Raw genomic sequence first — 230,686 nt, 5'->3', positions numbered from 1 at the left:
CAAAAGATTATACCAAATTACAACCTTGTGATATCGAGTTTGGTTTGCCACAACCTAATTATACCATAAATACTCTGGTACATCTTGAGGAAAAATATCCTGAGCATGAATTTGCATTGATCATGGGACAGGATAATTTGAAGAGCTTTCACAAGTGGAAAAACCACGACGTTATTTTAGAAAATTATCATTTATATGTTTATCCTCGCAGGCAAACCAAAGCAGATAAAACCCAGTTCGACGATCATGAACACATCCATTTGATCCCTGCTCCGATCATGGAACTCTCTTCAACCTTCATCCGCAAAGCCATTAAAGAGGGGAAGAACGTCAGGCCCATGTTACCTGAGCAAGCCTGGATTTATTTAGATGAAATGAATTTTTATAAATAAGCTTAAAAGCTTATTTTATATAAAAGCGTGATATATTCTATAGCCGCTTAAAATCTCAAATATTAATACTTAAAAAAACAATTGTTTATGAAAATTGCATTCATAGGATTAGGCATTATGGGACGCGAAATGGCTCTCCATCTCGCAAAACACGATGTCGATTTAACCGTTTATAACAGAACTCAAAAAGATTTTTCAGAATTAAAGAAGGAAGGCGTTATCCTCGCGAAATCAGTTCAGGATGCTGTGAAGGATGCCGATATTGTTTTCAGTATGCTTTCAACTCCCGAAGCAGTCTCTGAGGTATTTATGAAAGAAGATGGCGCATTAACCTTTATGAAAAGCAACGCCATTTGGGCCGATTGTTCCACAGTGAATCCTTCTTTCAGCAAAGAAGCCTTTAAAAAGGCCAAAGCGCATGGCATCCGATTTTTGGATAGCCCAGTTTCGGGTTCAAAACCACAGGCCAGAAATGCCGAACTTATTTTCTTTGTTGGCGGCGATAAAGCGGTGCTTGATGATGTAGAACCTTATATAAACATGATGAGTAAAAAATTGATTCATGTTGGCGACACAGGCAAAGGAACCTCTCTTAAAATGTTAGTGAATGTGATGCTAGCCCAGTCCATGTTGATATTTTCTGAAGCCGTTCTCTTTGGTGAAAAAATGGGCATTGATAAAGACTTTCTTTTAGACCTTCTTCCCGGTTTGGTGGTATCCGCACCATTTACCAAATTTAAAGCTGAGGGCATTAAAAAAGATCAATACGACGTACAATTCCCTTTAGAATGGATGCACAAAGATCTACATCTGGCGGCCCTAACTGCCTACGAGGTTAATCAACCAATGTACATTGCCAATGTTGCGAAAGAGGTATATGCTTCCGCGAAAAAGCAAGATATGGCGCGACTGGATTTTTCGGCCATTTATCGTTATCTGGAGCAATCAAAATAAAGGCTTTTAAAATACTATAAAAAACAGAAACCGCCCAGAGCTAGCACTCTGCGGCGGTTTCTAAACTAAATAACCAACCAAAAATTATTATGTTCTTGTATTCTCTCTAGGATTATCAACGCGCTCACCTTTAAATTTACGTAGCTTTCCACTATCGGTGGTAGTTGATTCTCCTTTAACGGTTCCTGTTTTTAGATATTGAATGTAGCCACGCCCTACAAAATCATAAACCGTTCCGGAATCCGGGTGGTACAATTCAATTTCACTATCATTAATAACGGTCAACTCGAAGTATTCATTGTTGAAAAAATCATAATCTAATGTTAAAGTTTTTAAGTAAAAATTATTAGTAACATCACCTACACCGTACACTCCTGTATAATCCCAAAATAGATTTTCAACTGCTGTATTTGGAGCATCCTGAGAACTTTGGAATGTAGCGTCGTTTCCTCCTGCTAAAAACTGTAAGTAGTTCTCATTATCAAATTCATTTAAGGCGCCATAATTACTGGTGTATACTTTCTCCCAGGCTTCGTATTCCTGTAAGAAATAATGAATATTATCATAGAATACGAAATCATAATCAAAATTACTGCGTTGATAACCTTTCAAAAAGTATGACGTATCATTATTCGGATTATACAATTCGATCGTATTATTATTTATTTGATACACATCAAAAGTGCTAAATCCGTCGATATCGTGGTTCACATCTAAAATCATATCATAAGCATCATACGTCGCTACATCTATTCCAAAACCATTACCGGTATCGCCAAGACCCACAATATTATTATTAGCATACACTACACCGTTTATAAAAGAAATAGTAAATGCTTTTTGTAAGAACGGGGTTTCTCCGTAACCTTTGGTAGCGTTTATATCTACGTACCACAATTCATAAGAGGTCAATAATTGATTCACACTTATGCCCGGTACCGGTGCAGGATTGTAGTCATCTACCACAACCTCTGTATAACACGAGGTCATGAGTGTTGCTAACAATGTAAAGCTTAAAAGTAGTTTTATAGTTTTCATACGCTTATGTTTTATCTTAAAACCGGATAACCTGATTTTAGGTTGCTAATTTTAAGTGGTTCTGCCTAAACAATTCCAAAAGGCGTGCCAAAAATCAAATTGATAAAATTCCAAAGCGGTTTTTAAGAGTAAATTTTTACGTATTTTTGAAATGAAATAAGACTGGATTTTTATGGATAAACCTTTAAAATACGCGGTTTTTGGCGCAGGAAGCTGGGCAACGGCTATTGTTAAAATGCTGAGTGAGAATTTGGATGAAATTGGTTGGTATATGCGAAGCATTTACACCAAAGAACATCTCCTTCGCGAACAACATAACCCGAATTATTTGAGTTCGGTGGAATTTAATTTAGACCAGCTGAAACTGAGTAACGATATCAACGAAACGGCTGCAAATGCCGATGTTTTGTTTTTTGTGATCCCCTCAGCATTTATTCATGGGGAATTGGAAAAACTCACGGTAGATATTTCAGATAAAATTATTGTTTCGGCTGTAAAAGGAATCATGCCTGAAACCGGCCTTTTGGTTGGCGAACATTTTCATGAATTTTACAATGTTCCCTACGAAAATATAGCGGTTATTGCCGGGCCTTGCCACGCTGAGGAAGTAGCTTTAGAACGATTGTCCTATTTAACTATTTCCTGCTCTGATGAAGATAAAGCCAAAACTATTGCGAAAACGTTATCCAGCGAATATATAAATACGAAAACCACGGATGATGTGATTGGCGTGGAATACGCCGTAATGTTGAAAAATATTTATGCCATTGCCGCAGGAATAGCGCATGGTTTAGGGTACGGTGATAATTTTCAAAGTGTATTGATGAGTAATTCTATCCGGGAAATGAAGCGCTTCATTAAAAAAGTGCACAAAATGAAACGCAACATCAATAATTCCGCATATTTAGGAGATCTTTTGGTAACGGGCTACTCTGTGTTTTCCAGAAACCGGATGTTCGGCAATATGATTGGGAAAGGCTACACCGTGAAATCTGCTCAAATGGAAATGAGTATGGTTGCTGAAGGTTATTATGCTACAAAAAGTGCTTATGACCTCAATAAGAAAAACAATAAAAAAACACGAATGCCTATAATTAATGCGGTTTATGAAATTCTTTACGAAAACAAGAATCCTAAAAAAGTATTTAAAAAGCTCACTGAAAAGTTAGATTAGATCTGACTCGCTAATTTTTTAAATGGTACTTTTTTATTTCGCAGATTTAATTACATTTGCATTGCTATAAAAATAGCCTGTACGGGGATGTAGCTCAGTTGGCTAGAGCGCTTGACTGGCAGTCAAGAGGTCGGCGGTTCGAGTCCGCTCTTCTCCACAAAATAAAAAGCTTCCAAAATTTTGGAGGCTTTTTATGTTTTAAAAAGGGAAAAATTAAAGCCTTTAGTCTCCAGCTTTTTATATTTTGAATAATTGAATTTATAAAGGTAAGCACCTTTTTTAGACCCGGACATATCCTTTTCGTCCAGTGGGATCAGGAGGTTTAAAGACAGTAATTTTTTTCTAAAATTGCGGGTATCTATGTCTCTTTGGTAAATGGCTTCGTAGAGTTTTTGAAGTTGGGGAATGGTGAATTTTTTTGGCAGTAGTTCCACACCAATCGGATAGAATTGGGCTTTCTCCCGCAAACGACCAAGAGCGTCCGTTACCATTTGACCATGATCTAGTACAAGGTCTGGAAGCGAATTTACTTCATGCCAAATGGCACCATGCTTTTCCACCAAAGCTTTATTCGATTCTTCAATACGGATTAAGGCATAGAAAGCAATAGAAATACACCGCGCACCGGGATCACGTTCAACAGCCGAGTAACTTTTAAGTTCCTCCATAAAAATATCATCCAGACCTGTAATTTCTCTCAGAACACGTTTGGCAGCATTCGGTGCACTTTCATCAGGATGCACAAAACTTCCTATTAACGACATGGTTCCCTTAAATGGTTCAACACGTCGTTTAAACAATAACAGTTTTAAAACGCCTTCGTCGAAACCGAAGATTATATTGTCTGTGGCAACATATAATTTTTCTTCGGGAGCGTAGTAATCTTTGTGGTGGTGGGTTGGTTTGGTCATTTAGAATCCGTAAACTTATTTATCAAATGTAAAAAATACATTTAATTTTATCTAATTTTTACTTCAATATGTAAAAATCCCTGATTAACGAGGATTTATGTGTTTTTATTAATAAAATTCGTGATTGTAACTACCACCTCAGCCAGTTCATTTGAAAGGCTGTTTTTATCCCAGGGATGCTTTGTGTTGAACACATGATCTGCACCCTTAACGACCATGAAAGTACTATCTGGATTCCATTGATGCAGCTTTTCAGATTCCTCAATGGAAACACTTGGGTCCGCATCGCCGTGAATAATCAGATGAGGGATTTTTAAATATGCTACAGCTCGTTCAATGGTGAAACGCTCTTCATTTGCTTTAAAATCTTCATAAAACTGATAATGATGTGGCATCTGTTGTTTGGTTCGGCCATTCAAAACATATTTCACTCCGGATTTTTTCCACTGCTCCAGATCTCCTGAAGCTGTCATACGTTTTCCGAAGTCAGAAACACTGGCTAAACTGATCACTTGTTTAATACGCCTGTCTTCTTCAGCCTTAATCACTACAATGCCACCACCTCTACTATGACCAATCAAGCTCAGGTTTTCAAGATTGACCTTTGATTGCAAATTTTTATTCTCAAATAACCAATCTATAACCGTTTCCAAATCGTCCAATTCCTTAGTGTAATTATTTTCCGCAAAAGCTTCCAGATCCGGGAAATCGATGGGCTGGCGCACGGTACCACCATTATGTGAAAAATTGAATTTCAGAAAAAAGAATCCGGCCTTGGCAAATGCCTCTCCCATAAGATTCCAGGCGCCCCAATCCTTAAATCCTTTATAACCATGACAAAAAATAACAACCGGCAAATTCGATTTATTACCTGAAGCCAAAGTGTCTATAAGAATGGGCTTTTGATGCCGTCCGTTAATTACATAATTATCCTTTAAAATCATTTATACCTCTTTTTCGGTGAATGGAATATCCGGGTTATATATCTCTAAAATAAGTTGTTTTAGAACCTCTGCAAAATCAGAAAGTGTTTCCGCAGTTATCAAATGATCTTTTTTCCGACCGTATTGACTTTCCTTTTTACCGAATTTCAGAAAACCTGAACTTAGATTTTTAAACGATATAATCCCCGCTTCAACGGGCAGATTTATTCGGTTACTTTCAGCTAACATATAAGCATAACTAAGAACTTGAAAACTTTTGCTGTATTTCTTGTAATCTGTTGGCATATCCTCCCAGTTTACCACATCCACCTCATTTTGGTTCACCGCGCCCGTTTTATAATCAATAATTCGTGTGAGCCCATTGCATTCATCAATACGGTCCACTTTTCCTTTCATCGTAACTTCAAAAGGAAGATCAAGGTTTTTAAGGATGGTGGAAGCATCAGCTTCAACATCGATAATCTTAATGGTATTCCCGGCTTTTATTTCTTTTAATTCTGCATTTAAAAAATTCGAAACATAACGTTTGGCGATTTCAAAAATAATCAGATTTTTTCCGCGTGATAAATCACCCTCCTTGTAGATTTCATTGAAATGAAAAACAACCTGCGTCTCTATTTTGGATTTTAAATTTTTCAGAAGGTCTTCAGTTAAAAACGATCCTTTAAGAGGCCTGTAAAAATCTTCCAGAGTGTTGTGTACCACCGTACCTAAGGTATTTGCCGCAATATGTTCTTCAACCATATCAAACTCATTAACATGAAGTACTTTTTGATAATAAAAATCGATCGGATTTCTGATGTAATTCGTTAAGGATGACGGAGAAAAGCCTTTTTGCCCCACACGCTTTAACTCTTCAAGAACTCCCGGTGTTTTTACAATTTCATTTAATTTTCGTTTGGTTACCGGTACGGGCGGCATAACAAGATGTTCCTTTATTTGATGCGTTTCATCAAATTCCAATTGGGTAATAAACCTACTTTTCTCGCCTCCTGTAAGGACATCAGCTTCGGTATTATATAAAATATGAATGTGTCTGGCTCGTTGTAGTAAATGATAGAAATGATAGGTATAAACAGCGTCCTTTTCTTTGTAGGTTGGTAATTTATTCTCCAATTTAACATCGAATGGAATAAATGAATTATTACTTTTCCCTGCAGGCAAAATGCCCTCGTTAACAGAAGCTATTATTACGGTATCAAAATCCAGAACCCGCGATTCCAACATTCCCATAATTTGCAAGCCTTCAAGAGGCTCTCCTTGAAAATCCAGAGTTTCTGTGCTCAGTAATTCCTTGAAAACACTATGTAGTGTTTTGATATCCTTAATATGATTAAAGCTTTTATTCAGATGGGCTAATTCGTTAAAGAGGGTATTAAAACGATATAAATACTCCAGCGATAAAAGGGCTTTTTCTTTTGAAGTATCAAAATGATGTTTGATTAACTGAATAAGTTCAAAACATCGATCTAAAGCATTTTTAACAGCGTTTTGCCAACCGGATAACAAAACAGAAATAATTTCTGAAGCCTCAGGGGCGATACTTTTTAAACGCTTTGCAGAAAGATAGGTTATATTATTCCCGTGAATGGCTTCAATAATGAGGCTTGCATAATCAGTTTCATCAATATAAAATAAAGGACGAACGAATTGATGTGTCAGGAGGGCATGAATATCCTGATAGTAAAAACGTTCCGAATTCTGTTTGTGAATTTTAAACAGGAGTTCAAATAAATGAGCCAGTGGAATGGAACTCAAAGGGAACCCCATAGTAATATTTAAAGCCGTCAGGTTTTTAGGAAGTGAGTTTAAAACGGGAATCAACAGATTTTCATCGCCCAGAACTACAGCAGTTTTCTCGAGTTTAGGATTAGTTTTTTGCAGTTCTTGTAACAGAGCCCCTATATGTTTGGCCTGCCCAATATTTTTTGGAATTCCATAAATCTGAATATCTTTTTGATTTGAATAATGATTATGACTCCATTGAAAAGGATGTTTTTTAAAATAGGACCAATTAGATTGATACCCTTTAATGAACAAAGCAGCATCGTGATTGGGATGTTCCAGAAAAGCCGTATCAATATCCCAATAAATTCTAGCCATGTTCTGTGCTAATAAAACTTGAATAATGTCTTGTTCTGCAGTATTTAATGCATTAAATCCCAAAAACACATGCTGCTTACCGGAATTTTGATCCATATATTTTTTCAGGTGCTTCAAAGCCTCACGGTACAATAAACCCTGATAGCCTATATTTTTTCCTTTAAGGGCTTTTACAAAAGCTTCATAATACTTGTGGAGCTTGTTCCAAAAGGCTAAATAATTTTTAACAAAATCGGTTTTATTGGGGTCAAGCGACCAGTGTTTTAAATCTTGAATAGCACTTAAATAGTCGAAGATCTGTTCCTGCGGAATAACATAACGATCAATTTCATTAAAGTCTTGTAATAAGATTTGGGCCCATTTGGAAAAGGCCTCAAAACTATCCAGATGCTTCTTATCTGTAAGTGATTCATAAACCGAATAAAACTCAAAAAGTAATGTGGTATTAGACTTGGAATGTAGTCCGGAAAGTTGCTCTACAAACTCTTCGATACTTAAAATTTCAGGAGAAAAGAGGGTTTTGGTGGTCGAGGCGGCAATTTCGTGCTTCAGAAATAATCCCGCGCGTTTACTGGGTAAAATAAAGGTGATTTCCGAAAGGTTTACATCTTGATCCTGTAAGTCCTTTAAAACATCAAAAAGAAAGGTATTTGTACCCATGAAGCAGTTAGACGAAATTTAAATTAGAATTAATCTAAAACTATTTTGTGACAGTAGTTTATAAAAATAAAAAACGCTTCGGAAAACCGAAGCGTTTTTTTAAAACTTATTATTTAATGTGGTGAACTAATTACTTCACTAAGTTGATTTCAACTCGTCTGTTGTTAGCTCTACCAGCTCTAGTACTATTGGTGTCAATTGGTTTAGACTCACCATAACCAAGAGCAGATAATCTGAATGCATCTACACCGTGCTCAATTAAATACTCTTTTACAGCATTTGCACGAGAATCAGATAATCTTTGATTCAATTCAGCGCTACCTACACTATCAGTATGACCTTCAACTGTAAATTTAGCAGTTGGGTATTCGTTAAGGATCTTAACGATATCATCTAATACTTGAGCAGACTGAGCTTTGATTGAAGATTTACCAGAATCAAAGTTTATAGTTTTAGCGTATTCGTTAAGCGTTTTTTGAACTTCAGCAGTAACCTCTGGACAACCAGCGTTAGCTACAGTACCCTTAACATCTGGACACTTATCGTCTTTATCTAATACACCGTCACCATCAGTATCTGGCCATGGGCATCCTTTGTTTGCAGCAGGACCAGCAGTGTTAGGACAATCGTCATCACCATCAGCAACTCCGTCACCGTCAGCATCTGGACAACCACCTAAAGATTTTAAACCGGCAACTGTTGGGCAGCTATCATCTTTATCAGCAACACCGTCACCGTCAGAATCAGGACATCCGTTTAATTCAGCTAAACCAGCTTCGTTTGGACAATCGTCTTCGCTGTCTTGGATACCATCACCGTCAGTATCAGGACATCCGTTGAAAGCAGCTAAACCAGCAACATCCGGACAAGCGTCATCTTTATCGTAAATACCATCTCCATCTGAATCAGTTCCACCAAATTTGATAGAAAGACCAGCAGTGTGTTGGAAATGTGTTGTTAAATAATCTTCGAAAGAGTGCTTGTATGATGATTGCAATGTTAAACCAATATTATCAGAGAACCAGAAATTAAGACCTAAAGTTCCATCTAAAGTACCCGCTCCAATTTCATCAATCCAAGTGTAACCTCCACCGATACCTAAATAAGGCTCAATGAAATTTGAATTAAATAAGCTGTTAAGGCTATACTTGATGGTACCATCTACACCGTAGTAAGATAAATCATCTACAGTAGAATCTCCCCATTTATCAATTTTATTAATAGTTCCGGCTACTCCGAAAGAGAATCCTTCACCTAAATATTTCGATACCGAAATACTTGAAATTGATGGTAAGATATTCCAGTGATCATCTAGGTTGAAATACTCATCAAAGATGGTCTCACTAAAAGGAGCACCATCGGCATTAGGATAAGCGTCAACAGCGTTTACACCGACAGTAATTTGCCACGGGTTGTTTTCGTCTTGCGCGTTTGCGTTGCTGTAAACGAATACTAGCAACATTGCGAACAGTAATCTGCTAAGATTTTTCATATTCAAAAGTTTAATTTTTAAGTGTTAATCGTAAACAAAAGTAAGTTGTTAAATTATATTAACAAAGACAAATATATAAAAATATTGTGGATTCCGTTGATATATCGACATTTCGGCGGTTTTTTAAATAACTTTTAGTGTCTTACCAACCTTTGTAAATGCTTGAATAGCTTTATCTAAATGCGCTTTTGTATGTGCAGCTGATAATTGTACGCGAATTCTTGCTTTTTCTCGAGGAACTACAGGAAAAAAGAATCCGATAACATAAATTCCTTCATCTAAGAGTTTATTTGCCATGTCCTGAGACAGTTTCGCGTCATATAACATCACCGGAACAATGGCTGAATCACCATCTATAATATCAAAACCGGCTTCTTTCATGCCTTTTTTAAAATATTTGGTATTCCATTCCAATTTATCCCGCAATTCTGTATCATTGGCAAGCATATCAAAAACTTTTATTGAAGCTCCAACAATAGCCGGCGCCAAAGAATTGGAAAATAAATACGGTCTTGAACGTTGACGCAACATATCAATAATCTCTTTTTTACCGGTAGTATAACCTCCCATAGCACCACCCAGAGCTTTACCTAAAGTTCCTGTAATAATATCGATACGCCCCATAACCCCTTTTTCTTCAAGGGTTCCACGACCTGTTTCGCCTATAAATCCGGCGGCATGACATTCATCAATCATCACCAGAGCATTGTATTTTTCAGCCAGATCGCAAATCTTGTCCAACGGCGCTACCAGTCCATCCATAGAAAAAACGCCATCGGTTACAATTATTTTGAATCGCGCCCCGTCTGCATTGGCTGCAATGAGTTGCTTTTCTAAATCCTCCATATTGCTATTCTCATAGCGGTATCTGGCTGCTTTGCACAACCTTACACCATCAATAATTGAGGCATGATTCAAACTATCTGAAATAATCGCATCTTCTTTGCCCAATAAAGGTTCAAAAACCCCACCATTGGCATCAAATGCTGCAGCATATAATATGGTGTCTTCCGTTTGATAAAAATCGGCTATTTTTTGTTCCAGAGTTTTGTGAATATCCTGAGTACCGCAAATGAAACGTACCGAACTCATTCCAAAACCGTGAGAATCCAAGGTGTCTTTTGCCGCCTGGATCACATCCGGATGCGACGATAATCCCAAATAATTATTGGCGCAAAAATTCAATACCGTTTTACCGCTATCTAGTGTAATTTCAGCACCTTGAGGAGAGGTAATAATGCGCTCCTCTTTGTATAGCCCATTGTCTTTTATATCCTGAAGTTCTTCTTGTAAATGTTGTTTTAAATTTCCGTACATCGTTTTGTTTTTTTACAAAGTTATACTTCTTTTACCATAATCCCATCATCGGTATACACCAGAATTTTTTTTGTAACCATAAATCCCATGGCTTCCAAAACATCTTGATACAACTGTAATTGTTGGGCGTGTTCCGGTTTTACCATTCCCGTTTTATAATCGATAATAACAGCCTGATTTTGAGAATTCACAACCACCCTGTCCGGACGGTAAATAAGGCCTTCCTTTGTGATAATATCGCGCTCATTATATATTTTTAAATCTTCGTTGAAATAACCCGCTAGTTTTGGATGAACAATAATTTGATTTATTTGTTCTTCAATTAAAGATACTTGTTCTTCAGTAAGCAAACCACTATCAAAAAAATCCTGTAACACCGCAGCAACATCTAATGGGGTTTCAATATGTGCCATGATCTCATGAATTAAATTCCCGCGTTCCATGGCTTGTTCTTGTTTGGTATCCCATAAATATCCCGATTTGGTTACTACACGAATATTATGATCTTCTTTCGGTGAGGATAAAAACTGATCGGTCACATAGGTTGAGAATTCCATGTCTTTCTGGTGATGCTCAGGTGCTTGAATATTACCAAATGTATATTCAGTTTTGGAGTCGTTCCATAACCCAAGATGTTCTAGATAATTAATAAGTAATCCTGAATATTTATTTAGCGGTGCTTCGCCCCTGGCATTTATCTCTTTTTTTGAAATGATGTAAAGTTGGTCTTCCGGGCGCGTTAGAGCCACGTAGAGCAAATTTATATTATCGAGTTCCTGTTCCCCCCGATGAGCCAAAAGCAACTGTTCTCCCTGAGTGCCAAAATATTCAAAATCCTTATTGAAATTTAATAGTGTTTCCGTAAATCCGTGATAGATTTCGGGATCGATTTGAAACCAAAGTTTCGGTTCCGGCTCCCTGTAAATATCCAAATCGGCAAAAGGGAAAATAACCACCGGAAACTCCAAACCTTTTGCTTTGTGGATCGTCATGATCTGAACGGCATTTTGCCCTACGGGCGAAACAATACTGAGCTTATCTTTCTGGCTTTCAAAATAACTTAAAAACGCCGCGAGATCCGAACCTTTCTTTTGTGTAAATTCTAAAACCACATCCAGAAAGAACTGAAGATAGGCATTTGGTTTTTTTGTTAAGCCAAAACCTCGCATCAAGGTTTCAACCAGATCAAATAATGGTAATTGTACCAAAATTTCAGCATTCAGAAATACCTTATAATCTTCAAAGGATTTAAACAAATCGGGTAACGATAACCCTAAATGAGAAGCAAAGAAGGTATGCTTGTCTTCAATTGAAAACAAATCTGCAAAAGCATTTAAAACTTCAATTTTAACCTCCTGATTTTTGGGCTCTAACAGTATCTGGAGTAGCTTTATAATGAATTTAACCTCCGGTGCATTGTTTATAAGTAAGGTTTCCGAAGACATCACAGGAATGTTATTCTCACTCAAAAATTCTGCTATGGCAACACCTTCTTTTTTCTTTCGAACCAAAACACATATAGCACCTAATGAGAAGCCCTGATCCAAACAGTTTTGTATGGTTTCCAGAGTTTTCGAAGCATATGCAAGATCTATATCATCATCTTTATCGATGTCCAAAAAACGTAGTGATACAAACCCTTGATGGTCTTTTTCATCATCCTGTTTTGACTTTTGATAAAGTTCTTGATATTCTGCATTTTGAAATATGGTTTGAGCCACAAATTTAAACAGCCCGTTATTGAATTTTACGATCTCCCGGGCACTGCGAAAATTACTCGGTAAATGTTCTTTTTGGGGTGTAACAACAAAGGGGTTTTCTTGGCTGTTCAAGCCAATAAATTGTTCAGCTTTTCCACCACGCCAACGGTAAATCGCCTGCTTGGCATCACCTACAAGAACAGCACTCCCTTTTTCTGTTGCCAAAGCGTTATCCAACAACGGAATTAAATTTTGCCATTGTTTTACTGAGGTGTCCTGAAACTCATCAATAAAATAATGTTTGAACTTTTCCCCTAAACGCTCATAAATAAAAGGGGTTGGTTGATCCTTGATTTCTTCAGAAATGATGCCATTAAATTCTGAAATCAACATTTTATTTTGTTCGGTTTTTAAGGATTCCAATTCTTTATTTATGGCATTTAAAACAGAAAGCGGCGTGATATTTTTATAAAAATTGTTTAAAAATTTAAGATGAAATATCGCCTTTTTGGTTTCATTGAAGGCAGCTGCTAATTCGGGCTGAATCGTATCGATGGTTTCTGCTATATGATCTGAAACACTTTTTGGATACATGGGTTGATTTTCAATATCCTCCTGCCATTGTGAATCAAAACCGGGTGTATAAAAATCGCCCGAAGCCAGTTTTTCAAAATGTTTAGGCAAAGAACTTCTTTTGAAATCTGTAGGGCCCAATCCGGCTTCCTGAATCAAGGTCATAACACTTCTAGAAGTTTCAACAATGCGTTCTTCAAGGCTTTTTAAATCGTCGTTAATCTGTTTTTTAAGCGCCATAAAGTCGCCCATAGTTTTCGATTTTAAACGCTCCACATGTGGCAAATCATTTTCATTCACTAAAAGCTTGGCGACCTTATTAAAATCATAAGCCACATCCCAACTTTTGTCGTCATCGGCCTTTTCAATTGCAAAATCAACTAAAACCTTTGTGAGTTCTTTGTTGGTTCCGGCTTTATTTATCAAGCTGTCTACAGCTTGTTGTAGCAAACTTTCCTGATCTAGTTCTACCTCAAAATTCATAGGTAATTTAAGATCGTGAGCAAAGGTGCGGATCAATTTATGGGTAAACCCGTCAATCGTAGAAATATCAAAAGCGCCGTAATTATGAATGATGTTATTTAAAATACGTTTCGATTTTTTATGAACCTCTTCGGGCTCCATAGCCAGGTCTTCAATAATCTGGAAAAACATAGGATCTGTCGACTCTAAAATATCAGGCTCTGCAAAAGCCTTTAAATATTTTATAATGCGGGTTTTCATTTCGGCGACAGCCTTATTGGTAAAAGTAATGGCTAAAATTTGTTTGAAAAGAAAATCGCTTTTGGAGGATAGCAGAATCTTTAAATACTCTTTTACAAGCGTAAATGTTTTGCCGCTTCCGGCGGAGGCATCGAAAATGGTAAATGTTGAAAGTCTGGACATCATCGTGTAATCGTCTGCAAGATAAGAACTATCAATACATTCATAACAAGATACTATTTTTTATTGAAGTCAATTATCCGTAAATTTGAATGAATTTAAATAAATACTTAATAATAAAAACTTAAAATAATAATTATGGCTTTTGAATTACCAAAATTGGGCTATGCTTATGATGCATTAGAGCCTAATATAGATGCAAGAACAATGGAGATACACCATACAAAACACCATCAAGGATATACTACTAAATTGAATGCCGCAATTGAAGGCACGGATTTAGAGGGTAAATCTATTGAAGATATTTTAACAAACCTAGACATGAGCAACAGTGCCGTGCGAAATAATGGTGGTGGTTTTTACAACCACGCGTTATTCTGGACGGTAATGAATCCTGAAGATCGCGGATATCTTTCCGGCGAACTTAAAGATGCGATCAATGATGCTTTTGGTTCTAAAGAAGCTTTTATCGAAGCATTTAGTAATGCTGCCGCTTCGCAATTTGGTTCCGGATGGGCCTGGTTGTGCGTGCACAAAGGTGGTAAGGTAGAAGTTTGCTCAACACCAAACCAGGATAATCCATTGATGCCGGGTGTAGGTTGCCAAGGAACTCCTATTTTAGGAATTGATGTTTGGGAGCATGCTTATTACCTAAACTATCAGAACCGTCGTCCTGATTATATCAAAGCGTTCTCAGAAATTATTAACTGGAATGAAGTTGAGCGTCGTTACGCCGCTGCCAAATAATCCAGATAAGATAAAATTGAAAAAAGCAAACCAAATTGGTTTGCTTTTTTTTGCTTTAAACTGAATGTTTGTAAAATGAAAAAGGTGAACAAGATATGTTCACCTTTTTGCCCCAAATCTACCATAAACTTAACCTACTTATGTTATGGTGGCGTAAATATATATTGTTAAAAAAGACTGATAAAATATTTTCGCTGAACGGCGTATATATTAGCTTAGAAGGAACACGTCATCTAATTTTACAGATGAATGAAAAACATAAATGATATCAGCAAGCTTCACTTTTAAGCATAAAAAAAGGCGAACGAGAGTTCACCTTTTTTTGCCCCAAATCTACCATGAACTTAACCTACTTATGTTATGGTGAAACTAATGTATGCTGATTTTGTGGAATGAAATTATTTTTTAGATGAAACGCATTTTTTTTAGATAAAATGCTAATTATTCAGTTAAATAACGTTTTTTTGTTAAAACGATAATTAATAGGCACGTTCATTATTACCTTCATAAAAGTTGATAAAAGCCCTGTTAACCACACGGTTACCACCAACGGTTGGATAGTCTCCGGTGAAGTACCAGTCGCCTAAATTCTTCGGACAAGCCAGATGAAGATTTTCCACCGATTGGAAAATAATTTTTACTTCCGCATTAATAGATTCATCGCTTAATAATTCAGCCATTTTATCAGAAATCTGCTCATCAGTGAAAGAATCATAAATTTCCTTTACAAAGTTTTGTACATGCTTGTCCTCCAGATCGGTTTGCTCTTTACATTTTTTATAAACATCATCAACAATGTGATATTTATTGTTGTCTTTTAACAAGGCAAGAGCCGATTGAAATGCGATCAGGCTTTCCAAATTCGCCATATCAATACCATAACAATCAGGATAACGGATCTGTGGCGCCGAGGAAACAACCACTATTTTCTTCGGATTCAATCGATCCAGCATTTTTAAAATACTTTTCTTCAAAGTGGTTCCGCGAACGATACTATCATCAATAATCACCAGGTTATCTTCCGGTTTTATCACCCCATAGGTGATGTCATAAACGTGGGCTACAAGATCATCCCGACTGCTATCTTCGGTTATAAAGGTTCGAAGCTTCACATCTTTGTTTGCTATTTTTTCCACGCGAATACGCTCTGATAAAATCTCAGTCACTTTTTCCGCAGAAAGGCTGCGTTTTCCTTTTAAGATAATATCTGTCTTCGATTTGTTCAATTCGTTTTCAGCTGTTTCTACCATACCGTAAAACGAGGTTTCAGCCGTGTTGGGAATATAGGAGAATACTGTATTTTTAATATCACCATCTATCGCTTTCATTACCTGAGGCATTAATAATTTCCCAAGTTTTTTGCGTTCATGATAAATTTCGGCATCACTTCCTCTGGAAAAATAAATACGCTCAAAAGAACAGGCTTTCCGTTCCAGCGGTTCCAATATTTTCTTGATACTTACCTTGCCCGATTTTTTAGTAATAATGGCATGACCGGGATCTAATTCGTGCACATCTTCAAACTTTACATTGAACGCTGTTTGGATTACAGGGCGTTCAGAGGCTACAACGACAACTTCATCATCCTTATAGTAATATGCCGGACGAATGCCCGCAGGATCACGCAACACAAAGGCATCACCGTGACCAATTAAACCGGCCATAGCATAACCACCATCCCAATTTTTCGCTGCACGTTTTAATATTTTTGAAACCTTTAAACGTTCTGCAATAAGTGGTGAGGCCTGTTGTTTGTTGTAGCCTTCTTTCTTTAAATCCTTGTAAATTTTACTCACGGCATCGTCTAAAAAATGACCGATTTTTTCCATAACAGTTATGGTATCGGTATATTCTTTTGGATGCTGCCCTAACTCGATCAGGTTGTTAAAGAGTTCTTTTACATTGGTCATGTTAAAGTTTCCGGCCATAATAAGGTTTCGGTGCATCCAGTTGTTCTGTCTTAAAAAGGGATGCACACTTTCTACGCTATTCTTGCCAAAAGTACCATAACGCACATGCCCTAATAACACCTCTCCGATATAAGGGATATTTTGCTTTTGAGCAGCAACGTCGTCAGCATATTCGGGATGTGCCTGCAACTCCGCATTGATACGCTGGTTGATCTGGGCAAAGATATCCTGAATGGGTTGCTGCGCCACAGAACGCACACGACTTATGTAGCGCTGCCCCGGTTTAGTGTTTAGTTTAATACTGGCAAAGCCGGCACCATCCTGCCCCCGGTTATGTTGCTTTTCCATCATGAGGTACATTTTATTTACCCCATAAAAAGCGGTTCCATATTTTTCTTTGTAATACTCTAGTGGTTTCAGAAGCCGTATCACAGCGATACCACATTCGTGTTTTATAGCGTCACTCATATATTAAAAGCAATTCCTTTTTTTTAAATCCAACAGATCAAAACGATCATTTAATATTGAATTTTGTATTAGTGTCATTCTAGTGGGTTTCCTAACAAAAAACGCACTCTTTTTTTGAGCGCGTTGGTTTATGATAATTCTATTTCAAATTGCGTTAATTCTTTAAACTGCATCAAGCGTTTCTGAACCTCATCGTTCGAGAGCTTTTGCATGCGCTCTGTGCCAAACTTTTCAACACAGAATGAGGCCAGGGTTGAGCCGTAAATTACAGCATTCTTCATGTTTTCAAAGGAGATATCTCCCGTTTTTGCCAGATAACCGGTAAAGCCTCCAGCAAAGGTATCACCCGCGCCGGTAGGATCAAAAACCTCTTCCAGTGGCAAGGCAGGTGCAAAGAACACATCATCTTTATGAAACAACAAGGCGCCGTGCTCTCCTTTTTTGATTACTACATATTTAGGACCCATGTCGTGAATTTTACGAGCTGCAACTACTAAAGAATATTCTCCCGTAAGTTGGCGAGCTTCTTCATCATTAATGGTGATAACATCCACGCGCTTAATTACATTCATCAGATCGTCCCAGGCACAATCCATCCAGAAATTCATGGTATCCAAAACCACTAATTTAGGTTTTTGAGTCATTTGATCCAACACACTAGCTTGCACTAACGGATGAAGATTACCAAGCATCACCACATCGGCGTCCTGATAATTTTTAGGAACTTTCGGATTGAAGTCTGCCAGAGTATTAAGCTCTGTTACCAGCGTATCTCGGGAATTCATATCATTGTGGTACCGACCGCTCCAAAAAAAGGTTTTACCTTCTTTTACAATTTCAATACCGGAAATATCTATATTTTTATTGGAAAGCATGTCCAGATAGTCTTGCGGAAAATCGCCACCAACAACAGAAACCGCTGCGGCATCAACCCCAAAATATGAGGCAGCAAGACCAATAAAAGTTGCGGCGCCACCGAGTATTTTATCGGTTTTACCAAATGGCGTTTCAATCGCGTCAAAAGCTACAGTACCTACAATTACTAATTTACCCATAAATTAGATATCCAATTAATGGGCAAATATACGTCTTTTTAAATGCTAATTAAAACTATATTTTTGAGAATTGAGATTTGGTTATTTCCGTCCAAAATCCGCAGGAATTTCACCCCAGGCCTTGGTTTCCCACTTAACAATGGTCGTGGTGTACGCATTGTTTTTCAACCAATCTACAGCACGGTCAACCAATTCGAAAAGAGCTTCATTCTTTTTAGTTCGCGCTAGTTTGGTATTGCATTTCTTTTTCTTGACCCAGCTGATAGCCGTTTTAGAATCCGTGTAAATAATCCGATTGCTTTCTTTCTTTTTTAATAAGGCCAAACCATGCACGATAGCTAAGAACTCACCAATGTTGTTAGTGCCTTCTTCAAACGGTCCTTGAATAAAAAGTTGTTTTCTAGTTTTGGTATCTACACCACGGTATTCCATTTTCCCGGGATTTCCGCTAGAGGCAGCATCCACACAAATAGAATTTAAATTAGGCATACCAATTTTCTTTAATTGTGCTTCAGAAAGTTCGCTGGTAAAGGTTTTATCCTTTCCCACATAATCTCTGTAATTACCTTTCAAAGCTTTTTTAGCCGCTTCAAAAGTAGGAAAGGCTTTGTATTGCGCCCCTTGAAAATTTTTGATCTGCGCTTTGCAATCGTCCCAACTTTCAAAAACACCGGTATGATGGCCTTTCCAAACGGTATAATATTTTTTCTTTTTTGTACTCATAATGTTTCGTCATTGCGAACAAGGTGAAGCAATCTTTCTAATTATAACGCCTATCATGAGATTACCACGTCACAAGTTCCTCGTAATGACAACTTGTTTTTGATTCATAACACCAGCGAAGAATCTCATTTATTATATTGATAGAATCTTCAGTCACGGCGTTCCTTCTGAATGACATCAATTCTATTTTGCTTGATGTTTTGGGCGTTCCCAAGCTAAAAGCTCGGTCGGGCTATCCGCTGCAAGTCCGCGCTCGTGCCTCGCTGTGGGCTTTCCGCTACTATCCCTGCCTGCCCGGCAGGCAGGCCTAACGCGGGCTTCTTTGCCAGGTTTCGTCATTACGAACAACATGAAGCAATCTTTTTAATTATAACTCCCATCATGAGATTACCACGTCGCAAGCTCCTCGTAATGACAATTTGTTTTTGATTCAGAGCGCCAGCGAAAAAACCTCATCAAAATTAATCCTGTAACAACCCTTCCACCACTTTCGGAAAATGTTCCATCTCCAGTTCATGAATCTTAGCCGCCACATCCTCCGCCGTATCTGTTGGTAACACGGCGCATTTAGCCTGAAAAATAATGGCACCCTCATCATAATGTTCATTTACATAATGTATGGTGATCCCTGTTTCCGTTTCTTTATTTGCAACAACGGCCTCATGAACATGCATACCATACATCCCCTTTCCTCCATGTTTTGGTAATAATGCTGGATGAATATTTACCAGTTTATCGGGAAATGCTCTAAGAATATGCTCCGGGATCTTCCAGAGAAAACCAGCCAAAACGATGAGGTCCGGCTTTGTGGCTTTCAATATATTCAGAACGTCATCTGATTTTGAAAATGCCTCGCGATTAAACGACAGGGCGCTCACTTCCAGATTTTTAGCGCGATCTAATACTTTGGCCTTTGGATTATTACTAAGCACCTGAACCACAGCAATATCAGGCTTCGTTTTAAAATAACGAATCAAATTTTCAGCGTTGGTTCCACTTCCGGAGGCAAAAACAACAATACGTTTCATTTGTAGTCTTGGTATTTTTTACTTTTTTTGCGCCGATTTTTAAAATTTAAAAAAGGCAGTCTGTAAATATTGATTTTTGAGGCTTACTTTTTCATTATAATCAAACAAAAAAAAGAATAATTATTAACAATTACAGGCAAAATTAGAAATACTTAAAAGTAATTTTAGTAAATTACAAACACATTTTTTAACTATTCCGTTGATTTAAAATAAAGTTTTTTATTTTTGCCAACTAATTAAAACCTTAAATTAAAAAGATTATGTCAGACATTGCATCAAGAGTAAAAGCGATTATCGTAGACAAACTAGGCGTTGATGAAAACGAAGTTGTTGCTGAGGCAAGCTTCACTAACGATCTGGGAGCAGACTCTTTAGACACTGTGGAATTAATAATGGAATTCGAAAAAGAATTCGATATCCAGATTCCAGACGATCAAGCTGAGAACATTGCAACAGTTGGTCAAGCTATATCTTATATAGAAGAAGCAAAATAAGAAAAGCACAAACACTTTATGGAATTAAAGCGAGTTGTAGTCACAGGATTAGGGGCTTTAACACCAATTGGCAATACCAAGGATGAGTATTGGGAAGGGCTGGTTAGTGGAAAAAGTGGTGCTGCGCCTATAACATATTTTGATACCGAAAAGTTTAAAACAAAGTTCGCTTGCGAGCTGAAAAACTTTAACGCAACTGATTTCCTTGATCGCAAGGAAGCCCGTAAAATGGATAGGTTTGCACAATATGCCATGGTCGCTTCTGATGAAGCTATTGCAGATGCCAAACTTGATCTTAACGTGGTAAACAAATTGCGTGTTGGTGTTATATGGGGTGCCGGAATCGGGGGACTTGAAACCTTCCAAGATGAAGTTTTAAACTTCGCTTCAGGTGATGGAACACCGCGATTCAACCCTTTCTTTATTCCTAAAATGATTGCTGATATTGCACCAGCAAACATTTCCATAAAACACGGTTTTATGGGACCAAATTACACAACGGTTTCTGCCTGTGCCTCCTCGGCAAACGCTATGTTCGATGCACTTAACCAAATTCGTTTGGGTCATTGCGACGTGGTTGTTACCGGAGGAAGCGAAGCTGCAGTAACCATAGCCGGTATGGGTGGTTTTAATGCCATGCACGCCCTCTCTACAAGAAACGAAAGTCCGGAAACAGCCTCTCGTCCATTTGACGCTACGCGTGATGGATTTGTTCTAGGTGAAGGAGCCGGAGCTCTTGTTCTTGAAGAGTACGAGCATGCAAAAGCCCGCGGTGCTAAAATTTATGCCGAGTTCTTAGGAGGTGGTTTATCTTCTGATGCTTATCATATGACAGCACCTCATCCGGATGGCATCGGTGTTATCGCCGTAATGAAAAATTGTTTGGAAAATGCCGGCCTTAAGCCCGAAGATGTAGACCATATTAATACACATGGTACTTCAACACCGCTTGGTGACGTGGCTGAGCTTAAAGCAATTTCAGACGTATTTGGAAGTCACGCTAAGAACATTAATATTAATTCAACAAAATCAATGACCGGTCACCTTCTTGGTGCTGCCGGAGCTATAGAAGCTATTTCTACAATAATGGCTATGGAATATGGTATGGTACCGCCAACCATTAACCACACCACTGTAGATGAGAACATTGATCCATCATTGAATTTAACGTTAAACAAAGCTCAAAAGCGCGACGTTCATGTAGCAATGAGTAATACATTTGGTTTTGGCGGTCACAATGCCTGTGTATTATTTAAAAAAGTAGATTAAATTGTAATGCAATAGGCCAAAATATTTTTTACTTTATGAAAGATACCTCTGGTTTACCTCATCTGACAATAAATTAATACATTTACTCCTCAGATGAAAAGCATTCGAAACATATTAAATTCCCGTTCCAAACGTAACGGGAATTTTTTTATGACTTTACGAAAGATCCTGGGCTTTAAACCGAGAAATATAAAGGTCTACGACAAGGCGTTTACCCACCGATCTATGAATCTTAAAGATGAAGGTGGTAACGCCATTAACTACGAGCGTTTAGAATTTTTAGGGGATGCCATGCTGAGTGCCGTAATTGCCTCGCACCTTTATTTGGAAGCTCCCGATGGCGATGAAGGTTACCTTACCAAAATGCGTTCGAAAGTTGTAAGTCGCGAACATTTGAACGAACTCGGAAAAGAGCTCAATCTCATTCAAATGGTGAAAAGTAAAATTCCTGCCGGACAATTTGGCGATAATATTCACGGCAATCTCTTCGAGGCTCTGGTTGGCGCCATATTTTTAGACCGCGGTTATAAACATTGCGAAAAATTTATTTACAAACGCGTCATTCTTCCTTATGTGGATATTGAAACCTTAGAAGGAAAAGTGATCAGTTATAAAAGTTTGCTGATTGAATGGTGCCAAAAAGAAAAGAAAACCTTCGACTACAATGTATACGAAGATACCGGAAACGATGAGGTTCGTCATTTCTCTGTGAAACTTTCCATTGATGGGAAGGTCATATCAAAAGCCCGGGCAACTTCTAAGAAAAAAGCTGAAGAAAAAGCATCTAAACGTGCCTTCTTTGCCTTTCAGAACAAAATATCTCAAATGTTATAAGCTTCTTTTTGTGGCTTTCACTACAACGTTTTAGTTGATTAAAGCTCCAAGAATACACGAAAGATATCTTAAGTAAGCTACAGAAATATTATATTTACAACGTTAAAATAAGTTATGGCAATACATAAACTTGCTTTGGATGATGTTTTGGATGAAGTGTCATACACTTTATTAGCCATCCATTGCTCTTTAGAAGATTATCGCGTTGCTTACTTGTTAAACAAAAATTTAAACATACATTTAAAACGAAAACCAACTGATATCGATTTTAATGGTCGCACTCGCTATCCGATATTTGAATGGAACGATACCAAACAACGCGTAAGCTGGAATTTGGTTTCTAATATTTGTAAGGTAGATAGCCTTCAAACAACAGTTCAAAACTCCCTGTTCAATACTCAGGATACCATAACAAAGACCGCGTTTTTATTGCCGGAATACAGGCAGGTAAATTACCTCTTAAAAATTGAGAACGAATTTAGTTTCAGCAAAGAAAAGTATATTTTGAATCAAATTTTAAGTATTCCGCAAATTGTAACGGCCTATAGCATAAACAGTAGTGCTATAAAATCGAAAGACAACTTAATATTTAACTAATGCCAAAAAGAAAAAAAACCAAAATAGTAGCCACGCTCGGACCCGCTACCAGTACTAAAGAAGTACTCAAAGGCATGCTTGAAGCCGGGGTTAATGTATTTCGAATTAATTTCTCGCACGCCGATTATAAGGATGTTTCAGCGCGCATAAAAATGATTCGCGAACTCAACGACGAATTCGGATTTACCGCAGCCATTCTTGCAGACCTTCAAGGTCCAAAACTGCGTGTTGGGGTCATGAAAGAGGAAGTGGTTGTTAATCCGGGTGATGAAATTATTTTCGCTACCGGCGAACGTTTTGAAGGCACCAAAGAACGCGTGTATATGACCTACGATCGTTTTCCTCAGGATTGTAAGCCGGGAGAACGCATTCTTCTGGACGACGGAAAACTCATTTTCGAAGTCGTTTCATCCGATAAAAAATCTGAAGTTAAAGCCAAAGTCATTCAGGGTGGCCCTTTAAAATCTAAAAAAGGCGTAAACCTGCCAAACACTAATATTTCACAACCTGCACTTACTGAAAAGGATATCGAAGATGCCGAATTTGCCATTAAGCAGGATGTGGATTGGATCGCTCTATCTTTCGTGCGTCATGCCGAAGACCTCATGCAACTGCGCGATTTGATAAACAAACACAGCGACCATAAAATCCCGATCATTGCCAAGATCGAAAAACCTGAAGGTGTAGAAAACATCGACAAGATAGTAACGCACTGCGATGGTATCATGGTAGCACGAGGTGATCTGGGAGTGGAAGTTCCGGCCGAAGAAGTACCGTTAATCCAAAAGCAATTGGTATTACGAGCTAAAAAAGCACGTATTCCGGTAATCATCGCCACACAAATGATGGAAACCATGATCTCCAGCCTTACACCAACCCGTGCTGAAGTTAACGATGTTGCGAACTCTGTAATGGACGGCGCCGATGCCGTAATGCTTTCCGGTGAAACCTCAGTAGGAAAATATCCGGTAGAAGTGATCAAACAGATGTCTGATATTTTGAAAAAAGTGGAAGACTCTGAGCTTATTAAAGTTCCGCAATTACCACCGCACATTCGAACAAATCGTTACATAACAAAATCCATTTGCTACCACGCAGCCAACATGGCCAACGAGATCGATGCACAAGCCATTTCAACACTAACAAACAGTGGGTATACAGCATTCCAAATCTCAGCCTGGCGTCCGTCGTGTCACATTCTGGTATTCACCTCAAACCGCCGCATTCTCACCCGTTTAAGTTTACTTTGGGGTGTGCGGGCGTTCTATTACGACAAGTTCGTAAGTACCGACGAAACCATTGAGGACGTAAATGCCATCGCCTGCCAACAAGGCTACCTCGAAGAAGGAGACATGGTTATCAGTCTCGCCGCCATGCCAATCCAGGAAAAAGGTATGGTAAACACCTTACGTGTTACCGAGATCACTACAGGAAAGCTCAGTTAAATAAAAATATTTTGGGCGTTACCCTTACCCCGCTATTAGGGCGGGGTAAGCGTCGCGCTTTCCGCACTACACGGTAGTTTGCTTCAATCGCTAACGCGGCTTTAGAATTCAAATTTAAGCTGAACACTTACCGTTTTGGCTTCCGGTTTTTTCTCAGTTTCCGTGTTTAAATTCGATAAGGAAATTCCCAATAAACGCACCGAATTCTGTAATTTTTCCTGATACAACAATTCCTTGGTAGTTTCAAGGATCAATGCTTTTTCACTAATAAAATAAGGTAAAGTTTTACTACGGGTCTGAAGCGTAAAATCACTGTATTTGATCTTCAAGGTCACGGTTTTTCCACTAACTTTACTTTTCGCCAAACGGCGAGCTACTTCATCAGCAATATGATCGAGTTTTTCCAACATAAACACCTCACTCGACAGATTTTCACTAAACGTACGCTCTGCCGCCAGACTTTTCCGAATCCGATTGGGTTTCACCTCACTTCGATGTATCCCACGAACAACCTCGTAATAATACGCTCCCGATTTACCAAAATGCTCCTCCAAAAATTCCAGTGATTTTTGCTTGAGATCGGCTCCGGTAAAAATACCGAGCTGATACATTTTTTCCGCAGTCACTTTACCAACGCCATAAAATTTACGAATATCGAGTTCCTCCAAAAAAGGTAAGACCTCCTCAGGATTCACCGTTTTTTGTCCGTTTGGTTTATTGTAATCGCTGGCCACTTTCGCAATAAATTTATTGATAGAAATTCCTGCAGAAGCCGTTAAACCCAACTCCGTAAAAATACGTTCCCGAATATCTTGTGCAATTAAGGAAGCACTGGGATTTCCCTTTTTATTCTCCGTAACATCCAGGTAAGCCTCATCCAGCGACAAAGGTTCCACCAGGTCTGTATACTCAAAAAATATTTTCCTGATCTTTTTAGAGATTTCTCCATAGCGTTCAAAACGAGGTTTCACAAAAATTAACTCCGGACAAAGTTTCGCAGCTAGATTTCCGGCCATGGCACTTTTCACCCCAAATTTTCGAGCTTCATAACTCGCCGCACTTACAACGCCTCGTTTTCCACCACCGCCAACAGCAATAGGTTTGCCTTTTAATTCGGGATGATCCAGTTGCTCAACAGAGGCATAAAAGGCATCCATATCCACATGAATTATTTTTCTTATTGGTAAATCGGCCGACATACTGTAAATTTAGACAATAATTGGTTCTATCGTTTAGATATCTAAACCAAAATAAGTTGAAAAATGATCGAGATTGAACGCAAATTCTTGGTGAACTCTGAAGCCTTTAAGAACGAGGCTTTTAAAAAAACCAAAATTCAGCAAGGCTATTTGAACAGTGATAAAGATCGCTCCGTACGCATACGCATTAATGAAGAAAAAGCTTTTATCACCGTTAAAGGACCAACCTATAACAAGGGGATTCAGCGTTTTGAATGGGAAAAGGAAATTCCACGAAAGGATGCTGAAGCCTTAATTTTATTATGCGAAGACACCCCGATTGAAAAAATACGGTACGAAATAAAATCAGGCAATCATATTTACGAAGTAGATGAGTTCTTTAATGCCAATGACGGTTTAATTGTAGCGGAGATAGAACTGAACGCTGTAGAGGAGAATTTTGAGAAACCCGACTGGTTGGGGAAAGAAGTTACCGGCGATCCAAAATATTATAATTCGGAATTGAGCATTCATCCATATAAAACCTGGAAATCAACAAACAAATCTTAGATCAAAACCCATGAAAAAATTAATCATCTTATGTAGTATTGTGGTCATATTCTTTTCCTGTAAGAGCGATTCCAAATCCACTGATCAGATGGAAGAGACCATGCCAACAGACTCTGATTCCACTGTCGTTGAAGTGAAAGACACCCTGCCTACCGAAGTTGAAGTTCCTGTAAAAAAAAGCAGGAAAGCCTTGAAGGCTGAACTGGAGTCTCAAGGTTACAAAACCTTCGATTACGAAGACCCCAAAACCAAAGACACCATACTCATGCAACAATATTTTATAGCCTTTTTAAAAACAGGACCAATACGCGGACAAAATGAGGAAGAAGCTGAGGATCTGCAAAACGCCCATTTGGCACACCTAAGTAAAATGTATGAACTCGGCTATGCTGATATTTCAGGACCTTTTGGAGATAATGGGAATATTCGAGGCATTACTATTTACAATGTCCCCACTCAGAAAATGGCTGATAGTTTAGCCAATGCCGACCCCATGGTTAAAGCCGGCCGATTAGAAATAGAAATTCATCCCTGGTGGGCTGCCAAAGGCTATTCGTTACGTTAAATGTTCAAGGTCCTTAAAATCACCTACCGCCTTTTTAATGTTCTGATAATCCTCACATTATTAAGCATACATTTCATTATTAAGGATCGTACATTTCATGCCTCTTTATGGTTTTACACCTTACCTCTTCCAGTTATTATTGTAATTATATTAGGGCTTTCTATTTTATTGGGTAAGTACCGCAGATACAATCTTATTCTAGCAGGTATTCTAACGCTTGTCTGGTTGGGAAAAAGTTTTAACTTAAATTTTACTGAAGTACCTAAAAATCATGTTTTGGAAGTAGTTTTCTGGAATGCATCCCGGGATAATGGTTTTGAATCGGCATTCAAACTTAATGGCGGTCTACCGGATCTCATGGTTTTAACAGAAACTTCAGGTAACAATTTTGATAGTTTACAGGCAAAATATCCTGATTACTACTTTTATAACACCGCCGGAGGTTTGGAACTGTTTTCAAAAAAACCCATCCAAATTAAAAAGGAAAACATGTCGAAATTCCATTCCGCTGTGGTGCAATTTCAAGTTGATAATATCAATTTTTACGCTGTAGATATGCAAGGAAGTACGGATGTACCACGATCCTGGGAATTCGCTTTTTTAGATAAGCAAATCAAAGAAACTCAAAACACCATGATCATTGGTGATTTTAATTTGCCTTATGAATCCATTCTTTTCAAATACATAAAATCGCATTTTTATGATGCCCTGACCAAAAAAGGAAACGGCTTCCGAGAAACCTGGTTTTGGAACCTGCCTTTATTATCTCTGGATCATATCTGGGCGTCAAACGATATGACCATGTATAAAGCTGAAAAAACCAATACGGATAAGAGTGATCACACCATGATAAAAGCCTATATTAAAACCAATTAACTTTCAATTTACGCACTTCAACCCGTTTTTTGTGAAGTTTGTGTGTAGTTCAAAAACTTTTCATTAATATCGCTAAGAATTAGATTCATTTTGGAGATCCTTAAAATCCGAAATACCATAAAAACGCTAGCCCAAAATCTTCTGTTATTTCTGTGCTTTTTAACCGCATTTTCGGTTCGGGCGCAATTAGGTTTTTGTACCGGAAATTCGGGAGACCCTATTTTTATTGAAGATTTTGGAGTAGGAACTTCACCTAATGCTTTACCGGCAGGAACCACTAGTTATATCTACACTACAGGAGAACCAAACGATGGTTATTACACTGTTTCCAGTAGAACCAATTACTTTGATTGGTTTAATATACAAGATCATACGCCTGGTGATACCAATGGAAAATGTTTGATTATCAATGCCGATTTCACGGCTGGCGAATTCTACAGAACAACCATAAGTGGGTTATGTGAAAATACAAGCTATGAGTTTTCATCCTGGATGATCAATCTGTTACCTGCAAGCGGCTGTGGTGGACAGGGCATCCCGATAAACGTACAATTTGAGATCTGGGATAAAACCGATGCAACGCTTTTAGCTTCCGGAAACACAGGTAATATTCAAGGGACCAACTCCCCTAACTGGCAACAATATGCATTAGTTTTTCAAACGCTCCCGGGACAAAGCGAAGTTATTTTAAAAATGCGAAATAACGGCCCCGGAGGTTGTGGTAATGATCTGGCTTTGGATGATATTGTTTTTAAATCCTGTGGAGATCGTACCGTAGTTGAAGACGAGCAAACAGCCACTGAGATTTCCATTTGCGAAGATGAAGTACCATATTCTAAACAATTGACGGCTATTCCCGATAATAGTGTTTTTTCAACGCATTATTATCAATGGCAACAAAGTAATGATGGTTCTAACTGGACCGATATTCCCGGTGAGACAAGCGATACTTACGATGCATCTCTTATAAACACGACAACATATTTTAGGGTAAAAGTTGCCGAAGATGCTGTAAACCTCAACAACGGTTTGTGTAATTCCTTTTCTGATGTTTATGAATTTCGTGTTGTTAACTTTCCTAGTCCACCCGCAAGTAATGGCGATTTGAACATTTGTGAAAATGATCCTACCCCGCTATCTGTAACCGTCCCAAACGGTGTTCTTGTGAATTGGTATGATCAAGCCAGCGGTGGTAATTTACTTCAAGCGGATAGTAATACCTACAAACCATCACAGAGCGGCACCTATTATGCAGAAGCGCAAACGATAAATGCCGGTTGCTTGTCTCAGTCCAGAACTGCGGTAAAAATGACTTATGATCCCATTCCTATGATGACCGATGAACAGCTCACTTTTTGTGAGAATACCTCAGTGATGCTCGAGGCCAATGTTCAAAATGCCAGCATTGTTGATTCCTATTTATGGAGCACGGGTGAGAACACCAAGCAAATTCAGGTTTTTACTCCTGGCGTTTACACCGTTGAAGCTTTTTCAGCCAACTGTTCCAGTGTAAAAACAATCACGGTGGAACAAATTGATAATCCAATAATCGACAGCATTTATTCCGACGGAAACGATATTGTTGTGGAAACGGCTAATTCCGGACCTTTCTTATATTCTTTGGATGGCCATATTTTTCAACAAGATAATGTTTTCAAAAATATTGATGGAGGCATGTATACCATATATGTGAAACACCGGGATTGCCAGCAATTGATCGCTAAAAACTATCTACACTTTTATATTCCTAAATATTTTACCCCGAATGGCGACGGCATTCATGATACGTTTGATTTATCAGGAATAGAATTTTACAGCTCATCGCAAGTAGCTATTTACGATCGGTACGGAAAACTCCTGAAATTTTCGAGTAATCAACCCTTCCAATGGAATGGGTTATACAAAGGAAAACGCCTACCAGCTAATGATTACTGGTACGTTATTACTATAGAAGGGCAGACCTTTAAAGGGAATTTTTCTTTAAAATATTAATAATGAATCGACATTATTTAACAACTGTAATTCTGTACGTTCCATTTTCAGTTATTATACTTTGAACTTCTCCATTGTAGGTAGCTGTATTTAAAGTATACAAGGGAATATTACAAACAGGAATATCAATACTAAGATTTAATACTAAGGTATCTGAAACAGTATCAGACAAATTCAAAATAAACGTGTTTTCTCCGGCATCACCAAAAAGGTTCATACTGATAAGATTTTCTAAACCGGGAACATCATTAAAAACCACATTTGTACTTATGTTGCCCTTATAATTTATGGTGATTTCATCAGCCGGGTAAGTATTATTCTCGATCAGATTTTCTCCCTGATCATCGACTAATTCTATTAATAAGTTACTAAAAAAAGGGTCGTAAAGCGAACAATCCACCTCCGGATCTTTAGGCTTATCACAAGAACATAAAAGTAATAAACATAGAGCAGGCAGCCAGTATTTCATAAGATTTGTTTTTATGAAGATGCCCGGATTACAAAAAGGTTGCTCAAAAAAAAGATGTCTTATTTAGTCTTTATAGAGGCCCACGTACAAATCGCCATTCGCATTCATAGTGGCGCGGTACATGCCAGGCGTATTGAATTCCATCGAAACATGACCATCATGATCCAAAGCAATAATGCCGCCATCACCACCCATTTGGGTTAGTTTATTTTGAATGACTTCATGCGTAGCTTCTTTCAAACTTAAGCCTTTATATTCCATTAATGCTGAAATATCATAGGCTACAACACCACGAATAAAATACTCACCCCAGCCCGTGCTTGAAACGCCACAGGTTTTATTGTTGGCATAAGTTCCGGCGCCGATAATAGGTGAGTCCCCGATACGCCCCCAACGCTTGTTGGTCATACCTCCCGTAGAGGTTCCGGCAGCAATGTTTCCGTTTTTATCCAGAGCAACACAACCTACAGTTCCATACTTGGAGTCTTTTATATTTTCATCATAAAAGGCAGAAACCTTATTTTTTTGGTTTTCAGACTCCATAACACGCTTTAAGGTTTCCATACGACTTTCTGTAAAAAAGTAGCTGGGATCCACAATGGTTAGACCTTCCTCTTTAGCAAATTCTTCAGCGCCTCGACCTGAGAGCATCACGTGCGGCGAGTCTTCCATCACGGCTCGAGCCAGGTTAATAGGATTCCGAACGATACGCGTTCCCGCCGAAGCTCCGGCATTCAAAGTTTTTCCATCCATAATGGAAGCATCATGCTCATTGTAACCTTCATGGGTGAATACAGCTCCTTTTCCGGAATTGAACAACGGCGAATCCTCCATCACATTTATTGTTTTTTGCACGGCGTCCAAACTGCTTCCGCCATCCTTTAGAATATTATAACCAACACGAATAGCTTCTTCTAACTTTTGACGATAAGCCGCTTCTTTCTCAGGGGTCATATTTTCTTTTAAAATTGTTCCGGCACCACCATGGATCACAATGGAAAACTGAGGTGTTTCTGATGTGCTGGCCATAGCATCATCAGCCATTTCAGTTGATATGGAATGATCTGGAGTTTTCTCAGAATCTTCTTTAAGATTATTGCAGCTAAAAATCAATAAAAATGATAGCGATAGTAGTAAGGAGTATTTCATAATTTGTAGTTGTTAGAGGGCTAAAGATAACTAATTTATCATTATCAAAAATTCACTAAAACGACTTAGAATTGGTATATTCGCAAATAAATTCTTTTTAATCAATAAATCAATAAAAAACATGCAAACTGTAGCAACAGATTTTGGTATAAATAAAGCACTCGAAACATTGGGCATAAACCCTGTGAACGACGGTACCTCAACGGGTTTGAATAGCTTTTCCAGCGGGGAACTTATTGAATGTTATTCTCCGGTAGATGGGGAGCTTATTGCCAAAATAAAAAGTACAACAAAAGCAGATTATGAAAAGGTTGTTGAAACGGCTCAGGACGCCTTTAAAACCTGGCGCACCATGCCCGCCCCACAACGTGGAGAAATTGTACGTCAGTTTAATGAAAAACTTCGTGAAAAGAAAGAAGCTTTAGGAACTTTGGTATCCTATGAAATGGGTAAAAGTTATCAGGAAGGTTTAGGCGAGGTTCAGGAAATGATTGATATCTGCGATTTTGCGGTTGGATTATCACGACAATTGCACGGTTTAACCATGCATAGTGAGCGTCCCGGACACCGTATGTACGAGCAATATCATCCTCTGGGAATCGTAGGAATTATTTCTGCCTTCAATTTCCCGGTAGCCGTATGGTCCTGGAATACAGCTCTAGCCTGGGTTTGTGGTGATGTTTGTATCTGGAAACCTAGTGAAAAAACACCATTATGTGGTATCGCTTGTCAGCATATTGCAGCAGAAGTTTTTGCGGAAAATAATTTACCCGAAGGAATTTCGTGCCTGATCAACGGCGATTATAAAGTGGGTGAACTCATGACACACGATAGCCGTGTGCCTTTAGTTTCTGCAACAGGATCTATCCGAATGGGTAAAATCGTGGCGCAAGCCGTAGCCGCAAGACTGGGTAAAAGTCTCTTGGAGCTCGGTGGAAATAATGCCATTATTGTAACTCCCGATGCCGATATAAAAATGACCGTTATCGGTGCTGTTTTTGGTGCCGTAGGAACCGCCGGGCAACGTTGTACAAGTACACGACGATTGATTATTCACGAATCGATCTATGACAAAGTAAAAGACGCCATTGTGGCTGCTTACAAGCAATTACGTATTGGAAATCCTTTAGATGAAAACAATCATGTTGGTCCGCTTATCGACAAAGATGCCGTGAAACTCTATCAGAACGCTTTGAAAAAAGTGGTTGAAGAAGGTGGTAATATTGTTGTGGAAGGTGGTGTTCTTGAAGGTGAAGGGTATGAAAGTGGTTGCTATGTAAAACCTGCCATTGCTGAAGGAGAACCGGATTTTGAGATCATTCAACATGAAACATTTGCACCGGTTTTATACCTACTAAAATATTCGGGTGATGTAGAAAATGCTATTGAAATTCAAAATGGCGTGAAGCAAGGATTGTCATCAGCCATTATGACCAACAATCTACGTGAAGCTGAGCGCTTTTTATCAGTAGCGGGATCAGATTGTGGTATTGCTAATGTAAATATTGGAACTTCCGGTGCTGAAATTGGAGGCGCTTTTGGTGGTGAAAAAGAAACCGGTGGCGGACGTGAATCAGGGTCTGATGCCTGGAAGGTTTACATGCGTCGTCAAACGAATACCATCAATTACACAACCGAATTACCTTTAGCACAAGGAATCAAATTCGATTTGTAAATCGATAAAAATAAACCGAACTTTAAAACCGTTTCTGTCTTAAGAAGCGGTTTTTTTATGCTTTAATATTAAACCTTCACTTTAAAATCCGGTCTTATGAATATCCTGTTTTGAAACTTCAGACTATGAAACCACAAGAAATCCAACATTTATACTGGCGTGCCGGCTTCGGAATTTTACCAAAACCTCTACATGATCTTCAGAAGAAATCAAAAAAGGCCGTTTTAAACGATCTCTTTTTTAAATCGAAAAATGATTCCCCTTTAAGAATTGATACCTCTGAAATTGATCATTTATTGACGAACAAAGGAAAGCTTTCAGATGATGAGAAAAAGAAAATTCAACAGTACAGTCGGAAAAAATTAATAGAACTCAATGCTGCATGGATACATCGCCTAGGTACAACTGATGCTGTTTTACGTGAAAAAATGACCCTCTTCTGGGCCAATGTTTTTGTATGCAGAGACAATAATGTTGCATACATGCAACGCTATAACAACACCTTGCGACAACATGCTTTAGGTGATTTTCGAGCTTTTGTAAATGCCATCTCAAAAGAGGCAGCGATGACCAAGTATTTAAATACCCAGCAAAACAAAAAACAAAAACCCAATGAGAATTTCGCCAGGGAACTTATGGAATTATTCACTTTAGGTGAAGGTCATTATACCGAACAAGATATCAAAGAAAGTGCCCGTGCCTTCACGGGATATAGTCATAATTTAAAGGGCGATTTTGTGCTTCGTAGATTTCAGCATGATCAGGGCGAAAAAACCTTTTTTGGAAAAACAGGAAATTTCAATGGTGAAGATATTGTCGATATCATTCTGGAACAAGAGCAATGTGCCCGGTTCATCTCGAAAAAAATATACAAATATTTTGTAAACGATAGTATTGATGAAAATCATGTTGAAGCCATGACCAGGGTATTCTACAAGGATTATAACATTGCCAATTTGATGCATTTTATTTTCAATTCGGATTGGTTTTATGATGCAAAGCATATTGGGTCTAAAATCAAGTCTCCAATAGAATTTATGGTTGGCATGAACCGTTTGGTGCCTATTCAGTTTAGTAAACCACGGCAATTGCTTTATATTCAAAAACAATTGGGACAAATATTATTAGATCCTCCTAATGTGGCCGGCTGGAAAGGCGGAAGGAACTGGATCGATAGCAATACCATTGTGCTTCGTTTGAAATTACCTTCCATGTTGCTAAACAATGCCTATATTTCGAAAGCGGAAGTTGGTGAAGAAGATACCATGATAAATGTTAAGAAAAATGTCTTTAAAAAAGGATTTGGTAAACGTATGGACATTAACTGCGATTGGGAAACTTTTACCAAAAACTTTAATAGTATATCTATCAATGAGTTACAAAATTATATTCTCGCCGGAGCTATGAATCCGGATACCAAACAGTATATCGAAGGTCTGGAAAAGGTGTCAAAAAAAGAATACAGCATTCAGCTGATGTCATTACCCGAATATCAAATGTGTTAATTATGGAACGAAGAAAATTTTTAAAACAATCGTCACTCGCAAGTAGCCTCTTTTTTGTGCCCGGTTTCATTAGAGCCTTTGAAGACGTAGTCACTAAAACCTCGAGATATAAAAGGTTGGTCATTGTACAACTTTCGGGTGGTAATGATGGACTAAATACTGTGGTCCCCTATCAAAATGACCTGTATTATAAAAATCGTCCGACACTTGGTATTCCGAAATCTCAGATATTATCTCTGAATGACGAGATTGGGTTAAACCATAATCTGGTGCCTTTAAAAAATCTTTATGATCAGGGCTACTTAACGATTATCAATAATGTAGGTTATCCAAATCCTGTGCGGTCTCATTTCAGATCGATGGATATTTGGCAAACGGCCTCAGATGCCAACAAGTATTTACAAACCGGATGGATCGGTCGTTTTTTGGATGCCTACGGAAAACATCCTTATGACGCCATTGAGATCGATGACAGTTTATCCCTTGCCATGAAGGGTGAAGGTTTAAACGGCATTGCAACTCAAAATCCTAAAAGTTTGTTTAACCTTACCCGAGATCCCTATTTTAAACATTTAAAAGCCGTACAGGAAGACGCTCATTTAAGTGAACACAATCTGGGATACCTGTACAAGACAATGATCGCGGCCCAATCTTCAGCAAAATATATTTACGAGACCAGCAATACGGTTGCTGCCAATAACGACTATCCAAACAATGCTTTTGCAAAACAATTGAGAACAACGGCGCAATTCATCAATTCTAATTTAGAAACCAGAGTATTTTATACGGCTTTAAATGGTTTTGATACCCATGCGAATCAAAAGAACAGGCAAAATCGTTTGCTTAAAACATATTCCGAGAGTGTGATGGCCTTTGTAGACGACCTTAAAATGAACGGAACATTTAAAGATACATTGATACTTACCTTTTCAGAATTCGGACGTCGTGTACAACAAAATGCAAGTACGGGTACCGATCATGGTACGGCAAATAATATTTTTATTATTGGGGAAAATCTCAAGCAACAAGGTATATTCAATGGTGCTCCCAATTTAAATGAGCTTGATGAAAATGGCGATCTTAAATTCGAAATTGATTTTAGAAATATTTACGCTACGCTATTGGATAAGTGGCTTGAGGTCGATCCTTCGAAAGTGTTGAACAACACCTTTAAACCACTAAATTTTATTTGATGAAATAAAAAGAAAAAACCCTGCCTTCACATCAATAATAACGAAAAACAAGGTTTATATCTAGAAAAGATTAATAGCAGAACAAATTTACTACTTTTTTGAATTTCAGAAAATTATTAAAGTTAATTTATGGTTAACAAATAATTATCAACTGTATTTCACTTTTCGTAGAATTCGTGCGGCTTCCTGATACAGATGATACATTTCATCACTATAATTTCTAAGGTAATATTTGGCTTCATTAAATTTATCCTTGGCCTCGTGGAATAAATTAAAATAACAGATGAGATAGGTAACCGGTAAATTTCTGAGATCTCGCTTTTCATGTTCCGTCAAAGAAAGCCCTTTTTTCAATTTAACTAAAAGCGCATTATTGGCGTTGTACACATGATGCAGCACTTTTTTGTCGTATTGCGGGGGTTCGAAAAGTAATTTCGTATCGATATGATACTGTGCGTTATCTTCAAACTTAATTAAAGTTTCCTCAAGTTTGTAATACTTATCACGGTTCTGAAATCCCAGATTCACATATTCAACAATTTTAAAACTGTCATTATCGTAGGTAATTGAAACTTCATCTAAAGAAGAAAAAAACAAACGTACCTGTTCGTTTATAAGTTCAATATCAACCCTTGAATAGAAGGTCTCATCTTTAATCTCTTTTTTCAAACCAGCCCAGCAAACCACAAAATACTCTTTAAACACCTTGTATCTGGCATTGAAATCCTGACGATTCTTCATAAAATGAAATACGCCATCCAGGGTGTGTTCAATATTGTTCTGAGCATTATTTTCTATGGCCGCAACAATACTTGAATTGATATCCTTGATTTCGATGTCGAAAATTTTAGGCATGCTCATACTACCATCTCGAAAAAACACCGAACCACCATAATACTTCCAGATATTCTTCCGCAAAGCAGTTAATTTTCCGGTAGGACGAATGGTTACCAAACCCACAACCTTAGAATCCGTTAGATGAGGAAATGGAATATTCTCATACTGCACAATGGGCGGATTGGTAAGATAGGCATTGATGAGATTTTGAATTTTACTATCATCAAAGAAATCAACACCAACAATGGTATTATCGGCATCTTCCACCCCAATAACGATATAAGAATTATTCTTGGGATTACTGTTTGAAAGCGCACAAATGTGTTTTAAAAATTTGGCTTTCCCTTCTTTATGACTGATATCGATCTTACGCTTTTTATCATAAAAACTGTTCTCATCATTGTGAGCCAATAGGTGTTTTATGAGCAAGCGTTTATTAATCATAACAGCTCTGGATTATTTTGAAGTTGTTCCTAATTCTCCTTTTTCACAATCGTACTATTTGCCTGGGCGGTACAAAACATTAAAACATCGGCAATATTAACATGGGGTGGTCGGGAAATGGCAAAATAGATCACATCGGCAACATCTTCGGCTTGTAACGCTTTAAAACCGGTATAAACCGTATCGGCAATTTTATCGCCTTTAAAACGCACTTTTGAAAATTCGGTTTCCACCAATCCCGGATTTATCGCACCAACACGAATACCGTAAGGGTTTAGATCGATACGCATGCCTTCTGTGATGGCGACTACGGCATGTTTACTGCCGCAATACACATTCCCTTTTGGATACACTTCTTTTCCTGCGGAAGAACCAATATTGATAATATGTCCCGATTTTCGCTCGGTCATTTGCGGAATTACCGCCTTACTTACATATAACAGACCTTTCACATTAATATCCATCATGGCATCCCAATCATCTATATTGCCTTCTTGTATCGGGTCCAGTCCATGCGCATTACCTGCATTGTTGATGAGAATATCTATGGTTTTAAAATCTTCAGGTAAAGTTGTAATAGCATTGAAGGTGGCTTGCCTATCGCGAACATCAAAATTTAAAATATGAACATCGGTTTGCTTCTCCAGATCATTTTTCAAAGTTTTTAAACGTTCTAAACGACGGCCGCAAATAATTAAACGAATATTATGCTTTGCAAATTCGTAAGCGGTGGCTTCACCTATACCGCTAGTAGCTCCGGTTATGAGCGCTGTTTTTGTCATTTTAATTCAATTTTTATTTAGCATTGGTTTACCAGATCTTCACACGGATAGAATCCGGGCGAAACATGGCATCACCTTGTTCAACATTAAAGGTTTTATAAAATGGTTCCAGATTACTTACCACACCGTTCACGCGAAATTTATAAGGTGAATGTACATCTGTCATGATCCTGTTGGCCAATGATGCATCACGCTGATTCATCATCCACGCAAAAGCGTAACCAAGAAAAAAGCGTTGTGATGGATTTAATCCGGCAATCATTTCATTATTTTGGTATTGTGGTGTTTTTTTGAACGCTTCATAACCCATGGTCGTACCACCCAGATCGGCTATATTCTCACCTTGAGTAGCTTCACCATTAATATGAAGACTATCCAGAACCACGTAATTATTGTATTGCTCTATTATTAATTTGGTTTTAGCCTCGAACTTTTCCCGGTCTTCTTTGGTCCACCAATTTCGTAGATTCCCATTTTCGTCATACTGACTTCCATTATCGTCGAAACCATGGGTGATTTCATGGCCAAAAGTTGAACCTCCAATAATACCATAAAGGATAGCATCATCAGGTAAACGCCCTTCATATCCAGGAACAATAATATTACAGGCGGGAACCACAATTTCATTAAAACTCGGACTGTAATAGGCATTATAGGTTTGCGGATACATATTCCATTCACTGCGGTCTACCGGTTTGCCGAATTTATTAATCATCCTGTTGAATTCCCAGGTATTCACGTTTATGATATTTTGCAGATAACTATCCTTGTTAATGGCTACACTACTCATGTCTTTCCAGGTATCAGGATAGCCAACTTTCATATAAATTTTCGATAATTTCGACAAGGCTTTCTCTTTGGTCTCAGGGCTCATCCAATCTAAAGCCTTGATGTGTTTTGCAAAAACGGTTCTAATATTTTCTCCGATCTCTTTCAACTTCGCCTTCGTGTTGGGTGGTAAATAATCTTTAACGTAGATCTGACCGATAAGCTCCCCGAGATTTCTGTTAGTTTCTCTCACCATGATCTCCCATCGCGGTTTTTGCTGCATCACACCACGTAAGGTAGTACTGTAAAAATTAAAATGTTCGTTTTCAAAATCCGGAGAAAGGTTATCTGCGAACGCGTTAATTAAATTCCATTTTAAATACAATTTCCAAGCATCAATATGGTACTTTTCAAGTATGGTTCCGAGTCCTTTATAAAATTCAGGCTGACCCACGATCACAGAATCAACTCGCTTCAAACCCCAGGTATCGAAAAGATCTTTCCAATAGATATTTTTATAATTTTCACTTAAATCTTTGAACGCTATTTTATGGTAATTCTCGTATGGATCTCTAAGATCTTCGAGTTTCTTACTAACTTCCGCAAGATCGGTTTCAATCTTAAAAACCGTTTGCGACGATGTTTGAGCCTCTAAACTATCCTGACCAAGAAGCCCGAACATACTCGTTAAATGCTGTTGGTACTTTTCACGGATATTTTTTGTTCTGGAATCCGTATTAAAATAATAGCTCCGTTGCCTTAAACCCAAACCACCTTGATAGAGGTTAATAGCATTTTGCTCACTGTTCTTGTCATCGGTACCCACATAAAAACTAAATAATGGGCGAACCCCAATTTGATTTAAATGGGCAATTTCTTCTGTAAGTTCTTTAAGATTTTTTACCCTATTTATCCTATCCAGTTCGCCTTGTATCGGTTGGTATCCTAGTTTGGCAATGGCAAGCGTATCCATTCCGCTAGCATAAAAATCACCTATTTTTTGTGAATTACTACCAGTAGGAGCATCAGCATCTGAAGCTTTGATACAAATATCCTTGATCGCAGCATTCACCGTATCCTGAATTGTAACGAAAATGCCGTTGGAACGCTCGGTTGGTTTTATTGGATGATTTTTGAGCCAGGTATTATTCGCAAACATAAAAAAATCTGTCTTCGGCGAATAGGTCGAATCGATGTGCGACGCTAATGGGTCCTCACCCATACCCGAGAGTGCATCTTTTTTTTGGTTGGATTGACATGCTATAAATAATAACAGCACCGTTGAAGTTAGGCTGTAATAAATACGTTTTTTCATAGTGGAAAAGTTAATTTTTTCAATTTTTTTTTGATTTTTTGGAAAAATTGAGTCAAATAAAAACACGTGATTTGAAGTCTAATTCGTTCAAAAACAGGTTGTAAACTTTAATAACTTCGTGTTTACAAATGACTTTTTTACCGTTCAATAAAAACCCTTTATCGATTGGGTTTGTAGTTGGTATCCTTTTTTCTGCAATTCATGTATAAAAGTACTTAAAAGCATATTAAAATTGTATTATTGTGTGTAAATTGTTTTTCAGGCCTCTTTCTAACCACGTCTGAAAAATTAAAAAATTGTATTTCTTTTCACCAAAACATCTGGAATCGGTTTTCGAACCGTATATATTAATATGTAACATTTAAAAACTACCCTTATGCGATTTTTAAAACATTTTAAAATAATTATTCCAATCTTATTTTTATCATTTCTGGTATCCTGTAACAAGGATAATTCTGCAGCTATGGCTAAAGCCGATCCAACCATCACGGTTCGTTTGGTTGATGCTCCCGGCGATTATGACGCTGTGAATATTAACATCCAGGACGTCATGATAAAAATGGATGACGACAGTGACAGTGAATCTGGATGGATGTCGTTAGACGTAAACCCTGAAACCGTGAACCTTTTAGATTTCACAGGTGGATTTAATAAAGTTTTAGTAGAACGATTTCCTATTCCTGTAGGAACCTTGAGTCAAATGCGTCTCGTTCTTGGCGATGGTAATACTATCGAAATGAGAAACGAAAACGATGAATCTATGACTTATGACCTGAAAACACCAAGCGCCCAACAATCAGGTCTTAAATTAAAGGTCGACGCTGAAATTGAACAAGGCTTTACTTATGATTTTGTGATCGATTTTAATGTTGAAAAATCAATCGTTCACGCCGGAAATTCCGGAAATATCATTCTTAAACCAGTACTCAACGTAAGTGCAGAGGCAAGTTCAGGTATTATTGAAGGAACCGTTTCTCCTGCTGATGTGCCAGCTATGGCATCCGTTTTAGTAGATGATATGGGTGATGATGATCCTTCAAATGATTTCGTGATCTCTGCCTACACTGATGAAAATGGTGCTTTTGCACTATGGGGTGTACCTGCCGGAACTTATGACGTTATGGTTACACCAACCGATGAAAACTCAGATTACAGTGGTGGAAGCGCTTCTGATGTTGTGGTTACTAATGGTGAAATTACTACGATTGCTGAACCCATCGAAATGATGCTTAAACCGGCTACCATTACCGGTACCGTTTCCGGATTAGCAGCTGGCGTAAAAGCCACGATAACGATTAACGATGCCGATAATACATCTGTTGAGACAGATGATAGCGGCGTATACGAAATTACAGATATTGCTCCCGGCGATTATACCGTAACCATAATTGCTGAAGGTTATGTATCACAAGATTTTAACGTAACTCTTGATCCGGACGAAACAGAAACGCTTGATGCGACTTTAGTTGCTCAATAATTCATAGTCAACAGTTACAAAATACTTAAGAGCAAGGCCATTATGGTCTTGCTCTTTTTTTATTAAGGTAATATTAACGCGGTAAAACGCTATATTTTAACCAATTGTTAACAGCTATTAAAGAAAAATTTTAACAATTTGCACTGCCTTTTAGAGGGCAACACCCACTGCTATTATTAAAAACAAAACAGAATGGAAGATACAAGTACAATTGATATCAAGACAATCAACGAAAAAATTGAAAAAGAAAGTGCTTTTGTTGATCTGCTGATGCTGGAGATGAATAAGGTTATTGTTGGACAAAAAGATATGATAGAGCGGCTGCTTATAGGTTTGCTCGGTCAGGGTCATATATTATTGGAAGGTGTTCCCGGATTGGCAAAAACACTGGCTATTAATACCCTCTCGAGAGCGGTACATGGTAGCTTCAGCAGGATTCAGTTTACCCCGGATCTGTTACCTGCCGATGTAACAGGAACCTTGATTTACAATATGAAGGTGAATGATTTTTCAATTAAAAAAGGACCAATCTTCGCGAACTTCGTTTTAGCTGATGAGATAAACAGAGCTCCGGCCAAAGTACAATCAGCATTGCTTGAGGCCATGCAGGAAAAACAAGTCACCATTGGTGATGACACCTTTCCTTTAGACAAACCTTTTTTAGTAATGGCAACACAAAACCCGGTAGAACAGGAAGGAACTTATCCGTTACCGGAAGCTCAGGTAGACCGTTTTATGTTGAAAACGGTTATTGATTATCCAAAGATCAACGAAGAGCAATTGATCATGCGTGCCAATATGAAAGGCGCCTGGGAAAAAGTGAATCCGGTGGTTTCTCTGGAACAGATCTTGAAAGCACAAGAAGCAGTTCGTGAAGTATACATGGATGAAAAAATTGAAAAATACATTTTGGATATCATCTTCGCGACACGCTATCCTGAAAAATATAAACTTGCCGACATTAAACCGTTAATCTCTTTCGGAGCTTCACCACGTGGTAGTATCAACTTAGCGACTGCCGCTAAATGTTACGCCTTTATTAAACGTCGTGGTTATGTGATCCCGGAAGATGTTCGCGCTGTTGTTCATGATGTTCTAAGACATAGAATAGGAATTACCTATGAGGCGGAAGCCGAAAATGTAACTTCAGTAGACCTCATCAACAAGATCGTAAACGAAATTGAAGTACCATAAAATTGTCATTCCCTCATCGGGAACCCTCATTGCATTCTGTTAATTTGAAAGAAGGCGCGTAAAGCGGTATGACAAAGGACTAAAATGGATACTAAAGAATTACTTAAGAAAGTACGTAAAATAGAGATCAAGACACGGCGATTGTCTGATCATATCTTTGGAGGTGAGTATCACTCCACCTTCAAAGGACGTGGTATGACCTTTAGTGAAGTTCGAAGTTATGTATTTGGTGATGATGTTCGGAATATCGACTGGAACGTTACCGCACGCTATAACGAGCCCTTTGTTAAAGTATTTGAAGAAGAACGCGAACTCACCATGATGCTCATGGTAGATGTTTCGGGTTCTGAACTTTTTGGTACAGAGCAACAATTTAAAAATGATGTGATTACTGAAATTGCCGCAACCCTGGCTTTTTCAGCAACACAGAACAATGATAAAATTGGTTTGATTTTATTTTCTGATAAGATCGAATTGTACATTCCGCCTAAAAAAGGGCGCTCTCACGTGCTTCGAATTATTCGTGAACTCCTGGAATTTGAACCTGAAAGCAAACAGACCGATATTGTAGAAGCTCTAAAATTCATGCAAAACGTCATGAAGAAAAAAGCGATCGTATTTATTCTTTCGGATTTCATTTCTGAAGATTATGATCATACCATGAAGATCGTGGCCAAAAAACACGACGTTACCGGAATTCGGGTATACGATAAACGTGAAGAAAGCATCCCCAACATTGGGATGGTACAAATGCAAGATGAAGAAACCGGCGAATCGCTATTGATCAATACCAGCTCTAAAAGCGTTCGTAGAAATTATGAAAAATTTTATCGGGACAAAGTGGCCTATTACAAAGAGAGTTTTGCCAAATCGGGAGCAGGAACCATAGATTGCCGTGTAGACGAAAGCTATGTAAAAAAATTATTAGGCTATTTTAAAAAACGGGCTTAAGTATATAAAAATGGAGTATTTGAAAGGATTTAATAGTAATTTGAAGCCAAGGCTTTTTGGTAAGGATTTGCCCTGGAAAATCGTGTTGTCTCTTTTAATATACTTCAGCTTTTTTGGAAAAGCTCAAGCTCAAGTAGCCGCTGCTGTAGATTCTACAACGGTAAAAATCGGTCAGCAGATCAGCTACAATATTTCGGTGAAAACCGATAGTACCAGATTGGTGGTGTTTCCGGCAGGCAAAGAATTTGCTCCGTTGGAAATGATCAATTCCTATCCGGTAGACACCTTAAAAAGTAACGACGAATACCGACTTATAAAAAAATACGGTTTAACTCAATTTGATTCCGGACATTATACCATCCCAAGACAAAAAGTGCTCATTGGGGATCAGACCTTTTACACAGATTCTCTTCAGGTCGTTGTAAATACTATCGCAGTAGACACTACCAAACAAGGTTTGTACGATATAAAACCCATTATCCAGGTGGAAAAAGCACCAAGCCAATGGTGGAAATACGCCTTGATCATTTTAGCAATTTTAGCGCTTGCTGCCTTTTTAATGTATTGGTTCATCTGGCGGAAAAAACCGCTTACAGAGGATGAAATTGCACTTTTACCTCCGTATGATCGTGCCAAATTAGCATTGAAAAAACTGGACGAAAGTCCGTATTTGGAACAGCAGAACTTGAAAGATTATTACTCCGAACTTACCTTCATTATTAGAAAATATTTAGACGAAAAAGTTTACGACCGTGCTTTGGAAAGTACTACCGGCGAACTTATAGATCGGTTGAATCTTCTCAGAGATGGCAATCAGTTTGGAATCAGTAATGAAGACATTGAAAATCTGGAAAGGATCTTACGACGCGCCGACCTTGTAAAGTTTGCAAAATCGGCTCCGGATATAGAATTGGCAAAACTGGATCGGAATACCATTGATGCAGAGATCGATCATGTTAAAGAAGCCTTACCTGAACCAACAGAAGAAGAAAAATTGTTGGATGAACAGTATCGCAAAGCATTAGAGCGTAAAAAGAGACGCAAAAAAATCATCCTTACAGTTGCTGCTACCCTGTTTGTACTTATTGCCACCTACGTAGGTTTTTCTTTAAAATACGGTTTTGTTTATGTGAAGGATACCATTATAGGTCATGAAAGCAAGGAACTTTTAGAAGAGCAATGGGTAACCAGCCAGTACGGTGCGCCACCAATTACGATCAGTACACCAAAGGTTTTGGGTCGAGAGCAAGCCCAAATACCAAAAGCCTATCAAGGCAAAATGAAGGTAAATACTTTTGGTTATGAAAATCCCGGCCGTATAAGTATCATGCTCTCAAACGCAGTGCTTACGCAGCCACAAGACAGTTTAAATCTTAATCAAGTAATAGATGGCACGCTAAAAAGCCTGGAAAGCAGAGGTGCTCAAAATATAATTACAAAAAGAGAAAAATTTGCTACGCCTAATGGTGCTGAGGGTTTAAAAACTTATGGTTCACTGGAAATTCCCATGGGTAAAAGTGATAGCCATATGGCAGGTAAATATGCCCTTCTCACCTTTACCAGCGAGAACCGGGTGATCCAACAAATTTTGATCACCTGGAAAAAAGATGATTCCTATTTGGATGAAATTGCTCAGCGCGTTATGAGCTCTGTTGAACTTGTTAAAGCAAAAGACTGATGTTTGGAAATTTAGAATTTCATAATCCCGAGTTTTTCTGGTTGCTTTTGGTCTTACCACTGGCTATGCTGTGGTACGTTTTAAAAAAGAAAAAGCAAACTGCTGAGCTTAAGGTTTCCAGTTTAAAAGGCTTTAAAGTTACCCGTTCATCATTACCAAAATTAAAGCATGGTCTGTTTATTTTAAGATTGTTAGCACTTGGATTACTTATTGTTGCTTTAACCAGACCTCAAACTGTTGATGTATCGACAAAAACCAAAACAACGCGTGGTATTGATATTGTTATGGCCATCGACGTTTCTGCCAGTATGCTGGCAAAGGATTTATTGCCAAATCGATTAGAAGCTTTGAAAAAAGTGGCGTCAGAATTCATCAAGGGGCGTCCTAATGACCGTATCGGTTTGGTGGAATACGCCGGAGAAGCTTACACCAAAACCCCAATTACCAGCGATAAGGCTATTGTGCTTCGATCCTTAGACGATATTAAATACAACACCATTATTGAAGGTGGTACCGCCATTGGTATGGGTTTAGCCACTGCTGTAAACCGATTAAAGGACAGCAAAGCTAAAAGTAAAGTAATCATTCTATTAACCGATGGCGTTAATAACTCCGGTTTTATCGATCCTAAAATTGCTAGTGAACTCGCTCAGGAATACGGTATTAAAGTTTATACGATTGGAATTGGTACCAACGGTATGGCTCTTTCGCCGGTTGCCATTGATAGCCGCACGGGACAGTTTCAATATGGCCGTGTTAAAGTTGAAATTGATGAAGCACTGCTGAAAGATATCGCCAACACAACAGGCGGACGTTATTTTAGAGCTACCAATAATCAAAAATTAGAAGAAATATATAACGAAATAAATAAGCTGGAGAAAACCAAAGTAGAAGAATTTAAATATTCAAACTACGATGAATTATTCCGACCGCTGGTTATTGTTGCCGGTTTGTTATTACTATTAGAGTTTTTATTGCGAAACACCATTTTTAGAAGTTTCGTTTAAAAAGTCAGGAAAAAGAAATTAAGTCATGCAGTTAGATGAAAAAATATGGTTTTGGACGTTAGGGATTATTCCGGTGATCCTGCTGATTTTCTTTGTGCTTCAATTGTGGAAAATAAGAGCTCAGAAAAATTTTGCGGATAAAGCCTTATTGAATCGTTTAAGCCCGAATAAATCCTTTTTTAAATCGGTTGCAAAGATCATTTTACTTTGTCTGGCCTTTGCTTGTTTGAGTATCGCTCTGGTAAATCCTAAAATAGGAACCAAACTTGAAACCGTGAAACGGGAAGGCGTGGATATTGTATTTGCTGTAGACGTTTCTAAAAGTATGCTGGCTGAAGACGTAGCTCCAAATCGTTTAGAGAAATCAAAACAATTAGTAACTCAGATCATCAACAATTTGGCAAGCGACCGCGTTGGAATTATTGCCTACGCCGGAAAAGCATTTCCTCAGTTACCGATAACCACGGATTATGCTTCGGCAAAAATGTTCCTGAACAACATGAATACTGATATGTTGTCCTCACAAGGAACGGCGATCAATGAAGCTATTAAACTGGCATCAACCTACTTTGATGATGAGAGTCAGACCAACAAGGTACTTATCATTATTTCTGATGGAGAAGATCACAGCCAGGAAGCTGTTGATATGGCAAAACAGGCACATCAGGAGGATGGTATTCGCATTTTCACCATTGGTGTGGGAACAAAAAAAGGAGGTCCGATTCCAATAAAAAGTAATGGCGTTGTTTTGAATTATAAAAAAGACAGCAACGGTGAAACAGTAATTACGCATTTAAATGAAGAAACCTTGGAAGGCATTGCGCAACAAGGACAAGGCGTTTACATCAACGGGAAAAGTACCACAAATGTGGTGGATCAAATAAAAGATGTTTTGAATAAAATGGATAAAACAGAATTTGAATCGAAGCAATTTGCCGATTTCAAAGATCAGTTCCAATGGTTTATTGGTTTTGCTATATTCTTTTTGCTGTTAGATATTTTGTTTTTAGAACGCAAAACAGCCTGGCTGAAAAAATTAAATTTGTTTAATGAGAATTAAGGAGCCTATTCGACTTAAAGCCTTGCTATTATGGGATATTTTATAAAATTTTTAACGATAATTTCATTTGATGTTTTCTATATTCGAGTAACCCGTTCCACTATGATGCGTTACAGTTTATTTTTCATATTACTAAGTTTTGGATTGCATGCCCTAGCTCAAGAGGCCCCAAAAGCAGAAGTTACCAAAGCCGACATCAAGGCTCAGAAAAAAGCCCAGCAAATGGTTTATGAAGGTAACACACTTTTGAGTAATGATAAATTCACTAAAGCTGAAATGGAATATCGTAAAGCCATTTCGGAACAATCCGATAATATAGCAGGTTTATACAATCTGGGAAATTCATATTACAAAAATGGATTATATGATGAAGCCCTGTTAAGACAACAGGAAGTCCTGAAACATGCACAAACCAAGGCGCAAAAGCATATGGCCTACCACAATATCGGGAACATTTTAATGAAAAATAAAAAATGTAAAGAAGCCGTTTCCGCTTATAAAGATGCTTTACGAAATGATCCTTCCGATGATGAAACACGTTACAATCTGGTTTTAGCTCAAGACTGTGCGAAGAAACAGGAGCAGCAAAATAAAAACGATAAGAACAAGGATAAAAAGGATCAGGACAAAGACAAAAAAGATCAAAATAAAGACAAGGACCAGCAGAATAAAAACGACCAGAACAAAGACAAGAAAGATCAAGATAAAGATCAAAAAAATAAGGATAATAAAGACCAGGGAAAAGACAAAAAGGACGATCAGGGTAAGCCTAAGGACGATAAAAAAGACCAGGGAAAAGGTGACCAACAAGATCAAAAAAATCAGCAACCTCCTAAACCCAGACAAGGTCAATTATCACCTCAGCAAATTAAGAACCTCCTGGAAGCCATGAACAATCAGGAGCAAAAAGTTCAGAAAAAAATAAATGCTGAGAAACAAAAAGGTATTAAAGTAAAAACAGATAAAGACTGGTAGAAATTTATTTTCCAGTTTTGTTTTAACCAAAGAAATGACGCAACTTAAACACATACTTATCACCCTTTTGGTGTTTACAACCGGAATCGTTTCCGGTCAGGTGGAGTTTAAAGCCAATGTGAGTAAAACAACGCTAGGTATCAACGAGCGTTTGCGCATAGAATTTGAAATGAATAAGGATGGTGACAATTTCAATCCACCCGACTTTTCAGACTTTAATGTTATTGGTCCTCAGCAATCCGTAAGTAATTCATGGATCAATGGCGTACGTACCTTTAAAAAAACCTATACTTATTTTTTAACACCAACCAAGCGTGGTACATTCACCATTGGTCAGGCCTCTATTACTATTGACGGCCAGGTGTATAAAACCATTCCTCAAAAAATTACAGTAACAGCAGCTGTTGACAAACCCTCGGATCCCAACGATCCAAATTATGTGGCTTCTGAAAATATTCATTTAGTTGCCGAGGTTTCCAAAACCAACCCTTATCTCAACGAGGCCATTACAGTAGTTTACAAATTATATGTATCCCCTCGTGTTCAGGTAGATACCTGGAACGAAAAGGATTCACCACGTTATAATGATTTTTGGAGCCAGAATATAGACACTCAAAATCAAAGAGTACAAACGGAGACCTATAATGGCGAAACCTATCGCTCATTGATCCTTCGAAAAACCGTGTTATACCCACAAAAAACAGGCAAACTGAATATTGAGCCTTTAGTTTTAGATATGGCTTTGCGAGTTCCCACCAATCGCCGGGATATTTTTGGCAATTATTTGCTCACACGGGTAAACCGAACTATTGCTGCCGGAAACAAAACTATTGATGTAAAACCATTACCAGAAAAAGGAAAACCGGCCGATTTTACAGGTGCTGTAGGGGATTACAGTTTTGATGTTAGCAGTACAAAGAACACTTTGAATGCCGGTGAATCATTGCAAATTAAAGTAGAAGTAAAAGGTAATGGAAACCTGAAGTTATTTAAATTACCAAAAGTATCATTACCAAGCTCTCTGGAGGTTTACGAACCCGAGCACAAAGAAAATATCAGCACCAATCTGGGTGGTATGAGCGGCAATGTTTCAGATACCTATACGGTAGTTCCACAGTACAAAGGCAAATATCCCATACCTAGTATTTCATTTTCATATTTTGATCTGAAATCTCAAACTTATAAAAGACTTTCTTCAGACGAAATGGTTGTTGATGTTAAAGAAGGACCGTTGAATAATGCCGATGCACAAGCCCAAAATGCTTTGAACAGTGGTGCGAAACAACCTGTAATGCTGAACAAAGATCAGTTTGCATTCATTAAGACGAAAACTAATTTTGTTAGCAACGATGCTGAACCATTTTTCAATACACGTTTGTTCTGGATCTTATTGCTTTTACCTTTTATTGCCATTCCGATCGCTATTTTAATACGTCGAAACAAAGCTATTCGTGATGCCGATGTTCGTGGTAATAAGATCAGAAAGGCCGATAAACTGGCGAAAAAATATTTGAGCGCTGCTAAAAAATCTCTGGGTAAAAAAGAAGCCTTTTACATTGCTTTGGAAAAAGCTGTACACAATTATTTAAAAGCTCGAATTCATATTGAAACCAGTGAATTAAGTAAGGATAAGATCAGTGAATTACTCCGAGAACGTCAGGTAGAACCCGATGTCATCAAAGATTTTCTGAGCATTATTGAAAGTTGTGATCTGGCACGTTATACCCCGATGACGGTTGTAACCATGCAGGAAGATTATGAGAAAGCCTCGAAAACCATTTCTTTAATCGATAAACAAGCTCGTTAGAAATGAAAAAGTTTTTATTCTACATAAGCATTTTATTTAGCGTGCACATGATGGCGCAAGATAATAATACGGCACTTTTTAACGAAGCAAACGACCTTTACAATAAAGGAAAATATGCTGAAGCTATAGATAAGTACCGCACTATTTTAGATCATAATATGCATTCCTCGGAGTTGTATTTTAACCTGGCCAATGCCAATTACAAGCTCAATAATATCGCGCCGAGTATATATTACTATGAAAAGGCCTTGCAACTCGATCCGGATGACAAAGACATAAAAAATAATTTGGCTTTCGCCCGAAATATGACCATTGATGCCATTGATAGCATTCCGGAAGTAGGATTATCTAAAGTGGTTCATAATACCACAAATCTCTATACCACTGATACGTGGGCTTACATCAGTGTGGTGGCTGTAATTTGTTTTGTGATCTTATTTTTGATTTATCACTTTTCATATGAAACGCTTAGAAAACGTACCACGTTTATATTAAGTTTGGTAGCCATAGGCGTTGCAGTGATCTCTTTATCTTCTGCCTTTTACCGCCATACACTAGAAAAAAACAATCATCCTGCGATTGTTTTTGCGAAAGAAAGTAAGGTTAAAAGTGAACCCAATGTGCGCAGTGAAGAATCTTTCCGACTTCACGAAGGCACCAAACTACAGGTAACTGATACGATTGGAAACTGGTCTGAGATCAAGTTGTCTGATGGAAAAACCGGTTGGATCTCAAATCAGGATATTAGAATGTTGAAGCGTTAAAAGACTTCTTCTTTCGATCCTTTTTTGTTCTTAATTACGAGCGTCATTTTTTTGCTGGTCAAATTCTTTCTATTTTTAAGATATTGAAATAAAAAATCAAGTGTAAAGTTTTAATATTTACTAATTTTACACCCTAATTTTATTGCCTAATATGGGAAAATACAAAATTGCTGTAGTTCAATTAAATCTGAACGACACGCCAAAAAATAACCTTGAAAAATGTACAACGTGGGTCAAAAAAGCAGCCAAAGAAGGCGCTGAAGTAATCTGCCTGCCCGAACTATATAGCAGTCATTATTTCTGCCAAAGTGAAGATGTCTCCAATTTTGAATTGGCGGAACCTTTATATAGTACCTCCTTTAAAGCCTTTAGTGCTTTAGCCAAGGCATTAGGCGTGGTTATTATTGTGCCGTTCTTTGAAAAACGCATGGCAGGTATTTACCATAACAGTGCTTACATTATAGACACTGACGGATCGGAAGCCGGATTATATCGCAAGATGCATATTCCGGATGATCCTCATTTTTATGAAAAATTCTATTTCACGCCAGGTGATCTCGGTTTCAAATCCATAAAAACCAAAAAAGGAAATATCGGCACCCTAATTTGCTGGGATCAATGGTATCCGGAAGCAGCCCGGCTTACTGCTTTAAAAGGAGCGGAAGTCCTATTCTATCCTACCGCAATAGGTTGGCATCCCGGAGAAAAAGAACAATATGGCACCAACCAATATGGCGCCTGGATGAATGTTATGAAAGGGCATGCCGTGGCCAATGGTATTTATGTAGCAGCAGCGAACCGCATTGGTTTGGAACAATATGTTCCGAATACCGACGGTATTGAATTTTGGGGTGCTTCATTTATTGTAGGCCCTCAAGGTGAAATCCTTGCTCAGGCTTCACACGATAGGGAAGAGATTTTAATGGCTGAAGTGGATCTTGACCTTCAGGAAAACGTCCGTCAGAATTGGCCATTCTTCAGAGACCGTCGTATCGATGCGTTTGGTGACCTTACAAAAAGAGCCCTGGACGAATGAGACGATTTCCGGCAGAATGGGAACCACAGCAAGGTATCCTCTTGTGTTTTCCTCACAATGGAAAAGACTGGCCTGGAAAATTTCAGGCTATACAATGGGCATTTGTAGAATTCATTAAGAAGGTTACAACTTACGAATCATTATTTTTGATTGTAGTTGACAATTCACATCAATCTAAAGTGATCAGCATGTTGGAGCGCGCCCATGTTGACCTTAAAAAAATCACTTTTATTTCACAAAAAACCAACCGCAGCTGGATGCGCGATTCGGGTCCAATTATCGTAAAGAACGGTTCAAAACGCGAAGCCTTGAATTTTAATTTTAACGGTTGGGCGAAATACAAAAACTACCGTCTAGATAAGCACGTTCCTGAAAAAGTGGCTGAAACTCTCAATGTTCCTTTAACTCAGGTAATGTATAAAGGCAAACCAGTAGTCCTAGAAGGCGGAGCTATTGATGTGAACGGAAAAGGCACCTTGTTGACCTCTGAAGAATGCTTGTTGCATCCTTCCATTCAGGTGCGTAATCCCGGATTTACTAAAGCCGATTACGAAACTATTTTCAAAGAATTTTTAGGCGTTACAAATACCATTTGGCTCGGCGATGGCATCCGTGGCGATGATACCCATGGCCACATCGATGATCTCTGTAGATTTGTGAATGAGGATACGATTGTTACGGTGGTTGAAAAGGATAAAAGTCACCCGAATTATGCTCCGCTTCAAGATAATTTAGATCGTTTGCATAATGCCTCTTTGGAAAATGGAAAAAAGCCGAATATTGTGACTTTACCAATGCCTAAGGATATCCTTTTTGAAACCATTAATTTACCCGCCAGTTACGCTAACTTTTTGATCTTGAATAATAGTGTATTGGTACCTGTTTTTAATGATCCCAACGATAGGGTCGCATTGAATATCATAGCGGAATGTTTCCCCAAACGCGAGGTGATCGGTATCAGTGCTATTGATATTATCTGGGGCTTTGGAACCTTGCATTGTTTAAGTCAGCAAATCCCTGAATAAGTTCCAAAAAGACTTAATTTTTATTTATCTCTCCTACAACCACAAGGTGTACTATTAATCAGGAGATTACATTTTATTTTACTAAAATAGCACTATATTTAGGGTATTATCATGCCTTAGGATGTACAAAAAAACACTTACGATCATATTATCTTTAACCTTTTTGGTGCTTTTGCTAACACCCACTATGACGCTGTTGTTTGATCGAAAAGTTCATGTCGTTTTAATGGATGATACCTCAGCGGAAACCGAAAACGGCCCTGAAAATATTAATGAAATCGATTTGTCGTTTCAAGATTTGTCAAACAGATCAACCGAAAATTATCATCTTGCAAAACAAAAATCATTATTCCATCTTTATACGAGTTACTCCAAACCCTATTTGAGTTTAATCTTTCCACCCCCACGCCTGAAAACCACTTAGGAGTTAAGCCTGAATATTCGGCGTTCTAAGAATTAAAAACACCCTGAATTCGCATCGTATTCATTGTTAAATAACATTTAGCAACCAAAAAATAATCAACAAACTAAAACTCAAAATGAAACACTTTTTTTCTAATCTCAAAGGTGATGCCTTTGGTGGTATTACCGCAGGTATTGTAGCTTTACCTCTGGCTCTGGCTTTTGGTGTTTCCTCGGGCCTGGGTCCAACCGCAGGGCTTTACGGTGCTATATTCATAAGTTTTTTTGCAGCACTTTTTGGAGGAACTAACACCCAGATATCAGGTCCAACCGCCCCAATGACGGCAGTTAGTATGGTTGTTATTGCAACTATAATCGCTGCCAACGACGGTGATATCGATAAGGCCTTACCTGTTATTCTTACTGTATTTTTATTGGCAGGTTTTATGCAAATCGGATTTGGTGTAATAGGCTTAGGAAAATACATTCGGTATATCCCGTATCCGGTAGTTTCAGGTTTTATGACAGCCATTGGGGTCATTATCCTGCTTACCCAAATCTCTCCATCATTGGGTTATTATCCTAAAGAAGACAAAGCCTATGTTGAAACTTTCAAACCTCAGGCTGAAGAGGTTATTCTGGAAAACATTTTAAAGGAGGAAGCCGGTGAAGGCATTTTAGTGCTAGAAAACTTTAAAGAAACTATACGGCGTGCACAACAAAGCACTGCAGCCGATATTTATAAAGAATCTCAAACGTTGGCTGGTAAAGAAGCCTCAGGTGCTTTAGGCGCTTTAAAAATCTTGCCCAAGGCACTACAAAATATTAATTGGCTAGAATTACTATTGGCTTTGGGAACTATATTTATTATTTATGGTTTTAAGCGGATCACAAAGGCTGTACCAAGCACACTTGTAGCCTTGCTAGTGATGTCTGGCATTGCTGTTGGTTTTGGTTTGAATTATCGCCCCATAGAAGCCATACCAAGTGGTTTGCCAATGCCTAATCTCGAAATTTTTAGCAGTTTTAATCTGAGTAGTATTACACCTTATATTTTCACCGCTTTAACCCTGGCGCTTTTAGGAGCAATCGATTCTCTGCTTACCAGCGTAGTAGCAGACAACATGACCAAAACCAAACACAAACCTAATAAGGAATTAGTTGGTCAGGGCATTGGTAACAGTATCGCCGCTGTATTTGGTGGCATTCCCGGGGCCGGAGCAACCATCAGAACGGTAGTGAATATTTCATCGGGCGGTAAAACCAAATTATCCGGGATGATCGCCGGAGTGATGCTATTAATTATCCTTTTAGGTCTGGGGCCAATAGCCTCCAGGATACCGGCTGCTGTATTGGCCGGAATCCTGATTACAGTTGGTATTGGCGTGATGGATTATAAAGGCTTAAAAGCCATTGGAAGTTTACCAAAAGATATTTCACTCGGACCAATAAAATTCAGTTCTGAAGTACTTATTATGCTCATTGTACTTGGTCTTTCAACATTCTGGAATCTGGTTTATGCTGTAGGTATTGGTTTGATCATTGCCTCATTGCTATTCATGAAAAAAATTGGTGATCTCACGGGTAAGCGCAGTAAAGTAAAACCTCTTAACGTTGAAAATAATTTACCAGGTGAGTTTCCTGCGAGCCTTCAGGACAAAGTATTTATAAAACATATTAAAGGCCCTTTATTTTTTGGATCAACAAGTGATTTTCAACAATTGGCAGCACAAATTCCCGAAACGGCTCTGGTGGTTATTTTCAGGCTGGGACGCATGCAATATATGGATCAGTCGGGGCTTTATGCTCTGGAAGATATGCTTCTGGAACTTAGCCATAAAAACATTCAAATACTTTTCGTAGGTTTGTTAAAGCAGCCCAGATACATGATGGAGCGTATTGATATCATTCCGGATTTAGTCCCTGTTGATCACCTTTTTAACGATCTTAACAACTGTTTGAAATGGGTAAAACAAAATGAATTAACTTCTTAAATCGCCGCTTATGACATTAGATCATGTATTTAAAAACAACGAAAAATGGATCAAGGAAAAACTCTCCTTAGACCCCGATTATTTTAAGGAATTAGGAAAAGGGCAAAGTCCGGAGTTCCTTTATATTGGTTGCAGCGATAGCCGTGTTACGGCTGAAGATCTTATGGGTTTGGGGCCCGGCGATGTTTTTGTGCATCGGAATATAGCCAACATGGTTTCGGGAATCGACCTGAATGCCATGTCGGTAGTGGAATACGCCGTAACCCATTTAAAAGTAAAACATGTGGTGGTTTGCGGCCATTATGCCTGCGGCGGTATTAAAGCGGCTATGCAATCCGCTGATCTTGGTGTTTTGAATGGTTGGTTGCGTAATATTCGGGATGTCTATCGATTACATAAAGTAGAGCTCAACGAAATAAAGGATGAGAATAAGAAATACGACCGCCTGGTTGAATTAAATGTAAAGGAACAATGTGTAAATCTTATTAAAACGGCAGCAGTACAAAAGGCTTACCGGGCACGTGGTTTACAAGTTCATGGTTGGGTTTTTGATGTGCATACCGGAAAACTTATTGATCTGAAAATAGATTTTGAGAATTATCTTAAAGACATCATGGAAATTTACCATCTGGATTAAAAAAGAAAAAAGGCTTATTGCAGGCTTTTTTTAAGGGGTGTCATTTGCTTCTTCTTTGGCCTTTTCAGTTTCCATATTTACCAATTCGCCATTAATAGTAAGAATGTTTGGTAAGATTGCAGGCACCAAACTTTTAACGGGTATGTAAAGTACGGAACCTTCGAGATCGGATTTTTCCATAAATGGTATTTCCTTGTTGAGGCGATCAAAAATCACCAGAATAATACTCAAGATCAAAGCGATCTTGAGGGCACCAAAAACGGCTCCAAAAATTTTATTGATAATCCCCAGCGCAGCAAAATCGGCCAGTTTGGTAAGTGCTTTTCCGGCCAGTGAAATGGCCGCAACAATGATAACAAAGGTAATGATGAAGGCAGCTACCTGTATGGTCTTTTCCTCCCAGCTGGTTTGTTCTTTAAGAAAATCGCCGGCATAATGACTAAAATAAATAGCCCCAAAAACACCGGCTACCAGAGCCACAATGGAGGCTATCTCTACAAATAGTCCGTTTTTAAAACCACGCCAAATTCCGAAGCCGATCAGGATCAGTAACACAATGTCGATTGCACTCATAAGCAAAGCATTTAAACAAATATAATATAATAGTCACAAGTAGGTTTATTAACTTTGCAACTTTAAAATTATTATGTCTAGAGACGAACAATTAAAGGCGCGCTGGGAGCAGGTGGTGCATAAATTATCGGAAAAATTTGCTGATGGAGATCCTTTGGATCTGGATGCTATAATTTACCTGATCGGGGTTCAGGAATTGGGTCAGTTTCACCGGAAATTTAAGAAGGATCAGAAACTTGACCTCATGCATATTGCCATTTGCAAACTTTTGATGCCGTACGGCTATTACGAACTGGATTTTGTTGATGATGAAGGATGGCCTCATTATAAGGCTTTGGAACAACTCCCGCCATTGAAGGCCGGTGAACAGAGCTTATTGATGAAAGAGGCCATAGTAAACTACTTTTTAGAAGCTGAATTTATTTCGTGAATCGGGATCGCCGATTGGAGTCGCGTTAGGCCTGCCTGCCGGCAGGCAGGGATTGAAACGGCATCCTTTTTTTTGACGTCAGGAGAAAAAAGATATAGTGGAAAGCCCGACGGTACCGCCCCGGAAGGCGGGACCGGAACGCCCAAAAACAGAAAATCAATGGATTAGATTTTGGGATAAGTTGCTGCCGAACACTTCGTTTTGCGGATAATTTGATTAAATTTGCCATCATTTTTGGAACTTATGATAGATAAGATAAAGGAACATATTGCCGAAGCGAAAGCGTTTAAAGCGCAGACCAAAGAGGAGGTTGAGGCATTCCGCATAAAATATTTAGGTAAAAAAGGCTTGCTGAACCAGTTCTTTGCCGACTTTAAAAGCGTGGCGAACGACCAGAAAAAAGAATACGGACAGGCGCTGAATACTTTGAAAAAGGCAGCGGAAGACCGCGTTAACGACCTAAAAGAGGCCTTGGATAAAAAGGAAGATACCAAAGGATATTATGGTGATCTTTCGCGTCCGGGTGCTGCTATTGAAATTGGGGCAAGACATCCGATATCGATCGTGAAAAACCAGATCATTGATATTTTTTCACGCATTGGTTTTAATGTGAGTGAAGGTCCGGAAATTGAGGATGACTGGCATAATTTTACCGCGTTGAACCTTCCGGAATATCATCCGGCGCGCGATATGCAGGATACCTTTTTTATTCAAACGAATCCGGATATTTTATTGCGTACGCATACGAGCTCTGTTCAAGTGCGTTACATGGAAAATAATAAACCTCCTATTCGCACGATCTCTCCGGGCCGCGTTTATAGAAATGAAGCGATCTCGGCGCGTTCGCACTGTTTTTTCCACCAGGTAGAAGGCTTGTATATTGATAAGGATGTGAGTTTTGCCGATCTGAAACAAACCTTACAACACTTTACCACAGAGATGTTTGGTAAGAGTAAGATCCGTTTACGTCCGTCGTACTTTCCATTTACAGAACCAAGTGCTGAAGTTGATGTTTACTGGGGATTGGAAACCGACATTGATTACCGTATTACCAAAGGTACCGGTTGGCTGGAAATAATGGGTTGTGGTATGGTTGATCCGAACGTTTTGGAGAACTGTGGCATCGACTCAAAAACCTATTCCGGTTTTGCATTTGGTATGGGCATAGACCGCATCGCGATGTTATTGCATCAAATTGGTGATATCCGCTTGTTAAGTGAGAATGACGTACGCTTTTTGGAGCAATTCAAGAGTGCGCTGTAACTAAACTATTACTTTTAAATAAATTATAACCGAAGCTAATAACTTCGGTTTTTTATTTTAACATTTTCTTAACTTCGTTTAGTTCGGTACAAAACGAACCAATATGTATCTTTGCAAACTCAAAGATGCTATGGAAAAACAAATTTGTAAACAAAAACAGAATCTGGTTGAAAAGCTCGGCGTTCTTATGGAGAACACGGAGTCCCTGGCCCCATTGGCCTCGCGGATCCTGGCGTTTATTATCCTTACAGGAAAAGCCGGGACGACCTTCGAGGATCTTGTTGAGCAATTAGCAGCAAGTAAAAGTAGTATTTCCACCCACCTGAATCACCTGCAGAACTTAGAAAAGATCACCTACTTTACAAAACCGGGCGACCGAAAGAAATATTTTATCATCAATAAGGACATGGTGATCCAGGGTATTGATAAAATGATAGCTTCCTGGTCTGACCAAAAAGCCTTACATCAAGAAATTAAGGCCTATAAAGAGCATGAAAACGAAAATATCTCAGATGAATCTATAAAATTTGATACGGATTTACACGACGATTACATCCAGTTTTTGGATGAAGCGATGGACTCTGTTTCTGAGTTGCGACATAAAATAACCCTAAGACATAAAACTAATTAACTCCCTATGAAAAAGAAGTACTTAATTCCCCTTTTGGCGGCCGGCTTAATAAGCTTGTTGTTCTTTAATTGTAAAGACAATGCCAATTCTGGTGGGCAGGCTAACCGCCCCCCGGCCTCTTTTCCGGTAGCGGTATTACAACCCAAAACGATTACAGGTTTTGAATCGTATCCTACACATATTGAAGGGATCGTGAGTAGTGCCGTTCGTGCCAAAGTTTCCGGTTATGTAAAGAACGTGCTGGTAGACGAAGGACAGCCTGTCCGCAAAGGTCAGACCCTTTTTAAATTAGAGACCCAGGCATTGAGTCAGGATGCCGACGCCGCCAAAGCACGAGTTAATGTAGCTCAGGTAGAAGTTGATAAAATAAAGCCTTTAGTAGATCAAAACATTATAAGTGCAGTACAATTGGAAACCGCTAAAGCCAATCTCGCTCAGGCGAAAGCTAATTACAACAGTATCATAGCGAATATCGATTACGCTACTGTAAAGAGTCCGGTTGATGGTTATGTGGGGACAATAAATTTTAGACAAGGCGCTTTGATCGGACCGAACGATCCCACCCCTTTAACCATGGTTAGCGATATCAGTCAGGTTTATGCTTTTTTTAGCATGAACGAGATAAGTTATCTGGACTTCTTACAGAAAACGCCCGGAAAAACCCTGGATGAAAAGATCAAGAACTTCCCGAAAGTACAATTGATCCTTGCTAATGGTGAAACCTATTCAGAGGAAGGCACTATTCAAACAGCTTCAGCACAATTGAATAATGAAACCGGAACGGTAAACTTCAGAGCTGTTTTTGACAATCCTAATCAGTTGCTTACCAACGGAAACAGTGGTACTATTAGAATTCCTACCACCTATAAAGATGCGGTGGTGATCCCACAAGCGGCAACCTTTGAAGAGCAAAACAAAATCCTGGTTTACAAATTAAAACCGGACAACACGGTTAGCGCCGCGGTAATTAAGGTGAAAGCCGACATCGACAATCTTTACGTGGTTGCATCCGGCCTTAAAAATTCGGATACCATTGTAGCCAATGGTGTTGGTAAATTACGCAGTGAAATGCCCATTACGCCTCAGCAAACGGCTTATGATAGCATCGTAAAGCCGATCAAAACCTTATTCAGAAACTAGAAACTTATATCCTATGTTAAAGAAATTTATTGAAAGACCTGTACTTTCTACAGTCATTTCCATAATTATATTGATGCTGGGGTTTATAAGTATCTCGACCCTACCCATTGAGCAATACCCTGACATTGCGCCACCAACCATTCAGGTGCGTGCCAGTTATCCGGGTGCCAATGCCGAAACTGTACTAAAAAGTGTGGTGGTTCCTATTGAAGAACAGATCAACGGGGTACAGGGCATGACCTATATTACCTCATCGGCCTCTAACGACGGGAGCGCCAATATTACCGTATATTTTGATCAGAACGTAGACCCCGATATTGCAGCTGTAAACGTTCAGAATCGTGTTGCTCGTGCTAATCCATTTTTACCTCAAGAGGTGAAACAAGGTGGGATCCTGACGCAAAAAGAGGAAACCAGTGCCTTGATGTTTTTGTCTTTATATTCAACCACGGATACTTACGACGCCACCTTTATTCAAAATTATTTGAAAATAAATGTGGTTCCTGAATTACAGCGGATCAATGGTATTGGTAATGTGGGTGTGTTCTCGCAACAGGATTACGCAATGCGTATCTGGTTAAAACCTGAAAAATTAGCAACCTATAATTTGATTCCTTCAGACGTAACAGCGGCGTTGCGCGAGCAGAACCTGGAAGCTTCTGCCGGATCATTGGGAGAAAATAATGGCGAAGCGTTTTCATATGTGATCCGTTACAAAGGTCGTTTTCAAACGGAAAAACAATATTCAGATATCATCATCAAGGCCCTTGATAACGGTCAGTTCCTGCGCTTGAATGATATTGCAGATATTGAACTAGACGCCCAATCGTATGATTCAAATGCTGTAAGTTTAGGACATCCTGCCGTATTCATGGGTATTTTTCAAACCAAAGGATCGAACGCTCAGGAGATCATAGAGAACGTTAAATCGGCTTTGTCAAGAATAGAAAAAGATCTCCCGAAAGGCCTGCATATTTTCATTCCTTATGATACCAGTTTGTTCTTATCAGCCTCTATTGAAAAAGTGGTATCTACCCTTATGGAAGCCTTCCTGCTGGTGTTCCTTGTGGTATTCATATTTCTACAGGATTTCCGATCGACCCTTATTCCGGCGATAGCCGTACCGGTCTCGATCATTGGTACTTTCTTCTTCCTGAATTTGTTTGGGTATTCCATCAACCTCTTAACCTTATTCGCATTAGTTCTGGCCATTGGTATTGTAGTGGATGATGCTATTGTAGTGGTAGAAGCTGTGCATGCAAAGATCGATCAAGGTGAGAAGGATGCAGAGAAGGCTACCATACAAGCCATGCATGAAATATCTGGAGCGATCATCTCGATAACTCTGGTGATGGCTGCGGTATTTGTTCCTGTAACCTTTATTGAAGGTCCAACCGGCGTATTCTACAACCAGTTTGGGGTAACGCTTATTATTGCGATATTAATTTCTGCGGTAAATGCCTTAACATTAAGTCCGGCGCTTTGTGCTCTGTTCTTAAAACCTCATGACGAAGATTCACTGGCCAATAAAGGCTTTTTCAAACGCTTTTCCGTGGCTTTCAACCGTGGCTTTAATGCTACGGTGAACAAATACGGACATTCCTTACAGTTCTTGAATCGCAAGAAATGGATCCCTATCGGATTTTTGATTTTGGCTTTAGTTGGGATTTTCTGGACGTCGAATTCCATTCCTAAAGGATTTGTTCCTAATGAAGATCGTGGTATCATTTTTACGAATATCGAATTACCGCCGGGAGCTTCCTTAGACCGAACCAGTGAGGTGACGCATGATCTGTATAAAAAGATCGTTCCGGTTCCGGGTGTTGAAGATATGTCGTTCATTCGCGGGCGAAGTTTAATTAGTGGTTCCGGAAGTAACTATGCTATGGGTTTTGTTAAATTAAAAGATTGGAGTGAGCGTGAAGCGGATTCTCTATCTACTGATGCCATTACAAAACGCTTATTTGGTGTAGCAGCTACCATTCCGAATGCGAATATTATTTTCTTCGCACCACCGAGTATCCGCGGTTTTGGTAACTCGGCCGGATTTGAGGTGAACTTATTGGACCGTTTCGGAGGAAGTTTCAAAGATCTTGATGCTGCCAATAAACAGTTCATTGGTGCTTTGATGAAGCATCCGGAAATACAATATGCGCAGTCTTCGTTCAACACGAACTATCCGCAATATGAAATGGAAGTCAATGTGCCCCTGGCTAAAGAGAAAGGCGTTCCTATTAATAGTATTTTTTCAACCTTGCAAGGCTATATAGGTGGCGTGTATGCTTCAGATTTTGAACGCTTCGGAAAACAATTCCGTGTATATATTCAATCGTTACCGGAAGATCGTACCGACCCGGAATCTTTGAACAGCATGTATGTGCGCACCGGATCCGGAGCCATGGCGCCCATTACGCAATTTGTGAATTTAAAACGCGTTTACGGACCGCAATCGGTAACCCGATTCAATTTATTCAATTCAACAAAAATCACCGGAGCCACTAATCCCGGCTTTAGTACCGGAGATGCTATTCGGGTGATCGATGAAGAAGCGTCCAAACTGCCAAACAACTATACCGTGGCCTATTCCGGCTTAAGCCTTGAAGAGGTTAAAGCAGGTAATCAAACAACATTTATTTTAATATTGAGTATTTTGTTTGTGTACTTCCTGCTCTGTGCGCAATATGAAAGTTATATCCTGCCATTAGCGGTGATTCTGTCATTACCCTTGGGTGTGTTTGGAGCATATTTGAGTGCGAAACTAATGGGACTAGAAAACAATATTTACTTCCAGATTGCACTGATCATGTTGATTGGATTACTTGCGAAGAATGCAATTCTGATCGTTGAAATTGCACGTCAGCGCAGAATGAAACAGCATGAAAGTATATTACAAGCCAGTATCGATGGTGCCAAAGCAAGATTACGTCCTATATTGATGACCTCCTTCGCTTTTATCATCGGATTAATGCCGTTGGTATTAGCCAAAGGTGTGGGATCATTAGGAAACCGCTCCATTGGTACAGGTGCCGTAGGTGGATTACTCGTTGGAACCTTATCAGGTATTTTCGTGATCCCGATGTTGTTCGTGGCATTCCAATGGGTACATGAAAAAGTATCAACCAAAGCCCCAATTAAAACTATTGAAGACTAAGAACCATGAGAGGTATTTCAAAATATAAAGTGATAAGCAGAATAGGTCTGATGTTGGTGTTAGCCCTAACACTACACAGTTGTTTCGTGGCAAAAAATTATGAGCGCCCGGAGTTTAATAGCACCGAAAATCTGTATCGTACGGATATGTTGCCTAATGACAGTATTTCCATGGCCAGTGTACCCTGGGAAACCTTGTTTACAGACTCATATTTAAAGCAATATATCGCCGAAGGGCTAGAAAATAATCTGGATATTCGTATCGCCATGCAGCAAATGATCGCTGCGGAGGCTTATATGAAACAAGGGAAAGCAGGTTATTTACCAAGTTTGAGTGCTAAAGCCACAATGACCCATCAGGAATTATCAAAAAACAGTCAGTTTGGTTCGTTCTTCGACGGGGCTATCGAGCAATTTGAAACTTCGGCAAACCTATCTTGGGAAGCTGATATCTGGGGAAAGATCCGCAGTAATAAACGAGCTACCGGAGCTAATTATTTAAAAACGGTAGCCGCACATCAAGCGGTAAAAACACGGTTGATCTCCACTATTGCCAGTACCTATTACCGGTTATTGGCTTTAGATGCCCAGTTAAAAGTGACCAGAACCTCGGTAAAAACCCGGGGAAATAGTGTAGAGACCATCAAAGCCTTGAAAAAAGCCGGGCAGGTGACTCAAGTAGCGGTAGATCGTAATATCGCCCAATATAATAATGCAAAGGCGTTACAGGTAGATCTGGAAACAGCCATCTTTAAGACGGAAAATGCATTGAGTATTTTATTAGGAAAACCGGCGCAAACCATAGCACGGGATTCCTTGAGCGCACAACATATCGATACCAATATTACCGCAGGTGTTCCTGCACAGTTATTGGCCAATCGCCCGGATGTTAAGGCCGCCGAGTTCAATTTGGTTCAAAACTTTGAGCTAACCAATGTAGCGCGTGCGAATTTCTATCCATCGCTTACCATTAACGCTACCGGTGGATTACAAAGTCTGGAACTGGATAAACTGTTTGATGCTAATTCACTTTTCGCCAATATTGTAGGTGGTTTAACCCAACCCATTTTTAACCAGCGTCGGGTAAAAACCCAGTATGAAGTAGCCAAAGCACAACAGGAACAAGCCTTACTAAATTTCAAAAAAACGCTTTTAACAGCGGGTAACGAGGTATCGAATGCCTTATATACCTATAAAGCTGAAACAGAAAAATACGATTACCGCAACAATGAAGTGGTTGCCTTGCGCCAGGCGGAAAAGAATTCCGAAGCCTTGCTGGAAAATGGTTTTGCCAACTATCTGGATGTATTAACGGCCAGACAAAGTGCTCTGAATGCCGAGCTTAATGTAATTGACAGCAAACTACAACAATTGTTGAGCGCCGTGACTTTATATGAAGCTTTAGGTGGTGGTGTACAATAGGTTTTTGGTTTTATAATTATGAAAAAAGACATTCATATCCCGAAAGTGGACCAGGTTTATATCGCTGTGGTGAACGAGCATAACGACGTTTACAATACTGACGATTGGAATGCTTATATCATTAACGATCGGGAGGAAGATCTGGAGCTCGTGCTTATTGTGAGCAACGGCTATTCTGAAACTAAAAAAACCGCTACCTTCCGTAAAAAACTAGATAAACTTCCTAAAAAAAGTTATGCAAAGATCGAACTGATGACCGAGGAATTGTTTGCACTTAACAACCAGTTCAAGGTCTCCTTTTTTATTGGAAATCAAATGTTCGATAAAACCTATCTATTCCGTAAGAACACTATTAATAAAAAAGCGTTACAGCCTATTCCTTTAATGGCGGTTAAGGGTGTTTTGGTGAAATAGGCTTCACATCACCCTTTTTCATTTTTATTTTTTTGTAAGATTTTTTTGAGTATATTGACCCTCAAGTTAAGATTACAACCATTAAACAATTATGAAAAGGACGAAATCCCCAGCCCTTTTAAGCCTGCTATTTTTGATAATTCTATCCTGTGGCAGTTCCAGTGAAGAACTGCCTAAAGAGCAACCCAAAATTATTACTGATGACTTTAAATTAATTGCGGTTTCTGATCGTGGTAATGTTTTCGAAATAGGCAATAATACCGGAGCTATTACTTTAACCGCCGCCATCGAAAAAGAAAGTGATGCCACCTTTTTAGGAACAAGCTCAATAACGGCTTCAGCAGATAAAATATATGCCATTGAATACATTTATAATCCTTTACCTACTAATAATCTTTTGGTATTTGATAGGCAAAATGGAACCACTCAAAAAATACCTTTAGTTCTACCTTCAACAATAAATGGAGAAGAAAGAGGAATTTTTGCTCTATCATGGGACAATAATAATCTCATTGGAATTTTATCTGAAAATGTTTTGATGAATAATTCAACAAAGCACCTTATCAGCATTAACCTTCAAGATAATTCAGTAACTGAATTAGGAATTTCTTTCAACGAGGATAAAGTTAGTTCAATGAAAAGAATTAATTCAAAATTATATATCTCGACCTGGGGAGAAGGTTTCTTAATAGTGGATCTTGACAATAAATCAGTAACCCATTTAAGTTCCATCAATGGTAGTAGATTAGCTGCTATAAACAATTCTGAATTAGCAATAATGCAACCTGTTTCGGGCTCTTTAGGTGGCGCAAAACCAGGCATAATTGATTTGAATACACAGACGGTTTCTGACACCTCAAATGGAGAAACTTTTGGACTTGTAACCGTATTTGGCAATACCATCTACAAAAATGGCATTTATCTAAATCTGGTAAGTTCGAACCGTTTGAATTTATATTTAGGCATTTTAAAGTCAACTATTTCAACGAATACAAACTCTGTTGTAGCAATAAATTCAACAAACGTTAATAGGAATTTAATAATCATAGGCACAACCAATTAATAAAATAACGGTTTGCGAACAGGTCTATAATTTATAATAGCCGGCCTTACAAAATCGTAGCCAAACCTTTGGCATCATTTTTAAAAAAAGAATGACAAAAACATTTAAAACTTTGCTTGTGATCTTAATTTCACAAATAGCATTTAGTCAAGACTATCAGAAGGAATTTCAAAACTATTTTGAGGCAAATGATACTTTAAATCAATTAAAAACCTTAAAAAAATGGGAGTCAATAAACCCAAAGGACGCCGAGCTTTTCACGAGTTACTTCAATTATCATTTCATGAAATCCCGAGTTGAAGGGATCGTATTTACCAAAGAGCAACCAAAAGGAGAAAGTATTGAAATAAAAGACAGCATCAATCAAAACGCCGGTTATTTAGAAGGTCAAATTCATTACAAGCAATCAGAATTATTGAAAGGATTGAAAAAAATCGATGAAGGCATTGCCCTTTACCCAAACCGACTCGATATGAGATTTGGTAAAATCTATGTATACGGGCAAACTATGGATTGGGAAAATTTCACCTCCGAAATTTTAAAAACAATCGATTATTCCGCAAAAAATAACAACGAATGGACCTGGACTAACAACTTAAGTTATGATGGTGGAGAGCAAGAGTTTCTTCTGGATATTCAGAACTATCAGTTGCAATTATACAATTCCGGAAATGACGAACTCCTTAAAAACATGAGGCAAATCGCCAATAAAGTTTTACAATACTATCCTGATCACATTGAGAGTTTATCTAATTTATCTATAACCTATTTACTTACAGGTGATTACGACAATGGTATAGAAGTGCTTTTACGTGCTGAAAAAATTAGCCCTCAAGATTACATCGTTCTTGGAAATATTGCCCTTGGATATAGACAAAAAGGTAACAAGGAAAAAGCCATCGCATATTATGAAAAGGTCGTTGAATTTGGCGACGAAGAAGCCAGAGAATTTGCAAAACAGCAGATAGCGGAATTAAGAAATTGAAAAGGTATTTGACATTAACCAAAATTCGAATATAAATGAAAAAACAAATCACACTACTATTTACCCTTGGCTTGCTTACTTGCAGTATGGCAATTTCTCAGGAGGTTAACTTCGAAAAATTTATTAATGAGATACAGAAGACCAACTCAGAAGCAGGTGAAATTAATTTGACCTGGTGGATTCCTAAAGAATTCTGGGAGGTTACTTTTAAGCGTGAAAAGACGATGCAGGAAGATCAAATAGAAGAACTTTTAGAAATACTGGATCCTTATGTAATTTTTGCCGTTGTTGATGGTGAAGTAGGCCCTTTTGGAGGCCTTACATATACACCTTCAGATAGTATCGCAAAAACCATTAAGATTATAGATACAGATAATGTTGTTTACAGGCCGATTGAGACCAATAATTTAAATCCGAACATTCAAAATTTATTATCTGCCTTTAAACCGATTTTAAAAAATATGATGGGGCAACTAGGGGAGAATATGAATTTTTATGTTTTTTCAGATAGAAAGGATTCAAACGAAAGGCTTGCAGATCCGCTTACCAAAGGACAGATCCAATTAGCTTATTGTAAAAAGAATTTCATTTGGAAATTTCCAATAGGATCTTTGCTACCCTTAAAAACCTGTCCGGTAGATAATGAATTGCTGAATGGCTCGTGGAATTACTGTCCGTTTCACGGTGAAGCGCTAATAACAAAGGGATAAATTCATTGCTAGGTTCTTGCCTATTGGAAAATCCTGCGGATTTTCCTAAGGTTAGTTTTTTTGCTAAATTGGTTACTTAAAATCGCAACAAATCTTACACAAAACGTTGGGTAAACATATGACCGAACAATGAAATTCATCATTTTAATCATAATATTACTTCTGACTTTTAGTTGTTCAAACGAAAAAGATATAGCAGAATTTGAAAAGATATTGGGAAAAGAAAACAGCGAAACTCTGACTTATCTCGTAAATGACTTTGAATCTGACTTCCTAAAAAGGCAATATCCAAATTTAAATACTAAAAAAGCCTATAAACAATTCTTAACAGAATTATCAAAAGAACAAACGGAATACTGGAAAAAAATATCGAAAAACACCAGAGAATATTTCGAAAAAAGCAATCTGAGATTAGAAATCTATAGCGTTCCAGATTCAATTTGGATTGAACGTAACCCAGAAAAATTGACTTTAAGCAACAGCAATGTTCCCATGTTAAAAATCAAGCAGAAATATTTAATGCCAGATGGAACTTTTGACTATAGTACTTCAGAATCATCTTTTCTAAATAAAGAACCAATAAATGAGGATTCAATAATCGAATCTCGAAAAAATTGGATTGATATAAATTATTTTGGTAGTTATTCAAGAGCATTAAATTCAATATCAAAAAAATCGGATTTTCTTGTTGACTATCTTGATATACGTGAAGCAGCTGGAACGATTGACCCAAAATTTATTGCTAAACGAATGTTAGAATCTAAAGTCGATTTAAACGACTATTTTATTAAGCGATTAATCATAACTGAAATAGTCTATTAAAATAAAATACGTTTGCCAACAACGTCTAAAATTCATTGCTTGGTTCTTGCCTCTCCGGAAAATCCTACGGATTTTCCTACGATTCGGTTTTAATTCCTTAATTTGGTCCTTAAATCCTCCTCAAACCAGATACTAATTATTGGCTCCAATGTAAAATGAAAAAAATCATATACCTCTTTACGATCTTATTCATCATTGCCTGTAAAGACAAAAACCCCGAATTAGATAAGTTAAAAACTGAAAATGACAGTTTAAAAGTTCAGATAAACGCACTTAAAAACAGACCTGATAAATCCACTTATGTTACACTCGCTAATACAGCTACAGAAGAAATAACTTCAAGTTTTAACGGGCAAACGTATCAATTAAAAATCTCATATCCTAAAGGTTATTTTAAGGAGAAGGAGCAACATTATCCTGTCTTATATGTCATTGACGCCGAAACTAATTTTGGTGGTGTGAGTTATATTGTTCAGAGGCTCATTAAGGATAAACTAATTCCTAAAATCCTGGTGGTTGGTATAGCATACAATACGGATTACGACAGCTTTTACCAACTTAGAAGCAGAGATTTAACCCCCGTCAATGATCCAGATCTAAAAATTAGTCATAATAAAACTATTGATCCTACCGGTGGTGCTCCCCTGTTCTGTAAGTTCATGGAGAATGAATTATTTCCATTTATTGAAAAAAAGTTGCGTGTAAAAGAAAACGATCGGGCAATTTACGGGCATTCTTATGGGGGACTTTTTGGCACATATGTGCTGTTAAGTAAGCCCCAATTATTTCATAGATATTTATTGTTGAGTCCTTCGCTTTGGTTCAAAGACAATATGATGATTAATCAAGTGAAAAATAAAAACTTGGAGTATACCTCAAAGAAGATATTATATATGGCTTCCGGAAAACTGGAACCCAGAATAGACGACCTTCAGATCGATTTTATCCACCTTCTAAAAAACAAAAATGTTACCAACCTGGATATAAAATCCGAAGTCAAACAAAACGAAACACATCGAACTATTTTTGGTGTTGGGTTTACCAATGGACTCCGATATATTTATCATAAATGACTTTAAATATCAAGCCGGCTACGTTATCAGATTTTGAAACTGTTTACCACTTTATTTGTGAATTGGAAGAGGTGTCTTTTGATAAAGAAAAAATGCGTGTGATCTTTGAAGAGAATCTCAAGAGCCAAAAAATTATTTACCTGATTGGGTCTTATCAAAATGAACCTGCCGCATTTTTAAGTTGTCATTTACAAAACCTCCTGCACCATAATGGTATGATTGCCGAAATTCAAGAATTATTTATTCTTAAGAAATTCAGGAGAAAAAAATTCGGAAGCATTTTGATTGACTATTTAATTGCCTTATTAAAAAAGAAAAAAGTATTCCAATTGGAAGTCACTTCAAATAAAGTAAGAACAGAAACGCTTCATTTTTATAAATCCATTGGATTTACAGACTCACACATAAAATTTGTAAAGCCTTTAATTTAAGCAAACATGAAGATACTCCCAGGTATAATTTTCGTATTAATTCTAAGTGTTTTAGGTTGCAAGGACGGAAAAAACAATTATGCTGAAAAAGAGCCACTAAGCATTAATAAATCTGAAACCGGTAAACCAACAGTAAGTTTTACTTTTGATGATGGTTCAACACAGGACATTGCAGGATTTCCATTCAAGGAGTGGAATCAAATGATCTTGACGCATCTTGAAGAAGAAGATTTAAAAGCTATATTTTTTGTTACCGGCCAAAACAAATTAGACGAAAATGGTCAATTCTTACTAGAAAGCTGGACGAAAAATGGTCATAAAATTGCAAACCACACGTTTACGCATCCCAACTTTAATGCTGAAAAGAACAATGCCAATGTTTTTGAACAAGAACTCAAAGCAACAGACACAATCATTTCAAAATTTAAAAACAGTATAAAACTATTTCGTTTTCCATATTTAAAAGAAGGCCAAAACAAAACAAAAGTTGATAGCCTTAGAAACATACTGGCCGCATATGGCTATCATAACGGATATGTAACCATCGACACCTCAGATTGGTATATAAACCAACGTTTAATAAACAAAATTCGAAAATTAGGATTTGAAAACACGGCTATTGAAAAGTTCCGGGACTTTTACTTACAGCATATTTTAGAACGTGCTAATTATTATGAAAAGCTATCTTTTGAAATCAATAAAAACCATATTCATCATGTTATTTTGTTGCACCACAACTTAACATCCGCATTATTCCTGGGCAATCTCATTGAGCGATTTAAGGAAGAAGGTTGGGATGTTACCGATGCTGATAAAGCTTATAAAGATGACATTTTTAAGGACATCCCCCGTACTGAATTTGCAGGTGAAAGTTTAATTTATTCTCTAGCCAAACAAAGTGGTAATTATAATAATTCCTTACGATATCCCGCTGAAGATAGTCGATATGAAAAAGATAAAATGGATAAGCTTGGCTTGTAGATAGATTTAAGGCTTATCTGGAAAAATTAAAACCCGGTCTAAGCACAGTTATACGTATTATGGAGATATGCTATTAGATCAAAACAAAATACCACATATCCTTTATTACTTAGTTCATTTCTGTAAGAAAAACATTCGTTTCAGGTAATATTGCTAATTAATATTCTTAATTTTGCAACAAAACAAACAATGACCAAAACGCTCAGTCTCAAGAGAAACCTGATCATTTTTGGAATTCCGTTACTCATTATCGGAATGATGATCCTCCTGGCAAAGTCATCTTTATTTTACTCTAATCCAAACCAACTTTCAATAGGAATAACGTTTGATCTGTTACTTACTGTTCCTTTCGTTTATTTCCTGTTAATTAGAAAAACAAATATTCCCAAGACCACGATTGTTCCTTTTCTGATTTTAGGCATGGTAGTTGGATCCGTGATTTTACCTAGCCAAAATCAACACTATCTTAATCTTTTTAAAACCAGGGTTTTTCCTGTTGTAGAACTTTCAATAGTATCCTTCGTGATCTATAAGGTAAGTCAGGCCATCAAGGGTTACAAGGCCAGTCAAAATCCCTCCATTGACTTCTACACCACCTTAAAAAATACCTGTTACGAAATCCTTCCGAAAGGGGCGGTTATTCCTGTGGTTACCGAAATAGCTGTTTTTTACTACGGATTTATTTATTGGAAAAAAAGACCCCTTAAGGACAATGAATACTCTTACCATAAAGAAAGCGGTACCATAGGGCTCTTAGTCGCCATTATAGGTATTGTCGCCATTGAAACTTTTGTACTTCACAAATTGCTTTTAAAATGGAGTGACATCGCCGCATGGATCTTGTCTTTTTTGAGCGTTTATTCGGGATTTCAATTATTCGGGTTTTTGAGGTCGATATACAAAAGACCTATAGCTATAGAAAATGATAAGGTGTTCCTTCGATACGGTATTATGAACGAAACAACTATTGATATAGCTCAAATTGATAGCGTAGAACTTACATCAAAGGACATAGAGTTGGATAAAAAAACGCGAAAACTATCTATTTTAGGTTCGTTGGAAAGTCATAATGTTATCATTCGCCTCAAGGAAGAAAATACCCTTACCGGGCTTTATGGAATTAAACGTAAGTATAAGAACCTGGCCTTACATATTGACAATAAAGTTGAATTTAAAGACCGAATAACTTCCTCTATTCAAAATCTAAATTAAAAAAGCCTGACGAAATGAAATTAAAACCAGCTTCTATCCTATTAATGCTCGTCTTGACACTGATAATAGGTTGTAAAAATATAAACAAAATAAACGATGAAGTATATGTTAAAAATAAAAAAACTTCCAGACCTGTAGATAACGATAGCTTGGCATTAACGTCTTTAATAAGAGCAGCATATACCTGGCATTATGAAAAACATCTAACGGAATTCCCCTATAAATTTGATAAAGAATCGGATAGTATTTTCACCGGAATAGATTGGAACAAGTATGATCAAAATATGGCCATGTTCAAAAGTTCAAAGTTCTTTACCACCGACTTTATAAAGCATCATAAATCTATTGCTTTGATCTTGGATAAATCGATAAAAAATGCTGGAATTAAATGGAGAAATATAAATGATGGTATTACGGTTTGGGATTCTGAAGCTGATGATTGGTGCAATTGCCAGGATTATCCTGATAAGTTTTGGAAAACCTTGGTAATTAACCATTTAAATATTGAAAATAACCTTGCCCATTTTAGTTTATCCATGAAGATAGGTGGAGATTACGCTCCAATGTTTTACAAAATAGCTGCTAAAAAGGAGCATAATAACTGGAAAATAGATTCTTTAGAAGGTTACAACTACTATGGAACTAGGGCAGATTACAATCGTATGATGCAAAATTGAATGTAATGCTGATTTCTTTAAGACTTCCTAGGCATTAATAAACCAAATAACCCATAATTAAACAGGTAATCATTTTCTTTAGGTTCCCTTTTATTTGCTAAATTAGCTGTTAACCTGTTACCATTTAACTTAAACTATAATGAATCGCCTTATTACAATTTTAAGCTGTTTATTACTTCTGACTTGTCAGCAATCTAAAAATGACAAGAGTAAAATAAACGCAGAAATGGTTTCTCAAGAAGCTCAAAATACAGAAATTCCAAATGTTGATAATGCGCAGGATACCTTAATAAATACGAATCACTATTTGATTATTGGAAACAAATCTGCCGAAATAAAAATTATTGATGAAAGTGAAGAAGCTACCTATCCTGACTACAATTTCCTGAACAGTTATGGTCATGATGTCATTATTGGAAAGGATACCGATCAGGTTGAAATATACAGAAAATACAGCCCACAAACCACTTTCGAGGACTTTCCTGCTGAAATATACCATGGTCCATTAGCAGATCCTGACTTTTCAACAAACCCTGAAGCAAAGCAATTTATAAGCAGAATAAAAGAAGCCTGTGCTAATGGTATAAATTTCGCAGGACATTACACGATGGTTATCTGGGGCTGCGGAACGTCGTGTCAAACCGGTGTTTTAGTCGATAGAAAAACTGGAAAAATATTCGATGGACTTATCACATCTTTAGGTTCAGAATTCAAAAAGGAAAGTAACATGATCATTAAAAATTTTGGAGCCATTGATACCTCAAAAAACCTTATCGAAGTCTGTGCCTATTGTGAGGTTACTCAAGACATTTGGACCGGATCAGGCTTTAAACCGATTGAATAAAAAGCTTGTCCAAAATTCATTTTATTAATTTCTTCTTCCGGTTTACTTTTTGAAAACAGGCATAATAGTAGAATTTTCTACTTTTTCCTATCTTAGAGTGAAATTCCGATAATTGACTCACGGCCAGCGCTAGCCTCCTAAATCAAAAATAGAAAATCATTAAACCGGGAAAGCCTTACCATTTAGAATTTAAAAATGAAAATTTAACAAGTTTGTGACATTTCTAGCATTCGATTCCAATAAAAAATCGAAACTTTTTTTGTAAGTCATTTTTTACTATTTTCGTTTTAAATAAATCATCAATATTCCACACACCCAAATTATATCATGAAATACACTCATTTCCTTTTTGTTTTTATTAGCCTATTATTACTTACGTCTTGTTCCTCTAAAAACGATATTCAGGGAGGAAATCAGCCTATTTTTAAAGCACGCCTTTTAAAACAAGTTACCAATAGTGATGGGTTTTGGCAGAAATTCTTTTACAACGACAAAAAACAAATTGAGCTTCTAACGCAAACCAGTAATCAAATCGACTTAGATTCAACGTATTTCTTTTATAACGGAGATATGCTCACAAGAACACTCCAGCGCACTTATGTTCCAAACACCGGTGTGATAAATACTGATATCAATTATGATAATTTTAGTGATACTCAGGCTACCGGCTCTTATAAGATCTATAAAGATGATGGTACCGTATTCCAAAATCAAACCTTTGAATACACGTTTTTAAATAACCTCATTAAGTCTATCATCTTTTATAATTTAGATGGTACAAAATCAAGTGAAAAAATTTACAACCACGACGTAACGGGTAACCTAACTAAATGGACTGAGATTTGGTATGGTTCTAACAACGCGATTAGCTCCTCTAGGGAACATACCTTCTCTAAATGGGATGATAGCGGACTGAAAACACAGAGTTTGTTGTACTGGAATTATCGTATTTATAATATCCCTAACATGTTCATCTCAAATAGTAACTTAATAGACCGAACAGAAAATGGGCAAACCTACAATTATACTTTTGAATATGATCCCTACGGCAATGTGATAAAATATACGTCTGTTGATGAACAGAAGTACATCACTTTAGAATATTACCAATAAGAATTAGGTTTCAGGTTTGAATTCGGGTAAACCCGGTGATTTGTTAGCAGGATGAAAATTTTATTGAATCCGATTAATTTAAAAATAAACTGTAGATTAGTATGATTCAAAACTGATCCAAATGAAATACGCTGTACTCCTTTTTATCTTTTTTATTCAACTAGGCTTTTCTCAAACACTACTGCAACCCGAACGCGTTTTTGATGGCAAAACCATGCACGACCATTGGGTGGTTGTAATTACCGGAAACAAAATTACCTATGCCGGTCCTTCATCGGGAGCTGCTAATCTAAAATTTACCAAAACCATAGATCTTGCAGGAACAACCTTAATGCCCGGTATTATTGAAGGGCATTCACATATTTTATTGCATCCTTATAATGAAACCTCATGGAACGTTCAGGTATTGAAAGAGTCGCCTGCTGAACGCGCTATCCGAGCTACGAATCATGCTAAAAAATCGTTGATGGCGGGTGTAACCACGATGCGTGATCTGGGATCGGAAGGTGCCGGTTATACGGATCTGTCTGTAAAAAAATCTATTGATGAGGGTATCATTCCAGGACCAAGATTATTAGTTGCAGGACCGGCTATTGTGGCTACAGGAGCTTATGGGCCTAAAGGATTTCATGAGGGTGTTACCGTGCCGCTTGGTGCCGAAACCGCTAGTGGCGTGCCCCAATGTATTGAAACGGTACGCCGCCAAATGGGACATGGTATTGACGAGGTTAAAGTATATGCCGATTACCGTTGGGCTTCGGGCGAACCCTCGCACGCTACCTTTTTACAGGAAGAATTAGACGCTATGGTGGCCACAGCCAAAAGTGCCGGAAAATATGTTACGGCGCACGCCGGAACTCCGGAGGGTATGTTGCGCGCCATTAATGCGGGTGTAAGAACCATTGAACATGGCGACGGTGGCACACCGGAAGTTTTTAAACTCATGAAATCTAAAGGTGTTGGCTTATGCCCTACTATTGCTGCCGGCGATGCTATTAGCAGATATTCAGGTTGGCGCAAAGATGTAGATCCTGAGCCGGAACGCATCAAGCAGAAACGCGCTTCTTTTAAAAGTGCATTGGACGCCGGTGTTAAAATTGTATTTGGTGGTGATGTTGGGGTGTTTCCACATGGTGAAAACTACCGCGAAATGGAATTGATGGTAGATTTTGGCATGAAACCTTTGGATGTTCTTGTTTCTGCCACTTCCGGGAATGCACACATGTTCGATCTGGACGATCTTGGGGTGTTAAAGACCGGATTTTTGGCCGATATTATTGCGGTTAAAGGTAACCCGTTGAAGGATATTTCAGTGATGAAAGATGTTTCCTTTGTCATGAAGGATGGGGTGATTTATAAAGATTAAATTCTATGATGTAGATTGCTTCACGCTGTTCGCAATGACGGATTGGAACGTCATTACGAGGAGGAACGACGAAGTAATCTCAACAAAGAAATTCCTAACTTCAGATTAATTCACGCTGTTGGAATTGACGAACGTAACGGCATTACGAGGAGCGTAGCGACGTGGTAATCTCATGAAACAGATTGCTTGACTTCACACACAATAACAATGAGATTCCCGCCTTCGCAGGAATGACAAGTTGGTGGCAATGACCAAATAGAAACGTCATTAGGAGGAGCGCAGCGACGTGGTAATCTCAACATCAGAACTCCTGTTCGAAAGATTACGCCGCTTGTGCTCTTAATGACGACTCCTGCGATAAAAAAAGACCCCGGCAAAGAGGCCCGCGTTAGGCCTGCCTGCCGGCAGGCAGGGATAGTAGCGAAAAGCCCACAGCGAGGAACGAGCGAGGACTTGCAGCGGATAGCCCGACCGCGACGCAGGAGTGGTAACGCCCAAGAAAATAGAATTTTTCCGACGAACGGTATAGCCCTGGTAATTTGTAGATTTAGACTAAGGAACTTTAAAAATTAATTTATTATATTGTTCTGATATAAAGTAATTTATACTTAAATAACGAACTAAAACCCCAAACTAACACAGACCAGGCAGCCCCCAAATCTGCACTTTTGGTTACCCAAAATAATAACTAACGCCATGTCTATTGCCTACAACGAATCCGATCGCGCTATTGAGATTTATGACGATCTACGAACCCAGTATCTTATTTACAAAGGTTTAATGGTTTTAACCGTTCTGAATGCCTTGATTAGAATGTATAACAGACCTGATGAGCCGGTGAGCTATTTTCAAACACTTTGGGCGAGCCTGGGAATTGTTGCTGTTTGCTGCCTTGGTTTTTTCCTGATGCGGAAATCGGCCGCGGAAAAAATTAAGCTTAAACAGATCAAAAAACTTAAAATACGCTCTTTTTTTGGTAGAAAACGCTGCGTACTGGTTTTAAAGAACGGCAAAGAACGTAAATTGAAAGCTCCGGAAAGTGAAAGCGACCTTAACCATTTGCTTCATTTGTGTGCTCGCGTAGGGATTAAATATTAATTTCATTTTTGATTATTGCACTTCATCTAATTTATTTTTTTGTAAGAATTTTTTGGTTTATATTGGAAGCATTAATTACAATATTCAATTTTTTCAATGAAACTAATAACAAACCAACAGCTCATTAGTTTACTTCCAAAGTTCCTTTTTTTTGCCCAAATTCTTGTTTTTTATTTTGTTTTCCAGGCGTGTGATACCGATCCCTGTGATGAAGGTTATACCCAGATCAGGGAAAATGGCATGTCGATTTGTGTTCCTGACTATATCATGGGGATAGAAACCTCCGGTGATTATGGTAATCGGTTTTATCATGATGCGTTGGGACTTATTGAATTTAATAATGGCATTTGGACCAACCAATATGGTGAAAATGTAAGTTCGAAATTATAAATTGGAATTTAATGTAATTCCACTGTAAAGAGTCCGTTTTTAGTTTTAAGGTTAGCTATTAATGGACTCTTGTTTTTTTATTAGTATCTTTAAGTTAAAACAATTTCAGTGGCTTCAGAGTACTTAAACAGCGCAAAAAAACAGTTTGAATACTACAAATCTGTAGGCGAAAAAACCTTTGATCAACTCGATGAGGCCGACCTTTTTTGGCAATACAATGAGGCCTCCAATTCCATTGCTGTTATTGTAAATCACCTTTGGGGAAACATGTTATCTCGTTGGACGGATTTTTTAATTTCAGACGGCGAAAAAGTTTGGCGAGAACGCGATCTGGAATTTGAAAACGTTATAAGGTCTAAAGCTGAACTTTTAGAAAAATGGAATTACGGCTGGGCTTGCCTTTTTAAGGCTCTGAACAGTATTAATGAAGATAACTTTAACACTAAAGTTTACATTAGGAATCAGGAACATACCATCACAGATGCTATAAATCGGCAACTGGCACATTATGCTTATCACATAGGGCAGATCGTTTATATTGGTCGCATGATAAAAAATGAGAATTGGCAAAGTTTGACCATTCCAAAAGGCCAATCGAAAACCTTCAATAAACAAAAATTTTCCAAAGGGAAACACGGCGGGCATTTTTCAGATGATTTGAAATAGTAATTCTTTTTCAAAAACATCCGTAATACACCCCTTATTCCCAACTATTTATTAAATTAGATACCGAAACCAACCACTAACCATTCCCAAATCCTTAGTGGCCTTAATAACGCCAACAATGGATTCTAAAAAAAATAAAACGCTCGATCGTAGAGCGTTTATGGAGTTAAGCGCCCTGGGTGCTGCCGGAATTAGCCTGGCCTCCATGCCTGTACTATCTGCCTGTTCCTCAAAGGATAATTCAAAAACTGTTTGGGGCGCTTGTTATCACGACTGTCCTGATCGGTGTAGCTGGTCTGTTACTACTGTAAATGGAAAGATCACCAATTTTCAAGCCAATAATGACGCGTTTACAGCAGGAAAATTATGTGATAAAATGGAAACCTTTCCCGAAGATGTAACCTTTCATCCGGACAGAATTCTTTATCCCTTAAAACGCAACGGACCCAAAGGCAGCGGACAATTTGAAAAAATAAGCTGGGAACAAGGTATTCGGGAAGTGGCTGAAAAACTCCATACCATTATTGCTGAAAAAGGGGGTGAAGCTGTTCTCCCGTATAGTTATGCGGGCAATATGGGTTTGGTTCAAAGCCATGCTATTTCCGGTCGCTTTTTTGCCAGAATCGGAGCGAGCCAGCGCGATGGTACCATGTGCGGCAGTATAGCAGCAACAGGCGTTTCGGCAACAAACGGACAAACTACGGGAGTTTTACCTGAAGATATTGTACACAGCCGATACATTGTCCTTTGGGGAACAAACACGAAACATTCCAATCAGCACTTGTGGCCTTTTATTGAAAAAGCGCGTAATGCAGGTGCTAAAGTCATTGTAGTTGATCCTTTTCAGTCGAAAACGGCTGAGGATGCCGATTGGCATATTCAGCCCAAGCCCGGAACTGATGTTGCTCTGGCGCTTGGCTTGATGCATGTTATTTTAAAAGAAAATCTTCAGGATCAGGATTACATAGACAACTATACTTCAGGTTTTAACGAATTAAAAGCGCATGTTGCTGATTACGACCCTAAAACCGTAGCTACCATAACCGGTTTGGAAGAGGAATCCATTATCACCTTCGCTAAAGATTACGCATTGTCTGCTCAAGCACCGTCCTTAATTCGGGTTTTGATCGGGATGGAACACCAATCTAATGGAGGAGGTGCTTTTAGATCGATTGCCATGCTGCCCTCACTTACCGGTTCCTGGCGTTATTTTGGTGGCGGCCTGATGCATATGACCTATGAGTTATTTGGTTCGGCACTCAATTGGAAAGCCGTCGATCTCCCAAAAGAATTACAGCAACAGAACACCCGGTCGATCAATATGGTTGAATTGGGTAAAGTGTTGACCGATACGGAACTCGAACCGGGTATACACGCGTTGTTCGTACACAGTTCAAACCCAATGACCACAACGATGGATCAAAACCTGATCAAAAAAGGGTTGGAGCGTGATGATCTGCTCACCGTTGTTTCCGAACATTTTTTAACGGATACGGCGCGTTATGCCGATTATGTATTTCCGGCCACAACGGTATTGGAAAACTGGGACGTTCTGGATTCCTGGGGAACTGCATATATCAATATCAACGAACCGGCTATTGCCCCGATTGGTGAAGCCAAACCTAATTCCGAATTGTATCGCTTGCTTGCCAAAGCAATGGGCTTTACAGATTCCTATTTTGATGATACTGATCTGGACATGGTGAAAAAAACCGTTACCAGCCAGCACCCATATATGGCAGGAATCACTTTTGAATCACTGCGAAAAAATGGCGGACAAAGATTAAAACTTCCTGAAAAATGGATGCCACATGCCGAGGGTAATTTTGGTACTAAAAGTGGAAAATGTCTTTTTTATGACCTGTCATTAAAACAACCATTACCTGATTACATTCCGTTGGCAATTTCGGAAGACGACCTTAAAAATTACCCTTTTAAATTATTAAGTATTAAAAAGTCAAAAAACTTCCTAAATAGCAGCCATGCCAATGTAGTACGTAATTTAAAAACGGCAGCATATCACCTTGATATACATCCTGAGGACGCCAAAACGCTTCAAATTTCAAACGGTGATCAACTCAAGGTTTTTAATCAGAAAGGACGTGTTCTTATCCCGGCACAAATAAGCAAAAAAGTAACTCCGGGCGTCGTTTGTATGCCACAGGGCTTTTGGGCCTCTTTAACTGAAGGAGGATCTTCAGCAAATGCCTTAACCAGTGCTAAACTTGCCGATATGGGTGGTGGTCCGGCTATTCAGGAAACGCGGGTAAACATTCAAAAAGTATAAAAGCCTCAAGCTAGTGCCCATGATCAAACTCTTTAACAACATTCGAAAACAACTCATAAAAGAAGGAAAAGTTTTAAATTATCTAAAATATGCCGTCGGTGAAATAGTACTGGTTGTTATTGGAATTTTAATTGCTTTAAGCATTAACAATTGGAATGAGCAAAGACATGACAGGCAATTGGAACGTCAATATCTTGAAAATTTTGCTGCCGATTTCAAACGAGATTACAATTCATTTGAATATTTTAAAAATTCTGTGCCTAAAAAAATTAAGGCACTTTTACTTGCTCGAAAGTATATTTTTGAATCTCCAGAAATAAAAGATACGCTTAAGTTTATAGACACCCTTGGCTATGGTGGTGTTGGTAGTAGAACATCATTTTTTGAAAACCAATCGACCTATAAGGATATAACCAGTACGGGTAATTTAAGACTTATTCAAAACGAAAAAATTCGGCAAGCCATACTTACCTATTATCAGTATTCAGAAAATACAGAGGTTTATTTAAATAATTTGCGCACCGATTATTCCACTTTTATGAATTCATTGTACCCCTACGATCGTAAAAAATCCTTTAAACCTTACCCTAAAGAAATTAAAAAAATTATGAGTGCTTTAAAAACAGACTCCTATTTAAAGCTAACCAACGATGAGCTGGCATTTGCCTATGCGTTAGGTGTAAGAATGAATGGTCTTACAGATTTTAATACCGGGCTTTTAAAAATGATTGAAACAGAATTGAAGTAAAAAAAATGATCAAACTCTTTCACAACATTCGAAAACAATTACTTGAGCAGGATAAAATTTCTAATTATCTAAAATACGCCATCGGGGAAATCATACTGGTTGTTTTCGGGATCTTGATCGCGCTTCAAATAAATAACTGGAATCAAAATCGTATTGAACAAGAAACGCTTTGGGGCTATTTGAACAACATTAGCATTAATATTGAAAATGATTTGAAGCAGGCTTCAGATCTAAATTTCATAAATGAACAACTAGCTAACAATACACAACATTTCTGGCGCCTTCGATCAAAGAAAGATTTCACTTTTACGGACTACAAGGCTACTGAAGATTATTTGAATATCCTGTTCAACCTGGAATCCTTCGAACCTAATACCTCGGGTTTTGAAACTTTAAAAACAACAGGATATCTGGGAAAACTTCAAGGCACAGATATAGAAACCTTACTATTAACCTATTATGAATCCGCGGCTCAAGTAAGTAAATGGGAAAATAAGGGAAGAACCTTCCTGGACAACTTGTTAATGGAAAACAACAAGACAAATTGGGGTTTCTCTTATGAAGCATTATTTAATTTGGGTAGGGATTCTACAGCTTTTACGGAGATCAAAGACAACTATCAAAAAATGCTTAATGCGCCAACTTATGATGCGGCTGTTGTTAGTCACGGTTACAATAATTTTTTACCTTCCAAATTAAAACTTCACTTTATTGGTAAAAGTATCCTGGACCTCATCAATCAACATAAATTGCAGGCTTCAGACCAGGTGATGCGCTCTGTAGCACTTTACAAAACTGATTTTTCAGATATTGGTCAGGAAGAGGTAGTTATAAATGGTATTATTCCAAAATCCGTTCATATCCTTACAGATTCTAATAAAGGTTTCGACAAATTAAAGTTTGAAGGTCATGAGAACTATCTCGAATTTCATATTAATCCAAATCTCAATTGGGCTGCGGCGATGTTTGTAGTAGATTCACTTGGATTTAATAATCGCCCCTCCAAAGATTTTACTGCTTACAAAAAAATACAGGTCGAATTGAAGGGAAAAACCGGAGGTGAAAAACTTGAATTAGCATTGAAGGACAAATACGACCCCGATGATGGTACTGAGTCCAGAGTTCCCTTAACCTTATCTAAAGACTGGCAAACCTATACATTCGATTTACAAAAAGACTTTCCGAAAGCAAACTTGAAACACTTATATCAATTGGCCGGTTTCGTGGTTCAGGATCCAAAAGGAATGACCCTAAAAATAAAGAATATTCAATTTTTAAAAGAATGATAGTGCATATAAAATACCACACCATAAAATGATTAAAATATTTAGATCAATACGTCAAAAATTACTCAGGGAAGGCAAGGTTTCAAGTTATCTGAAATACGCCATTGGTGAAATTGTGTTGGTGGTTATTGGAATTTTAATTGCACTAAGTATCAATAACTGGAATGAAAATAGAAAAGAACATAAAGTAGAGCGTAACATGCTTCTTAGTATTAAAGAAGAACTTAAATATTCATTGAATGAATTAAAAAATGATTTAGAAACTACTGAAATATGTGAACAGGCCACTAGAAATGTATACTCTTATATTCAAACTAACCCAAAGCTGGTGGATTCGATGTATGATGACTTTTACAACCTGATAGCTTTTGATTATTCTTTTCCCAAAACCTCGGCATACCAATCCTTAAAATCCGGAAATATTGAGATCATAAAATCAGACACACTAAGAGATCTGATTACTTACATCTATGAAAGTGGCTATAAACGCCTTCAATTAAAAATTGAAACCAGACGTAATGCGGCAAGACTTCTGTTTCCATACTATCAAAAACATTTCGTTTCCAAAATAATAACCGATAGTATTACTCATCGAAAAAATATTATTGGTATACCCAATAACTATGAAGATTTAATGCATGATCCTGAGTTTGAAACCTTAATTGTTGAGGCCATAAATGGTAGAGCTAATTTTAGAATTGGTTATGAGAGAACCATCGAGGTCATAGAAACTTGCATAAAGCAAATTGATACGTATTTAAAACTCTAATTTTTAATGGCATAAAAAATCATGATCAAGTTTTTTCGAAATATTCGCCAAAAGTTGTTGAAAGAAAATAAGACTACAGGCTATTTTAAATACGCCATTGGTGAAATTGTACTGGTGGTAATAGGCATTTTGATTGCGTTAAATATCAATAACTGGAATGAAAACCTAAAAGACCAAGTGAAAAAAGAGAAACTTATGAACGCGCTGGAGGTAGAATTCAGAGTTAACTTAATACAATTAGATACGGTGCTTTCATATGATAATAAAGTATTAAAAAGTACTCAGGATTTTTTAAAAATTACAGGCTCCACTGATATTGATACCTTGGCTATGCCCGGGATGTTTCAAAACCTGTCATGGAAGTGGACTTTCGATCCTTTGAACGGGGCTTTGCGATCGGGCATTTCGTCCGGAGATATTCACCTCATTAAGAACGACCTCCTGGTCAAGTTGCTTTTTGGTTGGGAAGATGTTGTATCTGACGCGCGGGAAAATGAAGACCGCTGTGTTGCCGTAGTTATTAACTCCAAACCTCTTTTAGAAAAATACATTAGAAATCTGGATTACAGGAGGGTTTGGAAATCTGAATTACCTCCAAGCCAGTTTGATTCTGATTACATCGGATTACTTAATGATCCTCTGTTTGAAGATTACCTAACGGAACGCTATATCACCATGGCTGATGCCTTGAGTGAACTAAATGTGTTGAGAGAAGCAAACAAACGAATGCTTGACATGATACGATCAGAACTTAAAACCGAAATGGATGATTAAACTCTTTAGAAATATTAGGAATAAATTGATCAAAGAGAACAAGACCGTAGCTTATTTTAAATACGCCATTGGAGAAATCGTTCTGGTGGTGATTGGAATTTTATTGGCACTGCAGATCAATACCTGGAATCAAAACCGATTAAGTCTTATTGAGGAGCAACAAATTTTAAAAAATCTAAAAGCTGATTTTGACAACAATAAAGATATATTACAGTCTACCGTAAGCGAGTCTAAGGAAAGTATTCGCTATTGTTTGGCGATGTTAAACCATACCGGATTTAAAGAAAAACCAGAAACTGCCCGAACCTTTGATAGTATTTTAAACGGAATTTTCAATGCCCCGGCCTATTCTCCCGTGAATGGTACGCTAGATGAAATTATTAACTCAGGGAAACTTAGTGTTATAATGGATGAGGACTTACGAAAAAAACTCTCCTCTTGGAAACCAATCATTGAAATCATTAAAGGGCGTTTTGACGAAACCAAATTAAATCAGAATTATTTAAATGAATATATGCTGGAACATGGTAATTGGTTAAATGCCGACCAGGTAAGCTATGAAAACCGTAGTATCACTTTTCCAACATCCGGATTTATTGTAGATAACAGAAAACTTTTGGAAGATCAAAAATTTGAAAATATGGTAGAAAATATAGCTATTGGATTAGATAATTATTTGATCCAACTGAACAGAACCGAACGTTTACTAGACGACATTTTAAAACAAATAAATACCGATATTAAAAATGATTAGATTTTCAGAAAAACCTTCTAAAAATCTGTTATTGAAAAGATAACCATAAAATATTTAGGATAATTCCTTAACTTTAGTTGCGTCTTTGAACTTCATTGTGCCAAGACCATCCAGCTATTAACCAACCACCAATATGATTTCTAAAGCAATTAAAGGTTTTAGTACACTAGAGATTGAAACCCATTTAAATGAAGCCTTAAGCGATGGATTTCAGCCTACTCTGGCATTCGCATTTATTTCCAAAAGTCAAGACCGACAAGCCATCACAGCTTTGATGGATGCCAAAAACATTACGGTTTTTGGTTGTACTACTAATGGCGAGTTTATCGATGAAACACCTCAGAAAGGCTCTGCCGCCATCCTTTTGATGGATATGAACAGGAATTATTTCCAAATTTATTTTGAACCTTTTTCCGGTAACAAGTACAAAGAGATCGCAACTCGTGTAGCTAAAAAAGCCAATGAACAATATCCCAAACCTTCTTTTTTATTGGGAATAAGCGGAGCCTCAGCAGATGGGGAAGAAGTGTTGCGAGGCATCGAGTCTGTGATTGGTCCGGGAGTAAATGTTTTTGGTGGTGCAGCCGGAGATGATTTTAATTTTTCTGAAACTTTTGTTTTTACTAATAGGAAGGACTCAGATAACGCCCTCGTTTGTGTCGCTCTGGACGAATCAAAAATTGACGTGAAGGGTATTGCTACCTGTGGCTGGAAAGCTGTAGGTACAGAAAAAATAGTGACCAAAAGTGATGGTAATCATGTATATACGGTTGATAATGTTCCTGTACTGGATATCACCGCTAAATATGGCGGTTTAGAAAATGTGACCCCTGAAAATAATAACCTTCTGGTAGAAATAGCCTCTAACTTTCCATTACAGTTGCAACGGGAAAAAGGCGATCCTATAATGCGTCCAGGGTTGGTTGTTGATTGGTCCGACCATTCATTTTATACCAGTGGCACAGTTCCGCAAGGCTCTAAAGTGCGTTTCTCATTGCCTCCTGATTTTGATGTGATCGATAAGGTGGTGGAAGGTGTAAAAAAACTTAAAGTTTCTGAAATGCCCGAAGCCGATGCTTTGATCGTGTTCTCTTGCGCAGGAAGAATTCTTTCTTTAGGTCCATTAATGACCAAAGAATTAGAGGGCGTTAAAGAGGTTTGGAATGTTCCAATGGCCGGAATGTTTAGTAATGGTGAATTGGGTAGAGCTACAGGAGGTAATTTGGAAATGCACAACCTAACCACATGTTGTGTTGCCTTAAAAGAGAAAAATTGAACGAACAATTACAAATAATTCATGACTTTATTCAGCATAACAATACCATATCTGCTGATGATAAAACACGTCTGATAGACGCGGTAAAAAAGGTGGATTCTGAGCTTAGCATTTCAGAATTTAAGTTGCAACGCACTGAAAAAGTTAAGCGCACTACAGGTATTTTACTTGAGGAAACCATCGAGGAATTGGAACAAAAGAGAAAAGCAATTGAAGCCTCGAATAATGCTTTAAAAAAATCGCTCCAGGACCTAAAAGACACTCAAAATCAACTCATCCAATCGGAGAAAATGGCATCACTTGGTGAACTCACAGCTGGAATTGCACATGAAATTAAAAACCCATTGAATTTTGTAAACAATTTTAGTGAAGTGAGTAAGGAATTATTAGAGGAAATGAAAGAGGAACTTGAGGCCGGAAACCTGGAGGATGTTAAAGACATTGCCAATGATGTTATCCAGAATCTGGAAAAAATAACACATCATGGTAAACGTGCTGATGGTATTGTAAAAGGTATGTTACAACACAGCAGAAATAATAAGGGTGAAAAAGAATTGACTGACCTAAACATATTGGTAGATGAATATGTGCGTTTGGCCTATCACGGTTTTCGGGCTAAAGACAAATCGTTCAACTCGGGTATAGAAACCTCATTTGACGCTAACTTAATACCTCTAAATATTGTACCTCAGGATATCGGTCGGGTGATTCTCAATTTGACAACTAATGCTTTTTATGCGGTTACAGAAAAGAACAAATTAAACCCGGAAAACTATAACCCTATAGTTATGGTGGAAACCAGGCAGTTTGAAAATCATATTGAAATCTCCGTTAAGGACAATGGTGTTGGCATCCCAAAAAATGTATTGAACAAGATCTTTCAACCCTTTTTCACTACAAAGCCTACGGGGCAAGGTACGGGATTGGGTCTGAGTTTAAGTTATGATATCATAAAAGTTCATGATGGTGAATTAATCGTGGAAACTGATGAAGGTGAAGGCGCCAAATTCTTGATTAAAATTCCAACAAACAAAAACTAATGCAGGGCCATAAGGATTTAATAAAACTACAAAAACTACTCGAGGAAAAAAATCGGGAACTCGAAATTGAAGCAGCATTAGAGCGTGTGCGAAGTCGTACCATGGCCATGCATCATACCTCTGAATTACAAGAGGTCATCAATACGGTGCATCAACAATTAAGAGGCTTGAATATTGCCATTACCGGAGGCGCATTTATCACCATTAATGAAGAAATTGAAGACGAGCTAAACTGTTGGGGTGCCGGCGGAACCGCAGATTACGCCGAACGGGTTCATGTGCCCTTTATTGATCGTCCTATTTATACAGAGCTCGTTAATGGTATTAAAAAAGGTTCGGGGCTTTTTACTGAAACATTTTCCAATGAGGAAAAGATTGAATTCTTCAAACACCTTTTAAAACATCCACCATACAACGAAGCTTCAGCTGATCGGAAAAAGGAACTCTTGTCTAAGGAAGGCGGTTATTGTCGTTCCTGTTTTGTTTCAAATTATACGAGCATTTTTATTATTAACCATCACGGGAAGAAATTTTCCGATATCGAAAATGATATCCTGAAGCGTTTCGGAATCGTATTCGAACAGACCTATACGCGTTTTCTCGATCTTCAAAAGGCAGAGGCTCAGGCACGAGAGGCTGAAATAGAGCTCGCATTGGAACGTGTACGAGCAAGAACTATGGCAATGCACAATAGTGATGAACTTTCAAATGTCGCTTCCTTATTGTTCGAACAAATTGGAGAATTGGGTATAAAGGTTTGGACAACGGGGTTTAATGTTTGGCTAAATAACGATAATGCTTATCAGGATTGGATAACAAGTCCCAAGGGAGGTTTTATAGAGCCTTATATAGTCGATACAACTCAATTTTCGGTATTTAAAGAAGTACGAGAAGCGAAACAAAGAGGTGACGAATTCTTCGTTCAATATGTTGGAGGAGAAACCATTAAAAACATGTATGCAGAGTTGAGCAAATTTGCGCCTAAGCAATTTGAGATTATGCTTGAAGATGGTTTTGAATTCCCGAAGCATCAATATGATCATTTTGTTTTTGGTTCTACCGTCAGCCTCATGTTTATCACGTTTGAACCTATGCCCGAAGCACACGATATTTTCAAACGTTTTGGTAAGGTCTTCCAACAAACTTACACCCGTTTTCTCGACCTTCAAAAGGCAGAAGCTCAAGCACGGAAGGCACAGATAGAGGTGTCTTTAGAACGTATACGCGCAAAAACAATGGCCATGCATAATAGCCATGATGTTGGTAATACCGTAGCAACCATGTATCAAGAACTGGTAAGCTTACAATTTGAATCTTTTAGGTTAGGTATTATCATCTTTTATGAGGACGGGCTTTCTGATTTATGGACCATAAAGGCAAAGTCCGATGGAACAATTGATTTGGTTATCGGGCAACTGGACACCCGTATTCACCCCATGCTACAAGGCATATTTAAAGCCTGGAAAAACAAGGAATCTTTTTTCAACTATGAATTGAGAGGTCAGGATCTCATAAAATATTATACAGCTATTAACAACTACCCGAACTATCCGGTTCAAATTGATATGGATAGCTTACCGGAAATTCAATTCAACAGACTTTCCTTTTTCCCGGATGGCGGATTATTTGCTTTTACTGAGAGTCCGATTTCAGAGGAAAAAACACAGATTCTGAAACGCGTTGCCGGCGTTTTTGGCCAGACCTACAGAAGATATCTGGATCTTCAAAATGCTGAAATTCAAGCGCGGAAATCTCGTATAGACCTGGCTGTAGAGCGCGTTCGTGCCAAAGCTCTGGCGATGAATAAACCTGAAGAGATAATAAATGTGGTAGGGAAGCTCAAGGATGAAATCATGGGTCTGGATATTCCTAATGTGGTGGCGGCTACAATTTTCTTAAAAGAAAAAAACGAAATGGTGCGCATGTGGGATCTTTCTACCCTTGAAAAAGATAATCAGGACTATCAAATTCCCTTCGATATTACCTTTAAACTAAAAAAAAGAGACCCAAATCTTTATGTGAAACGGGTTTGGGAAAATCCTGCTAATTACTTTGTGGAAATTCAGGAGGGAAAAGACTTTGACCGCTTAATGGAATGGCTCAGGGAAAATAATAAAAACAACGTTGCAACCGAAGTGGAGGAATACATGGAATCCATTAATCTACAGCGCCTCTACCATACCGTAAAAACTTTGCAAAGTGGGAAATTAGCTATAGATATGTTCGAGCCACCCTCTCATGAAATGGAATCCATCCTCACAAAAATGGGTGCCGCCTTCGATTTAGCCTATAAGCGTTTCAAAGATCTTGAAAAAGCAGAAACTCAGGCTAGAGAAGCCGAAATCCAGTTAGCCCTGGAGCGCGTTCGGGCCAGAACCATGGCCATGCACAAAAGTGCAGAACTATCTGAAGTGGCAGCGGTACTTTTTGAACAATTAAAAGTTCTGGGGGACCGTCCGGAAAGGATAAATATCGGTGTGGTAAAAGAAGATTCGGGTCAAATTGAGTTTTGGGCTACTGAACAAGGTGGCAACCAAATTGATCGCAGTTTTACTACATCTATCGAGCAACCTACCATTGCAAAAATATATGCCGGTTGGAAACAAAACAATAAGTCTTTGGTCGTAGATCTTCAAGGAGACGAATTAAAAACATGGATCACGTTTGTAAAAGAGGAACTTAAAATGCCATTTGATGAAAACCTCATAAAGGACCGAAGGGTTCAAACCATGGCTTATTTTTCTCAAGGCCTACTCTTGATATCCTCTCCGGAAATGATTCCTGCGAAGTCCCTCGACCTTCTGGAACGATTTGCTGCTGTTTTCAACCTCACTTACAGACGTTTTCTCGATCTTCAAAAAGCAGAAGCCCAAGCCAGAGAAGCACAGGTTGAAGCTTCTCTTGAACGCGTGAGGGCCAAAGCTATGTCTATGCATTCCAGTGAAGCTATTGGCGGTGCCATTTCTACGCTATTCCATGAATTGGAAACCCTGGGTGTTAAACCACTTCGCTGTGGCATTATTATTATTTCTGAAAATAAGACCATGAACACATGGACAACTTCAACTGAAGGTGTTGATCAGGCCGTTAATATTTCCGGAATGATCGATATGACCATCCATCCGTTTTTAGAACGCGTTTATAAAGCCTGGAAAACCGGCGAAGACCTTTTTCAATACACACTTGATGGTCAGGATGCTTTTACCTATTACAAAGCTTTATCTGAAAGTCCGGAATACGAACTACCTAAAAATGCTGTTCCTAAAGGAAGGCATTATTGCAACATATTTATGTTCAAGGAAGGCGGACTATTCTCATATACGCAGGAACCTGTTTTAGCCGAAGCTCAAAGCCTATACCTCCGATTCACCAATGTTTTCACCCTTACCTATCGCCGTTATCAGGATTTAAAAACAGCTGAACTTCGGGCCAGGGAAGCCGTTAAACAATCTTCTCTCGACAGGGTTAGAGGTGAAATTGCCAGTATGAGAACCTCTGAAGATTTAAACCGAATTACTCCGGTTATCTGGCGGGAATTACAAACCCTTGAGGTCCCTTTTTTCAGATGTGGTGTTTTTATAATTAATGAAGAAGACAACCTGCTTCAGGTTTATTTAACAACACCTCAGGGCAAAGCTCTGGGGGTTTTAAACCTTACCCTGAGTGCAAATAAAATTACTGAAAACGTAGTAAACAGTTGGAGAAATAAGCAGATATACAAAACCCACTGGAGTAAGGAAGAATTTATGAGCTGGACCCATTCGATGATGGATATGGGTCAGGTAAAAAGTGCCGAAACCTACCAGGGTGCTTCATCAGCACCAGAGTCACTCAACCTACATTTTGTGCCTTTTAAACAGGGGATGCTTTATGTTGGAGATGCCTCTCCGTTAACCAATGAAAAGCTGGAATTAGTAAAAATATTGGCTGAATCATTTTCAATTGCCTATTCACGATATGAAGATTTTAGAAACCTTGAAGCTGCAAAAAATAAAATTGAAGTTACTTTAAACGAATTAAAAGCCACACAAACACAACTTATTCAATCCGAAAAAATGGCCAGCCTGGGTGAGCTTACTGCCGGGATTGCACATGAGATCCAGAATCCACTCAATTTTGTGAATAATTTCAGTGAAGTAAGCAAAGAATTACTTGAAGAAATGAAAGAAGAACTCGAGGCCGGTAACCTGGAGGATGTTAAGGACATTGCCCTGGATGTAATTCAAAACCTTGAAAAAATAACGCATCATGGAAAACGGGCGGATGGCATCGTAAAAGGTATGTTACAGCATAGCCGCACCAGTTCAGGAGTTAAAGAACCCACTGATATTAATGTTTTGGCCGACGAATATTTAAGATTGGCATATCACGGTCTTCGAGCTAAGGACAAAACGTTCAATGCACTTATGAACACCGATTTCGATAAAAACATAGGTAATATCAATGTGATAGGTCAGGATATTGGCCGTGTGATCCTTAATCTGATCACTAACGCATTTTACGCCGTAACAGAAAAGTATAAAAAATTAAAGGAAGACGTTTCGGAAACCGAATACCAACCTTCTGTTTGGGTTAGCACAAAAAAATTAGACCAGGTTGTAGAAATACATGTTAAAGATAATGGCAGTGGTATTCCAAAAAATCTGATTGAAAAGATCTTTCAGCCATTTTTTACCACGAAACCTACTGGAAGTGGTACAGGGTTAGGCTTGAGCCTAAGCTATGACATTGTGAAAGCACACGGCGGAGATTTAAACGTTGAATCACTTGAAAATCAAGGCACTGAATTTAGAATAAGCCTACCAATAAAATAATTGAATATGTAAATCCAATAATATGAAACGGTATCTCAAAAAAATATTAAAAACCTGTATTCCATTAATATTACTCTCATCTGTTTTAATGGCACAACAGGAAATTACACCCAACTATATATCGGTTGTTGATGGCCTTTCATCACCTCAGGTAACTGTTACTTTTCAAGATAGTTATGGATTTCTGTGGATAGGAACATTTGATGGTTTACAAAAATATGACGGGTATCATTTTGAAACCTTTAAAAATGATAATGGTGATCCTTCAAGTATACAAAATAACTCTATTTGGGCTATTCTCGAGGATGCAGAGCATAATATTTGGGTAAGTACAGAAATTGGTATGTCACGCTATGATCGAAAAACCCGGAAATTTACAAATTATGATTTTGTCAAACTGTTTTCGGTAAGTAGTGATATTGCCCGTTGCTTTAATGTTTTTATAGATTCCCGAAACCAATTATGGGCTTTATCTGATTTGGGTTTGTTATCCTTCGATACAGAGAATGATACCTGGAAACTGGTAGCTTATAAACCTATTGATTCAGAAACACCAAAAGATATAGATGGCTATTTACTGGCTTTAACTGAAGACGGTAAAGGAGGTCTTTGGACCGCCTCAAGTTTAACCGGAATGCTATACAAATCTCCAAAGGATACTATTTTTAAACAAATTCCGATAAAAAACCCCCAGGGTAGCCCCTTTGATACTGCTTCCAATACGATAACTGACCTATTTGTTGATACTAATAATATTGTTTGGTTCACTTCCAGAAAGGGAATTTATAAATACAACCCAGCTACAACTGAACTTAAAACTATTGAAAGCTATGATTACGGACCGTTTGAAATCAATAACCACTGGAATAAAATTTTGTTGGATCCAAAGGGAAATGTTTGGATAGCTAATAATTTCAGAGGGTTATTGAAATTTGATGGTATTTCTGATACTTATCATGAGGTTATTATTGCCGGTGGTCAAAAAATACCTGGTGGAGGAAGAGATTTTAGTTTAACCCGGTTTACAATAGATAGAAGTGGTATTTTTTGGTTTGGAACTACGAGCAAGGGCCTTTTAAAATACGATCCATTAAAAAACCCTTTTGAATTATATGCCTTTAATGCCAATATGCCCAGCCTAAGTTCCAACGCCGTTTTTGGTCTAAAAGCTTCAAAAATTAACCCTGATATCTTATATGTTGGCTTACGCGGAAACGGTATGGATATTTTTAATGTGAAAGAAAAAACCTTTCGGCATGTTTCATTTAAAGCCGAAAATGATATGTATGGAGGATCTGTAAGAAGTATTGGTGAAAAAAATGACGGCACCTTACTGTTAGGTACCTGGGGAGACGGGCTTATTGAATTGGATAAGAACCTTAAGGAAGTTAAACGCTTTGTTTACACCCCGGGATCTGAATCAGGAATTTCTGACAACAGAGTTCGATTAATCCAAAGGGACAGTTCCGGGAATTTCTGGATAGGAACCAACAGTGGATTAAATTATTTTAATCCCAAAACGGAAGTATTTAAAAAATTTAAAAGTACGTTAACACGAACTTATGATTCGAAACTTGTTAAAAAAACGGATTCTCTGGCAATATCAGGTAATTCCATTGCAGAAATTAAAGAGGTTACCGATAATCAAAATTTATCCCAACCATTTGAAGTGCTTAAGGAAACCTTATTTCTAATTGAAAGTGTTGGAGAAGGAAACACGGGTAATGGTATGGTAGATTTTGGATGGCTGGAAAATAAAGCTCATGATACTATTTGGAATTCATTCAAGTTAGATAATTCGTATTATGCCGGTGGCGATTCCAAAAACAGGATCCTTATTAATACCATCAAATTAAAACCCGGAGAATACACCTTGCATTATAAATCTGATGACAGTCATAGTTATGGAACCTGGAATGCTGTGGAGCCTGATGTAACAAGCCTTTATGGAATTCGTGTGATAGGCATTCCCGACCAGAAATTATTGCAAATTTTCGAGCAAGATCTTCCTCGGGCGGATGAAAAAAAGTCCCTAAGCGGAAATAGTATCACAGGGCTTGTAGTTAAAGAAAACTATGTTTGGGTTGGAACATCTTCAAGTGGCTTAAATAAAATTGATCTTGAATCAAATAATGTTTCCAGTTACGTACACGATCCGGAAAATAAAAACTCATTAGGAAGTAATAATATCAGGTCTCTAATTGAAGATAAAAATGGAGTTTTATGGATCGCAACAGCTGCAGGAATAACCCGATTTGATCCCGATAAAAACCAATTCACCAGTTATTCCCAGAAGGATGGATTGCCAACCAATCTTATCGCAGACATTCTTCCTGGTGAGAATGGTGAAATGTGGATTTCTTCCGAAAGTGGGTTATCACGAATGATAATAAACGAGTCTCTGAGCAAGGTTACCTTTATTAATTATAATTCAGGAGATGGTTTAGGCGGTAATTCCTTTGTTCAAAATGTATGTGCTCGTACTCCCGACGGAAAATTTTGGTTCGGAGGGGAACATGGCCTTAATGCCGTGAATAAAATTAAAGAAAATAACACCCCACCAAATTTAGTTTTCTCAGATGTTTTAATCTCAAATAAATCCATTTATGCTCCAGATAATATTTCGCTTTTAACCACTGATCTGGAAGACCTTAAAGAGATCAACCTCAAACACAATAAAAATAATCTAAGTTTCGAGTTTGCCGCATTACATTATGCCAATCCGCAAAAAAATCAATACGCTCACAAATTAAAAGGCTATGAGGACGATTGGGTTTATGACAACCGAAACTATGCTTCCTATACCAACCTAAAACCCGGAGAATACGAGTTTATTGTTAGAGCATCTAATGCTTATGGTGTTTGGAATGAAGAAGGAAAATCGTTACGTATCATTATCTCACCTCCGTGGTGGCAAACCTGGTGGGCCTATGGAAGCTATGTTCTTCTCTTGATTTTATTGATCTATAGTTTTGATAGGATTATGCGCCGTCGGGTAATCCTCAGGGAACGCGAAAAAGCAAAGGAAAAAGAATTGGCTCAGGCTAAAGAAATTGAAAAAGCCTATCACGAGTTGAAGGCCACTCAAAAGCAATTGATCCAATCGGAAAAAATGGCGTCACTTGGAGAATTAACTGCAGGTATTGCCCATGAAATTCAAAACCCTTTAAACTTCGTTAATAATTTTTCAGAGGTAAGTAAAGAGTTACTGGATGAAATGAAGTTGGAACTGGATCAAGGAAATAATGATGAAGTAAAGGAGATCGCCGATGACCTCATACAAAACCTTGATAAAATAGCTCATCACGGGAAACGTGCTGACAGTATTGTTAAAGGTATGCTACAGCATAGCCGAAACAGTTCGGGTGAAAAAGCCCCTGTAGACATTAATCTTTTAGCCGATGAATATTTCAGGTTAGCTTATCACGGTTTGCGTGCCAAAGACAAATCATTTAATGCAACCATGACTACTGATTTTGATGAAAGTATCGGTAAAATCGAGATCGTTGGACAAGATATTGGTAGGGTCGTTCTTAATTTAATTACAAATGCCTTTTATGCCGTAAGTGAAAAGAAAAATCAATTGAAGAAAGAACAACCGGAAGTACCCTACGAACCTACCGTTGTGGTAAGTACTAAAAAAACAGAGGATTCTGTAGAGGTAACCGTTACGGACAACGGCAACGGCATTCCAAAAAACCTCGTTAATAAAATATTTCAGCCATTTTTTACAACCAAACCCACAGGTGAAGGTACCGGCTTAGGGCTTAGTCTTAGTTATGATATCATTAAGACCCACGGGGGTAATTTATCTGTTGATAGTGAAGAAGGTAAAGGCACAGTATTTACTATCGAATTACCGGTAAAAACGAAAAAGAAAAAAAATTAATTTTAAAAATATAACCACTATGAAAATATTAGTAGTAGATGATGAAAAAGACATGCAATTACTTTTTCAACAGCGCTTCAGAAAAGAAATTAAACATGATGAACTAAATTTTATGTTCGCGCTATCCGGAGAAGAAGCTTTGAATACCCTCCAAACCATGGATCAGGAAGCGGTATTGATCTTATCCGATATCAATATGCCGGGCATGAGCGGACTTGATCTTTTGGATAAAATAAAAAATGACTTTACAAATCCTCCTTTGGTGGTGATGATGATTACAGCCTACGGTGACGATGAAAATTACCAACGTGCTATCCAACTTGGTGCCGATGAGTTTCTAACGAAACCACTTGATTTTAAAGTCTTAAAAGAAAAATTAAAAACCTTAATGTGATGTCAAAAATACTCGTTGTTGACGATGAGCCGGATTTACAAACCCTCATCAAACAGAAGTTTCGAAAGGAAATCCGTAATAAAGAGTACGAATTCCATTTTGCAGAAAACGGAAAACAGGCTTTAACCAAACTTGGCGAAGTACCTGAGATTGATATTGTATTAAGCGATATCAATATGCCGGAAATGGACGGACTAACACTCCTTAGTAAATTAAGTGAACAGCAGCCGCTTATTAAATCGGTTATTGTTTCCGCCTACGGCGACATGGATAATATCCGTACTGCAATGAATCGGGGTGCTTTTGATTTTATTACGAAGCCTATCAATTTTCAGGACCTGACCCTAACTATGGAAAAAACCCTGAAGCACGCCAAGTATATCAAACAAACTATTCAGGCCATAAAAGAGAACAATATCCTTAAAATGTATGTGGATGAAAATGTTCTCAACTTTATGAATAGTAGAGAATATGAAGCTACTTTATTGGATAACGAAACTGTAGAGGGCACAGTGCTTTTTATTGATATTTGCGGTTTTACAGCCATTAGTGAAACTACCGAAGCCAATACCGTTGTGAGCTTAATAAACACCTATTTTGATGAAATGGTGAAAGAAATCATGGCCCAGGACGGTTATGTGGATAAATTTATAGGCGATGCCATCATGGCTGTTTTTACAGGTGAATATCACTTGGATCGTGCATTGGATGCTGCTTTGGCGGTACGTAACAAAATTAATAACCTGCCACAGGTAAATACAACGCTCAAGTTTCAGCCTAAAGTATCCATAGGTGTTAATAGTGGCGAAATGATTTCCGGGAACATAGGTTCGGAAAGTTTAAAGCGCCTGGATTATACTGTAATTGGCGACACCGTTAATACCGCAGCCAGATTACAGGATGCGGCAGCAGAAAACCAGATCGTAATCAGTGAGGACTGTTATCAACAAGTGAAGGAATCATTTGTTTGCGAAAAAATCGGAAGCATTACCTTAAAAAACAAAGCACAACCAATGACTATTTATCAGGTTATTGAATAAGCATTCTAAAACCCTTTTCAATGGAAAAAAAAGATAAACCAAAAAAATCCGGAAAACTGAAAGAGCACATTAAACGGTCTCCACATACCGAAGACCTGGTGGACCATTATTGGGGAAGCATCAATTATGTATCCGATCTTATAAAGTCCTCTGAACTAAAAGCCGGACTGATCCTTTCGTTTTATGGCATTCTGCTCAACTTTATATATCAGGGTGTTGAGGCCTTAACACATAAACCTTCCGGCAATACCTTAATGTATTCTTTAATAGGATTATGGGTGCTCTGTACCTGCATTTCCATTTATTATTGCGTGCGTTGTTTTATGCCGAAAATTGAAGGAAAATATACGCCAAACGTGTTTTTCTTTGGGGATGTGATTACGCGTTTTGGCGACATCAAACAATTTTCTAAAACGTTTTTCGAGATCAGCCTGGATGAATATACACTTTTTGAACAATTAGGAGAACAGATCTATATCAGTTCTAAAATAGCCGCCTGGAAATTCAAAAATGTTAAACGGGCTATTTATTTCCTGGCCATAAGTTTAGTGGTCCTATTGATTTTAGCGGCTCATTATGTTATGGTTTATTTCTTTTAATTTTTGAAAACTGTGCTCAACCTTTTTAAAAACATCCGCCACAAACTTCTTAATGAAGGTAAAACAATAAATTACCTCAAATACGCTTTTGGAGAAATCATTCTTGTAGTGATTGGTATTTTAATGGCGCTTCAAATAAATAACTGGAACGAGGATCGCCAGGCCACTATTGAAGAACACAATATTTACAGAAACCTAAATACTGAATTTAAAGTTAACAAAACATTGCTTCAATCAGACCTGCTTTTGAATGAAGGAAGCATGGCCTCGGGTAAAATCATTATGGATTTAATAGGCTCAGACGAATCGTATTTAAAAACCAAAAACATAGACAGTATTCTTTACCAGCTCTTTGAAATGGGCAGTGTTAGTTTTTCCGAAAATACCGTGTTGGAAATTATTCAATCGGGAAAAATGAAATACATAAAGAATGATACCATTAAAAATTTGATCTTTGAATGGACCCAAAATAAGGAATTTGTTGAGAGATCGTTGGAAAACCGGGAACGCGTTTCCAATTTGTTGTTGGCATATATTTACAAGACTTACCCACTAAAAAATATAGATATGTATGGCCGCTTGAAATGGCAATCGCCTTCAAAACTAAGCATTGATAAATTTGCCATTTTCAAGGCCGTTGAGTTTGAAAGTTTGATTGACGACCTGCTTTACAATTATCAGGGATTTATTGCCCGACAAAAATCGCTGGAAACTATCATCGATAGGATCATTCAGGCATCCGAACCTTATGCTCATAAAAATATGACCTCCGATGATCAAACTATTTAAAAACATCCGCCAGAAACTGCTGAAGGAAGGCAAAACAATAAGTTATCTAAAATATGCTTTGGGCGAAATAATACTTGTGGTTATAGGCATTTTGATCGCCTTGCAGGTAAACAATTGGAATGAGAACCGTAACGAAAATATACGAGCCCACAAAGTACTTCAGAATTTAAGCGACGAACTAAAGGAAGATTCTACCTACTTTGCAAATGTTTATAATTCAGAGAAAAGTATTTTTCTGGCTTCGGCAGAGCGCTTGTTCGACGAACATATTACAGAACAATTATCTAAAGATAATGATACCATTCTCGCCAGAGCATTCCGGTTCGCTTGTTTTACGCCAGCCATTAAATCTTCACGTAATGCGTATACGGAATTGATGTCCTCTGATCTCATCAATCAAATTCATTCTGAGGATCTTAGGAGGAATTTAAAACAATACTATGGTCAGATCGACTTTTTACAACAATATTCGGAACAAACCTATGCATTAAGTAATACCTTAATTGAAGCGCTTTCAAATTACTATGAGATTATTCCTCTGAATCCAAATCGGCATTCCAACCAATTTTCCAATTTCTCGGGAGCCGGAGAAGATCTGTTTACGGCCCGATATGATTTGAAAGCCTTCAGAAATGATAAAAGTTTAAACCCAAAACTATACGACATGATCGATATCCATAAAGATCGGTTGGGTGGCCTGGAAAATCTAAAAGCGCTTTCAATAAATATACAAAAAGAGATCCGAGAGGAGTTAAAACATAAATAGGTTATTAATAAATTACATGATAAAAATCTTTAAAAACTTACGACAAAAACTATTACAGGAAAACAAAACTGTTGGCTATTTAAAATACGCCATTGGCGAAATTGTTTTGGTGGTTATTGGTATTTTGATCGCGCTACAAGTGAATAATTGGAATACCGCCCGAAAGAACAACCAAAGTGAAGTTGCTTATTTAAAAAATCTAAAAAATGACCTAATCAAACAAAAACAAGATCTCAAAACGTATAAAATAATTGAAAGGCAATACTTCGCCAATGGTGAAAAAATAAAAAACCTCTATTCAGAAACACAAGGTTTTGAAAAGCTGGATAGTCTTTTTATCTGGCTTAATTCCATGATGACCCGAATCACTTTTCGGTCGTCAAACACCACCTTTACCGAATTGAGTTCCTCCGGAAATCTAAATCTCATTCACAACGATGCTCTTAAAAAAAATCTGGTTGCCTATTATCAACAGTTAGAGCGATTCACGTCGATAACGGAAAAAAACAATACGAACCTCGTAGATGGCACTTTTGATAAAAATATATTTCCCTTGACAATTTTTGGCGATCAATACTTAAGCAATTCTGTAAAATTAGTAATCAACATGGATTCCCTTTCTCAGAAAAAAATGGATTACAGCCATTTTAAGCCTTATATATCAGCCCAATTAAAATTACCTGAAAATCAATTAAAAATATTGAATATGGTAAACTTACGCATATTTATTTCCTATGCACATGTTCAGTTTTACGATCAAATCGACCGTACTACTACAGCATTGATCGACTCCATTAACGAAGAAATAAAAGCCATCTCTAACCATGATTAAAATATTTCGAAATATCCGCCAGAAACTTCTAAAGGAAAACAAAACAATAGGCTATTTAAAATATGCTATCGGAGAGATTATACTTGTGGTTATTGGTATTTTAATAGCGCTCCAAATTAATAATTGGAATGAAAAACGCAAGGATACACTTAAAGAAAAATCCGTTCTAGCCGCTATTCATGAAGAATTTTTACAAAATAGAAAACAATTAGATTCTGTTATTTCTTATCACAAAAAATCATTCCATGCCTGTGAAAAATTGATAAAGCTTTTCCCTATAGACATCGAAAAAGATAATTTAGATTCCATAAGTTCTTATTTGAACAAAGTGTTTTATACCTGGACCTTTAATCCTTCACAAGGTTCTGTTAATTCCATAATTAGTACCTCATCTTTTGATATTATCCGAAATAAAGAATTACGGGATCTCTTAATTTCCTGGCCTGATATGGTAGCCGATTTTCAAGAAAATGAAATTCAGGCACGTCAAACGATTTACAATGAATTTGATCCTTTTTTTTCAAAAAATCTTGATTACAACTTTAATTTTAAAGATAAGAGAAATCACCTTGAGGCATTATCATCGCTAGAATTTGAGTATCTTATCAGGCTTCGATATGATAATTTGAACGATGTTGTTGGAAAATCCGGTAGTTTTCCAATAGTAACTAAGAGCCTTGATGATATCATTCGGTTATCCCAAAACTTCAAAGATTTATGAAACTTTTCAGAAAACTTCGCCAAAAACTTCTAAAGGAAAACAAAACTGTTGGCTATTTAAAATATACTATGGGTGAAATAATTCTGGTGGTCATTGGGATTTTAATTGCCTTACAAGTGAATAATTGGAATGAAGAACGAAAAGAACATCACGCCATGATAGTAGCCCTAAAATCCCTTTCCGAGGATCTTCAATTAGACAGCATACAAATTAACGAAGAAATTAAAACCATTACATTAGACCTTAGTTATCTGAACAAAATCAGAAAACGCTTATCTAAACCAACCGCAACAATAGATACCTTAAAACACATAGCGCGTTACGAATTTGTGCCATTCTTTGATCCCAGTAATGAAATAAACAGAAATACGATAGTTTCCTTATTAAATACAGGCGACATCAATTACTTTGAAAACGATCTTAAGAACAGAATTCTAAAATTAAATTCACAACAACTAAAATTATTGAAGATCATGGATGAAAACGTTTCTATTTATCTCAATTCCCAATTCAACAAATATTTTCTTCTTCAAAGTGAATCAACAGATAATTTAAAATCATCCATCATTTCAGGCCCTTTACTCGAAAAATACTGGTCAAATTTAAATGAGAAAGACCTTTTAGAGGTTATGCTTTCTAAACTGACTAATAAAATCATCATGGACCAATTTTTAATCTCCACAAAAAAACAGTTGCTAGAAAATACGATCGACATGCTCGAGTACATCCATAATACAAAACTCCTGAATGATTAATAGCTATACATCAATTTCAAAAATTATAAGCTACATATGAGTGGATTCGACATCGTTATTGTAATTGCCGTTATTCTATTTGCCAGATTAGGCGTTAGGCTTGTTTCCAGGTTCATTCAAATGAAAAAAAATAAGAAGAACGACCATGATTAACTTTTTTCGAAATATCCGCCAGAAGATGCTTAAAGATGGGAAAACCATCGGTTATCTAAAATATGCCATTGGTGAAATTATATTGGTAGTCATTGGAATTTTAATGGCTCTACAAGTAAATAACTGGAATGAGCATCGCAAATTAAGACTTGAAGTAAAAGAGACTATAGGTTCTTTAAAACAAGAGTTAGAGGATAACATTGGTGAAACCAATGGTTTTGTAAATTCAGGCTATATTCTTGGAGATATTTTAAGAGCATTGAAAACCAACGGTCATTTTGAACGCCCCGACAATGAAAATTTCGGATCTTTTTATGGCGATTTTGACCTGTTTGATACGTTTGTAAGGGAATTAAATACGGAGAATTTAGATCACTGGATTTCTCTGGAAAAAGACCTGACCTCCGAAGAGAAAGACTTCCTTCCGGTGGTAAAAGAATTGAAAAAAACCATTTTGGAACGACGGGTCTGGGAATCGAAAGCAACAGACCTTAGCTTACAACGCTTTAAGGAATTTGCTGATGATTTATCCTGGTTTTATAATACAGACAGTCTTTCGAATTTGAAAAGGGAACAGTACATAAAGACAAATCCGGAATTCCGAAATAAGGCCATTCACTACCTTAATTTTCAACTCAATGAAAATGTGTATTACGGCTCCTACATTCGTAATTTATCATTGATTATGCTTTGGAAATTAAAATCACTTGAAGAAAATAAAACCAGCGCGAATATTAAAGACCTTTTAATAGCCAATCATTTAAAACCCTTCAAATCGTACCCTTGTGATACATCTTTGGTAATGCAACCTGAATCTTTAGGTTTTCGTAATTCGGTTTTGGTATTTAACGCAACGGATGAGCTCAAAACCTTTAAAAAAATTAAACAAAATGGAGCTTCCCCTCTAAATTTTACGCTCAAACCGAATACATTTTATATGCCCAGCATTAATGAAAATGAATATATTCAAGAGGGTAGCGATTGTAAAACCCGGTATGCTCCTGTAAAATATGGTTTCTTGGTTTTAGAAAACAATTAAGACCCATATAATTAAAACATTAAATCATGGAAACAAAAGAAATTATATATCTCGTTGCCTTTGCTTTAATCCTTCGCATTGTAATTCGATTGGTTATAAAGATCCGACGAGAAAAATCTGAAACTCAGGAAAACAATAATAGCGCCGAAAACTTATGATTAAATTCTTCAGAAACATCCGCCAAAAACTGCTTAGGGAAAATAAAACCATGAGCTATTTAAAATACGCCACTGGTGAAATTATCCTGGTGGTCATAGGAATTTTGATTGCCCTACAGGTGAATAACTGGAATGAACACCAAAAGGAAAAAGCAACAGAACAAAAGGTATTAAAGGCCTTACTTAAAGAATTTCAAGGCAATCAGAAAGGTCTCGATCAGGCTATCAAAACGAGTAATTCTAATTTGAAGGCAACCGTGGAAATCGGGAAATACACCGGTCCGCAACTTCCCGATTATAACGGAAAAGAACTCAACCATCTTATTGCTGATGCCTTCGCAGGCATGCCTAAGGTAACACCAAGTCTGGGCACTCTGCTTGAAGTAATAAACTCCGGAAAACTGGGCGTAATCTCAAATCGGAATCTCAGGTCAGAGCTGTCATCATTTGAGTCGGTTCTGGATAATGTGCATTCACAAGAGAACTTCGTTATTTTGCAAGGAAATAATGCTGCTCAATTTTTTTTTGAAGAAGGAAATTTTAGAAATCACCTGAATACACTAAATTTTGATTTAAGCGGCATGTCGCCCAGTAAGTTTCCACCAAACAATTTTTTATTTCTTGAAAACCCTCAATTTGAAAACTACCTCTATTTATATATGGCCACGCTAGACAATTTAGAGAAAAACAGTTATTCCCCCTTAAAAGCGAAACAGGATAAAATCATTCAATTAATAGAATCCGAAATCAAATAGATTGTTTTACCCATTTTCCCAATGATAAAAATTTTTAGAAATATACGTCGAAAGCTGCTTAAAGAAAATAAGACCATAGGTTATTTAAAATATGCCGTGGGAGAAATTTTGTTGGTCGTTATTGGAATTTTGATCGCTTTACAAGTTAATAACTGGAATGAGGAGAGGAAATTTAAACTTCAAGAAGCTTTGATACTCCGGGATATTAAATCTGATTTACAAGCCTCCATTTTAGAAGTCAATGATAACATCGCTTTTAATAGCAGAACAATTAAGAATAATTTAAAAATTATAACATACCTGGAAAAAGATTTGCCTTATGACACCTCTTTAGATACCGTTTTCGGACAAATTACCAATTGGGCGAGTCCTTATTTTTCTTATTCAGCCTACGAGTCCCTTAAAAACAAAGGTCTGGATTTAATTGAAAATGACCGTTTAAGAAAAGATATTGTACATCTGTACGATTACGAATTTGCCAACCTGATAAAAGATTACGACCATTCGGAGTGGGTCTTGGCCCAAAGTGTTCGATATCCTATTTTTAATGAGCATATTCGTGTTTCATTGGATTACGACCCGACAAAACCAACCTCAGGAAAACCTAATGATTATGAAGGATTAAAACGGAATGATGCTTTTATAAACATGCTTCATAAAATTGTGGATACGAGAAACCATGGAATTACTAAATTAAATGAGGTGAAATTTCAAATACAAAACGTAATTAAAGGAATTGATCAGGAACTCAAGAAATAAAAATAAATATGATAAAGTTATTTCGAAACATCCGCCAAAAACTGCTTAGTGAAAATAAAACCACGAGCTATTTAAAATATGCTTTAGGTGAAATTGTGCTTGTTGTCATTGGAATCTTAATAGCCTTGCAGATCAACAACTGGAACGAGGCCCAAAAGCATGCCAAGAGTCGCGTTAATTACACCAAATCCTTAATTTCCGATTTGGAAAAAGACAGTATTCAATTGATAGTCGAGAATCAAAATCTGACAGGCCGTTTAAACGCTCTGGCGAAAGTCAAAAAACGTTTATCAAGTCCATTGGCTACTTTAGACACTCTAAACCATATTATCAGGTATGAACACGATCCCTCCTTTGTGACGAATGAACCTATAAACAAGAATACTTTTGCTAGTTTAACCTCAACGGGAAATATTGAGTTTTTTGATCAGAGCCTTGCGGAGGCTATTCAAAATTATTATCAAAACGCCTCTTTTGTTGAAGGGTTTCATGAATCGCAATTAACTTTTTATAAAAATATGTTTACCCAGTACCTGGCAACTGTTCCTTTGGCCGGTACGGCTAGAGGAAGAGCTTCTAAAATAATCGTTCAGGATAAACTGGAGGACGCACTGTGGCAGGAAGCGGATCTTCCAAAAATTCATAGCATCTATAGAGGACAGTGCTCGATGCAACTCAATTTATTTGCTGCATTTAAACGTTTGAACAATAATCTAATTAAAGTAAACCATGAGCTCTCACAACAATTAAAAAACAGTTTATAATGGTCAATTTTTTCAGAAAAATGAGAAAAAATACGCTTTCAGAAAGCGGTACGGTGAAATATTTAAAATACGCCATTGGTGAAATTATTTTGGTCGTTATTGGCATTTTGATTGCTCTTCAGGTAAATAATTGGAATGAAGGACGAAAAGCACTGATCAAAAGAAACGAGTTTACCCGGTCTCTATTGCGCGAATTGAAACAAGACACTACAGATTTCAAAGCAAGACACCAGGCTATTACTGAAGATTTTGAGCAATTTGATGCTTATGAGCTCCGATTGAGTTCAAACAGCGCTACGATCGATACCATGAAGCACATCGCCAGGTTTGAGTTCAATCCGGCCATAGACGGTAAAAATATGTATAGCAATAACACCCTAAAAGCGCTTCAAGAATCCGGCGATATTCAGTTGTATCCCAGACATGTTCAGGAATTGATGCTTTCACTTTTGTCACAACAGGACTATTTTCAGGGCATCACCGTGCTTTTTCTAAAAGAATTTCAGAGTGCTTTTCAGAAAATGAACGATCTGGCCACCAGACCTGAAAAGAACAGGTATTTTTCAATTAATGAAAAATTTAAGTCGGAAACCTGGGATCATTTGAACGAGGTCGAATTTATTACAGTTTTTGATAATTTGATAAATTCAAAAATAACCTATAACAAATACCGAATTCAGTCTGACAAGTTGCTTTCTGAAAAAACAGAAGAACTCATAAAAACCTTACAAAGTTTCAATCAAAAATGATAAAACTCTTTCGAAACATCCGTCAAAAATTGCTGGCAGAAAATAAGACAACCAGCTATTTGAAATACGCCATTGGTGAAATTATTTTGGTCGTTATCGGGATTTTAATTGCTTTACAGATCAACAACTGGAATGAGAAAAAACAAAATGAAAGCAAAATAAACACCATTCTTGAAGATATTCAAAAAGATCTAACCGAGGATGTTATAAATGCCAATGAAGTTTTTGAAAGTTTTATGAGTAAAGACTCCCTGCGGAAATTGTATATGGCTGATAAATTAGATATTAACCAATATGGTTTTATCTATTATTACTCAAATTTTATTATTCATAAAAACGGCTATCTTAATTTAACACGAAACAGTAACAATATTCCCAAAAAATATGGCGAGGTATTCAAAGATTTAAATGATTTATACATAAATACCGCTCAGGATATTCCGGTTTACAATGAGCGCATCCGAAACACTGTTTATAACGCTCTGGATTATATTGCCAAAAACAAATCCTGGTTTTTAGATTGGCAGTTTGGGAAAATTACCCCGGACATCGAATCGTTCTATAAAACAGATATGAATTACAGAAATGGCGTTGGACTTTTTATGAATGATCTCAAGAATTTAACGAAAGACACCAATATATATAAAGTTAAAGCTATCGACGTATATCATGAAATAGACAGCTTGCTAGGTAAATCAAGTCCTGTTCCTGAGTTCATGACTTATCATTTAAAGGATTCGCTGTTTTTGAAAAAATTAGAGGGTACGTATACAATTCACGAGGGGCCAAAATTATTTGACTCAAATGACATTAAAATAAAAGTTGAAAACGGAAAACCTTATATCAAGTTCGTTGGTAATGAAGACTTTACCAACCTAACACTTTATTGGTACAAAGACAAAACATTTTTTTTAAATCAGCTCATTTTCAAATTTGAAACGGAAGGAAATCAAACTTTACTTAAGATAACTTCAAGAACCGGTATTACAAAATGTGTTAAGAACTAATGCCAGAAACCAAAAAAATCTTCAAATAAAAAATTTTTGAAATAGTTGTAATTTGCGAATTACCAAAACCAAAACTCATGGCGAAACGCATTCAACTCGGACTAAAACAAAACTGGAAACAATTCAGTCTATTGGTTTTGGTAAATGCCTTTGTGGGCGGTATGGTAGGTTTGGAGCGCAGTATTATTCCCCAATTTGCCGAACAGGAATTTGGTTTAGCTTCAAAGTCGGCCATTTTATCATTTATAGTGGCTTTTGGTGTCACCAAGGCCGTCGCTAATTATTATACAGGCAAGTTGGCCAATCGCTTTGGCCGAAAATCCTTACTGCTTTTTGGCTGGTGTTTAGCCATTCCTATTCCTTTTATTCTGATCTATGCACCAAGCTGGAATTGGGTTATTGCCGCCAATATGCTGCTAGGTTTAAGTCAGGGGCTTACCTGGAGTAGCACCGTAGTCATGAAAATAGACCTGGTAGGCGAAAAAGATCGTGGTTTAGCTATGGGATTAAACGAATTTTCAGGTTATCTGGCTGTTGGTATTGTGGCATTTTTAACAGGTTATGTGGCCCAGACCTATGGGGTAACACCATATCCGTTTTATGTTGGAATTTTTATTTCGGTTATGGGTTTATTGGTCACTATATTGTGGATAAAAGACACACGGCACCATGTTCATGTAGAAAGTAAAACAAATGAAACTGAAGTGTTGAGTCATGTTTTTATGGAAACCACTTTTAAGAATAAAACGCTGAGCTCGGTAACGCAGGCCGGACTTATAAATAACCTCAACGACGGCATGATCTGGGGTTTACTACCAATATTGTTGCTTACACTTCATTTTAATAACCAGAATATTGGAATTATTACGGCATTGTATCCAACGGTTTGGGGCATTGGCCAGCTTTTTACCGGAAAAATGTCCGATCATCTTTCTAAAAAGAAAATGTTGTTTTGGGGCATGTTCTTGCAAGGTATTGCCATAATTTTTATGCCATTTGCCACCAGCTATTTTTGGTTAGCAAGTATTTCAGTAGGCTTAGGGTTGGGAACCGCGCTGGTATATCCTACATTTTTAGCAACCATCGCACAAGCTACAAGTCCGAAACAACGTGCGGAAAGTATTGGTGCCTTCCGACTTTGGCGTGATCTGGGTTATGCTTTTGGAGCTATAATTTCCGGGATCACGGCTGATATTTTTGGGTTGAAATATGCCTTTCTTCTAATTGGTTTTTTAACCATTTTATCTTCTCTTATTATTAAGTTCAGGATGCCAAAAAACTTAAAATCTTAAACGTAAGCATTCTGAGCAAAAAGCAATTAAATCGCAGGTTTGCACTATTCATCTTGATACTCATGATATTATTTTTTTATCAAAGTTGTAGCTTTTCTGAAACACAAACCGGGACCATGATCTGGAGTAGTGGAAAGTTTTCAATGAATTTGATATCAAAAGGTATCGCCGTAGTCTTATTGATAAGTTTTCCGGTGTATTTTTTTCTTCGGAAGAACTATTAATAGTCCTGATAATTTAGATTAAATCCATCCGTTTAAAATTTTTAATTGCTCTTTAAGAGTATTAAATTTATTTAAAAATGGCTTGATTGAGGAAAAGGGTTAGAACACATTTCTAAAATTAAAATCTTGATATCATGATTGAGCAAATCGACACTTACGAAGGCAATATCCTCGCCGTTGAAATTATTGACGGTTTTACCGAAACCGACGAAAAAATATGTCAAAAGTTTTTTAATGAAAAGCTGGCTGAAGGCTTTGATTATGTGAATGTTCTAATTAAACTAGACGAATTAAAATTGAGTCATAGCAGTACGAAAGCCTTTATGGAAGACATTATCTGGACCTTACGCCATTATAAACAGATGGGCAATCTGGCTATTGTAGCCCACTCTAAGATTTTAAAAGCGTTAGTTCCCATTGACGGATTCTTTTTTGAACGCCTGCGAAAGGGGTTTGAAGAGCGTTATTTTGATGCTTCGCAAATGGATAAGGCTTTGGATTTTTTGAAAAAATAAACGCTGTCATTTAAATGAAAATCTCTGTCTTATTTACTTTCCATATAGGACTGCCATTTTATAAGCACATATTTAGCTTTACCATGCTCTTGTCGTTTTAAAAATCCAAATTCATAAACAAACAAGTACACATCGCCTTGGGCGTTTTTCCAATAATGGGTGAAAAAATTAGGGTCGAAACCCTCTTTAAAGATTATTTCAGATCGAATGGTAGCTTTCCCGGCTTTATTATATTGTTTTAAAATTTTACGATTAAGCTTGAGTTGGTTGTCCACTCTATTATAAAATCGAGGCTCTTCCGCTTTCGATCTTTGATAATGGTAGGAACTCTTGCAGTACTGGTCACAAAATTTCTTATCACTGCGACCTTCTAAAATTTTACCACAAGCCAGGCATGTTGCGGGTTTCAGAGATTTGGGGTTTCTCATAATCGTACAGTATACGTTTAATATGCGTGTAAGATACAATATTCAAATATTTAACAAGTAATATTGTATCGGTTAATAATTTGTTTAACTATGGTTTTAAATGTGATAAGTCCTTACCGAAATTGCTTAAAGCTAAATTATTATTTAATTAATAAGGACTACTTTCTAACCTTGAAAACTATAGTTTAAAGTTACTGCGTTTTGGTGGTTTGCAGTAACTTCTTAGGTCGACAGCGGCTTTAAATAATCATGCCCGGAGCTTTGCGTTGAGAGAGACGCAGTAGAGCCGGACTTAATCTGATAAGTTTTCCCTAAATCTATCATAACCTATTGTTTTTAGCTGCTGTGACTTAAAGTTTTTCTATTTTTTAACTGAAAACCAGGAGTTTATAAAATTTATATTGTAATATTATGAATTGGATAAAGGTAGTCCCAAAAGACTTTTATTCATAATTATGAAAAAGTAATTAACTAATCTACTTATAAATCTTTCAGTCATGGTAAATCATAATTATTCCCTCATTGCCCTAATTGTACTCGCAAGTATCAATACGCTTATTGTTTTTTGGTTTGTTTTTCAGGCTTTTAAATATTTTAAGCGTAAAAAAACGGTAATCAGGTAGCATTAGTAGAACGTTTATTTAAGCCCACTTAATACTAATACCGGGATCTTACTGGAAAATTCTTTTTTCAGGATCACATTTTTTTCCCACTGTTTAGTGAAAAAGCCTCGTTTTCTGCGAACTACGCATAAGAGGTCTGGTTTAATACTTTCCTGATGTTGTAAAACCCCTTGATATGTTGTTGGGTTCTCTGTTTTTTGTACTGTATCTGTGATGCCCTTCATTTCCTCACCCAAATTAAAGTCAGAAGGTTTATAAAAGGTCGTCTTAACCAATAGTAAATTCACTTTAGCATTAAAGGTCATCTTAATTTCTCTTAAAGGGTTTAGAGCTTCAGGCTTTCTTAATAGTGCAGATTTTACCGCGAATAAAATATTTTCAAAAGGTTTAAAAACCGTTTTTTCGGGAACAATCAACGCCGGAATTTGCGTATGCTTAATAATTTTTCCCGATGTTTTTCCCAAGAACACCTCATCCTTTACAGAGGTAGTTCGTGGCTCTACCATGAGCAGATCAATATCCGCGGCTTTGCAAGCCATTTCAAGGGTGTCGATCAAATCACCTTTCAAAACCTTAATAGTAATATCAACACCTTTAGTATTTATTCGTGCCACCAATCGCTTTAAGGTTTTCAGGCTTTCGCGCTCAATAATTTTGTCAACTTTTATCATCGTTCCGGCTCTTGTGTACACATTATAAACTTGTATCACAAAGAGTTTCGCGCCAAAAGCTTCAGCAAAATCAATAGCATATTGTAAGTGGCGAGAGGCATTTTTAGAGGTACCTATAGGAACTAAAATATTTTTCATTTTTGAAAGTATTAGAACTAAATTTACACAAAATTAGTTAAACCCAATTACACAAAGTTTAAAGTCCGTAAAGAATTCCATTCTCTTGATAGAATCCATTCAATTAAAACACATTAATAAATTGGCCATTCCGGCCCTGATTGCCGGCATTGCAGAGCCCATTCTTTCCATTACAGATACCGCTATAATAGGTAATGTTGATCTCCATCCTACCGAGTCATTAGCCGCCGTGGGTATTGTAGGAACCTTTTTATCGATGCTTATCTGGGTGTTAGGGCAAACGCGAAGTGCCATCTCCTCCATTGTTTCACAATATCTGGGAGCCAATAAAGTGCATGCTATAAAAAATCTTCCGGCGCAAGCCATATTTATTATTACCGCTATAAGTATTGTTATTATTATCTCAACATTTCCTTTTGCCCAACCCATTTTCAAACTGTACAATGCCTCTGATATTATTCTGGATTACAGTGTAGAATATTATCGTATTCGTGTCTTTGGGTTTCCTTTTACGCTTTTTAGTATTGCTGTTTTTGGAACCTTTCGTGGACTTCAAAACACCTATTACCCCATGATCATCGCAATTGTTGGGGCTGTTACCAATATTGTTCTCGACTATATTTTAGTGTACGGTGTCGAAGGTTATATTTCGCCGCTTTATATTGCCGGCGCCGCCTATGCCAGTGTTGCTGCACAAGGCCTCATGGCGCTACTATCCGGATACTATTTATTAAAAAAAACCAGCATACCGCTCATGCCAAAGTTTCCTTTTAACAAAGAGATCAAGACTTTTATTATCATGATCCTTAACTTGTTTGTGCGCACCCTGGCATTAAATGCAACCTTATATTTTGCAACACGGTTTGCAACGGCTTATGGCGCTGCTCATATTGCGGCCTATACCATTGCCATCAACCTCTGGTTTTTCTGCGCCTTTTTTATCGATGGTTATGCCAGTGCCGGCAACATCCTGTCAGGAAAATTACTGGGTGCCAAAGCCTACGATTTGCTTATAACCCTAAGTAATAAACTACTGCGGTATGGTATAATTGGTGGTGCTATACTGGGTATTGTGGGAGGTATTTTTTACCATCCAATCGGCCGACTATTTACAAACGATCCCGAGGTCCTTCAACATTTCTATCAGGTGTTTTGGGTAATCCTTCTCATGCAACCCTTATGCGCTATCGCTTTTATCTTCGACGGGATGTTTAAAGGATTAGGCCAAATGAAATTTTTACGCAACATTCTCCTTGGCGCTACCTTTTTAGTATTCATTCCATTATTATTCTGGTTAGATTCCCTGGAACTTAAACTTTACGCTATATTCATAGCCTTAACCCTATGGATTGTTGCCCGCGGCATACCACTGGTAATAAAATTTAGGTCACAATTTTTACCGCTAGCGCAAAAAATGTAATTTTGTTGTATAAATTAGCACAACCCTATGAACTTTATGTCATTTATAAGCGGTCGGGGCCTGTTTTTCCTCTTCGCGTTAATTTTGATCATCATCTATTTTTATAACCGAATGCGCCGTTACTAATGAGCAATCACATCCGAATTACCAAACAATTTTCTTTTGAAACCGGTCATGCCCTATACGGCTACGACGGTAAATGCAAAAACGTTCACGGCCATAGTTACAAGCTCGATGTAACGGTTATCGGCAAACCCATTTCCGATAGTAACCACGTAAAATACGGAATGGTTATCGATTTTGGAGACCTCAAAAAAATTGTAAAAGAAGAGATTGTAGAAGTTTTCGATCACGCTACGGTGTTCAATAAAAACACGCCGCATGTGGAGCTGGCTAAAATCCTCAAAGAGCAAGGCCATAATGTTTTGCTTGTCGATTATCAACCAACCAGCGAAATGATGGTTATCGATTTTGCTCAAAAAATTAAAAAACGCCTTCCCAAAAACATCGCCTTACACTCGCTAAAACTTCAGGAAACCGATAGTTCTTTTGCCGAGTGGTTTGCCTACGATAATAATTAGTGCGTTCCCACGCCGAGGGCGTGGTCGGGCTTTCGGCAGTCGCGCTTTGCAAGGCGCTCCAACAAAGCCTCAATCCCTACCTGCCGGCAGGCAGTTCTAACGCAAAAAATCCTAAGGAGCTCAACGGAATTATTTATATTTACAACATGCAAATTCCAAAAGGAAAAAAAATATACTTCGCATCCGATAATCATCTCGGGGCACCTAGTATCAAAGAATCACGACCACGTGAAAAAAAGTTCGTTGCCTGGCTCGATCACGTAAAAAAAGATGCAGCCGCAATTTTCCTGCTTGGCGATCTTTTCGACTTTTGGTTCGAATACAAAACCGTGATCCCTAAAGGCTTTACACGCACCCTCGGGAAACTCGCTGAAATTCGCGACTCCGGTATTCCTATCTATTTTTTTATGGGCAACCACGATCTTTGGATGAACGGTTATTTTGAAGACGAACTGGATATTCCTGTGTACCACGAACCCAAAGAATTCGAATTCAATAACAAACGCTTTTACATAGGTCACGGTGACGGTTTAGGCCCTGGCGACAAAGGCTATAAACGCATGAAGAAAGTGTTAACTAACCCTGTTTTTAAATGGTTGTTTCGTTGGATGCATCCTGATATTGGTATGCGGGTAGCACAGTATCTTTCAATAAAGAACAAACTCATTTCCGGCGAAGACGACAAAGAGTTTCTGGGAGAAGATCAAGAATGGCTGTTTCAATATTCCAAGGAACAACTCGCCAAAAAACATCGGGATTATTTTGTTTTTGGCCATCGCCATTTACCCTTAAATATGGATCTAAATGACTCGGCAAAATACATCAATCTTGGCGATTGGATCCATTACTTCACCTTCGCTGTTTTTGATGGCGAAACCTTAGAATTAAAAGAATTTAAAGAAGATGAATCCATTCCACCTCAGGAGTAAAGCATTACATTTATAGATTCCTGCCTTCGCAGGAATGACCAAGACCATAAATTTAACCTCATCATACCATGATTGTCATTCCCGCTAAAAAGGGAATCTCAACCGTTCATGGGAGCAAACCGAAGCAGTCTGTTAATAGAGACCTCCTTATCATTCAAATTAAAGCGAAGAATTTCAATCGTCATACTGAGAAAAGCATTGTTTAAATAGATTCCTGCCTTCGCAGGAATAACGAACACTATTAATTTGACACTATCCCACCATAAATGTAATTCCCACGAAGGCGGGAATCTCAACCGTTCATATTATAAGAGCGAAGCCATCTGCCCATATTAAACCGGAATGCTAAATCCTTCAAAATCAGGAATCCTCGCAATGATTTATAGGTTTCAAAAAATTACGCAAAAAAAAATTACATCGCTGTAAGAATTAATTTCAAAAAAATCCAAAATCTTCGATAAACCGCATAACTGTGGTAGTTTTATAATTGAAAATGAGGTAGTTATTTGATTAATTTTATATCATTGTACAAAAAAAGCCCTCACTATGCCCTCAATTCTACCCCTCTCAACGACCCTTGATTTTCGTAAGGCTAAACATTTATTACGACGCGCAACATGGGTTTACAACATCGATGAAATTAATGCCCTTGTGGGCAAAACAGCCTCAGAGGCTGTAGACCTATTACTATCTTACACAGACCAAACGCTTAGAGCACCTTTCAATCCAAAAGCTGGCCATAATGCAGAAGGTTATTTCCTGGATGACCCAGTTCGAACAGAAAAAGGAGACAACGACCGCGGCTACATTACAGGTTGGTGGCTGTATAATGCCACACGTTTTCCAAGCTTGAAATACAAAATGTCCTTTTTTTTACACACGAGTTTTTCAATGGAAAAAAGAGTAGGAGGAAGTCGACCGATTCGCTACTATGATCATCTAAGATTATTGGATTATTATGCTCTAGGAAATATAAAAATCTTCGCTACAAAAATGACGCTTGATCCAGCTATGTTAGACTATTTAAGTAACGACCAAAATGATGCTGGCTCACCAAACGAAAATTACGCCAGAGAATTCATGGAGTTATTTACCATTATGAAAGGTCCACAAATAGGTCCCGAAAATTATACCAACTACACCGAATCTGATGTTCAAGAAGCTGCCAGACTATTAACGGGTTATGGTATAGATGGAGGTCGAACTACTTTCGATCCCGACACAGGTATCCGATGTGGAAAGCGCCTCACTAATAAGCATGACTTCGGAAACAAAACATTTAGCGCTGCCTTCAACAATCAAACCATTTTGGGTGCCGATAGACAAGGTAAGTCCTATCAAGAGCTCGAGGCTGAAATGAAGCGAGAATTAGACGATTTTGTTGACATGATCTTTTCACAACGGGAAACTGCCCGGGCCTATGCTCGAAAACTTTACCGGTTTTTTGTAAAAAGTCATTGGAATGATGACGTGGAACGGGATATCATTGAACCCTTGGCTGACGAATTCATTGACAATGACTTTGAAGTTGTTCCTGCTCTAAAAAAACTACTCTCGAGTGCGCATTTTTATGACGCAGACAATGATGATGCCACCGACGAAATTATTGGTTGCATGATAAAAAGCCCATTGCAGTTAATATTAGAAATTATGTCCGTTTTTAAATGTGACGTACCAAATGCTGTCCCTCCAGAACCTGCAGGAGATAATTATACAGAAGAGGAATTGCAAGAATGTTTAAATTGGACTTATGGATTCGCCTTTAAATTTTTATATAGATCGGTATTCCAATCCATTGGTTTTGACTTGTTTGATCCGGATAGTGTGGCAGGTTACCCGGCCTATTATCAACAACCGGATTACGACCGACTTTGGTTTGATTCATCTACAATCATTGCACGATATAAGCTTGTTTCAGCATTTCTTACCGGTGATGATAATATTGGCGATGGGAGGTCAGCGTCCTTTATTCCTCGTTTAGATCCCGTTTCTTATGTGGAAGACAACTGTGCAAATCCATCAGATCCTAATAGTTTAATTGTGGAACTTTCTGATCTTTTATACCCGGAATCCATAGATACCGATCGCGTAAACTACTTCAAATCCTACTTAGTTGATGAAGGATTTCAAGATTACTATTGGACCAGTGCATGGACGGCCTACAAAGTAGATCCTTCTGAGGATTCTGTGGTTCGAAACCGACTAAATGCCCTTGTCACGGCCATGGTTAATGCCCCCGAATTTCAAACAATGTAAACTTAACGCCCCAAATGCTATGAAACGAAGACATTTTATAAGATTATCAGCCGCAGCATCCGCTGCTGCTCTTACCCCTTTTCAACTGCAGGCAGCCTTAGGCTCCTCATTACCATATTTAGACTGTGATCTCTCCAACCGAAAATTAGTGCTTGTTTTTTTACAAGGAGGAAACGATGGAGTAAATACCGTTATTCCCCTTGATCAATATGACACGTATAGAAACCTGAGGCCTACACTTGGAATACCTGATTCGGGAACGCACAAATATATAACCCTGGACAGCACTCTGGACGAGAACCAACAGATGGGACTTCATCCGGCACTTACATCATTTAAAACGCTTTATGATCAGGAGAAGCTTCGAATCTTTCAATCCTGCGGTTATCCCGGTGTTAATGGGAGCCATTTTCGTGGTACCGATTTGTACCTATCAGGTAACGACGGAGAGTCCAATGCGAATAACGACAGTTCAGGTTGGGTAGGTCGCTTTTTGGAAAATCAGCATCCCGATTTGTTAGAGGAATCGTATCCATTGGCTGTGGAGTTGGGTTCTAACGTAAACTCTCTGGCATTTATACCCAATTCAAATAAAGGAATCTCAATGAATATTAATAAGCAGGATTTGGAAGGATTCTATTCTGTAATCAGCGGTTTTGGAGGCGATGCACCAACCAATATACCTAACACTGATAACGGTGACCAAATACGCTATATTATTGGGGCTGATGGGTTATCTAACAAGTACGCTAAAGCCATTACGGATGCTTTTAATGCCGGACAAAACGCAACATCCAATTATCAGGATAACAGTATAGCAAATCAATTTAAAACTGTAGCACGACTTATCAGTGGCGGATTGAAATCTAAGGTGTTTATGGTTCATGCGAGAGGTTATGATACCCACCATAATCAGGCACAGGGATCAGGTGACACCACTGGAGCCCACAGCACATTGCTTACAGAACTTTCACAGGCGATAGAGACCTTCCTGAATGATCTGGAATCACAACAACTTGCGGATAATGTTGTTGGTCAGACCTTTTCTGAATTTGGTAGAAAGGCTAAAGAAAATAATAATTTAGGAACAGACCACGGTAAAGTAGGCCCGATGTTCGTTTTTGGAAAACCGCTCGCTGGAGGTGTGTCAGGAACTAATCCTGATCTTTCAGAAGCTAACAGTGAAAATAATTTTCAATTAAATACTTTTCAATTTGATTATCGTCAAATCTTTGGTACGCTTTTACAAGATTTTCTGGGTGCAAATGATACGGTTGTTGATGCCACTTTCTTTGATTATGTTAACAATGAAAGCTTTACCAATGGAAAAATAGACGGGCTGATAGAAGATGATCTAAATGCCTACTTAAATTGTTCCTCATTGAGTACCGCTGATCCGGAAGCTATTATAAAGAGATGGAAAATTTACCCTAACCCTGTGCGTTCTGGCAGTATCGTTTGGATAAATGGTATCAAAACGGCATCGTCCGTAGAAGTTAAAATTTATAATATTCAGGGCAGACTCCTTTCCAAAAGTGTTGAACCTGTAACCGACGGAAAAGCTAGTGTAAGTACCATGGCTGATAAAAGCAGCGGTCTGTATATCGTGAAAATTAATGATGGTAAAACCAAAGAATCCCACAAAATAGTAAAAATTTAGTCATTCAAATTCTCATTTTGTTCAAACACGTTTGCTGCTTCCTGTAACAAGGAAAAAGCAAGCGTGTTTTTTTAGGTTTAGATCGTTGTCCATGAAATTGTTATTATGATTAATCAATACACCATTGCGAGTATAGCGAAGCAACCTTTCAAACTGAAATTCTCTTCATGAGATTACTTCGTCGTTCCTCCTCGTAATAACGAATAAAACCGTCATTGCGAACAGCGTGAAGCAATCTTTAAATACATTTCGGGATAAGGCAATAACCAAGACCATCAATGTGGCACTATAGCTCCTTGATTGTCATTCCCGCGAAGGCGGGAATCTCAACAAACATCAGAAGCAACTTAAATTAGAATGAAAAATCTAAGGAGTCTTCCTTAAAGAATAAAGAAGTAACACAGTATCGTCATCAGGAAGTTTTGTTGTGCCTTGCGGTGTAAAGCCTAATTTTAATAACAAACCTTTAGATGCCACGTTTTCATTTACGGTAATGGCGTGAATTTCTTTAAGTTTAAAAGTCTTAAAAGCCAATTGCTTTAATTGGTTGGCTGCTTCAAAACCATAACCCTTTCCTTCATTCTGAGGCAGTAAACCGTATCCAAGATCAATACCTTCCAGGCCCTCGCGATCAAATAATCCGCAGGTTCCTAACTTATTATGATCCTCTTTTCTGATGATGGTAAAAGACCCAAAACCCAATCTGTTTTGCTGTGGTAATATGCGCTCCAGAATATAGTTTTTGGCATCCTCGAGGGTTCTAACATGCCGGTCGCCAATAAACTTTAACCATTTTGGGGTGTTTAACAGTTCCAAAATTAAAGCGGCATCTTCAACCGATGTAGGTCTTAAAATTAAGCGTTCAGTTTCAAACAGTGTTGTTATGGCGGGATCGTTCATTTTTAATCCAAAGTTTTATTTCATTTTAAGGATGACTTTGCCTTTGGCATGACCACTTTTTTGATAATGATAAGCGTCAATGGCCTCAGAAAAATCATAAATTTTATCAATAACCGGTTTAATTTTTCCTGCTTCCACCAGATCTCTCAACGCATCAAGTTGTTTACCATCGGGATGGACAAAAATAAATTTATAATGTGCCGATTTACGCTTCATGGCTATGGTTACTGGCAACCGTTTCAATGCTAAAATAAATCTAATAATCCCATTTAATCCAAAATTCTTGGCGGTGACCTTATCCAAAATACCGGCAATACTCACCACATGGCCTCCTTCTTTAATCACTTTAAAAGCGTCTTCGGTATAATGCCCACCAAGCGTATCAAAAACGAGATCAGCATCCCGAACTATCCCAAGATAATCCTGCTTTTTATAGTTTATAACTTTGTCGGCACCGAGCTCCTTTACCCAGTTTACATTTTTAGTACTAGTTGTGGTATACACAAAAGCGCCCTGACTTTTCGCATACTGAATGGCAAAAGAACCAATCCCGCCAGATCCGGCATGAATTAATACTTTATCTCCTTTTTTAAACGCTCCCGTTTCGAAAGCTTGCATGGATGTAAGACCCACCAAAGGTAATCCGGCGGCTTCTTCAAAACTGAGGTTAGCAGGTTTTATACTCACAGCATCAGCAACTACAGAAACATATTCCGCAAAGGTTCCCGGAGCATCAGTTGGTACACGAGAATATACTTTATCTCCAATATTTAATCCTGTTACGGCATCTCCGGTTTCAACAACAATTCCTGCCACATCAAAACCAGTACCTGAAGGAAATTTTAGCTTCCGAATTTGCTTTAAGGCACCTTCCACAATTTTATAATCCACGGGGTTAATCGCCGCAGCATAAACTTCAATAAGTACCTCATCGGATTTAACCTTTGGTTTTTCAATGGCATTAAACCTGAGATTTTTTTGTATGTCTCCGTAGCCGGTAATTTGAAGTGCTTTCATAAGATTCTTGCTATCGTTTTAATTCAATTTTCATCCATTTAAGGTAGCAAATAATTATTAAAAAGGCTGAAACGTATCTCAAAAACCATTTGAAAGCAGATAATCAGGATAATCAAGCTGCTATGACTTCAAAAAATCCGTAATAATTGGAAATTCTTTCTCTGGTTCTTCCACCTGCGGATTATGGCCGCTATGTTCGAACATCACAAATTTGGCCTGAGGGCAATATTCCTTGTATTTCACCATCATGCTTGGAACAGCCACGCGGTCAAAACGACCTGCCAGGATCAAAACCGGCATTTTTAAATTGATGAGCTGCTTTCTGAAATCAAAATTCCCAATATCACTGGTCACATAAAAATCGCCATCCTTCCCAACCATTTGGTAGTACAGTTTACTATTAAAACGATTCGGATAATCGGAGGAACTCCTACTCTTAAATTTTTCAGGATTGTACGCATATAAAAAGCCATAGGGTACCCGACTGTAAATACTCTGATGAATACTATCACTGCTAATACCACCCTGTTCGCGAAAAGCCATCAGGTCCTTCCAAACCTCTGGATAATTTTCCTTAATTTCATGATTAGAATTATCATCATTTTCCTGCCACATCACATAGCTATGAAACCCATTCGCAATGATAAGGTGGCTCAAATGTTCGCCATATTTCAGCGCATAACCTTGTGCCACCAAACTGCCATAGGAATGTCCTAAAACACTAATTTTATCCAAATGCATAGCCTTGCGCAAACCTTCCAAATCTTCAATATCACGATCTAAAGAATATTCCGAAACATCTTTGGCGATATCCGATTTACCGCGACCAAAACCATCATAATAGATCAATTTGATGTTTCTATTGGTACTCAAGGAGTCAAAACTACGCAACCCTACATGCGTACCTCCCGGCCCTCCGGCAATCAAAATTAAAGGGTCTCCGGTCCCTACAGTAATCGTCCATAGTTTGGCCCCGTTCACGGTATAATATTTCCCGTCAGTTAAACTATTCGGAAAATTCTGAGCTACTAAAACAGACCCAACAAAAAAGAACAGGATCAGAAAGGTATTTTTTTTCATAAATTAAATGGTTTTTAATGTCATCTTGAACAATATCCCAAGATAGAGAATTATGAAGGATTTTTAAACAAAACAATAAAATCCCTCTTGTTTACATAAATCCTTCTTTGAGCCTTTCCCTGCCAGTAGCATGCGAGACTGGGAGGTTCGGCCATCTGTTAAGGTTTCTGCGAAAGAAGTGACACAATCTGCGAAAGTTTGGTAGATCTCATTTCGGACAAAACAAAAACAGCTCAATATTTAATTCATATACTTTGAAAGACTCATTTTATTCATGTTATTTTCTTTAGAAATAATGACTCCTTCGTAAAATAAATTATCTGAAATATCGTCATCATTAATATCAAAAACAAGTTGATTTTTTTCAGGTCTAAAACGTTTAAAGTTATTGCTTTTTAAAGCCTCCTCATACCATTTTAAGTCAAATGCTTTTGCGATTTCTATCGCCTTTTTCAACCAATAATCAGTGTTATCCAAAGCGTTGTTATTATTTCCAAAAACGAATTCAACTTCAGTCCCAAAATGAACACAACCTCCTTTTGAAACCTTAATAGAATCCTCCCCTACGGTTTTTTCAGCTACTTGTTCTATCTCATTCCAAATAAAATGAGTTTGATTTAATTCCTGAAGCCATTCCATGGTTAATCCTTCAAAATCGTTGTTGAACACACAATCATTTTCAATTTGGGAATTTACTTGTAAACTCAAAAAGAGTATTGCAAAAAGGATAATTAATTTCATTTATCGCCTTTTATTATTCTATTAAAATCAATCAATTTTATTTGATCCTCATGGCAAATAGAGTGAAGCAAACTTTCAAACTGAAATTCTTGTCATGAGATTACTTCGTCGTTCCTCCTCGTAATGACGAACTTATTCCTCACCCTTTTCATGGGCTTCGAGATCTTTGGTAAGGTCAAGCCTTCTAAAGGTCGGCGATACCAATCCGGTAGTCACAACGGTGATCAAGGTCATGGTTCCACCAAATACTACCGCCGTAACCGTTCCCATAAGTTTTGCCGTTAAGCCACTTTCAAAAGCGCCTAACTCGTTAGAAGACCCGACAAACATTGAATTTACAGAAGATACCCGACCCCGCATATTGTCCGGAGTTTTGATCTGTAAGATCGTCTGCCGGATCACCATGGAAACGCCATCGGTCATGCCGCTGAAAAACAAGGCTACCAGCGATACCCAGAAAATAGAAGATAAGCCGAAAACAATGATGCACACCCCAAATCCGAACACGGCAGCCAATAATTTCATACCGGCCTTTCGGCTAATCGGGATGTATGCCGTAATAAGCATGGTAATAAATGCTCCTACGGCCGGAGCTGCCCGTAACACACCAAAGCCTTCACTACCAACTTTTAAAATATCCTGAGCAAAAATGGGTAATAAAGCAATGGCTCCTCCAAATAATACCGCAAACATATCTAAAGTAATGGCACCTAAAATAGCCTTAGTCTTGAATACAAAACGCACGCCTTCTTTTAAACTTTCCAGGACAGGCTCGCCAATTTTCGGATTTAAAATAGGTTTACGTTTAATCTGCAATAAGATCAAAAAGGATAAAAATACCATCCCGAAAACAATACAAAGCGCCCAATGCACACCCAGCCAACCAATGGCAAATCCGCCAAAAGCCGGACCTAAAACAGCCGACATCTGCCAGGTGGAACTGCTCCAGGTTGCAGCGTTGGGATAATTCTTTTTAGGTACAATGAGAGCCAATAAGGAAAATATCGTCGGGCCAAAAAACGAACGTAAAAACCCTCCGAAAAAAATGAGGGCATAAATACTATATAGAATTTGTTTAGTGCTCCAATCCCCTACCACCGGTTCCCAGGTAAGTAAAAACAATCCTAAACTTATTAAGGAAAAGAGGGCGATACAGGTGGCTAGTAAATTCCGTTTTTCTCGCTGATCTACAATATGCCCGGCAAATAAGGCCATGGAAAGCGCGGGTATAATTTCCATCAAACCAATAAACCCTAATGATAAGGGGTCTTTGGTTAAACTATATACCTCCCATTCGATCACAATAAATTGCATGGTCCAACCAAAAACCAATACAAATCTTACCAATAAAAAAATTCGGAATTCTTTAAATCTCAGGGCCGCATACGGATCTGTTTTCGCCATAATTATGCTTTTATATCTCTAATTTTAAGCTGTAAACTCGTTTGACCTTGCCAGGTGTTTTCATCTACAGTATATACCAATTTAAAAGGTTTTTTATTTGAAATAACATTTAATTTATTACCCAATCCAAATCCGATACCCACAATTTGTTTGTTGGTTCCAGACTGTGTTAAGGTAGCCCGCAAATGACTTTCATCAGAGCCGACACATTTCCCATAACCGGTATCATAAACGTTCTCAGTCATAAAAACAGGCGTCATATTAGCCGGACCGAAAGGCGCAAACTGTTTTAAAATACGATAAAATTTTGGGCTAATGTCTTGAAAGTCGATCTGGGCATCAATCTTAATTTCAGGAATTAGTAATTTTCGATCGATGGTTTTGCTCACCTCATCTTCAAAGGCCTGTTTGAAGGCTTCATAGTTATCCGGATGTAACGTGAGTCCGGCTGCATATTTATGTCCGCCGAATTGCTCAATAAAATCACTACACGCTTCCAGAGCGTTGTAAATATCAAAACCCTTCACCGAACGCGCCGAAGCAGCCAGCTTATCACCACTTTTTGTAAATACCAGTGTTGGACGGTAATAGGTTTCTGTAAGGCGAGATGCCACAATTCCAATAACACCCTTGTGCCAATCCTCCTGATACACTACTGTTGTGAGACGTTCCTGTTCGTTTAATTGTTCAATTTGAGCTAAAGCTTCCTGAGTGATTTGTTTATCGGCATCACGTCGATCCAGATTATGATTATTAATGGCTTCCGCATAGCTATTGGCTTTAGCTACATCTGTTTCGGTTAATAATTGCACCGCATCTTCACCATGTTTCATCCGGCCTGCGGCATTAATTCTGGGAGCCACAATAAAAACAACATCCGTAATGGTGAGAATTTCCTTTTCAACCTGGTTCAAAATAGCCTGAATACCCGGTCGCGGTTGAGAATTGATCACCTGCAAACCAAAATAAGCCAAGGTTCGATTCTCGCCATCAATGGGCACAATATCGGCCCCAATGGCAGTGGCTACTAAATCCAAATATGGAATAAGGTCTTCCACCCTTTCTCCTTGCCTGGTTGCCATAGCCTGAATCAATTTAAACCCAATACCGCAACCACACAATTCTTTATAAGGATACTCACAATCTGATCGTTTCGGATCCAGAACAGCCACCGCATCCGGTAAGGTTTCTCCGGGACGGTGATGATCGCAAATAATAAAATCGACACCCAAATCTTTCGCATAAGCTACTTTTTCAATGGCTTTTACACCACAATCCAAAGCTACGATTAGGGTAAAATCATTCTCCGAAGCAAAATCGATGCCTTGATAAGACACGCCATAACCTTCGGTATAACGATCCGGAATATAGGTATATACTTGAGTGGTTCGCGTTTTTAAATACTGTGACAACAAGGAAACCGCTGTGGTACCATCAACATCATAATCACCATACACCAAGATATTTTCATTTTCGGATAGCGCCTTTTCTATGCGTGTTACCGCTTTGTCCATATCGCGCATTAAAAACGGATCGTGGAGATCTTCAAGTTGTGGCCTGAAAAAACGCTTTGCTTCTTCGTAATTCGTAATGCCGCGTTGTGCCAATAGTGTGGCGAGCGTGGCATCAATATCCAACGCTTTTTGTAATTCGTTTATAAGTTCAGGATCTGGTTTAGGTTTGAGGGTCCAGCGCATAATTCTTAAACATAGATCATTTTAAAGTTTCATTATGGTGGAAGTGGGTTTCAATGGTCATCTTAGCAAAATGTCGAAACATTTCCATAACGCCGCAGTATTTTTCAACAGAAAGATCAACGGCCTTCTGTAGTTTTTTTTCATTTAACTCCCTACCATAAAAGTGAAAGCTCATGGTTACTGCATCGTAATGTTTCGGGTGTTCTTCCGTAAGGTTGGCTTCAATATCGATCTTGAAATCATCAACCAAAAGTTTCATCTTTTTCATAAGTGAAGCCACATCCAAACCGGAGCAACCTGCCAAAGCCGACAGCATTAAAGCTTTCGGGCGATAGCCTGAACTTTCTCCACCCATTTCCGGAGCGGCATCAATGATAACATTATGTCCAGATGGATTTGTACTTTCAAACTTCATGTTGCCTAACCAGGTCGTGGTGATATGATTCGTCATGATGAGTTAAATTTTTTTTTGTTTCTTGTAGTATCAAAAATACTATTTAATAAGCAATTTATGCCCTTAGTAACACCATTATCTGCGGAACACGATCCTGAAACCAAAGCACTGGCTACCTTCTTTAATGAAACTCTGGGCTTTTGCCCCAATTCGGTTTTAACCATGCAACGACGCCCGGCTATAAGTAAAGCATTTATTAATTTGAATAAAGCCGTTATGGCCAATGAAGGTCGCGTAACTTCTGCCTTAAAACGTATGATCGCCTGGGTTTCCAGCAACGCTGCTGGTTGTCGTTATTGTCAGGCGCACGCCATTCGTGCTGCGGAACGTTACGGCGCCGAACAGGAAAAACTAGATAATATCTGGGAGTATCGTACACATCCGGCATTCAGTGAAGCAGAACGTGCTGCTTTAGATTTTAGTTTAGCAGCCTCACAGGTTCCAAACGCCGTAAATGAATCCCTTAAAAATCGCCTTTATGAATTTTGGGATGAAGGTGAAATTGTAGAAATGCTTGGTGTTATTTCCCTTTTTGGTTATTTGAACCGATGGAATGATTCCATGGGAACCTCTATTGAAGAAGGCGCCGTGGAAAGTGGCGAAAAATATCTGGGGAAACACGGCTGGAATACCGGAAAACACAAATAAACTTCAAATATTATGTCAAAAAAAGTTCCAAATCTACTACTTGTACTTTTATGTACTTTAAGCCTTATCCATTGCAAAAATTCAGAGGAAACCTCAGATGAAGATTTTATGTTGATCCCCCGTGGCTCCTATTACACGGATAGCTTCAACGACATTGTAGTTTATCGTGATTCAGATTCGAATGAATTGATGGATGGCTATTATGTTGTAGGCGATAAATTCCAAAAATGGGAAGAATTCGAGGTTAAAAAAGGGATTCTGAATGGTGACTATTTAGTTTTTCATTCTAATGGTGAAATTTTTTCACATAGCATTTATAAAAATGGCCGATTACACGGAAAAAATAAAGTCTATCACCTCAACGGGGCAGTGAAAACTGAGGAATCTTATGTCAATGGAAAATTATATGGCACGACATTAACCTATGACGAAAATGGCGCTTTAAGAACGGAAGCTAAAATAAAAAATGAAAACGTTGTGGAGTCGGTAACCTATGATGCCATTGGGGAAATTCAATCACAAATGTTCATAAGAAATAGTCGCAAAATTACGCAACATGTGAGAGCAGGAAAGGTTTATATGGAATCGATTTCTTCAACTTACGATAATTTTGAAGCCATGAAATTCTACAATGAAGATGGCAGTTTAAAAGCTTTTGTGCGTATGTTAGAGGATGGTGAAGATGCTTATTTGATTGAATTGGATGAGAATGAAAATGAAATTAAGCGTATCAATTTGAAAGCCAATCCGATGGAAGCTCAAAAATTTATGCAATCTCTGCAAACTTTCGCCGGGTTGGATACACCGGAAATTTAATTTACCATAACTGATGAACGCTTTTTTTGATATACTTGTGGTAAATGGCATTGACATGCAAAACCTCTTCTGCTGATAATGGTTTTGCTTCCAGGGTTTTTAAATTCGAAATAACTTGTTCCGTGCTTGAGGCTCCGGGAATCACACAGCTTACTTCTTTAAAGGTTAAAATCCATTGAAGCGCCTTATGAACTAAATTCTTATTCGGGCCAAACAAATCTTTTAAAGCGTCTACAGCCTCCAGACCCAGGTTGTAATCAATTCCTGAGAAGGTTTCACCTTTATCAAAGGCCGCCCCGTCGCGATTAAAATTTCGATGATCGTCCTTGTCGAACGTTGTAGATTTTGTGAATTTCCCTGTGAGCAAACCACTCGCCAAAGGTACACGAGCAATAATCCCCACATGTTTCTTTTGAGCTTCCTTAAAGAACAATTCCGCAGGGCGCTGACGAAACATATTGAAAATGATTTGTACCGTACTTACCCCCGGATATTCTATGGCTTTTAAGGCTTCTTCAACCAACTCTACACTCACACCATAATTTCTGATCTTTCCTTCTTTAGTCAGGGTATCGAAAAGTTCAAAAATTTCCGGCCGATAGTAAACTTCTGTTGGCGGACAATGTAATTGGATCAGGTCGATACGCTCCACGCCCAGATTAGATAAACTGTCTTCAACAAATTTTCGAAGTGCTTTCGTAGTATAAGCTTCATTGGTATGCGGATTTAACTGACGCCCGCATTTTGTAGCAATATAAACCTCTTCAGAGCGTGAACGCACCACTTTCCCGACAGTTTTTTCACTTAATCCGTCGCTGTACACATCAGCCGTGTCAATAAAATTAACGCCATTGTCTATTGCAGTATTGATGATATTTTCGGCCTTCTTTTCGTCAAACGGACTTCCCCATGTCCCACCTACCTGCCAGGTGCCTAAGCTAATTTCTGATACGTTTAATCCCGTCTTTCCTAAAGTTCTGTAATTCATCGTAATATGTAATGTGTGTTTTTTATTTCTTACCGCCTACTACAATAACAATTTCGCCTTTGGGTGGCGTTTTGGTATAGTGTTCTAAAACGGATTTCGCCGTACCGCGAACCGTTTCTTCGAAAAGTTTGGTTAACTCGCGCGACACCGAAACCAGTCGATCGTCTCCAAAATATTCACAAAAATGTCCTAAGGTTTTTAGGAGTTTATGCGGACTTTCGTAAAAGATCATGGTGCGGGTTTCTTCGGCCAAAAAAGTAAGTCGGGTTTGTCTGCCCTTTTTCACCGGTAAAAAGCCTTCAAATACAAATTTATCGTTTGGTAAACCGGAATTTACTAAAGCCGGTACAAAAGCGGTAGCTCCCGGTAAACATTCAATTTCTATATCATTTTCAATGCAAGCTCTGGAAAGTAAAAATCCGGGGTCGGAAATAGCCGGTGTTCCCGCATCGCTGATCAAAGCGATAGTTGTTCCGCTTTTTAATTTTTGAATAATACCTTCAACCGTTTTATGCTCGTTATGCATATGATGCGATTGCATCGGGGTACCGATCTCGAAGTGTTTCAACAACTTCCCTGAAGTTCTGGTATCCTCAGCCAGAATCAGATCGACATCGTTTAAAACCTCGATCGCTCTTAAAGTGATATCTTTTAAATTTCCAATGGGTGTGGGAACCAGGTAAAGTTTGCTCATTTATTCAAACTTACTTTCTATAATTTCTTTAAAACGGGTTTCCAGTTCTTCCTGACCGTACCAATTATTGTAGTCAGGTTTTACCATATCTTCAATAAATGTCATGGCTTCATCCCAATTCGCCGAAGTATTCAATTGAGAGATCACGCGATCGTAATCGGCCTGGTTGCCTCCAAACAAATGTTTTGTGAACGCAATTTTATCATTAAGTCCAATATTAAAACGCCCCTTGTTTACCCTGTCGTTCAGGGACTTTTTTTCATTTTCTCTAGACTTCTTCATATCTGCAGGTTCAAATTCCGGCATTTTTTCAAAACCGGATGTAAGATCGTCCAGATGATGCACTTTCTTTTCTTTTCCTTTTATAGGTTCTTGAAATACAGGGCTGCGACCTTCATCGTCGTCATTCGGCATATGCTTCAGCATATTCTTGATTTTTACCATATTGGATTCCGTAAGATCATCTTCAGTAACTTCATCCAGATTGACATAGATTCGATCTTCAACTTCAATATTATCACTTACTTTATTGTTGAAAGCTGTTCCTAACATGGAGAAAAACGAAGATTCTCCTCCAATTTTTTCCAGATCACCTTCAAAATTTTCATGTCCAAATTTCAGCACCGAAAGAATTTCATAAAGCGCCTGAACCTCAGCATGCATTTTTATAACATCCTCTTTTCCCTCTAGTTTCAAAATTCTATGAGCTATATTGATTAAATCCGATTCGAGCTTCTTCTTCATGATATTTTATTTTGAAATTAATGCGATAAAGGCTTTTGTTTTTTATTAAATTTACGCTTCCTTTATACAAACGATTAATTGCTACAACTTAGTGTTAAAATTACAAAATGTTTCTCGAAAATACCGTAAATCATAAAGAACAATTTGGATGGATCGAGGTTATTTGCGGCTCTATGTTTTCCGGTAAGACCGAAGAATTGATCCGGCGTTTGAAGCGTGCCCAGTTTGCCAGACAAAAAGTGGAGATCTTCAAACCTACTTTGGATGTGCGATATGATGAGGAAATGGTCGTGTCTCATGATGCCAACGAAATTCGTTCTACACCTGTTCCCGCTGCGGCAAACATTCCGATTTTAGCTGATGGTTGTGATGTTGTGGGTATTGATGAAGCCCAGTTCTTCGACGACGAAATTGTTCGTGTTTGTAATGATTTGGCCAATAAGGGCGTTCGGGTTATCGTTGCCGGACTCGATATGGACTTTAAAGGAAATCCTTTCGGGCCCATGCCTAACCTTATGGCTACAGCGGAGTACGTAACTAAAGTACATGCCGTTTGTACCCGAACCGGAAACTTAGCACAATATTCTTATCGCAAAGCGAAAAGTGACAATTTGGTCTTACTTGGCGAAGTTGATGAATACGAACCTTTAAGCAGGGCAGCTTTCTTCAAAGCCATGTTGCGCGATAAAGTGCGTCAGATCAAGGTGAACGACGCTGAAGAAATTAGTTCAAAAAAGGAAGCAACCCCTAATACCAAAGATTCCAATGCCTAAAGCGCAAGAAACAGTGCTAGAAATAGATTTGAAGGCGCTTCGGGAAAACTACCAATACTTAAGATCGCAATTAGAGAACGGTGTAAAATTTTTAGCCGTTGTAAAGGCCTTTGCATATGGCAGTGATTCTACTGAAATTGCACTGGAATTACAAAAAGCCGGTGTTGACTATTTTGCGGTGGCATATACCAGTGAAGGTGTTTTGCTTCGTGATGCCGGCATAAGTAAACCTATTTTAGTGCTTCATCCACAAGCCATAAATCTGAAAACTATTATTGATCGTTGTTTAGAACCTAATCTTTATAACAATAAAATACTGGATGCATTCTTAGCAGCGGCTGCCGACGAAAATCAAACGCATTATCCCGTTCACATTAAGTTCAATACCGGCCTCAATCGTTTAGGTTTTATAGAAACAGATATTCCAACGATTGCTTCAAAAATCAATAAATCTAGAAGCATTAAAGTAAAGTCGATCTTTTCACATTTGGCTGCCAGTGAAGATCTGAAAGAGCGCGAATTCACTTTAAATCAAATAAAATCTTTTAAAGCGCTTGCAAAAAAATTGAGTGATGCGCTGGGGTATCAGCCCATGCTTCATATGAGCAACACCTCCGGGGTTTTAAACTATCCTGAAGCCCATTTTGATATGGTACGCAGTGGCATTGGATTGTATGGCTTTGGAAATTCAGTTAAGGAAAATCAGCATTTTAAACCTATTGCTACCTTAAAAACCATTATTTCACAAATTCACACCATAAAAAAGGGTGATTCTGTTGGGTATAACCGTGCTTTTGTAAGCGACTCTGAACAGCGTACAGCTACATTACCCATTGGGCATGCCGATGGTATTGGGCGCCAATATGGCAAAGGCAAAGGTTATGTTATGATTCATGGCAAGCGCGCTCCAATTGTAGGTAATGTTTGTATGGATATGATCATGGTGAATGTTACAGATATCGACTGTAAAGAAGGTGATGAAGTTATTGTATTTGATGCCACAAACACCGCTGAAGACCTGGCGAAAACCGCTCAAACGATTTCCTATGAAATTCTTACCGCTATTTCACAACGTGTCAAACGCGTTTTTATTCGGTAAGGTAAAACTTATAAACTTTTTTACTATTTTAGAACCTCACTAACTATTAATCCAAAATTATGCTTAAAGAATTTAAAGAATTTGCAATGAAGGGCAACCTTGTCGACATTGCTGTTGGTTTCGTTATGGGTGCTGCTTTCAAACAAGTGGTAACCTCATTTACAGGTGGAATTGTTTCGCCACTTATCGGTTTGATATTTAAAGCCGATTTCAAAGACATCAAATGGGTCATTAAAGAGGGAGTTGCCAATGCCGAAGGTGTAATGGAAGGTCAGGTAGCCATTCTTATCGGTGAGTTTTTAACTTATGTGATCGATTTTGTTATCGTGGCTTTCGTAATGTTCATGGTGGTAAAAGGTGTGAACAAATTGAAAAAGAAAGAAGAGCCTGCTCCTGCACCTCCTGCCGGTCCAACACAAGAAGAATTGTTGGCTGAAATTAGAGACTTGCTTAAAAAATAACTTACTGTTAAATAAATAACATTGTGTTATTTGTTGTTAAAAAGACCTCATTCTCAGGAATTGGGGTCTTTTTTTTAAGATTAAAATAGAATTAATACCTAGTTTTGCGGCAAGAAACCGAATTAAGAAAACACTAAAAATTTACATATGAAAGTAGCTGTTGTTGGCGCCACAGGTATGGTTGGCGAAGTGATGCTAAAAGTATTAGAAGAGCGCAATTTTCCCGTAACAGAATTGTTGGTCGTTGCCTCAGAACGCTCTGTAGGGAAAACGCTGAATTATAAAAATAAGTCATATACCGTGATTAGTCTGGCCGAAGCTGTTGCCGCAAACCCGGATATCGCTATTTTTTCTGCCGGAGGTGGAACCTCTTTAGAATGGGCGCCTAAATTTGCGGAAGTTGGCACTACCGTAATCGACAATTCTTCAGCCTGGCGTATGGATCCCACCAAAAAATTAGTGGTTCCTGAAATTAATGCCAATGAACTTACAAAAGACGATAAGATCATTGCTAACCCAAACTGCTCAACCATTCAAATGGTGATGGCCTTAGCACCTTTGCACAAAGCGTATAAAATGAAACGCGTTGTGGTATCAACCTATCAATCCGTTTCCGGAACCGGAGTAAAGGCCGTTCAGCAACTTGAAAATGAAATTGCCGGGGTTGAAGGTGAAATGGCCTACCCGTATCCTATCGGAAGAAATGCTTTGCCGCATTGCGATGTTTTTGAAGAAAACGGTTATACAAAAGAAGAAATGAAACTGGCTCGAGAGCCTCAAAAAATATTTAACGACAAATCCTTTTCTGTTACTGCTACAGCGGTTCGCATTCCAACAGCCGGCGGACATTCAGAATCGGTAAATGTAGAATTTGAACAGGATTTCGATCTCGGTGCTGTTCGAAAAATGTTACATGAAACACCGGGCGTCGTGGTTCAGGATAATCCGGATACAAATACCTATCCGATGCCAATTTATGCTCATGATAAAGACGAGGTTTTTGTTGGACGTATTCGCCGGGATGAAACACAACCCAATACATTGAACATGTGGATCGTTGCAGATAATTTACGCAAAGGTGCCGCAACCAATGCTATTCAAATTGCTGAATATTTAATTGAAAACAATCTGGTATAGTCCTTTTTTAAAAATATCGCATTCAAAAGGCTCTTGTATTAAAAATAAGGGCTTTTTTGTTTATTTTTACAAAAAAGACTACTAGCTATGAAAAATCTAATGATGCTGCTCGCGGTAGCAGTTATTTCTTCATGTAATTCAAACCCTTCAAAAAACAAAACTAATACATTGAACTACCCGGAAACGAAGACTGTTGATACCGTAGATACCTATTTTGGCGAACAAGTAAAAGACCCGTACCGATGGCTGGAAGACGATCGTAGTCCTGAGACCGAAGCCTGGGTTAAAGAAGAGAATAAAGTAACTTTTGGATATCTGAATCAAATTCCTTTTAGAGGCGAACTTGAAAAACGCTTATCAGAGATCTGGAATTATGAAAAATTAGGCGCGCCATTTAATGAAGGTGATTACACCTATTTTTATAAAAATTCTGGCTTGCAAAATCAGAGTGTTTTATACAGAAAAAAAGGTGACAGCGAGCCTGAAGTATTCTTAGATCCTAATACATTTTCTGAAGACGGAACAGTTTCCTTAGGGAATTTGAGTTTTTCGAAAAATGGTAAAATATTAGCCTATTCAATTTCTGAAGGCGGTAGCGATTGGCGTAAAGTCCTGGTTATGGATGTTGAAACTAGAAATATCGTGGAAGACACCTTAAACGATATCAAGTTCAGTGGGATATCCTGGTATAAGAACGAAGGCTTTTATTATTCCAGTTACGATAAGCCTGAAGGCAGTGAGCTTTCCGCTAAAACTGATCAGCATAAAGTATATTATCACAAACTAGGAACATCACAAAATGAAGATCAACTCATTTATGGTGGTACTCCGGAACAAAAACACCGTTATATTAACGGTATTGTAACTGAGGACGATCATTATTTAATCCTTACACCTCGAAATTCCACCACAGGAAACGAACTTTATGTGAAAGATCTAACGGTTCCCGATAGTAAATTTGTAACGATTCTTGATAACACAAATAGTAACACGACTGTTCTTGATAATGTTGGCAGTAAATTATATCTGGTAACCAATTTAGATGCGCCAAACAAACGTGTTGTAACCGTTGACGTAGCCAACCCGACACCAGAAAATTGGGTAGATCTTATTCCGGAAACCGAAAATGTGTTGACACCGCGCACCAGTGGCGGCTTTATCATGGCTAGTTATATGATTGACGCTATCTCCAAGGTAAAACAATACGATTACGATGGAAATTTTATTCGCGATGTAGAACTACCCGGTATAGGAACTGCAGGAGGATTTGGTGGTAAAAAGGAAGAGAAAATTGATTATTTCACGTTTACCAATTATTACACACCCGGTAGTATTTATAGTTTCGATGTAGAAACGGGAGAAACTAAACTTTACAACAAACCAAATATCGATTTTGATTCAAGTCAATATGAAAGTAAGCAGGTGTTTTATACTTCTAAAGATGGCACCAAGATCCCTATGATCATTACTTACAAAAAAGGACTTGAACTTAATGGAAAGAACCCAACAATCCTTTATGGTTATGGTGGATTTAATATCAGTTTAACGCCATCATTTAGTACGGCTAATGCCATTTGGATGGAAATGGGCGGGGTTTATGCCGTTCCAAATCTTAGAGGTGGTGGAGAGTACGGCAGTGCCTGGCACGATGCCGGAACCAAAATGAAAAAGCAAAATGTATTTGACGATTTTATTGCCGCAGGTGAATATTTAAAAACCAATAAATATACCGATACCCAACATTTGGCTATTCGCGGTGGTTCTAATGGTGGTTTGCTGGTGGGTGCTGTAATGACGCAACGTCCGGATCTGGCACATGTAGCTTTACCGGCTGTTGGTGTTATGGACATGTTGCGCTATAACAAATTTACTGCAGGTGCGGGTTGGGCTTATGATTATGGTACAGCAGAAGATAGCAAAGCTATGTTCGAGTATTTAAAAGGCTATTCGCCGGTTCACAATGTTAAAGCTGCTGAATCATATCCGGCAACACTTGTAACTACCGGAGACCACGACGATCGTGTAGTGCCGGCACACAGTTTTAAATTTGCTGCTGAATTACAAAGTAAACAAGCCGGAGACAACCCGGTATTGATTCGAATAGAAACCGATGCGGGTCACGGAGCCGGAACACCGGTAAGCAAAATTATAGCGTTATATGCAGACGTTTTTAGTTTCACGCTATATAACATGGGTTACAGTACCCTTCCTGGTGATACCGAAGCATAATAAGGTGTTATCAATTCGAACACTAAAATCTGCTCAAGTTATTGGGCAGATTTTTTTTATATTCCCCATGATTAAATGATAATATGCTACAGGTAAAAAATTTGACATTCTCTTATGATAAATCACCGGTGCTTCAAAACTTAAGTTTTGAGGTGGCTCAGGGCGATCATTTTGCGATCATTGGTGAGAGTGGTTCCGGTAAAAGTACCTTATTAAAACTCCTCTATGGAACCTATGATCTGGACGAAGGCCAGCTATTCTGGAAGGATCAGGAAATCCTGGGACCTAAGCACAATTTGATTATTGGACCCGAATATATGAAATATGTGGCTCAGGAATTCGACCTGATGCCGTTTACCACTGCGGCTGAAAATGTTGGAGAATTCCTGTCGAACTTTTACCCTGAGAAAAAAAAGGAACGTACACAGGAATTATTGAAAGTTGTTGAATTGGAAGAAGTCGCCAACACCAAAGTGAAACTACTAAGCGGCGGACAAAAACAGCGCGTAGCCATAGCCCGTGCCATTGCAAAAAAGCCGGAGATCTTACTGCTTGATGAGCCTTTTAGCCATATTGATAATTTTAAAAAGCAGAGTCTCCGCAGAAGTTTGTTTGCCTATTTAAAAGAAAAGAACATTACCTGTATTGTTGCCACCCATGATAAAGAGGATGTGATCTCATTTTCCGATGATATGATCGTGATTCATGACGCACAGATCATGGCGCAGGGTAGTCCGGAAGCCTTATATAAAGACCCAAAGAACAAACTTGTCGCTTCATTTTTTAATGAATTTAATATGATTGATGGCGAACTGGTCTATGCACATCAATTGAAGGTGGTTCCGAAATCCAAATTGAAAGTCATCGTTCAAAAAAGTTATTATAAGGGATCGTATTATTTAATTGAAGGCCTACTTAACGATTCAAAAGTATTTTTTGAACACAAGTCGGCTTTTGAAAAAGGTACTGCGATTTATATTGAAAAGGAGTAGATAGCACTCGACGGAGTCGAGCGCAAACCGGAGTCGAGCGCAAACCGGAGTCGAGCGCAAACCGGAGTCGAGCGCTGACCTTCAAGTTTATATTGATATGAAAGTTCAAAGTCGCTGACCAAAATTTCTAAAATATGTCAGCGCTCGACTCCGTCGAGTGCTTTCAAAAAACGCGTCGATTGCTATGAAAAAAACCCTATATCATCAATTTCTAAAACAGTTTTATTGCCTTGAAAATTTTTAGCGCTGGAATACTTCCAATCTGTAGGATCAATAACAAATCCGGAAACTACAGGGTTTTTATGGATATAATTTATTTTTTGACGCATGATTTTTTCACTCCAAAGTTCTAAAGGATGGTTATGATGTTGCCAAAACTGATACCTGTTTCCATTGGTTTTTTCTTTTCCAGCCCGCTCAAACATCCATAACAACCATTCCCTCCTACTTTCTTTAGGATTCTCAGCAATGGTTTGAATCATTTTCTTAGTTGTAAATTTTTTAAAATCTCTTAGTAATTCCATAGGTTGATTGCTTTTTGATCTAAAAATAAAATGAACGTGACTGGGCATAAAACAATAACAAAACAACTCCATATTTTTATTGGTTCTACAATAGTTTACACTTTCTACTAAAACATCAAAGTAAATTTGTCTTATAAAAACATCCAGCCAATATACCGTTGCGAAGCTCACAAAATAAATACCGGATTTATTATGAAATTTGTACTTTCTGCTCATAATTACTAAGACCTGGTATTCGCTTATTACCGGTGTTCATGAAATGTAAATATTAATTGCAATACACTAAGAACAAAGTATTGAAAAACCACGCCTTAAGTATTTGACTGACAGTAAAATATTCGATGAAATGTAAAATGTGGTACACTCGACAGAGTCGAGCGCAAACCGGAGGCGAGCGCTAACCGGAGTCGAGCGCTATATTCCTTTATAAAATATTGGTGATTACAAAAACTTGATCTCTAAATTGAACCTCGTCATTTACTTCTTTTGAAAGCAGCGCCTGAGCAATTGGCGATTCCGGTGATACGGCATAAAAAGTCTCCTCGTTAATTGTAATAGCACCAGCGCTGATCGCGATAAAATAATTCACTTTTGAGGTGTAAACCACCGATCCCAAACCCACTTTATTTGAAACTTTATTTGACTTAAGCTTTGATAATCTATCGCGCTTGAGTTCGACTTCAGCCAACTGTTGACCGGCACTTTCGCGTTCCAATTGGAGCATGGCGCGTCCGGTTTCGTGTTTGTCGCCTGACGTATTTTTAGTTTCGGAGGATAGCGCATCATGAATGTCGTTTATATGATTTTGAATGGTTTGTAACCGCTCAAGAATATAGGCGTCACATTGTTGAAATAAGGCTTCGCGGATCGTCATCTTAAAGTTTTTAAAGTGTTGCTAAATCTGCAAGTTCCTTTCCAACCAAACTACCAATAGCTACGCCCATACCGCCTAAACGCACACCACAGAATACATGATCTGATAGTGGTTTTACTATGGCTTCTTTTTTTGAACCCACACCCATTATGCCGCTCCAGCGATGATCGATCTCAAAATCAGTATGTGGTAAAATAGTTGTTTTTAAAAGGCGCTCGAGTTCATTTTGAATAAGCTCGGTTTGTTCCATTCTTGTGGTTTCTTCACCCTTAAAATCGAGGTTTCGGCCGCCACCAAAAAGTATACGGTCATTAATATTTCGGAAATAGTAAAAGCCTTTGTCCAGATGAAATGTTCCTTTGATATGAAGCTTTTTTATAGGTTTAGTAATAAGCACCTGAGCACGAGCCGGCTTCACCTCTTCCTTTATAAATTGAGATGCAAAACCATTAGTAGCTATACAGAGTTTTCCTGTTCTAAATTGAAATTGATCGGTTTTGATATGAACTCCAGAGCCGTCTTCAGAGAAATTCTCAACCACACAATTGTTCAAGATTTTGATGCCGGCACTTTGCGCTTTGTGCAATAAGGCTTCCATCATATTACCCGTATGAATTTGTCCTTCAAACGGATTATAGATCAGGTTTTCCTGAATGTTTTGAAAATTAAAATTATTCGGCTTTACTTGAAATACGGTGTCCTTTAAAATCGGTTCTAAAAGGCGGTTAATTGTATCTCGCTGATCCAAACAAATCTCGTAAAGTTCAGCATCTGCTTTGGTGAATAATTCGTAGCCGCCGTGTTGTTTATAGCCGATGGTATCATCGCCAAGATTTTGCCTTAGAATATGTAATCCATCCAAACGCTTTTGAATGAGTTTCAGGACTTCTTCCTCGGAATGCGACTTGAGATCTTCAATGATCTCACTTAAACTACCAAAACAGGCAAAGCCTGCATTTTTTGTGCTGGCACCCTGAGGTAACATGCCTTTTTCTAAAACCAAAACCCGGGATTTTGGGTGTTTTTGTTTGAGTTGTAAGGCACAATTTAAGCCAACGATACCGCTACCGATCACGGTAAAATCGATGTTTTTAAGCCAGGTTTGTATTTCCCAATAGGATAAATTCATGTTACTAAAATACTGTTTTCTTTTGATTGTTGAAGGGCAAATTATCGCAGTTAAGTCATTCCTGAAAAAGCAGGTATCCATTAAGGATTTAGGAAAGAATAGTGAGATTCTTGCCTACGCAGGAATGACAGATCGAAACGTCAATACGAGGAGCGCAGTGACGTGGTAATCTCTTGAGGAGGACTCCAAATTGAAAGATTGCTTCGCTTTGCTCGCCATGACGGAATCAGATAATATAGAGGGTGGATTCCTGCCTTCGCAGGAATGACAATCACTACCTTAATACGACACTGTATTTAGCAAAGAAGCCCGCGTTAGGGATAGTAGTGGAAAGCCCGCAGCGCCATGCGCGAGGACTTGCAACGGATAGCCCGACCCCGACGCAGGAGGGGTAACGCCCAAAAAAAACTCCGAAATAATTTCCGGAGTTTGTTTATTTATTCGTCGTCTTCGACTACTTCTTTTTTCATCTTGAAGTCTTCCATGAACTTCGTTGTGTAGTTCCCGGCAAGATAGTCGGGATTGTCCATGAGCTGACGGTGGAACGGGATCGTGGTTTTGATACCTTCGATAACGAACTCGTCGAGCGCGCGTTTCATTTTATTTATGGCTTCCTCACGGGTTTGTGCCGTGGTGATGAGCTTCGCGATCATGGAATCGTAGTTTGGCGGGATGATATACCCGGCGTAAACATGTGTATCCAAACGTACCCCATGACCACCCGGCGCATGGAGCGTGGTGATTCTACCCGGTGACGGTCTGAAATCGTTATATGGATCTTCCGCGTTGATACGGCATTCGATGGAGTGTAATTTCGGGATGTAATTCTTACCTGAAATTGGCACACCGGCTGCTACCAGAATCTGTTCGCGGATCAGATCAAAATCGATAACCTGCTCGGTGATCGGGTGTTCTACCTGGATCCGGGTATTCATTTCCATGAAGTAGAAATTGCGGTGTTTATCTACGAGGAATTCTATCGTTCCGGCGCCTTCATATTTAATGTATTCAGCGGCTTTAACAGCGGCTTCACCCATTTTTTTACGCAATTTATCCGTCATGAATGGCGACGGTGTTTCTTCGGTTAGCTTTTGATGACGACGTTGGATGGAGCAGTCACGCTCAGACAAATGACAGGCTTTTCCACGGGAGTCGCCTACAATTTGAATTTCAATATGGCGTGGCTCTTCGATGAGCTTTTCCATATACATGTCGTCGTTACCGAAGGCCGCTTTACTTTCTTGACGTGCCGATTCCCAGGCCGCTTTTAGGTTTTCTTCCTTCCAAACCGCACGCATTCCTTTTCCTCCACCACCGGCAGAAGCTTTAAGCATAACCGGATATCCGGTTTCTTTAGCGATCTTTTTACATTGTTCGAAGGTCTCGATAACGCCATCACTTCCTGGCACGCAGGGTACGCCTGCGGCTTTCATAGTGGCTTTCGCATTGGCCTTATCACCCATGCGCTCGATCATTTCCGGAGAAGCCCCGATAAATTTTATTCCGTGTTCACCACAGATCTTTGAGAACTTAGCGTTTTCTGATAAAAATCCGTAACCGGGATGAATGGCATCGGCATTAGTGATCTCGGCGGCCGCGATGAGGTGTGACATTTTTAAATAGGACTCACTACTCGGTCCGGGGCCGATACAAACTGCTTCATCTGCAAATTTAACGTGCAAACTTTCAGCATCTACAGTAGAATAAACCGCCACCGTTTTAATGCCCATTTCTTTACAGGTTCTGATCACACGTAGTGCGATCTCACCTCTATTGGCTATTAATATTTTTTTAAACATAACTGGTGTTTTAAAAATTCAAATTCCAAGCTCCAAATTCCATATTAGGATTCTGAGATTTGTGTTTTGGAATTTTTAAATGTTATGACGGGTCGATTAAAAATAACGGTTGATCAAATTCTACCGGAGAAGAATCTTCAACAAGGACTTTAACAACCTTACCTGATACCTCAGATTCGATTTCGTTAAATAATTTCATGGCTTCGATAATACAAAGCACATCACCTTCAGCAACAGTTTGGCCTACCTCAACAAACAACGGTTTGTCCGGTGACGGTTTTCTGTAGAAGGTTCCGATGATCGGTGATTTTATGGTGATGTATTTAGAATCTTCTTTTTCTGCTTTAGGTGCTTCCTGAGCCGGAGCAGCCTGTTCTTGAGCTGGAGCGGCTTGTGGCGCTGCCATTTGTGGCATTTGCGGTACCTGAGCGGCACTCGGCATTTGATGCACAATGGTTGTTTCTGAATCTGAGCCGGTTTTTATGGTGATCTTAATATCATCCATCTCCAATTTAACCTCACTTGCGCCCGATTTGGCTACAAATTTTATTAAATTTTGAATTTCCTTTATATCCATAATAATTCGCGTTAGTTTTTCTTGGTTAGTTATTAGAATTATAAGCCCATTTTAAATAAATGGCTCCCCAGTTGAATCCGCCACCAAAAGCGGCAAAGATTAAATTGTCTCCTTTTTTTATCTGCGATTCGTAATCGTTTAATAATAACGGTAAAGTTGCTGAAGTCGTATTTCCATACTTGTGAATATTCATCATTACTTTTTCCTCTTCCAGATCAATGCGTTGTGCGGTGGCATCAATGATGCGTTTATTGGCTTGATGCGCCACCAACCAATCGATGGAATCTTTAGTTAAATGATTACGCTCTAAAACTTTTACGGTGGCATCGGCCATATTGAAAACCGCATTTTTAAATACGGTACGCCCTTCCTGAAATGCAAATTGCTTTCCGGCTTCCATGGCTTCAGCCGTAATGGGATGAGACGAACCACCGTAAGTAGCTTGCAGGAACTCGCGTCCTGAACCGTCACTTCTTAAATATTCATCCTGTAAGCCCAATCCTTCTTCATTCGGTTCAAAAAACACAGCTCCGGCACCATCTCCAAAAATGATACAGGTTGCGCGATCTTTATAATTGATCATGGACGACATTTTATCCGCACCAATAAGCAATACATTCCTGTAACGCCCTGATTCAATATATTTCGCAGCGACTGACATTCCGAATAAAAAACTGGAGCAGGCCGCGTCCAAATCAAATGAAAATGCATTGGTTGCTCCAATATGGTATGCTGTATAGGCTGCCGTTGAAGCAGCTTTCATATCCGGCGTAGCCGTGGCCACAATAACCAATTCAATGGTTTTTGGGTCGATACCTTTTTTATCAATAAGATCCTGGGCTGCTTTTATGGCAAGGAAAGAACTTCCTTTACCTTCTTCTTTGAGTATCCGGCGTTCTTTGATGCCGGTTCGGGTGGTTATCCATTCATCATTCGTTTCAACCATCGTCTCAAGGATCTGATTGGTCAATACGTATTCCGGTACATAGGCACCTACAGCTGTAATGGCTGCTGAGATTTTACTCATAATTTATAGTTAAATAGACTAAAAATCATTAAAATTTGAACAGTTTTGCTCAAATTTTGGTGAAAACTACTAATTTTTCGCCTAAAATTATACAAATTTAGTGTTTTTGTAGCGATTAAAAATTAGTTCATAAAAAAACGCCCAACTAAAGTGAGCGCTTTATTTTATGTTCGTAGCGTTTAGGCTACGTTTTCAATCTCTTCAGAGTTGTCGATCAAAACCTGACCTCTGTAGTATAATTTTCCTTCGTGCCAGTGCGCTCTGTGGTACAAATGTGCTTCTCCCGTAGTAGGACATGTTGCAATCTGTGGCGCAGTTGCTTTATAATGTGTTCTTCTTTTATCTCTTCTGGTTTTAGAAGTTTTTCTTTTAGGATGTGCCATGTTCTATTATTATTTATCCGTTAATAAGTTCTTTAATTTATTCCATCGGGGATCAATATCCTCCGAATCCTTATTTTTATCGTCCTCTTCTTTTGGACTTAATTCTTCAAGTTTTTTTAATATTTCAGAATCTAATGTGCCGTCTTCAACTCCGGGATGTATGCGTTTTACAGGAACCCCTAAAACAGCGGTCTCATAGATGTATTGCTGTACGTTCACTTCAAAAGTACCGTGTGGTACCATCAAAATATCAATATAATCATCATTATAATCATCACCAAACTTCACTACCAGATCAAACGTATTTGAAATGGGTTGCTCGTAGGGCTCGTTCGTGATATCGCAATTCACATTTACAGTACCCGAAACGTCAAAGTGAAACTCTAAATGAGCACTTTTTTTATCAAGCGTTACGTCCGCTTTTAGTTGGGCTGCATTAAAATCATCAAATTCAAAATACTCAAAGAACGTGTTGTCTATCTCATATTCAAAGTGATGCTTCCCTTGTTTTAATCCCACAAACGGAATGGTGTACATTTTCAGTGGCTTCATTCTCGCATCTATTTTGAGCCTGCAAATATATAAATTTTTATTTACGCTACCTTAGGATTAAACAATTTTTTGTTTATCCCTTTTTACTCCGTTTTTTCAGCGGATTTGCTGTGAGTTCTTCATACTCTTTTCGCTGTTTAAAAATATGAATACCAGCAAATAAGGCCTCTTTGAAGGAGTTATTATCGGCTTCGCCTTTACCGGCTATTTCAAAGGCTGTTCCATGATCGGGCGATGTTCTCACGCGCGTTAGCCCTGCTGTGTAGTTTACACCGCGTCCAAACGAGAGGGTTTTAAAGGGAATTAAGCCCTGGTCGTGATATGAGGCGATAATGGCATCAAAGTTTTTGTAATTGTTCGATCCGAAAAAACTATCTGCTGCATACGGCCCAAAAACCAGTTTTCCGGATTCTTTTATTTTTTGAAGCGTTGGTCTCAAAGTATCGTCATCTTCCGTGCCAATAACCCCACTATCACCTGTATGTGGATTGATCCCCAAAACTGCAATTTTCGGTCTTTCAATTCCAAAATCCCGTTTAAGGGATTCATAAACGGTATCGATCTTATCTTGTATAAGCTTTGGGGTTATCGCTTTTGAAACATCTTTAACAGCCACATGATCGGTTAATAAACCAACCCGCAAGGTATCAGTGATCATGAACATCAAACTATTGCCGCCTAGTTGCTGGGCTAAATAATCGGTATGTCCGGGAAATTTAAAGGTGTCGGATTGAATCGTTTTTTTACTGATGGGCGCAGTTAGCAACACATCAATACCTTCATTTTTCAAAGCTGCTGTTGCGGCTTCCAAAGATTTTATGGCATATTCCCCGCTTTTCAGATCTTCTTTACCAAAATTAATCTCAAAGGGTTCCTTCCAAACATTGTAAACATTAAGTTGCCCTTCTTTAATTTGGTTGAGGTGATTGCAACTATTGAGGGTTATTTCCGAATTGAAATGGGATGTTAAAAAGTTCATCACCTTAATAGAGGCGAAAACCACCGGAGTGCAAAAATCGAAAACCCGTTCATCTTCAAAGGTATTTAAAATAATCTCACCACCAATGCCATTCAAGTCTCCAATGGAGATCCCAACGATTATATTTTCAGCTTTACTCATTAAAATGACAACTTTTGTTTGTAATTTTGATGTGCAAATTTAACCAAATAAACAGAGAAAATTATGTTTACAGGAATTATTGAAGATTTGGGCGAGGTTACTAATTTAAAAACCGAGCAGGACAATCTTCATATCACCATAAAAAGTGCGATAACGCCCGAGTTAAAAATCGATCAGAGTGTCGCGCACAATGGTGTTTGCCTTACCGTTGTAAGCATAAATAATCAAGAATATACGGTTACCGCCATTAAAGAAACCTTGAACAAAACAAATCTTAACAGTTTGAAGATTGGTGATGTGGTTAATTTAGAACGCGCCATGAAACTGGGCGATCGTTTGGACGGGCATATCGTGCAAGGTCATGTAGATCAAACGGCCGTTTGTGAATCGGTTGAAGAAACTGATGGCAGCTGGTTGTTTACTTTTAGCTATGATAGCAGTTTAAATAATGTTACTATCGAAAAAGGTTCTATAACTGTTAATGGTACGAGTCTAACGGTAGTGAATTCTAAAAAAGACCGCTTTAGTGTGGCTATTATTCCTTATACCTACGAGCATACCAACTTCAATACCTTTAAAAAAGGGACTACAGTGAATCTGGAGTTTGATGTATTGGGGAAATATGTGAGTCGTTTGCTGGAACTTAGAGGCTAACAATTAATCGCCATCACCCCAAATTTTCATTAAAGATTCTGCGCCATTCTTGATCCCATCATAAAATTTATCTTTTTTGAATTGAGGAAAGATCACCTGCTCCATAGTTTGTAAGCTCATACTATCAGTTATTACTTTTCGCGTTCCATCTCCGGTTGCTATGCCAAAACTTTTACATGGTTTACAAAGCAGCATCACAAGTCCGTTGTTTTTGCCTTGATGACCAACACCCCAATAACTCCCCAATGCTGTTGCCATTTGTTGTGCATCTCCAAACGGTGCAATACTCCCCACAGTAACCACAACGAACACATTGGTTGATTTTTTATGATATTTTAGAAACATTTTTGAAAGATTTTGGCGCTCCTTTGGAGTAAATACACTATCAAAATCTTGTACAGGAAGGGCTTTCTCTTTAGCTTCCCTGTAACGATCGATCTTTGATAAATCGAAATCGGTTTCCTGGGCAACGCTTTTAAAAGAAAAAAGACTCAGACCCAATCCAAAAATAACAAGCAGTATTTTGTTTTTCATGTTTTTGGTTTTTGATGGTTAATGCTTTAGGGTAGGTTAATACGAGTCTTTTCAAAAAGAAAAAACCTTTTAATTATTAGCATACGGCATTCCGTAACGGATCAAAACGGTATTTACTTTTCCATTTGGCATTTTAGTAACTATGTATAAGCGGTCGTATTCACTCGCCTCATTAATAGGCGTCCCGGGATCGCCCCCTAATAACTCCACCAGGGCAGGTGTTGAATTGCTATGACCAACAACCAAACTGCGCCCACCCTCTGCCATTAATTTATCTTTGAAACTTTGCAGTTCGCGCGGGTTGTATAATTGGGTTTTTAAGTCGAACAACTTTGCTGTAGGTGCCGCTGTTTCACGCGTTCGGATAAAATCGGAGCTGTAAACATGATCTATTTTAGTGCTTCGCAGAACTTCAGCCAGTTTTAGAGCTCTGGTTTTACCTGCCTCTGAAAGTTCCGGATCTTTTGAGCTGTCGACTTTCTCGCCATGGCGTACCAGAAAAACTGTAAGTGTGTTTCCCTCCGGTTCACTATTGGAAATTTTAGATTCGCAATTAAGTAGGGTTAAAGTGAAAAATAAAAAAAGAAGGGCTTTATTCAGCGTTTTAATTTTGGTTGATGTCATCGGCATTAATTGATGTTAATTTACAGATATAAATACCTCAAAAAGAAGTCTATATCCGTTTCTCAATATAATCAAAAATCCCGAAGTTTTATTGCAAAATTATTCTACCAAAAGCCTTTTATACTTAGGATATTTTACCGCATATTTCAGGTCGAGTTCTTTTGTATCGGCCGGTTTTAATTCCAGATTCCAAATAACCTCACCGGTTTCTGGATTAACCACCCCGCGTGATTTATCTACGACTTCCACAGTAATCTCATCGCGTGTAGACACCGGAATTTGATCGTGAATTTCAATTGGAATAGTTTGTTGTTTATTATTTTTTACCGTGATCTGCCAAGCCCTGATCTCTTCTTTTTTAGTGCCTATAAATTTTTTAGAACTGAAATTAGTTTGTTGCTCACGCTTGATGCTGATATTTTTATCTCGCCCTAACGAAAGTTGCAAAGTATCCGTAGCATAGCGCACATCCAAAACACTTTTCCCTACAAAGGTGTTTTCAAAAAAGAGGTTGGCCTCGCCCTCCAGTAAATTATATTTTTCCCAATCGTTAATACTTGCTGTAAGAAAGGCTGATGCCTCAACTTTTGGCACGCTTACATATTTATAATCTGCGGGCACTTCATATTGAGCAACATCAACGGCATAAGTTTTATTATCTGAAGGTACTGTAAACGGACGGTCAATTTCAAATTCTACCGTTGTTTGTCTTGCTACTTGTTCTACCGGAAGGGAAATATTTTCAGGTTCTTGAGGTGAACTACCCTGTCCGCGAATGGCAACGCCGCTCACTTTTCCTCTTAGAGCTCTATCAATTTTATTACTGCTGTTTGTTGATCCATATCCCACAACAACCACTTCATCTAAGGCTTCTGAGCTTTCTTTCATTCTAACATTTATAATCGGTGCTGCGATAGTTTTTTCAACGGTATTAAACCCAACATAACTAAATACCAAAACACCCTGACCATTTGGCACGGTTAAATTGTATTTACCATCAAAATCAGTACTAGTTCCTATAGTCGTTCCTTTAACGAGAATTGTGGCTCCCGGCAGTGGCTGTCCATCTTCATCCATGACTACCCCAGAAAGCTGGTTCACATTACTACCATAAGCCGGTGGAGGTGTACCATAATTCAAGTAATACGTTTTTAACTCCGGTGTTACACCCGAAATATTTGGGTTAGAGGTCGATAACCGTAATTTAACCCCTTTCCAATCTACCTTGGTATCTTGATGGATATTAGCCTTATAATTTAAGGCTATCGGACTATTAATGTCCTTAGCCTTGATGTCATAGAATGGTAACCAACCGGCATTCTTTACCACATAGCTCAAAGCCACATCTATTTTTGTAGCCATTTTGCTGTCTATTTTAATAACCACATTTCCTTTGGAGTATTCTTTAACACCTGTTTCAGCATTCATTTCATTATTTAATTCCGAAATTTTTTCACTAAGAGCCTTAAGCGTTTTGTTATTTTGAAGCAGACTTTTGTTTAAATCTAATATGCGTTTTCTATAAAAATCAGCGGCTTCTCTCAATGAAGTTACGCTCACCCCATCATTACCTCCAATTCGTTTATTAGCGTTAATAAATTCTATTTCCTGATTTATCACCTGATTTTCCATAGTGATTTCATCAATACTTCCCTGGGTATTTTCAATGGTTGCTTCGAGATCTATGATTCGTTGAGGCTTTTCGAGTTTATCTACAAAATCGGCCTTGTAATTAACCGAAAGCACCGTAATGTTTCCTTTTACCTTTGTCTGAACACTACTCGGAATAATAAAAGGAGACAGGTCCTTAAATATGACCTGAGTGACACCCGCATCTAACTGAATTTGTTTATTTCGTGTTATTTGGGCATTTTCCAAAAAAACAGTAACCTCATCAACTTTAGAAGTAACCGATAATTCTTTTGGGTTTTGTGAAAAAATTTGAACAGGTAATAATAGACTTAGGGTAAGAACCAGAATTCTCATAAGGGTAAGTTTAGTGTTTTGAAGTATCCTTCGTGTTAATTAATTATCCAATATACTAAAAAGTAACTCAGGGTTCAGGGTAAAAATGGGATGCAGTTCAACCATTTTCATCCTAAGCCTTATTTAATAATTCCAAAATATTCATTTCATCAGAGTATTTGAAAACAGCCATTACAACACCTTCTTTGTTCAGAACTACGGTGTAGGGAAAACGGTTAACATTTAATTGTCTTAAAATATTTCCCCCATTCGGAATTAATTTAAAGTTTGAATTTTCCAAATCAAACCCACGATTAATCTCATCCTTGTTGGCATTGAAAATGATTATGGCTTCAATTTCGGTATTTCTATTGGTCTCATTGATTTTTTGGTCCATTCCGGCAATTTCATGTTTTTTGAATCGAAATGAATCTGCCTCCATTTCAAACCTTAATATGACCATTTTACCTTTAAGGTCATTAAAATCCATCGTTTTACCGTCAACCGTTTTAAGGTTGTAATCAGGAAATGAAAACCCTTCAACCAATGAAGTTTTTCCTGGCTTATAAACCCGGATTTTCAAATTCTGAGGATCATAAAGATATTTTATGATTTCACCTTTTTTGTCAATTACCGGTTCTAAAATAAGTTTGGGATTTATTGCTAGAAGCTTTTGGAACATCTCAGGCGACACTTTTTCTCCTGTTATTTTATTGTATACCTTGTCAACACTAAATGAGGTATCTACACTTACTTTTGTGTGTTTAACCCCAATAGGAGTCTGTGCTCCTAATGAGATACATAATAAGAAAAATAGGCTTAGAGATACGGTTTTTTGCATAATGAGTTTTTTTAATATCGAAATATAGGTATTATAGTAGTTATTTCCTACAAAAATGCGTTTTCTTAGATAGAAAGGGCCTTTTCCCGAAAAAATTAATTTTTAAAAATCCGATAAACCGTCTTACTCCGTCTTAAAAATAAAGCCGCGATTGTGGACATTTTCAATCTTGATGGTCCAGTCCTTACTTAGGTATTTTCGCAAATGGGTAATGAACACATTTAAACTTTTCCGATTAAAATAATCGTTCTTACCCCATAAATGATTTAGGATCTCTTTATGCGTGCAAATGCGATTCTTGTTGGTAACCAAATAGTGAAGCAGTTCGCTCTCGCGCTTGGTCAAGGTGGTTACCTCATCTTTGTAATGCAATTGTTGGTTCACCACATCGAAGGTATAATTTCCTAAGGTAAAAGTATCGTCGTCATCGTTTTGTTCAACCTTACTTTTCAATCGCGATAACAGCGCTTTAATGCGTACCACAAGGACTTCTTCATCAATAGGTTTTTTTAAATAATCAACCGCACCCAGGGAGAACCCTTTTAGAATGTCGATTTTTAAAGAACGTGCCGTGAGGAACAAAAAGGGTAAATTCGGGTTTACGGCATTGATCTTTTTGGCGAAACTAAAGCCGTCAATATCCGGCAACATCACATCCAGGATTGCCAGATCGTAACTGTTCTGCTCCAGCATTTTCCAGCCCTCATCGCCGGTCTTAGCCCAATAGACTTCAAAATCGTTCATGTTGAGATATTCCTGAAGCAAATATCCCAGGGTTTCATCATCTTCAAGAAGCATTATTTTGTCTTTTTCACTAGCCATGATTTAAGGGTATAATAATGGTGATACTTGTGCCACTTCCGGGCGTGCTGTCAATTTTTATTTTGCCTTTATGTTTTTTGATGATATCCTTTACATAACTCAGTCCAAGGCCATAACCTTTTACCTTATGCAGTTCGTCGTTACCCACACGGTAATACTTTTTAAAGATAAGCGATTTTTCCTTTTTACTCATCCCAATGCCATTGTCTGAAACGGTTATCTCCAGAACTTTTGCTGTCGTTTTAGCTTTTAAAGTAATCATCGGATCATCCGAGTATTTTTGAGCATTATCCAAAATATTACTGATGGCATTTTCCAGGTGCGTTGCTTCCGCTTTTATGGGATAGGTATCGCCTTCCAAGCTATAGCTAAACTGAATATTCTGTAAACTTGATAAGGCTTCAAAATCCTCGCAAAGTTTTTTCAAATTGGGGTAAAAATCAAGCGGTTCAATTTTAAAAACCTTTTTTTGAAATTCCAGTTTCCCTAATTCCAAAACCTTATCGATATGTTTATTGAGGCGTTCGGTTTGTTGTTTTATAATATTTATGAATTGCTTTTTTGTTGAAGGTACTTCGGGCTCTAAAATTTTTGTTGCCAGACCGATTGAGAATACGGGCGTTTTCAATTCGTGGGTTAAATTATTGATAAATGCATTGGTGGTGGTAATCACTTTATGCTGCCAGTATACCGAACGTAATACCCAAACAAAGATCACGATGATTACGAGTAAACACAAAATACTCGGGATGGTCAAACCATTAAGTTGCGATAAAAAATAGCTATTAAGATCCTTAAATTGAAGTTCGAGGATCACCTGGCGGTTTACCAGCTTGGGCAAATAGCCTTGCAATTCTATAGGATACGTTTCAAGCTTGGTATCGGGTGCGAAGGTATGAGCAGATTTCAGATAAAAGGTACTGTCGCGCGTAAACAAGCGATAGGAGAAATCGGTTTTAATGCCATTAATAGACAAGCGGTATTTTAAAAAATCGTCCAGAAAGTTTTTTGAAGCTGTCTCCATACTATCCAGACTCATGTTGAAATATTTATCGTCTTTTACCAAAGCACGACCGATAAGAAAGGTAAGTTGTGTTTGAATGCCAAGTTCTTGTTTGATCTGCTGACTCGACTCCCCAATATCCCGATTGAATTTTACTTTGGCTACATTCAAGCCAATTTTTAAATACTGATACTGCACCACAAACAAGGTTATGATGCTGATTACAAAAATGGCGATATATATGGTACGCTTGCTCAAAACTGATGCTATATTACTAAAAAAAGTGTTGCTTACCTCAAATTAACTTTTTATTAATCAAATTAATCTTTTATTAATCTTTTTTACTTTTCGATAGCCAGTAGCAAAGCCTAAACCCTGTACTTTAGCAGCGTTAGAGTTAGAACTATGAGTCGCATTTTAATTAGAATTAACAAATATCGTTTGATCGCTATAAGCATCGGCATTATCTATTTGTGGTTTGGTGTGTTAAAATTTTTCCCGGAACTCAGCCCCGCTGATGCCCTGGCTAAACAAACCATACATTTTCTGACCCTTGGTTTTTTACCGGATCAGATAAGCATTTTGTTATTAGCCACCATTGAAGTTACTATTGGTGCCATGCTCGTTTTCAACATAAAAATTCGCGTTGCCATTACAGCGGCGCTATTACATTTGTTATTCACCTTTGTGCCTCTATTTTTCCCCGATGTGTCCTTTTCGGGTGGGCCTTTTGTGCTCACCCTGGTAGGGCAGTATATCTTAAAGAATATAGTAATTATAAGCGCCCTACTGTTTATTTATCCTTTGGATGAAGCCGCTTTAAGTCGCCATAATAAACGTATTAATGCGGTAAGCGAAAGTTTACCATAAAATATTGATTTAAGTTAAATGAGCCTTGAGTAAGTTCATTAAAAATTAATTTGTTTTTCATAGGAATAGCATCAAATCAACGGTTTGATGCTATTTTTTTGTATGCTTTCCCTGGTAAATTTTAATGGACTCGCGTAAGTATCGTCAAATAATTCACTAACTTTCGGACACTTAGAAAATCGGACGACCGGCATTTTTTGCCCAGATTTTATGACTTATTCAAACCAACCAAAGCATGACCAGGTTTTTTAAAAAACTCCGACAAGATCTATTCTCTAAAAACAAAACCATCAACTATTTAAAATATGCCTTAGGCGAAATTATCCTTGTGGTTATTGGGATTTTGCTCGCTGTTCAAATCAATAGCTGGCATCAGAACACCCTGCGGTTGAAACAAGAAAAAGTATTGTTGAAGCAATTAAAAAAGGAACTTTTAGATACTTATTATGATCTGTTCACAGATATTTACCTCCTGAGGATCGGAAAGACCAGTCAGGAAAAAATTTTAAACGTCATTACCCATGATAAGCCTTATGAGGATGCGCTTTGTTTTGATTTTTACTTTTTAAAATACGATGAGTACATTTATCCTAATACCGCCGTTTATGGAAAAATTAAAGAATTGGGGCTGGATATCATTCAAAATGATACCCTTCGTGAAAATATAAAAGCACTTTATGAAGACTTCTTTCCCCGAATCAGTAAAAACACGGCCTTTACCACTGATATTTCAAACTATCTGGATCCCTATTATGTAACCCACTTCACCCCGAATACAGATCTTGATCTGCACTACATTATTCCTGCAATTACCGATAGTTTAGGCGGGAGGACTTATAAACAAAATGCGCTACAATTTCCAGGTAAAAATCCCTTTATCGGTAGTTTGTTAGATAGCCTCAACCAAAGTGAAAAATCAAAAATAGTCACCTCCAGCTTTGATGACGCTAATTATACCATAGGCTTCGTGCCACTAAACTTTGAGCAGTTAAAAAAAGACCCTCAATTTTTAATGTTACTGAAAGAGGTTGAAGCCGATCGGAGTTATAAATTATCGCGATATCTCCAAACCAGATTAACCGTTAGGAAGGTCGTGAATCATATTGATAAAGTTCTCGAAGATGATTAAACTATTTCACAATATTCGAAAATCCTTTATTCAGGAAGGTAAAACCTTAAACTACCTGAAATATGCCATTGGCGAGATTGTACTGGTCGTGATCGGGATCCTGATCGCCCTTCAGGTTAATAATTGGAATGAAGATCGGAAAGGTGAAAAGTTTGAACATGAAATCCTCACACTCATTGATAAAAATCTGGAGCAGGACTCAATAGCGCTATCTAACGAACTGGCTAAGTCAGAGCTCGGCATACATTGTACCGATCGTCTTTTAGAACAAGTCGCTTTAAAAAATTACAACGACAGCCTGAGCTTTTGGATGGGAAAAATTATCACCTTTGAGCGTTTCAGATCGCAATCCAGCGCCTATGAAATGTTGAAATCCAAGGGCCTGGAAAATATTTCCGATAAAAAGCTTCAAATGGCTTTAATATCCTATTATGACCAAAGCTTATTTAACGTGTACCAAGCTTTTAATGATGTTGAACAACAATTTAATTTAGACTGGGTGCCCATAATAAAGCAGGAGTTTAAGGATTTTAAATGGACTGTTTACTGTAAACCGACAGATCCTAAAACATTCTTTGAAAAGGCATCTACAATTTCCTTCTTTAAATTGTATCGTGATAATAGAAGAGGTTCTGTTAGAAATGCCTCAAAAGCGCTTGCTAAAATTTCAGAGATCAGAACGCTGATTAAAAAAGACAACTAAAAATTTATATTTTTTGTCTCCTAATAATCAGGCTTTTAAAACATAAAAGATGTATGTTTATTACCATAGAAAAATACAAAGTCGTTTTTCTCATAATCTGAAATATTATGAAATCCAAACTATGTTTTATTTTCATATTTCTCAGTCTTCTGAGTAATGCACAAATAATATCCATAAAAGATCTTAAAAATATTCCGGGATTCTGGCAAGGTAAATTAACTTATCTCGATTACAATTCGGGGAAACCCTATTCCATGCCTGTCAATCTTGAAGTAGAACCCATCGCCGGAACAAATAATCTTCTTCTTTCGATAAGTTATCCAGACGAGCCAAATGCCAATGGGATGGATACCTTATTCATTTCCAAAAACAGAAAATTTATTAATGCTTCTGCCATTGTTCGCAGACAAGAGCTTCCAAATAAAACAGCGCTAATTGTAACCAGAAGTAAAGGGAGGGACGGCAATGATAACTCAGAGGTCCTAATTCGATATAGCTATACTATCGGGCCATCTGAATTTAAATTAAAAAAAGAAGTGCAATTATTAAATGATACCACCTGGATAAAACGTAATGAATTTATATTTTCGAGGACGTTAAAAAAGAAGCTATGAACCATCACTTTAGAAAAGCGAAACGCTCTGAAATTCCTGAGATCTGGACCATCATTCAACAAGCTATTGCCCGTCGCAAGGCCGATGGCAGCAATCAGTGGCAAGATGGTTATCCGAATCCCGAGGTTTTGAACCGCGATATCGACCGGGATGCGGGCTATGTTCTAACACACAACGATAAAATTATTGGCTATGCCGCCGTGTTAATTAACGACGAACCGGAATACGACAACCTCGAAGGACAATGGCTCTCGAATGGTGATTTTGTAGTGTTTCATCGCGTGGCCATTCACGATGACTATTTAGGACAAGGCCTTGCTAAAGCCCTGTTTCTTTACATTGAGGCTTTCGCTTTACAACACGAGATTTACAGCGTGAAAGCCGATACCAATTTTGATAACCAACCCATGCTCGCCTTGTTTGAAAAACTTGGTTATACCTACTGCGGAGAAGTGTATTTTAGAGGCAGCCCCAGAAAGGCCTATGAGAAAGTCTTAAAATAAATTTAAATATAAACGGTATGAGAATCATTTATCTAGCACTGGGATTGTTGCTGCTTTTTTCCTGCGAAAATAAGACAACATTCGATATTCAAAAGGAAACGGTTGCCATACTTAAATTACACCACGCTCAGCGCGATTCTCATTTTAATAAAGATTCCCTGGCTTTTGTGAATCAATTTTCCAAAAGCTTTATTTCCGTAAATAAAGGGGAAATAACCCAGCCCTCTAAAAAAAATATGTTGCAACGCTATCATCGTTATTTTTCTTCTGTAACTTTTGATCAATGGGATGATGTTTCTGATCCTATCATTAGGTTTTCTGAAGATGGAACGCTAGCCTATACCATCGTAGATAAATTGGTAAAGTTGCACTTCAAAAAAGAGGACGGTACCTCGACGCCTTCTGAAACACATTTCGCCTGGACCACGATTTATAAAAAACACCATGGCCGTTGGAAAATTGATTGCGTAACATCTACCGAAAGAACACCTTAAAAAAGAACGAGATTATAGCGTACATTTTCTAAGCATAAAACACGTTTCTAAAGCTAAAAAACAGGTTTGAAAGTTACATTAGTCACACAAGTTCTTCCTAAAAAGCTGTATCTTATACATTCGATTTAAAAAGATTTAAAACACAAAAATTAGAAGATTCATGAGTTATTATTTTAAAACAACATTACGCGATAAACCTTTTAATGATGCCATAGAGGAAGTGACTCAGGCTCTAAAAAAAGAAGGCTTTGGTGTGCTTACAGAAATTGATATTGCCCAGACCTTAAAGAAAAAATTGGACGTCGATTTCAAAAAATACCGCATTCTTGGTGCCTGCAATCCGCCTTATGCTTATGAGGCTTTGCAAAAAGAAGAAAAGATCGGGTTGTTCCTGCCTTGTAACGTGGTGGTTCATGAAAATGACGAAGGTCATATTGAGGTAGCAGCTGTAGATCCTGTAGCGTCTATGATCTCGGTTGAAAACGATGCCTTAGCTAATGTTGCCCACGAGATCCAGCAGAAACTTAAAAATGTGATCGATAGTTTGGCTTCATAATGTGCCTTGAAAAAAGTTTAAAAGCACTATCGCTGTTTACTGGCCGTTTCAAGCCCCTCAAAACTTGGTTATTATCATATATTAGAATTTATTACATTTGTTCTAAAGTTTTTTAATTTTAGAATTCTCCCATGAAAATCCGAGTTTTAACAACCGGCGCACTTATTTTTTCGTTTTTTCTAAGTGCACAGACACCTATTCAAAATAATTCAAAAATTGACAGTCTCATTTCAGTCTGCCTGAACAGCAGAAGGAATCCGGTTGATTTCAAGGCAAATGCCCTAAAATTACTGGAGGCTTCCAAGCTAGAAAATAATACAAAAGGGGTATTGGCTGCCAATCAATTTTTATCTAGAATTGCTTTGGGCCAGATGCAGTATCAGGACGCCTATAATTATTGTCGTGAAGCTATTAAACTTGCTAAGGACTCAAATAATGACGGCGCTTACCACGCCATAACCAATACGCTAGCTCAAGTTCATTTTCAAACTAAATATTACGACTCTGCACTTTATTATTTCCGGGGAAACTTGAGTTTTCTTAAAAATGAAGCGCGCCAAAAATTTCAATATTATCAAACCCAAAGAAATATTGGAAACATCTTTTTACGGGAAAACAAACTAGACAGTGCGCAGTATTACCTGCAAGCAGCATTGAAAGGATTTAACGCGATTAACAATAAGATGTTTTCGGCACAAACTTATAATATGCTCGCCGAGGTTGATTTGATCAAAAAAAATTATAACGCAGCACTAACTAAGGCTAGCAAAAGTTTGGAACTCACAAAAGCCATTAATTTCAGACCTAATCTGGCATCAACTTACAATTTACTAGGACGCATTTATGACGAAAAAGGCAATGAAGATCAGGCAGAGTCCTATTACAATTTAGCAGAACAGACGAAAATGCGTCCGCCTAAAGGCGCGGCTACCGATGCTTCCTGGACGACCAAAGAAAAAAGTATTGCCGAGCATAAGAACAAACGCATCAATCGTTTAACTACTGAAAAGGCTTTTTACCAATCCAATTTGTTTATGGCCATTGTTATTTTGATCGGGTTAGGAGTTATCGTTTTTTTCCTTTACAAAAAGAACAAAATCAGCAAGCATGAAGTGGCACAGCTTCAGGAGCAACTCGACGCATTTAATGTGGCCTACGAAAAACTTCAAAGGAAATCTCAGGAAAACACTCCTGAAACGCATCGTTTGGAATTACCAAGTGGGAAGCTTATCGTTTTGGAAGAGGTGGTTTACTTGAAATCGGATGCGCATTACGTTGAAATTTATTTAGAAGAGACTGAAGCACCCTTAGTGGAGCGCATTTCATTAAGTAAACTTTTAAAACTTCTACCGGAAAATGCCTTTATTCGCACCCAAAAATCTTATGCAGTAAACATTCATAAAATTAAGATCATCAACTCCACCCAACTCATGATGCAAAATGGAATTTGGGTAAAATTATCTCCCAATTATAAAGCAGCATTAAAAGAAAGATTACACGCCAATTAACACTTTTCCGCCTCATGGCCGATCAAAACACCCTGTTTCATGTCGCAATTTGGCTGTTTCATGACAAAAAATTGAATTGTGATCGATCATTCAACATATTTGTTTATTGCTACTAGCAACTCCAATTAATATTTTACAAATGAAAAAAACGAAGCTACTACTAATCAGCTTTATTATATCAACACAGGTTTTAAATGCTCAAAGTAGTAATGGCCCAACCAAAGACGAGACGATTGGCTGGATTAATAACTATGCCTCTGATTTCTTAAATAAAGGGAATCATAAAGGCGGCACGTGGGCAGATGGTAAAGAACGTCAATCTTATATCAAAGCAAACGAAAATACGGGGACACTTTTAATCAGTATGATATTTAATTATATGGAAACTTCAACTGAGATTTCTTTAGCGAATATTAGAACCATGAAAAATATCAAATCTGGAGATGTGTATTCTATTGAATTTGAAGGCAAGGGTGTTTGTAAAACTCATTCCCCAAGTGGGGAAAATTTCACTACCTAAAAGTGACACTTATGGCACGAATGGTTTTGTGCATTTAATTTTAGACACCAAAGACCATGCGGAACGTGTTTTTAAAGCCCTTAAACATTTAATACCGTTTTATAATGATAAAGAGGTAGAATATATTGATAATATTAGCCTGGAAAACAAATTTTAAACCATAAAATCTTTACTTATGAGAACTTCAAAATTCATCATTTTATTAACTATCCTTTCGATGGGGCTGCAAAGTTTTGCTCAAAATAAAGAAAAAAAATACGCCTTTGCAGTATACATATCCAATGGCACGGCAACGTCAGATTGTGTCAACATCAATCAGGCCTACGTAAGCCCGATCGTATCTTCAAATTTCGGTGACTGGCGGGATGAAGAAAACGCGATACCCGATCTGGAAATGAAATGGGCCAAAAAATGCGAGGCCAAATTCAACATCAGGGAAACCTGGTGCTTTTCGGACAATTACGGGCCGGCCGTTTGGGAGAAAAACTATGGCAAGGTTGATGAAGAACGCGATACCATGATCTCCGACTTACAAAGGCAAGGTTACACCGTAAGCGAAAGCTATATTTTTAGCTTTTATTACAATTATAATCCTAATTAATCACAAGTTTTAAAACCCATGAAAAAAACACTTTTATTATTAATTATGCCATTTGTGCTTTTAGAAAATACTCAGGCACAAAGCGATGTTCAAGGCCCAAACAAGGAAGAAACTATTTATTGGTTGAAGACCTACGCACTTCCCAAAATGCGACGTATGTCATATCAAATTTACTCGGGCACATTCTCTATTTATAATGACCGTTTTGTCTATAGACTGGTATTTCCATATAATGGAGAATTAGTATCAGAACAAGTTGTAAATTTTGAAGATCTAAAATATGTGTATACAGATAAGTGCTCTATGCTTTTTTGGGAAAGTGAAGGTGAAAGTCAAGGTGAATTTGATTACACATTCAGTAAAGCTGTTATGAAACGCAATGACGGTAAAACATTTGATGGTTCCACTTTTTATTTCAATAAAAACAATTTTAGCGAAGATGAACTACAGAGCGTAAAAAAGGCCTTTATACACCTTGCAGAACTTTACGGCGCAAAACCCGCCCCAAAAGTAAATAAAAACTCATTTTAAACAAGCTACCCCATGAAAAAAACAATGCTTTTGGTACTCATCTTTGCTGTATCAACCCAGGTTTTAAATGCTCAAAGTAATAATGGCCCCACAAAAGATGAAACCATCAGGTGGATTAATAACTATGCCTCTGATTTCTTAAATAAAGGAAATCATAAAGGGGGGAAGTGGGCAGATGGCAAGAACGCCAATTTTATATCAAAGCAAACGAAAATACGGGCACACTTTTAATCAGTATGATATTTAATTATATGGAATTTTCAACTGAGATTTCTTTAGCGAAAATTAGCACCATGAAAAATGTCAAATCTGGAGATGTGTATTCTATTGAATTTGAAGGCAAGGGTGTTTGTAAAAATCATTCCCCAAGTGGGGAAATTTTACCACCTGATAATGACACTTATGGCTTGAATAGTATTGTGCATTTAATTTTAGACACAAAAGACCACGCGGAACGCGTTTTTAAAGCCTTAAAACATTTAATACCGTTTTATAATGATAAAGAGGTAGATTATATTGACAACATTAGCCTCGAAAATAAATTTTAAATCTTTTATTGTCCAATGAAGAAAATCATAATATTGCTAATTTCGTTTTTTGTTTTTGTGCAATTTGCGCAAGGGCAAAATAGCCCGACAAAGGAAGAAACTATTGAATGGATTAACACATTCGGTAAAACCTATTTTAAGGAAGCTATAAATAAAATTCCTCAAAAAAATGGTTATTCAAAAGTTGGTGACCTAAAGGTTATGAATAATCAACCCTTGTTAAACATTACATATCACTATAATTGGCCAGATAACAATATATATAAAGTAGATGCTAATATTTATTTAGCCAATATAGAAACTACGGCCCTGGAACAAGTTTCTAATGATTATACAAATAGAAAAATTCTTTATTGCATAACGTTCAAAGGAGAGGGGGTTTTTCAGTCCGTTGGAGGAATAGCTAATCGTGATTCTGGTAAATTTATTAATGAGCCCAATGTGTCTAAAAAAAATTTTACGCCAGGATATTCAGCAATCTATTTCGATACAAAAGACCACGCGGAACGCGTTTTTAAAGCCCTGAAACATTTAATACCGTTTTATAACAATAACCACGTTGAGTATATCGACAAAAGTAACCTTGAAAACAAATTTTAAGTCAAAATTAGTATTTATAAGAGGGATCCTTTTTTTACTTGTCTTAACCTTTGGGATCTCTGTTTCATCGGCCCAAACGGTAAGCGCGCCAAAAGACTCTTTGAATAACGGAATAACCGGTTCAGAATGGCGCAGTCGTGGCCTAATTCTGGGTGGCCATGTTTTTAAATATGCTTATGGCGAATTGGGTTATTACTCGAGTGTTATTAAAAAAGATCGGGGTGTCCCTACCTTAGCTGCCTCAACGAGTTATGGCCTGGAGTTCTCTTATTTCGACAAACTTGTTGTGGCACCAAAAATACAGAAACGCTTATACACTTACTTAATGAACATGAGCCTATCGGCTTTGTGTTATACCGATGTTAACTCAGGTTATGCACTTAAAATAAGGCCGGAACTGGGGTTTGGCCTGTGGAATCTGAATATCTCTTACGGCTATAATGTCGGGGTTTTTAAAAAAGGAATTCTTCCGGTGAATACGCATGTAGTTAGTGTTCGCTACTATTTAAATTTAAATAAAAAACACCTGAGTGATTTTAGCTCGCACGGAGTTATGGATAAAAATTAAGCCTCATGGATTTTGATGAATTTAAAAAACTATACGCGCGTTTTTCCGCTCCCGACACCCTAAATTATTCCACGGGAACAGCAGATTACGAACGCTACGTGGAGGCGTTCTATGATAATAAAACTTTTTATGAATGGATGCTTCAACAGGAATTAACAAAGGCAGGTTTCAATTATTCCGAATATTGTTGCGTTACCATGGCACAGCACGTTTTTGAAGGTCTTAAAAAGGATGGCAGTATGGATCTGTACAACGCCGATGTGGTGATGCGGCGCTGGGACGACGGAACCCTTGGTATTCCTATACATGATGGTGGAAGTTCGATAATTGTAATAACATTTTGTCCTTGGTGTGGACAAGGTTTAAAACCTCCAAAATCATCACCCTAAATACTTCACTCTAAAAGTCAGAAAAAGCTTATTTATTTCGTGTTGTAATTTGGCTGTTTCATGACAAAAATTTGATTTAAACAGTATTGTATAAGATATTTGATCACGGTTTATTACCCTAACAAAAAAATCTCACTTACATGGATTTAATTTTTAGCTCCAATTTAAAGTCATTCCAAAATTTTTACTCAAGTCATAAACCATCTAAAGTAATCTCAATACTTTGTATGATTGGTTTTTTCTTTTTTAGTGAATTAAATTCCTATGGCCAACAGGCAGAAAGTCAAAAGGTTCAATTTAGTGTTAGCCAGGGAACAACAGAAGTATACGGTTCAGTAGATATTATATGGCAGTTTGTTTTTTTTGGAAACCCCTATCTTAAACTCACCTATAATAATCTGGTTGTTGAAAGCATTCGCTATAAAGGTATGTTGTATCGGGGCGATAGTAATTTTAAAAAATATATTTCATTTCCTTACACGGTTAAGGACAAAACAAACCCAATTACAATATCTGCCAACATTTTAATCCCTGAAAATTATGGATCTTTTCTTTCGGTGAACCGTCAAGCCGGAGCTAGTACAACTTATCAAGGTCCTGTGTATGGATTCTCGGATTCTTATGATATGGAAAAAGTCATTTCTAAATTAAAAATGGCAAGCTCAGATAAATTCTCGGAAAGTGACGTGTGGGAAAAGTCCGAAATAGACGGGTTTCGTATACAGGTGCTCAGTCTATCTTCAAATATTATTTATGAGATTACGAATAAGTTAGATACCGGAATTTCAGATCAGAAAAAAGCTGAAGCAGAGAAAAAGGCAAAAGAAGAAAAAGCAGCAGCAGAAAAGAAAGCACAAGAGGAAAAAGAAGCAGCAGCCAAAAAAGCAGAAGAAGCGAAAGCGGCTACCGACACAAGTGAAACAGCTTCAGGTAGTTCAGGATCTCAAAAAAGTGATGATGAGGTTTCTAATTCTAAGGAAAATGATAATCAAGACTCTGAAACTGATGAAGAAGGCGATAACGGAGATACTTATGATGACCGTGAGGAGAATACTACTTCCGAAAATTCGTCAGATACCATACACTTTAGCTATACCCGCGAGCAGCGACAAGCTTTTATGCAAAAACAACGTGAAGCCCAATTAAAAAAGTCTGTAGAAAACACCACCAATGCGGTCATTGGAGCTGCCAACAAAATAATGGCAGATAATCAGAAAAAAATGCTTGAAGAACAGACACAAAAATTACAAGCTTATCGTTCGGCCGAAAAAAACTATCATAATCGAATTGGTTATTTTGGGGAACATTGGAATACGATTTCACAAATAGCCAAGTCCGAATCATTAACCTTTAATAATGCTCTCAAATCAAGCCATGGAATATTTTACGGCTTGGTGTTGACAAAATCAGTTACCGGTCAACAAAATATGATGGCTATGCAAATGGATCAAGCGGATTACAACCAATTAAAATATCGGATATATAATTCCAGAATATTTCCTATTGACATTAGAAATTTGACCGACGTCCCGGATAATAAAAAAGAAGCGGTAGTAACCAAAGCCATAAAAGAACAACTCATTGGAGATCAGAAAAATTACATTATTGCCTTTGCCGATAACGCCGATACCTTGCAAAACTATTTAACAGAAGCGCAACAGCTAGATTCTCAGGTTCAATTTACAACTAAAGATGGTACTTTTAATAATCAGTATGATGCCGGCCAGTTTAGTTCCAGAAATCTCCTTGAGCAGAGATCCTTAACTAGCATGATTAAGGACAATTCGATTGCCTCGGGAACCAAAGTGTGCTACATGGAGAATGGAAACGTCCTCATTATAAACGGATCACGGTACATCATGTTTAGTAACCTTAATTATTTTAAGTCTTATTCTAAAACTAATGTCAATAGTCAAATAAACACGTATAATAATTGGGTGAAAGAAATGTATAAGTACTCACCGTTATTTCCGGAAGCAGTAGTTGATAACCAACTATACCTTCCCAATATGGGTTATGTTTCGGACACCCACGCCGAGCTTCTCGATGGTGAAATGGTAGATGTAAATAAATATCAATTGCCGAAGCTTTACTATCCTGCTAACGGTAATTTGGATCATATTTTGGTGCTTTCTAAACAAGGTCAAAATAGCGAGCTTCCAACTTATATCAAATACGATTTCCACTCCTTTAATCAATACACCAATTCTTCCCAAGACAAAATTTACCGGCCAATCATGATGATTGGTAAATACCTTGGCTATCAAGAAAACGCAACCGGTATACAGTCAGCGCATGGATTTTCAGATAATTTACTAACGAAAGAGAATATTGTGGAAATGTATCCGGCATTATGGTTGAAGAACATCTCAAAAACCGGAAACGAAAACGGAAGTTTAAATTTTACTTATAATAAGTTGAAAAGCTATAATTCATGGATTAGTAAATATTATGATTTTGAATGGTATTTTGGGAACAAAATAAAATATACCGATGAAAAAATAGGAGATCGGTACCTCTTTAAAACCAAAAACATCAAATTTACGCGGTATAAAATTGTAGAATCGGTGCCTGTAATTGCTGTCGAATATCGTAACTATTCTCAAAATGGAGGCAGTGCTAACGACCTGTTTAACCAATTTAATCAAAACGTAAATGACAAGGTCGACAAAAATGAAATATCCCAAAGCTATGGTGAACAGTTAAAGAACTATTATAGAATGATTTATAGCGACCATTACCATACCAAGGATTTAACAACCCGCAATTCAATAACGGCTGTTCAAGAGAAACCTTTTTACGTCATGTTCAACGGTCAGGAATTAAATCTGACAAGTCAGAATGCAAGTTTTGAAGGTGGACTTACCGCATTTGATTTTCTTTACCAGTCCATAAAGAAAGTCAAGCCCAAAGACAATATTTCGGCAACAATCACTGAAAATATGCCTGTAGAAATTTTAGATAAGAAGAATAAAAAAAGTGATCTTGTAAATCGATCTACCTTAGAATCCGGTTTTGACAAAATCAATAAATATGAAATTACAGAAGTTTATCCCAAAAGGAATCAAGATGAGGTAGCCGCTGAAAAAAAATCTGATGCTGAGGCATTTTTAAAAAATAAACCCGAACCGGAAAGTAATATGACTATGGACGAAACTATAGCTTTCCTAAAGGAGAACATACATTATTTTAACAAAAAAACAGAACCTCTAACTAAAAATAATTCCTCATTAATAGATGGACTGCATGAGGATTTTCACGACTCGTATAGCTTAGACTCTCTGGAAATTACCGGTAATAATTTAAATGCGTTTACGTATACTCACTTTATAAATGATAAAAATGAAGTAACAAAAATTTGGTATAAGACAACAATACCCCTGAATCTCATCAAAAAAATTGATCTGGAAATGTTTGGCAATAAGGTGTTTACCATTGCACCATACTATCATTGGCTTGATATTAGTATGAATGCCCCCTGGTTGCGATATTTAGAAACCAACGATGAATTTTTAAAGGAGAGCAACATTTTTTCAAATGACGACATTAACAAGGTAAAATTTGTTGAATCTCCATTAAGTGTAGATTATGATAGGTCTGATAGTAAAAGCATGGCTATAATAAAGGCTCTCAAGCATTTAGCTTCTTTAAACATTCAGAACAATGCCAAATCGCTATCTCAAAAATAAGGTTTTACTAGTCATAAATTGCTAATTATCAAAATCGGTGCTATCTGATCAATTGAGGGATTCTTTTTAAACTTCGATAAGTTTTAGTTTCGAATTAGTTCTCAGTGTAACAAGGAATTCGGTTTGCCGGATTCTTTTTTAATTTCACACGCCTTGGAGTTTTGGATTACAACATTTGTTAACCCTAATCTCAAAACAATTTATTATATTGGCTTTCAAAGTTTTATAATTCTTTCAACTAACCAACCACCCTCATGAAAGTAAAAGAACACAAAACCGAACGCCTTCATGCTTTAGATGCCTTACGTGCCATTATGATGATGCTCGGGATCGTTTTGCATGCCACCATCACCTATATTGGCGGGAAACCATCCTCCGGATGGCCACTGCGAGATCCAAGTGCAGAGAATTTGTTTTTAGACTGGTTATTATCTACCATTCATAATTTTAGAATGCCCATTTTCATGCTGATCGCAGGTTTTTTTGCAGCGCTGTTGTTCTACGATCGGTCGCCTAAAAAAATGATCATCAACCGCGCGAAGCGTATCCTTTATCCTTTTTTAGTTTTTATAGTACTGCTTTGGCCCCTGGTTACCGTGGCGTTTTCCTATTCGAATGCCGTGTTTAATTATTCGGAATCTTTTAATTCGGTTATTGGCCACATGTTCGTCAATACAATCTGGGATAGTTTTACGCAGCTTAAAAGTTTTATTCCTAAAACCACCATGCATTTGTGGTTTTTGTATTACCTGATTTTATTTTCTGCGGCATCATTTGCTTTGGGTAGCCTTTTCAAAAACCAAAAAAAGCTTACGCATAAGATAAGCACCATTTTTGATCGAATCTTATTGCATCCCATTTTGAGAGTTCTCATTTTTCCCTTATCTACCTTCGGGATTTTATTGATCATGCAATCGAGTTGGGTAAACACTTCAACCAGTTTTATCCCAGATTTCGGAACCTTCTTATTTTATTTCTCATTTTATATGATTGGTTGGGTCTTATTCCGATCAAAACACCTCTTACCGGTGTTCTTACAATACGACCGCCTTTTCCTGGCTATCGCTGGCGGACTGTTTACGGTTTATTTTTTCTATTCTGATGGCTTGTCCTGGCAGGGTATCGCCCTGTTGAAATCGCTAACCGTATGGCTCTTTATTTTTGGTTTTATGGGTGTTTTTATGCGCTATTTAGGCAAACATTCTCCGTTGATGCGCTATGTTTCCGATTCGGCGTATTGGGTGTATTTATTGCATTTACCGCTTACGGCCTTTATTCCCGGGCTTATAGGCCACTGGCCTGTGCCTAGCTTTGTAAAGTTCCTGATCGTCGTTTTCCTAACTTCTGTACTGTGTTTTGCTACCTACCATTATTTTGTGCGGACTACCTTTATCGGAAAGTTTTTGAATGGCAGAAAATATTCCAGAAAATTATCTGAAATAAAAGAAGTAATACCCGCACCTAAGGTTCAACCGGTTTTGGATAAGTAAACCTGAATTCTCAAAAACTAAAAATACTCGACAAACAACACCACAATTTCTATTTTTTAAGACCTTACTTATAAATGTAAGAAATTATTTCTTAAGTTTATTCGGGCGAATAAGTTTCGCCCATACTTCCACCAAATTTTTAAACCACCAGATTTAGATTTTTAAACAAGACGCTGCGCTTGCTTTTTAGTTGGCGTAGGCGATTAAATAGTAATTAATTCCTAATCTGAACAACATGACACGTATTATTTTAAAAAACATTATTCCTACCGTCGTCCTAGCACTGTCTTTAACGAGTTGTGGTGAGGAAATTCATAAACCAATAATGAACAAGAATAGAACAAGAACCGAAAACGAATTAATTCAGAATTGTAAAAACTGGTATGAAAACACCAAGCATGAGCTATTCATTCTACAATTTTCAGAATCTACAGAATGGGATCATGTTTTTATATCTAAAGGAGATGAAGGTGATATAGCTGAAGTGCCCTTGATTATTCCAAAAGGATTTGGTTTAAATATAGAGAACGATCCAACTATTAAATATCATTTCAGAATTTTTTTCATGCCACAACCAAAAAATCAATTTGAGGTATTTACCAGAATAATTGGTACTCGTGATACTACCTTTGTAAATAATGATTCTGATTTCAACTACTACCACATTAAACCTCATTTTAATGGTTATGAGATGATTGTTAATTCTAAGAATGAGCCACAAAAATTCAATAAATACAAGGATGGAAAGCTGGAAGAAGAAATCTCAATTTACCTTCCAAGAAATCAATAATGGTTACAGTCACACGATTACTATGTTTTTTTCTAACCTCGTCTCTTGTTTCAGGGCAAAACATATCGGGCTCTTGGAATTGGACCTACAAAGCCAAACATCAATCTACAATTACCTTAAAGGAAACGCGTCCAAACAATTACAAAGGAAATTATTGTAGTGTGTTTTTCAACGGTATGAAAATAGATTGTGGAATCGATCAGGGTTCTAACGGTATATTTTTAACAAAAACAAATGAAAATATATTTACGGGAACTTTTGAATGTAGTTTTTCAAATACCTACGGAACGCTTAAATTAGAATATCTGCCGGATTCAAAACGTATTAAAATTGAAGTTTTGAAGAAACCGAAAGGGGAATTTTATTTGCCGAGTGATGTTGTATTTAAAAAATAATTATGAAAAAAATAATTCTAACTTCTTTGATATTTTCAACGCTAATATGTGCCTGTAAAGCACAGAATTCTATTAATTCTAGCGATCTTACTGTTAATGACGTTCAGATATTATTTCAAGACGTATCCAAATTATCTTCAAATTTTGGACAACCCCAAAGAGTATTAAATGATTATTCAGAAATGGATGAAAAGAGTTCCTTAATATATGAATACTCTGGAGCAGAATTTTATGTCATGGATAATAAAATTGTTTCTTATAAACTAAATGATAAGCAGTTTTCATTTTCAAGGTTCCAAATTAAAGTTGGTGACAAGATTGACGATATTAGAAATCTTTTTCCTGACAGTTATCACAAAAAAAATGAGGGTTCGATAGTCATTCAAATTTTGAATAATGACTTGTTTTTAGGTATAGATTACCATGAAACTACTAAAAAGATTTTATCAATTGGTATTTACTCATATTAATAATGGTTAATAGTTAAATGAGAATGCCTTAATTAAGAATTTATTTTGAAAAAATTAAAAGATGAATGCTATTTGCCGAAAAACATTGTTTTTAAAAATTTAAATAAAAAACAAACGCTCATACTGGTTTTTAATTTCCTGATTGTTTTTTCCTTTTCCCAAAACAAGCCAACGTCTTATCCGAATTTTATTGGTCAAAATCTGATTTCCATTTCTGAAAATCCTGATTGGAACATTTTAGATAAGGCGGATGGCGACCTGAACAATGATGGAAAACTGGATGTAGCTTTAATTCTTGAATCAAGGGATAGCCTTTATGAAAAAAGATGCGAACCTTGTTATGTTCATAAAAATAAAGCTCGAATTATTTTAATATTACTGAATCAAAGCAATTCCCAAAAGGTCATAATTCAAAACAATCTTTTTATAGCACGCGGGGATGAGGGTGGTATGGCTCCTTATATAGAACCGGAACTATCCATCGAAAAGCACTTGTTAAATATCGACTATCAATATACCCGTTCGCATCTCTCTTATACCTTCAAGTTTAAAAATAATAGGATGATTTTGGTCAGTGCAAAAAATAGTGGAGTCACCGCAGCAACAGGTGATTTTGAGAGTAACGCATTTGATTTTATTAAAAATATTATCGTTACAGAGACTGGAAATATTTCAGAAGAAGAATCAAAAATTGATACATTAGAAATAACCGTCAAGCCAAAGATACTCTCTGAGTTTAAAAAAATGTATGACTGGCAAGTAGCCAAATTTAAATATTTGTAATACTTGATACGATCTTAAAGAAAAAGTCAAGCGTACTATTCCTCAAATTTTCCCTACCTTTAATACCATCAACAAACTTAAAACCATATATCATGCTTGGCATTTTACTTTCAAAACGCGGCAAAACCAAAACCATTTATGTCCTTCTTGTAGCTTCAATCGTTCTTATCGGTATCGGAACGGCACTACTCGTTTAAGCCTATGGCTATAAAACCTCGAAAACTTTTCAGGATCATCTGGTTTAGTCTGGTTGCCGTATTTTTTATTTGGCAATATCGCACTTATCAAGCGCGCGACTTACCTAAAAACACCTTTACTAGTAACCATAAAATTACGGTTACCGAAACGGCAGACCAGATTATTTTCAAGCCAACGACTTCAACGTTTAAAAACGAGATTATCTTTTTTCAAGGCGGACTCGTAGACCCGGAAGCCTACGCACCCCTGTGCCGTAACATCGCCAAACAAGGTTTTACCTGTCACCTCATTAAGATGAATTGGCGCATGCCGGTCTGGGATTATAACAAAATAAAAACCTTGTTCAACCTGCCGGAAGGGCATTATATTTTAGGTGGACATTCCCAGGGCGGAAAAATGGCAGCACAATTTGTTTACGAAAATCCCGGGGTTCTCAAAGGTTTATTTTTGATCGGCACCTCGCACCCCAGAGATATCGATCTTTCAAACCGTACTTTGCCTACCTTAAAACTCTATGGCGCATTAGACGGTTTAGCCAGCGTTCCGGAGGTTATAGAAAATAAAGACAAACTTCCTAAAAATACCCAACTCATCGAACTTCCAGGCGCAAATCATTCGCAGTTTGGTTATATCGGTAAATTACTAACCGATAACGACGCGGCGATCTCCCGGGGAAAACAGCAAGAGCTAACACTTAAATACCTCATCGCCTTTTTTAAAACGGTTGAAAACGGAACCTAATTTATTGTATCTTAGGCTTTTCAAAAACCTTCCCTAAGCCAAAACAACGCCGTCGTGCTGATGTTGTTGATTATATCTAATAGCGTAAAACCTCTGATATGATTAGCTTTTTCATTGCATTCTATTTACTAGCCACGCTCGGCATCGGGTTCTGGGCCTCCAAAAAAATTAAGACTTCCGACGATTTCACCCTGGCCGGAAAAAGCCTGTCCACCGCCTTTGTGGGGGTTACACTGTTTGCCACCTGGTTTGGAAGCAGCCAGATCATGGGGAATCCCGGTTTTTTTATTAAGAATGGTTTTACTTCCTACTTCACACTGGTGTTCACCAATATTATATGCTTGTTTGTTGTGGGGCAGTTCTACGCCCGAAAATTGTACCGCATGAATCTGGTAACCATCAATGATTTTTTCAGGAAGCGTTTCAGTAAAAAACTAGAACTTACCTCTTCCGTGATCATGGTATTGTCCTATCCACATTGGATTGCAGCCCAGTTTGTAGCCCTGGCCTATTTATTTCACGCGGTTATGGGGATTCCTGTAAATTATGGGATTTTACTGGGCGCTGCCATCGTGGTGTTCTATACCTATATCGGGGGGATGTGGGCCGTGGCCTATACCGATATGGTGCAGAGTATCATGATCGTGCTCGGAATGATTATTTTATTGTACGAAGTACTCCATCAAACCGGTGGCATCAGCCCGATATTTGCCGACCAACCTAAAGCATTTTTTAGGATTTTTCCAAAGGGCGGCCTGGCGGAATGGTCCGATTACCTGGCCTTGTTACTCGCTTTCACGGCTGGCACCATTCCTGTTCAGGAAATCTACCAACGGGTATTCTCAGCCAAAGATGAAAAGGCGGCGCGCTCCGGGTTATTTCTAGGTGGTCTGTTGCTCGTAATCATTCCCACGATACCCCTGATCATCGCTTTAGGTGGTGTATATGTACACCCGGAATTGCTCAACGCTCAGGATCATCAGGCCATTGTTCCTGCTTTGGTAAACATCATGACTTCCGTGCCGGTACAGATCCTGTTTTATGGCGCCATGATCTCCGCCATTTTAAGTACCTCCAGTGGTGCCATGCTGGCTCCGGCCACCGTGATTGGCGAAAACCTCATCAAACCCTATGCGCCAAAGCTCTCCGACAAACGTTTACTGTTATACACGCGCTTAAGCGTGATCCTTGTGGCTTTAGTATCCTGCTATTTTGCCTATTCTAATGCCGACATTGTACGCCTTGTAGAAGCCTCGCTCAGCCTGATTCTGGTATGCCTCTTCGCGCCCTTTACCTTCGGGCTCTTCTGGAAAAAAACATCCACAACCGGCGCCTGGGCCGGGGTGATCCTGGGTGGTGGCGTTTGGTTGTTTTGCTTTTTTTATGATACCCAAATGGCCCCCACGATTTATGGGACTGTTGTGAGTTGTTTGGGGGTGGTTTTGGGGAGTTTGGTGGGGCCTGAGAAAAGGGGTAGAGATTAATTAGGGTTCTTATTTTATTTGAATTGGATTTCCAATTTTTATTTAAATTTTGTCAGAATAATAATTCAAAATTATTAATTTTACAATAGAACCAACCACCAAATTATGAGAAACCCTAAATGGCATAGGGACGAGATTATTTTGGCTCTAGAGTTATATTTTAGAACAGAACCCGGTCAAATTCATGCCAGTAATCCTGAAATAATAGAATTATCCTATATTCTTAATAAGCTACCTATTCACAAAGAACGTCCAGACCAAGTCAAATTTAGAAATCCAAATGGAGTGGGTTTAAAATTGAGTAATTTTTTAGCAATTGATCCTAACTATAATGGAAAAGGAATGCAGTCCTTTAGCCAATTAGATGAAAAAGTTTTTAATGAATTTGTCGATAACAAGAGTGATCTCATTCGAATAGCAAATCATATTAAGGAGACATCTTCTGATAAAGACTTAAGTCTTCAATTGTATCGAATTGAAGATGAAATGGATGATGTAGAGGTTAAAGAGGGTAATGTCATTTACAAACTTCACAAACATTACGAGCGAAATTTCAAAATTAACAAAATGAAAAAGGATCTATTTTTTAAAAAATTTGGGAAGTTAACATGTGAGGTTTGTGATTTTGATTTTTATCACAAATATGGTGAGTTAGGAAAAGGTTTTATTGAATGTCATCATCGAAAACCTTTATTTGAAATTCAAAAAGAAACACAGACAAAGCTCGAGGACTTAGCCTTAGTTTGTTCCAACTGTCACAGAATGCTTCACAGAAATTTGAATGCAATGAGTATTCAAGATTTAAGAAATCTAATAACTTAATTTACCACAGTTTTAATATCTCTTGTTAAAATTCCCCCAATCCCAACCCCATTACCCATCCCAACCCAATTTTTTTGTAAATTAGAGTCTTCAATCTTTCCTTTTTAGAACTTTTCAAACCCGGTTATGGTATGTGGATCGCATAGCATACGCCTACACCTGTGTGGCTTTCCATAGTTTATAATTACAAACCAGACTAGTAATCAAAACATTATAAAAATGGAAGCAAAACAAATCGACCCATCGCATATCATGCAAGTTGGGATGGGATTCTGGGCCTCAAAAACCTTACTTACTGCCGTAAACATGGGGTTATTTACCCATTTAGCCAAGGGCGCCATGTCCGGAAAACAGATCAGGGAAAAACTCGGGCTGCATGAGCGCGGTCTTTATGATTTTCTGGATACCCTGGTAGCTTTGGGATTCCTGAAGCGCACCGGAATTAAAGCTTCGGCCATGTATTCCAATGCCGAGGATGTTGATGTATTTCTCGATAAGAACAAACCCAGCTATATGGGTGGACTTCTGGAAATGTCTAACAACCGCCTTTATCCGTTTTGGAACGATCTCGAAACCGGCCTAAAAACCGGAAAACCACAGAACGAAGCCAAGCATGGCGATAAACCGCTGTTTGAAGCCATCTATTCCAGTGAAGAACGACTCCGCGAATTTGTATCAGCCATGGGCGGTATCCAAATGGGCAACTTTATGACCTTTGCAAAGAACTTCGACTTTTCCAATTACAAAACCTTGTGTGATGTAGGTGGTGCCGGCGGCCATATGGCATGCCAGGTAGCGCTGAACAATCCGCACATGAATTGTATTTCCTTCGACTTGCCGGCTGTAAAACCTATCGCCATGGAAAACATTAAAAACATGGGGCTAAGCGACCGGGTAACTGCCGTGGCAGGTGACTTTTTTGAAGATGAACTCCCCAAGGCAGACATCATTACCATGGGGAATGTGCTGCACGACTGGGGTGTGGAAGACAAAAAAATGCTCTTAACGAAAGCGTGTAAAGCCTTGCCTAAAGGTGGTGCTTTGGTAGTGATCGAAAACATCATCGACGACGATCGCAGTAGTAATGCCTTCGGCTTGATGATGTCGCTCAATATGAATATCGAAACCGACCAAGGCTTCGACTTTTCTGCTGCCGATTTTAGCACATGGGCCAACGAATGTGGTTTTACCAAAATATCAGTCATGCCACTCACCGGACCTACAAGCGCCGTGATTGCGATCAAGTAATAATCTAAAATATTTTTCAAATTGAAAGTCCGAATCAAAACATGATTCGGGCTTATTTTATTACCAGAGCACCAAAAATTTAAAATTTTCGACAAACATTCAACAATATTAAAAACCAGGTTTTTTTGATTTGAACATTATATATTCTTATAACTATGCGTACAAAAATACTTTGTATTCTAGGTAGCCTGCTAAGCATGGTGTGCCTATCTCAGGAGAATGATAGTATCGTGTTTAAAAATGGTATTGATAACCCAAGTCTGTTAACCACCCATCATTTCGGTATTTTTAGTTCTAGAATAAATACCAACTTTAAACTTCAATCGCCCCAAAAAACAACCTTCACCTTCAATCATATTAGCGGGAATACCTTTCATCCCTATGTTGAAGCGTATTTCCCCAAAGATCCTACAGTCAGAGAGCAATTAAGTCACATCATTTGGCATGATCGCCCGTTCAATTTTATAGATCAGGAAACCACACCTGCCGATTATATGAACATTGTGGTTGATGCCGTAATTAAGGCGTTTCGGGTTGGCATAAGCATCCCCCTTTCCAAGACCCATGAGCTCGACATTCAATTAAGATCCTATGTCATAACGAAAGGAACGTATCCTTTTTCAATCTTTACCGGTGATGAAATCATTGAATTTTTTCATAGCCATATTGCGGGAGGCGAAGACCCTTATGGTAGAAAATATTACGGATTTGATCAGGTGCATTTTGAATATTTGGATCGAAATGGTAACACCCTACAACTTAACAACAATGATTTTTTTATCGGAGGTATTGAACTGAATCATTTCTATTATCCAAAGCTCAAGATGAACAAAAACGCCCATGTGTTTTTAAATTTCGGCACGCATCTGGGTTTAAATACCTCTAAATATAATACGGCTGTGGATCTCGGTGTTTCGGCAAATGCCGTTAAACAAATACCCTTAAAGAACAACTTGGAATTTAATGTGGCAGTAGGCGCAAATGTTTTGCGTAAAAATGTCATCAATTTTAAAGAGGTTATGGATCTGGGAAATAATCCATATTTAGCGACCCTGGAAGGTAATCTTGAACTTGTAAGATTTACGAAACGTAAAAACTACAATGCTTTCGGAGTTAATTATCAAATTCAATCCCGCTACAATAAAAAAGTAGAAGCCGATTATTATAAACTTTTAGGCAAGTGGCGCGAAATAAACGGCGGTTGGCAACACGGGGTAGAAACCCTTTACAAGGCGCTTTCGAACTGGTCGTTTATTTATACTTACGGTACCCCAAAACTGCAGTTATCGTTATATATTAAAGAAGATTTCGTTGTAAATAATGCGCCCGATCTTCAAACAGGTATCGGCTTAAAAGTTCCTGTTTTTAAATGAAACGAAGGCCTATCCTTAACCGGTAACCAGACACCTGATAGTCATAGCAAGCCATGAACGTTTCAGGCATCTGGATCGGTTACAATCACATGAATCACCTAATTGGTGATCAAAAATTCTTTGGATTTTGTATCAAGAATGAGGCGACTCTCATTTATAGCCTGATTACCCATCCAACCCCCAATGCGTGTAAATGGGGTTACCAAAGGTTGCAGGAAAGCATACATATCTACACATGAAACGCGCTTCATTGTTAATTTAGCTCCTCCAATACTAAGTGGATAATCACTTGATTTACTGTTAATATAGATTTTATCCTCCCAGCTTTTGGCTCCAAAACTTTCTACGGGAGTAGAGGCGTCTGAATATTTTTCAAAGCGTTGTTTGGTGGTAATTAATCCAAAGGCTGAACATCCGGAATCATACAAGAACTCATACTTCTTACCATCTACGATCGCGGGAAGCATCACACGGCGTCCCGGAAAATCAAATGCTTTGAAACCCTTGAGACCCTGCATCCACTCCGGACGTTGTTCAAAAAACTGGATGGTCTGATTCTTAAAATCAATGGAGGTGATCCGATCTACCAGGATATCACTACCAATAGCGCCAATATTAATATTGATTTTTGAGTTAAATTCAGCTGAAAACGTATTCCCATAGTTCGGATAGATCTTTACCATGGATAAGGTAACAGGTTGCCCTCCCAATTTTAATTTTAAGGATTTCACAAACCGGAACCCATCTTTTTGAACTTCCTCAATAGCATAGCCCAAATTCCGCAATGACTTAAGATCCTTTTCATAGAAGAAGGAATCAGGAGCCCCTGTATCAAATTGCATATACAGGTTGTGTTCAAGGTCTTGAATCTGGACAGGTATTAAAAGACCCGTCTGGTATTCGATGTGTCCTTCTACTTTCTGGTTGGTCCATTTAAAATGCATCGCTTGAGATCCATGAGTGAGCTCTAAATACGCCGGGCGTTCTTTAAAATACTTGTTGTTAAAATGTCTGATCCCGAAGATTCCAAGAATTAATGCAAGGCCTATGAGCCCTAATACGCTGTAACCGATAATTTTTTTCATGATAAATAAAATTTTGAATAACTAATTTCCGGAGGCAAAGAAATAAGGAATCTCAGTAATACAGCGGGTTTTCATGCCGCCATTTTTACGACAATTTCAGTTGTAGGTCTAAATAAGACGAAAAGAAACGTTTAAAAAATCAAAGTCCTGGTGTTGGATCTTTACAGCCGTACGAATGATCACAACGATATTAAAAAGATAGGCCATAAGTGCTGTAATCAATACGAGTGGGATACCGGGAAATAGTTTTGAAACGGTAAAGGGCATTAAAATGAGTAACAAGGATAAAATTAATGTGAACAAAATTTGAAAATTAACAATGCGTCGACCTACCTCATCAACGAATTGTGAATCCCGATTATTCCTCCAAATAATAATGGGCAGAATTAAATTTCCGAATGGAATACCAAGAAAGGAAAAGGCTGATAAATTGATCATCTTGATCGTTGAGATTTCAGAATCCCGAGAACGTTTTGTGTGGAGATATTGCGCCTGTAAGGCCGAAGGCTCCATATGGAACTCTTCTGCCAGAGCGTTTAAAGTATACCCTTTAGGGATTTTATTGGTGTTTTCTAAACGCTGAATTGTGCGTAAGGACAGACCTGTTTTAGTCGCTAAATCAGTCTGGGTATACCCTTCTTTTTCTCTTATGGATTTAAGAACACTCACAAAAAAGTAATGTTTGAACAAATATAATTTAGATTTTTTGAACCCGTTATGTTTTGGAAATAAAAAACCCCAAAGAAAACTATTCTTCAGGGTTTTAGGTGGTCCCACCTGGGCTCGAACCAGGGACTTTCTGATTATGAGTCAGATACTCTAACCAACTGAGTTATAGGACCGATTATATTTTTCTTTAAGCCATTGCTTCCCGTACCCTGTTTTCAGATACTTCTCACGCTTTCTGGCTTCCTGTCTCGTTTCATAAGTCTCGAACAAAAATAATTTCCAGGGACGATACCCTTTGGTGCTTTTTGTCCTTCCGGCATTATGTTCTTTTAACCTCTTTTCAACATTAGAGCTCATTCCAACATAAAACCGTCCATCTTTTTCACTTATTAGAACGTAAACAAACATGTTTCCTTGTTTAGTCAGATACTCCCTGCCTGCCTTACCGGCAGGTAGGCGGTTAACCAACTGAGTCCTGCCTGCCATGCTGCCAAGCAGGCAGGTATAGGACCCGAAATCGGACTGCAATATTACTACTATTTTTAAAATACTGCAAACCTTTTCATGCCTTATTGCGCCAAGGCTTTAGGCTGGTCGCTCCTGGCATAATTCGATCAAAACACCATTGGTGCTCTTCGGATGTAAAAAGGCTACCAGCTTATTATCGGCGCCGGGTTTGGGGGTATCGTTCAACACCACAAAACCTTCTGCTTTTAAGCGTTTTATTTCGGCTTCAATATCGTCTACATCAAAGGCAATATGATGAATGCCTTCGCCTTTCTTTGCTATAAATTTCGCAATCGGGCTGTCTGGGTTGGTGGCTTCCAACAATTCTATTTTGTTGGGTCCGCACTTAAAAAACGCGGTTTTTACACCTTCGCTTTCTACGGTTTCGGTTTTATATTCCGGGGCACCGAACAGTTTGCTAAACAAGCTGTTAGAGTCGTCCATATTTTTCACCGCGATCCCGATATGTTCTATTTTTTTCATAGGCCTCTGTTTCAAGAAAGATATAAAATTTGTAGCTCAAAACTAAGATAATCTTTAAATATCCGTACTTTTGCAGCGGTGCTTTTTTACACCTTTAAAACAATTAATACCCTTGGAAGAAAGTCAAAGACAAAAAAAAATAGCCGGTGTCCTGCAACAGGATCTCGCAGAGGTGCTTCAAAATGCCGCCACTCAGGGTGGGATGCGTGGCGTACTCATTTCGGTAACCAAAGTACATGTTACCGTTGATCTGTCTGTTGCCAAGGCCTACCTGAGCATCTTCCCAAACGATAAAGCCAAAGAGCTCATAAAAGGCATCCGTGATAACGGGTCGCAAATTCGCCACGAACTGGCACAACGCACCAAACATCAACTACGCCGTATGCCACAGCTCGAATTCTTTATAGACGACTCCCTGGAGTATATCGATCGTATCGAGCAGTCTCTGAAAGGAAAAGAGGATCCGCTTAAAGATCCCAACCTCCTCGACAAACGCAAAAAATCTTAAGTCGGTAAAATCCCATTTCCAGCCGCTTGCAATAGGCAGGCTTTTGTTATCTTTAGGCCATGAATGTATCCTATTACATCGCCAAACGTTACCTACGCTCCAAAAGTAGTAACAACGCTATTAATGTGATGACCTACATTGCCATCACGGGAATCATTCTGGGCGCCGCCTCCCTGTTTATCGTACTCTCGGGTTTCGCCGGACTTAAAGATTTTACACTGAAATTTACCAGCGTGGTCGATCCCGATCTCAAAGCAGAAACCGCTACCGGAAAATCCTTTTTTATAAGCAACGAACAACTCCAGGCGCTCGACACCCTTAAAGATGTGGCTCAATACAGTAAGATCATTGAAGAGCGCGTGGTCCTTAACTACGACAAAAAAAATTATCTCGCTAAAATAAAGGGCGTCGACGAAAATTTCTCAAATGTTGTGGCCATCGATTCGGTGATCGAATACGGCAACTGGCTCGAACCGAAAACAGACCAGATCGTGGTGGGCTGGGGTATTTCCAACAATCTATCTATGGGCGTACTCGATTATACCAAACCTGTCGATGTTTACGTACCCAAACCCGGCACCGGACAAATCACATCCACACGAAACGCCTTCAGCACGGTGCGTACGCAAAATGTAGGCATCTTTGCCATTAACGATAATTACGACGATTCTTATGTGTTTGCCTCCCTGCCACTCACGCAAAAATTACTCAATTACAAACCCAACCAGATCAGCGGTATCGAATTCCAACTCGCTTCAACAGCCGATGAAGACACCGTGAAACAACAACTTAAAACCATCCTTGGCAATCAGGTGATCATTAAAAATCGGGCGCAGCTCAATGATGCCCTTTACAAAATGCTCAACACTGAAAACCTGGTGGTATACCTCATTTTCACACTGGTATTAATCATTGCATTTTTCAATATCATCGGCTCACTCATCATGATGATGCTCGACAAAAAGAAAAGTCTCAACACCCTCTTTAATTTAGGCGCCACAGTAAAGAATATCCGGCGTATTTTCTTTTTACAAGGCAGTCTCATGAGTATTATCGGAGGGACCCTCGGGCTCCTGCTGGCGCTTATCCTTATCCTGCTGCAACAACGCTTCAGTATGGTCATGATCACACCCAGTCTGCCTTATCCGGTAAACATCAAAATCGAAAATATTTTTATCGTCTTGAGCACTATCATAGCGCTGGGCGTTATCGCTTCCAAGATCGCATCGGTACGAATTTCAAAGGCTTTAGTGGCCACAAATCAATAATTATTTGGGCAAGTGCCCGCTCGGGCGGTCACCGGGCTTTCTGCTATAGTTTTGTAAAATCATAGATTGAAATTTTACAAAAGCTGCCGCTGCAATCCCTCTTGTGGGCTGCTGTAATAAACAAGACTTTACTGTCATTCAAACGAAGCGCAGCGGAGGAAGAATCTAATCTAATAAAAGTACGGAGATGCTTCGCTTCATTGCATTTCGCTCTGAATGACACCACAACAAACGTAGTAACTCTTTCATACAGAAGGAACGAAGTGACTGATAAATCTCAAAAATCACTATCTTGGTGATAGCAATTAAATTACAATGTCGGAATCAAAAAACAATATTGACATTCGCTTTTTAGACCACGTAGCCATTCGGGTAGCAGATTTGGAAACTTCCGCAACCTGGTATGAAACTGTTCTGGGGCTAAAACGTTATCAACTTCCGGAATGGGGAGACTTTCCTGTTTTTATGCTGTCTGGAAAATCAGGGCTGGCCTTGTTCCCCGCAAATCTGAAAGACCCGGAACTCAAACCATCGTCAAAAAATATTAAAATCGATCACTTTGCTTTTAATGTGACCCAAGACAATTTTGAAAAAGCCAAAAAGCACTATCAGGAGTTGAATTTAGATTTTAGTATTCAAGATCATATTTATTTCGATTCAATATACACCAAAGATCCGGACGGTCATACGGTGGAGCTGACCACGATCAAAGTGGATGAGGATCATTTTTATAAATAACAGCCTCTTGTGCTTGGAATTTTTGATTGCTGAAATTTACGGATGAAGATGCTTCGTTTCATTTTCCATTTCACTCTGAATGACATCACAAAAAACGATGCTCTACGGTCATTCAAACGGAGCGCTACGAAGGCCTGCCGGAGGTAGAAAGAACTTTGTTTCTATTTTTATATCAACCCTTTTTCCTTCAGCGTTTTTTCTAAAGCATCATGGTTGTCCCAAAATCGCTCCTTAATCCTTTGCATTACGGCGTTATAGCCGGGATCTCCTTTTATTTTTTTCATCAAGGGATCCTTCTCCAAAAACAACAATATCCAATACTGATAATTTTGGTTATTCGAAAACGACCTCAAGGATTCCAGGGCTAACTTCGATTTATTTTCATGAAGATACCACATGGCTAAACTTGCCGGTTTATAAATAGAAATATCGTTCTTACAGTAGCTGGCATAAGCCTGATAAAAATCTTTGGCCTCCTCATGAAATCCCAAGGCGTCATAAACGATTCCGATCTTTAAATTTTCTTGCGGATAAATATTAAGGTTTTGTGCTGTTTTAACGCTTATGAATTTGTGGTAATAATAATAGGCGCTATCATAATCTTCCTGAAAATAATAGAACTTCCCGATTTCCTGCATAATATCCAATCGGGTTGTGTCCTTTTTCCATTCAGTAATTAAAGCCTTTCTGGTCTGGTCTAAATTTTGGTTTTGGGCATATTGAATAAAAACCTTTAAATAAGGGGCATAATAATTTTCAGGATTATACTCCAGAGATTTGTCAATGTATTCAGAAGCTTGAGTGGTAAATCCATTTTGTATAAAGGCATTACTTAAATGAAGATAAATGAAACTTTTTTCTACCGAATCATTAGCCTCAATATCAAGCTGCAGCCCCTTCAATGCGTATTTTAAATACTCACGAGTATCCGGAATCACCCTGGCATATAGGTCTGACAAGATCTGAATAACCGCCGACGAATTAGGGTTGTACTCTAAAGCTTTTTCTAAATGAGGAATAGCTAAACGATAATCCTGAATCTGCATATAATACAAGGCTTTTGATATGAGACTTTCTGCCGATTTAGGATCGTACAACAGGGCTTTATCTGCATAATTATTTATGATCTCGGTATAGCGCTTTTCATTTTGATAAATATCCAGAAAATAATATGCTATGGCTAATTTGGAATAGGCCAAAGCGAATTTAGGATCGTTCTCAATTGCTTTTTTAAATAATGGAATCGCCTTTTCCAAACCGGCTTTGGTTTCTTCTTGAAAAGGAATCAGGGCCTGCAAGTAAAAATCATAGGCCTTCAGGTTATCTGTTGGTTTTTTCTCGATCTGCTCCAACTCGGCAGGTGTAACTTTGGCTTCAATGGCATCGGCAATTTTTTTCGCAACAGCATTTTGTAAGGAGAAAATATCTACGATCTTATGGTTGTACTGCTCAGCCCAGATCGGTGTATCATTGGAGGCATCTATAAGCTGAATGTGTAATAGTACCTGGTTGCCATCGCGTTGTCCGCTACCTTCAACCACATAATTCACATGAAGTTCTTTAGCTATTTCTGCAATGGTCTTATTGGTGTGTCTATACTTCTCTACTGAAGTTCTGCTGATTACACGCAGATCCTTTATTTTTTGAAGATTTCCCAAGGCCGATTCCATTAAACCATTAACAAAATACAGGTTCGTGGAGTCATTACTCATATTTTTAAACGGTAAAACAGCTATCGCATTTTTGAAATCAGGTTGTGCTTGAATTGAATTCTGAGCAGGCTTTTTTAGCAACAGGATCACCGCAACAACGGCTGCAATTACCGCCATTGCAGCAAAAGGTAATTTATAACGCTTTAAAAAGTTTTTGGCCTGAATAGCGGTAATTTCCGGTGTCTCCATGATTTCCTGTTCAAGGAATTGTTTTCTTGCTTCTCCCGGAGGAAAGCCATAACGTGCTTTAAAACATTTTATAAAATAGGAGTTGTTCCCAAAGCCAACTTCATAGGATATTTCAGAAACGCCAAGTTCGGTTTCCTTTAAAAGTTCTTTAGCTTTTTCAAGGCGTAAATTTCGAATGAATTGGCTGGCGGAAACACCGGTTTCCTTTTTGATCTTCCTCAGTAAACTCGAGCGACTCATGTGCATCAGGGCGGCCAACTCAGAAACGCCGAATAGTTCATTCGACATATGCTCCGATATCAAAACCTTGGCTTCGTCTAGAAATTTTCCCGGAAATGCGCTCTGTGACATGATTTCTTTTAAGAAAACTAAAGTAGAAAATTTAATTCAAAAGAGCCTCCGTTAAACCACTGCTTTTCAGTAAAAAAATTAGCCAATTGCGTCATAAGTGATATTGCTGCGTCATAATTTTTATGTCTGATTCAAAGCTTTTACATATTGCCGCTTAACTGTTTAGTCCTGCGTCGTGGATCACCGGAACTTTGTAATACAAAATCAAAACAGTATAAATTAAATTTTTTAAATCATGAAAACGATCAACATTATCGCAATCAAATTAACCCCTATTGTAATGCTTTTAACTGTATTGCTTGTGAGTTCTTGCAGAACCTCTGAGGAAGAAAAAAACGAACCCTTCAGTAAACTGGAAAGCACCATTGAAAAACCAAATGTCGATATCCAAACTGCTGTAATCACCGGAAATATCGACGCTGTAAAACAACATATAAAAGCTGGAACAAATCTCAATGAAAAGGAACCTCTTGGAGGCTCAACACCTTTAATAAGCGCTGCCACTTTTAATAAACCCGAAATTGCAAAAGCGCTTATCGATGCTCATGCTGATTTATCGATTAAAAATAACGATGGTGCCACAGCCTTACATGTTGCCGCTTTTTTAGGCCGCATTGAAATTGTTCAGCTTTTAATTGACGCCAATGCCGATAAAGGAATTCGTAACAAATACGGCGCCACACCAAGAGAATCTATAATCATGGACTTCAACGAAGTAAAGCCTGTTTATGATATGCTAAACCAGCAATTGAGTCCGATGGGTTTTGAGTTAGACCTTGATGCTTTACAAAAAGCAAGACCAGTGATAGCCATGATGCTACAATAATTTTTAATGCGCAGCACAATGAAAACTCAAAGACGTTACGACATCGATTGGATCCGGGTTATCGCCATAGGTTTATTACTCATATACCATATCGCTATCCTATTTCAACCCTGGGCCTTGTTCATCGGATTCATAAAAAATGATGACTCTATTTCCTGGCTTTGGACGCCTATGACGATGCTCAATGTGTGGCGCATTCCTTTACTATTTTATGTATCCGGAATGGGTTTGTATTTCGCCATGAGAAAAAGAAACTGGAAGCAATTACTATTAGAACGTACCAAACGAATTTTTATACCGTTCGTGTTTGGGTTTTTAGCCATCACCCCCATTCATGTCTGGCTGTTTCAAAAGTTTTACAATTTACCTTTAACCCATTATCCGGGTAGTGCACATCTTTGGTTCTTGGGAAACATTTTTGCTTATGTCATTATCCTTTCCCCCTTATTTTTTTATTTGAAAAAGCACGAAAACGGAAGGTTCAAAAAGATCTTATCCAAATTCATGTCTTTTGCCCTGGCACCTTTAACAGTTGCGCTTTTTTATATGGCTGAATTGGTTTTGGTGAAACCTCAATTATTTGAATTATATGCACAGACATGGCATGGATTTTTTCTTGGGCTTTTAGCTTTTCTGTTCGGTTTTTTATTCGTTTACAGCGGAAGATCATTTTGGCAAACAGTTTCTAAATGGAAATGGTTATATCTCATTATAGCATCCGTATTATTCGCGCTACGATTGACAAACGGAGAAACAGATCTTATGTATTATTTAAAAGCCGTGGAGTTTAACGGATGGATTTTAGCAGTATTTGGAATCGGATTTCAATACCTCAATAAACCAAGTGCCAGATTACAGTATTTAAGTCAGGCCGCTTATCCGGTATATATCATTCATATGTTTGTGCTGTTTGGAGCGGCCGTCATTATTTTACCTTTAGCGCTTCATCCGGTATGGAAATTTATAGCTATAACTCTGATTACCTTTTCGGTTTGCATGGTCCTTTATGAATTTATAATCAGACGGATTTCATTTTTACGCCCACTTTTTGGATTGAAATGGAATTGGAAGCTTTCTAAACAAAACAAAGCGTCTAATTATACCGGAATTGCAAGGAGCACAACGGCGCAGCAACCACATGAATAGAACTCTCAATTAACAGATTACTTCGCTATGCTCGTAATGACGTTCCGTTTCGTCATTGCGAGGAGTGAGCGACGCGGCAATCTCATGAATAGAACTCCAAACAAAAAGATTACTTCGCTATGCTCGTAATGACGTACCGTTTCGTCATTACGAGAACTTATTCAGAAAACTGATAATCCCCAAACTTCTCCAATACCTCATCGAAGGCCGCAAAAACGTCTTCGGCGCGATCGCTGGTTACCATTTTGGTGCGGTATTCCTTGAAGTGCGGAATCCCTTTAAAATAATTTGTATAATGGCGGCGGGTTTCGAAAACACCCAGGGTTTCCCCTTTCCACTCAATGGCCATTTGGAGGTGGCGACGTGCAGCTTCCACACGTTCGTGCATAGGAATAGGCGCTAAATGTTCACCGGTTTCAAAATAGTGTTTCACCTGCTTGAAAAACCACGGATTCCCGATACTGGCGCGCCCGATCATGGCACCGTCAAGTCCGTAGCTATCACGCATTTCGGCAGCTTTTTCCGGACTGTCAACATCGCCGTTTCCGAATACAGGAATATGCATACGTGGGTTGTTCTTTACGGCAGCAATAGGTTTCCAGTCGGCTTCACCTTTGTACATCTGCGCTCGGGAACGCCCATGAATTGAAATAGCCTTACAGCCAACATCCTGCAAACGTTCGGCTACTTCCACGATTTTTATAGAATTATGGTCCCAGCCCAAACGTGTTTTTACGGTAATGGGCAGGTTGGTGCGCTTTACCATTTCGGAGGTGAGTTTTTCCATCAGGCAAACGTCCTTTAAAATACCGGCGCCGGCACCTTTGCTCACCACTTTTTTAACGGGACAGCCAAAATTGATATCGATAATATCCGGGTTGGATTTCTCTACGATATCTACGGTTTGCAACATACTATCAAGATTGGCTCCAAAGATTTGAATGCCCACCGGACGCTCCTTTTCATAGATATCCAACTTCATAACGCTTTTCGCAGCGTTGCGGATCAGGCCTTCACTGGATACAAACTCGGTATACACCACATCGGCGCCTTGCTCTTTACAGAGCGCGCGAAACGGCGGATCACTCACGTCTTCCATAGGTGCCAGAAGCAGCGGGAAATCAGGTAGTTCTATGTTATCAATTTTAACCAAGCGGGTGTAATTTGCCGCAAAATTAAGGTTTTTTAAATTAAAAACAGATGCTTCGTTTTCCGGCTAATATTTAATCACTTTTTTTAAGGCCACTTGATGATCGTTTAGGGTGATTTTAAAGAGGTACATCCCAGGATTGAAAGTACTCAAATCAATGTTACGGTTATTTGTATTTAAAACGCGTTGTCCCTGCAGATTAAAAACTTCGGTCTGAACCAGGTTTTGACTATTGATTTGAACGACATCAGTTGTTGGATTGGGATATAATTGGATGGTGTCAGAATTGAAATCATCTACGGATAAGGCAGTGTCTGAAGTGGTGACTTCAATCAGTTTACCTGTATCTTGAAGCGTAAAACCCATATAACTTCGATTAAAATACTCTGAAGTTACATAGTAAGTGTTAGCATCAACATAAGCAATCCCTTCCGTTTGTTCGTAACTAAAATTACCTAAGGAAGACCCTGAAATATCAAACCGTGTATTCGTTCCTGAAAAGACATCGGTACCTGTAAAACCACTACATTCATAAATAAAGGGTTGTAATACATTAAAAGTGTTGGTGTTCGAAGTATAACCAATCAAATACACCTTGTTGGTTAGCGGATTATACGTACCGCCTGTGATCAGGTCGTAATTTCCCAAAGCATCAGGTAAGGTGCTTGGTTCCGGACTTAAATGATAGGTTCCTGTTCCGGGATTTTTGGGTACCAGATAGGCTTGTGCCACGTGGGTATCCCAGTTTTTGCTGATGATAAGCAAATTGTTCGCATCCATGGAAATTAAGGTTTCCGCATCCCACTGGGTTGCTTCGGGGTTTGAGGTATAAACTGTTTGAGCCGCATAATCAAAGTTGATGGTTACAGCGGTTACGGTATCCGAAGCATCATAATCTGTTTTGCTTATTTTATAGATCTTCAAGTCGGTGCGGATGCCTTCGTTATTTCCTATGTCGCCAATGTAGATATAATTGTCGTCCTGCGTAATATCCTCCCAGTCGACATTAGTTGCATTGGAAATGATCACTCTTCTGGTTATTGTGGATGAGGAGGGGTCCATTTCATATAATTTGTTTTCGCCTCCTGAATCGTTATGGGTAATAATTTTGTTATTGTAGTAAATGACTCCTGAAGATTCAGGAACAGAATCCTGGTCGAGATCGTATAAAGTGGTGGCATCTGTTACCTGACTAAAACTACGTTGTATTCCGAACAAGACTAAAAGTGAGAGTATTAATGTTCTCATAAGGGTGGTTGATTAAAGATTAATAGCAAATTAAAAGTACTGCAATTTTAATCTCCCTTTACTTTTTTTCGTTGTAAAGCACCGAAAGTCCGTAAAATCCCAAAATAAGCTCTCCGGCCGTACCAACCGTGAATAAAGGCGACGGAAAACCATCAAGAATAAGGCTTATTAAGCGACCACTGCCCAAACCCAACATAAACACCACATTGCTCATTAAAGCCGCTTTTAAAAACCGGGGACTAAAAACACCCGACAACCATAAATATGAAAACCCCAGATAGACGCCCATTAGAGCTTTCAGGCTGTTCAGCTGGTTGATTTCCGTTACCGGAACCTGAAACAACACTTCCGGATAAAAACCATAAACAAGTGCTACGGGAATGACCACAAAAACAGAGATAAGCAGGTGAATTTTGGTGCGAATATCGTCTTTGGTTTTTAGCATGGCTATGGCTTTGGATTCTTCTTAAAAGTACTACAATTTTGACTTAGATAGGATTACAGCATTTTTATTCAAAAATATTCATGAAAGCTAAGATAAAATCTATAAATTATTCCAGATAAAAACAGCTATATTTGCAACCTAAATTGAGGCAGGTATTTCTTTATGAAGCACATTAGAAACTTTTGTATCATTGCGCATATCGACCACGGGAAAAGTACCCTGGCAGATCGCTTGTTGGATTTTACCGGTTCGGTGACCGACCGCGAGAAGCAGGATCAGCTTTTGGACAATATGGATCTGGAGCGCGAACGTGGGATCACCATTAAATCGCACGCTATCCAAATGGATTATGTTTATGAAGGTGAACACTATGTGCTTAACCTCATTGATACCCCGGGTCATGTGGATTTTTCTTATGAAGTATCCCGCTCGATTGCCGCGTGTGAAGGCGCTCTTTTGATCGTGGATGCGGCGCAAAGTATCCAGGCGCAAACCATTTCAAACCTATACCTCGCTTTAGAAAACGATCTGGAAATTATTCCTGTGTTGAATAAAGTAGATCTGCCAAGCGCGAATCCTGAAGAAGTTACTGATGATATTGTTGACCTTTTGGGTTGCGATCCTGAGGAAGTGATCCACGCTTCGGGGAAAACCGGTTTTGGCGTGGAAAATATTCTAAAAGCTATTATTGAACGTGTTCCTGCACCCAAAGGTGATCCGAATGCGCCTCTACAAGCCTTAATCTTTGATTCCGTTTATAACACGTTTCGAGGTGTTGAAACTTTTTTTAGAGTTATCAATGGTGAAATAAAAAAAGGACAGCATATTAAATTCATTGCCACAGGTAAGGATTATTACGCTGATGAGGTTGGCACTTTAAAACTGCGCCAACTTGCTAAACAATCGGTAAAAACAGGTGACGTAGGTTATTTGATCACAGGGATCAAAACGGCAAAGGAAGTAAAAGTTGGTGATACCATTACCGATTTTGAGAACCCAACAACCAATATGGTGGCCGGTTTTGAAGATGTGAAACCCATGGTATTCGCAGGAATTTATCCTGTAGACACGGAAGATTATGAAGATCTTCGGGCTTCTATGGAAAAACTACAGTTAAATGATGCCTCGCTGGTTTTTCAACCGGAAAGTTCTGCCGCTTTAGGTTTTGGTTTCCGTTGCGGATTCTTAGGGATGCTACACATGGAAATCATTCAGGAACGTTTGGAACGTGAATTCGATATGACCGTGATCACAACGGTGCCTAACGTATCATACCACGCGTATACCAATAAAACGCCGGATCAAGCTATCATCGTTAATAACCCGTCCGATCTGCCGGATCCTTCTACACTAAATCGTGTGGAGGAACCTTACATCAAGGCAACCATCATTACAAAAGCCGATTTTGTTGGTAATGTGATGTCGTTATGTATTGAAAAACGCGGCATCATTACGAACCAAACGTATCTTACAACTGAACGTGTGGAACTAACTTTTGAAATGCCTTTGGCAGAGATCGTATTCGATTTTTACGACCGCTTAAAAACCGTTTCGAAAGGTTATGCCTCTTTCGACTACCACCCCATAGGTATGAAACCATCTAAACTGGTGCGTTTGGATATTCTCTTAAATGCCCAGCCTGTGGATGCCTTGTCTGCATTAATTCACGCGGATAATGCGCAAAGTATTGGCCGTAAGATGTGTGAGAAACTGAAAGAACTCATCCCGCGTCAACAATTCGACATTCCAATTCAGGCGGCTATCGGAGCGAAAATTATTTCCAGGGAAACCGTTAAAGCACTCCGTAAGGATGTTACCGCCAAATGTTACGGTGGCGATATTTCGCGTAAGCGTAAACTGCTTGAAAAACAGAAAAAAGGTAAAAAACGCATGCGCCAGGTAGGTAATGTTGAAATACCTCAGCAAGCGTTCATGGCTGTTTTGAAGCTAAATGATTAAAAGGTTTTAAACCATATCCCTCATTTCTCAACTTTCATTAGAAAATAACAGGCTTTTGTGGCAAAACGCATCATTTTCCTGAAAAATGAACGACGCCCTTAATTGTTAATAAATATTTTGTATGTTTATGACAACGAAGTACTAAAACAATTAAAAACGCAACAAAACACTGATGAATACGCCGTTTTAAAAACATTGGTATAACGGATTCGTTTTGCTGCTCTGCCTTAGGGTTATTAACAATTTGCAGCACAAATCCGCCCGCTTTGTGTGCTACTTTTCTTTTTTGCTGCGCTTTTAATCCAATTGTTACTACTATCTTTTATATATGAAAACACTGTTTTACACAAGAGAATTTCCGCCCTATGTTTATGGAGGTGCAGGTGTTCACGTTGAGTATCTAGCCGATGAATTATCAAAATTAATGGACGTTGAAGTTCGGAGTTTTGGCGATCAGGATGTTAAACATGGCAACCTCTCCGTTAAAGGCTTTCCTTTTGACAACCCGGCTTTGAGTCATGCCGACGATAAACTCAAATCAGTGTTTCAAACCCTGAGTACTTGCATTCAAATGAATGCCGATCCGGTAGATGCCGATGTGGTGCATTGCCATACCTGGTACGCTCAATTTGCCGGCATACTAACGAAATTATGCTACGGCACACCACTGGTGATCACCACCCATTCCTTAGAACCTTTGCGCCCCTGGAAACGGGAACAATTAGGTCGCGGTTACGACGCTTCGTCATGGGTTGAAAAAACAGCGATTGAAATGGCCGACGCCGTGATTGCTGTTTCCGAAGAAACCAAAGTCGATGTCCTTAAACATTTTAATGTTGATCCCACTAAGGTCAGTGTCATTTATAACGGCATCAATCTTCAACAATATAATATCACCGATAAAACCGATACACTGGATGCTTATGGCATCGATAAGAACAAACCTTATGTATTGTTCGTGGGCCGTATCACGCGTCAAAAAGGCATCATTCACCTGGTGAATGCTATAAAATATATCGATCCCGATACTCAAATTGTTTTGTGTGCCGGTGCACCGGATACCAAGGAGATCGCTAAAGAAATGGAAGACAGCGTTAACGAAGTCAAGAAAACAAGAAATAATGTGATCTGGATCGACAAGATGCTGGAAAAAGAACAAGTGATCCAGCTATATTCTCATGCGGATGTATTTTGCTGTCCGTCTATTTATGAGCCATTCGGTATCATCAATATTGAAGCTATGGCTTGTAAAACTCCCGTGGTAGCGAGTGCCGTTGGCGGAATAAAAGAAGTGGTTGTGCCCAACGAAACCGGAATCCTGGTGCCTTTGGAACAACAAAAAGAAGCACCTTTTGAACCGGTAGATCCGGACACCTTTTCACAAGATCTGGCTGCCGGTATCAATCGCCTCATTCGTGATAAAGACCTTCGGGATACCATGGCTGAAAACAGTCGAAAGCGTGTGGAGGATTATTTTGATTGGGTAGCCATCGCAAAACAAACCGCAGATCTCTATAAATCCCTATTATAAAACAAAGTAAAATAACTAAACCTAACAAAAATGATAAATGATAACGTATTAGCCATTATTCTTGGCGGCGGACAAGGGTCCAGATTATATCCACTAACCAAAGACCGTTCAAAACCTGCCGTTCCTATTGCCGGAAAATACCGTTTGGTAGATATTCCTATTTCAAACTGCATTAATTCAGATATTAAACGGATGTATGTATTGACGCAATTCAACTCGGCTTCTTTGAACAGACACATCAAGAATACCTATCATTTTAGTTTTTTTAGTTCAGCATTTGTCGATGTATTAGCGGCAGAGCAAACACCGGAAAACAAAACCTGGTTTCAGGGAACAGCTGATGCTGTGCGCCAAAGCATGCATCATTTTTTACGTCACGATTTTAAATATGCGTTGATCCTTTCCGGTGATCAATTATATCAAATGGATTATGATGAAATGATAGCTGCTCATGAGAAGGCCGGAGCTGAAATTTCCATTGCTACCATTCCGGTGAATGCCAAGGAAGCTACGGAATTCGGTATCATGAAATCGGATGAAAACAATGTGGTAACCTCCTTTATTGAAAAACCGGATGCCAGCCTGCTTCCTGATTGGACTTCAGAAGTGAGCGACGACATGAAAAAACAGGAGCGACACTATTTAGCATCTATGGGGATCTATATCTTCAACCGCGATTTATTGATAGAGCTCATGGCAAACAAGGAAACCAACGATTTTGGCAAGGAAATTATTCCTCAAAATATTTCAAAACATAAAACCTTAAGTTACCAGTATGAAGGCTATTGGACGGATATCGGAAATATCGATTCGTTCTTTGAAGCTAACCTGGAGCTTACAGATAATATTCCTCGTTTTGACCTATATGATAAGCGTAAACGCATTTATACCAGAGCTCGTATACTGCCTACAACAAAAATTGCCGGAACCGTTTTAGACCATGCCGTGATTGCCGAAGGGTGTATCATCAGCGCAGCTAAAATCGAAAAATCGGTTATTGGTATTCGCTCAAGAATAGGCGCTGAAAGTACGGTTATTAACACCTATGTTATGGGTAGTGATTATTATGAATCTTTGGAGGAAATCAACAGTAACCATATTGATATCCTTATTGGTATCGGGGAACGTTGCTTCATTAAAAATGCTATCATTGATAAGAACGTGCGCATTGGTGATGGTGTGCGTATCAATGGAGGACCACATATTGAAAACACCGAAACAGACACCTATTTTGTGAAAGACGGCATCGTGGTCATTAAAAAAGATGCGGTCATTCCAAAAGGTTTTGTAATAGGATAAAACACTTAAAAAACACCTCAAACAAATTATCTTTTTAACCAACTAAACGAACTATGCTAAATCAAAAAAGGGTCGTTATAGACTACGTGTCGCCTAGTGTTAATAACGGTTTATTTTATATTAAACGGGTTGTTGATGAAATTGTTAACGTATGCGCTTTTATTTTAGCCGACGGTCATGATGTATTGGGCGCTTCGGTATTATATAAACACGAAAAAGAAAAAAAGTGGCGTGAAACACGAATGGCTCTTGATGTTAACGATGAATGGATAGCCTCCTTTACAGTTGAAAAACAAGGGCTTTATACATATAAAGTAGAAGGCTGGGTAGATCACGCTTTAAATTGGCAACATGGGATTGAGCGTAAGATCGAGGATGGTCAGTTCGTAAAATCGGAGTTATTGGAAGGCGTTGCCTTTCTTAAAGAAATAAAAAACCACTGTAATGAAAACGACGGTTTCTACCTCGATCATTTAATCAACATTTTTCAGGATGAACAACATTATGATGAGGCCGTGAAGGAAGCTATGAGCGACCGTTTGCATCATCTGTTTTTTGAATTCCCTGAAAAAGACCTGGTAAATACCTCAAATGATTTTCAGGTGTATGTTGATCGAAAGAAAGCCCGTTTCAGTACCTGGTATGAGTTCTTTCCGCGTTCCGCTGGAGAGCAGGAAGGTGTGCACGGCACGTTTAAAGATTGTGAACGCTTGTTGCCAAGGGTTCAAAACATGGGTTTTGACACCCTCTACTTCCCTCCCATTCATCCCATTGGCGAAGTAAATCGAAAAGGGAAAAACAACACTACCGAAGCCAAAGAAGGCGATGTAGGTTCTCCATGGGGCATTGGCTCTCAACACGGTGGCCACAAAGCCATCCATCCGCAATTGGGATCTCTTGAAGATTTTAAACAACTAATAGAAAAGGCTAAAGAACACGGTATAGAGATCGCTATGGATTATGCTTTACAAGCTGCTCCTGATCATCCCTGGGTGAAGGATCATCCGGAATGGTTCAAATGGCGCCCTGACGGAACCGTGCAATACGCAGAAAATCCGCCTAAAAAATATCAGGATATTTTACCGATTTATTGGGAGAGTACCGTTTATGAGAACTTATGGAAGGAGTGTCTGGACATTTTGATGTACTGGATCGATTGTGGTATTCGCGTGTTCCGTGTGGATAATCCGCATACGAAACCCTTCTATTTTTGGAACTGGATCATCAATCAGGTCAAGGCTAAACATCCTGATGTTATCTTTCTAGCGGAAGCCTTTACAGCGCCAAAAGTAATGCAACAGTTAGCTAAACAAGGGTATACACAATCCTATACTTATTTTACCTGGCGGAATAATAAGCACGAACTCACTGAGTATATGGAAGAATTGACCAAAACAGAGTTACGCGAATATATGCAACCTAATTTCTGGCCAAATACCCCGGATATTAATCCGTTTCATTTGCAAGGTGCTAACGAAGCTAAACATATTCAACGCTACGTTTTGGCGGCGACACTGAGTTCTTCCATTGGAATTTATGGTCCGGTTTTCGAATATATGATCTCTGAAGCCTTATTGGGCCGCGAGGAATATATGAATTCGGAGAAATTTCAATTTACACACTACGATTGGTCAAAAGAAAATAAATTAACTACCGTAATAAGCAAAGTGAATCGTATTCGAAAAGAACATGAAGCACTTCAACAAACCAATAATATCACCTTTTGTCATGTAGAGAATAATAATCTCATGGCCTATTATAAATGGAACGATGCTAAAAACGATCAACTATTAATTGTGGTGAGTTTAGACGATTACGGCATGCAGCAAGGAAGCATTAAATTGCCGCTGCATCACATGGGTATCAAACACGATCAGGCTTTCGAAGTTCATGATCTGGTAACCAACAGTCGCTACAGCTGGACCGGTGAATGGAATTTTGTAGAACTCCACCCTACGTTGCCGTTCCATATTTTCAAAATAAATAAATAAAATGAGTAAACCCGACGAGAACATATCCTTTAAAACCGACCTTCATTTTAATGATGATTGGGAAGCCTTGCTCGAAAACAAGAGCTTTGTGAAGAGTTTCCTGTCGGATGTTCTTGGTGATTATATCACCAAACAGCGCTGGTACGGTGGCAAGGCTAGTAAATTAAAGTACATCGAGCTAGCTGAGTATTTCAAAATTCAGCAAAATGGTGAAATGTATTTTGGATTGATTCTGGAAGTGAATTTTGTTGAGGCTTTTTACCAACATTATTTTTTACCCATTGCTTTTGTAACCGACGAGAATTTTGCGCAAAAAGACCGCATTTTACATCTGCGACTTAAAAAACAAGACGGTTTTATTATTGATGCTATAAACCTGGAAGCCTTCCGGCAATTGGTCTTCGAGCGTATTTTAACCGCCTTGCCAAAAGATACCACAAAGGTTCGTTATCATAAAAGCATCGCTTTAAAAGCTAAAGCATACGAGAGCTCCCGATTCATGGGGCTTGAACAAAGTAATACATCCATTATTTATAACGATAGTTACGTTTTAAAGTTTTTCAGACGCATTTTTGCCGATAAGAACCCCGATTATGAAATGAGTAGGTTCTTATCTGAGAAAAAGGAGTACAAAAATACACCGGCTTATTTAGGAAGTATCAATTTGGTAGATTCCAAACAAGTGACCATCACCATTGCTCTCATGCAGGAAATGATCCCGAATGAAGGCGATGCCTGGGATTATATGTTGAAAGAATTGCACAAGGTATTTTGTAACCTGGAATATAAGAACCTCAACATTTCCCATTTACCGCGTACCGGTTTATATCAGCAACTCAATATTTCAGACATTCCACCACAGATCATTGATTGGGCGGGATTACAGTTGTTCATGCAGGTACAAACCCTGGCCAAGCGTACTGCGGAGATGCACATCGCTCTGGGTTCGGAGTTTGAAGAAACTGCTTTCACACCCACGCATTACAACGGCGATTATACGGTTTGGTTGAAGAATAAAATGCTTTATCAATTCCAAAACCGACTCAATCTGGTTGAGAATAATTTACACAAACTGGATGGTATGGCTTTAGATCTGGCCAAGGAATTCATGAACAAAAAGAATCAGATACGGGAGCATTTTGTCGATTTCGACTGGACCAAACTAAAGGGTGAACGTATTAGGATTCACGGGGATTACCATTTAGGCCAAATTCTGGTAAAAGACCGCGACTTTTATATTTTAGATTTTGAAGGTGAACCTGAAAGTACGATCCGAGACAGGAAAGTAAAACAGCCACCATTAAAGGATGTTGCAGGCTTGTTCCGATCCTTTCATTATGCGATCTATGCTACGGTTTTCAACAATCAGGAATCTTATCCGTATCCAATAGATGAATTATTTGATGCCAGTGAAGTATTATATAGCTATATTACGGGCCTGTTCCTGGGTACTTATGTTACCGAAACACAGAATGCCAATTTGAATATTGGTTATAATCAGGAGCGTTTGTTTTTATTAAAATATTGTTTGCTTGAAAAAGCAGTTTATGAATTGGGTTACGAACTTAATTCTCGTCCAAAATGGGCTATTATTCCTTTGAAAGGGATCTCTAACATTTTAAATCATTAGTATGTCACAAGTTAAACCTCACAGTTTATTTACAGATTTCGATATCAACCTTTTCAAATCAGGAAAACATTACCGGCTTTATGAAAAATTCGGATCGCACATCACAACCGTTGATGGTGAAAAAGGGACTTATTTTGCCGTTTGGGCACCGAGTGCGAAGTCGGTTTCTGTGGTTGGCGATTTTAATTACTGGATTGAAGGCGAGCACCCGCTGATGGTGCGTTGGGATTCCAGCGGGATCTGGGAAGGTTTTATTCCGGGTGTTGGCAAAGGAAACATCTACAAATACAAAATTCAGAGTCATAATAATGATATAAAGACAGAGAAGGCCGATCCTTATGCACGGCGTTGTGAACATCCTCCAAAAACTGCCTCAATTGTTTGGGATGATACCTACAAATGGGAAGACAGTGCCTGGATGAAAAAACGTAAAAAGCACAATGCTCTGGATGCGCCTTATGCTGTTTACGAGGTTCATTTAGGATCATGGAAACGCCAGGTTGAGGAAAACCGGTTTTTATCCTATCATGAATTAGCAGATGATCTGGTGAATTACCTAAAAGAAATGAATTTCACACATGTGGAATTAATGCCGATCATGGAATTTCCATACGATCCGTCGTGGGGTTATCAAATTACAGGTTATTTCGCGCCAACATCGCGCTTTGGCTATCCTGAGGAATTCAAAGAATTGGTAGATAAACTCCATCAAAACGACATTGGTATCATTTTAGACTGGGTACCGTCTCATTTTCCCGAAGATGCTCATGGCTTAGGATTTTTCGACGGTTCGAACCTTTACGAACATCCCGATCCAAGAAAAGGCTATCACCAGGACTGGAAAAGTTTGATCTTCAATTATGGTAGAAATGAAGTGAAATCCTTTCTAATCAGTAATGCCTTGTTCTGGCTGGATCAATATCATGCCGACGGACTGCGTGTGGATGCCGTAGCCTCCATGCTTTTCCTTGATTATTCCCGCGAAGACGGACAATGGGAACCCAACCAATACGGCGGAAGAGAAAATCTTGAGGCGATTGCCTTTTTAAAAGAAATGAATGAAGCCGTTTATGGCGAATATCCTGACGTACAAACCATAGCCGAAGAATCCACGGCATTTCCGGGTGTTTCAAAACCTGTGTTTTCAGGCGGTTTGGGCTTCGGTATGAAATGGATGATGGGTTGGATGCACGATACTTTGGAATATTTCAAGAAAGATCCGGTGTATCGAAAATATCATCAAAACGATATAACCTTCAGTTTGGCCTACGCCTTTTCTGAAAACTTTATGTTACCCTTATCTCATGACGAGGTAGTTTATGGCAAAAACTCAATTATAGGCCGTATGCCCGGCGACGACTGGCAACGTTTCGCTAATGCCCGGGCATTATACGCTTACATGTTTACACATCCCGGAACAAAATTGTTGTTTATGGGAGGTGAATTCGGGCAATACAACGAATGGAACTTTCAAGGCAGTTTAGACTGGAACCTTCTGGAATATAAACCACATAAAACCCTGCAAACCTTCTTCAAAGACCTTAATAAATTCTACACCTCACATCCCGCCTTATTCGAAAAAGCCTTTACCAATGAAGGTTTTGAGTGGATCAACTTTGGTGATTCCGAAAATTCTGTGATGTCTTATATCAGAAAAGGTAAGGATCCTAAAAATGATTTGGTGGTGGTTTGTAATTTTACACCTTCCATGCACGAAAACTACAGTATCGGACTTCCGGAAGATGGAAATCTTAAAGAAATCTTCAATAGCGACCTTAAAAAGTACGGTGGTAGTGGTGTATCTAACAAAAAAATTATCCCAGCAACAGAAAAAGAGTGGAATGGAAAGCCTTTTTCAGCAGAAATTACAATTCCGCCGCTTTCGGTTACAATTTTTAAGTACAACAGATAGGCTCCTTGCAATAAATGTAATTAATACGCTAATAGTTTGGTTTTTATGTAACAAAATCGCGCTTTTTTTGTAAAATAACTACGTTTAAAATTTAATTGTTTTACTACTTTCGTAAATTATTTAATTGCTAGAAATATGATTATAAATACGGAGTTAGAATACAAGGGGAATATGTTCCCGTCTCAAATTGCATCCTACGAGAAAGATCTAGACACGCTCTCATTTACTACAGAAAACGGCGTTATTCTACATATTACCGTTGTACGCGATAGCGTGCTACGATTCAGATATACAACCACAGGCATTTTTGAAAACGATTTTTCTTATGCCATAACGAAATATGCCAGCAGAGGCTATAACCACTTAGAAGTTTCCGAAGAAGAGGATAAATACGTTATCACAACCTCAAAACTGATCTGCCATGTTTTTAAAGCAGATCTTCGCAGTGCTATTTTTGATGCAAAAGACAATTCTATTATTTGTCAGGATGAACTAGGTTTTCATTGGGAAGAAAGTTATGAGTTTGGTGGAGACATCGTAAAAATGTCTAAAAACGCTCAGGAAGGTGAAAGTTATTATGGTTTAGGCGATAAACCTGTTGATAACAACCTGAAAGGAAAACGTTTTGAGAACTGGGTAACCGATTCCTATGCCTACGGAAAAAATACTGATCCTATTTACAAGGCTATTCCGTTTTACACGGGTTTACATAACAAAAAGGCTTACGGTATTTTCTTTGATAACACCTTCAGAAGCTTTTTTGATTTCTGTCAGGAGCGAAGAAATATTACAAGTTTTTGGGCCCAAGGAGGAGAAATGAATTACTATTTCATTTACGGTCCTGAGATGTCTGAGGTGGTTGCAAATTATACCGATCTTACCGGAAAGCCACATGAGCTACCGGCTTTATGGACTTTGGGATACCATCAGTGTAAATGGAGTTATTATCCGGAATCGAAAGTAAAAGAAATCACAAAGAAATTTAGAGACCTTAAAATTCCATGCGATGCTATTTATTTAGATATCGATTATATGGATGGGTTTCGTTGCTTCACCTGGAACAAAGAATATTTCCCCGATCCGAAACGTATGGTTCAGGAATTAAAGGAAGATGGTTTTAAAACCATCGTGATCATTGATCCGGGTATAAAAATTGACCACGATTATAGCGTCTTTAAAGAAGGTTTAGAAAATGATTATTTCTGCAAACGTGCCGATGGTCCATATATGAAAGGTAAAGTATGGCCGGGTGAATGTTACTTCCCGGATTTTACCAATCCTGAAGTGCGCGATTGGTGGTCTAATCTGTTTAGAGAATTGGTAGAAGAAATTGGCGTAAAAGGCGTTTGGAATGATATGAATGAGCCTGCCGTAATGGAAGTGCCAGGCAAAACTTTCCCTTACGATGTGCGCCACGATTATGAAGGCCATCATTGCAGTCACCGTAAAGCACACAATATTTACGGCATGCAAATGGCTCGAGCTACCTATCAGGGATTAAAAAAGTTCTCGTATCCGAAACGACCTTTCGTGATTACGCGTGCGGCTTATTCCGGAACACAACGCTATACCTCCAGCTGGACGGGTGATAACGTTGCAACCTGGGAACACCTTAGTATCGCTAACCTTCAGGCACAACGTATGTGTATGTCCGGTTTCTCCTTTATCGGATCCGATATCGGTGGTTTTGCGGAACAACCAAACGGCGAATTATACGCTCGTTGGATTCAGCTAGGCGTATTTCATCCATTTTGCAGAACGCACTCCTCCGGAGACCATGGCGATCAGGAGCCCTGGGCATTTGGTGATAATATAACCGATGTAGTTCGTAAATTCATCGAATTACGCTACCAGCTTCTACCCTATTTGTATACCGCTTTTTGGCGTTATGCTGAAGAAGGTATTCCAATCTTGAAGTCGTTAGTGTTATACGACCAACACGATACCCACACACATTACAGAAATGACGAATTTATTTTTGGTGAAAAAATATTAGCTTGCCCAATAAACGAGCCAAATGCTAAAGGGCGTCGTATGTATTTCCCGAAAGGCGAATGGTATAATTTCTGGACGGATGAACTTGTAAACGGCGGTCAGGAATTATGGGTAGATGCCGATCTTGATAGCATGCCTGTTTTTATTAAAGCCGGGGCTATGATCCCAAAATATCCAATACAGCAATATGTTGGCGAGAAAGAGATCGAAGAATTAATTCTTGACGTTTATTATAAAGAAGGAAAAGAAACGTCTCAGGTTTATGAAGATGCAAATGATGGTTATGATTACATCAAAGGGCGTTATAGCTTAAGAAACTTTACCTTAACCGGAAGAGAAAACGAGCTCATTATTCAGCAACATAAATCCGGAAAATATACCACACCTTACGAAACCCTAAAACTTAGAATTCATGGTTTACCATTTAAAATCAAAACGGTAAAAATTGATAAGGTGGAATATTCTTTTAAAGATCTAAAACTTAACGGCGATAATACGCTCGAAGTTCACAAGGATTTTAATGACTTACACATCATGTAATGCACCTGAATAAGAATTAAAAAAGCCCGGATTTAAACTAATCCGGGCTTTTTTATTTTAATTTTCCTTGTCTGGTGAATTTTTTTCAACATCCAGTGGCTTTCCTAAATAAACCAACTTAAAGCCTTCGCTTATACCTTCAATAGTTTCAAAATTATGGGAGGAAATGATATGCAATTCACCATCCTTATCCTTAATGAACAAAGGAATGATATCTTTATCCTTGTTTGTGGCTTCAATAAGTTTAGTATAATGGGCTTTATCTTCCAGATCGATCTCCTGAATTGAAGGATGTTTTCTGGTTACCTCTGTTAAACTATTGAAATCATCATTTTGTGAAAACAAACCTTCTTTAGGATTATTTGAATTCTCCAACATTTCCTGTGTTGTTACCAGTCGGAAAGAGCCATTTTCTCCAAAATGTTTTCCGAATTTGTTAATGGCGTATTTATTGATATCGGTGTTTCCGGTAAGTGCCATCAAATATCCCATGTCGTTCAATTCAATATTATCCATCAAAGTGTCCGAATAAATATTGGTAGTTAAGGCTTCAAGTCCCAGATCTCGGGCCTTTTCAATGTTTTTTTCATTACTGTCAATCAGCACCACATGTCGGCCATTACTTTCTAAATAATGTCCGATAAGTCGGGAAAATTTCGGGGCACCCACAATGAGTATGCCTTCAGATTTCGTTAGAAAAACACCTACTATTTTTGCAAATAATCGCGCTGTGGTAGCATTAAGCAACACGGTTCCAAGAACGATCATAAATACTAAGGGAGTAATATACTCGGCGCCTTCAACACCCTGGCGCATTAATTTACTTCCAAAAAGTGAGGCAATACCTGCGGCAACAATTCCGCGAGGTCCTACCCAGCTTATAAAAAGTTTTTCGTTCAGTTTTAATTTAGAACCCCAGGTACTTAAAAAAACAGCCAGTGGTCTTAAAACAAATACGATACAAACAAAAAGAATTAAGGTTTTCCAGGTGTAGAGCAACATCAGGTCTTTCATGTTGATATTCGCAGCAAGTAAGATAAATAGGATCGATATGAGCAGCACACTCAGAGATTCCTTGAAGTAGAGGAGCTCTTTGATATTCTTTAATTTCCCGTTACCTAAAACCATTCCCATAACCACAACCGACAATAACCCGGATTCATGTGCAAACATTTCTGAGGCCACAAAAACCAGTAATACCACGGATAACGACACGACATTAAGCAAATAATGTGGTATAAATTTTTTGTTTATTGAAAATGCCAAGGCGTGAGCAAATGTAAATCCGAAGGTTGTCCCAAATAAAATGATCTTTCCAAACTCGATCAAGGCTGTTTTTGTAAAACCGCTATCGCCTTCAACACTTATAAATTCAAAAACCAATACGGCTACCAAAGCTCCTATTGGATCTATCAGAATACCTTCCCATTTTAAAACCGCTGAGAGGTCTTTTTTCAAAGGAATGTTTCTTAAAATTGGGGTAATTACCGTTGGGCCGGTTACAATCACTAAACCGGCAAACAGGAACGAGAGTCGCCAGTTCAACCCGAAAATAACATGAGAAATAATACCGGCGCCTATAAACGTTACGGCAGATCCTAGTGTAATTAATTTGGTAATCACTGAACCTACGTTTCTAATTTCCGAACGTTTCAGTGTTAGACCACCTTCGAAAAGAATGATACTAATAGCCAAGGATACAAAATAAAATAAGCCATCGCCGGGAAAAAGACCGTTTTTTCCGTTCCAAACGGGCTCGATCCATTTTGTTCCATCTTCAGAAATGTAAGCCGCAGATATCGGGCCTACCAATAAACCGATCAATATTAATGGTAGAATAGCGGGTATTTTAAATTTCCAGGCTACCCATTGCGCCAAAATTCCTAAAATGATAATGCCTGCTAATTCTAACATAGTGTACGATTAAAGTTACTAATTTAAATAAAACTGCCCACTTCCACGCATTTAAACCCTGCGTTTTCAAATTTTAAGAAACAGGCTTTATACAAGCTTCGATAATACGAAATCATTTCTTTTTAAAAAGTACTATCTTAACATTTTATTTTAAACCATTATGGCAGCTATTAAACCTTTTAAAAGTATAGGCATTGGCGTGGCTTTTTCACCCAATATGAAAGCCAACCTTTATGAAGCTGCACGCTTATCTCTGTTTTTTAATTCGAAATTATATTTGATCCATGTAGGTGATCATGACGAAAAAAAATTAAATGAGCTTAGGGATATTTTAAGTTTTTTCGAACCCGGCGGCATTGATTATGAAGTGGTATTTAAAGCCGGAGACCCTGTTAATGTTATTTTGAGCTCAGCAAATTCGAAAAAAATAGATCTTTTGATCTTAGGTGCTGTACAACGGGAAGGGTTTTTTAAATATTATGTGGGATCTATCGCCCGAAAAATAACGCGTCAAGCCAAATGCTCCGTGCTCCTTCTTATAAAACCATCGGTACAACGTGTGCCTAGTGAGCACATTGTGGTTAACGGTTTAAAAGACCCAAAAACCGAACAGGCCATTACAGCAGCATTCTATGTGGCTAAAAAACTTCAAGCTAACAAAATTACCATCGTGGAGGAAATTAATAAAGAGCAGGTTGGCGTTACGATTGAAGACGATAGATCGTTGAGGCGTTCAAGAATTATGAAGGAGCGTGTACGCCTGCGTGAAGATTCTCGAATAAAGGAGATTATCAGCCATATTCCATCGGAATACACTAAAGATATGAGCATAAAATTGCAACCTATTTTTGGGAAACGAGGCTACTCTATCGGGCATTATGCCCAGGTGTCCAGAGCCGACTTGCTTGTTATGAACGGCCCAACAAAAATGACTTTTTGGGATCGCCTGTTCCCTCATGATATTGAGTATATTTTAACCGAATTACCCACCGACGTTCTAATTCTGCAATGAGTCCGAGAAAAAAACAAATCAACCAGTTTTTCAGTACCCTGCCACAAAATATCTTTTCAGGATTTGTGGTAAGCCTTATTGCACTTCCCCTGGGTCTGGGCTTAGCCATGGCTAGCGAGGCCCCTCCAATTTCAGGTATTATTGCGGCCGTTATGGGTGGTCTGGTAGTTTCTATTTTGGGTGGTAGTAACGTTACTATTGTAGGCTTAGGAAATGGTTTAGTAGGTGTTTTATTGGTAGCGGTTTCAACATTAGGGCTTCATAACACCTATATAGCTGTGGTGTGTTCCGGAGTTTTAATTATGTGTTTAGGATTTCTAAGAATGGGGGCTTTATCAGATTTTTTTCCATCCTCAGCCATTCAGGGAATGTTGGCGGCCATCGGTCTTATTATCCTCGGAAAGCAGTTTCATATCATGTTCGGAAATAAAATTCAACGCGATACTGCTTTAGAGTATTTATATGCTATTCCCTCAACGATCAATAAAGCCATAAACCATGAAACAGAAGGTTTGGTTTATGCCGCTTTAGTTGGATTGATCAGCTTTGCAATCATGGTATTGTACTCCAGAATCCGCAATAAATATTTACAACTTATCCCTGCGCCTATGTGGATCGTTATGCTGTCTATTGGGTTCAGTTATTATTTTGAACTGGTACTACATGAACCTAATCCTATCGCCCCGGAGTATATGCTTACCGGTATTCCCTCCATTCACGATATAATTGAGGATATTCCCGTACCTAAATTTGATGCTCTAGGGCAATTATCTTTTTGGGGTTCTGTGCTGGCACTTACCCTTATTGCGAGTATTGAATCTTTGCTGAGCATAAAAGCGGTTGATAAATTAGATCCTGAAAAACGACGCTCTAACGTTAATAAAGACCTTAAAGCAATTGGCCTGGCCTCCATAGGAAGCGGGTTATTAGGTGGCTTAAACGTTGTAACGGTAATTGCCAGAAGCTCTGTAAATGTGAACAACGGTGCCACAAACAGGTCTTCCAATTTTTTTCATGCGGTATTTTTGGTGTTATTCATTGTGCTTTTCAGTACCCAACTTAAACATATATCGCTACCGGCTTTAATGTCTATTTTAGTTTATACAGGATATAAGTTGGCTTCTCCAAAAGTCATTAGGAACATATTTTCGATAGGAAAAGAGCAGCTCATTATCTTTTTTGTAACTCTAATAACCACCCTTCAGGTAGGTTTGATCACCGGTATTTTAGCAGGTGTCCTTACAACACTCATTATTCATTTTTTTGTGAATCGAAGTGTGGGTTTGTTTCTTAGAAATTTATTGAAACCGAACGTATTGATGTATAAAGAACCTGATAGCGACAGCAATTACTACGTAAGCATTAAGCACTTTTGCACTTTTTTAAATTATTTCCGGTTGAAAAATCAACTGGATGCTGTTCCTGAACACCAAGATGTGGTTGTTGATTTTTCGCTTTGTGAATTCGTTGATCATACCGTAATGGAAAACATGAACAATTACCAGGAATTGTTCGCAAAACGTGGCGGACATTTTGATGTGGTTGGGCTTGATTTTCACGACACCAATTCGTTTCATCCATTTGCGCTTCGGCGCCTTTTACCTGTTCCTGAAATAATGAAGAACAGCTTAACAAAACGACAAGTAAGTATTCAGGCGTATGCCAGAAAATTCAATTTAAAATATCGTGCAAAAAAGATCAAGACCTTCGAGTTTTTAATGGATTTTCAGTTTTTTCAAACCAAAGACATCAAGTACATATACAATGTGATCTCCGACGAAAATCTAGGATTAAAACTCTTCGATATTGAATTTTCCGAAGGCGAATTCATCGCTAAGGAAGTCGCGCGAATTACCATGTTGTATATTGATCTTGAACAACCCTTGCCTAAGTTCACTTTGGACAGAGAAGGGTTTTTAGAAAAAATTGCAGCTTTTTCAGGGTATCATCAAGACATAGATGTTGCTGAACATGGCGATTTTTCAGATCGCTTTCATTTATACGGAACAAACAAGGCTGAAGTAGTTGCCTTTTTCAATGATGAACTCATACATTTTTTTGAAAGCAATCCTTATTATCATGTGGAATCTAACGGGCAAGCCTTGTTGCTTTTTGGTCGGGAACGTGTAGCCGGTATGAAAGAATTGAAGACCCTACTAGATTACGGTAAGCGTTTGAGGATTGTTATTTCAAAAAAGCATGTTGCATAAAATACGCTCTAAAACAGCTTTGTAACTAAAAACACCCTGGCGTTTTTAAAATTAGCGGCTATTTTCTTAATATATTCTTAACATTTCAAACGAAGTGCTGCAGATTTCTTAGTTTTGCATCCCTATGAACCTATACCCAATACAAGCCGGAAATTTTAAGCTAGACGGTGGCGCCATGTTTGGTGTTGTACCTAAATCCTTATGGCAACGCACCAATCCTGCAGATGCCAATAATATGATCGATATAGCAGCGCGTTGTTTGTTGATTGAAGATGGCGACCGCCTCATTTTGATCGATACCGGAATGGGAAATAAACAATCTGATAAATTCTTTGGATATTATTATCCCTGGGGCGATTTCACCCTGGAATCATCTCTAAAAAAATACGGATTTCATCCTGATGATATTACCGATGTATTCCTAACACATTTGCATTTTGATCATTGCGGTGGCGCTATTCAATGGAATAAAGAAAGAACAGGATACGAACCGGTATTCAAAAACGCGCAATTTTGGAGTAACGAAGATCATTGGTTATGGGCCACACAACCAAATCGACGTGAAAAAGCATCGTTCCTTAAAGAAAATATTTTACCCATTGAAGAAAGCGGACAGTTGAAACATACCGGAATTCCTGAAGGTGTTATTTTAAAAAATTCAGCTTTAGACTTCGATATCTTCTTTGCCAACGGACATACAGATAAACAAATGATCCCATTGATCAACTATAAAGGCAAAACATTGGCGTTTATGGCAGATCTGCTACCTACCGTTGGACATTTACCATTGCCTTTTGTTATGGGTTATGACACGCGTCCTCTACTGACGCTGGATGAAAAAGAAGCCTTTCTGAATATGGCCGTAGACCAAAACTGGTATCTCTTCTTAGAACACGATGCACACAACGAAATTATTACGGTGAAGCACACCGAAAAAGGTGTGCGCCTTAACGAAACATTTAAAACAGAAGATTTTTTTAATTAAATAAAACATGAATAGAATAAAATCATTTGCCTTAATTGGGCTATTAATCACACTTATTTACAGTTGTGGTAGTACAGCGCCAATTATTTCAACCCCGATCGAACAGGTTGATAATATTCCATTAAAAGTTCAGCCGTTAACCGATGCACAGGAAAAAGTCTGGAGTCATCTTGATCTTATTCAGGACACGATTCCCGGCATGAGCGTTGAAAAAGCTTATGCCGATATCATTAAAAACAGAAAAGGCAGCGATGTTATTGTCGCTGTAGTAGATTCCGGTATCGATATCGATCACGAAGATCTTCAAGGTCATATTTGGGTGAATAAAGATGAAATTCCAAATAATGGTGTTGATGACGACAAGAACGGTTACGTAGACGATGTGAACGGTTGGAATTTCTTAGGTGATACCTATGATGAGCAATTAGAGTACGTACGCATTTTAGCTAAAGGCGATACCTCGAATCCGGATTACCAAAAAGCAGAAAAAGAATACAATGAAGAATATCAAAAATATGCCAACCTAAGATCGAATTATAATCAAATAGAGACTCAGGTAAAAAAGGCTGATGATATTATTGCCAATTATTTAGATACCAAAGAATATACTAAGGAAGCTGTAGATACTATTCAGGCTAACAATGAGGATCTTGCCAGAGCCGTGAATGTTATTAAATATGTTTACAGTTTCGATATGGATTCTCCTCAAGCTTTTTTAGATGAACTAAATAGCGAACTTGTTCAGATCAATGATCGTTTGGACTACAACCTCAACAAGGATTTTAAAGGTCGTAAAAATGGTGACGATCCCGATGATTTTTCGAAAAAATACTACGGAAATAACAATGTTCGACCAAGCGAAAAAGACGAAAAACACGGTACTCACGTAGCAGGTATTATTGCAGCTAGTCGCAACAACGGATTGGGTGTTAACGGTGTGGCTAATAACGTAAAGATCATGGCTGTTAGAACTGTTCCTAACGGTGACGAATACGATAAAGATGTGGCATTAGCGATACGATATGCCGTGGATAATGGCGCGTCTATCATTAATTCAAGCTTTGGAAAATACTATTCTCCCCATAGTGACTGGGTTCGAGATGCAATTGCATATGCCGGAAAACACGATGTGCTTATTGTAAATGCCGCAGGCAATGAGGCTGAAAATTTAGACGAGAAATCGGTTTATCCAAACGATGCCATTGGCGTTGGTCCGGAGGTTTCAAAAACCTTCTTAACTGTTGGGTCTATCGGCTCCACCTACGGATCGAAAATGGTCTCAAGTTTTTCCAACTATGGTAAAGTGAATGTTGATATCTTCGCCCCTGGCGGAAACATCTATTCTACGATTCCTTTTAGTGACTATGAGTTTTTGAGCGGTACTTCTATGGCCTCTCCTTCAACCGCAGGTGTTGCGGCTTTAATTCGGTCGTATTTCCCAAAATTAAGTGCGGCTCAAGTGAAGCAAGTTATTATGGATTCCGGCCTTCCTATAAACACAAAAGTGATCGTTGGCGGGGATACAAGCAATATTAAACCGTTTTCAGATCTTTCACGATCAGGAAAAATTGTAAATGCATATAATGCTTTAATTTTAGCTTCAAAAGTCAAATAAAAATAACGCTAAACCAGGTTTTAAATAAAAACTATGAAATATTTATTCTCCCTAATTAGTGCCGCAGCATTCCTTACGGCTTGCTCGGGTTCTAAAACTATAGCAAATACACAAAGTAAAATTAATAATCCACTGCCCGGTTATTGGCAACAACATGTTGATTACAACATGGATGTTGACATGAATGTTAACACTTATAAATATACCGGAGAGCAAACTTTGGTATATACAAACAATTCGCCGGACACCTTAACTAACGTTTACTACCATCTGTTTTTTAACGCGTTCCAGCCTGGAAGCGAAATGGATATTCATTCGCGCACTATAGCCGATCCGGATTCCCGAGTTATGGACCGTATAAGCAAATTAAAACCGGATGAGATCGGATATCTGAATGTAACCAATTTAAAGCAAGACGGTATGGCCTTGCAGTCTGAAACTGTTGGTACAATATTAGAAGTAAAACTGGCAAAACCTATTTTACCGGGCGCCAAAACAACCTTTACCTTGAATTTTGATGGTCAGGTGCCTAAGCAAATACGTCGTTCAGGGAGAAATAATAAAGAAGGTGTGGCGCTTTCCATGACCCAATGGTATCCTAAATTAGCTGAATACGATTTCGAAGGATGGCATGCCGATCCTTACATCGCCAGAGAGTTCTTTGGGGTTTGGGGCGATTTTGATGTAACACTTTCTATTGCCAAGAATTACGTTGTGGGTGGAACAGGTTATTTACAGGAGGAAAAAGAGCTTCCAAACAACAAAAAGCAATTGCACTATGTTGCACCAAGAGTTCATGATTTTACCTGGGTTGCTGATCCGGATTTTATACATGATACCTTGCAAATGCCTAACGGACCGCTTTTAAATTTTTACTACAAAAGTACCTTGCCACAGGATCGTTTGGAAAGCTGGAAGAAATTACAGCCTAAAACCGCAGAACTAATGGATTATTACAGCACCCATGTTGGAACATATCCTTACAAACAATACTCCGTAATTCAAGGTGGTGATGGCGGTATGGAATACGCTATGTGTACCCTGATCACCGGAGACCGTAGCTTTGGTAGTTTGGTGGGCGTTACGGCTCATGAGCTGGCACACACCTGGTTCCAGTTCCTATTAGCTTCCAACGAATCTACACACCCCTGGATGGATGAAGGTTTTACTAGCTATATCAGTGATTTGGCATACGACAAGGTTATGAACAAAAATGCTGATAATCCGGCGGAACCAGCGTATAATTCGTATATCAGATACGCAAAATCGGGCACCGAACAACCGCTTACAACTCATGCTGATCGTTATCTGTTTAACAATGCATACAGTAATTCAGCATACAATAAAGGCGAGGTATTCCTGGCGCAATTAGGTTATGTTATTGGTGAAGACAATTTGAAAAAAACCATTAAGCGGTATTTTGACGATTTTGCTTTTAAACACCCAAAACCACTAGATATTATTAGAACTGCGGAAAGAGTTTCCGGATTAGAATTGGATTGGTACCTTATCGATTTTGGTGAAACAACCAATACTATTGATTACGCCGTGAAATTAATAAAAGATAATACTGTTATTTTAGAGCGCAAAGGACTTATGCCGATGCCTCTGGATGTAACCGTAACTTATGATGATAATACTGTGGAACGGTTTTACATTCCTTTAGCTATGATGCGAGGAGAAAAACCAACAACAGCAACAAAGATTGCAGACTGGGCCTGGGCTTATCCTTTCTACGCATTCAAAACTAAAAAAGCGGTACGACAAGTTACTATCGACCCTGAGAGAAGAATGGCAGATATTGACAGAAACAATAACACAGGTTCTGTTACAATGCCTGATTCCGTAGCAGAATCTACGAAAGAAAACTAAGTTAGCTAAACGCAAACAACAACCGTGGTGTTGGTAACTTTTGTTACCAGTACCACTGTTCTTTTTTATACATAGCTGTCTTGGCAACGCGTTCGCGATTGTATAAGAGCAAACGCTTTCTTGTAACCTGTCGATGACGATACCCTAGCAAATGAAAAAGAGATTTTGCAAAAAATCGTGCGATTGATAAATTCACTTGAAGTACACCTTGTTTTTTGTTCGCCCAGGACACTCCTGGTAAGATCACTAATAACTGGTCTAGTTTTAAATGCCTAAACCAGCTGGACAATTTTAAAAAGATTGGCGGAATAACCCTGATAATAAAAAACCCTTCAGCTCCCTGTGTTTGATAAAGTGGCATAAAGACTCGCCCGGTATAAGGCGCTTTTATTATTTTAGAATTACTTCTGGCGAGCGGTTTTCCTCTGTGAATACTTTGAAAACTCTTGAAACCATCATCCATCTTAAAGGTTTCGCCATCATGAATGCGATATAAATAAATAATCTCAAAAATATCATTCAAATTCGCAGATTGAAATTTAAGCTCGTTAAAATAGTTGTCCATTTTAGGGCTTTGTGTGCTTAAAACCCCGGAATATTTCAAAGCTAAATTAATAAAGGCGACACTGTTGTTTATGGCGCTGATATCATCGTGTTGACCAGATTCAAAACCCAATGACACATACCCTAATTGATTGATATAACTCAATAAAGGCCCTGTTAAATATTCTTCTATACCTAAAATTATAGGAACCGGAAATTGTTTGGAAAATTTCCGGTTGATCAGGGCATCGTTAATGGTAATAAATGGCAGGGTTTTGCTTGAAGTGCTGTGCAGGTCGATAAAATAAAACGGTGGTTGATTATAGGAAATAATGAATTCAATAATATTTAAAATCTTTAGTAGTTCACTCTCTTCGCTATTTGGATTCTTTTTGGATCTTATTTTTTTGATATTTTCTAAAGTCCATAAACGGTTCAGGTCCTTTTCTATGAACCTTCGGTGTATTTCCAGTGCTTTTAAATTTCCTGATATACCATAAACCGAGCCACAAAAAGCTTCAGGTCGTAGCGTTTCAAAAAGCTTTTTCAGCGCTACAACCCCCGAGTTTTCATTACCGTGAATTCCTCCAAAGAAAATAACAGAAGGCCCTGGTCGGGTGCCGTTAACCTTTCCTATAAAGCGATTCACCTCAATTTTTTGCAATATGGCCTTGCTGAATACTTCGGTCATCTATTTCAAATCGTTTAAGGTTATAAGTCCAACCAACTTGTTCTTTTTCATTACAGGTAAACAGCCTATGCGGTGTTTTTTCATAAGTGCTTCAGCTTCTTTAATAGGAACTTGTTCCTCAGTCGTGATAAGTTTGGTTTTCATTAAATCGCCAACACTATCGTTTTGGTTGAAAGGTTGTTTTGTATAGGTTTTAATATCAGACCAGGTTAACAAACCTACCAAATTGCGGTCTTTATCTATAACAGGCATGTGGTGGATATTCTTCCAAAGCATGATATTTAAAACCAGTTTCACGCTATCTTTTTTACTCACGGAAAAAATATCATAACTCATAATATGCTTTACAACCCGGGTATCCTTAAAGGGCGATTCATCGGGATGATTTACAGCGCTCCAAACAGAAACGGGATAGCCTTTTTCCTGTTTCTCATACATTTTAGCCGTAAGAATTTGCATGGCATCGTAACGCTTATGCGATTTTAATAACCGGCGGTAATTCCGAATAAGCCATTCTGCCCCAGTGTGGTCCTCTGCGCGATGTTTAATAATATTCAGGTAGTAATCAATATCCGATACGGCAATACCTGCTTTTTTAAGGCCTTTATAAGCCATTGGTAATAATTCGTGAAGGATAAGTTGATCGCTGGGAACGTATTTTCCGTCCCAATAGAACTGGGTGGCCATGCCATAGCGTGCCGCGTTAAAAAAGTTGGTTTTAACATCTTTAAAGTCCCATTTTTCATGGATCTGTTTGTAGGTTTTCGGGCGTCCTAACATCAGGCCTACCCAGAAGGCCAAATTGGCAATTTCATCCGTTGGGGTTGGGCCTGAAGGAATATATCGATTTTCAATCCGTAGATTAGGGCGGCCATTCAAAACGCCATAGCAAACCCTATTCCAGGGATAAACCGTACTATTTTGTATGCTTAAAGCCTTTAGTTTAGGAATCTCTCCGTGGGCTAGCATTTCAGTACTGTCCGTAATAAAATTAGTGCTCAAAAAACTTCGAAACCGGGAAATGTTATCTTTAAAAATATCACTGACCGAACCTGTTTGCCAATCATTTCCAAAACTTACACGCGATTGTTTTTCATTTAATAAAAATGAATTTATTCGAGTATCTACACTTTGGGTAAAAAGTGCAATACGGGTTTCCTTCCATAATTCTTTGCCAAACAAAATAGGCGAGTTCACACAAATACTTAAGACAGGGCCGGCAATTGCTTGCGCCCAGTTGTAATCGTCTACAAAAGTTTTCGGATTCAGTTGTAAATGCATTTGAAAACTTGTGTTGCATCCTTCCAACATTACGGAATCATATTTCAGGTTTACTTCATCAACACCTTTAATGTGTACATCAAAACCCTGTGGCCTGTACTGCTTCAGAGCCTTATTCAACAAATTGTATCGGGGCGCATTGGTAAGGTTTTCAGTGGTAACCTTATCCACAGAAAGTGATGGTAAAATACCGGTTAAGACCAAATGCAGGTTTTTGGAAGCTGCAACTTTTTTAGCTTTTTCTAAAAATCTATTTAATTGATCGTGCATTTTGGAGAAACTATCTTTTTCAAGTGCTATCGGATCCAAATTTATCTCCAGGTTAAAATTTCCTATTTCAGTTGTAAAATGCGGGTCGTTTATAGCTGTTAACAAAGATTCTGAGCTGCTATCAGGCAAAAATTGTTCGTTAACAATTACAAGTTCTTGTTCGGCACCAATGCGCAAAGAGCCGGATTCTATCATATCATTTTCTATCATTTGATCTAAAGCCTTAAGATCATTTAAAAGATGATGAATATAATTAGCGCGGTCTTTTTTGGTTTTTAGTCTGGTAACTTGTGTTTGTCCCATTCCGTTAGGGTTTTACGGATTCAATATACTGTTGATCAGTGAGTATTCATATGACATTTATCATATTGCTCGGGAGCTTGCGTTAACATCGCTTCCTAATTTACTTTGGATAGTTCGGTGAGATCAAAATTCAGGGGTAACCCGCTACTTAATTTTATTACCTTTGAACTTTAATCATAACTCTTGAATTTTTACTGTGAATCCAGCTGAAAAACTTAAAGGAAAAAAACTCATTGAGCAGCTTTTTGAAGAGGGTCAATCCGTTTCTGCATTTCCTCTAAGGTTGGTTTATAAATCGTTTGAATTCAAGGATGGCGCCCAGATGAAAACCGGAGTTTCCGTGAGTAAACGCTCCTTTAAACGCGCTGTTGATCGAAACCGAATAAAGCGTTTACTACGTGAGGTTTATCGCCTTAATAAAGCCGATTATCTTAGCAACATTTCTTCGCCCCATGCGTTTATGATTTTGTATATTGGAAAAGAAATTCCAGCCTACGCGGATCTGGAAGAAAAAATGGCACAATTATTTCGAGTGTTTTCAAAAAAAATATCTAATAATTAAGACGCTATGAAAGCCTGTAACGGGCATTTAACAGAATTGGACAATACCAGTCGATATGACTAAGAAATTAATGGTCAGGGATTGGCGAAATTTTTTAAATAGATGAAGAAATTACTTTTCAAAAAGTATATTATTATACCTGCTTTAGCCGGCGTTGTATTCTTAACAACCACCGCATTTCAAAACGATTTTTTTGAGATTGCAAAGCAGCTTGAGATCTTTACTACCCTATATAAGGAGATCAACATGAATTACGTTGATGATACCAACCCGGGGGCGCTTATGGACACGGCTATTAAAAATATGCTCACCGATTTAGATCCATACACGAATTTTATGAACGAACAGGATGTAGAGGAAGCTCGTATTAACAACACAGGGGATTATACGGGTATTGGGGCAAAGGTTAAAACCATGAAAGACAAATTGCTTATCGTTGAGCCTTATCAAGGCTATCCTGCCGATCAGGCCGGGTTGAAAGCAGGTGACGAAATTATTAAAGTGGGCTCCGTTACCGTGGCCGATTATAAGGATGATGCCGGAAACCTTTTAAAAGGATCTACGGGTACCGAGGTTAATGTAACCTATATGCGCCAGGGTAAAGAACATACAGCAACAATAAAGCGGGCCGAGGTAGAAATTAACGCCGTGCCTCATTTTTCAATGATCGATTCAAAAACAGGTTATATTGTTTTAAGCCAGTTTACTGATAAGGCCTACGCACAAACTAATTATGCTTTGCGTGATCTTAAAGCCCAGGGTGCGAAACGTATTATTTTAGACTTACGGGGCAATCCTGGCGGACTACTTAATGAGGCCATCAATATCGTTAATTTGTTTGTTCCAAAAGGGACTTTAGTGGTTACCACAAAATCGAAAGTGGAAAAATATAACCGCACCTATTACACTCAAAATGAACCTATCGATACGGAAATTCCATTAGCTATTTTGATTAATGGTAATAGCGCGTCTGCCAGTGAAATTGTTTCGGGCGCCTTACAGGATCTCGATCGTGCCGTTATCGTAGGCTCCAGAAGTTTTGGTAAAGGTCTTGTGCAACGCCCAAAATTATTGCCTTACGGAACACAATTAAAAATCACCATTTCCCGCTATTACACCCCTTCAGGTCGCTGTATTCAGGCGCTTGATTATTGGCATAGAAATGAGAAAGGCGAAGCGGTTCGGGTAAAACAAGAAAACTACAATGAGTTTAAAACCAAAAATGGTCGAAAAGTATATGATGGTGGTGGTATTTTACCGGAGGTTATAACCGGACCAAACAAAAAATCACCGATAACAACGGCGCTCATTAATAATGATTTTGTATTCGATTACGCTACCAAATATTACTACAATCACAAGGTAGAGGATCTCAATAAATTTACGTTTACCGACTCCGATTTTAAAGATTTTAAAGAGTTTTTGAAGGCCTCTGATTTCTCATTTGAGACAGATACCGAAAAAGAATTAGATCAAGTCTATCAAACCGCTAAACAAGAAAATTTAGATGAATCTATTCAAAAGGATTACGACGCCTTAGTTAATAAACTTCAAGCCGTTAAAATTTCGAATATCGATGATGATAAACCCTTTTTGGTTGAGGCGCTTACCAAAGAAATAGTAAAGCGTTATGGCTATCGTAAAGGTTTATACGATTATTACAAATTACATGATCCTACTATTAAAAAAGCTACGGATATTGTTAGTGATATCTCCATTTATTATAATTACCTACGATAACAAGCTGTTGTTCATCCCCTTAAGCGGGTAATTCACCAAATATTGGACTTTAAAAAGCTATAATTCTCAAAATTTGGTATATTTATTGGCTTCCTTTTTCCCTAAATGATGAACAAACTTATAGTTTACATACTGCTTATATTTCATAGTTGCATCCTTTTTTCACAGGAAAAACTAATACATGATGTGTATTTTGAAACCGATAAATACGAGGTAGCTCCAACAGAAGAAACCCGCCTTAACGACTTCCTTGCTAATTTGAATAATTTGGATATTGCATCCATAGAGATCTATGGTTTTTGTGATGATGTTGGTGCTGCAAATTACAACATGAAATTATCGAAGGAGCGCGCAAATGCCATTAAAGCCTTTTTTGCTAATCAGGAAATTAGTGAACATTTAATATCCAACGTTGATGGCAAAGGAGAGGTGTTATTAAAGATCGTAAATGAAAAAAGTGTCGCCAAAACCAGAAGCTTAAACCGTAAGGTTGAAATTATAGTTCAAACCAAACCTCAAAAACCAATAGAAGTTGCCAAGGATACTACAGCTGTGGTAGAGAAAGAGATTCCACCTCAGGAGAAGCTGAAAGGACCCTTAAAAGCCGGCGATAAATTTGTGTTCCAGAATATTTTATTTAAAACCGGTTACAGTGAATTAATTCCGCAATCGAAACCTATTCTGGATGATATTGCAGAAACCCTTCTAAAGCGAAAAGATATTTATTTCACCATTGAAGGTCATGTTTGTTGTACCCGTTATAGTCGTGATGCTGTAGACCGAAAAACCATGTTACGCAATTTATCTGAAGCTCGGGCAAAATATGTTTATGATTACTTTGCTAAAAAAGGGATCAGTACACGACGCATGCGACATCTTGGAATGCGACGGAAATTTCCGCTAGGCGGCGATCCTAAATTCGATCGTAGGGTTGAAATTGTAATTACTTACGCTGGTAAAGAAGAAGAAAAATAGAGTTCGGTATATAACTAACCACCAATACCAAAAAAATTGCCCATAAAACTGTATCTATATCTGTTTCTGGCGGGACTAACATACCATGTTGGTTGGGCTCAAAACACGTCCATTCCCGATCCTAATTTTGAACAGGTTTTAATTGATTTGAATTATGATACCGCACCCATTGATGGTTTGGTGCCTACAGCTAATATTATCGGCATTACCGATCTGGATGTTTCAGGCAGAAATATTTCGGACCTAACCGGTATTGAAGCTTTTTCAGCGCTTACTATTCTTAATTGTTCAGATAATACTGTTTCAAATCTAAATTTGAGCAACAACACCGTACTTACGGAATTATACTGTTCTAATAACCTGCTTAACAATTTGGATGTTTCCATACTCCCGGATTTAAAAATTCTTTGGTGTAATAATAATCTTTTAAATAATCTGGATGTTACTCAAAATCCGGGTTTAATTTCCTTGATATGCAGTGATAACAACCTTTCGGATTTAAATATTGGGTCCCTTGTAAACTTAAGTGTTTTAGATTTTGGTTATAACAATATTGCAACAATAGATCTAACAACCAACATTAACCTAAGCAGGCTGGTGTGCCGGCGAAATAACCTGACGAATCTTGATGTTTCAAACGCTACTAAATTAACAACCTTGTGGTGCGACGATAATAAATTAACGGTTTTAGACACAAGTAAAAATATTAAACTCAATGATCTATCTTGTGTTTTTAATTTGATAAAAAACCTGGATCTTTCAAAAAATACGGCACTAACAAAGGTAGACTGCAGTAATAACTTGCTATGTACTTTAAATTTAAAAAACGGTAACAACACGAATATGACCGTGAATTTTGGTTTTAATGTATTCTTGGTTTGTGTTATTATTGATGATACTTTAGACCCGCATAATACATGGACACCATCCAACTACACAAGATTTGTTGTAGCTGTTGAAAGTTGCAGAAATAACATTCCTATTGACAGTTTTGGAGATGTTGTAAGTAATAAATCGTACACCTTACCAAATTTAACTAACGGAAATTATTTTACAGGACCGGGAGGATCCGGTTCACAACTTAATGGTGGTGATGTTATTACCGAATCGCAGACGCTCTATATTTATAATGAATCTGCTTGTGGTAGTAATGAATCACAGTTCAATATTTTAATTATTGATGATGAATTATACATCCCTGCTTTTTTCACCCCAAACAACGATGGAAGCCATGATCTTTGGATGATAACCGATAATGCAAATCAGGTATTTAATGTTCTAATTTATGATAGATACGGAAAACTTTTGAAGTATTTATTCCCCAATGATCAGGGTTGGAACGGTACTTATAATGGTAATATATTACCAACCAGTGATTACTGGTATGTTATTAATTTAAAATCCGGAGAAACCTTAAAAGGACATTTTACATTAAAACGTTAGAAAATTTATGCTTTGATCATGGAAACATGAGGAATACCGTCCTCCAAATAAGTATCGCCAAAAGCCTTGAACCCTAAATTGGTATAAAATTTATTGAGGTAACACTGAGCAGAGATTTTTATCGTTGTTTCATTAAATCGTTCTTTGATCGCTTCAATGGAAGCCTTCATAATTTGATTTCCGTAATCATGCCGACGTTCATTTTTAGCAACAATAACCCGGCCGATACTAGCTTGTTCAAAATAAACTCCCGGACCAAAAATTCTTGTATACGCAACGATCTTATCATTTTTAAAACCTAAAACATGTAAGGCTTTCGTGTCTTTTCCATCAAGGTCCTGATATACACAATCCTGTTCTACCACAAAAACAGCGCTTCGTAATTGCAACAGATCGTACAATTCCTGTTTCGTGAGTTCTTCAAAAGTTTTAACTACGGTTGTCATCATGGTTTAATCCTGAACGATCATATCTTTATTATCATCCTTACTGAATTCGGGCTGAATATTCACGTGATTGATATCGTACTTTTCTAACAGTAAGGCCTCTATTTCGTGAAGGACCTCATCAAATTTAGAGATCGCAATATCTTCATTAAAATCGATATGCGCTTCAAAATGAATTTCTCTTTCATTCAATTGCCAAACGTGAACGTGATGCACGTTTTGAATCGATTCAAATTGATTCACTTCCTCAACAATCTTATGAATTGGAATATTATCCGGGGTGAACAACATGAGCATTTTTGTAGAATCTTTCAAAAGGTCATAACCCATATAGATCAGGTAGAGCGCAATAACCAACGTCAACACACTATCTACCCAAAACACCTGATACAATTCCATAAAAATACCACCAATGAGTACCGCAACACTTGCCATCATATCTGTAAGCAAATGCAGATAGGCGCTTTTCATATTCAAATTAGATTTTGCGTCTTTTTTAAGTAATAAAACACTTAAACCATTCATAATAATTCCGAAAACAGACAACCATATCACTAATCCGGATTGAATGTGTTTCGGATCTGAAAAACGGTGGATCGCAGCATTAATTAATAGGATAGCGACAACGATTAAGGCTGAGGCATTTACAAAAGCTGCTAGAATTTCAGCGCGCTTGTAACCAAAAGTACGATGGATAGAAGCTTCTTTTTTAGCCAGGCGATTTGCAATATAGCTAACAACAAGCGAAATTACATCACTAAAATTATGCAGCGCATCACTTAATAAGGATAAACTTCCTGAAATGAGTCCGCCAATAACCTGTGAAACAGTAATTAAAATGTTTAGAACTATAGATATTAAAAGGTTTCTTCCTTTTAAATCAGAATGTATATGAGAATGACTATGGTCGTGAGAATGGTTGTGTCCCATTTAGCAGGATAATGGAATTTTATTGATGCGTCGTAAATGACGACCGCCTTCAAATTCGGTTTTCAAGAAAACATCTACCATTTCAACGGCTTGAATAATTGCTGTAAAACGTGCAGGAATACATAAAATATTGGCATTGTTATGACCTCGTATAAGCTCAACAATTTCTTTATTCCAGCATAAACCGGCACGAATGCCCTGGTGTTTGTTCGCTGTAATAGCAACACCGTTAGCGCTTCCACAAATCAAAATACCATAGGTTGATTTTCCGTTTTCAACATCGTCAGCAACAGGATGTACAAAATCGGCATAATCTACACTATCATGACTATCGGTACCATGATTAATTACCGTGTAACCTTGAATTTCCAGGTGTTTTACAATAGCGTTTTTGTAATCTGTTCCGGCATGATCGTTACCTATTGAGATGGTCATCATATGAATTTTTTTAAATACAAATACAAAGGTAATAATTATAAGTGATGTGAATTAATGTATTCATTACTTGTTAATAACTGGTGATTCTTTTCTGAAATAAAAATTTGGAAAATACATCAAATTTTTCCAACCAGATGTTTTTCAATATTACCAAAAAAATAACCCTTTTTTTGTAGCTAAGTTTTCAGCATTTTAAATGTAGTTATCAGACCAAAATTTTAAAAAATTTATTAATAATTAACGGTTAAATCCAGTTATAAACAACTGTTGATATAAAATATAAAACAATTCATTTTTAAGTATTTAAGGGTTATTATATATGTTAATTACTTATCAATAAATTTAAAAAAAGAAGGTTTCAAAATTTATATACAAAAAGTTATACCGCTATTAACACCCTATAATCATCATCATATTTTTTTTAAAATTTCAAAAAGAAATGATTAATATTATATATACTGTTGACAACTTAAAAAGCGTAGAAAAATATTTAATTCTGGGGAAACATGAGATTAACTTTAAAAAGCGTAGCTTTGTAAAAAAATAGCACGGTCTTCACCTTTTATAGATGCTATTAATAACACAATTTCCTGTATCTTAGGAAATTATAATGATTACAACCATTAAATGAGTAAAAAGAAAAAAAGGAAATCCGGAAAAAAAGGAATTCCAAACCTATCAAATAAAATATTAAGTATTTTAAAAAAAGAACGCAATAAAACGTTCAACTACAAACAAATAGCGGCAATGCTAGAAGTTGATGATGCTAATAGCCGAAACCAAATTATAAAACATGTAAGAGACCTTCAAGGCAAAAAAGAAATTGAAGAAGTAGATCGTGGTAAATATAAAGCCGTGGTAACTGCGGAATATTATACCGGAAGATTAGATATGGCTGCCAGAGGAAGTGGGTATGTGATCTGCGATGATTTTGACGACGATATATTTATTGCTTCAAATAATATAAATAAAGCATTACATGATGATGAGGTAGAATTCTATCTCTATAAACGGCGAAAACAAGGGAAACTTGAAGGTGAAATTACTAAGGTAATCAAACGCGCTAAAAGTGAATATGTTGGGGTTATTCAAATCCAGAAGAACAGTAATTTCGCTTTTGTAATTCCGGATAGCGGAAAAATGTACACCGATATTTTCGTGCCTATAAATAAAACGCTTAAAGCGGAAGATGGCGATAAAGTTTTAGTGCGCCTGGAAGATTGGCCGGAAAATGCGAGTTCTCCCAATGGAAAGGTGATTCAGGTTTTAGGAAAACCAGGAGAACACAATACGGAGATTCACGCTATTTTAGCGGAATATGGATTACCTTACGAATTTCCTTATGAAGTTGAAGATTATGCTAATAAATTAGATACGTCGATAACGAAAGAAGAAATAGCAAAACGTCGTGATATGCGTCAGGATCTTACGTTTACTATTGATCCTAAAGATGCAAAAGATTTTGATGATGCCTTGTCTTTTAAAGATTTAGGAAATGGTTTGTATGAAATTGGAATTCATATTGCTGATGTGTCGCATTATGTTCAGGAAGGAACTATTTTAGATGATGAAGCTTATGAGCGTGCTACCTCAGTTTATCTTGTAGATCGGGTGGTTCCGATGCTTCCGGAAGTGCTTTCAAATAATGCGTGTTCATTGCGTCCTAATGAAGAAAAATACACGTTTTCTGCTGTATTTAAAATCAATGATAAAGCTGAAGTAAAAGACCAATGGTTCGGAAGAACCGTTACTTATAGTGATGCTCGTTTTGCTTACGAAGAAGCCCAGGCTATTATTGAAAGTAAATCGAATGATATCTCTGAAGAAGTATCCCTAACCGGAAACCGATACCAAACCACACAATCTATTGCTGATGCCGTTTTAAAACTGGATGAATTAGCTAAGATCATGCGTCGAAAGCGGATGAAAGATGGTGCTATTTCATTTGATAAAGTAGAAGTAAAGTTTGAATTGGATGATGATAATAATCCGTTAGGTGTTTATTTTAAAACCAGTAAGGATGCTAATAAATTGATCGAGGAATTTATGCTTCTCGCCAATCGGAAAGTAGCAGAATTTGTTGGAAAACAAGATCAGAAAAAGACATTTATTTATCGTGTTCACGATGAACCGGATGAAAGTAAACTTGCTAATTTACAAGGTATTGTATCACGTTTTGGATATAAACTTAATTTTAAAGATCGAAAATCTACTACAAAATCATTAAACTTTTTATTGAAAGATGTGGTTGGAAAAAAAGAGCAAAACCTTGTCGATACCCTGGCTATCCGAAGTATGAGCAAGGCAGAATATACCACCCATAACATAGGTCATTATGGTTTAGCATTCGATTATTACAGTCATTTTACCTCGCCTATTCGCCGTTATCCGGATGTGATGGCACACCGTTTATTACAACGTTATTTGGACGGAGGTAAATCGGCTAGCGAAGATGCTTATGAAGAAAAATGCCAACATTCCAGTAACATGGAATATTTAGCAACAAAAGCGGAGCGTGACTCTATTAAGTATATGCAGATCAAATTCATGCAGAACCATCAAGATGAAACTTTTGTTGGTGTGATTTCCGGTGTGACCGATTGGGGAATTTATGTTGAAATTATTTCCAATAAATGTGAAGGGATGGTGAGTGTTCGTGATATGACAGATGATCATTATGCTTTCGATCAGGATCTTTTTGCAATGGTTGGCAGAAAAACTAAAAAAATATTCCAATTAGGTGATGAGGTTGTAGTGAAGGTTAAGAATACCGATCTGGTTAAAAAGCATTTGGATTTTACTTTGGAAGGTAAGCCAGAAGATCAAACAAACTAAATTTTTATCAAAGGATAGTTACAACGGAATAATTCTTGATAATTTTGTATAAATCAAAAAGCAAACCAAGTGTAACCCTTCAAAAAATTAAACAGATGAAAACTTTAGTAAAATTTATTGTGCTGCTGATCACCACATCAGTATTTGCACAAAATACCATAGAGCGCAATATTGGCGAATTTACCGAACTTAAGGTTTATGATTTAATTCATGTAGAACTTATAAAATCAGACCAGAACAAAGTCATTATTTCCGGGGATAACACAGAAGATGTTGTTCTAAAAAACACAAATGGTGTTTTAAAAATCAAAATGAATTTAGGTGAGATCTTTGATGGCGATAAAACGCACGTGAAACTATATTACACCAGTGTTGATACCATTGATGTGAATGAAGGTGCTGTTGTGAAATCCGATGATACTATAGAGCAATTTGAGATCGATCTGAAAGCCCAGGAAGGTGGTACTATTGAAGTTCCTATCCAAGTGAAATATGCGAATATTAAATCTGTTACAGGTGGTATTATCACCGCAACAGGTCAAGCTAAAAAACAAGATGTTTCTTTGTCTACAGGCGGTGTTTTTATGGGTAGTAAGGTAGATAGTGAGACTACCGAAATATCTATTAAAGCCGGTGGTGAAGGCCATGTAAGAGCTTCTAAATTATTAGATATTAATATCCGTGCCGGTGGCGATGTTTATATTTACGGACATCCTGAAACAGTTAATGAATCCAAAGCTTTAGGTGGACGAATCAAACGCGTGGATTCTTAAAATTACACTAAAAAACAACTTAGATCCCTATCAGTTTTGGTAGGGATTTTTTGTTGGTATAACTACAGTCTTAAATTTATATCTTTGCTTTTCACTAACTAATAAGATATCATGAACCGAGTACGCTATAAATTTTACACCCTTATTTTAATTAGTATGACCACATTGACTTCTTGTAAGCAAGAAACCAAATCCACAGAAGATTCTATAGACGCTAAAGTAAAGACCTTACTTTCAAAAATGACTTTAGAAGAAAAAATAGGCCAGATGAATCAGTATAATGGTTTTTGGGATGTTACCGGTCCAACACCATCTACCGGTGATGCGGCAAAAAAATATGAAGATTTACGAAAAGGTTATGTAGGTTCTATGTTAAATGTTCGGGGTGTTGAAAATGTAAGAGCGGTTCAAAAAATTGCTGTTGAAGAATCTCGTTTAGGGATCCCTTTAATTATAGGTTTTGATTTAATTCATGGTTATAAAACCTTAAGTCCGATTCCATTAGCCGAGTCGGCAAGTTGGGATTTAGACGCCATAAAACACGCTGCAGAGGTTGCTGCTTTGGAAGCCTCTGCCGCAGGAATCAACTGGACTTTTGCACCTATGGTTGATATTTCAAGAGATGCACGCTGGGGTCGCGTTATGGAAGGCGCCGGCGAAGATCCGTATTTAGGATCTTTGATAGCTCAGGCTCGTGTTCATGGTTTTCAAGGGGATGATCTTTCAAAACCCAACACTTTAGCTGCCTGTGCTAAACATTTTGCCGGTTATGGTTTTGTTGAAGGCGGTAAGGAGTATAATACCGTTGATGTAGGAACTTCTACATTGTATAACGTTGTTTTTCCACCTTTTAAAGCAGCTGTAGATGCCGATGTAAAAACATTTATGAATGCGTTTAATTTGCTTAATGGAATACCATCTACAGGAAACACGTTTTTACAGCGCAATATTTTAAAAGGAACCTGGGATTTTAAAGGCTTTGTGGTTTCTGATTGGGCCTCCATTGAAGAAATGCGTAAGCATGGCTTTGCAAAAGATATGAAACAAGCAGCAGAAATTGCTGCCAATGCCGGCTGTGATATGGATATGGAATCTGATGCTTACGTTATAGAATTAGCCGCTTTAGTAAAAGAAGGTAAAGTTTCTGAAGCTGTTATAGATGAAGCTGTTTCACGGATTTTAAAAGTAAAATATGAACTTGGTTTATTTGATGATCCTTATAAATATTGTGATGAGGAACGTGAAAAATCAGTTGTAGGAAGTCAGGATATTCAGAATGCGGTTCTGGACATGGCGAAAAAATCCATCGTGCTTCTTAAAAATGAAAATCAACTTTTACCGCTCAAAAAACAAGGCCAGAACATTGCCGTTATTGGGAAATTAGCACAAGATAAAACAAGTCCTTTAGGAAGCTGGCGTTTGGCTGCTGACAATGGTACGGCGGTGTCTTTTTTAGAAGGGATGAAAGCCTATCCGGATAACACGATCACCTTTGCTAAAGGCGCTGATGTTACAGCGGAAGAGCCTTCGTTCACGAAAGAAATTAAGATCAATACAACAGATAAAAGCGGTTTTGATGATGCTATAAAAACCGCGAAACAAGCCGACGTTGTGGTCATGGTTTTGGGCGAACATGCTTTTGAAAGCGGTGAGGCCAGAAGCCGTACCAAATTAGGATTACCAGGTGTACAACAAGAATTGTTAGAGGCTGTATTTGCTGTAAATAAAAATATGGTTCTGGTATTAAACAATGGCCGCCCTTTAACAATTCCATGGGCAGCGGAACATGTTCCGGCTATAGTGGAAGCCTGGCAACTGGGAACACAAAGCGGAAATGCCATTGCTCAAGTATTGTATGGCGATTATAATCCAAGCGGTAAATTACCGGTAACTTTTCCACGTACTGTGGGGCAGGTTCCGATGTTTTATAACCATAATCAAACAGGGCGTCCCACACCAAAAAATCCCGGTGATGTCTTTTGGTCCCATTACATCGATGTTGAAAACACACCACTTTATCCATTTGGATTTGGGTTGAGCTATACCACTTTTGAATATTCAAACCTTGAGGTCTCTAAATCAGGAGATAACAGTTTTAAAGTATCTTTTGACCTGAAGAATACCGGTGCTATTGCGGGTAAAGAAACTGCTCAGGTTTATATTCGTGATCTGGTGGCAAGTGTTGTCAGACCGGTTAAAGAACTAAAAGGTTTTAAACAGGTTACTTTAGAGCCCGGAGAAACAAAAAACATCACCATTACACTTACCGATAAGGAACTTGGTTTTTTTGATAACGATGGTAATTATTTAGTGGAACCGGGAGAATTTAAAATTTTCGTTGGCGGTAGTTCTGATACTGAACTTGAAGTGAGCATAACATTATAATCAGGTATTTACAATTGTTTTAAGATTTAGTTACTTTTGTTAAAACCCTGAACGTTTATGTTTGATGATGTTATAAAAGCTATTCCATTTGGTATAATCCTGGCCTTTACTATTGGACCGGTATTTTTTGTGCTACTGGAAACCAGTGCCACAAAAGGGTTTAAAAGCGCTTTTATTTTTGATCTAGGCGTTATTACAGCAGATTCCATTTTCATCTTCATTGCCTTTTTTAGCACCAACAAACTCCTTGATAAAATTAAAGACGATCCAAACCTGTTAATATTTGGAGGGGTTCTTTTGATCGCTTATGGCGTGATCTCTTTTCTAAAAACCTCAAAATCCTTTCGACATATTGTTAGGGAATACCACAGAGTGGAAATTAAAAAAGGTTATGGTAAACTTTTTTTAAAGGGTTTTTTATTGAATTTCATCAACATTGGCGTGCTTTTAGGCTGGGTAGCTTTTATTGTTTTAGGTAATAGTCTGGCAACCTCTCAAAATGGCGTAGTGGTGTTCTTAACCAGTATTCTTGCAACCTATCTCGTTGTTGATATCTTTAAAATTTTAATTGCGAAACAATTGAAGAACCGATTAACACCGCGACTCATATTCAAAGCTAAAAAACTGGTTGCTTTAGTAATACTTGGTTTTGGAGTATTGCTTTTTGTTCAGGGGTTCTTTCCAAAGGAGAAGAAAATCATCGAAAACAAATTAGAACAGATTAGTCCCATAAAAAAATAAAAGCTTCCGATATTTCGAAAGCTTTTTTGGAGGCGTCGAGCGGATTCGAACCGCTGTAGAAGGTTTTGCAGACCTCTGCCTAGCCACTCGGCCACGACGCCATATTGAGTGCAAAAGTAAAAAAAATTGGGACTTTTTGTTACTTTAAACGATTTTTTCGCTTATCAGTCATTTTTATCGTAACACGCGCAACATCACCACCGATTGGCGGATTTAATTTACTCACCCATACCGTCGCTTTTTCAATGCGCTCGTCTTCATTAAAAATGCGGTCTAATATACGTTTTCCTACAGTTTCTAACAAATGTGAAGGCTTTAACATTTCTTCCTTAATGATCTTATTTAGAAATACATAGTCTACAGTATCGCTCAATTTATCAGTTTCTGACGACGTTTTTAGATCGGCTTCAACCTGTAGGTCCACGCGATAATCACTACCTATTTTTTTCTCCTCTTTTAAACACCCGTGATAAGCGTAAATCCGAATGTTTTCTACTTTTATTATTCCCATAATATCATAAAACAAAAAATTGTTGAGCTTATGTAACTTATTCAGCAAAAATAACCTGAATTTACTTAATTTTGAGGCCTATTGCGATGAAATAAATTTCAAGAATGTCTGAAGAAAGAAAATCACTCAATTTTATTGAGCAAATTATAGAAGAGGATTTAGCTCATGGACTTCCTAAAGAAGATCTGCGCTTTCGTTTTCCACCGGAACCTAACGGCTATTTGCATATTGGCCACACCAAGGCTATTGGTATTAGTTTTGGCTTGGGAGAACATTATAACGCTCCGGTAAATCTTCGTTTTGATGATACGAATCCCGCCAAAGAAGAGCAGGAATATGTTGATGCGATCAAGCGTGATGTTGCCTGGTTAGGTTATAAGTGGGATCAGGTATTATTCTCTTCAGATTATTTTCAACAATTGTATGATTGGGCCATTGAGTTGATAAAACAAGGAAAAGCTTATGTGGATTCACAATCCAGTGAAGCCATGGCCGAACAAAAAGGAACCCCAACCCAGCCCGGAGTTGACGGACCGTACAGAAATCGTTCTGTAGAAGAAAATCTTGATCTGTTCACACGCATGAAAAATGGCGAATTTGCAGAAGGAGAACATATCTTACGTGCCAAGATCGATATGCAACATACCAATATGTTGATGCGTGATCCCATCATGTATCGTATCCTAAAAAAGAGCCATCATCGTACCGGAAACGATTGGTGTGTGTACCCGATGTACGACTGGACTCATGGTCAAAGCGATTACATCGAACAAGTATCGCACTCTTTATGTTCTTTGGAATTTAAACCGCATCGCGAATTATATGACTGGTTCCTGGATCAGTTAGTGGATCCTGATAAATTAAGACCAAAGCAACGCGAATTTGCCCGTTTGAACCTAAGTTACACCATTATGAGTAAGCGTAAGCTTCTTCAATTGGTTAATGATAAAATAGTAAATGGGTGGGATGATCCCAGAATGCCTACCATTTCAGGGTTGCGACGTCGTGGTTACACGCCCGCAGCGCTTCGCAAATTTGTAGAAACCGTTGGTGTAGCAAAACGCGACAATATTATTGACGTATCACTCTTGGAATTTTGTATTCGTGAAGACCTGAATAAAACAGCGCCTCGTGTGATGGCTGTTTTAGATCCTGTAAAAGTAGTTATTACCAATTATCCTGAAGACAAGATAGAGTGGTTGGATGCCGAAAATAATCAGGAAGATGAAAGTGCCGGGTATCGCAAAGTGCCTTTTTCCAGAGAGATTTATATTGAAAGAGCCGACTTCAAAGAATCGGCAGGAAAGAAATTTTTTCGCTTGACTCTTGGCGGAGAGGTTCGTTTAAAAAACGCGTATATCATAAAAGGAGAGTCTGTAGTTAAATCGGATGATGGTACCATTCAGGAAATTCATTGTACATACTCTGAAGACACTAACAAGAAGGTAAAAGGTACACTTCATTGGGTTTCTATTCAACATGCATTAACAGCTGAAGTTCGTGAATACGACCGGTTATTTATGGATGAATCACCGGATACTCATGAGGATAAAGATTTTATGGAATTCCTAAATCCGAATTCACTCAATATCATTAAAGCCTATGTGGAACCAAGCCTAAAAGAAGCTGTAGAGGGCGACCGCTACCAATTTCAACGGTTAGGCTATTTTTGCGTGGATCAGGATTCAACAGTTGATCATATTGTTTTCAACAAAACGGTTGGATTACGAGATTCCTGGGCCAAGCAGAAACCTCAAAATCAACAAGCGACCAAAAATCAAAATCAACAACAAGCTAAACGCAAAGCTATTGATGTAATCAAACAGCTTGGTAAAAAATACACGAATTATCCGGAGGTTAAACAAGCAAAGGTAAAGGCTGAAATTCAAAAGCTGGCAGAAGAGGTTAGTTACGACGAGATCGAACCCTTGTTTAACACCGCTGTAAAAAAGGTGGGTACCCGTATTGCGGTGACCTTGGTATTGGGGGTAATGATAAAAAACGGTTTAAAGAAAAATGAAGCCATCAACGACTTTATTGAAAAGGCCCTGGAGGACGAAAATACCATTTTAGTTACTGAAGCTCAGGCTGTTTAATTTTTTATTAGGGTAATTACATATTGATTTTTTGACTATCTTTCGGCGTAATCAAAATCTTACTCCCATGGAATTTATCAACCCTTTTGCCATTTTTGTGGCAGCCGTAGCATCTTTAATTGTTGGATTTATCTGGTATAACCCGAAAGTATTTGGTACGATTTGGATGCGCGAATCCGGTTTAACTGAAGAGCGTTTAAAAAATGGTAACATGGCTGTTATTTTTTTACTCGCTTTATTGTTTGCTTTTATGCTTGCTCTTGCACTTCCACTTTTAGTAGTGCACCAAACCAGTGCTATGAGTTTGGTTAATGGCGATGTCACCACTGCCATGCCATCATTTCATGCGTTCATGGATGATTATGGCGATAGTTTCAGAACGTTTAAACACGGTGCTTTACACGGCACATTATCAGGACTGTTTATAGCCACTCCCATTTTAAGTATTACAGCTCTTTTTGAGCGGAAATCTTATAAATATGTCTTAGTAAACTGCGGATATTGGATGGTTACCCTATGTATTATGGGGGCGATCATTTCCGGATGGCACTAATATTTTTTAGATTTTAAATGATTATAAAGACTGAAAATTGTAGTTTCGATCTTTTCCATTTTTAGTGATACAACACAAAATTTTTAACACAACCGAAGCCCTTCCTAAAGACTGGGATATTCTTGCAACAAACGATCTGTTTCTTGAAAAGGAATATTTAACAGCCCTCGAGGAGGCCTCTCCCAAAAATATTCATCTGTATTTTATTGCGGTGTATAATGATGATACACTTGTGGGTGTTGCAGTTGTTCAGTTGGTGAAATTATTTTTAAACGACATGTTTCGTCAACAACATCAGGGAAATTTCAAGGAATTTATCAGACGCTCCGTTGCTTCATTTATCAAAGGCTGTGTTCTGGTTGTTGGGAATATTATGCACACAGGACAACATGGAGTGTATTTTGATGAAAGACGTATAAGTTCTTCGGATTTTTTATCTGAAATAAATAAAGCTCTGATCGCACTTAAGCCTCGGGTGAGGAAGGATTACAACAGATCTGTTCAGGCGATAGTACTAAAGGATTATTTTGAAAATGATATCATTGAACAAAGCACAGCATGTATAAAAACCGAAAACTTTCATCGCTTGAAATTACAGCCCAACATGCTCTTAAACGTTTCTGATGATTGGCATAATATAGATGATTATAAAGCGGATTTAGCGAAGAAATATCGTGATAGATACAAACGCGCCAGAAAGAAAAGAGGCGCGCTTAAACCTGTTGAATTGAGCTTAGAAACTATTAAAAAGCATAGTAAGGAACTTTATCAGTTGTATCTAAATGTATCAGATAATGCGGAGTTCAATACATTTTTACTTCAGGAAAATCATTTTTATAGTTTAAAACGTCATCTAAAGGATAACTTTAAAGTATTTGGATATTACGATCAAGGGAAGCTTGTTGGTTTTTTCAGTTTACTTCTGAATCACGATAATTTAGAAACCTATTTTTTAGGTTATGATGAAATCCACCAATATCCCAATCAACTATATTTGAATATGCTGTATGACATGTTGGACTTTGGTATTCAAAATAAATTTAAAACGATCGTTTATGCGCGAACCGCTATGGCAATCAAAAGTTCGGTTGGCGCAAAAGCTGTAGATATGGTGGTTTATATGAAACACACTAATATTTTTTTGAATGATCTCTTTAAACTGATTTTTAGAATTGTAAACCCCAAACAAGATTGGGAAGAGCGGCATCCGTTTAAATAATTTAATACTTCTTTAAGAGACTTTTTGTTGATTTTTTCTTAATTTTTAGAACAAAACAAAAGTATTATGGAACAAAAAGAACTCAACATATTAAACGAAATTTCAAATTTAACCCGAACTATAGAGGAGGAGTATCCTGAACTGGAAAAATATTTAGATGAATCCAGAAGCACCTTACCTAAGGATAATGCGAACCCTAAAGTGAGCATTAAAGAACTTCAAAATTATCGTGATAGTTTACAAAACATGATTGCCAAGTATCGCGAAAAAGGATAATAATGTTACCCATTAAAAAACCCTTGAGAACTGCTCAAGGGTTTTATTTTATTAAGGTATTTATTGAAACTTATTTTTTACCAGGCTCATCTTCACGAGCTTTCTTCATAGCCTCTCCAATTTGATTACTAGCTGTAAAACTGGCGACCATATCATTCAGCATGTTGCTTCCTGCTTGTGGAGAATTTGGTAGTAATATTAAATTGCTGTTGGTTTCACTACCTATGGCTTGTAAGGTGTCATAATGTTGTGTTACTACAATTAAGGCAGAAGCTTCCTGAGAATTAATACCAACACGGTTAAGAACATCTACTGATTCTTCAAGTCCGCGAGCAATTTCACGACGTTGGTCGGCAATACCCTGACCTTGTAAACGTTTGCTTTCAGCTTCCGCTTTAGCTTTTTCAACAATTAAGATACGTGCGGCATCACCTTCGTACTGAGCTGCTGTTTTTTCTCTGTCTGCAGCGTTAATACGGTTCATGGCAGCTTTAACCTGGGCATCAGGATCGATATCCGTTACCAGAGTTTTAATGATGTCGAAACCATATTCCAGCATGGCGTCATTTAATTCGGCTTTAACCGCCAGAGCGATATCATCTTTTTTAACGAATACATCGTCCAGTTTCATTTTAGGTACTTCGGCACGCACTACGTCAAACACATAACTGGTAATTTGTTCATGCGGATAATCGAGTTTATAGAAGGCATCATATACCTTTTCACTTAAAACACGGTATTGTACAGAAACTTTTAATCGTACGAATACATCATCCAAAGTTTTGGTTTCAATGATAACATCAAGCTGTTGAATTTTTAAGCT

General features: G+C 38.1%; 212 protein-coding genes and 3 tRNA genes (2 of these 215 only partly in view). 152 read left to right on the top strand and 63 right to left on the bottom strand.

Annotated elements, in window-relative coordinates; all coding sequences use genetic code 11:
* Window positions 1–392, top strand: partial view of a nicotinate (nicotinamide) nucleotide adenylyltransferase gene (gene nadD / locus ABD682_RS04370; RefSeq protein ID WP_344739439.1) — the 3' portion only. It extends 187 nt beyond the left edge of the window; 392 of the gene's 579 nt are visible here — the last part of the coding sequence; its start codon lies off the left edge, out of view; it ends in the stop codon at window positions 390–392.
* Between the two features lie 87 nt (window positions 393–479).
* Window positions 480–1,346, top strand: coding sequence for an NAD(P)-dependent oxidoreductase (locus ABD682_RS04365; protein ID WP_344739437.1), 867 nt, complete (start codon window positions 480–482; stop codon window positions 1,344–1,346).
* An 87-nt stretch (window positions 1,347–1,433) separates the two neighbouring features.
* Here ABD682_RS04365 and ABD682_RS04360 read toward each other — a convergent pair whose 3' ends face one another.
* Window positions 1,434–2,384, bottom strand: coding sequence for a nicotinic acid mononucleotide adenyltransferase (locus tag ABD682_RS04360; RefSeq protein ID WP_344739435.1), 951 nt, complete (start codon window positions 2,382–2,384; stop codon window positions 1,434–1,436).
* A 172-nt stretch (window positions 2,385–2,556) separates the two neighbouring features.
* On the opposite strand from ABD682_RS04360, the gene ABD682_RS04355 reads away from it, so the two are divergent.
* Window positions 2,557–3,558, top strand: coding sequence for an NAD(P)H-dependent glycerol-3-phosphate dehydrogenase (locus ABD682_RS04355; RefSeq protein WP_344739433.1), 1,002 nt, complete (start codon window positions 2,557–2,559; stop codon window positions 3,556–3,558).
* Window positions 3,559–3,641: 83 nt separating this feature from the next.
* A tRNA-Ala gene (locus ABD682_RS04350) sits at window positions 3,642–3,715 on the top strand.
* A gap of 34 nt (window positions 3,716–3,749) precedes the next feature.
* Here ABD682_RS04350 and ABD682_RS04345 read toward each other — a convergent pair.
* The 6 genes from ABD682_RS04345 to ABD682_RS04320 all read right to left on the bottom strand — a co-directional run bounded on the left by ABD682_RS04345 (window position 3,750) and on the right by ABD682_RS04320 (window position 14,146).
* Window positions 3,750–4,469 carry an NUDIX hydrolase gene (locus ABD682_RS04345; RefSeq protein ID WP_344739431.1) on the bottom strand — a complete coding sequence of 240 codons (720 nt, stop codon included), beginning with the start codon at window positions 4,467–4,469 and terminating at the stop codon, window positions 3,750–3,752.
* A 95-nt stretch (window positions 4,470–4,564) separates the two neighbouring features.
* A complete protein-coding gene (locus tag ABD682_RS04340; protein WP_344739429.1) occupies window positions 4,565–5,413 on the bottom strand; it encodes an alpha/beta hydrolase family protein in 849 nt (282 codons plus the stop codon).
* Entirely contained in the window at window positions 5,414–8,176 is a 2,763-nt protein-coding gene (locus tag ABD682_RS04335; RefSeq protein ID WP_344739427.1) for a PD-(D/E)XK nuclease family protein, read from the bottom strand.
* A gap of 130 nt (window positions 8,177–8,306) precedes the next feature.
* The gene (locus tag ABD682_RS04330; RefSeq protein WP_344739425.1) at window positions 8,307–9,668 is read right to left on the bottom strand and encodes an OmpA family protein; all 1,362 of its coding nucleotides are present in this window, start codon (window positions 9,666–9,668) and stop codon (window positions 8,307–8,309) included.
* A 123-nt stretch (window positions 9,669–9,791) separates the two neighbouring features.
* The gene (gene kbl, locus ABD682_RS04325; RefSeq protein WP_344739423.1) at window positions 9,792–10,985 is read right to left on the bottom strand and encodes a glycine C-acetyltransferase; all 1,194 of its coding nucleotides are present in this window, start codon (window positions 10,983–10,985) and stop codon (window positions 9,792–9,794) included.
* A 20-nt stretch (window positions 10,986–11,005) separates the two neighbouring features.
* Window positions 11,006–14,146, bottom strand: coding sequence for a UvrD-helicase domain-containing protein (locus ABD682_RS04320; RefSeq protein WP_344739421.1), 3,141 nt, complete (start codon window positions 14,144–14,146; stop codon window positions 11,006–11,008).
* A 132-nt stretch (window positions 14,147–14,278) separates the two neighbouring features.
* On the opposite strand from ABD682_RS04320, the gene ABD682_RS04315 reads away from it, so the two are divergent.
* Window positions 14,279–14,887: a superoxide dismutase gene (locus ABD682_RS04315; protein ID WP_344739419.1), complete on the top strand. Its 609-nt coding sequence runs from the start codon at window positions 14,279–14,281 to the stop codon at window positions 14,885–14,887.
* A gap of 479 nt (window positions 14,888–15,366) precedes the next feature.
* Here ABD682_RS04315 and ABD682_RS04310 read toward each other — a convergent pair whose 3' ends face one another.
* From ABD682_RS04310 to purN, 4 genes are all read right to left on the bottom strand, one after another.
* Window positions 15,367–17,265 (bottom strand): amidophosphoribosyltransferase, encoded by a 1,899-nt coding sequence (locus ABD682_RS04310; protein WP_344739417.1) that lies wholly within the window; start codon window positions 17,263–17,265, stop codon window positions 15,367–15,369.
* 128 nt (window positions 17,266–17,393) lie between these two features.
* Window positions 17,394–18,320, bottom strand: a complete 927-nt coding sequence (locus ABD682_RS04305) for a PfkB family carbohydrate kinase (protein WP_344739414.1) — start codon at window positions 18,318–18,320, stop codon at window positions 17,394–17,396.
* Between the two features lie 81 nt (window positions 18,321–18,401).
* The gene (locus ABD682_RS04300; protein WP_344739412.1) at window positions 18,402–19,043 is read right to left on the bottom strand and encodes a ribonuclease H1 domain-containing protein; all 642 of its coding nucleotides are present in this window, start codon (window positions 19,041–19,043) and stop codon (window positions 18,402–18,404) included.
* Between the two features lie 461 nt (window positions 19,044–19,504).
* On the bottom strand, window positions 19,505–20,071 hold the full coding sequence (gene purN / locus ABD682_RS04295) for a phosphoribosylglycinamide formyltransferase (RefSeq protein ID WP_344739410.1): 567 nt from the start codon (window positions 20,069–20,071) through the stop codon (window positions 19,505–19,507).
* 260 nt (window positions 20,072–20,331) lie between these two features.
* Between purN and ABD682_RS04290 the strand changes: the two genes are divergently transcribed.
* The 5 genes from ABD682_RS04290 (at window position 20,332) to pyk (ending at window position 24,710) form a co-directional block, all read left to right on the top strand.
* Complete coding sequence (locus ABD682_RS04290) at window positions 20,332–20,565, top strand: acyl carrier protein (RefSeq protein WP_009778413.1); 234 nt, start codon at window positions 20,332–20,334, stop codon at window positions 20,563–20,565.
* Between the two features lie 18 nt (window positions 20,566–20,583).
* Window positions 20,584–21,834: a beta-ketoacyl-ACP synthase II gene (fabF, locus tag ABD682_RS04285; RefSeq protein ID WP_344739363.1), complete on the top strand. Its 1,251-nt coding sequence runs from the start codon at window positions 20,584–20,586 to the stop codon at window positions 21,832–21,834.
* 93 nt (window positions 21,835–21,927) lie between these two features.
* Window positions 21,928–22,668, top strand: coding sequence for a ribonuclease III (gene rnc / locus ABD682_RS04280; protein ID WP_344739361.1), 741 nt, complete (start codon window positions 21,928–21,930; stop codon window positions 22,666–22,668).
* Window positions 22,669–22,782: 114 nt separating this feature from the next.
* Window positions 22,783–23,265 (top strand): IPExxxVDY family protein, encoded by a 483-nt coding sequence (locus tag ABD682_RS04275; protein ID WP_344739359.1) that lies wholly within the window; start codon window positions 22,783–22,785, stop codon window positions 23,263–23,265.
* Complete coding sequence (gene pyk, locus ABD682_RS04270) at window positions 23,265–24,710, top strand: pyruvate kinase (protein WP_344739357.1); 1,446 nt, start codon at window positions 23,265–23,267, stop codon at window positions 24,708–24,710. The genes ABD682_RS04275 and pyk overlap by 1 nt, the downstream gene beginning before the upstream one ends.
* Window positions 24,711–24,811: 101 nt before the next feature.
* On the opposite strand, the gene dinB is transcribed toward pyk, so the two are convergent.
* Complete coding sequence (gene dinB / locus ABD682_RS04265; protein ID WP_344739355.1) at window positions 24,812–25,909, bottom strand: DNA polymerase IV; 1,098 nt, start codon at window positions 25,907–25,909, stop codon at window positions 24,812–24,814.
* Between the two features lie 63 nt (window positions 25,910–25,972).
* Here dinB and ABD682_RS04260 point away from each other — a divergent pair, with 63 nt between their 5' ends.
* From ABD682_RS04260 to ABD682_RS04245, 4 genes are all read left to right on the top strand, one after another.
* Window positions 25,973–26,458 (top strand): CYTH domain-containing protein, encoded by a 486-nt coding sequence (locus ABD682_RS04260; protein WP_344739353.1) that lies wholly within the window; start codon window positions 25,973–25,975, stop codon window positions 26,456–26,458.
* A gap of 10 nt (window positions 26,459–26,468) precedes the next feature.
* Window positions 26,469–27,023 carry a YciI family protein gene (locus ABD682_RS04255; protein WP_344739351.1) on the top strand — a complete coding sequence of 185 codons (555 nt, stop codon included), beginning with the start codon at window positions 26,469–26,471 and terminating at the stop codon, window positions 27,021–27,023.
* Complete coding sequence (locus tag ABD682_RS04250; RefSeq protein WP_344739349.1) at window positions 27,024–27,899, top strand: endonuclease/exonuclease/phosphatase family protein; 876 nt, start codon at window positions 27,024–27,026, stop codon at window positions 27,897–27,899.
* A gap of 90 nt (window positions 27,900–27,989) precedes the next feature.
* The gene (locus ABD682_RS04245) at window positions 27,990–29,891 is read left to right on the top strand and encodes a T9SS type B sorting domain-containing protein (protein ID WP_344739347.1); all 1,902 of its coding nucleotides are present in this window, start codon (window positions 27,990–27,992) and stop codon (window positions 29,889–29,891) included.
* A 13-nt stretch (window positions 29,892–29,904) separates the two neighbouring features.
* Here the strand turns inward: ABD682_RS04245 and ABD682_RS04240 are convergent, their stop codons facing one another.
* On the bottom strand, window positions 29,905–30,360 hold the full coding sequence (locus ABD682_RS04240) for a hypothetical protein (protein WP_344739345.1): 456 nt from the start codon (window positions 30,358–30,360) through the stop codon (window positions 29,905–29,907).
* 63 nt (window positions 30,361–30,423) lie between these two features.
* Window positions 30,424–31,509 carry an isoaspartyl peptidase/L-asparaginase family protein gene (locus ABD682_RS04235; RefSeq protein ID WP_344739343.1) on the bottom strand — a complete coding sequence of 362 codons (1,086 nt, stop codon included), beginning with the start codon at window positions 31,507–31,509 and terminating at the stop codon, window positions 30,424–30,426.
* A gap of 121 nt (window positions 31,510–31,630) precedes the next feature.
* Between ABD682_RS04235 and amaB the strand changes: the two genes are divergently transcribed.
* The 3 genes from amaB (at window position 31,631) to ABD682_RS04220 (ending at window position 35,882) form a co-directional block, all read left to right on the top strand.
* On the top strand, window positions 31,631–33,184 hold the full coding sequence (gene amaB, locus ABD682_RS04230; RefSeq protein WP_344739341.1) for an L-piperidine-6-carboxylate dehydrogenase: 1,554 nt from the start codon (window positions 31,631–31,633) through the stop codon (window positions 33,182–33,184).
* A gap of 125 nt (window positions 33,185–33,309) precedes the next feature.
* Complete coding sequence (locus tag ABD682_RS04225) at window positions 33,310–34,689, top strand: DUF1800 domain-containing protein (protein WP_344739339.1); 1,380 nt, start codon at window positions 33,310–33,312, stop codon at window positions 34,687–34,689.
* A gap of 2 nt (window positions 34,690–34,691) precedes the next feature.
* The gene (locus tag ABD682_RS04220; RefSeq protein WP_344739336.1) at window positions 34,692–35,882 is read left to right on the top strand and encodes a DUF1501 domain-containing protein; all 1,191 of its coding nucleotides are present in this window, start codon (window positions 34,692–34,694) and stop codon (window positions 35,880–35,882) included.
* Between the two features lie 147 nt (window positions 35,883–36,029).
* Here the strand turns inward: ABD682_RS04220 and ABD682_RS04215 are convergent, their stop codons facing one another.
* Genes ABD682_RS04215 through ABD682_RS04205 form a run of 3 tightly spaced genes read right to left on the bottom strand, consistent with a single transcriptional unit; the run spans window position 36,030 to window position 40,028 of the window.
* On the bottom strand, window positions 36,030–37,163 hold the full coding sequence (locus tag ABD682_RS04215; RefSeq protein ID WP_344739334.1) for an ATP-binding protein: 1,134 nt from the start codon (window positions 37,161–37,163) through the stop codon (window positions 36,030–36,032).
* Window positions 37,164–37,192: 29 nt separating this feature from the next.
* Window positions 37,193–37,945, bottom strand: coding sequence for an SDR family NAD(P)-dependent oxidoreductase (locus ABD682_RS04210; protein WP_344739332.1), 753 nt, complete (start codon window positions 37,943–37,945; stop codon window positions 37,193–37,195).
* Between the two features lie 28 nt (window positions 37,946–37,973).
* Entirely contained in the window at window positions 37,974–40,028 is a 2,055-nt protein-coding gene (locus tag ABD682_RS04205) for a M13 family metallopeptidase (RefSeq protein WP_344739330.1), read from the bottom strand.
* Window positions 40,029–40,404: 376 nt separating this feature from the next.
* On the opposite strand from ABD682_RS04205, the gene ABD682_RS04200 reads away from it, so the two are divergent.
* The 14 genes from ABD682_RS04200 to ABD682_RS04135 all read left to right on the top strand — a co-directional run bounded on the left by ABD682_RS04200 (window position 40,405) and on the right by ABD682_RS04135 (window position 56,035).
* Window positions 40,405–41,505 carry a DUF4382 domain-containing protein gene (locus ABD682_RS04200; RefSeq protein WP_344739328.1) on the top strand — a complete coding sequence of 367 codons (1,101 nt, stop codon included), beginning with the start codon at window positions 40,405–40,407 and terminating at the stop codon, window positions 41,503–41,505.
* Window positions 41,506–41,697: 192 nt separating this feature from the next.
* Window positions 41,698–42,699 (top strand): AAA family ATPase, encoded by a 1,002-nt coding sequence (locus tag ABD682_RS04195; RefSeq protein ID WP_344739326.1) that lies wholly within the window; start codon window positions 41,698–41,700, stop codon window positions 42,697–42,699.
* An 84-nt stretch (window positions 42,700–42,783) separates the two neighbouring features.
* Window positions 42,784–43,650, top strand: coding sequence for a DUF58 domain-containing protein (locus ABD682_RS04190; RefSeq protein ID WP_344739324.1), 867 nt, complete (start codon window positions 42,784–42,786; stop codon window positions 43,648–43,650).
* Between the two features lie 10 nt (window positions 43,651–43,660).
* Window positions 43,661–45,328 carry a hypothetical protein gene (locus tag ABD682_RS04185; protein WP_344739322.1) on the top strand — a complete coding sequence of 556 codons (1,668 nt, stop codon included), beginning with the start codon at window positions 43,661–43,663 and terminating at the stop codon, window positions 45,326–45,328.
* Complete coding sequence (locus ABD682_RS04180) at window positions 45,328–46,335, top strand: vWA domain-containing protein (RefSeq protein WP_344739319.1); 1,008 nt, start codon at window positions 45,328–45,330, stop codon at window positions 46,333–46,335. The genes ABD682_RS04185 and ABD682_RS04180 overlap by 1 nt, the downstream gene beginning before the upstream one ends.
* A 25-nt stretch (window positions 46,336–46,360) precedes the next feature.
* Window positions 46,361–47,395, top strand: a complete 1,035-nt coding sequence (locus ABD682_RS04175; RefSeq protein ID WP_344739317.1) for a vWA domain-containing protein — start codon at window positions 46,361–46,363, stop codon at window positions 47,393–47,395.
* A 30-nt stretch (window positions 47,396–47,425) separates the two neighbouring features.
* Window positions 47,426–48,370, top strand: a complete 945-nt coding sequence (locus ABD682_RS04170) for a tetratricopeptide repeat protein (protein WP_344739315.1) — start codon at window positions 47,426–47,428, stop codon at window positions 48,368–48,370.
* Between the two features lie 34 nt (window positions 48,371–48,404).
* Window positions 48,405–50,177 carry a BatD family protein gene (locus tag ABD682_RS04165; RefSeq protein WP_344739313.1) on the top strand — a complete coding sequence of 591 codons (1,773 nt, stop codon included), beginning with the start codon at window positions 48,405–48,407 and terminating at the stop codon, window positions 50,175–50,177.
* 2 nt (window positions 50,178–50,179) lie between these two features.
* Window positions 50,180–50,941: a tetratricopeptide repeat protein gene (locus tag ABD682_RS04160; protein ID WP_344739311.1), complete on the top strand. Its 762-nt coding sequence runs from the start codon at window positions 50,180–50,182 to the stop codon at window positions 50,939–50,941.
* Window positions 50,942–51,092: 151 nt separating this feature from the next.
* On the top strand, window positions 51,093–51,977 hold the full coding sequence (locus ABD682_RS04155) for a carbon-nitrogen hydrolase (RefSeq protein WP_344739309.1): 885 nt from the start codon (window positions 51,093–51,095) through the stop codon (window positions 51,975–51,977).
* On the top strand, window positions 51,974–53,002 hold the full coding sequence (locus ABD682_RS04150) for an agmatine deiminase family protein (RefSeq protein WP_344739307.1): 1,029 nt from the start codon (window positions 51,974–51,976) through the stop codon (window positions 53,000–53,002). Before ABD682_RS04155 ends, ABD682_RS04150 begins: the two co-directional genes overlap by 4 nt.
* A 121-nt stretch (window positions 53,003–53,123) precedes the next feature.
* Window positions 53,124–53,426: a hypothetical protein gene (locus ABD682_RS04145; RefSeq protein ID WP_344739305.1), complete on the top strand. Its 303-nt coding sequence runs from the start codon at window positions 53,124–53,126 to the stop codon at window positions 53,424–53,426.
* A 115-nt stretch (window positions 53,427–53,541) separates the two neighbouring features.
* Entirely contained in the window at window positions 53,542–55,398 is a 1,857-nt protein-coding gene (locus tag ABD682_RS04140; protein WP_344739303.1) for a SulP family inorganic anion transporter, read from the top strand.
* A 10-nt stretch (window positions 55,399–55,408) separates the two neighbouring features.
* Window positions 55,409–56,035, top strand: coding sequence for a carbonic anhydrase (locus ABD682_RS04135; RefSeq protein WP_344739301.1), 627 nt, complete (start codon window positions 55,409–55,411; stop codon window positions 56,033–56,035).
* Window positions 56,036–56,065: 30 nt separating this feature from the next.
* Here ABD682_RS04135 and ABD682_RS04130 read toward each other — a convergent pair whose 3' ends face one another.
* The gene (locus ABD682_RS04130) at window positions 56,066–56,608 is read right to left on the bottom strand and encodes a CvpA family protein (protein WP_344739299.1); all 543 of its coding nucleotides are present in this window, start codon (window positions 56,606–56,608) and stop codon (window positions 56,066–56,068) included.
* A gap of 73 nt (window positions 56,609–56,681) precedes the next feature.
* Here ABD682_RS04130 and ABD682_RS04125 point away from each other — a divergent pair, with 73 nt between their 5' ends.
* The 50 genes from ABD682_RS04125 (at window position 56,682) to ABD682_RS03880 (ending at window position 109,437) form a co-directional block, all read left to right on the top strand.
* The gene (locus tag ABD682_RS04125; protein WP_344739297.1) at window positions 56,682–57,038 is read left to right on the top strand and encodes a hypothetical protein; all 357 of its coding nucleotides are present in this window, start codon (window positions 56,682–56,684) and stop codon (window positions 57,036–57,038) included.
* Between the two features lie 243 nt (window positions 57,039–57,281).
* Entirely contained in the window at window positions 57,282–58,301 is a 1,020-nt protein-coding gene (gene pheS / locus ABD682_RS04120) for a phenylalanine--tRNA ligase subunit alpha (protein WP_344739295.1), read from the top strand.
* A 130-nt stretch (window positions 58,302–58,431) separates the two neighbouring features.
* Window positions 58,432–58,932 carry a GbsR/MarR family transcriptional regulator gene (locus ABD682_RS04115; RefSeq protein WP_344739293.1) on the top strand — a complete coding sequence of 167 codons (501 nt, stop codon included), beginning with the start codon at window positions 58,432–58,434 and terminating at the stop codon, window positions 58,930–58,932.
* 6 nt (window positions 58,933–58,938) lie between these two features.
* On the top strand, window positions 58,939–60,072 hold the full coding sequence (locus ABD682_RS04110; RefSeq protein WP_344739291.1) for an efflux RND transporter periplasmic adaptor subunit: 1,134 nt from the start codon (window positions 58,939–58,941) through the stop codon (window positions 60,070–60,072).
* Between the two features lie 13 nt (window positions 60,073–60,085).
* Entirely contained in the window at window positions 60,086–63,223 is a 3,138-nt protein-coding gene (locus ABD682_RS04105) for an efflux RND transporter permease subunit (RefSeq protein ID WP_344739289.1), read from the top strand.
* 5 nt (window positions 63,224–63,228) lie between these two features.
* Complete coding sequence (locus ABD682_RS04100) at window positions 63,229–64,644, top strand: efflux transporter outer membrane subunit (RefSeq protein WP_344739287.1); 1,416 nt, start codon at window positions 63,229–63,231, stop codon at window positions 64,642–64,644.
* Window positions 64,645–64,662: 18 nt separating this feature from the next.
* On the top strand, window positions 64,663–65,058 hold the full coding sequence (locus ABD682_RS04095; protein WP_344739285.1) for a hypothetical protein: 396 nt from the start codon (window positions 64,663–64,665) through the stop codon (window positions 65,056–65,058).
* 91 nt (window positions 65,059–65,149) lie between these two features.
* Window positions 65,150–66,121, top strand: a complete 972-nt coding sequence (locus ABD682_RS04090; protein ID WP_344739283.1) for a hypothetical protein — start codon at window positions 65,150–65,152, stop codon at window positions 66,119–66,121.
* 91 nt (window positions 66,122–66,212) lie between these two features.
* Window positions 66,213–67,106, top strand: a complete 894-nt coding sequence (locus ABD682_RS04085) for a tetratricopeptide repeat protein (protein WP_344739281.1) — start codon at window positions 66,213–66,215, stop codon at window positions 67,104–67,106.
* Between the two features lie 35 nt (window positions 67,107–67,141).
* On the top strand, window positions 67,142–67,816 hold the full coding sequence (locus tag ABD682_RS04080; RefSeq protein WP_344739279.1) for a hypothetical protein: 675 nt from the start codon (window positions 67,142–67,144) through the stop codon (window positions 67,814–67,816).
* Window positions 67,817–67,945: 129 nt separating this feature from the next.
* Window positions 67,946–68,638: a hypothetical protein gene (locus tag ABD682_RS04075; RefSeq protein ID WP_344739277.1), complete on the top strand. Its 693-nt coding sequence runs from the start codon at window positions 67,946–67,948 to the stop codon at window positions 68,636–68,638.
* 155 nt (window positions 68,639–68,793) lie between these two features.
* Window positions 68,794–69,711: an alpha/beta hydrolase gene (locus tag ABD682_RS04070; RefSeq protein ID WP_344739275.1), complete on the top strand. Its 918-nt coding sequence runs from the start codon at window positions 68,794–68,796 to the stop codon at window positions 69,709–69,711.
* Window positions 69,708–70,142: a GNAT family N-acetyltransferase gene (locus tag ABD682_RS04065; RefSeq protein ID WP_344739273.1), complete on the top strand. Its 435-nt coding sequence runs from the start codon at window positions 69,708–69,710 to the stop codon at window positions 70,140–70,142. The genes ABD682_RS04070 and ABD682_RS04065 overlap by 4 nt, the downstream gene beginning before the upstream one ends.
* Before the next feature lie 6 nt (window positions 70,143–70,148).
* Window positions 70,149–71,123 carry a polysaccharide deacetylase family protein gene (locus ABD682_RS04060; RefSeq protein ID WP_344739271.1) on the top strand — a complete coding sequence of 325 codons (975 nt, stop codon included), beginning with the start codon at window positions 70,149–70,151 and terminating at the stop codon, window positions 71,121–71,123.
* A 189-nt stretch (window positions 71,124–71,312) separates the two neighbouring features.
* Window positions 71,313–72,335, top strand: coding sequence for a hypothetical protein (locus ABD682_RS04055; protein ID WP_344739269.1), 1,023 nt, complete (start codon window positions 71,313–71,315; stop codon window positions 72,333–72,335).
* A 14-nt stretch (window positions 72,336–72,349) separates the two neighbouring features.
* Complete coding sequence (locus ABD682_RS04050; RefSeq protein WP_344739267.1) at window positions 72,350–73,012, top strand: hypothetical protein; 663 nt, start codon at window positions 72,350–72,352, stop codon at window positions 73,010–73,012.
* A 139-nt stretch (window positions 73,013–73,151) separates the two neighbouring features.
* Window positions 73,152–73,856 carry a hypothetical protein gene (locus tag ABD682_RS04045; protein WP_344739265.1) on the top strand — a complete coding sequence of 235 codons (705 nt, stop codon included), beginning with the start codon at window positions 73,152–73,154 and terminating at the stop codon, window positions 73,854–73,856.
* A 327-nt stretch (window positions 73,857–74,183) separates the two neighbouring features.
* Window positions 74,184–74,969, top strand: coding sequence for a hypothetical protein (locus tag ABD682_RS04040; RefSeq protein WP_344739263.1), 786 nt, complete (start codon window positions 74,184–74,186; stop codon window positions 74,967–74,969).
* Window positions 74,970–75,090: 121 nt separating this feature from the next.
* Window positions 75,091–76,335 (top strand): metal-dependent hydrolase family protein, encoded by a 1,245-nt coding sequence (locus ABD682_RS04035; RefSeq protein ID WP_344739261.1) that lies wholly within the window; start codon window positions 75,091–75,093, stop codon window positions 76,333–76,335.
* Between the two features lie 15 nt (window positions 76,336–76,350).
* Complete coding sequence (locus tag ABD682_RS04030) at window positions 76,351–76,503, top strand: hypothetical protein (protein ID WP_344739259.1); 153 nt, start codon at window positions 76,351–76,353, stop codon at window positions 76,501–76,503.
* 528 nt (window positions 76,504–77,031) lie between these two features.
* On the top strand, window positions 77,032–77,433 hold the full coding sequence (locus ABD682_RS04025; RefSeq protein WP_344739257.1) for a hypothetical protein: 402 nt from the start codon (window positions 77,032–77,034) through the stop codon (window positions 77,431–77,433).
* 96 nt (window positions 77,434–77,529) lie between these two features.
* Window positions 77,530–77,823 carry a hypothetical protein gene (locus tag ABD682_RS04020; RefSeq protein WP_344739255.1) on the top strand — a complete coding sequence of 98 codons (294 nt, stop codon included), beginning with the start codon at window positions 77,530–77,532 and terminating at the stop codon, window positions 77,821–77,823.
* Window positions 77,824–77,931: 108 nt separating this feature from the next.
* Window positions 77,932–78,489 carry a DUF1572 family protein gene (locus ABD682_RS04015; RefSeq protein WP_344739252.1) on the top strand — a complete coding sequence of 186 codons (558 nt, stop codon included), beginning with the start codon at window positions 77,932–77,934 and terminating at the stop codon, window positions 78,487–78,489.
* Between the two features lie 118 nt (window positions 78,490–78,607).
* Complete coding sequence (locus ABD682_RS04010) at window positions 78,608–80,776, top strand: molybdopterin-containing oxidoreductase family protein (RefSeq protein WP_344739249.1); 2,169 nt, start codon at window positions 78,608–78,610, stop codon at window positions 80,774–80,776.
* Window positions 80,777–80,795: 19 nt separating this feature from the next.
* Window positions 80,796–81,524, top strand: coding sequence for a DUF6090 family protein (locus ABD682_RS04005; RefSeq protein WP_344739247.1), 729 nt, complete (start codon window positions 80,796–80,798; stop codon window positions 81,522–81,524).
* A 5-nt stretch (window positions 81,525–81,529) separates the two neighbouring features.
* Window positions 81,530–82,810 carry a DUF6090 family protein gene (locus ABD682_RS04000; protein WP_344739245.1) on the top strand — a complete coding sequence of 427 codons (1,281 nt, stop codon included), beginning with the start codon at window positions 81,530–81,532 and terminating at the stop codon, window positions 82,808–82,810.
* 28 nt (window positions 82,811–82,838) lie between these two features.
* The gene (locus ABD682_RS03995) at window positions 82,839–83,579 is read left to right on the top strand and encodes a DUF6090 family protein (RefSeq protein ID WP_344739243.1); all 741 of its coding nucleotides are present in this window, start codon (window positions 82,839–82,841) and stop codon (window positions 83,577–83,579) included.
* A 21-nt stretch (window positions 83,580–83,600) separates the two neighbouring features.
* Window positions 83,601–84,353: a DUF6090 family protein gene (locus tag ABD682_RS03990; protein WP_344739242.1), complete on the top strand. Its 753-nt coding sequence runs from the start codon at window positions 83,601–83,603 to the stop codon at window positions 84,351–84,353.
* Window positions 84,346–85,107 carry a DUF6090 family protein gene (locus ABD682_RS03985; protein ID WP_344739240.1) on the top strand — a complete coding sequence of 254 codons (762 nt, stop codon included), beginning with the start codon at window positions 84,346–84,348 and terminating at the stop codon, window positions 85,105–85,107. Before ABD682_RS03990 ends, ABD682_RS03985 begins: the two co-directional genes overlap by 8 nt.
* Before the next feature lie 133 nt (window positions 85,108–85,240).
* Window positions 85,241–86,383 (top strand): FIST signal transduction protein, encoded by a 1,143-nt coding sequence (locus tag ABD682_RS03980; protein WP_344739238.1) that lies wholly within the window; start codon window positions 85,241–85,243, stop codon window positions 86,381–86,383.
* On the top strand, window positions 86,380–87,423 hold the full coding sequence (locus ABD682_RS03975) for a sensor histidine kinase (RefSeq protein WP_344739236.1): 1,044 nt from the start codon (window positions 86,380–86,382) through the stop codon (window positions 87,421–87,423). Before ABD682_RS03980 ends, ABD682_RS03975 begins: the two co-directional genes overlap by 4 nt.
* Complete coding sequence (locus ABD682_RS03970) at window positions 87,423–92,237, top strand: sensor histidine kinase (protein WP_344739234.1); 4,815 nt, start codon at window positions 87,423–87,425, stop codon at window positions 92,235–92,237. Before ABD682_RS03975 ends, ABD682_RS03970 begins: the two co-directional genes overlap by 1 nt.
* Window positions 92,238–92,259: 22 nt before the next feature.
* Window positions 92,260–96,126 carry a sensor histidine kinase gene (locus ABD682_RS03965; protein ID WP_344739233.1) on the top strand — a complete coding sequence of 1,289 codons (3,867 nt, stop codon included), beginning with the start codon at window positions 92,260–92,262 and terminating at the stop codon, window positions 96,124–96,126.
* 19 nt (window positions 96,127–96,145) lie between these two features.
* Entirely contained in the window at window positions 96,146–96,520 is a 375-nt protein-coding gene (locus ABD682_RS03960; protein ID WP_344739231.1) for a response regulator, read from the top strand.
* Complete coding sequence (locus ABD682_RS03955) at window positions 96,520–97,560, top strand: adenylate/guanylate cyclase domain-containing protein (RefSeq protein WP_344739229.1); 1,041 nt, start codon at window positions 96,520–96,522, stop codon at window positions 97,558–97,560. The genes ABD682_RS03960 and ABD682_RS03955 overlap by 1 nt, the downstream gene beginning before the upstream one ends.
* Before the next feature lie 20 nt (window positions 97,561–97,580).
* A complete protein-coding gene (locus ABD682_RS03950; protein WP_344739227.1) occupies window positions 97,581–98,159 on the top strand; it encodes a Pycsar system effector family protein in 579 nt (192 codons plus the stop codon).
* Window positions 98,160–98,171: 12 nt separating this feature from the next.
* Complete coding sequence (locus ABD682_RS03945; RefSeq protein WP_344739225.1) at window positions 98,172–98,948, top strand: DUF6090 family protein; 777 nt, start codon at window positions 98,172–98,174, stop codon at window positions 98,946–98,948.
* Window positions 98,932–99,714 (top strand): DUF6090 family protein, encoded by a 783-nt coding sequence (locus ABD682_RS03940; RefSeq protein WP_344739224.1) that lies wholly within the window; start codon window positions 98,932–98,934, stop codon window positions 99,712–99,714. The genes ABD682_RS03945 and ABD682_RS03940 overlap by 17 nt, the downstream gene beginning before the upstream one ends.
* Before the next feature lie 16 nt (window positions 99,715–99,730).
* A complete protein-coding gene (locus ABD682_RS03935) occupies window positions 99,731–100,546 on the top strand; it encodes a DUF6090 family protein (protein WP_344739222.1) in 816 nt (271 codons plus the stop codon).
* Window positions 100,539–101,267: a DUF6090 family protein gene (locus ABD682_RS03930; protein ID WP_344739220.1), complete on the top strand. Its 729-nt coding sequence runs from the start codon at window positions 100,539–100,541 to the stop codon at window positions 101,265–101,267. Before ABD682_RS03935 ends, ABD682_RS03930 begins: the two co-directional genes overlap by 8 nt.
* On the top strand, window positions 101,264–102,022 hold the full coding sequence (locus ABD682_RS03925; protein WP_344739218.1) for a DUF6090 family protein: 759 nt from the start codon (window positions 101,264–101,266) through the stop codon (window positions 102,020–102,022). Before ABD682_RS03930 ends, ABD682_RS03925 begins: the two co-directional genes overlap by 4 nt.
* Window positions 102,023–102,167: 145 nt before the next feature.
* Window positions 102,168–103,214 carry a DUF6090 family protein gene (locus ABD682_RS03920; protein ID WP_344739216.1) on the top strand — a complete coding sequence of 349 codons (1,047 nt, stop codon included), beginning with the start codon at window positions 102,168–102,170 and terminating at the stop codon, window positions 103,212–103,214.
* Window positions 103,215–103,240: 26 nt separating this feature from the next.
* On the top strand, window positions 103,241–103,372 hold the full coding sequence (locus ABD682_RS03915) for a hypothetical protein (protein WP_344739214.1): 132 nt from the start codon (window positions 103,241–103,243) through the stop codon (window positions 103,370–103,372).
* Window positions 103,369–104,127 carry a DUF6090 family protein gene (locus ABD682_RS03910; RefSeq protein ID WP_344739212.1) on the top strand — a complete coding sequence of 253 codons (759 nt, stop codon included), beginning with the start codon at window positions 103,369–103,371 and terminating at the stop codon, window positions 104,125–104,127. Before ABD682_RS03915 ends, ABD682_RS03910 begins: the two co-directional genes overlap by 4 nt.
* Window positions 104,128–104,148: 21 nt before the next feature.
* A complete protein-coding gene (locus ABD682_RS03905) occupies window positions 104,149–104,886 on the top strand; it encodes a DUF6090 family protein (RefSeq protein WP_344739209.1) in 738 nt (245 codons plus the stop codon).
* Window positions 104,887–104,894: 8 nt separating this feature from the next.
* Entirely contained in the window at window positions 104,895–105,650 is a 756-nt protein-coding gene (locus tag ABD682_RS03900; RefSeq protein ID WP_344739206.1) for a DUF6090 family protein, read from the top strand.
* A gap of 20 nt (window positions 105,651–105,670) precedes the next feature.
* Window positions 105,671–106,399 (top strand): DUF6090 family protein, encoded by a 729-nt coding sequence (locus tag ABD682_RS03895; RefSeq protein WP_344739204.1) that lies wholly within the window; start codon window positions 105,671–105,673, stop codon window positions 106,397–106,399.
* Window positions 106,396–107,406 carry a DUF6090 family protein gene (locus tag ABD682_RS03890; protein WP_344739202.1) on the top strand — a complete coding sequence of 337 codons (1,011 nt, stop codon included), beginning with the start codon at window positions 106,396–106,398 and terminating at the stop codon, window positions 107,404–107,406. The genes ABD682_RS03895 and ABD682_RS03890 overlap by 4 nt, the downstream gene beginning before the upstream one ends.
* 77 nt (window positions 107,407–107,483) lie before the next feature.
* Complete coding sequence (locus ABD682_RS03885) at window positions 107,484–108,698, top strand: MFS transporter (protein WP_344739200.1); 1,215 nt, start codon at window positions 107,484–107,486, stop codon at window positions 108,696–108,698.
* A 358-nt stretch (window positions 108,699–109,056) separates the two neighbouring features.
* Window positions 109,057–109,437, top strand: a complete 381-nt coding sequence (locus ABD682_RS03880) for a SpoIIAA family protein (protein WP_344739198.1) — start codon at window positions 109,057–109,059, stop codon at window positions 109,435–109,437.
* A 29-nt stretch (window positions 109,438–109,466) separates the two neighbouring features.
* On the opposite strand, the gene ABD682_RS03875 is transcribed toward ABD682_RS03880, so the two are convergent.
* Both ABD682_RS03875 and ABD682_RS03870 read right to left on the bottom strand, forming a co-directional pair.
* Window positions 109,467–109,865 carry a hypothetical protein gene (locus ABD682_RS03875; protein ID WP_344739196.1) on the bottom strand — a complete coding sequence of 133 codons (399 nt, stop codon included), beginning with the start codon at window positions 109,863–109,865 and terminating at the stop codon, window positions 109,467–109,469.
* Between the two features lie 637 nt (window positions 109,866–110,502).
* On the bottom strand, window positions 110,503–111,297 hold the full coding sequence (locus ABD682_RS03870; RefSeq protein WP_344739194.1) for a universal stress protein: 795 nt from the start codon (window positions 111,295–111,297) through the stop codon (window positions 110,503–110,505).
* Between the two features lie 85 nt (window positions 111,298–111,382).
* Between ABD682_RS03870 and ABD682_RS03865 the strand changes: the two genes are divergently transcribed.
* From ABD682_RS03865 to ABD682_RS03845, 5 genes are all read left to right on the top strand, one after another.
* Window positions 111,383–112,717 carry an MATE family efflux transporter gene (locus tag ABD682_RS03865; protein WP_344739192.1) on the top strand — a complete coding sequence of 445 codons (1,335 nt, stop codon included), beginning with the start codon at window positions 111,383–111,385 and terminating at the stop codon, window positions 112,715–112,717.
* A gap of 125 nt (window positions 112,718–112,842) precedes the next feature.
* The gene (locus ABD682_RS03860; protein WP_344739190.1) at window positions 112,843–113,298 is read left to right on the top strand and encodes a 6-pyruvoyl trahydropterin synthase family protein; all 456 of its coding nucleotides are present in this window, start codon (window positions 112,843–112,845) and stop codon (window positions 113,296–113,298) included.
* A gap of 146 nt (window positions 113,299–113,444) precedes the next feature.
* Entirely contained in the window at window positions 113,445–114,227 is a 783-nt protein-coding gene (locus tag ABD682_RS03855; protein WP_344739188.1) for a UDP-2,3-diacylglucosamine diphosphatase, read from the top strand.
* A gap of 546 nt (window positions 114,228–114,773) precedes the next feature.
* Window positions 114,774–116,483 carry a DUF1800 family protein gene (locus ABD682_RS03850; RefSeq protein ID WP_344739186.1) on the top strand — a complete coding sequence of 570 codons (1,710 nt, stop codon included), beginning with the start codon at window positions 114,774–114,776 and terminating at the stop codon, window positions 116,481–116,483.
* 19 nt (window positions 116,484–116,502) lie between these two features.
* A complete protein-coding gene (locus ABD682_RS03845) occupies window positions 116,503–118,143 on the top strand; it encodes a DUF1501 domain-containing protein (RefSeq protein ID WP_344739184.1) in 1,641 nt (546 codons plus the stop codon).
* A gap of 366 nt (window positions 118,144–118,509) precedes the next feature.
* Here ABD682_RS03845 and ABD682_RS03840 read toward each other — a convergent pair whose 3' ends face one another.
* The 7 genes from ABD682_RS03840 to ABD682_RS03810 form a co-directional block, all read right to left on the bottom strand.
* Window positions 118,510–119,043, bottom strand: a complete 534-nt coding sequence (locus ABD682_RS03840) for a GNAT family N-acetyltransferase (RefSeq protein WP_344739182.1) — start codon at window positions 119,041–119,043, stop codon at window positions 118,510–118,512.
* A gap of 15 nt (window positions 119,044–119,058) precedes the next feature.
* Window positions 119,059–120,060 carry an NADP-dependent oxidoreductase gene (locus ABD682_RS03835; protein ID WP_344739180.1) on the bottom strand — a complete coding sequence of 334 codons (1,002 nt, stop codon included), beginning with the start codon at window positions 120,058–120,060 and terminating at the stop codon, window positions 119,059–119,061.
* A 120-nt stretch (window positions 120,061–120,180) separates the two neighbouring features.
* Window positions 120,181–121,140, bottom strand: a complete 960-nt coding sequence (locus ABD682_RS03830) for an alpha/beta fold hydrolase (RefSeq protein WP_344739178.1) — start codon at window positions 121,138–121,140, stop codon at window positions 120,181–120,183.
* 240 nt (window positions 121,141–121,380) lie between these two features.
* A complete protein-coding gene (locus ABD682_RS03825; protein WP_344739176.1) occupies window positions 121,381–121,881 on the bottom strand; it encodes a hypothetical protein in 501 nt (166 codons plus the stop codon).
* Window positions 121,882–122,013: 132 nt separating this feature from the next.
* A complete protein-coding gene (locus ABD682_RS03820; protein ID WP_344739174.1) occupies window positions 122,014–123,285 on the bottom strand; it encodes an MFS transporter in 1,272 nt (423 codons plus the stop codon).
* A gap of 2 nt (window positions 123,286–123,287) precedes the next feature.
* Window positions 123,288–124,982 carry a single-stranded-DNA-specific exonuclease RecJ gene (gene recJ / locus ABD682_RS03815; protein ID WP_344739172.1) on the bottom strand — a complete coding sequence of 565 codons (1,695 nt, stop codon included), beginning with the start codon at window positions 124,980–124,982 and terminating at the stop codon, window positions 123,288–123,290.
* Window positions 124,983–124,998: 16 nt separating this feature from the next.
* Window positions 124,999–125,433 carry an OsmC family protein gene (locus ABD682_RS03810; protein WP_344739170.1) on the bottom strand — a complete coding sequence of 145 codons (435 nt, stop codon included), beginning with the start codon at window positions 125,431–125,433 and terminating at the stop codon, window positions 124,999–125,001.
* 60 nt (window positions 125,434–125,493) lie between these two features.
* Here ABD682_RS03810 and ABD682_RS03805 point away from each other — a divergent pair, with 60 nt between their 5' ends.
* Both ABD682_RS03805 and ABD682_RS03800 read left to right on the top strand, forming a co-directional pair.
* A complete protein-coding gene (locus ABD682_RS03805) occupies window positions 125,494–126,084 on the top strand; it encodes a carboxymuconolactone decarboxylase family protein (RefSeq protein WP_344739168.1) in 591 nt (196 codons plus the stop codon).
* Between the two features lie 12 nt (window positions 126,085–126,096).
* Entirely contained in the window at window positions 126,097–126,900 is an 804-nt protein-coding gene (locus tag ABD682_RS03800) for a toxin-antitoxin system YwqK family antitoxin (protein WP_344739166.1), read from the top strand.
* Between the two features lies 1 nt (window position 126,901).
* Here the strand turns inward: ABD682_RS03800 and ABD682_RS03795 are convergent, their stop codons facing one another.
* Genes ABD682_RS03795 through ABD682_RS03785 form a run of 3 tightly spaced genes read right to left on the bottom strand, consistent with a single transcriptional unit; the run spans window position 126,902 to window position 129,326 of the window.
* A complete protein-coding gene (locus ABD682_RS03795) occupies window positions 126,902–127,888 on the bottom strand; it encodes an aldo/keto reductase (RefSeq protein WP_344739163.1) in 987 nt (328 codons plus the stop codon).
* A gap of 22 nt (window positions 127,889–127,910) precedes the next feature.
* On the bottom strand, window positions 127,911–128,582 hold the full coding sequence (gene rsmI / locus ABD682_RS03790) for a 16S rRNA (cytidine(1402)-2'-O)-methyltransferase (protein WP_344739161.1): 672 nt from the start codon (window positions 128,580–128,582) through the stop codon (window positions 127,911–127,913).
* On the bottom strand, window positions 128,583–129,326 hold the full coding sequence (locus ABD682_RS03785; protein ID WP_344739159.1) for a hypothetical protein: 744 nt from the start codon (window positions 129,324–129,326) through the stop codon (window positions 128,583–128,585).
* Window positions 129,327–129,433: 107 nt separating this feature from the next.
* On the opposite strand from ABD682_RS03785, the gene ABD682_RS03780 reads away from it, so the two are divergent.
* From ABD682_RS03780 to ABD682_RS03755, 6 genes are all read left to right on the top strand, one after another.
* Window positions 129,434–130,099, top strand: a complete 666-nt coding sequence (locus ABD682_RS03780) for a thymidine kinase (protein ID WP_344739157.1) — start codon at window positions 129,434–129,436, stop codon at window positions 130,097–130,099.
* Entirely contained in the window at window positions 130,092–131,198 is a 1,107-nt protein-coding gene (gene alr / locus ABD682_RS03775; RefSeq protein ID WP_344739155.1) for an alanine racemase, read from the top strand. Before ABD682_RS03780 ends, alr begins: the two co-directional genes overlap by 8 nt.
* Window positions 131,199–131,257: 59 nt before the next feature.
* Window positions 131,258–131,659 carry a large conductance mechanosensitive channel protein MscL gene (mscL, locus tag ABD682_RS03770; protein ID WP_344739153.1) on the top strand — a complete coding sequence of 134 codons (402 nt, stop codon included), beginning with the start codon at window positions 131,258–131,260 and terminating at the stop codon, window positions 131,657–131,659.
* A 147-nt stretch (window positions 131,660–131,806) separates the two neighbouring features.
* Window positions 131,807–132,796, top strand: a complete 990-nt coding sequence (locus tag ABD682_RS03765; RefSeq protein ID WP_344739151.1) for an aspartate-semialdehyde dehydrogenase — start codon at window positions 131,807–131,809, stop codon at window positions 132,794–132,796.
* An 87-nt stretch (window positions 132,797–132,883) separates the two neighbouring features.
* Window positions 132,884–135,025, top strand: a complete 2,142-nt coding sequence (locus tag ABD682_RS03760) for a prolyl oligopeptidase family serine peptidase (protein WP_344739149.1) — start codon at window positions 132,884–132,886, stop codon at window positions 135,023–135,025.
* 83 nt (window positions 135,026–135,108) lie between these two features.
* The gene (locus ABD682_RS03755; RefSeq protein WP_344739147.1) at window positions 135,109–136,017 is read left to right on the top strand and encodes an ABC transporter ATP-binding protein; all 909 of its coding nucleotides are present in this window, start codon (window positions 135,109–135,111) and stop codon (window positions 136,015–136,017) included.
* A 182-nt stretch (window positions 136,018–136,199) separates the two neighbouring features.
* Here ABD682_RS03755 and ABD682_RS03750 read toward each other — a convergent pair whose 3' ends face one another.
* The 9 genes from ABD682_RS03750 to pdxA form a co-directional block, all read right to left on the bottom strand.
* Window positions 136,200–136,757 carry an REP-associated tyrosine transposase gene (locus tag ABD682_RS03750; protein ID WP_344739145.1) on the bottom strand — a complete coding sequence of 186 codons (558 nt, stop codon included), beginning with the start codon at window positions 136,755–136,757 and terminating at the stop codon, window positions 136,200–136,202.
* A 208-nt stretch (window positions 136,758–136,965) separates the two neighbouring features.
* Window positions 136,966–137,415 carry a 3-oxoacyl-ACP synthase gene (locus ABD682_RS03745; protein WP_344739143.1) on the bottom strand — a complete coding sequence of 150 codons (450 nt, stop codon included), beginning with the start codon at window positions 137,413–137,415 and terminating at the stop codon, window positions 136,966–136,968.
* A gap of 10 nt (window positions 137,416–137,425) precedes the next feature.
* The gene (locus ABD682_RS03740; RefSeq protein WP_344739141.1) at window positions 137,426–138,544 is read right to left on the bottom strand and encodes an NAD(P)/FAD-dependent oxidoreductase; all 1,119 of its coding nucleotides are present in this window, start codon (window positions 138,542–138,544) and stop codon (window positions 137,426–137,428) included.
* Between the two features lie 437 nt (window positions 138,545–138,981).
* Entirely contained in the window at window positions 138,982–140,343 is a 1,362-nt protein-coding gene (gene accC, locus ABD682_RS03735; RefSeq protein WP_344739139.1) for an acetyl-CoA carboxylase biotin carboxylase subunit, read from the bottom strand.
* Window positions 140,344–140,425: 82 nt separating this feature from the next.
* The gene (accB, locus tag ABD682_RS03730) at window positions 140,426–140,920 is read right to left on the bottom strand and encodes an acetyl-CoA carboxylase biotin carboxyl carrier protein (protein WP_344739137.1); all 495 of its coding nucleotides are present in this window, start codon (window positions 140,918–140,920) and stop codon (window positions 140,426–140,428) included.
* Between the two features lie 25 nt (window positions 140,921–140,945).
* On the bottom strand, window positions 140,946–141,947 hold the full coding sequence (locus ABD682_RS03725) for a beta-ketoacyl-ACP synthase III (protein WP_344739135.1): 1,002 nt from the start codon (window positions 141,945–141,947) through the stop codon (window positions 140,946–140,948).
* A 179-nt stretch (window positions 141,948–142,126) separates the two neighbouring features.
* Window positions 142,127–142,330 carry a 50S ribosomal protein L32 gene (gene rpmF / locus ABD682_RS03720; protein ID WP_344739133.1) on the bottom strand — a complete coding sequence of 68 codons (204 nt, stop codon included), beginning with the start codon at window positions 142,328–142,330 and terminating at the stop codon, window positions 142,127–142,129.
* 9 nt (window positions 142,331–142,339) lie between these two features.
* Window positions 142,340–142,882: a YceD family protein gene (locus ABD682_RS03715; RefSeq protein ID WP_344739131.1), complete on the bottom strand. Its 543-nt coding sequence runs from the start codon at window positions 142,880–142,882 to the stop codon at window positions 142,340–142,342.
* 73 nt (window positions 142,883–142,955) lie between these two features.
* Window positions 142,956–144,002, bottom strand: a complete 1,047-nt coding sequence (gene pdxA / locus ABD682_RS03710; protein ID WP_344739129.1) for a 4-hydroxythreonine-4-phosphate dehydrogenase PdxA — start codon at window positions 144,000–144,002, stop codon at window positions 142,956–142,958.
* A 63-nt stretch (window positions 144,003–144,065) separates the two neighbouring features.
* Between pdxA and ABD682_RS03705 the strand changes: the two genes are divergently transcribed.
* Window positions 144,066–144,656, top strand: a complete 591-nt coding sequence (locus ABD682_RS03705; protein ID WP_344739127.1) for a riboflavin synthase — start codon at window positions 144,066–144,068, stop codon at window positions 144,654–144,656.
* A 3-nt stretch (window positions 144,657–144,659) separates the two neighbouring features.
* Here ABD682_RS03705 and ABD682_RS03700 read toward each other — a convergent pair whose 3' ends face one another.
* From ABD682_RS03700 to ABD682_RS03675, 6 genes are all read right to left on the bottom strand, one after another.
* The gene (locus tag ABD682_RS03700; RefSeq protein WP_344739125.1) at window positions 144,660–145,190 is read right to left on the bottom strand and encodes a TPM domain-containing protein; all 531 of its coding nucleotides are present in this window, start codon (window positions 145,188–145,190) and stop codon (window positions 144,660–144,662) included.
* A gap of 69 nt (window positions 145,191–145,259) precedes the next feature.
* Window positions 145,260–145,814, bottom strand: a complete 555-nt coding sequence (locus tag ABD682_RS03695) for a phosphoglycerate mutase family protein (RefSeq protein WP_344739123.1) — start codon at window positions 145,812–145,814, stop codon at window positions 145,260–145,262.
* A gap of 99 nt (window positions 145,815–145,913) precedes the next feature.
* Window positions 145,914–147,800: a DUF4139 domain-containing protein gene (locus ABD682_RS03690; RefSeq protein WP_344739121.1), complete on the bottom strand. Its 1,887-nt coding sequence runs from the start codon at window positions 147,798–147,800 to the stop codon at window positions 145,914–145,916.
* Between the two features lie 112 nt (window positions 147,801–147,912).
* On the bottom strand, window positions 147,913–148,620 hold the full coding sequence (locus ABD682_RS03685) for a peroxiredoxin family protein (protein ID WP_344739119.1): 708 nt from the start codon (window positions 148,618–148,620) through the stop codon (window positions 147,913–147,915).
* Between the two features lie 123 nt (window positions 148,621–148,743).
* Window positions 148,744–149,442 carry a response regulator transcription factor gene (locus ABD682_RS03680; protein WP_344739117.1) on the bottom strand — a complete coding sequence of 233 codons (699 nt, stop codon included), beginning with the start codon at window positions 149,440–149,442 and terminating at the stop codon, window positions 148,744–148,746.
* Window positions 149,435–150,703 (bottom strand): sensor histidine kinase, encoded by a 1,269-nt coding sequence (locus tag ABD682_RS03675; protein WP_344739115.1) that lies wholly within the window; start codon window positions 150,701–150,703, stop codon window positions 149,435–149,437. Before ABD682_RS03675 ends, ABD682_RS03680 begins: the two co-directional genes overlap by 8 nt.
* A gap of 147 nt (window positions 150,704–150,850) precedes the next feature.
* On the opposite strand from ABD682_RS03675, the gene ABD682_RS03670 reads away from it, so the two are divergent.
* The 28 genes from ABD682_RS03670 (at window position 150,851) to ABD682_RS03535 (ending at window position 174,062) form a co-directional block, all read left to right on the top strand.
* Entirely contained in the window at window positions 150,851–151,315 is a 465-nt protein-coding gene (locus tag ABD682_RS03670; protein WP_344739112.1) for a doxx family protein, read from the top strand.
* A 235-nt stretch (window positions 151,316–151,550) separates the two neighbouring features.
* Window positions 151,551–152,444 carry a DUF6090 family protein gene (locus tag ABD682_RS03665; protein WP_344739110.1) on the top strand — a complete coding sequence of 298 codons (894 nt, stop codon included), beginning with the start codon at window positions 151,551–151,553 and terminating at the stop codon, window positions 152,442–152,444.
* Complete coding sequence (locus tag ABD682_RS03660; protein WP_344739108.1) at window positions 152,437–153,147, top strand: DUF6090 family protein; 711 nt, start codon at window positions 152,437–152,439, stop codon at window positions 153,145–153,147. Before ABD682_RS03665 ends, ABD682_RS03660 begins: the two co-directional genes overlap by 8 nt.
* 107 nt (window positions 153,148–153,254) lie before the next feature.
* Complete coding sequence (locus tag ABD682_RS03655; RefSeq protein WP_344739106.1) at window positions 153,255–153,761, top strand: hypothetical protein; 507 nt, start codon at window positions 153,255–153,257, stop codon at window positions 153,759–153,761.
* A complete protein-coding gene (locus ABD682_RS03650; RefSeq protein ID WP_344739104.1) occupies window positions 153,758–154,264 on the top strand; it encodes a GNAT family N-acetyltransferase in 507 nt (168 codons plus the stop codon). The genes ABD682_RS03655 and ABD682_RS03650 overlap by 4 nt, the downstream gene beginning before the upstream one ends.
* 17 nt (window positions 154,265–154,281) lie before the next feature.
* On the top strand, window positions 154,282–154,758 hold the full coding sequence (locus tag ABD682_RS03645; protein ID WP_344739102.1) for a nuclear transport factor 2 family protein: 477 nt from the start codon (window positions 154,282–154,284) through the stop codon (window positions 154,756–154,758).
* Between the two features lie 160 nt (window positions 154,759–154,918).
* On the top strand, window positions 154,919–155,314 hold the full coding sequence (locus ABD682_RS03640) for a DUF302 domain-containing protein (RefSeq protein WP_344739100.1): 396 nt from the start codon (window positions 154,919–154,921) through the stop codon (window positions 155,312–155,314).
* Window positions 155,315–155,445: 131 nt separating this feature from the next.
* On the top strand, window positions 155,446–156,822 hold the full coding sequence (locus ABD682_RS03635) for a tetratricopeptide repeat protein (protein WP_344739098.1): 1,377 nt from the start codon (window positions 155,446–155,448) through the stop codon (window positions 156,820–156,822).
* 139 nt (window positions 156,823–156,961) lie between these two features.
* Complete coding sequence (locus ABD682_RS03630) at window positions 156,962–157,342, top strand: hypothetical protein (RefSeq protein ID WP_344739096.1); 381 nt, start codon at window positions 156,962–156,964, stop codon at window positions 157,340–157,342.
* Entirely contained in the window at window positions 157,320–157,499 is a 180-nt protein-coding gene (locus tag ABD682_RS03625) for a hypothetical protein (protein WP_344739094.1), read from the top strand. The genes ABD682_RS03630 and ABD682_RS03625 overlap by 23 nt, the downstream gene beginning before the upstream one ends.
* A gap of 18 nt (window positions 157,500–157,517) precedes the next feature.
* Complete coding sequence (locus tag ABD682_RS03620) at window positions 157,518–157,943, top strand: hypothetical protein (RefSeq protein WP_344739092.1); 426 nt, start codon at window positions 157,518–157,520, stop codon at window positions 157,941–157,943.
* A gap of 18 nt (window positions 157,944–157,961) precedes the next feature.
* A complete protein-coding gene (locus ABD682_RS03615; RefSeq protein WP_344739090.1) occupies window positions 157,962–158,474 on the top strand; it encodes a hypothetical protein in 513 nt (170 codons plus the stop codon).
* A 12-nt stretch (window positions 158,475–158,486) separates the two neighbouring features.
* Window positions 158,487–158,705 carry a hypothetical protein gene (locus ABD682_RS03610; RefSeq protein ID WP_344739088.1) on the top strand — a complete coding sequence of 73 codons (219 nt, stop codon included), beginning with the start codon at window positions 158,487–158,489 and terminating at the stop codon, window positions 158,703–158,705.
* Window positions 158,706–158,767: 62 nt separating this feature from the next.
* Window positions 158,768–159,022 (top strand): hypothetical protein, encoded by a 255-nt coding sequence (locus ABD682_RS03605; protein ID WP_344739086.1) that lies wholly within the window; start codon window positions 158,768–158,770, stop codon window positions 159,020–159,022.
* Between the two features lie 15 nt (window positions 159,023–159,037).
* Window positions 159,038–159,622, top strand: coding sequence for a hypothetical protein (locus ABD682_RS03600; protein ID WP_344739084.1), 585 nt, complete (start codon window positions 159,038–159,040; stop codon window positions 159,620–159,622).
* Window positions 159,606–160,190, top strand: coding sequence for a hypothetical protein (locus tag ABD682_RS03595; protein WP_344739082.1), 585 nt, complete (start codon window positions 159,606–159,608; stop codon window positions 160,188–160,190). The genes ABD682_RS03600 and ABD682_RS03595 overlap by 17 nt, the downstream gene beginning before the upstream one ends.
* A gap of 5 nt (window positions 160,191–160,195) precedes the next feature.
* Window positions 160,196–160,579, top strand: coding sequence for a DUF6980 family protein (locus ABD682_RS03590; RefSeq protein ID WP_344739080.1), 384 nt, complete (start codon window positions 160,196–160,198; stop codon window positions 160,577–160,579).
* A 140-nt stretch (window positions 160,580–160,719) separates the two neighbouring features.
* A complete protein-coding gene (locus tag ABD682_RS03585) occupies window positions 160,720–164,268 on the top strand; it encodes a hypothetical protein (RefSeq protein ID WP_344739078.1) in 3,549 nt (1,182 codons plus the stop codon).
* 254 nt (window positions 164,269–164,522) lie between these two features.
* On the top strand, window positions 164,523–165,758 hold the full coding sequence (locus tag ABD682_RS03580; RefSeq protein ID WP_344739076.1) for an acyltransferase family protein: 1,236 nt from the start codon (window positions 164,523–164,525) through the stop codon (window positions 165,756–165,758).
* A gap of 235 nt (window positions 165,759–165,993) precedes the next feature.
* Window positions 165,994–166,548 (top strand): hypothetical protein, encoded by a 555-nt coding sequence (locus ABD682_RS03575; RefSeq protein WP_344739074.1) that lies wholly within the window; start codon window positions 165,994–165,996, stop codon window positions 166,546–166,548.
* Entirely contained in the window at window positions 166,548–166,943 is a 396-nt protein-coding gene (locus ABD682_RS03570) for a hypothetical protein (RefSeq protein WP_344739072.1), read from the top strand. Before ABD682_RS03575 ends, ABD682_RS03570 begins: the two co-directional genes overlap by 1 nt.
* A gap of 2 nt (window positions 166,944–166,945) precedes the next feature.
* Window positions 166,946–167,413 (top strand): hypothetical protein, encoded by a 468-nt coding sequence (locus ABD682_RS03565; RefSeq protein WP_344739070.1) that lies wholly within the window; start codon window positions 166,946–166,948, stop codon window positions 167,411–167,413.
* A gap of 45 nt (window positions 167,414–167,458) precedes the next feature.
* Window positions 167,459–168,196 (top strand): hypothetical protein, encoded by a 738-nt coding sequence (locus tag ABD682_RS03560; RefSeq protein WP_344739068.1) that lies wholly within the window; start codon window positions 167,459–167,461, stop codon window positions 168,194–168,196.
* A gap of 201 nt (window positions 168,197–168,397) precedes the next feature.
* Entirely contained in the window at window positions 168,398–169,135 is a 738-nt protein-coding gene (locus ABD682_RS03555; protein WP_344739066.1) for an alpha/beta hydrolase, read from the top strand.
* Between the two features lie 98 nt (window positions 169,136–169,233).
* Window positions 169,234–170,619, top strand: coding sequence for a high affinity choline transporter 1 (locus tag ABD682_RS03550; protein ID WP_344739064.1), 1,386 nt, complete (start codon window positions 169,234–169,236; stop codon window positions 170,617–170,619).
* 105 nt (window positions 170,620–170,724) lie between these two features.
* Window positions 170,725–171,441, top strand: a complete 717-nt coding sequence (locus tag ABD682_RS03545; protein WP_344739062.1) for an HNH endonuclease — start codon at window positions 170,725–170,727, stop codon at window positions 171,439–171,441.
* A gap of 219 nt (window positions 171,442–171,660) precedes the next feature.
* Window positions 171,661–172,689 carry a methyltransferase gene (locus tag ABD682_RS03540; protein ID WP_344739060.1) on the top strand — a complete coding sequence of 343 codons (1,029 nt, stop codon included), beginning with the start codon at window positions 171,661–171,663 and terminating at the stop codon, window positions 172,687–172,689.
* 155 nt (window positions 172,690–172,844) lie between these two features.
* Entirely contained in the window at window positions 172,845–174,062 is a 1,218-nt protein-coding gene (locus ABD682_RS03535; RefSeq protein WP_344739058.1) for a hypothetical protein, read from the top strand.
* Between the two features lie 98 nt (window positions 174,063–174,160).
* Here ABD682_RS03535 and ABD682_RS03530 read toward each other — a convergent pair whose 3' ends face one another.
* From ABD682_RS03530 to mce, 5 genes are all read right to left on the bottom strand, one after another.
* A complete protein-coding gene (locus tag ABD682_RS03530) occupies window positions 174,161–175,147 on the bottom strand; it encodes a hypothetical protein (protein WP_344739056.1) in 987 nt (328 codons plus the stop codon).
* Window positions 175,148–175,255: 108 nt separating this feature from the next.
* Window positions 175,256–175,816 (bottom strand): magnetosome magnetite crystal formation protein family, encoded by a 561-nt coding sequence (locus ABD682_RS03525; protein ID WP_344739054.1) that lies wholly within the window; start codon window positions 175,814–175,816, stop codon window positions 175,256–175,258.
* Between the two features lie 99 nt (window positions 175,817–175,915).
* Window positions 175,916–175,989 (bottom strand) — tRNA-Ile (locus ABD682_RS03520).
* Window positions 175,967–176,224 (bottom strand): GIY-YIG nuclease family protein, encoded by a 258-nt coding sequence (locus ABD682_RS03515; RefSeq protein WP_344739052.1) that lies wholly within the window; start codon window positions 176,222–176,224, stop codon window positions 175,967–175,969. The genes ABD682_RS03520 and ABD682_RS03515 overlap by 23 nt, the downstream gene beginning before the upstream one ends.
* A 177-nt stretch (window positions 176,225–176,401) precedes the next feature.
* Window positions 176,402–176,806, bottom strand: a complete 405-nt coding sequence (gene mce / locus ABD682_RS03510; protein ID WP_344739050.1) for a methylmalonyl-CoA epimerase — start codon at window positions 176,804–176,806, stop codon at window positions 176,402–176,404.
* Between the two features lie 112 nt (window positions 176,807–176,918).
* On the opposite strand from mce, the gene rbfA reads away from it, so the two are divergent.
* The 3 genes from rbfA (at window position 176,919) to ABD682_RS03495 (ending at window position 179,320) form a co-directional block, all read left to right on the top strand.
* Window positions 176,919–177,314 (top strand): 30S ribosome-binding factor RbfA, encoded by a 396-nt coding sequence (gene rbfA / locus ABD682_RS03505; RefSeq protein ID WP_344739048.1) that lies wholly within the window; start codon window positions 176,919–176,921, stop codon window positions 177,312–177,314.
* A gap of 59 nt (window positions 177,315–177,373) precedes the next feature.
* On the top strand, window positions 177,374–178,582 hold the full coding sequence (locus ABD682_RS03500; protein ID WP_344739046.1) for an FtsX-like permease family protein: 1,209 nt from the start codon (window positions 177,374–177,376) through the stop codon (window positions 178,580–178,582).
* Between the two features lie 315 nt (window positions 178,583–178,897).
* A complete protein-coding gene (locus ABD682_RS03495) occupies window positions 178,898–179,320 on the top strand; it encodes a VOC family protein (RefSeq protein ID WP_344739044.1) in 423 nt (140 codons plus the stop codon).
* Between the two features lie 167 nt (window positions 179,321–179,487).
* On the opposite strand, the gene ABD682_RS03490 is transcribed toward ABD682_RS03495, so the two are convergent.
* Window positions 179,488–181,572: a helix-turn-helix domain-containing protein gene (locus ABD682_RS03490; RefSeq protein WP_344739042.1), complete on the bottom strand. Its 2,085-nt coding sequence runs from the start codon at window positions 181,570–181,572 to the stop codon at window positions 179,488–179,490.
* A gap of 235 nt (window positions 181,573–181,807) precedes the next feature.
* Between ABD682_RS03490 and ABD682_RS03485 the strand changes: the two genes are divergently transcribed.
* Together ABD682_RS03485 and ABD682_RS03480 are read left to right on the top strand one after the other, a co-directional pair.
* Window positions 181,808–182,398: an ankyrin repeat domain-containing protein gene (locus ABD682_RS03485; protein WP_344739040.1), complete on the top strand. Its 591-nt coding sequence runs from the start codon at window positions 181,808–181,810 to the stop codon at window positions 182,396–182,398.
* Window positions 182,399–182,416: 18 nt separating this feature from the next.
* On the top strand, window positions 182,417–183,544 hold the full coding sequence (locus tag ABD682_RS03480) for an acyltransferase family protein (protein ID WP_344739038.1): 1,128 nt from the start codon (window positions 182,417–182,419) through the stop codon (window positions 183,542–183,544).
* A gap of 157 nt (window positions 183,545–183,701) precedes the next feature.
* Here ABD682_RS03480 and dusB read toward each other — a convergent pair whose 3' ends face one another.
* From dusB to ABD682_RS03465, 3 genes are all read right to left on the bottom strand, one after another.
* On the bottom strand, window positions 183,702–184,697 hold the full coding sequence (gene dusB / locus ABD682_RS03475; RefSeq protein WP_344739036.1) for a tRNA dihydrouridine synthase DusB: 996 nt from the start codon (window positions 184,695–184,697) through the stop codon (window positions 183,702–183,704).
* Window positions 184,698–184,760: 63 nt separating this feature from the next.
* Window positions 184,761–185,942 carry a T9SS type A sorting domain-containing protein gene (locus tag ABD682_RS03470; protein ID WP_344739033.1) on the bottom strand — a complete coding sequence of 394 codons (1,182 nt, stop codon included), beginning with the start codon at window positions 185,940–185,942 and terminating at the stop codon, window positions 184,761–184,763.
* A gap of 58 nt (window positions 185,943–186,000) precedes the next feature.
* Window positions 186,001–186,387 (bottom strand): DUF4345 domain-containing protein, encoded by a 387-nt coding sequence (locus ABD682_RS03465; protein WP_344739030.1) that lies wholly within the window; start codon window positions 186,385–186,387, stop codon window positions 186,001–186,003.
* Between the two features lie 162 nt (window positions 186,388–186,549).
* On the opposite strand from ABD682_RS03465, the gene lepA reads away from it, so the two are divergent.
* From lepA to ABD682_RS03430, 7 genes are all read left to right on the top strand, one after another.
* Complete coding sequence (lepA, locus tag ABD682_RS03460; protein WP_344739028.1) at window positions 186,550–188,346, top strand: translation elongation factor 4; 1,797 nt, start codon at window positions 186,550–186,552, stop codon at window positions 188,344–188,346.
* Between the two features lie 328 nt (window positions 188,347–188,674).
* Complete coding sequence (gene glgA, locus ABD682_RS03455; protein WP_344739026.1) at window positions 188,675–189,877, top strand: glycogen synthase; 1,203 nt, start codon at window positions 188,675–188,677, stop codon at window positions 189,875–189,877.
* Window positions 189,878–189,907: 30 nt separating this feature from the next.
* Complete coding sequence (locus ABD682_RS03450) at window positions 189,908–191,176, top strand: glucose-1-phosphate adenylyltransferase (RefSeq protein WP_344739024.1); 1,269 nt, start codon at window positions 189,908–189,910, stop codon at window positions 191,174–191,176.
* A gap of 53 nt (window positions 191,177–191,229) precedes the next feature.
* Window positions 191,230–193,167: an alpha-1,4-glucan--maltose-1-phosphate maltosyltransferase gene (locus ABD682_RS03445; protein ID WP_344739022.1), complete on the top strand. Its 1,938-nt coding sequence runs from the start codon at window positions 191,230–191,232 to the stop codon at window positions 193,165–193,167.
* Window position 193,168: 1 nt separating this feature from the next.
* On the top strand, window positions 193,169–194,797 hold the full coding sequence (locus ABD682_RS03440; RefSeq protein ID WP_344739020.1) for a trehalose synthase: 1,629 nt from the start codon (window positions 193,169–193,171) through the stop codon (window positions 194,795–194,797).
* A 1-nt stretch (window position 194,798) separates the two neighbouring features.
* On the top strand, window positions 194,799–196,709 hold the full coding sequence (glgB, locus tag ABD682_RS03435; protein ID WP_344739018.1) for a 1,4-alpha-glucan branching protein GlgB: 1,911 nt from the start codon (window positions 194,799–194,801) through the stop codon (window positions 196,707–196,709).
* A gap of 135 nt (window positions 196,710–196,844) precedes the next feature.
* Window positions 196,845–199,244, top strand: coding sequence for a glycoside hydrolase family 31 protein (locus tag ABD682_RS03430; protein WP_344739016.1), 2,400 nt, complete (start codon window positions 196,845–196,847; stop codon window positions 199,242–199,244).
* 57 nt (window positions 199,245–199,301) lie between these two features.
* On the opposite strand, the gene ABD682_RS03425 is transcribed toward ABD682_RS03430, so the two are convergent.
* Window positions 199,302–201,158, bottom strand: a complete 1,857-nt coding sequence (locus ABD682_RS03425; RefSeq protein WP_344739014.1) for a cation:proton antiporter — start codon at window positions 201,156–201,158, stop codon at window positions 199,302–199,304.
* A gap of 160 nt (window positions 201,159–201,318) precedes the next feature.
* Between ABD682_RS03425 and ABD682_RS03420 the strand changes: the two genes are divergently transcribed.
* From ABD682_RS03420 to ABD682_RS03400, 5 genes are all read left to right on the top strand, one after another.
* On the top strand, window positions 201,319–202,170 hold the full coding sequence (locus ABD682_RS03420) for a universal stress protein (protein ID WP_344739012.1): 852 nt from the start codon (window positions 201,319–201,321) through the stop codon (window positions 202,168–202,170).
* Window positions 202,167–204,380, top strand: coding sequence for a SulP family inorganic anion transporter (locus tag ABD682_RS03415; RefSeq protein ID WP_344739010.1), 2,214 nt, complete (start codon window positions 202,167–202,169; stop codon window positions 204,378–204,380). The genes ABD682_RS03420 and ABD682_RS03415 overlap by 4 nt, the downstream gene beginning before the upstream one ends.
* Before the next feature lie 124 nt (window positions 204,381–204,504).
* Window positions 204,505–205,365: an MBL fold metallo-hydrolase gene (locus ABD682_RS03410; RefSeq protein WP_344739008.1), complete on the top strand. Its 861-nt coding sequence runs from the start codon at window positions 204,505–204,507 to the stop codon at window positions 205,363–205,365.
* Window positions 205,366–205,372: 7 nt separating this feature from the next.
* Window positions 205,373–206,980 (top strand): S8 family peptidase, encoded by a 1,608-nt coding sequence (locus ABD682_RS03405; protein ID WP_344739006.1) that lies wholly within the window; start codon window positions 205,373–205,375, stop codon window positions 206,978–206,980.
* Between the two features lie 33 nt (window positions 206,981–207,013).
* The gene (locus tag ABD682_RS03400) at window positions 207,014–208,852 is read left to right on the top strand and encodes a M1 family metallopeptidase (protein WP_344739003.1); all 1,839 of its coding nucleotides are present in this window, start codon (window positions 207,014–207,016) and stop codon (window positions 208,850–208,852) included.
* A gap of 43 nt (window positions 208,853–208,895) precedes the next feature.
* On the opposite strand, the gene ABD682_RS03395 is transcribed toward ABD682_RS03400, so the two are convergent.
* Together ABD682_RS03395 and ABD682_RS03390 are read right to left on the bottom strand one after the other, a co-directional pair.
* Window positions 208,896–210,086 carry a succinylglutamate desuccinylase/aspartoacylase family protein gene (locus tag ABD682_RS03395; protein ID WP_344739001.1) on the bottom strand — a complete coding sequence of 397 codons (1,191 nt, stop codon included), beginning with the start codon at window positions 210,084–210,086 and terminating at the stop codon, window positions 208,896–208,898.
* Window positions 210,087–211,940 (bottom strand): glutamate-cysteine ligase family protein, encoded by a 1,854-nt coding sequence (locus tag ABD682_RS03390; protein WP_344738999.1) that lies wholly within the window; start codon window positions 211,938–211,940, stop codon window positions 210,087–210,089.
* 196 nt (window positions 211,941–212,136) lie between these two features.
* Here ABD682_RS03390 and rnpA point away from each other — a divergent pair, with 196 nt between their 5' ends.
* From rnpA to ABD682_RS03370, 4 genes are all read left to right on the top strand, one after another.
* Window positions 212,137–212,502, top strand: a complete 366-nt coding sequence (gene rnpA / locus ABD682_RS03385; protein ID WP_344738997.1) for a ribonuclease P protein component — start codon at window positions 212,137–212,139, stop codon at window positions 212,500–212,502.
* Between the two features lie 102 nt (window positions 212,503–212,604).
* Window positions 212,605–214,242 carry a S41 family peptidase gene (locus ABD682_RS03380; protein ID WP_344738995.1) on the top strand — a complete coding sequence of 546 codons (1,638 nt, stop codon included), beginning with the start codon at window positions 212,605–212,607 and terminating at the stop codon, window positions 214,240–214,242.
* Window positions 214,243–214,350: 108 nt separating this feature from the next.
* Complete coding sequence (locus ABD682_RS03375; protein WP_344738993.1) at window positions 214,351–215,217, top strand: OmpA family protein; 867 nt, start codon at window positions 214,351–214,353, stop codon at window positions 215,215–215,217.
* Window positions 215,218–215,253: 36 nt separating this feature from the next.
* Entirely contained in the window at window positions 215,254–216,660 is a 1,407-nt protein-coding gene (locus ABD682_RS03370) for a T9SS type B sorting domain-containing protein (protein ID WP_344738991.1), read from the top strand.
* A 5-nt stretch (window positions 216,661–216,665) separates the two neighbouring features.
* Here ABD682_RS03370 and ABD682_RS03365 read toward each other — a convergent pair whose 3' ends face one another.
* Genes ABD682_RS03365 through rpiB form a run of 3 tightly spaced genes read right to left on the bottom strand, consistent with a single transcriptional unit; the run spans window position 216,666 to window position 218,471 of the window.
* Window positions 216,666–217,109 (bottom strand): GNAT family N-acetyltransferase, encoded by a 444-nt coding sequence (locus tag ABD682_RS03365; RefSeq protein ID WP_344738989.1) that lies wholly within the window; start codon window positions 217,107–217,109, stop codon window positions 216,666–216,668.
* Between the two features lie 3 nt (window positions 217,110–217,112).
* Window positions 217,113–218,036 (bottom strand): cation diffusion facilitator family transporter, encoded by a 924-nt coding sequence (locus tag ABD682_RS03360; RefSeq protein WP_344738987.1) that lies wholly within the window; start codon window positions 218,034–218,036, stop codon window positions 217,113–217,115.
* Entirely contained in the window at window positions 218,037–218,471 is a 435-nt protein-coding gene (gene rpiB / locus ABD682_RS03355; RefSeq protein ID WP_344740796.1) for a ribose 5-phosphate isomerase B, read from the bottom strand. It abuts the gene before it with no gap.
* A 630-nt stretch (window positions 218,472–219,101) separates the two neighbouring features.
* Between rpiB and rnr the strand changes: the two genes are divergently transcribed.
* The 4 genes from rnr to ABD682_RS03335 all read left to right on the top strand — a co-directional run bounded on the left by rnr (window position 219,102) and on the right by ABD682_RS03335 (window position 225,208).
* Window positions 219,102–221,309, top strand: a complete 2,208-nt coding sequence (gene rnr, locus ABD682_RS03350) for a ribonuclease R (RefSeq protein ID WP_344738985.1) — start codon at window positions 219,102–219,104, stop codon at window positions 221,307–221,309.
* A gap of 95 nt (window positions 221,310–221,404) precedes the next feature.
* On the top strand, window positions 221,405–222,082 hold the full coding sequence (locus tag ABD682_RS03345; RefSeq protein ID WP_344738983.1) for a head GIN domain-containing protein: 678 nt from the start codon (window positions 221,405–221,407) through the stop codon (window positions 222,080–222,082).
* A 111-nt stretch (window positions 222,083–222,193) separates the two neighbouring features.
* On the top strand, window positions 222,194–224,467 hold the full coding sequence (bglX, locus tag ABD682_RS03340) for a beta-glucosidase BglX (RefSeq protein ID WP_395360233.1): 2,274 nt from the start codon (window positions 222,194–222,196) through the stop codon (window positions 224,465–224,467).
* A gap of 57 nt (window positions 224,468–224,524) precedes the next feature.
* Window positions 224,525–225,208: a LysE family translocator gene (locus ABD682_RS03335; protein WP_344738981.1), complete on the top strand. Its 684-nt coding sequence runs from the start codon at window positions 224,525–224,527 to the stop codon at window positions 225,206–225,208.
* 27 nt (window positions 225,209–225,235) lie between these two features.
* Here ABD682_RS03335 and ABD682_RS03330 read toward each other — a convergent pair.
* Window positions 225,236–225,309 (bottom strand) — tRNA-Cys (locus tag ABD682_RS03330).
* Window positions 225,310–225,347: 38 nt separating this feature from the next.
* The gene (gene folB, locus ABD682_RS03325) at window positions 225,348–225,719 is read right to left on the bottom strand and encodes a dihydroneopterin aldolase (protein WP_344738979.1); all 372 of its coding nucleotides are present in this window, start codon (window positions 225,717–225,719) and stop codon (window positions 225,348–225,350) included.
* 104 nt (window positions 225,720–225,823) lie between these two features.
* On the opposite strand from folB, the gene ABD682_RS03320 reads away from it, so the two are divergent.
* The 4 genes from ABD682_RS03320 to ABD682_RS03305 all read left to right on the top strand — a co-directional run bounded on the left by ABD682_RS03320 (window position 225,824) and on the right by ABD682_RS03305 (window position 229,863).
* Window positions 225,824–227,815: a glutamine--tRNA ligase/YqeY domain fusion protein gene (locus tag ABD682_RS03320; RefSeq protein WP_344738977.1), complete on the top strand. Its 1,992-nt coding sequence runs from the start codon at window positions 225,824–225,826 to the stop codon at window positions 227,813–227,815.
* 67 nt (window positions 227,816–227,882) lie between these two features.
* Complete coding sequence (locus ABD682_RS03315) at window positions 227,883–228,368, top strand: DUF1761 domain-containing protein (RefSeq protein ID WP_344738975.1); 486 nt, start codon at window positions 227,883–227,885, stop codon at window positions 228,366–228,368.
* 64 nt (window positions 228,369–228,432) lie between these two features.
* The gene (locus ABD682_RS03310) at window positions 228,433–229,587 is read left to right on the top strand and encodes a GNAT family protein (protein ID WP_344738973.1); all 1,155 of its coding nucleotides are present in this window, start codon (window positions 228,433–228,435) and stop codon (window positions 229,585–229,587) included.
* Between the two features lie 66 nt (window positions 229,588–229,653).
* Window positions 229,654–229,863, top strand: coding sequence for a hypothetical protein (locus tag ABD682_RS03305; protein WP_344738971.1), 210 nt, complete (start codon window positions 229,654–229,656; stop codon window positions 229,861–229,863).
* A gap of 70 nt (window positions 229,864–229,933) precedes the next feature.
* Here the strand turns inward: ABD682_RS03305 and ABD682_RS03300 are convergent, their stop codons facing one another.
* Window positions 229,934–230,686 carry the 3' portion of an SPFH domain-containing protein gene (locus ABD682_RS03300; RefSeq protein ID WP_344738969.1) on the bottom strand. The gene runs 177 nt beyond the window's last position, so 753 of the gene's 930 nt are visible here — the last part of the coding sequence; its start codon lies off the right edge, out of view; the stop codon is at window positions 229,934–229,936.

This window comes from Gaetbulibacter aestuarii (assembly GCF_039537665.1).
Taxonomy (GTDB): Bacteria; Bacteroidota; Bacteroidia; order Flavobacteriales; family Flavobacteriaceae; genus Gaetbulibacter_A; species Gaetbulibacter_A aestuarii.
This window is presented reverse-complemented; position numbering and strand designations above follow the sequence as displayed.

What these genes read in the sequence shown, in the direction of transcription:
- ABD682_RS04365 (WP_344739437.1), top strand. Translation starts at nt 480, where the DNA reads ATGAAAATTGCATTCATAGGATTAGGCATTATGGGACGCGAAATGGCT.
- ABD682_RS04360 (WP_344739435.1), bottom strand. Translation starts at nt 2,384, where the DNA reads ATGAAAACTATAAAACTACTTTTAAGCTTTACATTGTTAGCAACACTC.
- ABD682_RS04355 (WP_344739433.1), top strand. Translation starts at nt 2,557, where the DNA reads ATGGATAAACCTTTAAAATACGCGGTTTTTGGCGCAGGAAGCTGGGCA.
- ABD682_RS04345 (WP_344739431.1), bottom strand. Translation starts at nt 4,469, where the DNA reads ATGACCAAACCAACCCACCACCACAAAGATTACTACGCTCCCGAAGAA.
- ABD682_RS04340 (WP_344739429.1), bottom strand. Translation starts at nt 5,413, where the DNA reads ATGATTTTAAAGGATAATTATGTAATTAACGGACGGCATCAAAAGCCC.
- ABD682_RS04335 (WP_344739427.1), bottom strand. Translation starts at nt 8,176, where the DNA reads ATGGGTACAAATACCTTTCTTTTTGATGTTTTAAAGGACTTACAGGAT.
- ABD682_RS04330 (WP_344739425.1), bottom strand. Translation starts at nt 9,668, where the DNA reads ATGAAAAATCTTAGCAGATTACTGTTCGCAATGTTGCTAGTATTCGTT.
- kbl (WP_344739423.1), bottom strand. Translation starts at nt 10,985, where the DNA reads ATGTACGGAAATTTAAAACAACATTTACAAGAAGAACTTCAGGATATA.
- ABD682_RS04320 (WP_344739421.1), bottom strand. Translation starts at nt 14,146, where the DNA reads ATGATGTCCAGACTTTCAACATTTACCATTTTCGATGCCTCCGCCGGA.
- ABD682_RS04315 (WP_344739419.1), top strand. Translation starts at nt 14,279, where the DNA reads ATGGCTTTTGAATTACCAAAATTGGGCTATGCTTATGATGCATTAGAG.
- ABD682_RS04310 (WP_344739417.1), bottom strand. Translation starts at nt 17,265, where the DNA reads ATGAGTGACGCTATAAAACACGAATGTGGTATCGCTGTGATACGGCTT.
- ABD682_RS04305 (WP_344739414.1), bottom strand. Translation starts at nt 18,320, where the DNA reads ATGGGTAAATTAGTAATTGTAGGTACTGTAGCTTTTGACGCGATTGAA.
- ABD682_RS04300 (WP_344739412.1), bottom strand. Translation starts at nt 19,043, where the DNA reads ATGAGTACAAAAAAGAAAAAATATTATACCGTTTGGAAAGGCCATCAT.
- purN (WP_344739410.1), bottom strand. Translation starts at nt 20,071, where the DNA reads ATGAAACGTATTGTTGTTTTTGCCTCCGGAAGTGGAACCAACGCTGAA.
- ABD682_RS04290 (WP_009778413.1), top strand. Translation starts at nt 20,332, where the DNA reads ATGTCAGACATTGCATCAAGAGTAAAAGCGATTATCGTAGACAAACTA.
- fabF (WP_344739363.1), top strand. Translation starts at nt 20,584, where the DNA reads ATGGAATTAAAGCGAGTTGTAGTCACAGGATTAGGGGCTTTAACACCA.
- rnc (WP_344739361.1), top strand. Translation starts at nt 21,928, where the DNA reads ATGAAAAGCATTCGAAACATATTAAATTCCCGTTCCAAACGTAACGGG.
- ABD682_RS04275 (WP_344739359.1), top strand. Translation starts at nt 22,783, where the DNA reads ATGGCAATACATAAACTTGCTTTGGATGATGTTTTGGATGAAGTGTCA.
- pyk (WP_344739357.1), top strand. Translation starts at nt 23,265, where the DNA reads ATGCCAAAAAGAAAAAAAACCAAAATAGTAGCCACGCTCGGACCCGCT.
- dinB (WP_344739355.1), bottom strand. Translation starts at nt 25,909, where the DNA reads ATGTCGGCCGATTTACCAATAAGAAAAATAATTCATGTGGATATGGAT.
- ABD682_RS04260 (WP_344739353.1), top strand. Translation starts at nt 25,973, where the DNA reads ATGATCGAGATTGAACGCAAATTCTTGGTGAACTCTGAAGCCTTTAAG.
- ABD682_RS04255 (WP_344739351.1), top strand. Translation starts at nt 26,469, where the DNA reads ATGAAAAAATTAATCATCTTATGTAGTATTGTGGTCATATTCTTTTCC.
- ABD682_RS04250 (WP_344739349.1), top strand. Translation starts at nt 27,024, where the DNA reads ATGTTCAAGGTCCTTAAAATCACCTACCGCCTTTTTAATGTTCTGATA.
- ABD682_RS04240 (WP_344739345.1), bottom strand. Translation starts at nt 30,360, where the DNA reads ATGAAATACTGGCTGCCTGCTCTATGTTTATTACTTTTATGTTCTTGT.
- ABD682_RS04235 (WP_344739343.1), bottom strand. Translation starts at nt 31,509, where the DNA reads ATGAAATACTCCTTACTACTATCGCTATCATTTTTATTGATTTTTAGC.
- amaB (WP_344739341.1), top strand. Translation starts at nt 31,631, where the DNA reads ATGCAAACTGTAGCAACAGATTTTGGTATAAATAAAGCACTCGAAACA.
- ABD682_RS04225 (WP_344739339.1), top strand. Translation starts at nt 33,310, where the DNA reads ATGAAACCACAAGAAATCCAACATTTATACTGGCGTGCCGGCTTCGGA.
- ABD682_RS04220 (WP_344739336.1), top strand. Translation starts at nt 34,692, where the DNA reads ATGGAACGAAGAAAATTTTTAAAACAATCGTCACTCGCAAGTAGCCTC.
- ABD682_RS04215 (WP_344739334.1), bottom strand. Translation starts at nt 37,163, where the DNA reads ATGATTAATAAACGCTTGCTCATAAAACACCTATTGGCTCACAATGAT.
- ABD682_RS04210 (WP_344739332.1), bottom strand. Translation starts at nt 37,945, where the DNA reads ATGACAAAAACAGCGCTCATAACCGGAGCTACTAGCGGTATAGGTGAA.
- ABD682_RS04205 (WP_344739330.1), bottom strand. Translation starts at nt 40,028, where the DNA reads ATGAAAAAACGTATTTATTACAGCCTAACTTCAACGGTGCTGTTATTA.
- ABD682_RS04200 (WP_344739328.1), top strand. Translation starts at nt 40,405, where the DNA reads ATGCGATTTTTAAAACATTTTAAAATAATTATTCCAATCTTATTTTTA.
- ABD682_RS04195 (WP_344739326.1), top strand. Translation starts at nt 41,698, where the DNA reads ATGGAAGATACAAGTACAATTGATATCAAGACAATCAACGAAAAAATT.
- ABD682_RS04190 (WP_344739324.1), top strand. Translation starts at nt 42,784, where the DNA reads ATGGATACTAAAGAATTACTTAAGAAAGTACGTAAAATAGAGATCAAG.
- ABD682_RS04185 (WP_344739322.1), top strand. Translation starts at nt 43,661, where the DNA reads ATGGAGTATTTGAAAGGATTTAATAGTAATTTGAAGCCAAGGCTTTTT.
- ABD682_RS04180 (WP_344739319.1), top strand. Translation starts at nt 45,328, where the DNA reads ATGTTTGGAAATTTAGAATTTCATAATCCCGAGTTTTTCTGGTTGCTT.
- ABD682_RS04175 (WP_344739317.1), top strand. Translation starts at nt 46,361, where the DNA reads ATGCAGTTAGATGAAAAAATATGGTTTTGGACGTTAGGGATTATTCCG.
- ABD682_RS04170 (WP_344739315.1), top strand. Translation starts at nt 47,426, where the DNA reads ATGGGATATTTTATAAAATTTTTAACGATAATTTCATTTGATGTTTTC.
- ABD682_RS04165 (WP_344739313.1), top strand. Translation starts at nt 48,405, where the DNA reads ATGACGCAACTTAAACACATACTTATCACCCTTTTGGTGTTTACAACC.
- ABD682_RS04160 (WP_344739311.1), top strand. Translation starts at nt 50,180, where the DNA reads ATGAAAAAGTTTTTATTCTACATAAGCATTTTATTTAGCGTGCACATG.
- ABD682_RS04155 (WP_344739309.1), top strand. Translation starts at nt 51,093, where the DNA reads ATGGGAAAATACAAAATTGCTGTAGTTCAATTAAATCTGAACGACACG.
- ABD682_RS04150 (WP_344739307.1), top strand. Translation starts at nt 51,974, where the DNA reads ATGAGACGATTTCCGGCAGAATGGGAACCACAGCAAGGTATCCTCTTG.
- ABD682_RS04145 (WP_344739305.1), top strand. Translation starts at nt 53,124, where the DNA reads ATGTACAAAAAAACACTTACGATCATATTATCTTTAACCTTTTTGGTG.
- ABD682_RS04140 (WP_344739303.1), top strand. Translation starts at nt 53,542, where the DNA reads ATGAAACACTTTTTTTCTAATCTCAAAGGTGATGCCTTTGGTGGTATT.
- ABD682_RS04135 (WP_344739301.1), top strand. Translation starts at nt 55,409, where the DNA reads ATGACATTAGATCATGTATTTAAAAACAACGAAAAATGGATCAAGGAA.
- ABD682_RS04130 (WP_344739299.1), bottom strand. Translation starts at nt 56,608, where the DNA reads ATGAGTGCAATCGACATTGTGTTACTGATCCTGATCGGCTTCGGAATT.
- ABD682_RS04125 (WP_344739297.1), top strand. Translation starts at nt 56,682, where the DNA reads ATGTCTAGAGACGAACAATTAAAGGCGCGCTGGGAGCAGGTGGTGCAT.
- pheS (WP_344739295.1), top strand. Translation starts at nt 57,282, where the DNA reads ATGATAGATAAGATAAAGGAACATATTGCCGAAGCGAAAGCGTTTAAA.
- ABD682_RS04115 (WP_344739293.1), top strand. Translation starts at nt 58,432, where the DNA reads ATGGAAAAACAAATTTGTAAACAAAAACAGAATCTGGTTGAAAAGCTC.
- ABD682_RS04110 (WP_344739291.1), top strand. Translation starts at nt 58,939, where the DNA reads ATGAAAAAGAAGTACTTAATTCCCCTTTTGGCGGCCGGCTTAATAAGC.
- ABD682_RS04105 (WP_344739289.1), top strand. Translation starts at nt 60,086, where the DNA reads ATGTTAAAGAAATTTATTGAAAGACCTGTACTTTCTACAGTCATTTCC.
- ABD682_RS04100 (WP_344739287.1), top strand. Translation starts at nt 63,229, where the DNA reads ATGAGAGGTATTTCAAAATATAAAGTGATAAGCAGAATAGGTCTGATG.
- ABD682_RS04095 (WP_344739285.1), top strand. Translation starts at nt 64,663, where the DNA reads ATGAAAAAAGACATTCATATCCCGAAAGTGGACCAGGTTTATATCGCT.
- ABD682_RS04090 (WP_344739283.1), top strand. Translation starts at nt 65,150, where the DNA reads ATGAAAAGGACGAAATCCCCAGCCCTTTTAAGCCTGCTATTTTTGATA.
- ABD682_RS04085 (WP_344739281.1), top strand. Translation starts at nt 66,213, where the DNA reads ATGACAAAAACATTTAAAACTTTGCTTGTGATCTTAATTTCACAAATA.
- ABD682_RS04080 (WP_344739279.1), top strand. Translation starts at nt 67,142, where the DNA reads ATGAAAAAACAAATCACACTACTATTTACCCTTGGCTTGCTTACTTGC.
- ABD682_RS04075 (WP_344739277.1), top strand. Translation starts at nt 67,946, where the DNA reads ATGAAATTCATCATTTTAATCATAATATTACTTCTGACTTTTAGTTGT.
- ABD682_RS04070 (WP_344739275.1), top strand. Translation starts at nt 68,794, where the DNA reads ATGAAAAAAATCATATACCTCTTTACGATCTTATTCATCATTGCCTGT.
- ABD682_RS04065 (WP_344739273.1), top strand. Translation starts at nt 69,708, where the DNA reads ATGACTTTAAATATCAAGCCGGCTACGTTATCAGATTTTGAAACTGTT.
- ABD682_RS04060 (WP_344739271.1), top strand. Translation starts at nt 70,149, where the DNA reads ATGAAGATACTCCCAGGTATAATTTTCGTATTAATTCTAAGTGTTTTA.
- ABD682_RS04055 (WP_344739269.1), top strand. Translation starts at nt 71,313, where the DNA reads ATGACCAAAACGCTCAGTCTCAAGAGAAACCTGATCATTTTTGGAATT.
- ABD682_RS04050 (WP_344739267.1), top strand. Translation starts at nt 72,350, where the DNA reads ATGAAATTAAAACCAGCTTCTATCCTATTAATGCTCGTCTTGACACTG.
- ABD682_RS04045 (WP_344739265.1), top strand. Translation starts at nt 73,152, where the DNA reads ATGAATCGCCTTATTACAATTTTAAGCTGTTTATTACTTCTGACTTGT.
- ABD682_RS04040 (WP_344739263.1), top strand. Translation starts at nt 74,184, where the DNA reads ATGAAATACACTCATTTCCTTTTTGTTTTTATTAGCCTATTATTACTT.
- ABD682_RS04035 (WP_344739261.1), top strand. Translation starts at nt 75,091, where the DNA reads ATGAAATACGCTGTACTCCTTTTTATCTTTTTTATTCAACTAGGCTTT.
- ABD682_RS04025 (WP_344739257.1), top strand. Translation starts at nt 77,032, where the DNA reads ATGTCTATTGCCTACAACGAATCCGATCGCGCTATTGAGATTTATGAC.
- ABD682_RS04020 (WP_344739255.1), top strand. Translation starts at nt 77,530, where the DNA reads ATGAAACTAATAACAAACCAACAGCTCATTAGTTTACTTCCAAAGTTC.
- ABD682_RS04010 (WP_344739249.1), top strand. Translation starts at nt 78,608, where the DNA reads ATGGATTCTAAAAAAAATAAAACGCTCGATCGTAGAGCGTTTATGGAG.
- ABD682_RS04005 (WP_344739247.1), top strand. Translation starts at nt 80,796, where the DNA reads ATGATCAAACTCTTTAACAACATTCGAAAACAACTCATAAAAGAAGGA.
- ABD682_RS04000 (WP_344739245.1), top strand. Translation starts at nt 81,530, where the DNA reads ATGATCAAACTCTTTCACAACATTCGAAAACAATTACTTGAGCAGGAT.
- ABD682_RS03995 (WP_344739243.1), top strand. Translation starts at nt 82,839, where the DNA reads ATGATTAAAATATTTAGATCAATACGTCAAAAATTACTCAGGGAAGGC.
- ABD682_RS03990 (WP_344739242.1), top strand. Translation starts at nt 83,601, where the DNA reads ATGATCAAGTTTTTTCGAAATATTCGCCAAAAGTTGTTGAAAGAAAAT.
- ABD682_RS03985 (WP_344739240.1), top strand. Translation starts at nt 84,346, where the DNA reads ATGATTAAACTCTTTAGAAATATTAGGAATAAATTGATCAAAGAGAAC.
- ABD682_RS03980 (WP_344739238.1), top strand. Translation starts at nt 85,241, where the DNA reads ATGATTTCTAAAGCAATTAAAGGTTTTAGTACACTAGAGATTGAAACC.
- ABD682_RS03970 (WP_344739234.1), top strand. Translation starts at nt 87,423, where the DNA reads ATGCAGGGCCATAAGGATTTAATAAAACTACAAAAACTACTCGAGGAA.
- ABD682_RS03965 (WP_344739233.1), top strand. Translation starts at nt 92,260, where the DNA reads ATGAAACGGTATCTCAAAAAAATATTAAAAACCTGTATTCCATTAATA.
- ABD682_RS03960 (WP_344739231.1), top strand. Translation starts at nt 96,146, where the DNA reads ATGAAAATATTAGTAGTAGATGATGAAAAAGACATGCAATTACTTTTT.
- ABD682_RS03955 (WP_344739229.1), top strand. Translation starts at nt 96,520, where the DNA reads ATGTCAAAAATACTCGTTGTTGACGATGAGCCGGATTTACAAACCCTC.
- ABD682_RS03950 (WP_344739227.1), top strand. Translation starts at nt 97,581, where the DNA reads ATGGAAAAAAAAGATAAACCAAAAAAATCCGGAAAACTGAAAGAGCAC.
- ABD682_RS03940 (WP_344739224.1), top strand. Translation starts at nt 98,932, where the DNA reads ATGATCAAACTATTTAAAAACATCCGCCAGAAACTGCTGAAGGAAGGC.
- ABD682_RS03935 (WP_344739222.1), top strand. Translation starts at nt 99,731, where the DNA reads ATGATAAAAATCTTTAAAAACTTACGACAAAAACTATTACAGGAAAAC.
- ABD682_RS03930 (WP_344739220.1), top strand. Translation starts at nt 100,539, where the DNA reads ATGATTAAAATATTTCGAAATATCCGCCAGAAACTTCTAAAGGAAAAC.
- ABD682_RS03925 (WP_344739218.1), top strand. Translation starts at nt 101,264, where the DNA reads ATGAAACTTTTCAGAAAACTTCGCCAAAAACTTCTAAAGGAAAACAAA.
- ABD682_RS03920 (WP_344739216.1), top strand. Translation starts at nt 102,168, where the DNA reads ATGATTAACTTTTTTCGAAATATCCGCCAGAAGATGCTTAAAGATGGG.
- ABD682_RS03915 (WP_344739214.1), top strand. Translation starts at nt 103,241, where the DNA reads ATGGAAACAAAAGAAATTATATATCTCGTTGCCTTTGCTTTAATCCTT.
- ABD682_RS03910 (WP_344739212.1), top strand. Translation starts at nt 103,369, where the DNA reads ATGATTAAATTCTTCAGAAACATCCGCCAAAAACTGCTTAGGGAAAAT.
- ABD682_RS03905 (WP_344739209.1), top strand. Translation starts at nt 104,149, where the DNA reads ATGATAAAAATTTTTAGAAATATACGTCGAAAGCTGCTTAAAGAAAAT.
- ABD682_RS03900 (WP_344739206.1), top strand. Translation starts at nt 104,895, where the DNA reads ATGATAAAGTTATTTCGAAACATCCGCCAAAAACTGCTTAGTGAAAAT.
- ABD682_RS03895 (WP_344739204.1), top strand. Translation starts at nt 105,671, where the DNA reads ATGAGAAAAAATACGCTTTCAGAAAGCGGTACGGTGAAATATTTAAAA.
- ABD682_RS03890 (WP_344739202.1), top strand. Translation starts at nt 106,396, where the DNA reads ATGATAAAACTCTTTCGAAACATCCGTCAAAAATTGCTGGCAGAAAAT.
- ABD682_RS03885 (WP_344739200.1), top strand. Translation starts at nt 107,484, where the DNA reads ATGGCGAAACGCATTCAACTCGGACTAAAACAAAACTGGAAACAATTC.
- ABD682_RS03880 (WP_344739198.1), top strand. Translation starts at nt 109,057, where the DNA reads ATGATTGAGCAAATCGACACTTACGAAGGCAATATCCTCGCCGTTGAA.
- ABD682_RS03875 (WP_344739196.1), bottom strand. Translation starts at nt 109,865, where the DNA reads ATGAGAAACCCCAAATCTCTGAAACCCGCAACATGCCTGGCTTGTGGT.
- ABD682_RS03870 (WP_344739194.1), bottom strand. Translation starts at nt 111,297, where the DNA reads ATGAAAAATATTTTAGTTCCTATAGGTACCTCTAAAAATGCCTCTCGC.
- ABD682_RS03860 (WP_344739190.1), top strand. Translation starts at nt 112,843, where the DNA reads ATGAGCAATCACATCCGAATTACCAAACAATTTTCTTTTGAAACCGGT.
- ABD682_RS03855 (WP_344739188.1), top strand. Translation starts at nt 113,445, where the DNA reads ATGCAAATTCCAAAAGGAAAAAAAATATACTTCGCATCCGATAATCAT.
- ABD682_RS03850 (WP_344739186.1), top strand. Translation starts at nt 114,774, where the DNA reads ATGCCCTCAATTCTACCCCTCTCAACGACCCTTGATTTTCGTAAGGCT.
- ABD682_RS03845 (WP_344739184.1), top strand. Translation starts at nt 116,503, where the DNA reads ATGAAACGAAGACATTTTATAAGATTATCAGCCGCAGCATCCGCTGCT.
- ABD682_RS03840 (WP_344739182.1), bottom strand. Translation starts at nt 119,043, where the DNA reads ATGAACGATCCCGCCATAACAACACTGTTTGAAACTGAACGCTTAATT.
- ABD682_RS03835 (WP_344739180.1), bottom strand. Translation starts at nt 120,060, where the DNA reads ATGAAAGCACTTCAAATTACCGGCTACGGAGACATACAAAAAAATCTC.
- ABD682_RS03830 (WP_344739178.1), bottom strand. Translation starts at nt 121,140, where the DNA reads ATGAAAAAAAATACCTTTCTGATCCTGTTCTTTTTTGTTGGGTCTGTT.
- ABD682_RS03825 (WP_344739176.1), bottom strand. Translation starts at nt 121,881, where the DNA reads ATGAAATTAATTATCCTTTTTGCAATACTCTTTTTGAGTTTACAAGTA.
- ABD682_RS03820 (WP_344739174.1), bottom strand. Translation starts at nt 123,285, where the DNA reads ATGGCGAAAACAGATCCGTATGCGGCCCTGAGATTTAAAGAATTCCGA.
- recJ (WP_344739172.1), bottom strand. Translation starts at nt 124,982, where the DNA reads ATGCGCTGGACCCTCAAACCTAAACCAGATCCTGAACTTATAAACGAA.
- ABD682_RS03810 (WP_344739170.1), bottom strand. Translation starts at nt 125,433, where the DNA reads ATGACGAATCATATCACCACGACCTGGTTAGGCAACATGAAGTTTGAA.
- ABD682_RS03805 (WP_344739168.1), top strand. Translation starts at nt 125,494, where the DNA reads ATGCCCTTAGTAACACCATTATCTGCGGAACACGATCCTGAAACCAAA.
- ABD682_RS03800 (WP_344739166.1), top strand. Translation starts at nt 126,097, where the DNA reads ATGTCAAAAAAAGTTCCAAATCTACTACTTGTACTTTTATGTACTTTA.
- ABD682_RS03795 (WP_344739163.1), bottom strand. Translation starts at nt 127,888, where the DNA reads ATGAATTACAGAACTTTAGGAAAGACGGGATTAAACGTATCAGAAATT.
- rsmI (WP_344739161.1), bottom strand. Translation starts at nt 128,582, where the DNA reads ATGAGCAAACTTTACCTGGTTCCCACACCCATTGGAAATTTAAAAGAT.
- ABD682_RS03785 (WP_344739159.1), bottom strand. Translation starts at nt 129,326, where the DNA reads ATGAAGAAGAAGCTCGAATCGGATTTAATCAATATAGCTCATAGAATT.
- ABD682_RS03780 (WP_344739157.1), top strand. Translation starts at nt 129,434, where the DNA reads ATGTTTCTCGAAAATACCGTAAATCATAAAGAACAATTTGGATGGATC.
- alr (WP_344739155.1), top strand. Translation starts at nt 130,092, where the DNA reads ATGCCTAAAGCGCAAGAAACAGTGCTAGAAATAGATTTGAAGGCGCTT.
- mscL (WP_344739153.1), top strand. Translation starts at nt 131,258, where the DNA reads ATGCTTAAAGAATTTAAAGAATTTGCAATGAAGGGCAACCTTGTCGAC.
- ABD682_RS03765 (WP_344739151.1), top strand. Translation starts at nt 131,807, where the DNA reads ATGAAAGTAGCTGTTGTTGGCGCCACAGGTATGGTTGGCGAAGTGATG.
- ABD682_RS03760 (WP_344739149.1), top strand. Translation starts at nt 132,884, where the DNA reads ATGAAAAATCTAATGATGCTGCTCGCGGTAGCAGTTATTTCTTCATGT.
- ABD682_RS03755 (WP_344739147.1), top strand. Translation starts at nt 135,109, where the DNA reads ATGCTACAGGTAAAAAATTTGACATTCTCTTATGATAAATCACCGGTG.
- ABD682_RS03750 (WP_344739145.1), bottom strand. Translation starts at nt 136,757, where the DNA reads ATGAGCAGAAAGTACAAATTTCATAATAAATCCGGTATTTATTTTGTG.
- ABD682_RS03745 (WP_344739143.1), bottom strand. Translation starts at nt 137,415, where the DNA reads ATGACGATCCGCGAAGCCTTATTTCAACAATGTGACGCCTATATTCTT.
- ABD682_RS03740 (WP_344739141.1), bottom strand. Translation starts at nt 138,544, where the DNA reads ATGAATTTATCCTATTGGGAAATACAAACCTGGCTTAAAAACATCGAT.
- accC (WP_344739139.1), bottom strand. Translation starts at nt 140,343, where the DNA reads ATGTTTAAAAAAATATTAATAGCCAATAGAGGTGAGATCGCACTACGT.
- accB (WP_344739137.1), bottom strand. Translation starts at nt 140,920, where the DNA reads ATGGATATAAAGGAAATTCAAAATTTAATAAAATTTGTAGCCAAATCG.
- ABD682_RS03725 (WP_344739135.1), bottom strand. Translation starts at nt 141,947, where the DNA reads ATGAGTAAAATCTCAGCAGCCATTACAGCTGTAGGTGCCTATGTACCG.
- rpmF (WP_344739133.1), bottom strand. Translation starts at nt 142,330, where the DNA reads ATGGCACATCCTAAAAGAAAAACTTCTAAAACCAGAAGAGATAAAAGA.
- ABD682_RS03715 (WP_344739131.1), bottom strand. Translation starts at nt 142,882, where the DNA reads ATGAAGCCACTGAAAATGTACACCATTCCGTTTGTGGGATTAAAACAA.
- pdxA (WP_344739129.1), bottom strand. Translation starts at nt 144,002, where the DNA reads ATGAGTAAAGCTGAAAATATAATCGTTGGGATCTCCATTGGAGACTTG.
- ABD682_RS03705 (WP_344739127.1), top strand. Translation starts at nt 144,066, where the DNA reads ATGTTTACAGGAATTATTGAAGATTTGGGCGAGGTTACTAATTTAAAA.
- ABD682_RS03700 (WP_344739125.1), bottom strand. Translation starts at nt 145,190, where the DNA reads ATGAAAAACAAAATACTGCTTGTTATTTTTGGATTGGGTCTGAGTCTT.
- ABD682_RS03695 (WP_344739123.1), bottom strand. Translation starts at nt 145,814, where the DNA reads ATGACATCAACCAAAATTAAAACGCTGAATAAAGCCCTTCTTTTTTTA.
- ABD682_RS03690 (WP_344739121.1), bottom strand. Translation starts at nt 147,800, where the DNA reads ATGAGAATTCTGGTTCTTACCCTAAGTCTATTATTACCTGTTCAAATT.
- ABD682_RS03685 (WP_344739119.1), bottom strand. Translation starts at nt 148,620, where the DNA reads ATGCAAAAAACCGTATCTCTAAGCCTATTTTTCTTATTATGTATCTCA.
- ABD682_RS03680 (WP_344739117.1), bottom strand. Translation starts at nt 149,442, where the DNA reads ATGGCTAGTGAAAAAGACAAAATAATGCTTCTTGAAGATGATGAAACC.
- ABD682_RS03670 (WP_344739112.1), top strand. Translation starts at nt 150,851, where the DNA reads ATGAGTCGCATTTTAATTAGAATTAACAAATATCGTTTGATCGCTATA.
- ABD682_RS03665 (WP_344739110.1), top strand. Translation starts at nt 151,551, where the DNA reads ATGACCAGGTTTTTTAAAAAACTCCGACAAGATCTATTCTCTAAAAAC.
- ABD682_RS03660 (WP_344739108.1), top strand. Translation starts at nt 152,437, where the DNA reads ATGATTAAACTATTTCACAATATTCGAAAATCCTTTATTCAGGAAGGT.
- ABD682_RS03655 (WP_344739106.1), top strand. Translation starts at nt 153,255, where the DNA reads ATGAAATCCAAACTATGTTTTATTTTCATATTTCTCAGTCTTCTGAGT.
- ABD682_RS03650 (WP_344739104.1), top strand. Translation starts at nt 153,758, where the DNA reads ATGAACCATCACTTTAGAAAAGCGAAACGCTCTGAAATTCCTGAGATC.
- ABD682_RS03645 (WP_344739102.1), top strand. Translation starts at nt 154,282, where the DNA reads ATGAGAATCATTTATCTAGCACTGGGATTGTTGCTGCTTTTTTCCTGC.
- ABD682_RS03640 (WP_344739100.1), top strand. Translation starts at nt 154,919, where the DNA reads ATGAGTTATTATTTTAAAACAACATTACGCGATAAACCTTTTAATGAT.
- ABD682_RS03635 (WP_344739098.1), top strand. Translation starts at nt 155,446, where the DNA reads ATGAAAATCCGAGTTTTAACAACCGGCGCACTTATTTTTTCGTTTTTT.
- ABD682_RS03630 (WP_344739096.1), top strand. Translation starts at nt 156,962, where the DNA reads ATGAAAAAAACGAAGCTACTACTAATCAGCTTTATTATATCAACACAG.
- ABD682_RS03620 (WP_344739092.1), top strand. Translation starts at nt 157,518, where the DNA reads ATGAGAACTTCAAAATTCATCATTTTATTAACTATCCTTTCGATGGGG.
- ABD682_RS03615 (WP_344739090.1), top strand. Translation starts at nt 157,962, where the DNA reads ATGAAAAAAACACTTTTATTATTAATTATGCCATTTGTGCTTTTAGAA.
- ABD682_RS03610 (WP_344739088.1), top strand. Translation starts at nt 158,487, where the DNA reads ATGAAAAAAACAATGCTTTTGGTACTCATCTTTGCTGTATCAACCCAG.
- ABD682_RS03605 (WP_344739086.1), top strand. Translation starts at nt 158,768, where the DNA reads ATGAAAAATGTCAAATCTGGAGATGTGTATTCTATTGAATTTGAAGGC.
- ABD682_RS03600 (WP_344739084.1), top strand. Translation starts at nt 159,038, where the DNA reads ATGAAGAAAATCATAATATTGCTAATTTCGTTTTTTGTTTTTGTGCAA.
- ABD682_RS03590 (WP_344739080.1), top strand. Translation starts at nt 160,196, where the DNA reads ATGGATTTTGATGAATTTAAAAAACTATACGCGCGTTTTTCCGCTCCC.
- ABD682_RS03585 (WP_344739078.1), top strand. Translation starts at nt 160,720, where the DNA reads ATGGATTTAATTTTTAGCTCCAATTTAAAGTCATTCCAAAATTTTTAC.
- ABD682_RS03580 (WP_344739076.1), top strand. Translation starts at nt 164,523, where the DNA reads ATGAAAGTAAAAGAACACAAAACCGAACGCCTTCATGCTTTAGATGCC.
- ABD682_RS03575 (WP_344739074.1), top strand. Translation starts at nt 165,994, where the DNA reads ATGACACGTATTATTTTAAAAAACATTATTCCTACCGTCGTCCTAGCA.
- ABD682_RS03570 (WP_344739072.1), top strand. Translation starts at nt 166,548, where the DNA reads ATGGTTACAGTCACACGATTACTATGTTTTTTTCTAACCTCGTCTCTT.
- ABD682_RS03565 (WP_344739070.1), top strand. Translation starts at nt 166,946, where the DNA reads ATGAAAAAAATAATTCTAACTTCTTTGATATTTTCAACGCTAATATGT.
- ABD682_RS03555 (WP_344739066.1), top strand. Translation starts at nt 168,398, where the DNA reads ATGGCTATAAAACCTCGAAAACTTTTCAGGATCATCTGGTTTAGTCTG.
- ABD682_RS03550 (WP_344739064.1), top strand. Translation starts at nt 169,234, where the DNA reads ATGATTAGCTTTTTCATTGCATTCTATTTACTAGCCACGCTCGGCATC.
- ABD682_RS03545 (WP_344739062.1), top strand. Translation starts at nt 170,725, where the DNA reads ATGAGAAACCCTAAATGGCATAGGGACGAGATTATTTTGGCTCTAGAG.
- ABD682_RS03540 (WP_344739060.1), top strand. Translation starts at nt 171,661, where the DNA reads ATGGAAGCAAAACAAATCGACCCATCGCATATCATGCAAGTTGGGATG.
- ABD682_RS03535 (WP_344739058.1), top strand. Translation starts at nt 172,845, where the DNA reads ATGCGTACAAAAATACTTTGTATTCTAGGTAGCCTGCTAAGCATGGTG.
- ABD682_RS03530 (WP_344739056.1), bottom strand. Translation starts at nt 175,147, where the DNA reads ATGAAAAAAATTATCGGTTACAGCGTATTAGGGCTCATAGGCCTTGCA.
- ABD682_RS03515 (WP_344739052.1), bottom strand. Translation starts at nt 176,224, where the DNA reads ATGTTTGTTTACGTTCTAATAAGTGAAAAAGATGGACGGTTTTATGTT.
- mce (WP_344739050.1), bottom strand. Translation starts at nt 176,806, where the DNA reads ATGAAAAAAATAGAACATATCGGGATCGCGGTGAAAAATATGGACGAC.
- ABD682_RS03500 (WP_344739046.1), top strand. Translation starts at nt 177,374, where the DNA reads ATGAATGTATCCTATTACATCGCCAAACGTTACCTACGCTCCAAAAGT.
- ABD682_RS03495 (WP_344739044.1), top strand. Translation starts at nt 178,898, where the DNA reads ATGTCGGAATCAAAAAACAATATTGACATTCGCTTTTTAGACCACGTA.
- ABD682_RS03490 (WP_344739042.1), bottom strand. Translation starts at nt 181,572, where the DNA reads ATGTCACAGAGCGCATTTCCGGGAAAATTTCTAGACGAAGCCAAGGTT.
- ABD682_RS03485 (WP_344739040.1), top strand. Translation starts at nt 181,808, where the DNA reads ATGAAAACGATCAACATTATCGCAATCAAATTAACCCCTATTGTAATG.
- ABD682_RS03480 (WP_344739038.1), top strand. Translation starts at nt 182,417, where the DNA reads ATGAAAACTCAAAGACGTTACGACATCGATTGGATCCGGGTTATCGCC.
- ABD682_RS03470 (WP_344739033.1), bottom strand. Translation starts at nt 185,942, where the DNA reads ATGAGAACATTAATACTCTCACTTTTAGTCTTGTTCGGAATACAACGT.
- ABD682_RS03465 (WP_344739030.1), bottom strand. Translation starts at nt 186,387, where the DNA reads ATGCTAAAAACCAAAGACGATATTCGCACCAAAATTCACCTGCTTATC.
- lepA (WP_344739028.1), top strand. Translation starts at nt 186,550, where the DNA reads ATGAAGCACATTAGAAACTTTTGTATCATTGCGCATATCGACCACGGG.
- glgA (WP_344739026.1), top strand. Translation starts at nt 188,675, where the DNA reads ATGAAAACACTGTTTTACACAAGAGAATTTCCGCCCTATGTTTATGGA.
- ABD682_RS03450 (WP_344739024.1), top strand. Translation starts at nt 189,908, where the DNA reads ATGATAAATGATAACGTATTAGCCATTATTCTTGGCGGCGGACAAGGG.
- ABD682_RS03445 (WP_344739022.1), top strand. Translation starts at nt 191,230, where the DNA reads ATGCTAAATCAAAAAAGGGTCGTTATAGACTACGTGTCGCCTAGTGTT.
- ABD682_RS03440 (WP_344739020.1), top strand. Translation starts at nt 193,169, where the DNA reads ATGAGTAAACCCGACGAGAACATATCCTTTAAAACCGACCTTCATTTT.
- glgB (WP_344739018.1), top strand. Translation starts at nt 194,799, where the DNA reads ATGTCACAAGTTAAACCTCACAGTTTATTTACAGATTTCGATATCAAC.
- ABD682_RS03430 (WP_344739016.1), top strand. Translation starts at nt 196,845, where the DNA reads ATGATTATAAATACGGAGTTAGAATACAAGGGGAATATGTTCCCGTCT.
- ABD682_RS03425 (WP_344739014.1), bottom strand. Translation starts at nt 201,158, where the DNA reads ATGTTAGAATTAGCAGGCATTATCATTTTAGGAATTTTGGCGCAATGG.
- ABD682_RS03420 (WP_344739012.1), top strand. Translation starts at nt 201,319, where the DNA reads ATGGCAGCTATTAAACCTTTTAAAAGTATAGGCATTGGCGTGGCTTTT.
- ABD682_RS03415 (WP_344739010.1), top strand. Translation starts at nt 202,167, where the DNA reads ATGAGTCCGAGAAAAAAACAAATCAACCAGTTTTTCAGTACCCTGCCA.
- ABD682_RS03410 (WP_344739008.1), top strand. Translation starts at nt 204,505, where the DNA reads ATGAACCTATACCCAATACAAGCCGGAAATTTTAAGCTAGACGGTGGC.
- ABD682_RS03405 (WP_344739006.1), top strand. Translation starts at nt 205,373, where the DNA reads ATGAATAGAATAAAATCATTTGCCTTAATTGGGCTATTAATCACACTT.
- ABD682_RS03400 (WP_344739003.1), top strand. Translation starts at nt 207,014, where the DNA reads ATGAAATATTTATTCTCCCTAATTAGTGCCGCAGCATTCCTTACGGCT.
- ABD682_RS03395 (WP_344739001.1), bottom strand. Translation starts at nt 210,086, where the DNA reads ATGACCGAAGTATTCAGCAAGGCCATATTGCAAAAAATTGAGGTGAAT.
- ABD682_RS03390 (WP_344738999.1), bottom strand. Translation starts at nt 211,940, where the DNA reads ATGGGACAAACACAAGTTACCAGACTAAAAACCAAAAAAGACCGCGCT.
- ABD682_RS03380 (WP_344738995.1), top strand. Translation starts at nt 212,605, where the DNA reads ATGAAGAAATTACTTTTCAAAAAGTATATTATTATACCTGCTTTAGCC.
- ABD682_RS03375 (WP_344738993.1), top strand. Translation starts at nt 214,351, where the DNA reads ATGAACAAACTTATAGTTTACATACTGCTTATATTTCATAGTTGCATC.
- ABD682_RS03365 (WP_344738989.1), bottom strand. Translation starts at nt 217,109, where the DNA reads ATGATGACAACCGTAGTTAAAACTTTTGAAGAACTCACGAAACAGGAA.
- ABD682_RS03360 (WP_344738987.1), bottom strand. Translation starts at nt 218,036, where the DNA reads ATGGGACACAACCATTCTCACGACCATAGTCATTCTCATATACATTCT.
- rpiB (WP_344740796.1), bottom strand. Translation starts at nt 218,471, where the DNA reads ATGACCATCTCAATAGGTAACGATCATGCCGGAACAGATTACAAAAAC.
- rnr (WP_344738985.1), top strand. Translation starts at nt 219,102, where the DNA reads ATGAGTAAAAAGAAAAAAAGGAAATCCGGAAAAAAAGGAATTCCAAAC.
- ABD682_RS03345 (WP_344738983.1), top strand. Translation starts at nt 221,405, where the DNA reads ATGAAAACTTTAGTAAAATTTATTGTGCTGCTGATCACCACATCAGTA.
- bglX (WP_395360233.1), top strand. Translation starts at nt 222,194, where the DNA reads ATGAACCGAGTACGCTATAAATTTTACACCCTTATTTTAATTAGTATG.
- ABD682_RS03335 (WP_344738981.1), top strand. Translation starts at nt 224,525, where the DNA reads ATGTTTGATGATGTTATAAAAGCTATTCCATTTGGTATAATCCTGGCC.
- folB (WP_344738979.1), bottom strand. Translation starts at nt 225,719, where the DNA reads ATGGGAATAATAAAAGTAGAAAACATTCGGATTTACGCTTATCACGGG.
- ABD682_RS03320 (WP_344738977.1), top strand. Translation starts at nt 225,824, where the DNA reads ATGTCTGAAGAAAGAAAATCACTCAATTTTATTGAGCAAATTATAGAA.
- ABD682_RS03315 (WP_344738975.1), top strand. Translation starts at nt 227,883, where the DNA reads ATGGAATTTATCAACCCTTTTGCCATTTTTGTGGCAGCCGTAGCATCT.
- ABD682_RS03305 (WP_344738971.1), top strand. Translation starts at nt 229,654, where the DNA reads ATGGAACAAAAAGAACTCAACATATTAAACGAAATTTCAAATTTAACC.